At 63.2% G+C, this 230,686-nt stretch carries 197 protein-coding genes, 1 tRNA gene and 1 pseudogene (1 of these 199 running past the window's edge); 93 read left to right on the forward strand and 106 right to left on the reverse strand.

Annotated elements, in window-relative coordinates:
* The 12 genes from NKH97_RS05210 to NKH97_RS05265 all read right to left on the reverse strand — a co-directional run.
* A protein-coding gene (locus tag NKH97_RS05210) for an FAD binding domain-containing protein (RefSeq protein WP_352795630.1) crosses the window boundary here: on the reverse strand, positions 1 to 232 show its 5' end (the start). It extends 659 nt beyond the left edge of the window; only the first 232 of its 891 coding nucleotides appear in the window; the start codon lies at positions 230 to 232; its stop codon lies beyond the left edge, outside the window.
* Positions 233 to 368: 136 nt separating this feature from the next.
* Entirely contained in the window at positions 369 to 2,336 is a 1,968-nt protein-coding gene (locus tag NKH97_RS05215) for a hydantoinase B/oxoprolinase family protein (RefSeq protein ID WP_352628424.1), read from the reverse strand.
* Positions 2,337 to 2,339: 3 nt separating this feature from the next.
* Positions 2,340 to 4,367 (reverse strand): hydantoinase/oxoprolinase family protein, encoded by a 2,028-nt coding sequence (locus tag NKH97_RS05220; protein WP_023808992.1) that lies wholly within the window; start codon positions 4,365 to 4,367, stop codon positions 2,340 to 2,342.
* Between the two features lie 103 nt (positions 4,368 to 4,470).
* Entirely contained in the window at positions 4,471 to 5,451 is a 981-nt protein-coding gene (locus tag NKH97_RS05225) for an AraC-like ligand-binding domain-containing protein (RefSeq protein ID WP_023808993.1), read from the reverse strand.
* 144 nt (positions 5,452 to 5,595) lie between these two features.
* Positions 5,596 to 5,850 carry a hypothetical protein gene (locus NKH97_RS05230; RefSeq protein WP_352795633.1) on the reverse strand — a complete coding sequence of 85 codons (255 nt, stop codon included), beginning with the start codon at positions 5,848 to 5,850 and terminating at the stop codon, positions 5,596 to 5,598.
* 121 nt (positions 5,851 to 5,971) lie between these two features.
* Positions 5,972 to 7,306, reverse strand: coding sequence for a PQQ-dependent sugar dehydrogenase (locus NKH97_RS05235; RefSeq protein ID WP_352795635.1), 1,335 nt, complete (start codon positions 7,304 to 7,306; stop codon positions 5,972 to 5,974).
* Positions 7,307 to 7,343: 37 nt separating this feature from the next.
* On the reverse strand, positions 7,344 to 8,384 hold the full coding sequence (locus tag NKH97_RS05240; protein ID WP_352795637.1) for a c-type cytochrome: 1,041 nt from the start codon (positions 8,382 to 8,384) through the stop codon (positions 7,344 to 7,346).
* Positions 8,385 to 8,425: 41 nt separating this feature from the next.
* A complete protein-coding gene (locus NKH97_RS05245; protein WP_245486037.1) occupies positions 8,426 to 9,046 on the reverse strand; it encodes a cytochrome c oxidase assembly protein in 621 nt (206 codons plus the stop codon).
* A complete protein-coding gene (locus tag NKH97_RS05250) occupies positions 9,043 to 9,417 on the reverse strand; it encodes a hypothetical protein (protein ID WP_127294296.1) in 375 nt (124 codons plus the stop codon). The genes NKH97_RS05245 and NKH97_RS05250 overlap by 4 nt, the downstream gene beginning before the upstream one ends.
* A gap of 7 nt (positions 9,418 to 9,424) precedes the next feature.
* Entirely contained in the window at positions 9,425 to 11,953 is a 2,529-nt protein-coding gene (gene ctaD, locus NKH97_RS05255; protein WP_352774880.1) for a cytochrome c oxidase subunit I, read from the reverse strand.
* Positions 11,950 to 12,927, reverse strand: a complete 978-nt coding sequence (gene coxB, locus NKH97_RS05260; protein WP_245486038.1) for a cytochrome c oxidase subunit II — start codon at positions 12,925 to 12,927, stop codon at positions 11,950 to 11,952. The genes ctaD and coxB overlap by 4 nt, the downstream gene beginning before the upstream one ends.
* A 419-nt stretch (positions 12,928 to 13,346) precedes the next feature.
* Complete coding sequence (locus NKH97_RS05265; RefSeq protein WP_128302557.1) at positions 13,347 to 14,315, reverse strand: LysR family transcriptional regulator; 969 nt, start codon at positions 14,313 to 14,315, stop codon at positions 13,347 to 13,349.
* A 131-nt stretch (positions 14,316 to 14,446) separates the two neighbouring features.
* Between NKH97_RS05265 and NKH97_RS05270 the strand changes: the two genes are divergently transcribed.
* The 8 genes from NKH97_RS05270 (at position 14,447) to NKH97_RS05305 (ending at position 23,552) form a co-directional block, all read left to right on the forward strand.
* Positions 14,447 to 15,880, forward strand: coding sequence for an amidase (locus tag NKH97_RS05270; RefSeq protein ID WP_352795640.1), 1,434 nt, complete (start codon positions 14,447 to 14,449; stop codon positions 15,878 to 15,880).
* A gap of 53 nt (positions 15,881 to 15,933) precedes the next feature.
* The gene (locus tag NKH97_RS05275; RefSeq protein WP_031212361.1) at positions 15,934 to 17,232 is read left to right on the forward strand and encodes an ABC transporter substrate-binding protein; all 1,299 of its coding nucleotides are present in this window, start codon (positions 15,934 to 15,936) and stop codon (positions 17,230 to 17,232) included.
* 70 nt (positions 17,233 to 17,302) lie between these two features.
* Positions 17,303 to 18,127, forward strand: a complete 825-nt coding sequence (locus NKH97_RS05280) for an ABC transporter ATP-binding protein (protein ID WP_031212363.1) — start codon at positions 17,303 to 17,305, stop codon at positions 18,125 to 18,127.
* A complete protein-coding gene (locus NKH97_RS05285; RefSeq protein WP_023809004.1) occupies positions 18,124 to 18,852 on the forward strand; it encodes an ABC transporter ATP-binding protein in 729 nt (242 codons plus the stop codon). Before NKH97_RS05280 ends, NKH97_RS05285 begins: the two co-directional genes overlap by 4 nt.
* 4 nt (positions 18,853 to 18,856) lie before the next feature.
* Positions 18,857 to 19,744 carry a branched-chain amino acid ABC transporter permease gene (locus NKH97_RS05290; protein WP_023809005.1) on the forward strand — a complete coding sequence of 296 codons (888 nt, stop codon included), beginning with the start codon at positions 18,857 to 18,859 and terminating at the stop codon, positions 19,742 to 19,744.
* Between the two features lie 26 nt (positions 19,745 to 19,770).
* Entirely contained in the window at positions 19,771 to 20,847 is a 1,077-nt protein-coding gene (locus NKH97_RS05295) for a branched-chain amino acid ABC transporter permease (protein WP_023809006.1), read from the forward strand.
* Positions 20,848 to 20,857: 10 nt separating this feature from the next.
* Entirely contained in the window at positions 20,858 to 22,441 is a 1,584-nt protein-coding gene (locus tag NKH97_RS05300; RefSeq protein WP_352795643.1) for a GMC family oxidoreductase, read from the forward strand.
* A 10-nt stretch (positions 22,442 to 22,451) separates the two neighbouring features.
* Positions 22,452 to 23,552, forward strand: coding sequence for a histone deacetylase-like amidohydrolase (locus NKH97_RS05305; protein WP_352795644.1), 1,101 nt, complete (start codon positions 22,452 to 22,454; stop codon positions 23,550 to 23,552).
* A gap of 521 nt (positions 23,553 to 24,073) precedes the next feature.
* Here the strand turns inward: NKH97_RS05305 and guaA are convergent.
* The 4 genes from guaA to NKH97_RS05325 all read right to left on the reverse strand — a co-directional run bounded on the left by guaA (position 24,074) and on the right by NKH97_RS05325 (position 28,374).
* Positions 24,074 to 25,636, reverse strand: a complete 1,563-nt coding sequence (gene guaA / locus NKH97_RS05310; RefSeq protein ID WP_352795646.1) for a glutamine-hydrolyzing GMP synthase — start codon at positions 25,634 to 25,636, stop codon at positions 24,074 to 24,076.
* A gap of 55 nt (positions 25,637 to 25,691) precedes the next feature.
* The gene (locus NKH97_RS05315) at positions 25,692 to 26,360 is read right to left on the reverse strand and encodes a 5'-methylthioadenosine/S-adenosylhomocysteine nucleosidase (protein WP_023809009.1); all 669 of its coding nucleotides are present in this window, start codon (positions 26,358 to 26,360) and stop codon (positions 25,692 to 25,694) included.
* Positions 26,361 to 26,501: 141 nt separating this feature from the next.
* A complete protein-coding gene (locus NKH97_RS05320; protein ID WP_013530371.1) occupies positions 26,502 to 26,960 on the reverse strand; it encodes a PaaI family thioesterase in 459 nt (152 codons plus the stop codon).
* 124 nt (positions 26,961 to 27,084) lie between these two features.
* Positions 27,085 to 28,374, reverse strand: a complete 1,290-nt coding sequence (locus tag NKH97_RS05325) for an RsmB/NOP family class I SAM-dependent RNA methyltransferase (protein ID WP_352723426.1) — start codon at positions 28,372 to 28,374, stop codon at positions 27,085 to 27,087.
* A gap of 182 nt (positions 28,375 to 28,556) precedes the next feature.
* On the opposite strand from NKH97_RS05325, the gene NKH97_RS05330 reads away from it, so the two are divergent.
* Complete coding sequence (locus tag NKH97_RS05330) at positions 28,557 to 29,234, forward strand: MIP family channel protein (protein WP_013530368.1); 678 nt, start codon at positions 28,557 to 28,559, stop codon at positions 29,232 to 29,234.
* Between the two features lie 72 nt (positions 29,235 to 29,306).
* Here the strand turns inward: NKH97_RS05330 and NKH97_RS05335 are convergent, their stop codons facing one another.
* Positions 29,307 to 29,828 (reverse strand): DUF8737 domain-containing protein, encoded by a 522-nt coding sequence (locus NKH97_RS05335; RefSeq protein ID WP_352676032.1) that lies wholly within the window; start codon positions 29,826 to 29,828, stop codon positions 29,307 to 29,309.
* Between the two features lie 101 nt (positions 29,829 to 29,929).
* Here NKH97_RS05335 and NKH97_RS05340 point away from each other — a divergent pair, with 101 nt between their 5' ends.
* Entirely contained in the window at positions 29,930 to 30,838 is a 909-nt protein-coding gene (locus NKH97_RS05340; RefSeq protein ID WP_352676030.1) for a LysR substrate-binding domain-containing protein, read from the forward strand.
* A 48-nt stretch (positions 30,839 to 30,886) separates the two neighbouring features.
* On the opposite strand, the gene NKH97_RS05345 is transcribed toward NKH97_RS05340, so the two are convergent.
* The 5 genes from NKH97_RS05345 to hisS form a co-directional block, all read right to left on the reverse strand.
* On the reverse strand, positions 30,887 to 31,990 hold the full coding sequence (locus NKH97_RS05345) for a calcium:cation antiporter (RefSeq protein WP_352795648.1): 1,104 nt from the start codon (positions 31,988 to 31,990) through the stop codon (positions 30,887 to 30,889).
* A gap of 188 nt (positions 31,991 to 32,178) precedes the next feature.
* On the reverse strand, positions 32,179 to 33,951 hold the full coding sequence (locus NKH97_RS05350; protein WP_352774882.1) for an AMP-binding protein: 1,773 nt from the start codon (positions 33,949 to 33,951) through the stop codon (positions 32,179 to 32,181).
* 418 nt (positions 33,952 to 34,369) lie between these two features.
* Entirely contained in the window at positions 34,370 to 35,068 is a 699-nt protein-coding gene (gene hisG, locus NKH97_RS05355; protein ID WP_023809018.1) for an ATP phosphoribosyltransferase, read from the reverse strand.
* The gene (locus NKH97_RS05360) at positions 35,065 to 36,186 is read right to left on the reverse strand and encodes an ATP phosphoribosyltransferase regulatory subunit (protein ID WP_352795651.1); all 1,122 of its coding nucleotides are present in this window, start codon (positions 36,184 to 36,186) and stop codon (positions 35,065 to 35,067) included. Before NKH97_RS05360 ends, hisG begins: the two co-directional genes overlap by 4 nt.
* A gap of 178 nt (positions 36,187 to 36,364) precedes the next feature.
* A complete protein-coding gene (hisS, locus tag NKH97_RS05365; protein WP_352676024.1) occupies positions 36,365 to 37,870 on the reverse strand; it encodes a histidine--tRNA ligase in 1,506 nt (501 codons plus the stop codon).
* 227 nt (positions 37,871 to 38,097) lie between these two features.
* Between hisS and NKH97_RS05370 the strand changes: the two genes are divergently transcribed.
* The gene (locus tag NKH97_RS05370; RefSeq protein WP_023809021.1) at positions 38,098 to 38,352 is read left to right on the forward strand and encodes a hypothetical protein; all 255 of its coding nucleotides are present in this window, start codon (positions 38,098 to 38,100) and stop codon (positions 38,350 to 38,352) included.
* Positions 38,353 to 38,381: 29 nt separating this feature from the next.
* Here the strand turns inward: NKH97_RS05370 and NKH97_RS05375 are convergent, their stop codons facing one another.
* A complete protein-coding gene (locus NKH97_RS05375) occupies positions 38,382 to 39,020 on the reverse strand; it encodes a DNA-3-methyladenine glycosylase I (protein ID WP_023809022.1) in 639 nt (212 codons plus the stop codon).
* A gap of 215 nt (positions 39,021 to 39,235) precedes the next feature.
* Here NKH97_RS05375 and NKH97_RS05380 point away from each other — a divergent pair, with 215 nt between their 5' ends.
* Together NKH97_RS05380 and NKH97_RS05385 are read left to right on the forward strand one after the other, a co-directional pair.
* Positions 39,236 to 39,973, forward strand: a complete 738-nt coding sequence (locus tag NKH97_RS05380; RefSeq protein WP_023809023.1) for a L,D-transpeptidase — start codon at positions 39,236 to 39,238, stop codon at positions 39,971 to 39,973.
* 259 nt (positions 39,974 to 40,232) lie between these two features.
* Complete coding sequence (locus NKH97_RS05385) at positions 40,233 to 41,153, forward strand: bifunctional 5,10-methylenetetrahydrofolate dehydrogenase/5,10-methenyltetrahydrofolate cyclohydrolase (protein ID WP_023809024.1); 921 nt, start codon at positions 40,233 to 40,235, stop codon at positions 41,151 to 41,153.
* 176 nt (positions 41,154 to 41,329) lie between these two features.
* On the opposite strand, the gene glcF is transcribed toward NKH97_RS05385, so the two are convergent.
* The 4 genes from glcF to NKH97_RS05405 all read right to left on the reverse strand — a co-directional run bounded on the left by glcF (position 41,330) and on the right by NKH97_RS05405 (position 47,204).
* Positions 41,330 to 42,655, reverse strand: coding sequence for a glycolate oxidase subunit GlcF (gene glcF / locus NKH97_RS05390; RefSeq protein ID WP_023809025.1), 1,326 nt, complete (start codon positions 42,653 to 42,655; stop codon positions 41,330 to 41,332).
* 10 nt (positions 42,656 to 42,665) lie between these two features.
* Positions 42,666 to 43,871 (reverse strand): FAD-binding protein, encoded by a 1,206-nt coding sequence (locus tag NKH97_RS05395; RefSeq protein WP_352722352.1) that lies wholly within the window; start codon positions 43,869 to 43,871, stop codon positions 42,666 to 42,668.
* Positions 43,872 to 44,106: 235 nt separating this feature from the next.
* A complete protein-coding gene (locus NKH97_RS05400; RefSeq protein ID WP_352722353.1) occupies positions 44,107 to 45,603 on the reverse strand; it encodes an FAD-linked oxidase C-terminal domain-containing protein in 1,497 nt (498 codons plus the stop codon).
* A 278-nt stretch (positions 45,604 to 45,881) separates the two neighbouring features.
* On the reverse strand, positions 45,882 to 47,204 hold the full coding sequence (locus tag NKH97_RS05405; protein WP_352553600.1) for a DUF3422 family protein: 1,323 nt from the start codon (positions 47,202 to 47,204) through the stop codon (positions 45,882 to 45,884).
* 203 nt (positions 47,205 to 47,407) lie between these two features.
* On the opposite strand from NKH97_RS05405, the gene NKH97_RS05410 reads away from it, so the two are divergent.
* The 3 genes from NKH97_RS05410 to NKH97_RS05420 are packed head-to-tail and all read left to right on the forward strand — an operon-like array spanning position 47,408 to position 50,175.
* Positions 47,408 to 48,211: a FadR/GntR family transcriptional regulator gene (locus NKH97_RS05410; protein WP_352774911.1), complete on the forward strand. Its 804-nt coding sequence runs from the start codon at positions 47,408 to 47,410 to the stop codon at positions 48,209 to 48,211.
* Positions 48,212 to 48,229: 18 nt separating this feature from the next.
* Positions 48,230 to 49,366 (forward strand): alpha-hydroxy acid oxidase, encoded by a 1,137-nt coding sequence (locus NKH97_RS05415; RefSeq protein WP_352774887.1) that lies wholly within the window; start codon positions 48,230 to 48,232, stop codon positions 49,364 to 49,366.
* 35 nt (positions 49,367 to 49,401) lie between these two features.
* Positions 49,402 to 50,175, forward strand: coding sequence for a metallophosphoesterase family protein (locus NKH97_RS05420; RefSeq protein WP_352774889.1), 774 nt, complete (start codon positions 49,402 to 49,404; stop codon positions 50,173 to 50,175).
* 39 nt (positions 50,176 to 50,214) lie between these two features.
* Here NKH97_RS05420 and NKH97_RS05425 read toward each other — a convergent pair whose 3' ends face one another.
* Positions 50,215 to 50,346: a hypothetical protein gene (locus tag NKH97_RS05425; RefSeq protein WP_013893872.1), complete on the reverse strand. Its 132-nt coding sequence runs from the start codon at positions 50,344 to 50,346 to the stop codon at positions 50,215 to 50,217.
* A 292-nt stretch (positions 50,347 to 50,638) separates the two neighbouring features.
* On the reverse strand, positions 50,639 to 51,337 hold the full coding sequence (locus NKH97_RS05430; protein WP_127292765.1) for a type 1 glutamine amidotransferase: 699 nt from the start codon (positions 51,335 to 51,337) through the stop codon (positions 50,639 to 50,641).
* Between the two features lie 88 nt (positions 51,338 to 51,425).
* Between NKH97_RS05430 and NKH97_RS05435 the strand changes: the two genes are divergently transcribed.
* The 4 genes from NKH97_RS05435 (at position 51,426) to NKH97_RS05450 (ending at position 55,607) form a co-directional block, all read left to right on the forward strand.
* Positions 51,426 to 52,073, forward strand: coding sequence for a hypothetical protein (locus NKH97_RS05435; RefSeq protein ID WP_352610037.1), 648 nt, complete (start codon positions 51,426 to 51,428; stop codon positions 52,071 to 52,073).
* 31 nt (positions 52,074 to 52,104) lie between these two features.
* On the forward strand, positions 52,105 to 52,839 hold the full coding sequence (locus tag NKH97_RS05440) for a 16S rRNA (uracil(1498)-N(3))-methyltransferase (RefSeq protein WP_352440704.1): 735 nt from the start codon (positions 52,105 to 52,107) through the stop codon (positions 52,837 to 52,839).
* Between the two features lie 244 nt (positions 52,840 to 53,083).
* A complete protein-coding gene (locus tag NKH97_RS05445; RefSeq protein ID WP_352440705.1) occupies positions 53,084 to 54,457 on the forward strand; it encodes a glutamate--cysteine ligase in 1,374 nt (457 codons plus the stop codon).
* A 100-nt stretch (positions 54,458 to 54,557) separates the two neighbouring features.
* The gene (locus tag NKH97_RS05450) at positions 54,558 to 55,607 is read left to right on the forward strand and encodes a DUF937 domain-containing protein (RefSeq protein ID WP_352752463.1); all 1,050 of its coding nucleotides are present in this window, start codon (positions 54,558 to 54,560) and stop codon (positions 55,605 to 55,607) included.
* A gap of 157 nt (positions 55,608 to 55,764) precedes the next feature.
* Here NKH97_RS05450 and NKH97_RS05455 read toward each other — a convergent pair whose 3' ends face one another.
* Positions 55,765 to 56,055: a DUF1127 domain-containing protein gene (locus tag NKH97_RS05455; RefSeq protein ID WP_127254768.1), complete on the reverse strand. Its 291-nt coding sequence runs from the start codon at positions 56,053 to 56,055 to the stop codon at positions 55,765 to 55,767.
* A gap of 178 nt (positions 56,056 to 56,233) precedes the next feature.
* Between NKH97_RS05455 and NKH97_RS05460 the strand changes: the two genes are divergently transcribed.
* The 3 genes from NKH97_RS05460 to NKH97_RS05470 all read left to right on the forward strand — a co-directional run bounded on the left by NKH97_RS05460 (position 56,234) and on the right by NKH97_RS05470 (position 60,028).
* Positions 56,234 to 57,190 (forward strand): LysR substrate-binding domain-containing protein, encoded by a 957-nt coding sequence (locus tag NKH97_RS05460; protein WP_027035580.1) that lies wholly within the window; start codon positions 56,234 to 56,236, stop codon positions 57,188 to 57,190.
* An 83-nt stretch (positions 57,191 to 57,273) separates the two neighbouring features.
* Positions 57,274 to 58,905 carry an exodeoxyribonuclease VII large subunit gene (xseA, locus tag NKH97_RS05465; RefSeq protein ID WP_352440707.1) on the forward strand — a complete coding sequence of 544 codons (1,632 nt, stop codon included), beginning with the start codon at positions 57,274 to 57,276 and terminating at the stop codon, positions 58,903 to 58,905.
* A gap of 4 nt (positions 58,906 to 58,909) precedes the next feature.
* Complete coding sequence (locus tag NKH97_RS05470; protein ID WP_352795656.1) at positions 58,910 to 60,028, forward strand: DmpA family aminopeptidase; 1,119 nt, start codon at positions 58,910 to 58,912, stop codon at positions 60,026 to 60,028.
* Between the two features lie 53 nt (positions 60,029 to 60,081).
* Here the strand turns inward: NKH97_RS05470 and NKH97_RS05475 are convergent, their stop codons facing one another.
* The 11 genes from NKH97_RS05475 to ehuR all read right to left on the reverse strand — a co-directional run bounded on the left by NKH97_RS05475 (position 60,082) and on the right by ehuR (position 71,086).
* A complete protein-coding gene (locus NKH97_RS05475) occupies positions 60,082 to 60,402 on the reverse strand; it encodes a hypothetical protein (protein WP_245273059.1) in 321 nt (106 codons plus the stop codon).
* 404 nt (positions 60,403 to 60,806) lie between these two features.
* Positions 60,807 to 61,805 carry a N(2)-acetyl-L-2,4-diaminobutanoate deacetylase DoeB gene (doeB, locus tag NKH97_RS05480; protein WP_023809041.1) on the reverse strand — a complete coding sequence of 333 codons (999 nt, stop codon included), beginning with the start codon at positions 61,803 to 61,805 and terminating at the stop codon, positions 60,807 to 60,809.
* A 5-nt stretch (positions 61,806 to 61,810) separates the two neighbouring features.
* A complete protein-coding gene (gene doeA, locus NKH97_RS05485; RefSeq protein WP_023809042.1) occupies positions 61,811 to 62,989 on the reverse strand; it encodes an ectoine hydrolase DoeA in 1,179 nt (392 codons plus the stop codon).
* 151 nt (positions 62,990 to 63,140) lie between these two features.
* On the reverse strand, positions 63,141 to 64,133 hold the full coding sequence (gene eutC, locus NKH97_RS05490; RefSeq protein ID WP_352440709.1) for an ectoine utilization protein EutC: 993 nt from the start codon (positions 64,131 to 64,133) through the stop codon (positions 63,141 to 63,143).
* Positions 64,134 to 64,365: 232 nt separating this feature from the next.
* Positions 64,366 to 65,358, reverse strand: coding sequence for a hydroxyectoine utilization dehydratase EutB (eutB, locus tag NKH97_RS05495; protein WP_352440710.1), 993 nt, complete (start codon positions 65,356 to 65,358; stop codon positions 64,366 to 64,368).
* A 186-nt stretch (positions 65,359 to 65,544) separates the two neighbouring features.
* Positions 65,545 to 66,321, reverse strand: a complete 777-nt coding sequence (gene eutA, locus NKH97_RS05500; RefSeq protein ID WP_352440711.1) for an ectoine utilization protein EutA — start codon at positions 66,319 to 66,321, stop codon at positions 65,545 to 65,547.
* Positions 66,322 to 66,324: 3 nt separating this feature from the next.
* On the reverse strand, positions 66,325 to 66,984 hold the full coding sequence (ehuD, locus tag NKH97_RS05505; protein ID WP_352440712.1) for an ectoine/hydroxyectoine ABC transporter permease subunit EhuD: 660 nt from the start codon (positions 66,982 to 66,984) through the stop codon (positions 66,325 to 66,327).
* Positions 66,985 to 67,018: 34 nt separating this feature from the next.
* On the reverse strand, positions 67,019 to 67,678 hold the full coding sequence (ehuC, locus tag NKH97_RS05510) for an ectoine/hydroxyectoine ABC transporter permease subunit EhuC (RefSeq protein ID WP_023809047.1): 660 nt from the start codon (positions 67,676 to 67,678) through the stop codon (positions 67,019 to 67,021).
* 172 nt (positions 67,679 to 67,850) lie between these two features.
* Complete coding sequence (gene ehuB / locus NKH97_RS05515; RefSeq protein WP_023809048.1) at positions 67,851 to 68,702, reverse strand: ectoine/hydroxyectoine ABC transporter substrate-binding protein EhuB; 852 nt, start codon at positions 68,700 to 68,702, stop codon at positions 67,851 to 67,853.
* 87 nt (positions 68,703 to 68,789) lie between these two features.
* Positions 68,790 to 69,575, reverse strand: a complete 786-nt coding sequence (gene ehuA, locus NKH97_RS05520) for an ectoine/hydroxyectoine ABC transporter ATP-binding protein EhuA (RefSeq protein WP_023809049.1) — start codon at positions 69,573 to 69,575, stop codon at positions 68,790 to 68,792.
* A 125-nt stretch (positions 69,576 to 69,700) separates the two neighbouring features.
* Positions 69,701 to 71,086, reverse strand: a complete 1,386-nt coding sequence (gene ehuR / locus NKH97_RS05525) for a MocR-like ectoine utilization transcription factor EhuR (protein WP_023809050.1) — start codon at positions 71,084 to 71,086, stop codon at positions 69,701 to 69,703.
* Positions 71,087 to 71,167: 81 nt separating this feature from the next.
* On the opposite strand from ehuR, the gene NKH97_RS05530 reads away from it, so the two are divergent.
* The 4 genes from NKH97_RS05530 (at position 71,168) to NKH97_RS05545 (ending at position 75,812) form a co-directional block, all read left to right on the forward strand.
* Positions 71,168 to 71,659: an Lrp/AsnC family transcriptional regulator gene (locus NKH97_RS05530; RefSeq protein ID WP_023809051.1), complete on the forward strand. Its 492-nt coding sequence runs from the start codon at positions 71,168 to 71,170 to the stop codon at positions 71,657 to 71,659.
* A gap of 129 nt (positions 71,660 to 71,788) precedes the next feature.
* On the forward strand, positions 71,789 to 73,282 hold the full coding sequence (locus NKH97_RS05535; protein ID WP_352795660.1) for an NAD-dependent succinate-semialdehyde dehydrogenase: 1,494 nt from the start codon (positions 71,789 to 71,791) through the stop codon (positions 73,280 to 73,282).
* Between the two features lie 38 nt (positions 73,283 to 73,320).
* Positions 73,321 to 74,700: an aspartate aminotransferase family protein gene (locus tag NKH97_RS05540; protein ID WP_352795662.1), complete on the forward strand. Its 1,380-nt coding sequence runs from the start codon at positions 73,321 to 73,323 to the stop codon at positions 74,698 to 74,700.
* Between the two features lie 8 nt (positions 74,701 to 74,708).
* Positions 74,709 to 75,812 (forward strand): alcohol dehydrogenase family protein, encoded by a 1,104-nt coding sequence (locus NKH97_RS05545; RefSeq protein ID WP_023809054.1) that lies wholly within the window; start codon positions 74,709 to 74,711, stop codon positions 75,810 to 75,812.
* A gap of 12 nt (positions 75,813 to 75,824) precedes the next feature.
* Here NKH97_RS05545 and ocd read toward each other — a convergent pair whose 3' ends face one another.
* The 7 genes from ocd to NKH97_RS05580 all read right to left on the reverse strand — a co-directional run bounded on the left by ocd (position 75,825) and on the right by NKH97_RS05580 (position 83,363).
* Positions 75,825 to 76,871, reverse strand: coding sequence for an ornithine cyclodeaminase (gene ocd / locus NKH97_RS05550; protein WP_352795664.1), 1,047 nt, complete (start codon positions 76,869 to 76,871; stop codon positions 75,825 to 75,827).
* A gap of 29 nt (positions 76,872 to 76,900) precedes the next feature.
* Positions 76,901 to 77,530, reverse strand: a complete 630-nt coding sequence (locus NKH97_RS05555) for an FMN-binding negative transcriptional regulator (protein WP_352795666.1) — start codon at positions 77,528 to 77,530, stop codon at positions 76,901 to 76,903.
* A gap of 4 nt (positions 77,531 to 77,534) precedes the next feature.
* Complete coding sequence (locus tag NKH97_RS05560) at positions 77,535 to 78,296, reverse strand: branched-chain amino acid ABC transporter permease (RefSeq protein WP_352795668.1); 762 nt, start codon at positions 78,294 to 78,296, stop codon at positions 77,535 to 77,537.
* A gap of 124 nt (positions 78,297 to 78,420) precedes the next feature.
* Positions 78,421 to 79,125 (reverse strand): ABC transporter ATP-binding protein, encoded by a 705-nt coding sequence (locus tag NKH97_RS05565; RefSeq protein ID WP_023809058.1) that lies wholly within the window; start codon positions 79,123 to 79,125, stop codon positions 78,421 to 78,423.
* A gap of 4 nt (positions 79,126 to 79,129) precedes the next feature.
* The gene (locus NKH97_RS05570) at positions 79,130 to 80,296 is read right to left on the reverse strand and encodes an ABC transporter substrate-binding protein (protein ID WP_023809059.1); all 1,167 of its coding nucleotides are present in this window, start codon (positions 80,294 to 80,296) and stop codon (positions 79,130 to 79,132) included.
* A 44-nt stretch (positions 80,297 to 80,340) separates the two neighbouring features.
* Complete coding sequence (locus NKH97_RS05575) at positions 80,341 to 82,182, reverse strand: branched-chain amino acid ABC transporter ATP-binding protein/permease (RefSeq protein ID WP_245486042.1); 1,842 nt, start codon at positions 82,180 to 82,182, stop codon at positions 80,341 to 80,343.
* Between the two features lie 14 nt (positions 82,183 to 82,196).
* Positions 82,197 to 83,363, reverse strand: a complete 1,167-nt coding sequence (locus NKH97_RS05580; RefSeq protein ID WP_023809061.1) for an NAD(P)/FAD-dependent oxidoreductase — start codon at positions 83,361 to 83,363, stop codon at positions 82,197 to 82,199.
* Between the two features lie 145 nt (positions 83,364 to 83,508).
* Between NKH97_RS05580 and NKH97_RS05585 the strand changes: the two genes are divergently transcribed.
* From NKH97_RS05585 to NKH97_RS05605, 5 genes are read left to right on the forward strand one after another with little or no spacing between them, the layout of a single operon-like run.
* Positions 83,509 to 84,447, forward strand: a complete 939-nt coding sequence (locus tag NKH97_RS05585) for a MurR/RpiR family transcriptional regulator (RefSeq protein WP_023809062.1) — start codon at positions 83,509 to 83,511, stop codon at positions 84,445 to 84,447.
* On the forward strand, positions 84,444 to 85,091 hold the full coding sequence (locus NKH97_RS05590; RefSeq protein WP_023809063.1) for a cysteine hydrolase family protein: 648 nt from the start codon (positions 84,444 to 84,446) through the stop codon (positions 85,089 to 85,091). Before NKH97_RS05585 ends, NKH97_RS05590 begins: the two co-directional genes overlap by 4 nt.
* Positions 85,088 to 86,410 (forward strand): type I glutamate--ammonia ligase, encoded by a 1,323-nt coding sequence (locus tag NKH97_RS05595; RefSeq protein ID WP_352440721.1) that lies wholly within the window; start codon positions 85,088 to 85,090, stop codon positions 86,408 to 86,410. The genes NKH97_RS05590 and NKH97_RS05595 overlap by 4 nt, the downstream gene beginning before the upstream one ends.
* Entirely contained in the window at positions 86,410 to 87,177 is a 768-nt protein-coding gene (locus tag NKH97_RS05600; protein WP_352440722.1) for an N-formylglutamate amidohydrolase, read from the forward strand. The genes NKH97_RS05595 and NKH97_RS05600 overlap by 1 nt, the downstream gene beginning before the upstream one ends.
* Positions 87,174 to 88,490 (forward strand): aspartate aminotransferase family protein, encoded by a 1,317-nt coding sequence (locus tag NKH97_RS05605; protein WP_352440723.1) that lies wholly within the window; start codon positions 87,174 to 87,176, stop codon positions 88,488 to 88,490. The genes NKH97_RS05600 and NKH97_RS05605 overlap by 4 nt, the downstream gene beginning before the upstream one ends.
* A gap of 169 nt (positions 88,491 to 88,659) precedes the next feature.
* Here the strand turns inward: NKH97_RS05605 and curA are convergent, their stop codons facing one another.
* From curA to uxuA, 27 genes are all read right to left on the reverse strand, one after another.
* Positions 88,660 to 89,679 carry an NADPH-dependent curcumin/dihydrocurcumin reductase gene (gene curA, locus NKH97_RS05610; protein ID WP_352440724.1) on the reverse strand — a complete coding sequence of 340 codons (1,020 nt, stop codon included), beginning with the start codon at positions 89,677 to 89,679 and terminating at the stop codon, positions 88,660 to 88,662.
* Positions 89,680 to 89,703: 24 nt separating this feature from the next.
* Complete coding sequence (locus tag NKH97_RS05615) at positions 89,704 to 91,026, reverse strand: LLM class flavin-dependent oxidoreductase (RefSeq protein WP_352795673.1); 1,323 nt, start codon at positions 91,024 to 91,026, stop codon at positions 89,704 to 89,706.
* Between the two features lie 166 nt (positions 91,027 to 91,192).
* Positions 91,193 to 92,275 (reverse strand): amino acid ABC transporter permease, encoded by a 1,083-nt coding sequence (locus tag NKH97_RS05620; protein WP_352795675.1) that lies wholly within the window; start codon positions 92,273 to 92,275, stop codon positions 91,193 to 91,195.
* On the reverse strand, positions 92,272 to 93,420 hold the full coding sequence (locus NKH97_RS05625; RefSeq protein WP_352553657.1) for an amino acid ABC transporter permease: 1,149 nt from the start codon (positions 93,418 to 93,420) through the stop codon (positions 92,272 to 92,274). The genes NKH97_RS05620 and NKH97_RS05625 overlap by 4 nt, the downstream gene beginning before the upstream one ends.
* A gap of 58 nt (positions 93,421 to 93,478) precedes the next feature.
* Complete coding sequence (locus tag NKH97_RS05630) at positions 93,479 to 94,501, reverse strand: amino acid ABC transporter substrate-binding protein (protein WP_127293017.1); 1,023 nt, start codon at positions 94,499 to 94,501, stop codon at positions 93,479 to 93,481.
* 445 nt (positions 94,502 to 94,946) lie between these two features.
* Positions 94,947 to 95,966, reverse strand: coding sequence for an isopenicillin N synthase family dioxygenase (locus NKH97_RS05635; RefSeq protein ID WP_128302598.1), 1,020 nt, complete (start codon positions 95,964 to 95,966; stop codon positions 94,947 to 94,949).
* Between the two features lie 2 nt (positions 95,967 to 95,968).
* A complete protein-coding gene (locus NKH97_RS05640; RefSeq protein WP_023809074.1) occupies positions 95,969 to 96,307 on the reverse strand; it encodes a hypothetical protein in 339 nt (112 codons plus the stop codon).
* Positions 96,304 to 97,095 (reverse strand): ABC transporter ATP-binding protein, encoded by a 792-nt coding sequence (locus NKH97_RS05645; RefSeq protein WP_352795679.1) that lies wholly within the window; start codon positions 97,093 to 97,095, stop codon positions 96,304 to 96,306. The genes NKH97_RS05640 and NKH97_RS05645 overlap by 4 nt, the downstream gene beginning before the upstream one ends.
* Positions 97,089 to 98,090, reverse strand: a complete 1,002-nt coding sequence (locus NKH97_RS05650; protein WP_352675932.1) for an ABC transporter permease — start codon at positions 98,088 to 98,090, stop codon at positions 97,089 to 97,091. Before NKH97_RS05650 ends, NKH97_RS05645 begins: the two co-directional genes overlap by 7 nt.
* A gap of 11 nt (positions 98,091 to 98,101) precedes the next feature.
* Positions 98,102 to 99,136 (reverse strand): ABC transporter substrate-binding protein, encoded by a 1,035-nt coding sequence (locus NKH97_RS05655; protein ID WP_023809077.1) that lies wholly within the window; start codon positions 99,134 to 99,136, stop codon positions 98,102 to 98,104.
* 60 nt (positions 99,137 to 99,196) lie between these two features.
* Entirely contained in the window at positions 99,197 to 100,522 is a 1,326-nt protein-coding gene (locus NKH97_RS05660) for an O-acetylhomoserine aminocarboxypropyltransferase/cysteine synthase family protein (RefSeq protein ID WP_023809078.1), read from the reverse strand.
* A 29-nt stretch (positions 100,523 to 100,551) separates the two neighbouring features.
* On the reverse strand, positions 100,552 to 101,604 hold the full coding sequence (locus NKH97_RS05665; RefSeq protein ID WP_352795682.1) for an isopenicillin N synthase family dioxygenase: 1,053 nt from the start codon (positions 101,602 to 101,604) through the stop codon (positions 100,552 to 100,554).
* A 175-nt stretch (positions 101,605 to 101,779) separates the two neighbouring features.
* Entirely contained in the window at positions 101,780 to 103,417 is a 1,638-nt protein-coding gene (locus NKH97_RS05670; protein WP_352795684.1) for a dipeptide ABC transporter ATP-binding protein, read from the reverse strand.
* Entirely contained in the window at positions 103,414 to 104,256 is an 843-nt protein-coding gene (locus tag NKH97_RS05675) for an ABC transporter permease (RefSeq protein ID WP_023809081.1), read from the reverse strand. Before NKH97_RS05675 ends, NKH97_RS05670 begins: the two co-directional genes overlap by 4 nt.
* Positions 104,257 to 104,260: 4 nt before the next feature.
* Positions 104,261 to 105,238, reverse strand: a complete 978-nt coding sequence (locus NKH97_RS05680; RefSeq protein WP_352610003.1) for an ABC transporter permease — start codon at positions 105,236 to 105,238, stop codon at positions 104,261 to 104,263.
* Between the two features lie 18 nt (positions 105,239 to 105,256).
* Complete coding sequence (locus NKH97_RS05685; RefSeq protein ID WP_352795686.1) at positions 105,257 to 106,834, reverse strand: ABC transporter substrate-binding protein; 1,578 nt, start codon at positions 106,832 to 106,834, stop codon at positions 105,257 to 105,259.
* A gap of 237 nt (positions 106,835 to 107,071) precedes the next feature.
* On the reverse strand, positions 107,072 to 108,064 hold the full coding sequence (locus NKH97_RS05690) for an ABC transporter permease (protein WP_023809084.1): 993 nt from the start codon (positions 108,062 to 108,064) through the stop codon (positions 107,072 to 107,074).
* 4 nt (positions 108,065 to 108,068) lie between these two features.
* Positions 108,069 to 109,034 carry an ABC transporter permease gene (locus NKH97_RS05695; protein WP_127292888.1) on the reverse strand — a complete coding sequence of 322 codons (966 nt, stop codon included), beginning with the start codon at positions 109,032 to 109,034 and terminating at the stop codon, positions 108,069 to 108,071.
* A complete protein-coding gene (locus tag NKH97_RS05700) occupies positions 109,027 to 110,673 on the reverse strand; it encodes a dipeptide ABC transporter ATP-binding protein (RefSeq protein WP_352795688.1) in 1,647 nt (548 codons plus the stop codon). The genes NKH97_RS05695 and NKH97_RS05700 overlap by 8 nt, the downstream gene beginning before the upstream one ends.
* 29 nt (positions 110,674 to 110,702) lie before the next feature.
* Positions 110,703 to 112,460, reverse strand: a complete 1,758-nt coding sequence (locus tag NKH97_RS05705) for an ABC transporter substrate-binding protein (protein ID WP_128302607.1) — start codon at positions 112,458 to 112,460, stop codon at positions 110,703 to 110,705.
* A gap of 123 nt (positions 112,461 to 112,583) precedes the next feature.
* Positions 112,584 to 113,801, reverse strand: a complete 1,218-nt coding sequence (locus tag NKH97_RS05710) for a GNAT family N-acetyltransferase (protein ID WP_352795690.1) — start codon at positions 113,799 to 113,801, stop codon at positions 112,584 to 112,586.
* Positions 113,798 to 115,060, reverse strand: coding sequence for an acyl-CoA dehydrogenase family protein (locus NKH97_RS05715; RefSeq protein ID WP_206637988.1), 1,263 nt, complete (start codon positions 115,058 to 115,060; stop codon positions 113,798 to 113,800). The genes NKH97_RS05710 and NKH97_RS05715 overlap by 4 nt, the downstream gene beginning before the upstream one ends.
* A 50-nt stretch (positions 115,061 to 115,110) precedes the next feature.
* On the reverse strand, positions 115,111 to 116,256 hold the full coding sequence (locus tag NKH97_RS05720; protein ID WP_164892822.1) for an LLM class flavin-dependent oxidoreductase: 1,146 nt from the start codon (positions 116,254 to 116,256) through the stop codon (positions 115,111 to 115,113).
* Positions 116,253 to 117,677 carry an LLM class flavin-dependent oxidoreductase gene (locus tag NKH97_RS05725; protein ID WP_128302609.1) on the reverse strand — a complete coding sequence of 475 codons (1,425 nt, stop codon included), beginning with the start codon at positions 117,675 to 117,677 and terminating at the stop codon, positions 116,253 to 116,255. Before NKH97_RS05725 ends, NKH97_RS05720 begins: the two co-directional genes overlap by 4 nt.
* An 8-nt stretch (positions 117,678 to 117,685) precedes the next feature.
* Positions 117,686 to 118,924: an acyl-CoA dehydrogenase family protein gene (locus tag NKH97_RS05730; RefSeq protein ID WP_128302610.1), complete on the reverse strand. Its 1,239-nt coding sequence runs from the start codon at positions 118,922 to 118,924 to the stop codon at positions 117,686 to 117,688.
* Positions 118,921 to 120,330, reverse strand: coding sequence for an LLM class flavin-dependent oxidoreductase (locus NKH97_RS05735; RefSeq protein WP_352793742.1), 1,410 nt, complete (start codon positions 120,328 to 120,330; stop codon positions 118,921 to 118,923). The genes NKH97_RS05730 and NKH97_RS05735 overlap by 4 nt, the downstream gene beginning before the upstream one ends.
* A gap of 312 nt (positions 120,331 to 120,642) precedes the next feature.
* Entirely contained in the window at positions 120,643 to 121,827 is a 1,185-nt protein-coding gene (uxuA, locus tag NKH97_RS05740) for a mannonate dehydratase (RefSeq protein ID WP_352795694.1), read from the reverse strand.
* 98 nt (positions 121,828 to 121,925) lie between these two features.
* On the opposite strand from uxuA, the gene NKH97_RS05745 reads away from it, so the two are divergent.
* The 6 genes from NKH97_RS05745 to NKH97_RS05770 all read left to right on the forward strand — a co-directional run bounded on the left by NKH97_RS05745 (position 121,926) and on the right by NKH97_RS05770 (position 128,285).
* The gene (locus tag NKH97_RS05745) at positions 121,926 to 122,711 is read left to right on the forward strand and encodes an SDR family NAD(P)-dependent oxidoreductase (RefSeq protein WP_128302613.1); all 786 of its coding nucleotides are present in this window, start codon (positions 121,926 to 121,928) and stop codon (positions 122,709 to 122,711) included.
* A 260-nt stretch (positions 122,712 to 122,971) separates the two neighbouring features.
* Positions 122,972 to 124,324, forward strand: a complete 1,353-nt coding sequence (locus NKH97_RS05750; protein WP_352440738.1) for an ABC transporter substrate-binding protein — start codon at positions 122,972 to 122,974, stop codon at positions 124,322 to 124,324.
* Between the two features lie 110 nt (positions 124,325 to 124,434).
* Complete coding sequence (locus tag NKH97_RS05755; RefSeq protein WP_352440739.1) at positions 124,435 to 125,373, forward strand: sugar phosphate isomerase/epimerase family protein; 939 nt, start codon at positions 124,435 to 124,437, stop codon at positions 125,371 to 125,373.
* Positions 125,370 to 126,305, forward strand: coding sequence for a carbohydrate ABC transporter permease (locus NKH97_RS05760; RefSeq protein ID WP_352440740.1), 936 nt, complete (start codon positions 125,370 to 125,372; stop codon positions 126,303 to 126,305). Before NKH97_RS05755 ends, NKH97_RS05760 begins: the two co-directional genes overlap by 4 nt.
* Positions 126,305 to 127,213 (forward strand): carbohydrate ABC transporter permease, encoded by a 909-nt coding sequence (locus NKH97_RS05765; RefSeq protein WP_352440741.1) that lies wholly within the window; start codon positions 126,305 to 126,307, stop codon positions 127,211 to 127,213. The genes NKH97_RS05760 and NKH97_RS05765 overlap by 1 nt, the downstream gene beginning before the upstream one ends.
* A 1-nt stretch (position 127,214) precedes the next feature.
* Positions 127,215 to 128,285 carry a Gfo/Idh/MocA family oxidoreductase gene (locus NKH97_RS05770; RefSeq protein WP_352795697.1) on the forward strand — a complete coding sequence of 357 codons (1,071 nt, stop codon included), beginning with the start codon at positions 127,215 to 127,217 and terminating at the stop codon, positions 128,283 to 128,285.
* On the opposite strand, the gene NKH97_RS05775 is transcribed toward NKH97_RS05770, so the two are convergent.
* Together NKH97_RS05775 and NKH97_RS05780 are read right to left on the reverse strand one after the other, a co-directional pair.
* Positions 128,282 to 129,088 (reverse strand): SDR family NAD(P)-dependent oxidoreductase, encoded by an 807-nt coding sequence (locus tag NKH97_RS05775; protein WP_352440743.1) that lies wholly within the window; start codon positions 129,086 to 129,088, stop codon positions 128,282 to 128,284. The genes NKH97_RS05770 and NKH97_RS05775 overlap by 4 nt on opposite strands.
* The gene (locus tag NKH97_RS05780) at positions 129,085 to 129,939 is read right to left on the reverse strand and encodes an NAD-dependent epimerase/dehydratase family protein (RefSeq protein ID WP_352440744.1); all 855 of its coding nucleotides are present in this window, start codon (positions 129,937 to 129,939) and stop codon (positions 129,085 to 129,087) included. Before NKH97_RS05780 ends, NKH97_RS05775 begins: the two co-directional genes overlap by 4 nt.
* 232 nt (positions 129,940 to 130,171) lie before the next feature.
* On the opposite strand from NKH97_RS05780, the gene NKH97_RS05785 reads away from it, so the two are divergent.
* From NKH97_RS05785 to NKH97_RS05795, 3 genes are read left to right on the forward strand one after another with little or no spacing between them, the layout of a single operon-like run.
* A complete protein-coding gene (locus tag NKH97_RS05785; RefSeq protein ID WP_127319596.1) occupies positions 130,172 to 130,816 on the forward strand; it encodes a cysteine hydrolase family protein in 645 nt (214 codons plus the stop codon).
* Between the two features lie 49 nt (positions 130,817 to 130,865).
* On the forward strand, positions 130,866 to 131,405 hold the full coding sequence (locus NKH97_RS05790; RefSeq protein ID WP_352440745.1) for a MarR family winged helix-turn-helix transcriptional regulator: 540 nt from the start codon (positions 130,866 to 130,868) through the stop codon (positions 131,403 to 131,405).
* Positions 131,406 to 131,449: 44 nt separating this feature from the next.
* A complete protein-coding gene (locus NKH97_RS05795) occupies positions 131,450 to 132,643 on the forward strand; it encodes an amidohydrolase family protein (protein WP_352795700.1) in 1,194 nt (397 codons plus the stop codon).
* Between the two features lie 3 nt (positions 132,644 to 132,646).
* Here NKH97_RS05795 and NKH97_RS05800 read toward each other — a convergent pair whose 3' ends face one another.
* Together NKH97_RS05800 and NKH97_RS05805 are read right to left on the reverse strand one after the other, a co-directional pair.
* The gene (locus NKH97_RS05800) at positions 132,647 to 133,231 is read right to left on the reverse strand and encodes an amino acid synthesis family protein (protein WP_352440747.1); all 585 of its coding nucleotides are present in this window, start codon (positions 133,229 to 133,231) and stop codon (positions 132,647 to 132,649) included.
* Entirely contained in the window at positions 133,228 to 133,812 is a 585-nt protein-coding gene (locus tag NKH97_RS05805; RefSeq protein ID WP_023809103.1) for an amino acid synthesis family protein, read from the reverse strand. Before NKH97_RS05805 ends, NKH97_RS05800 begins: the two co-directional genes overlap by 4 nt.
* Positions 133,813 to 134,066: 254 nt before the next feature.
* Here NKH97_RS05805 and NKH97_RS05810 point away from each other — a divergent pair, with 254 nt between their 5' ends.
* The 6 genes from NKH97_RS05810 to NKH97_RS05835 all read left to right on the forward strand — a co-directional run bounded on the left by NKH97_RS05810 (position 134,067) and on the right by NKH97_RS05835 (position 140,717).
* On the forward strand, positions 134,067 to 135,071 hold the full coding sequence (locus tag NKH97_RS05810; RefSeq protein ID WP_013530296.1) for a BMP family lipoprotein: 1,005 nt from the start codon (positions 134,067 to 134,069) through the stop codon (positions 135,069 to 135,071).
* A 136-nt stretch (positions 135,072 to 135,207) separates the two neighbouring features.
* The gene (locus NKH97_RS05815) at positions 135,208 to 136,737 is read left to right on the forward strand and encodes an ABC transporter ATP-binding protein (RefSeq protein WP_502897068.1); all 1,530 of its coding nucleotides are present in this window, start codon (positions 135,208 to 135,210) and stop codon (positions 136,735 to 136,737) included.
* A complete protein-coding gene (locus NKH97_RS05820) occupies positions 136,734 to 137,774 on the forward strand; it encodes an ABC transporter permease (RefSeq protein ID WP_352795705.1) in 1,041 nt (346 codons plus the stop codon). Before NKH97_RS05815 ends, NKH97_RS05820 begins: the two co-directional genes overlap by 4 nt.
* Positions 137,762 to 138,748 carry an ABC transporter permease gene (locus NKH97_RS05825; RefSeq protein WP_352795707.1) on the forward strand — a complete coding sequence of 329 codons (987 nt, stop codon included), beginning with the start codon at positions 137,762 to 137,764 and terminating at the stop codon, positions 138,746 to 138,748. Before NKH97_RS05820 ends, NKH97_RS05825 begins: the two co-directional genes overlap by 13 nt.
* Before the next feature lie 11 nt (positions 138,749 to 138,759).
* On the forward strand, positions 138,760 to 139,773 hold the full coding sequence (locus NKH97_RS05830; protein WP_352795709.1) for a nucleoside hydrolase: 1,014 nt from the start codon (positions 138,760 to 138,762) through the stop codon (positions 139,771 to 139,773).
* Between the two features lie 8 nt (positions 139,774 to 139,781).
* Positions 139,782 to 140,717 (forward strand): nucleoside hydrolase, encoded by a 936-nt coding sequence (locus tag NKH97_RS05835; protein ID WP_013530291.1) that lies wholly within the window; start codon positions 139,782 to 139,784, stop codon positions 140,715 to 140,717.
* Between the two features lie 182 nt (positions 140,718 to 140,899).
* Here NKH97_RS05835 and NKH97_RS05840 read toward each other — a convergent pair whose 3' ends face one another.
* From NKH97_RS05840 to NKH97_RS05860, 5 genes are read right to left on the reverse strand one after another with little or no spacing between them, the layout of a single operon-like run.
* Positions 140,900 to 141,439, reverse strand: a complete 540-nt coding sequence (locus tag NKH97_RS05840) for a prepilin peptidase (RefSeq protein ID WP_352795711.1) — start codon at positions 141,437 to 141,439, stop codon at positions 140,900 to 140,902.
* Position 141,440: 1 nt separating this feature from the next.
* Positions 141,441 to 141,980, reverse strand: coding sequence for a tetratricopeptide repeat protein (locus NKH97_RS05845; RefSeq protein ID WP_127807801.1), 540 nt, complete (start codon positions 141,978 to 141,980; stop codon positions 141,441 to 141,443).
* A 54-nt stretch (positions 141,981 to 142,034) separates the two neighbouring features.
* The gene (locus tag NKH97_RS05850; protein WP_352795713.1) at positions 142,035 to 142,970 is read right to left on the reverse strand and encodes a type II secretion system F family protein; all 936 of its coding nucleotides are present in this window, start codon (positions 142,968 to 142,970) and stop codon (positions 142,035 to 142,037) included.
* A 31-nt stretch (positions 142,971 to 143,001) separates the two neighbouring features.
* Complete coding sequence (locus tag NKH97_RS05855) at positions 143,002 to 143,973, reverse strand: type II secretion system F family protein (protein ID WP_023809112.1); 972 nt, start codon at positions 143,971 to 143,973, stop codon at positions 143,002 to 143,004.
* Positions 143,973 to 145,361, reverse strand: a complete 1,389-nt coding sequence (locus NKH97_RS05860) for a TadA family conjugal transfer-associated ATPase (RefSeq protein WP_352795715.1) — start codon at positions 145,359 to 145,361, stop codon at positions 143,973 to 143,975. Before NKH97_RS05860 ends, NKH97_RS05855 begins: the two co-directional genes overlap by 1 nt.
* A 530-nt stretch (positions 145,362 to 145,891) precedes the next feature.
* On the opposite strand from NKH97_RS05860, the gene NKH97_RS05865 reads away from it, so the two are divergent.
* From NKH97_RS05865 to NKH97_RS05910, 10 genes are all read left to right on the forward strand, one after another.
* A complete protein-coding gene (locus tag NKH97_RS05865) occupies positions 145,892 to 146,110 on the forward strand; it encodes a Flp family type IVb pilin (protein ID WP_023809114.1) in 219 nt (72 codons plus the stop codon).
* 92 nt (positions 146,111 to 146,202) lie between these two features.
* Positions 146,203 to 147,225 (forward strand): Flp pilus assembly protein CpaB, encoded by a 1,023-nt coding sequence (cpaB, locus tag NKH97_RS05870; RefSeq protein WP_352795717.1) that lies wholly within the window; start codon positions 146,203 to 146,205, stop codon positions 147,223 to 147,225.
* 54 nt (positions 147,226 to 147,279) lie between these two features.
* Complete coding sequence (locus tag NKH97_RS05875) at positions 147,280 to 148,722, forward strand: type II and III secretion system protein family protein (RefSeq protein WP_352795718.1); 1,443 nt, start codon at positions 147,280 to 147,282, stop codon at positions 148,720 to 148,722.
* Between the two features lie 4 nt (positions 148,723 to 148,726).
* A complete protein-coding gene (locus NKH97_RS05880) occupies positions 148,727 to 148,999 on the forward strand; it encodes a hypothetical protein (RefSeq protein WP_245273062.1) in 273 nt (90 codons plus the stop codon).
* Positions 149,000 to 149,070: 71 nt separating this feature from the next.
* The gene (locus NKH97_RS05885; RefSeq protein WP_081734744.1) at positions 149,071 to 150,594 is read left to right on the forward strand and encodes a TadE/TadG family type IV pilus assembly protein; all 1,524 of its coding nucleotides are present in this window, start codon (positions 149,071 to 149,073) and stop codon (positions 150,592 to 150,594) included.
* 7 nt (positions 150,595 to 150,601) lie between these two features.
* Positions 150,602 to 151,090: a TadE/TadG family type IV pilus assembly protein gene (locus NKH97_RS05890; protein WP_023809119.1), complete on the forward strand. Its 489-nt coding sequence runs from the start codon at positions 150,602 to 150,604 to the stop codon at positions 151,088 to 151,090.
* Complete coding sequence (locus tag NKH97_RS05895; RefSeq protein ID WP_023809120.1) at positions 151,084 to 151,707, forward strand: TadE/TadG family type IV pilus assembly protein; 624 nt, start codon at positions 151,084 to 151,086, stop codon at positions 151,705 to 151,707. Before NKH97_RS05890 ends, NKH97_RS05895 begins: the two co-directional genes overlap by 7 nt.
* Complete coding sequence (locus NKH97_RS05900; protein ID WP_352795719.1) at positions 151,704 to 152,867, forward strand: CpaE/TadZ family protein; 1,164 nt, start codon at positions 151,704 to 151,706, stop codon at positions 152,865 to 152,867. The genes NKH97_RS05895 and NKH97_RS05900 overlap by 4 nt, the downstream gene beginning before the upstream one ends.
* Positions 152,851 to 153,441, forward strand: coding sequence for a L,D-transpeptidase (locus tag NKH97_RS05905; RefSeq protein ID WP_352795720.1), 591 nt, complete (start codon positions 152,851 to 152,853; stop codon positions 153,439 to 153,441). Before NKH97_RS05900 ends, NKH97_RS05905 begins: the two co-directional genes overlap by 17 nt.
* The gene (locus NKH97_RS05910; protein WP_352795721.1) at positions 153,438 to 154,031 is read left to right on the forward strand and encodes a hypothetical protein; all 594 of its coding nucleotides are present in this window, start codon (positions 153,438 to 153,440) and stop codon (positions 154,029 to 154,031) included. Before NKH97_RS05905 ends, NKH97_RS05910 begins: the two co-directional genes overlap by 4 nt.
* Positions 154,032 to 154,046: 15 nt before the next feature.
* Here the strand turns inward: NKH97_RS05910 and NKH97_RS05915 are convergent, their stop codons facing one another.
* The 6 genes from NKH97_RS05915 to NKH97_RS05940 form a co-directional block, all read right to left on the reverse strand.
* Positions 154,047 to 154,580, reverse strand: a complete 534-nt coding sequence (locus NKH97_RS05915) for a hypothetical protein (RefSeq protein WP_352795723.1) — start codon at positions 154,578 to 154,580, stop codon at positions 154,047 to 154,049.
* Between the two features lie 59 nt (positions 154,581 to 154,639).
* Positions 154,640 to 155,554: a carbohydrate ABC transporter permease gene (locus tag NKH97_RS05920; protein ID WP_127395315.1), complete on the reverse strand. Its 915-nt coding sequence runs from the start codon at positions 155,552 to 155,554 to the stop codon at positions 154,640 to 154,642.
* 113 nt (positions 155,555 to 155,667) lie between these two features.
* Positions 155,668 to 156,963, reverse strand: a complete 1,296-nt coding sequence (locus NKH97_RS05925) for an extracellular solute-binding protein (RefSeq protein WP_352795725.1) — start codon at positions 156,961 to 156,963, stop codon at positions 155,668 to 155,670.
* A gap of 95 nt (positions 156,964 to 157,058) precedes the next feature.
* Complete coding sequence (locus NKH97_RS05930) at positions 157,059 to 157,883, reverse strand: carbohydrate ABC transporter permease (protein ID WP_081734746.1); 825 nt, start codon at positions 157,881 to 157,883, stop codon at positions 157,059 to 157,061.
* Complete coding sequence (locus NKH97_RS05935) at positions 157,880 to 159,055, reverse strand: ABC transporter ATP-binding protein (protein ID WP_352440768.1); 1,176 nt, start codon at positions 159,053 to 159,055, stop codon at positions 157,880 to 157,882. The genes NKH97_RS05930 and NKH97_RS05935 overlap by 4 nt, the downstream gene beginning before the upstream one ends.
* Before the next feature lie 175 nt (positions 159,056 to 159,230).
* A complete protein-coding gene (locus tag NKH97_RS05940; RefSeq protein ID WP_352610107.1) occupies positions 159,231 to 160,031 on the reverse strand; it encodes an SDR family NAD(P)-dependent oxidoreductase in 801 nt (266 codons plus the stop codon).
* Between the two features lie 164 nt (positions 160,032 to 160,195).
* On the opposite strand from NKH97_RS05940, the gene NKH97_RS05945 reads away from it, so the two are divergent.
* The 6 genes from NKH97_RS05945 (at position 160,196) to NKH97_RS05970 (ending at position 166,618) form a co-directional block, all read left to right on the forward strand.
* Entirely contained in the window at positions 160,196 to 161,056 is an 861-nt protein-coding gene (locus tag NKH97_RS05945; RefSeq protein WP_352795728.1) for a DeoR/GlpR family DNA-binding transcription regulator, read from the forward strand.
* Between the two features lie 39 nt (positions 161,057 to 161,095).
* A complete protein-coding gene (locus tag NKH97_RS05950; RefSeq protein ID WP_352440771.1) occupies positions 161,096 to 161,896 on the forward strand; it encodes a BtpA/SgcQ family protein in 801 nt (266 codons plus the stop codon).
* A gap of 162 nt (positions 161,897 to 162,058) precedes the next feature.
* Positions 162,059 to 163,579, forward strand: coding sequence for an FGGY-family carbohydrate kinase (locus tag NKH97_RS05955; RefSeq protein ID WP_352795730.1), 1,521 nt, complete (start codon positions 162,059 to 162,061; stop codon positions 163,577 to 163,579).
* On the forward strand, positions 163,579 to 164,208 hold the full coding sequence (locus NKH97_RS05960) for an HAD family hydrolase (RefSeq protein ID WP_128302641.1): 630 nt from the start codon (positions 163,579 to 163,581) through the stop codon (positions 164,206 to 164,208). Before NKH97_RS05955 ends, NKH97_RS05960 begins: the two co-directional genes overlap by 1 nt.
* A 155-nt stretch (positions 164,209 to 164,363) precedes the next feature.
* Complete coding sequence (locus tag NKH97_RS05965) at positions 164,364 to 165,350, forward strand: tagatose kinase (protein ID WP_128302642.1); 987 nt, start codon at positions 164,364 to 164,366, stop codon at positions 165,348 to 165,350.
* Positions 165,350 to 166,618 carry a D-tagatose-bisphosphate aldolase, class II, non-catalytic subunit gene (locus NKH97_RS05970; RefSeq protein WP_352795733.1) on the forward strand — a complete coding sequence of 423 codons (1,269 nt, stop codon included), beginning with the start codon at positions 165,350 to 165,352 and terminating at the stop codon, positions 166,616 to 166,618. The genes NKH97_RS05965 and NKH97_RS05970 overlap by 1 nt, the downstream gene beginning before the upstream one ends.
* A 57-nt stretch (positions 166,619 to 166,675) precedes the next feature.
* Here NKH97_RS05970 and NKH97_RS05975 read toward each other — a convergent pair whose 3' ends face one another.
* Positions 166,676 to 168,022 (reverse strand): NAD(P)/FAD-dependent oxidoreductase, encoded by a 1,347-nt coding sequence (locus NKH97_RS05975; protein WP_352752469.1) that lies wholly within the window; start codon positions 168,020 to 168,022, stop codon positions 166,676 to 166,678.
* Positions 168,023 to 168,340: 318 nt separating this feature from the next.
* On the opposite strand from NKH97_RS05975, the pseudogene NKH97_RS05980 reads away from it, so the two are divergent.
* Positions 168,341 to 168,556 (forward strand): annotated as a pseudogene (locus NKH97_RS05980) (L-2-hydroxyglutarate oxidase); the annotation flags it as partial.
* Between the two features lie 731 nt (positions 168,557 to 169,287).
* Here the strand turns inward: NKH97_RS05980 and tssH are convergent.
* Positions 169,288 to 172,068 carry a type VI secretion system ATPase TssH gene (gene tssH, locus NKH97_RS05985; protein WP_352440776.1) on the reverse strand — a complete coding sequence of 927 codons (2,781 nt, stop codon included), beginning with the start codon at positions 172,066 to 172,068 and terminating at the stop codon, positions 169,288 to 169,290.
* Between the two features lie 312 nt (positions 172,069 to 172,380).
* Here tssH and tssA point away from each other — a divergent pair, with 312 nt between their 5' ends.
* From tssA to NKH97_RS06075, 18 genes are read left to right on the forward strand one after another with little or no spacing between them, the layout of a single operon-like run.
* Positions 172,381 to 173,553 (forward strand): type VI secretion system protein TssA, encoded by a 1,173-nt coding sequence (gene tssA / locus NKH97_RS05990; protein ID WP_352795735.1) that lies wholly within the window; start codon positions 172,381 to 172,383, stop codon positions 173,551 to 173,553.
* A 6-nt stretch (positions 173,554 to 173,559) separates the two neighbouring features.
* Positions 173,560 to 174,099 (forward strand): type VI secretion system contractile sheath small subunit, encoded by a 540-nt coding sequence (gene tssB / locus NKH97_RS05995; RefSeq protein ID WP_352440778.1) that lies wholly within the window; start codon positions 173,560 to 173,562, stop codon positions 174,097 to 174,099.
* 3 nt (positions 174,100 to 174,102) lie between these two features.
* Entirely contained in the window at positions 174,103 to 175,608 is a 1,506-nt protein-coding gene (gene tssC / locus NKH97_RS06000; RefSeq protein WP_023809141.1) for a type VI secretion system contractile sheath large subunit, read from the forward strand.
* Positions 175,609 to 175,655: 47 nt separating this feature from the next.
* Positions 175,656 to 176,117 (forward strand): Hcp family type VI secretion system effector, encoded by a 462-nt coding sequence (locus NKH97_RS06005; RefSeq protein WP_027035516.1) that lies wholly within the window; start codon positions 175,656 to 175,658, stop codon positions 176,115 to 176,117.
* Positions 176,104 to 176,859 carry a type VI secretion system baseplate subunit TssE gene (tssE, locus tag NKH97_RS06010; RefSeq protein ID WP_023809143.1) on the forward strand — a complete coding sequence of 252 codons (756 nt, stop codon included), beginning with the start codon at positions 176,104 to 176,106 and terminating at the stop codon, positions 176,857 to 176,859. The genes NKH97_RS06005 and tssE overlap by 14 nt, the downstream gene beginning before the upstream one ends.
* A gap of 1 nt (position 176,860) precedes the next feature.
* Entirely contained in the window at positions 176,861 to 178,735 is a 1,875-nt protein-coding gene (gene tssF / locus NKH97_RS06015) for a type VI secretion system baseplate subunit TssF (protein ID WP_023809144.1), read from the forward strand.
* Positions 178,699 to 179,766, forward strand: coding sequence for a type VI secretion system baseplate subunit TssG (tssG, locus tag NKH97_RS06020; RefSeq protein ID WP_352440779.1), 1,068 nt, complete (start codon positions 178,699 to 178,701; stop codon positions 179,764 to 179,766). The genes tssF and tssG overlap by 37 nt, the downstream gene beginning before the upstream one ends.
* Positions 179,763 to 181,235 (forward strand): type VI secretion system-associated FHA domain protein TagH, encoded by a 1,473-nt coding sequence (gene tagH, locus NKH97_RS06025; protein ID WP_023809146.1) that lies wholly within the window; start codon positions 179,763 to 179,765, stop codon positions 181,233 to 181,235. Before tssG ends, tagH (NKH97_RS06025) begins: the two co-directional genes overlap by 4 nt.
* Before the next feature lie 3 nt (positions 181,236 to 181,238).
* Positions 181,239 to 181,691: a type VI secretion system lipoprotein TssJ gene (gene tssJ, locus NKH97_RS06030; protein ID WP_023809147.1), complete on the forward strand. Its 453-nt coding sequence runs from the start codon at positions 181,239 to 181,241 to the stop codon at positions 181,689 to 181,691.
* Between the two features lie 39 nt (positions 181,692 to 181,730).
* Positions 181,731 to 183,065, forward strand: coding sequence for a type VI secretion system baseplate subunit TssK (gene tssK, locus NKH97_RS06035; RefSeq protein WP_023809148.1), 1,335 nt, complete (start codon positions 181,731 to 181,733; stop codon positions 183,063 to 183,065).
* Positions 183,066 to 183,069: 4 nt separating this feature from the next.
* Positions 183,070 to 184,392, forward strand: a complete 1,323-nt coding sequence (icmH, locus tag NKH97_RS06040) for a type IVB secretion system protein IcmH/DotU (RefSeq protein ID WP_023809149.1) — start codon at positions 183,070 to 183,072, stop codon at positions 184,390 to 184,392.
* A 1-nt stretch (position 184,393) separates the two neighbouring features.
* The gene (gene tssM / locus NKH97_RS06045) at positions 184,394 to 187,930 is read left to right on the forward strand and encodes a type VI secretion system membrane subunit TssM (protein ID WP_352440780.1); all 3,537 of its coding nucleotides are present in this window, start codon (positions 184,394 to 184,396) and stop codon (positions 187,928 to 187,930) included.
* Positions 187,912 to 188,460, forward strand: coding sequence for a type VI secretion system-associated protein TagF (gene tagF / locus NKH97_RS06050; RefSeq protein ID WP_023809151.1), 549 nt, complete (start codon positions 187,912 to 187,914; stop codon positions 188,458 to 188,460). Before tssM (NKH97_RS06045) ends, tagF begins: the two co-directional genes overlap by 19 nt.
* Complete coding sequence (locus NKH97_RS06055; protein WP_023809152.1) at positions 188,453 to 189,325, forward strand: DUF4150 domain-containing protein; 873 nt, start codon at positions 188,453 to 188,455, stop codon at positions 189,323 to 189,325. Before tagF ends, NKH97_RS06055 begins: the two co-directional genes overlap by 8 nt.
* Positions 189,326 to 189,334: 9 nt before the next feature.
* On the forward strand, positions 189,335 to 189,760 hold the full coding sequence (locus NKH97_RS06060; RefSeq protein ID WP_023809153.1) for a hypothetical protein: 426 nt from the start codon (positions 189,335 to 189,337) through the stop codon (positions 189,758 to 189,760).
* A 3-nt stretch (positions 189,761 to 189,763) separates the two neighbouring features.
* Entirely contained in the window at positions 189,764 to 190,243 is a 480-nt protein-coding gene (locus tag NKH97_RS06065) for a hypothetical protein (RefSeq protein WP_023809154.1), read from the forward strand.
* A gap of 3 nt (positions 190,244 to 190,246) precedes the next feature.
* Entirely contained in the window at positions 190,247 to 191,332 is a 1,086-nt protein-coding gene (locus NKH97_RS06070; protein ID WP_050592625.1) for a DUF2169 family type VI secretion system accessory protein, read from the forward strand.
* Complete coding sequence (locus NKH97_RS06075) at positions 191,329 to 192,372, forward strand: hypothetical protein (RefSeq protein ID WP_023809156.1); 1,044 nt, start codon at positions 191,329 to 191,331, stop codon at positions 192,370 to 192,372. Before NKH97_RS06070 ends, NKH97_RS06075 begins: the two co-directional genes overlap by 4 nt.
* Position 192,373: 1 nt before the next feature.
* Here NKH97_RS06075 and NKH97_RS06080 read toward each other — a convergent pair whose 3' ends face one another.
* Genes NKH97_RS06080 through NKH97_RS06090 form a run of 3 tightly spaced genes read right to left on the reverse strand, consistent with a single transcriptional unit; the run spans position 192,374 to position 196,308 of the window.
* Positions 192,374 to 193,537 (reverse strand): hypothetical protein, encoded by a 1,164-nt coding sequence (locus tag NKH97_RS06080; protein WP_023809157.1) that lies wholly within the window; start codon positions 193,535 to 193,537, stop codon positions 192,374 to 192,376.
* Between the two features lie 10 nt (positions 193,538 to 193,547).
* The gene (locus tag NKH97_RS06085; RefSeq protein ID WP_378978123.1) at positions 193,548 to 193,970 is read right to left on the reverse strand and encodes a DUF6484 domain-containing protein; all 423 of its coding nucleotides are present in this window, start codon (positions 193,968 to 193,970) and stop codon (positions 193,548 to 193,550) included.
* A 10-nt stretch (positions 193,971 to 193,980) separates the two neighbouring features.
* Complete coding sequence (locus NKH97_RS06090) at positions 193,981 to 196,308, reverse strand: type VI secretion system Vgr family protein (RefSeq protein ID WP_023809159.1); 2,328 nt, start codon at positions 196,306 to 196,308, stop codon at positions 193,981 to 193,983.
* A gap of 240 nt (positions 196,309 to 196,548) precedes the next feature.
* Here NKH97_RS06090 and tagH (NKH97_RS06095) point away from each other — a divergent pair, with 240 nt between their 5' ends.
* The 8 genes from tagH (NKH97_RS06095) (at position 196,549) to NKH97_RS06130 (ending at position 211,103) form a co-directional block, all read left to right on the forward strand.
* On the forward strand, positions 196,549 to 197,595 hold the full coding sequence (gene tagH / locus NKH97_RS06095; protein WP_352609940.1) for a type VI secretion system-associated FHA domain protein TagH: 1,047 nt from the start codon (positions 196,549 to 196,551) through the stop codon (positions 197,593 to 197,595).
* A 303-nt stretch (positions 197,596 to 197,898) separates the two neighbouring features.
* Entirely contained in the window at positions 197,899 to 199,398 is a 1,500-nt protein-coding gene (tssL, locus tag NKH97_RS06100; RefSeq protein WP_023809161.1) for a type VI secretion system protein TssL, long form, read from the forward strand.
* A gap of 22 nt (positions 199,399 to 199,420) precedes the next feature.
* Positions 199,421 to 202,978, forward strand: a complete 3,558-nt coding sequence (gene tssM, locus NKH97_RS06105) for a type VI secretion system membrane subunit TssM (RefSeq protein WP_023809162.1) — start codon at positions 199,421 to 199,423, stop codon at positions 202,976 to 202,978.
* Between the two features lie 165 nt (positions 202,979 to 203,143).
* Positions 203,144 to 203,923 (forward strand): PP2C family protein-serine/threonine phosphatase, encoded by a 780-nt coding sequence (locus NKH97_RS06110; RefSeq protein WP_023809163.1) that lies wholly within the window; start codon positions 203,144 to 203,146, stop codon positions 203,921 to 203,923.
* Entirely contained in the window at positions 203,923 to 206,391 is a 2,469-nt protein-coding gene (locus NKH97_RS06115) for a serine/threonine-protein kinase (RefSeq protein WP_023809164.1), read from the forward strand. Before NKH97_RS06110 ends, NKH97_RS06115 begins: the two co-directional genes overlap by 1 nt.
* 105 nt (positions 206,392 to 206,496) lie before the next feature.
* Positions 206,497 to 206,907, forward strand: coding sequence for a DUF1036 domain-containing protein (locus NKH97_RS06120; RefSeq protein WP_023809165.1), 411 nt, complete (start codon positions 206,497 to 206,499; stop codon positions 206,905 to 206,907).
* A complete protein-coding gene (locus NKH97_RS06125; protein ID WP_023809166.1) occupies positions 206,904 to 209,273 on the forward strand; it encodes a M23 family metallopeptidase in 2,370 nt (789 codons plus the stop codon). The genes NKH97_RS06120 and NKH97_RS06125 overlap by 4 nt, the downstream gene beginning before the upstream one ends.
* Before the next feature lie 216 nt (positions 209,274 to 209,489).
* Entirely contained in the window at positions 209,490 to 211,103 is a 1,614-nt protein-coding gene (locus NKH97_RS06130) for a caspase family protein (RefSeq protein ID WP_023809167.1), read from the forward strand.
* A gap of 37 nt (positions 211,104 to 211,140) precedes the next feature.
* Here NKH97_RS06130 and NKH97_RS06135 read toward each other — a convergent pair whose 3' ends face one another.
* Positions 211,141 to 211,677 carry an OmpA family protein gene (locus tag NKH97_RS06135; protein ID WP_352440784.1) on the reverse strand — a complete coding sequence of 179 codons (537 nt, stop codon included), beginning with the start codon at positions 211,675 to 211,677 and terminating at the stop codon, positions 211,141 to 211,143.
* Positions 211,678 to 211,838: 161 nt separating this feature from the next.
* Here NKH97_RS06135 and NKH97_RS06140 point away from each other — a divergent pair, with 161 nt between their 5' ends.
* Positions 211,839 to 212,468, forward strand: a complete 630-nt coding sequence (locus NKH97_RS06140; protein WP_245273063.1) for a DUF6931 family protein — start codon at positions 211,839 to 211,841, stop codon at positions 212,466 to 212,468.
* On the opposite strand, the gene NKH97_RS06145 is transcribed toward NKH97_RS06140, so the two are convergent.
* The 6 genes from NKH97_RS06145 to NKH97_RS06170 form a co-directional block, all read right to left on the reverse strand.
* Entirely contained in the window at positions 212,450 to 213,694 is a 1,245-nt protein-coding gene (locus NKH97_RS06145) for a caspase family protein (RefSeq protein WP_352440785.1), read from the reverse strand. The genes NKH97_RS06140 and NKH97_RS06145 overlap by 19 nt on opposite strands.
* Before the next feature lie 7 nt (positions 213,695 to 213,701).
* A complete protein-coding gene (locus NKH97_RS06150; protein ID WP_352795747.1) occupies positions 213,702 to 214,808 on the reverse strand; it encodes an OmpA family protein in 1,107 nt (368 codons plus the stop codon).
* A 186-nt stretch (positions 214,809 to 214,994) separates the two neighbouring features.
* Positions 214,995 to 215,294 carry a hypothetical protein gene (locus NKH97_RS06155; RefSeq protein ID WP_245273064.1) on the reverse strand — a complete coding sequence of 100 codons (300 nt, stop codon included), beginning with the start codon at positions 215,292 to 215,294 and terminating at the stop codon, positions 214,995 to 214,997.
* 17 nt (positions 215,295 to 215,311) lie between these two features.
* A complete protein-coding gene (locus NKH97_RS06160; protein ID WP_352795749.1) occupies positions 215,312 to 217,861 on the reverse strand; it encodes a caspase family protein in 2,550 nt (849 codons plus the stop codon).
* 515 nt (positions 217,862 to 218,376) lie between these two features.
* Positions 218,377 to 218,453: transfer RNA gene (locus tag NKH97_RS06165), tRNA-His, on the reverse strand.
* 358 nt (positions 218,454 to 218,811) lie between these two features.
* Positions 218,812 to 219,270, reverse strand: coding sequence for a phasin (locus tag NKH97_RS06170; RefSeq protein WP_013530255.1), 459 nt, complete (start codon positions 219,268 to 219,270; stop codon positions 218,812 to 218,814).
* A gap of 247 nt (positions 219,271 to 219,517) precedes the next feature.
* On the opposite strand from NKH97_RS06170, the gene NKH97_RS06175 reads away from it, so the two are divergent.
* The gene (locus tag NKH97_RS06175; protein ID WP_352440786.1) at positions 219,518 to 223,288 is read left to right on the forward strand and encodes a PAS domain S-box protein; all 3,771 of its coding nucleotides are present in this window, start codon (positions 219,518 to 219,520) and stop codon (positions 223,286 to 223,288) included.
* 268 nt (positions 223,289 to 223,556) lie between these two features.
* Here NKH97_RS06175 and NKH97_RS06180 read toward each other — a convergent pair whose 3' ends face one another.
* A complete protein-coding gene (locus NKH97_RS06180; RefSeq protein WP_352795751.1) occupies positions 223,557 to 225,515 on the reverse strand; it encodes an acetoacetate--CoA ligase in 1,959 nt (652 codons plus the stop codon).
* A gap of 290 nt (positions 225,516 to 225,805) precedes the next feature.
* On the opposite strand from NKH97_RS06180, the gene NKH97_RS06185 reads away from it, so the two are divergent.
* Positions 225,806 to 227,659, forward strand: coding sequence for an AsmA family protein (locus NKH97_RS06185; RefSeq protein WP_352795753.1), 1,854 nt, complete (start codon positions 225,806 to 225,808; stop codon positions 227,657 to 227,659).
* Between the two features lie 23 nt (positions 227,660 to 227,682).
* On the opposite strand, the gene NKH97_RS06190 is transcribed toward NKH97_RS06185, so the two are convergent.
* From NKH97_RS06190 to NKH97_RS06200, 3 genes are read right to left on the reverse strand one after another with little or no spacing between them, the layout of a single operon-like run.
* Entirely contained in the window at positions 227,683 to 228,501 is an 819-nt protein-coding gene (locus tag NKH97_RS06190) for an ABC transporter permease (RefSeq protein ID WP_013530251.1), read from the reverse strand.
* Between the two features lie 4 nt (positions 228,502 to 228,505).
* A complete protein-coding gene (locus NKH97_RS06195; protein ID WP_023809176.1) occupies positions 228,506 to 229,480 on the reverse strand; it encodes an ABC transporter permease subunit in 975 nt (324 codons plus the stop codon).
* A gap of 8 nt (positions 229,481 to 229,488) precedes the next feature.
* A complete protein-coding gene (locus NKH97_RS06200; RefSeq protein ID WP_352795755.1) occupies positions 229,489 to 230,628 on the reverse strand; it encodes an ABC transporter ATP-binding protein in 1,140 nt (379 codons plus the stop codon).
* Positions 230,629 to 230,686: the final 58 nt, after the last annotated feature.

A 230,686-nucleotide genomic window follows, 5' to 3' on the forward strand; every position in this document is an offset into this window, starting at 1 on the left:
CTGCGTGGGTAACGGCTGCGCCGATCACGACATGGTCCGAGCCGATTTCGACCTTGGACAAGGCCGGTATTCGGTGGAGGGCGACCACCGCCTCGGGAAGCTCGACCCCGCGCCGTGGATCACGCATCATCCAGGTGCCGCCGGCAAGCACAGCCGCACCTCGCCTGCGTGCGGCCAATGCCTCTTCAATCGTGCTGGCCGCGGTGAACGATCGTTCCACGCTTGTCGCCATCTGTCATACCCCTCGGAAGCAGCCAACTTTCGCGGCGCTGCAGCATTGTTGCTCCAGCTTTAGGCTCCTGTGAAATAGTAATTCTTTGAGTATCGTATCGAAAAAACAGATAACTCTGCGGCGTGCTCTTTGGCGCTCAGGCCCAGTGAACGACCGTGCGTTTCTCAAAGCTCTCACGGAACTGGGCGGTGGTTTTGGGGAGCAGTTCGCCAGTCTCCCAGTCGAGGATCACGGCATAGTGCCGAACCGCATCGAGCGTATCGATCTCGCCGGAGCGGTATTTGCGCGCGACCTCCTCAGGATCCATGCGTGCCCAGTCCTTCCGTTTCGCCCGGATGTCGGCACGGCAGGCTTCGGTTGCCGTCCCGTCGATTTCGTACTGGCACAGGTCGCGGTCGATTTCGCGGATCACCACGCCGTAGTCAGTCTTGGCGCGCTCCAGAGACACGTAGTCGTCGATCACGTCCTCCATCACCTTGCGGGGCTCGCGCTGCAGTGGATCGCCGAAACCGCCGCCGCCGGCCGTCGGACGAGCGAACTGGTCGCCTGTGTGGACGGAGTAATCGGAGAATACGGAGCCGAGCCAGATCTCGGTCTCTTCTCCGGCGCGCTTCATGGTCAAGCCGTGGGGCATCGACGGCAGGCCTCCTTCGACACCCCAGACGACAGCGCGCTCGCGGTCGCAAATATAGGACATGACGGCATTTTCAGCCTCAAGCAGCAACGAGGTCTTCTGCACGCCGACGCCGCCCCGCCATTTGCCAGGCCCGGCTGAATCCTGCTTGATCTGGAACTCGACCGTCCGAGTCGGATTCACCCGTTCGTTGCCTTCGTTCGGTTGCGACATCAACCCGGTTCCGAAGCAGGCGGTGGTGACATCGGCACCATCCTTGCCGTTGCGCCCGCCCCAACCGCCCGGCAGCCATTCGTAGAACATGAAGATCGGCTTTTCGGGTTTGCGCGCGTCCCGTCCCCCGGCCAGCAGATATTCGAGGTTGAAGGCGCAGGCGATAGCGCGTTCGGGCATGATCTTCGACCACATCTCGAAGATCGCGTTCATGATCTTTTCGAACGGCATCAGGAACCCGGTCACCGCCACCGGCCATTCCGCACTGACGATGCTGTTCTTTGGCGCAGTCACCTCGATCATCCGGTAAAATCCGCTGTTGAGGGGGAGGTCCGGAAAGAAGGTTTTCATGCCGGCGACCACGGCCGAGAAGGTCGCGCCCGGGGCGGAATTGTACATCGAGGCAATGGTCGAATGACTTCCCGTAAAGTCGTAGTGGATCGTGTCGCCCTTGATCGTCATCTTGATGCGGATCGGGATCATGCCTTCGCCGGCACCGAGATCCCGGTCGATGTAGTCGACCGTCTCCCAAGTGCCGTCGGGCAGCTCCGCGAGACGCTTTCGCACGGCACGTTCGACGTAGTCCTGAACCTCCTCCATCCCGCGCATGACCTGGCCGCGTCCGTACTTCTTGACCAGCCGCAACAGTTCGCGCTCGGCGGCCTGCGTCGCCTGCGCCTGGGAATGGATGTCGCCAATGATCGACGCGGGATCGCGCGTGTTGGCCGCGATCATGTTGGCGACGTCGGAGCAGAAGCGGCCGCGCTGGAAAAGGCGCAACGGCGTGATCCGCAGGCCTTCGCGAAACATGTCGCGGGCGGTGACGTCGAAGGAACCCGGCACCGAGCCGCCGAGATCCGACCAGTGTCCGTTCGACTGGGAGAAGCCGATCAGTTTGTCTTCATCGAAGATCGGTCGGACGAGCCGAACATCGCTGAAATGCGTACCGCCGGCATAGGGATCGTTGATAGCGTAGACGTCACCGGGTGCCATATCGCCTTCGAAGACCCGGATCACCTCCTTGCATGTGTTGTGCAGTGTGCCGACATGGACCGCGATGTCGTAGTTGCCCTGGGCAACGGAGTTGCCATCGGCGTCGTGCAGGGCGTTCGAAAAGTCTCGGTTGTAGATGACGAAGGAATAGCAGGTGCGAAGCATCTGTTCTGCCATCTGGTCGACGGTGGTGATGAAGGAGTTTTTCAGCACCTCGAACGTTACCGGATCGAGGCCAGGGCTCGTTTCAATCAGCTTTGTCATGTCTCAGCCTTTCGTCACGATGAGAATGTTCAGGAAGTCGTCGACGGTGGCGCTCATTCCCGGCGGAACCACGGTGGTGGAATCGAACTGTTCGACGATGGCGGGTCCCGCAAAGGCAGCGCCGGCGCTGAGTTGGTCGCGTTCATAGACAGCCGCATCATGAGATACGCCGTCGAACCAGACGCCGCGGCGGCCGACCGGCTGTGGCTTGTGCGGCAAGACTTCATGCCGCGGCATCTCGGCTTTCGGTACGATGCCGATCGCCTTGACCGCGATGCGGAAGATCGACACCGGCGCCTCTTCGCGGCGGTAGTTGAACTCGCGTTCGTGCTCGTTGTGGAATGCCTCTATCAGCGAGCAGATGCTCTCGATCCGCGCCGGGGCTGACACCGCGAGTGAGCGCCACTGGCCCTGGTACATCATCTCGACCGTACGCTGCAGCGCCATGTCTTCGCGCGCCACGCCCTCATGGGTCAGGCGCTCAACCGCCTGTTCTTCCATCAGAACAAAGGCCGTCTGCATCTCGGCGGGCGAGACCGTCGAAGCATCGGCCATGAAGCTTTCGGAGAAATCATGCTGCACGTCGACGAGAAGGCAACCGAGCGCGGAGGTGACGCCAGGATTGGGCGGCACGATCACGGTTGGAATCGAAAGCTCCTTCGCCACGGCCGCTCCGTGCAAAGCGCCTGCACCGCCGAATGCGACGAGCGCAAAGTCTCGTGGGTCATAGCCCCGGCTGATGGAGAGAAGCCGGACGGCATTGCCCATATTGGCGTTGGCGACGGCGATGATCGCCTCAGCCGCCTGGTGGAGTTCCATGCCGAAGGGTTCCGCCACCGTCTCCTGAACCGCCTGGGCGGCCAGAGCGGGGTCGAGCGTGATCTTGCCGCCCGCAAGGCTGGTGCCGAGACGACCGAGCACGACATTGGCATCAGTGTTGGTGGCGGTGCGGTTGCCATTCTTGTAACAGGCCGGGCCCGGAAAGGCGCCGGCGGACTGCGGTCCGTTGCGCAAGCTGCCGCCCTCGTCCTGCCATGCCAACGAACCGCCGCCCGCGCCGATGGTCAGCACCTCGATGGAGGGGAAGCGGATCGGATATCCGAATTCGATGTACCAGTCTTTTGTGATGCGCGACTCCCCGTTCCATGCGAGCGAGACGTCGGTGCTGGTGCCGCCCATGTCGAAGCCGATCGAGTTCTGGAAGCCACAGAGATTTCCGATGAAGCGGCTTGCGATCGCACCGGCGGCGATGCCCGATCCTGCGAGCCGGGCTGAGAAATCCCTGACGCTTGCGGGTGTCATGACCCCGCCACCGCTGTGCAGCAACAGGAGATCTCGCTTGTATCCGGCCGCGGCAAGCTTTTCTCCGAGACGCGACACGTAGTCGACGACGACCGGGGCGCAGACGGCGTTGGCCATGGTGGTGGAAAAACGCTCGTGCTCGAAGATTTCCGGCATCACCTCCGAGGAGATCGAAACCGGCAGATCCGGCATGGCCTCCTTCAGAATCTCACGCATACGGCGCTCATTGGCGCCGTTGACATAGGAGTTCATGAAGCAGACGGCGATGGACTTGACCTGCCGTTTGACGAGAATTTCCGCGACGCGGTGAGCGGCCTCTTCGTCCAGTGCTTCCAGGATCGTGCCCTCGGCACTGACCCGTTCCCGGACTGTCAGCCGGTCGCGGCGCGGGATATAGGGCTTGGCGACATCCTTGTAGGTGTCCCAGAGGTCTTCCTTGTTGGCGCGGCGGATCTCGACAACATCACGGAAACCCTCGGTGCAGACCATTGCGGTGCGTGGCAGGCGGCGGGTGATCAGCGCATTGGTGGCGACCGTCGTACCATGAGAGAACAGCGTCACCTCCGAAAGATCGATGCGGCCCTGCTCCACGCCATTCATGATCGCCTGCATGGGATCGTCAGGCGTGGAGGCGGTCTTCTCGATGCGGATCGCGCCGCTATCTTCGTCCATGATGCAGATGTCGGTGAAAGTCCCTCCGACATCGACGGCAACTCTTATTCTGCTCATGACAGTTCCTTCGCGGGATATTTGCGGGAAAGGCCCGGCTTTCGCCGCCCTTGCCGGGGCGGCGTCGCAATAGATTATGGAATTGGCCCGGATTTCGCCGGGTCTAGTGCCGCTCTCTTGAGGTCGAAGCGCGGCCTGCCCGGTTCGCTGCTTCGCGACGGGTATCAGTCGGTGCGCAACCGAACCGCGTCCGGTAGTGCTTGCAGAATTGAGACTGGTCGGCAAAGCCCCAGCGGTAAGCAATCTCGGCAACGCTGCTGATGTTGGTCACCGACATCAGTTCCTCGGAGCAAAGTTCAAGCCGGGCGTCGCGGATGAAGCCGTTGATCGACTGATTGCTGTCCTGAAAAAGAACCTGCAGATAACGCAGGGAAATCCCGCAGGCATCGGCCACCGCCTGCGGGCCGAGGCCGGAATTCTTCAGATTGTCGCGAATATACTGCTCGGCACGATGCAAATGGCCGGCCCGGATCGACGAGATGCTGCTGTCCAGCACGCGATCGTCGCTCACGATCGACAGGCACAGCATTTCCAGGATGTGCCTGCCCATCATCTCACGAGCGACTTCAGTGATCTCATCGACATGGCCGATCGTGGTTCGCACCGTGTCAAGGAAGAGCGCGGCGACGCCTTGGGTTGCGTCGAAACTGAGCGCACTGAGCCGTTCGGCAGACCCGATCCGCGCCCGAACGCTCGACGACGGCACCTTCAGGACCCACAGCGCGTTTGGCTTACCGTGCCAGAATTCGTAAGGCGCATCTCCCCTCTCAACGAGGAAGCCCCCCGGACCGCAATTGACGGTCCTCGACCCTTGCGAGAAATTCACCTCCGACATCTCCGGGATGGTGATGAGCAGGCTGGCGTCACGTTCGTTGAGGAAGTGGCGGCGATGGCGGCGATAGCTTACGGCATCGCAGCGCATTTTAGACACGCTGACGAGCCCAAGCGAGAAGGTTTCCAGCGTGCCTGAAAATTCACGACGGTTCCGATACTCGGTGTCGAGCGGAAAATAGGCTTCGGTAACAGCGGCTTGCCAGGCATCACCGCCTGTGGGACCGCCGATCGTATCGACGACGTATTTCATTCCCCGACCTTTCTGGTTGGCCCCGGTTAGCCCGGTGTTTTTCTGAAGATTACAGGAATCCGCCGGCGCGTATTGGTCAAAAACGAATAAACTTATGTGGCCGTTTGGCCCAAGGGCCGGAGCTCGCGACGGTTTCAATTATCATCACGGTCCTGGTGTGCAGTTGATAACCAGCCTTGGGCACGCAAACCGCAAGCCAACTTGGAGCCAATGCATTCTTTTCGCACACTCATTCAGGATAAGTTGGCCAGCGCCGGGATCGCCGCCATGTTCTGTGCCAGGGCCGACGGTCACCGCCGCCTCGGCCAGTTCCTGCGCACCCTTCACCCCGAGGATCTTGAGCGCGATGTGGGCCAGCGGACGCGTCTGGTGGGCGCCGCCAACCAGACCGAGCGCCATCGGCATCTCGATCGTCCCCCGAGAAACCCTGTTTCGCCAAAAATGGTGACGATCCGCTCGGCTCCTCGGTCGTTTTGGCCCATGAGCCCAACCCTTCCACGCGCCGAAGCAACGCGCCGGCCTAGTCGGCCGCCGGGATAACCCGCCAAATCTTGTTGCCCACATCATCCGCGATCAGCAATGCGCCAGTTCGGTCGATGGCGACGCCAACCGGACGGCCGAATGCCTTGTCATCGTTGCTCAGAAATCCGGTGAGCACGTCCTGTGGCGGCCCAGACGGCTTGCCGTCGGCAAACGGCACGAAGATCACCTTGTAGCCGCTTCGCGGCATGCGATTCCATGAACCATGCTGGCCGACAAAGGCGCCATTCTTCATGTGCGGGCCGAACAGGTCGGCGGTGTTGAAGGTGAGCCCAAGCGACCCGGTGTGCGCCCCGAGTGCGTAGTCGGGCACGATCGCCTTGCCGACGAGGTCCGGACGCGGTGGCTGCGCCCTGACATCGATGTGTTGGCCGAAATAGCTGTGGGGCCAGCCGTAGAAGGCGCCATCCCTGACCGATGTCATGTAGTCGGGAACGAGGTCGCTGCCGATCTCGTCCCGCTCGTTGACGACCGCCCAGAGTTCCCCGCTTTCAGGGTTCCAGGAGAGGCCGTTCGGGTTGCGCAGACCCGACGCAAAGAGCCGCGTCTGCCGCGTCGCGAGGTCGATTTCGTGCACGGCGGCGCGGCCTTCTTCCTCCTCCATGCCGTTTTCGCCGACATTGGAGTTGGAGCCCACGGTGGCATAGAGCTTCGTTCCGTCCGGACTGGCAATGACGTCCTTGGTCCAATGGTGATTGCGGCCGGCCGGAAGGTCGGCGATCTTCTCGGACGGAGCAGTGATCTCGGTGGTGCCGTCGCGATAGGGGAAAGCGACGACCGCGTCGGCATTGGCGACATAGAGCTTGCCGTCGAGCAGCGTCATGCCGAAGGGCGAGAAGAGGCTGCTGAGGAGGACTGTCCTGGTCTCAGCCACGCCATCGCCGTTCTCGTCGCGTAACAGCGAGATACGGTTGGCGCTCCGCACCTCGGCGCCAGCCCGGCTCTGGAACAGGTTCATGAACCAGCCACGTATGGAAAAACCTTCGTCAGGTTTTGGCGGCGCGTTGCTTTCGGCGACCAGCACGTCGCCATTGGGCAGCACGTGCAGCCAGCGCGGATGGTCGAGGCCGCCAGCGAATTCGTTGACGGCAAAGCCTTGGGCGGCGACCGGCATCTTGCCTTGGGGCCAAGGGGTCGCCTCGGCAACATGGACCCTGGGTATCCAGGTCGGATTGGGTTCGGCGAGCGTCGGGTTTGGACCGTAGGTCTGCTCGATCGGAACGGTGGCCTGTTCGCGCGAGAAGAAGAACAAGCTCGCCCCCGCGATTACGACGAAGGCGACAATGACGAGTAAAACGCCGAGAATTTTTCGCATCAGATATTCCCGAGATTGGGACAGTGACGTAACGCCATCAGGGCGTTCCGGTTGCGGCGGCACGCGACATTTGCGCGAAATAGGCGGCCAGTGCGGCAATATCTTCGTCCGAGAGGTTTTTAGCAGCGTTGCGCATCAGATGGGCGAAGCGCGTGCCGCCGCGCTTTTCCTCGCGGAAAAGCTCGAGCTGGGTCGCAATGTATTTGGCGGGCTGTCCGGACAGTTCCGGATAGATGGGGTTGCGGTCCGGACGACCGTGGCAACCCAGGCATGCCGGAACGTCGCGCTCCGGGATGCCGCGTCGCGCGATCTCATCGGCACGCGCGATCCGGGCACGGTCCGGTTGCGTTGACGTTGCAGGCGCAGGCAGCGCGGAAAAATGCCGCGCGAGATCGGCGAGGAGTGCAGGGTCGACAGCGGTGACAGAAATTCCCATGACACCGCTCTGGCGGTGGCCGGCAGCGTAGGCTCTCAAACTTTCAAGAAGATAGGTTTCGCGCTGAGAGGCCAAGACGGGCGTTGCGGGGCTCCGGCCGAGCCCATCCGTGCCGTGGCAGCGGGTACAGTCGGCGAGTGCTCGTTCGAGGCCTCGTGTTTGGCCAGTCGGCTGTTCGCTACTGCCATAAGCAAGGTCGCGCCACCGCGCCTCGTCCATCATCGGCAGTTCGCGCAGGAAGGCGACCATCGCCCAGACTTCATCGTCGCGCTGCTGCGTCGGCCAGGCCGGCATGCCGGTGAAGCGCACGCCGTGCTGGACGATGCGGAAGAGTTCGGCGTCCGTCCATTCGCCGACCTTACCGACAAGGTCCGGCGGCTGCGGCAGCATCGCAAGGACGGCGGGCGAGCGCGGTTCACCGGGCGCGCCGTGGCAGATGGCGCAGCCGCGGGCGAAATGGCCGGCAGCCGGCTGAATAGCGTAGCGCGGCAGCTCGTCCGGCACCTTGACCGTGAGTGCGTATGTCCGTACGGCCGAGCGCATGGCGAAGTGCAGGAACCACTCGGTCACCTTCCAGTGGCCGGTCGAGGCGCCAACGTTGAAGAATCCGATCCAGGTCGCGAAAAGCACGGCGGCCGGCAAAATCGCCAAGCCTATCGCCAAGTGTTTCCAGTTGACGTGCATCAGCCGGCCAGCCTCTCGGTTTTGCCGCCTAGGAGCCTGGCAAGCAGGAAGACGCCTCCAGCGAGGTAAGCGGCAGCGCCGATCATCAACATGATGATGCCGCCGAGCGCCTGGTCCTGTCCCGCCCCGAGCACGAGGCCGAAGCACGTCACATCGCCGAGGCCATAGAGCGGTCGCGAGGCGAGCGAGAGCAGCGCGCCAAGCAACGTCATGTGGATGGAGGTCAGGAGCAACGCGAAGGCGCCGGCAGCGTCCCTAGCCGGCGCATCGGAATTGCGCGGCGCCACGCACGTCAGCCACAGGAACAGCCCGGCGCCAAGGAAGGACACCTGCTCGATCATGGTGGCGATGGTCGATGTCTCGGCCCACTGGCGCGCAGCCGGCGCATGCCAGCCCCAGACGACAATCAGTTCGACGAGAGAGGCGATAAGGGGAGCGGCGGTGGCCACGGAGCGTATCGTCCTGGCAATACCGATTGCGATCAGCGGCGCCGCGATCGCGACGACGCCCATGTGGGCAAGCATGTGGGCCGCGAACGAGCCACGCCACGCATCGAGCAGCGGTCCCGCCCAGACCAGCGCGAGGGTGACGAAGCCCAGCAACAGGCTTGCCGTCCTCATGAGGAGCATCCGTCGATGAAGAGCAGCGGCAGCGCCACGTAGAGCACGGCGACGAAGCTCAGGCCGCAAAGCAGTAGCGTGGCAAACCCCTGGAAGAGGTTGCGGTCCGTCGCTGTGGGATCGTCGTGCGGCGGGTCGTTCGTGCCGAAGCCCCACTGCCTCCAGGCGAGCCACCCGGACAAGACGATCATCGCGAGTGCCGCCAGCGTCATAGCCACTATGCCAGCCTGGACGACAGCGAAACCGAGGTCACCGCGCTTTGCACACCAGATTGCGGCCAGTGCGTAACAGGCGAGGAAATGTCCGGCCCAGATCACGGGCGCGGTGAAGAGCGTCCAGAGCGTTTCGACCTCTTTGGGAATGATGCGCATCACCGTCTCACATCGCTTCAGGGAAAAGGCCGATGACGGCGAAGGTGATGACAGCGGTGATCGCCATAAAATGCCAGTAGAGCGCGACGTTGTGCAGTTCCATGTCGTGCTCCCGCGTCAGGCGACCGGCGAAGCTGCGCGCGAGGCAATAGAGCTGCATGACGGATCCGACCGCGGCATGAGCAAGCGCCCAGATGACGAGAATCCAGACGATCGCCGGATAGACATGCGCGGTCGGCTGCATGTCATGCTGCCAAGGTCCGGCAAAACCGGCTGCAGAGGCAGCAAGCGTCAGCAGAAACGCGGCAACAAGCGCAACGCGTGCGCCGTCGATCCACCCGCTTGCGTTCAGTCGGCGCGCACCAAGCATCGCGACCCATGCGGCGACGAAGAGAGACAGCGCGATCATCGGCCACCGCATACCGGGACCCGGCTGCCCCAGAGTGAAGTCGGGATGGATGGTCCAGTAGAAGAAATAGCCGAAGATGAGGCTGGCGAAGGCAGTTCCGTCGCCAACCATCGTAATGAACATCGCCCACCAGCCAACAGAATCCGGGCCGGAGGCATAGAGCGGCAAGCGCAGTCCAAGGCCGACATCCTTGGTCTTCTTTTCCGGGGTTTCGCCGGTGCCGGTCCAGAGCCACCACAAAATGGCAGAGAGCGTGCCGATGCCCGACAATAGGGCAAGGATCCAGAGTTCGAAGGTGAGCGCGACGAAGACGCCGCCGAGCAATGCGGCCGAGATTATTGTGATCGTGGTTGATGTCGCCACGCGCTGGCACTGCAGCGGATGGGCGTCGAGCACCGAGGTGATGAGCGTCTCGCGGCGATTCTCCTTGGCACTGCGAAGATAATAGGCGCCCTCATTGACCTTTTGCATCAGATCCGCCTGGTCCCAAAGCGGATACCGGCTCTCGATGATCGGAATGGATCGAACGCCCCAGTTCTCCTCGGGCTCGTTCAGCCATTCGAGCGTGCCCGCCTTCCACGGATTCTGCTCGCTGCGAGGTTCGCGATGCTTCGGCCGTACAACATCGAAGACAACCACCAGCACCCCTGCCGCGAAAACATAGGCGCCGATCGTGGAGATGAGATTCAGCCAGTCCCAACCGATCCCCTCGGGGTAGGTGAAGACGCGGCGCGGCATCCCGCGCAGGCCGCTGAGATGCATCGGAAAGAAGGCGACGTTGAAGCCGGCAAACATCAGCCAGAAGGCGGTGCGCCCGAGACGGGGCGAGAGCATCCGCGCATTGATCAGCGGATGGTAATAGTAAACGCCGGCGACCAGCGGGAACAGCATTCCACCGATCAGCACGTAATGCAGATGTGCGACGATAAAATAGGTATCGTGCGCCTGCCAGTCGAACGGCACGAGCGCGACCATCACGCCGGTCAGCCCGCCGATGACGAAGATAGCGAGGCCGCCGGCGCCAAACAGCATCGGCACCGAGAAGATGACACGTCCGGCCAGCATGGTGGCGATGAAGACGAAGATCTGCACGCCGGTTGGAATCGCGACCGCTTCCGAGGCGGCCGAGAAGAATGCCAGCGAAATCTGCGGCAGGCCGGTCGCGAACATGTGGTGGACCCAGAGACCGAACGATAGGAAGCCCGTGCCGACAGCGGCAAGCACGATCCAGGAATAGCCGACGATCGGACGTTGCGAAAAGGTTGGCACGATCATCGCCATCAGCGCGATGGCGGGCAAGAAGATGATGTAGACCTCGGGGTGCCCGAAGATCCAGAACAGGTGTTGCCACAGCAGTGGGTCGCCGCCCCGCGTCGGGTCGAAGAACGGCCAGTCGAACATGCGCTGCATCTCAAACAGGATGTCGCCGGCGATCAGCGGCGGAAAAGCGAATAGGATCATGCCCGCGACGATCAGCAGGTACCAGGCGAACAGTGGCATTAGGTTGATGCGCATGCCCGGCGCGCGGCACTTCATGATGCCGACGATCAGTTCGACCGCCGCAGCAATGGAGGCGACTTCGATAAAGGAGAGGCCCAGCAGCCAGATGTCGGCACCAATGCCGGAATATGCCTTGTCAGTGGCAAGAGGCGGATACATGAACCAGCCTGAAGAGGGAGCGGCGTCGAAGAAGATCGAACCGCAAACGAAGACACCGCCGATCAGAAAGCTCCAGAAGCCGAAGGCGCCGAGACGGGGAAATGGCAGTTCACGCGCACCGAGCATTGGCGGCAGCAGAAAGATGGCGACGGCCTCGAAGATGGGCACGGCAAACAGGAACATCATCACGGTGCCGTGCAGCGTGAAGGCCTGGTTATAGAAGTCGGCAGAGAGGAAATTGTTTCCCGGAACCGCGAGTTGCGTGCGCACAAGAAGCGCCAGCACGCCGCCAAACAGCATGAAGGCAAAGGCCGCACCCCCGTACCAGAGGCCAACCTGCGTATTGTTGACCGAAGTCCAGTAACGCCAGCCGATCGGCGTCTTCCAGACGAGGCGCAGCTGTTCTTCCTCGATCTTCTCTGCGGAGGGCAAGGCGTTTCGCTTGATGCGGGCTTTGAGGGTTGTCATTCGAGCCCCTTCAGCCAAGAGGCGATTTCGGCGATGTCCTGTTGGGGCAACATGTTGAAGTCGGGCATCTTCGAACCCGGCTTGATCAAATGCGGATGGGCGATGAAGCTACGAACGGCCTCATCGTCGGTGGGCAAAACGCCGGCACCAATCGTTCCCCGCGAACCCATATGCGAGAGATCCGGGCCGACACCACCCTCAGCTTGTGTGCCCGCAACGCGGTGGCACGCGCCGCAGCCGTTGCGAAGGAATATGTCGCGTCCGGGCAAGGATGCGCCGGGCGAAGGGTTCGCCCGCACAGCCAGCCATTCCCGGAAGGCAGCGGGCTGCATGGCGACGGCCGTGAAGGTCATCAGCGCGTGCGAGGTCCCGCAATATTCCGCGCAAGGGCCGCGGTAGGTGCCAGGTTTGGTCGCCAGCAACGAGAGCCGATTCACGCGACCCGGGATCATGTCCATCTTGCCACCGAGCGCGGGAATCCAGAAGGAATGGATGACATCGGTGCTTTTCAGCAAGAACTCGACGCGCTCGCCAACCGGCAGCCTGATCTCGTTGGCGGAAAGAATAGGAACTCCGCCGTCAGCCAGGTGGTAGGCGACCCGCCACCAGAATTGCTCACCAGTCACTTCGATCCTGAGACCATTGGCTTCGCCGGCTCGTGCGAAAGGTCTCAGTCCAGGCATCAACCAAAGCGCATAGCCTAGCAAGAGAAAGAGGAGTAGCGAAGGAATGGCTGCCCCGCCCCAGAAAATCAGCCGGCTTGCAATACGCTCGTCTATGGGAGTGCGCTCATGACGTGTCGCGTGGACCAGAAGACCGATGACCGTCAGCCAGATAAAACCGCCAGCAATGGCCATGAGCCAGAAAAGGTCAGCGATCTGGCGCGCTTCCTCTCCGGCCGGATCAAGCGCCGACTGGGCTCCCGAGCAGCTGGAACAGGTTCCCAAGCATAACCACAGCGCGAGCCAGCGCACCGCAGCGAGTTTCGTAATCCGGGCGCTTGTGCTTGGAACTGTTGACGAATCTATCCCTCCAATCGATGCCCTTGCTCACAAACGCGCCCGCAACCGAGTGGTTGCGCCAAAACTTCAGTTTAGCGGCAATGGCCAGTGCTCATGCAATCTACGCGCCGGTTTCGTCATTTGTCGCGCTGGTAGGCGATTTCTTGCACTTTGCGGCGTTCGACGGCGTGCCCAAGCCGTCTCGAAAAGTGCCGTCTCCGCTCCAACCTGCGAGCAGGCGACTGAGCATTGGTGCGGGTGAAAACGTGGGCGCGCACCGAAGAGTTGTCGCCGGGCCGCCCGTCGATCTCGAACACCTCGATCAGGAACCCGCACCTCCGGCGCGGTTGCAACGCCAGTCCTGTAAATGTCCGCAACGCCAAGGGGGCGGCTCAGCCATCCTCCCTGGCGACCAGTAGAAAAGGTTCGCGCTCCGGCGTCGTCACCGAAAAGCCCGAAGGGCCCACCGCGCTGAAAAAGCGATGGAACATGTCGATGAAGACACGCACGAAGAGTGGCTTTGCCGAACCGTACATGTCGGCGACGATCAGCGTCGGTGGCGGCAGTTCATCGAGGATTGGTCTTCGAACGATCTCCTCGCCATCGGCGGTGGCGCGACCGATCGGCCGCATGTTGAGGACGGCCATGCCGAAGCCGGATGCGACGGCCGAGCGCACCGTTTCATAAGAGCGCGTGCGAAAGCGCACCTCCGGCCGTTTCGCCAGCACGTCGAACAGGGTCAGGAGATAGGTCGCCGTGTGCGGCAGGTCGAGCAGCACCAGCGGCCGTGCCGCCAGTTCCGCCAGCCAGATGCCGTCGCGCGCGGCAAGGGGATCGTCCGCATTGAGCACGGCATGCGCCGGTACCTTGCAGATGCGGGTGACGCTGTCGATACCGATTGGACCGATGTCGTAGAGAATGGCCAGATCGATCTGGCCGGCGACAAGCCGTTCCTGCAACTGGACCTGGTCGGCCTCGACAAGGTCGATCTCGACATCGCCGACGTTGTCGAGGTAGCTGCGCAGCATCTCCGGCATGAACAGCGCGCCGAACGGCTCGAAGCAGCCGATGCGCAGGACCTTCGGCACGCGCCCGTTGAGGTCTCCGATCGACCGGTTGAACTCCGTTTCCGCCGCCAGCATGATGCGGGCGGCGGCGACGAAGCGTTGGCCGGCCGGCGTGATGGAGACGCCGCGCGCCGGCCGCCTGTCGAAAATGCGCGCCCCCATCCCGGCCTCGGCCAGAGTGATCGCCGCGAGGATGGAGGATTGCGAGATGTAGAGCGATCTGGAGGCCGCCAGCACGCTGCCAAGGCGGGCGACTTCGCAGACATAGCGCAACTGCCGAATGGTCAGATTCATGGCTCTTTGTTACATTAAATAGCGAATATTCCCCACAACAATACATTTTATGGTGATGAAAAAAACCGCCAGATTGCCCGGGCTGACAAGGCTGCCGTAAGAGCGGCCATGAAGTGAGGGGTTCGAACTGCATGCCGAATGGGCTGTCTCCCATTGCCGACGCCGATGTTCTGTGCCGCCTGGCTGCTGCGGAGCTTAGCGCCGCCTACCGCGCTGGATCGCTGTCGCCCGTCGAGGTGACGCTGGCGGCGCTGGATCGCGCCGAAGCGATCAATCCGCTTTTCAACGCTTTCACCATGATCGACCGCAAGGGTGCGATCGAGGCCGCAGGTGCTTCCGAGAAACGCTGGCGGGCAGGCGAGCCGCTGTCGGCGGCCGACGGCATACCGACGACGCTGAAGGACATCGTCTGGGTCGAGGGCTGGAGCGTGCGTTACGGCAGCAGGACGACGACTTCCGCCGCCTATGACAAGGATGCCCCCGCCGTTGCCCTGCTGCGCAGAGCGGGTGCGGTCTTCATCGGGCAGACGACGACGCCCGAATTCGGCTGGAAGGCGATTACCGACAGCGGCCTCTGCGGCATCACGCGCAATCCCTGGAATGCGCAAAAGACTCCCGGCGGTTCCTCCGGCGGAGCGGCGGTGGCCGCCGCCACCGGCGCCGGCGTCTTCCATCTCGGCACCGATGGCGGCGGCTCGATCCGCATTCCGGCCTCGTTCACCGGCATCGCCGGATTGAAGCCGACCTTCGGCCGCGTGCCCGCCTATCCGTCCAGCGCGTTCGGAACCGTCGCCCATATCGGACCGATGGCGCGGACAGCACTCGATCTTTCCGTCATGGCCGGCGCCATGTCCGGCCGCGATATCAGCGACTGGCAGCAAGGCGTGGGAACGCTGGCGCCGCTTGGCCGGATCGAAGAAGTTTTGCGGGGCGCCCGGATCGGCTACTGGTCGAAGCCGCCTTCAGGAGCGCTGGATTCCGGGATCGCCGCCGTCGTCTCCCACGCCTTGACGTGTTTCGACGCCTTCGGCGCGACGGTCGAGCCGATTGATCTTCCCGGTGGCGATCTCCTCGATCTGTTCCAGCATCACTGGTTCACCGGCGCCGCGGCGCGACTGGCGCTGGTTCCGCCGAGCGAACGGGCGGGCATCGATCCGGGCTTCCTGGAGATCGCACAGGCTGGGGCAGCGTTCGACGTCCATACGCTCGTCGCCGCACAGTTGGAGCGCGCCGAATTCGGCGCCGCCATGGACCGGCTGCTAGACGACTATGATTTCATCGTTTCGCCGGGGACATCGATTCCAGCCTTCGACGTTGGCCTTGAAGTGCCTCTGGGCAGCGGCCTCTCGCGATGGATCGAATGGGCGGCGTTCAGCTACCCGATCAATCTCAGCCAGCAACCGGCCTGCGTCATCCCTTGCGGCATGACCGAGGCGGGCCTGCCCGTCGGCTTCCAGATCATCGGCGCGCGCGGCGACGATGCCCGCGTGCTTTCGGCGGCAGTCGACCTGGAAGCCGCTTTCGTGCCCATGACCCACGCGTTTCGCCAGAAAGATCTGGTGTGAAAGATTTCGCATGAAGAAAAGACTCTAACCAACGCCAAAAGGGGAACTTTGCCATGATGAACAGACGTGCAATGCTGCAGGGCGTGGTCGGCGCGGGTGCGGCCGGTGCCGCGCTTCTTGCCGATATGAACACTGCGGCGATCGCCCAGGACACCAAGCCCATTCCGGTCGGCTCGGCCCTGCCGATGTCCGGCATCGCCGCCGCCGACGGCATCGAGTTCAAGAACGGTCTCGAACTTGCCGCCGAGGAGATCAATGCGGCGGGCGGCATTCTCGGCCGGCCTGTCGAGATCCACATCGAAGACACCAAGGAAATGGGCGCCGACCTCGTCAGCCAGTCGATGCAGCGCCTGATCGACCGCTTCGAGGCGCCGGTCATCATCAATGGCTACAATCTCGGCACCAACATGATCGAGATGGACGTCGCCGCCGACAACGACGTCATCATGATGCACTACAACACGCTGATTTCGCACAATGAGAAGTTCAAGACCGACCCTGCCCGCTATTACAGCTCCTTCCAGGGCGATCCGCCGGAGTTCTGGTATGGACCGGGCTGCCTGAACTTCCTCAAGACGCTTGCCGCGGACGGCAAATGGAAGGCGCCCAACAAGAAGATCGCCATCATCCCGTCTGCCAACGAATATTCGATCGTCATCGCCAACGCGATCCGCGACAAGGCCGCCGAATACGGCTTCGAGGTTAGTCTGTTCGAGACCGTTCCGTTCCCGACCAACCAGTGGGGACCGACGCTGGCGAAACTCCGCCAGGACCCGCCGGCGGCGATCCTGGTCACGCACTTCCTGCCGCAGGACCTGGCGCAGTTCATGGTCCAATTCCTCGCCGAGCCGATCAACAGCCTGATCTACATGCAGTACGGACCATCGCTGCCGGCTTTCCGCGAGATCGGCGGCGAGGCGGTCAACGGCGTCGTCTATTCGACGGTGATCGGCTGCCTGCCGGACGACTTCTCCAAGCCGTTCCGCGAGAGCTACCGGGCCAAATTCGGTCCGAACTCGGCCTACATCACGGGATCGCAGACCTATGACGGCCTGTGGATGTGGGCGCTTGCCGCGGCAATCGCCGGTGGTCCAGGCGAACCGATGGACAAGGCGCAGACCACCAAGGTGGCCAATGCGATGAAGCGCCTGGTCTATCGCGGGGTCAACGGCACCTACCGGGCCGATCCGGCCGGCCAATCGGCCTTCTGCTATCCGACGCAGGTGGCCGATCCGTCGCTTGGCATGCCGCACCAGTTCCTGCAGCATCAGGATTACAAAACCGATCCGAAGCTGATCGCGCCGGCGCTCTATGCCACGGACAGCTTCATCCTGCCGCCATGGATCAAGTGACCGGACGCGGAAATGAAACCAACGACACCGGCCGGGCCCTTTGCCCGACCGGCTCCATTGGGTGAGAAATATGACTGAGGCCGCCGGTCCGATGCTGGTTTGTGACAGTGTGGTCAAACGGTTCGGCTCGCTGGCCGCCGTCGACGGCGTGTCGATGGTGGTCAATGCGGGCGAGATCGTTGGCATTGGTGGGCCGAACGGCGCCGGCAAGACGACCTTCTTCGACGTGGTGACAGGGATCACGCCGGCCAGTGGCGGCCGGGTGCATTTCGGCGACACCGACATTTCGGCGCTTCCGGCCGACCGCATCTGCCAACTCGGCATCGCCCGCACTTTCCAGCTCAATGCCGCCTTCGACAGCTTGACCGTTCGCGAAAACATCGAGATCGCCGCCTATTTCGGCCGGCAGCGGCGAAGGCTGGCCGGCTTCCGCCTCGGCGAGGATGTCCGGCAGGCAACGATCGAAGCGCTGGACTTCGTCGGGCTTGCGGCCAAGGCCGACGAGACCGTGGCGCGGCTGCCGGTGCTCGACCGCAAGCTGCTGATGATTGCCGGCGCCATCGCCACCCGGCCGAAAATGCTCTTCCTCGACGAGCCGGTGGGCGGGCTCAACGTCGCCGAGATCGACCAGATCATGGCGATGGTGCTGAAACTGCGCGACCAGGGACTGACGATCGTCCTGATCGAGCACGTCATGCGCTTTCTCCTGGCGCTCTCCAGCCGCGTGATCATCATGCACCATGGCAAGGTGATATTCGAAGGCCGGCCGGACAAGGTCGCCGAGGACCAGACCGTTGTCGAAACCTATCTCGGCCAGGGCACGCAGAAACGGCTGAAGAAATTCTTCGATGAGCAAGCCGCCATGACGAATCCGGCGGTGGGGGGAACGCCATGACGGGCGCAGCCGCAAAACCACCTGTCCTGCAACTCGACGGCATCGTCTGCGGCTATGACGGACTCGACGTGCTCAAGGGCATTTCGCTGACCGTTCACGCCGGTGAATTCATCACCGTCGTCGGCCCGAACGGCCATGGCAAGTCGACATTGCTCAAGACCATTTCCGGCCTGGTGCCGCTGCGCGGCGGTCAGATCAGCATCGACGGCCGGCGCCTGTCCGGCAAGCCGCATGAGACGGCGATGCTGGGCGTCGCCCACGTGCCGCAGGGCGATATGCTGTTCGCGCAGATGAGCGTGCTCGAAAACCTTTTGATGGGCGGCTATCTCGCGCCGGACAAGGCCGAGATCACGCGTCGGCTGGACGAGGTCTACGCGCTTCTGCCGAAGCTTGCCGACCGTCGCAACCAGATCGCCTCGAGCCTGTCGGGCGGCGAACGGCGCATGGTCGGCATAGGCCGCGGCCTGATGATGGGCGGGCGCATCCTTTTGATCGACGAGCCGTCGCTTGGCCTCGCGCCACTGATCATCGATCAGGTCTACGACGTCATTTCGCAACTGAGCAAGGCTGGGCGCACGATCCTGCTGGTGGAGGAGAACCCGGCCCGGGTCGAGGACCTCGCCGACCGCCTGCATCTGCTCGACGACGGCGCCATCGTCTGGTCAGGCAAGCCCGCCGAACTGATGGCGCGCGACGAACTCCTCGCAACCTACCTCGGAGGCTGACGCCATGACCGACGTTCTCATGGCCATTCTCGTCGCCGGCTTCACCTCGGGCGCGCTCTATGCGCTGGCGACGGTCGGGCTGTCGCTGGTCTGGGGTTCGATGGGCATGCTCAACATGGCCCATGCGGCGATGCTGACGCTTGGCGGCTACGTCGCCTTCACGGTGATCACCTCGCTCGGCCTGCCGGTCGCGATCGGTTTCGCCGGTGCCATCGTCGCGGGTGCTTTGGCCGGCGCCATCCTCTATTTCGCGATCGTTCGCAATCTCCTGCAGAATGACAAATCGACATTCGAAGCCAACGTCATGATCGCCACGGTCGGCATCGGCATCGCCCTCGAGAATGCCATCCTCCTGACCTATGGCGGGCAGCCGCTGAAGCAGCCGGTTTCGATCGCCGGTGCCTTACGCCTGGGACCGCTGACGCTGCCCTGGCAGAACCTTCTGATCATCGCGGTGGTGGTCGTGATGATGGTGGTCGTCTCGGCGGCGCTCGGCCGCACGCGGATGGGCCGTGCGATCCGGGCGACGGCGCAGAACCGCGACGCGGCGCAGCTCATGGGCGTCGCCGTCAACCGCGTCTACCTGCAGGTGCTGATGCTGTCGGGCGCGCTCGCCGGCATCTGCGGCGTCATGGTCTCGTCGATGACGCAATTGTCGCCGCCACTCGGCAACGACCCGATGCTGAAGGCCTTCATCATGTGCGTGGTCGCCGGTCTCGGCAATCTGCCGGGCGCCATCGCAGCAGCACTTGGGCTGGCGTTGCTCGAATCCTTCGTTCAGTACGCCTTGGGCGCCAGGTGGGGCTTTCCATCGCTGCTGTTCGTCGTCATTGCCGTGCTGATCTGGCGGCCGTCCGGCCTTTTCGGCCACGCCGAAATCCGGCGCATGTGAGGGGCATCATGACAGAGACACGCCCCATGTCCCGTTCCTCCATGTCTCGCTCGGCCAGGACTGATCTTGCCATCAGCCTGATGCTGATCGCGGCGGCGATCGCGCTGCCGTTCCTGGTCGACAGCCGCTACATCCTTGGCCAGATCGTGCTGGCGCTGTTCTATGCGACGATCGCCTCGCAGTGGAACCTCCTGTTCGGCTTCTCGGGCATCTTCTCGCTGGCGCAAATGGCGATCTTTGCGTTCGGCGGCTATGCGACGGCGATGCTCTGCTTCTATTTCGGCTGGAACGTCTGGGCAGCACTTGTGCCGGGCGCGCTGGGCTCCGTGCTGTTCTCGCTGGTCGTCGGCCTCGCCTGCCTTCGCCTGACCGGCGTCTATGTGGCGCTGCTGACGCTGGCGATCGCCCAGACGATGTATCTGCTGATCGTCACCGACACCGAATGTTTCGTCATGGTCGGCTCCGTCTGCCGCCAGTTCACCGGCGGCGCCGTCGGCTTTGCCCGCTTCGGCGACCTCGGCACCAGGGCCTTGCTCCGGGCGCAGTGGCTGGTCGGCAATTACGCCATCATCGCGGTGCTGTTCGCGCTCACCATGGTCTTCACCTACGCGATCGTCAAAAGCCCTATCGGCCTTGCCTTCCGGGCGCTGAAGGACAATCCGGGCTATGCGGTGGCCCGCGGCGTCAACCGCTTCCAGGCGCAGCTTCTGGTGTTCGGCATCTCCGCCTTCTTCACCGGGCTGGCCGGCGGTTTCTATGCCGCGCATTTCCAGGCGATCGGCCCCGGTGTGCTGTCGATGTCGCAACTTATGTTCATCATCGCCATCGTCGTGGTCGGCGGCGTCGGCACGTTCTGGGGACCGCTGGTCGGGACGGTGGTGCTGGTGCTGGCTGACGAATTGATGCGAGAGAGCGGCGAGTTCCGCACGCTCGGGCTCGGCCTGATCATCGCCCTGTCGGTGGTGTTGATGCCCAAGGGGCTGGTCGGCCGTTTTGGTGATCTCATCGACTGGCTCGGGCGCCGTCGCGCCAGCCCCGACAGCCCCGACAGCAAGCCGGCAGCAAGCAGCATTGTGCAAAGCCCGACCCCGGCCGGAAAGTGAGAGACTGACGATGTTCGATACGATCATAGTGGGCGCCGGCTCGGCCGGCTGCGTGCTGGCAAACCGGCTCAGCGCCGATCCTGCCCGCAAGGTGCTGCTGCTCGAGGCCGGGCGCGAGGCGCCGCTCGCCTCGGACGTGCCGTCGGACTGGCCGACCATGTTCAACACGCAAGTCGACTGGAGCTACTACACCGAGCCGCAGGCCGGCTGCCGCGGCAGGCGGGTGTTCTGGCCGCGCGGCAAGATGATCGGCGGCTCCGGCGCGCTGAACGCCATGATCTATATTCGCGGCCTGCCGTCCGACTATGATGGCTGGGCGGCGATGGGCTGCCCCGGCTGGGCGTGGGCTGACGTGCTGCCGGTGTTCAAGGCCAGTGAAAGCAATGCCGAACTCGGCAACGACCCGCTGCACGGCGCCGACGGGCCGCTCCATATCGGCAATGTCGGACATGTCGATCCCAACGAGCTTGCCTGGATCGAGGCCTGCAAGGCCGCAGGCTACAAGCAGAACCGCGATTTCAACGGCGTCGAGCAGGAAGGCGTCGGCCTGTTCCAGTTCACCATCAAGAATGGCGAACGCTGGGGCACCGGCAAGGCCTATCTGCGCCCGGCGCGGGAACGACCCAACCTGACCGTGAAAACCGGTGTGCTGGCGACGGGCCTGATCGTCGAGAAGGGCCGGGTCAAGGGCATCCGCTATCTCGTCAATGGCGAACCTGAGACCGCTTTCGCCGACAGCGAGGTGGTGCTGTCCTCGGGCTCGATCGGCAGTTGCCAGCTGATGCTGCTTTCGGGCATCGGGCCGGCCGACGAACTCGCCCAGGTCGGCGTTGCTCCCGTGCACGACCTCCCGGGCGTGGGCAAGGATCTGCAGGACCACATCAACATTCCGATCACCTTCTATACCAAGGACAAGATCGGCGTCGGCGCCTGGACCGACGAGACGCTGCAGCGCGACTTCGCGGAATGGCAGATATCGCGCAGCGGTCCGCGTTCCTCACCCTGGGTGGCGGCGGGCGGCTTCGTCAAGAGCCGGCCCGATATCGAGCCGGACCTGCAGCTTTACGGCGCCATCAGCCCGCATCGCGACTATGTTCGGTTCCTTTCGTCCAGACCCGGCATCACGCTGCACACCACGCTGCAGCGGCCAGACAGCCGCGGCGAGATTCGCCTGCGCTCGGCCAATCCAATCGAATATCCGGCGATCGACCCACGTTACTTCATCAGCGACGAGGATGGCTCGGACATCGCCACGCTGGTCGAAGGCATCCGCATCAGCCGGCGCATCGCGGCGCAGTCGCCGCTTGCCGAAATACTCGTCGGCGAAATCACGCCGAGCGCCGAATGCGAGAGCGACGCCGAGATCGCCGACTATATACGCGGCCACTGCACGACGCTTTATCACCCGACCAGCACCTGCCGCATGGGTTCAGATGCGATGGCCGTCGTCGATCCGACGTCGATGAAGGTTCATGGGCTGGACGGGCTTTGCATCGCCGACGCCTCGGTCTTTCCGAAAATGGTGTCGGGCAACACCAACGCGCCGACGATCATGATCGCCGAACGCGCCGCGTCAATGATCCTGGCGGGCTAGGAAACAAAACATGACGACAGGCTGGAATTTCCACGAACTCTATCTCTGGCACGAGACCGGCAATGCCGCGCAGTTCTTTCAGCCGAGCCTGACCATCGAGCCGGGCGAGCATGCGGAGAATGCCGACACGAAACGCCGATTCCGCAATCTGATGGAGGTTTCGGGCCTGACCGAGAAACTGTATAAGATCGCCTCCGTCGCGGTGAGCGAGGATGACCTCGCCCTGTTTCACGACCGCGACTACATCAGCCGTATCAAGCTGCTCAGTGATGGGCGCGGCGGCGATGCGAGCTATCTCACCCCCTTCGGCCATGGCAGCTACGAAATCGCCTGTCTGGCCGCCGGCGGCACGGCAGCGGTGATGGATGCGGTGTTGAGCGGCGATGTCGACAATTGCTATGCGCTGGTACGACCGCCCGGCCATCATGCCGAGCGCGGGCAAGGCATGGGCTTTTGCCTGTTCGGCAACGTTCCGGTCGCTATCCTGAAGAACCGGGCCAAACATGGCTTCGAGCGGGTCGCCAGCGTCGACTGGGATGTTCATCACGGCAACGGCACCCAGTCCGCCTTCTATTCGGACCCGTCGGTACTGACCATCTCGATCCATCAGGACGGGCTTTATCCGAATGACAGCGGTCTTCACAAGGAACGCGGCGAGGGCAAGGGCGAAGGCTACAACATCAATGTACCGCTGCCGGCCGGCTGCGGCCACGGCGCTTACATGTCCGTCTTCGAACGCGTCGTGCTACCGGCGCTCAATCGCTACAAGCCTGATCTCATCGTCGTGCCGTCGGGCTTCGACGCCTCGGCGGCCGATCCGCTGGGGCGCATGATGCTGCATAGCGGCAGCTACCGCGACATGACGCGGATGTTGATGCAGGCGGCGGACGACCTCTGCGGCGGGCGCCTGATGATGTCGCATGAGGGCGGCTATTCGGCCTCCTACGTTCCCTATTGCGGCCTGGCGGTGATGGAGCAGCTGTCCGGCATCAGGACGCATATCGACGACCCGTTCCTGCCTGTCTTCGAAAGCTATGCCGGCCAACCCTTGCAGCCACATCAGGCGGCCGCTGTTTCCAGGGCGGAGGAACTTTTGGGCGGCATCGCCTAGAATTCTGATTGCGGTCAGCCAATGAGGCGATCTCAAGACACACCGGCGCCCAATCTCACAAATGCGGACTTGCGCTGACGGTAGGACGTGCGGCTGATGCATGTCGCCCAAAAGTGGCCCCGGTTTGGGACAACGACATGCATGAAAACAAAGACTTAAAGCGCGTCGCATGAATCCGTTTCAACGCGACGCGCTTTAAAGTACTGTTCGCGCCGAAACGTCACCGGGAAAGCCATTTATTTCAAATGGTTGACCTACAAAAAGCGTCAGGCCGAGAAACGGGTGACGGTCCTTTCTCGGACGTTGATTCACGTACGAAAGTACCGTCAAAAGTACCGCCAGATTGATCTGCTGCCCTTCACACGCAACGAAGCCCTCGTTTGCACGGGGCCAGAAAAATCAGTGACTTAGACAGTCGGAGACTTCAGTTGATGATGCAGCATCGATAGTGAATGAGATAAACCGCAAATCGTTGCTTTTTCTGCGAAAAACTACGCCCGAGCAGTCCAGACTACTAACTCCTACTCCCACTCGATTGTTCCCGGCGGCTTCGACGTCACGTCGTAGACGACGCGGTTGATGCCCCGGACTTCGTTGATGATGCGGGTGGCGGCGGCGCCGAGGAAGGCCATGTCGTAGTGGTAGAAATCCGCCGTCATGCCGTCGACCGAGGTGACGGCACGCAGCGCGCAGACGAACTCGTAGGTGCGGCCATCGCCCATCACGCCGACCGTCTGCACCGGCAACAGCACGGCGAAGGCCTGCCAGATGGCGTCGTAGAGGCCGGCCTTGCGGATCTCGTCGAGATAGATGGCGTCGGCCTCGCGCAGGATCTCCAGCTTTTCGCGGGTGATGCCGCCGGGGCAACGGATGGCAAGACCCGGGCCTGGAAACGGGTGCCGGCCGATGAAGCTTTCGGGCAGGCCAAGCTCCTTGCCCAGCGCCCTGACCTCATCCTTGAACAGTTCGCGCAGCGGCTCGACAAGCTGCATGTTCATGCGCGCGGGCAGGCCGCCGACATTGTGGTGCGACTTGATCGTCACCGACGGGCCGCCGGTGAAGGAGACGCTTTCAATGACGTCGGGATAGAGCGTGCCCTGCGCCAGGAATTCGGCGCCGCCGAGTTTCTTGGCCTCTTCCTCGAACACCTCGATGAACAGCCGGCCGATGGTCTTGCGTTTTTTCTCCGGGTCCGACTCGCCCTCGAGGGCGTCGATGAAACGGTCCGACGCGTTCACCAGAATGAGCGGTAAATTGTAGTGTTCGCGGAACATCGCCACCACGCCCGCGGCCTCGTCCTTGCGCATCAGGCCGTGGTCGACAAGGATGCAGGTCAGCTGGTCGCCGACCGCTTCGTGGATCAACAGCGCCGCAACGGAGGAATCGACGCCGCCCGACAGCGCGCAGATGACCTTGCCCTTGCCGACCTGCTTGCGGATCGTCTCGACCGCGTGCTCGCGGTAGGCGCGCATGGTCCAGTCGCCCTCGATGCCGGCGATGTTGTGGACGAAGTTGCGCAGCAGCCGGGCGCCGTCGGGCGTATGCACCACCTCGGGGTGGAACATGATGCCGTACATCTTGCGCTCGATGCTGCCGAAGATGGCGAAGGGCGAGCCTTCCGACTTGCCGAACACTTCGAAGCCCTTGGGCAAGGAGATGACGCGGTCGCCATGGCTCATCCACACCTGGTGGCGCTGGCCGGGTGCCCACAGGCCCTCGAACAGCGGGCTGTCCTTTTGGATCTCGACGAAGGCGCGGCCGAACTCGCGATGGTCGGAGCTTTCGGCAACGCCGCCCATCTGCACGCACATGGCCATCTGGCCGTAACAGATGCCAAGCACCGGCACGCCGGAATCGAAGACGATCTGCGGCGCGCGCGGGCTGCCTATATCGCCGGTCGAAGCCGGACCGCCGGACAGAATGACGGCCTTCGGATTGATGCGCTTGAATGCCGCTTCGGCCGACTGGAACGGCACGATCTCGGAAAACACGCCGGCCTCGCGGATGCGGCGGGCGATGAGCTGGGTGAACTGGCTGCCGAAATCGACAATCAGGACGGTGTCGGGATGATTGGCTGTTTTCATGGCGAGCGTTTAGAGAAAGAAACGAGTCGGCGCAATGGGTTGCGTAGCCCGACTTTCAGGCTGGTCTGGCATCTTCATGGGATGGTTCCGTCCGAAGGGCGCCGTCGCCGATCGCCCGTTCGAGCCGCATGACGGCGTCCGCCAGCTTCTCGTCGATGACTTCAAGATATTCGGTCCAGTCGCCGACATGCCGCAGATCCGCCGCCCCGTCGGAAATGCCGCGCAGACCGATCAGCGGAATGTCGAACAGTTGGCAGGCGCGCAGGCAGGCGAAGGTCTCCATGTCGACCATGTCGGCGCTAACAGCATCATAGGCCGCGCCGGTGATGATCGCTGCGCCGGTCGACAGGGTCGCCTGCCTGATCTCCGGTATCTTGAAGGGCAATGGCACGGTTACCGGCAGGTCGAGGAAGGGTGTCGCACCCTTTTCGAAGCCGAGCGGCGAAGCGTCGATGTCACGGTAGCTGACCGAAACCGCCTGGTAGATCTCCGTCTGCTCCAGCGTCCGACTGCCGGCTGAGCCGAGCGAAACAACGAGATCCGGCAGTGCTTTTTGCGATTTCAGCCAGGAGAGTTCCGCACCCAGCCTGACGCCGGCCTCGACCGGACCGACACCGGTCATCAATGGCGTGAACAGCTGCTTGAGGTGCGGGCCGTATTCGGCTTGCGCCGCCATGACGAAGAGGACGTCCTTGCCCGACAGGCGCGACACTTTACCGGTCATGATGATTTGCTCCTCTCCGCCGGATCATCTGCTTATCTGCACCGCCGCTCGCCGGGACCCGCTGCCTCCGGCAGCTCCCGGCGTTCGTGGCCTTCCATCGTGCCACCGGCACGATGGATTCGCCTGCGGCGAACCGGCCACTCACCCTTCTATGCCATCACGCCCGACCACGGTCATCATGGTGCCGGTCATGGTGGCGATCAGCTTGGCCTCGCCGTCGGCGGCGAAGGCGTAGGCTTGGCCGTCGGCGACGATGATGGTGCGGCCTGGCTTGGTCACCGAGCCGCGGAACAGGAAGCGCTCGCCCCTGCCCGGCGCCAGAAGGTTGACCTTGAACTCGATGGTCAGCACGCCGGAATTTTCCGGCATCAGCGAAAAGGCGGCATAGCCGCAGGCCGAGTCCAGCGCCGTCGAAATGACGCCGGCATGGAGAAAGCCATGCTGCTGAGTGAGTGCCGCCGAATAGGGCATCTCGATCTCGATGATGCCGGGGGTCACCAGCGTCAGTTCGGCGCCGATCGTGGCCATCGCCTTCTGGCGCGCGAAGGATGTCCTGACGCGATCCTCATAGTCCGGGGCGGGTACGATCTTTGCTGCCATTGCCGCTGCTTCCTTTACGCGGATAGCTTATTGCAGAGGCATGGACGGCAGGCAAATGCTTTTGCTGCACTGCACAATCGACCTGGCATGCCGGCCGGCGCCGCGCATCCGTCAGGAATTGGATTCAGGCCGATCTGCGTAACGCACAGAGATAAAACCCATCGGTGCCGCTGAGCGCCGGCGACAGCGAGATGTCGCCTTTGGCGCCGATGCGTGCGGCTGCCTCATGGCCGGGAAAACGGCTGTCCCAGAGCTTGCGGTGGTCGACGGGAACATAACCGCTGTTACGGTCCCGAAAGGCCGCGATCTGCTCACCGTTTTCCTCATCAAACACCGAGCAGGTGATGTAGACCAGCAGGCCGCCCGGTTTGACATAGGCTTTGGCCGCATCGAGGATCGCCGACTGCTCGCCCTTGCGGGCATCGAGCTGTCTCTGCGTCAGCCGCCATTTGGCGTCGGGACGGCGGCGCCAGGTGCCGCTGCCGGTGCATGGGGCGTCGACCAGCACGATGTCCATGTGGTTGCCGAGCGGCGCGAGTTCTGTGGGTTTGGTGACCACCTGCACATTGCGGTTTTCCGAACGACGGATGCGGTCGAAGATCGGTGCCAGCCGTGCTTTCTCCACATCATGGGCAAAGATCTGGCCACGATTTTCCATCGAAGCCGACAGTGCCAGCGTCTTGCCGCCGGCGCCGGCGCAGAAATCCAGCACCTGCATGCCGGCTTCGGCCCCGGCAAGGGCGGCCGCGATCTGCGAGCCTTCGTCCTGGACCTCGAACCAGCCCTTCTGGAAAGCCGGCTCGGCCTGCACGTTCGGGTGCCGGCCGTCGCCGTCGATCGGCGGGATGCGGATGCCGTGTGGCGCGATTGCCGAGGGTTTCGCGCCAGTTCCCGTCAGTTCGGCCAGCACCTTGTCGCGGTTGGCCTGCAACGTGTTGACCCTGAGGTCGAGCGGCGGGCGCGTCGCCAGCGCCGCGCCCTCGTCGGCCCAGGTCGAGCCAAAGGCTCGCTCGAAAAGCGGCGCGCACCAGTCGGGAACATCCGCCCGCACCGCGTCCGGCGCGTCGGCGAGCCGATGGTCGGCGATGGCCTGAAGCTCGGCGGCGGTCAGCAGCGGCGGTGCGAACTTGTCGCCATCAAGCGCCTCGTTGAGCGATTGTGCCGTCTGGCCCCATTCGAGCAGCAGCGCGCCGAAGCCGATGGCGCGCGGCGTGTCCTGCCCCAGCAGCCAGCCGGCGGAACGCTTGTGGCGCAAGGCGTCATAGACGATGTTGCCGATCGCCGCACGGTCGCCGCCGCCGGCGAAGCGATGCGACAGGCCCCAATCCTTCAGCGCGTCCGCCACCGGCCGGTGGCGCCGGCCGATGTCTTCCAGCACTTCGATGGCCGCAGCCAGCCGTCCGCCCAATCGCATGGTCTTGTTCCGTCACGCAGAAAATTATTCCGGCCCTGCTCTAGAGCGCGCAACCGGCGCGCACAAGCAGGTCGGCCTGCACAACCGCTCTGCTTTCCAACTTTTCTGGTTGCGAATACTCTTCCGGTTGTGATTCGCGGAGCGCAAAAGGCGGACCGGCGGATTGACACGAGGAGAGGGCAATGAAGACTTATCTGGCGGAAGTTCTAGGCACATTTCTATTGGTGTTCATCGGTACGGCTTCTGTGGTGACGGGCGGCTTCGGCGGCGCGCTGCCTCTCGGCCAGGAAGGCATCGGTCTGGCGTTCGGCATCGGCCTCATCGCGGCGGCCTATGCGATCGGCCCGATTTCGGGCGCGCATCTCAACCCGGCGGTGACGCTCGGTGTCTTTCTGGCGGGCCGGCTGCCGGCCAAGGACGTCATCCCCTACTGGATCGCGCAGGTCATCGGCGGCGTCCTTGCTTCGCTGGCGTTGTGGATCATCGTTTCCGGCCAGGTTGGCGGACACACGACCGGCTTCGGCGCCAATGGCTGGGATGTGACGAAATGGGGCGTCAGCTCGGCATTTCTGTGGGAAGTGATCGGCACCTTCACCTTCGTCACCGTGATCCTGGGTGTCACCGCTGAAAAGCACTCGACGGCGTTCGCCGGGCTGGTCATCGGCCTGACGCTGGCGGGGTTGCATTTCGCCATCATCCCGGTGACCGGCACGTCGCTCAATCCGGCCCGCTCGATCGGCCCGGCCCTGTTTTCGGGCACTGCCGCGATCGGCCAGCTCTGGCTGTTCATCGTCGCACCGTTGATCGGCGGCGCCATCGCCGGCGTCGTCGCCAAGGCGCGCATCTTCGAGAAGGACTGAGCTTCGAAAGCCTGGACAGAACAAAGGCGCGGGCCAAGCCCGCGCCTTTTTCTTTGGGGTATACTCTTGCCGTCAAAGCACAGCCGGGGCGGTCGTCGTTAGGATCCGGACCTTCGGAGGGCGTAGCAGAAAATAGAATGCGGCGATGTGCGTGATCATCAGCAGCGGTACATAGATGATCGGGATCGCGTAGGCGGCGCCCAGTTGCTCCGCATGTGCAGGGAGGCCGACCTGGATGGCGTGGTAATAATCGACGACGAGCTCGACCGTCCCGACGATGTTGAAGGCGACGATCAACGGCCAGAAGAGCCGGGGTAGCCTCACCGTGAGCAGCGCCAGCATGGCCAGTACCCCTGTTGCGAAGTCGCCGTAGGCGGCGAACACGGCGAAACCGGCCGGCAGATCGGGGCTTACGACGCCCGGCAGGATGAACACGAGCCCGAAGAAACGCAAGCTGTGCAGGGTGGCGATGGCACGTTGCGCCGCGACCCGGTCCAGCGAGCTCAGCCATGGGAGGCCGTATGCGCCGAAGCAGAGCAGCCACGCGACGTAGCCTAGAACGAGATGGGTCTGGAACACCATTTCCGTGGACATTTGGCCTCCTGTCAGCAGCCGGTTCACGCGGCCCCAGCTTCAGTCGGTTACCTCTAAGCCTGCTTCCATAATTCGACTACCCGGTGTAATCACAACAACCTATGAAGCAGAACTACACAGTCCGGCACGGTGCGCTGGAGGGGGTCGAGACCTTCCTGGCGGTTGCCAGGCGCCGCAACTTTCGCCGTGCCGCCGCCGATCTCGGCGTGACGCCGTCCGCCGTGAGCCAGGCGGTGCGCACGCTGGAAGCCCGCACGGGTGCGGCGCTGTTCGTGCGCACGACGCGAAGCGTCGGTTTGACCGAGGCTGGCCAGCGGTTCCTCGATCTTGCCGGACCTGCCTTCGAGGAGCTCGTCGCGGCAGGCGAGGCCGCGCGCGATGTCGGCCAACGGCCGACCGGGCTGCTACGCCTGTCCGTCCCCCGCGCCGTCGTGCCGTTGATCCTGGAGCCGATGATCGCATCGTTCTGCCGAACCTATCCCGAGGTCGAGCTGGAGATCGCCGCGAGTGACGAGATGGTCGATCTTGCGACCGGCGGGTTCGATGCCGGCATCCGCCTCGGCCAGTTCATCGCGCCCGACATGGTCGCGGTGCGGCTGACGCCGTCGTTCCCGTTCGTGGTCGTCGGCAGTCCGGACTATCTCGAGCGCCATGGCTACCCCGAGCACGTCGACGACTTGTGCCGCCACGCCTGCCTGCGCTTGCGCCGTTCGAACGGCGCCATCGCGCCCTGGTCTTTCGTCGACGGCAACGGGGAGATCGAGGCGATGGTCTCAGGCCCGCTGATCGCGCACGACTATCCGACGCTGCTCGGGGCCGCGATGCAGGGCATTGGGCTGGCGCAGATCCCCCGACCCGTCGCCGAAGGTCCGATAGGCCAGGGAAAACTCGAGCCGGTCCTAGACACCATCGCCGCCACGACGCCGGGCGTCTTCCTCTACCATCCCGGCAAGCGCCAGATCCTGCCGAAGCTGCGCGCCTTCATCGACCACCTCAAATCCACGGCGTGAGGTAACGAAGGATACCGCCCCCTTGGCGCTTCGCTTGCACCAAAGCTCTCATGGTATAAATATCAGAAATACATAAGTAAAAAATACTACAAGATGGACCATTCCGGTCAAGAACGTCGTTCTTTCAGTGCTGAAGCTTACATTGCATATGAAAAGCGCCAAGACCAAAAGGACCGCATCAGCAGCCGACAGCCCCAGGGTTAACCCTCTTCCCGTCAGCAGGCTGGCGGCTGCGACCGCCGGTATTGTCAAACCAATCGTGGCACAAGCGGAACCCATCGCGACATTCAAACCGCGTTGCAGCTCATTGTTGAGTGAAGCGCGAACCGCCGAAATGGCCTCCGGCATCAAAACCAGCCCGGCGATCAATGCCCCCACAATGCTGTCAGCCTGTGTCACCTGATAGGCAACGAGCGTATTTTCAACACTTGCGGCGACCTGCTCGGCGAGCATGACAATGCCAATCAGCCCGATCAAAAGCAGCAATGCGCCGGCAAAGACGCTTTCGTGAGGGGCAGTCCGCAGCGCAACGCCGTGGGCCTGCCCTTCGACAAAGTCTTCTCGGTGGCGGACAGTCTGCGCGAACACAAAACTTGCATAAAGCAGCACCGAAAGCACGCTCACAAAGCCAAGTTGAGCTGCCGAAAATGTGCCCGGCCCCGTAGCTTGTGTGTAGGTCGGCAGAATAAGCGTCATGATGGTCAGCGCGATCAGAACCGCCAAATATGCGCTGGTCCCTTGTCGAACAATTGCCTGCTTGCGATGACGCCAGCCGCCGAGCGCAAGACACGTGCCGACGACGCCGGTAGATGCAATCATCACCGTTGAGAAGACGGACTCACGTGCAAGCGTAGGGTTGTTCTCTCCATGCAGCATCATGGAAACGATGATCGACACCTCGATTGCCGTCACGGCAAAAGTCAGCACCAATGTGCCATAGGGCTCTCCTACACGCCGGGCCACCGCCTCGGCGTGGTCGAGCACCACGAAAATGGTGGTGAACATAATCGCACTCGAAAGCGCTCCGACGAGTATCCTGGCGCTCAGCGAACCTTCGTCCGCCGACAGCCCGCCTGCCCTGACTGCAACAGCCATCACCAAGGCGGCCAAGGGCAACGCATAAGAAACCACCGATCGTTTGAAACCAACCATTCAAGCCCCTATGCGCTTCTGCGAACCTTGCGGAAAACCCCATGTGGAGTGTGGAGCGCCTTGGAAAACATCCGGCAGGCCCGACGGCCGGCGTTCGCCCCCTCACAAACAACGCGCTCCAAATGATGCAGCAGGATCGCGACCTGACCGCACCCAGCGCGCCGGACAAACCGAAGCGCCGCCTTCGCTCACGCCGTCTTCTGCGCCACCAGCCCCAGTTCCTCCACCATGGCCTCGCGCATCAAGAACTTTTGCGGCTTGCCGGTCACCGTCATCGGCAATTCGGTGCGGAAGCGTATGTGGCGGGGGATCTTGTAATGGGCGATCTGGCCGGCGCAGAAGTTCTTGACCTCCTGCTCGGTGGCGATCTGGCCGGGCTTGAGCACGATCCACGCGCACAGCTCCTCGCCATATTTGGCGTCGGGAATGCCGAACACCTGCACCTCCTTGACCTTTGGATGGCGGTAGAGGAATTCCTCGACCTCCCTGGGATAGACGTTCTCGCCACCGCGGATGACCATATCCTTGACCCGGCCGACGATGTTGCAATAACCCTCGGAATCGATGGTGGCGAGGTCGCCGGTGTGCATCCAGCCGTCGCTGTCGATCGCCTCGCGGGTCTTGTCTTCGTCGTCCCAGTAACCCTTCATCACCGAATATCCGCGCGTGCAAAGCTCACCCGGTACGCCGACCGCAACGGTAGCGCCATCGGCATCGACCGCCTTTACCTCGACATGGGGATGGATGCGCCCGACGGTCGAGACGCGCTTTTCCAAGGGGTCGTCGACGCCGCTCTGGAACGAGACCGGGCTGGTCTCGGTCATGCCGTAGGCGATGGTCACCTGTTCCATATGCATCAGCGACACCACCTTCTTCATCACCTCGATCGGGCATGGCGAGCCGGCCATGATGCCGGTGCGCAGGCTGGAGAGATCGAAGGCGGAAAAATCCGGATGATCCAGCAGGGCGACGAACATGGTCGGCACGCCATAAAGCCCGGTGCAGCGTTCCTGCGCCACCGCCTTCAGTGTGGCGCCGGCGTCGAACCCTTCTCCCGGAAAAACCATGGTGGCGCCTTTCGAGACGCAACCCATCGTGCCCATCGACATGCCGAAGCAGTGGTAGAGCGGCACCGGAATGCACAGCCGGTCGTCGACGGTCAGCTTGATCGCCGAAGTGACGAAATTGCCGTTGTTGACGATGTTGCTGTGGGTCAGCGTCGCGCCCTTGGGGGCTCCCGTGGTGCCTGAGGTGAACTGGATGTTGATGGCCTCGCCCGGCTTCAGCTTCTCCGAGATGCGGTCGAGGCTGTCATGCTCGTCACGCCCGGCCATGGCCAGCACGTCGCCGAAATTGAACATGCCGGGCGAATTCTCGTCGCCCATGCGGATGACGATCTTCAGCGCCGGCAGTTTCTGTGCCTTGAGCTTGCCCGGTGTGGCCTTGGCGATCTCGGGTGCCAGCGTCTCGATCATGCCGAGATAGTCTGACGTCTTGAACCTGGCAGCGGTGACCAGCGCCTTGCAGCCGACCTTGTTCAGCGCATAGTCGAGCTCGGTCAACCGATAGGCGGGGTTGATGTTGACCAGGATCAGGCCGATGCGGGCGGTGGCGAACTGCGTCACCAGCCATTCCCAGCGGTTGGGCGACCAGATGCCGACGCGATCGCCCTTTGCCAACCCCAGTGCCAGGAAGCCGGCAGCCAGCGCGTCCACTGTGTCCGACAGTTCGCTCCAGGTGAAGCGCTTGTCCTGATCAACGAAAACGGCGGCGTCGAGCGTGCCGTATTTGCTGACGGTGTCGGAAAACAGCGCGGGGATGGTCTTGTCGAGCAGCGGCACGCTGCGTTCGCCAGAGACATGCGCCCTGTTGTCGACGGGTGCCACGAAGACACCGCCAGCACGCGCGCCGCGTCCGCGCAAATTGCTGGCGTTCTTCAGCTCGTCGAGATTGACCGGCATCGCTCTCTCCTCCCGGGACTAAAGCGTGTCGCGCTGAAACGGAATCATGCGACGCGCTTTAGGTCCTTGTTTTTATGCATGTCGTTCTCCCAAAACCGAGATCACTTTTGGGCGACATGCATTGGCCGAACCTATCAGCCTGAGGGGGTGGTGAAAACCCGCCGATCGTCGTGGCAGGTCAACGATGCTTCGGAGCTTCGCGTTGGTTGACGAAGCCCCAAAACGCAAAAACCCGCCTGGGCGGCGGGTCGCTGGCGCAAATCAGCACCATGGGCAAAAATGTAGCATAGCTGCCCTCACGGGTCAAGAAAAAATTCCTATCAACATGAAAACCTCGGCGCAAACGCTACCGACACCGCTGGGCGGCCGTCAGGGTTCTTAAGCTGGGTCGGGGCCCTAAGGGTAGTGGGCCCCGCCGCTATCCGGCCGCAGCCGCCATCTTCGCGGCAATGTCGCGCAAGAGCGCCTCATCAGCCGCCGCCCGTGTCTTCTTCGACGCTACCAGACAGGCCTGCGAGCGCAGGACGAGGCCATCGCCCAGCACCTTGAGATGATTGGCGCGCAGCGTCGAGCCGGTGGTCGTGATGTCGACGATGACATCGGCCAGACCGGCCGCCGGCGCGCCTTCGGTTGCCCCTAGGCTCTCGACGATGCGATAAACCTGGATGCCGTGCTTCTGCGAGAAGAATTGCTGGGTCAGCCGCCAGTATTTGGTGGCGATGCGCAGCCGCCGGCCATGGCGCTGGCGAAAATCGGCGGCGACGTCGTCGAGATCGGCCATGGTGTCGACATCGAGCCAGATATCCGGCACAGCCACCACGACATCGGCATTGCCGAAGCCGAGACGGGCGACGATTTCGGCGCGCGCCTCCCAGTCGGCGAGGTTTTCACGCACCAGGTCCTCGCCGGTGATGCCGAGATCGACGGCGCCCTGGCCGATCTCGCCTGATATTTCGGAAGCCGACAGGAACACCACTTCGACATCATCCAGACCCTCGACGCGGGCGTGGTACTTGCGCTCGTCGCCTGGCAGGCTGACGGCGAGGCCGGCTTTGGCCAGCACGTCCAGCGCCTGTTCTTTCAGGCGGCCTTTCGACGGGATCGCCAGCGTGATCATGGCGCCGTCTCCCGCAGTGCCTCGATGCGATCGAGCCAGACCGAAAAGCCTACGCCGGGGATAGGCGTCTTCGCGCCAAGCAGGGTCAGCAGCCGGTCATAGCGGCCGCCGCCGACCAGCGGCCAGTCGCCATTGTCGGCCGCGATTTCGAAAACAAGACCGGTGTAGTAATCGAGCGGGCGGCCGAAGGCGGCGTCGTAGCGGATTTTATCGGCCGGCAAGCCATACGTTTCGATCGCCTTGGCGCGGGCAGCGAACTTTTCCAGCGCGACATCGAGCGACAGCCCGGCGCCGGTGGCGAAGGACTCCAGCGCCTGGGTTGCGCCATCAAGCGGAACGTCGATCGCCAGAAAATCCTTCAGCGCGGAAAAGGCCTCGCTCGACAGCCGAACGCTGCGCAATTCGGCTTTCTCGATCAGCCGCCGGGCAATGTCGGACGGCGCGCGCCCGGCGGACGCCGACAGGCCCGCCTCTTCCATGCCGCTGGCGATATGGGCGGAAAGACCGTCCAGATCACCGTCTAGCACAAGGGCCGCGACCGGGCCGGAGAGCTGGCTGTTGCGCGGCGGGTTGGCGAGATCGGCGAGAGCCGCCTCAAGCATCGGCGCCGAGCCGAACGCACGGGCAAGGCGCATGCGCCAGCCGCGCGGTAAGCCAAGGGCAGCCAGAACCGCCTCGAAAATAGTCTGATCGCCGAGCGTGATCGCCAATGCCTGGCCAGGCAGCACCAGCGACAGCAGCGCATGCGCATCGGCCACCGAGCGGGCATCGGCTCCAGCGGTATCGCGGTCGCCAAGATCCTCGATGCCGGCCTGGAAGAACTCGTTGCCGCCTTCGCGGCGCTGGCGAAACACCTCGCCCAGGTAAGAATAGCGTCGCGGCGTGCCGGCCTGCGAGCTTATGTGGTCGAGGCAGACCGGAATGGTGAATTCCGGCCGCAGGCACAATGTCTGCCCGGTTTCGCTTTCGGTCAGGAAGATACGGCGGCGTAGATCCTCGCCGGCCATGTCAAGGAACGGGTCGGCCGGCTGCAATATGGCGACTTCGACGGCATGCGTGTTGCGGGTGGCGAAGAGGTTGGTGATGTCGGTGGAGATGGCGGGGGTGCGGGAGGTCATGGAGCGGATGGGCGCGAGGCACCCCCCTCTGGCCTGCCGGCCATCTCCCCCGCAAGGAGGGAGATCGGCAGCTTGAGGCTCAGCGCCTCTTCTTCAACGCTGGAGATTGGCGAAAGCCCACGTGACATCCAATCTCCCCCCTTGCGGGGGAGATGGCCGGCAGGCCAGAGGGGGGTGTTCAAGCGCCACCTTTCGCGCGATCAGCAGCCTGCGCCCCCAGGATCTTCCTAACCTCGGAGACCAGCTCGCCCTCCGCCACCGTCACCTGCGCCGGGCGGACGGCGCGCCATTCGGCATTGTCTGTGATTTCGGCCGACATGCGGGCGCCTTCGATCAGGTCCTTGATCTGCAGTTCGCCCTTGGCGCGCTCGTCGCCGCCCTGGATGATCGCGACCGGGCAGCCGCGCCGGTCGGCATATTTGAGCTGCGCCTTCATGCCGGCGCCGCCGAGATACATTTCGGACCGGATGCCAGCGGCGCGCAGGCTCGCCACCATCTTCTGGTAGCGGCCGAGACTGTCGGTGTCCTTGTCCATCACCAGCACGACGACAGGTGCGATCACATCCGAGGCGTCGAGCTTGCCGAGGTTCTTCAGCGCCGTCATCAGCCTGGAGACGCCAATGGAAAAGCCGGTCGCCGGCACCGGCTCGCCGCGAAAGCGCGAAACCAGACCATCATAGCGACCGCCGCCACCGACCGAGCCGAAGCGCACGATCTGGCCGTCCTCGTTGGGGATTTCGGCCAGCAGCTCGGCTTCGAAGACAGGGCCGGTGTAGTATTCGAGGCCGCGCACGACCGAGCGGTCCATGGCGATACGGTCCTCGCCATATCCTGCCGCCCTGACCAGCGCTTCAATCGTGGCGAGTTCGCCGACGCCTTCCTGGTAGATGGCATTCGAACTGACCATGGAATCCTGGCCTACCTGTGCATTCCTCGCTGTCGCGAGAAGGACTGCCTCGGCCTGCCCGTTATTCAACCCGGCGCCCTTGGCGAAGTCGCCTTCGCCTTCCTTGCCACCGTCCCAGCGGCCCGGGCCAAGCAAAAGCTTCACGCCTTCCGGCCCGAGCTTGTCCAGTTTGTCGATCGCGCGCAGCACCGTCAGCCTTCGTCCGGCATTCTCCTCGCCGCCAAGCCCGATCGCCTCCAGCACGCCATCCAGAACCTTGCGGTTGTTGACGCGAATGACGTAGTCGCCGCGCTTGATGCCGAGCGCTTCCATGACGTCGGCCATCATCATCGCCATTTCGGCGTCGGCGGCCACGCCCGGCGTACCGATCGTGTCGGCGTCGAACTGCATGAACTGGCGGAAGCGGCCGGGGCCTGGCTTCTCGTTGCGGAACACCCAGCCGGAGCGATAGCTGCGGTAAGGCTTGGGCAGGCGCTCGTAATTCTCGGCGACGAAACGGGCCGTCGGCGCGGTCAGGTCATAGCGCAGCGACAGCCACTGGTCGTCGTCATCCTGGAAGGAGAACACGCCTTCGTTCGGCCGGTCCTGGTCGGGCAGGAATTTTCCGAGCGCGTCGGTGTATTCGATCAGCGGCTGGTCTGCCGGTTCGAAGCCGTAAAGCTCATAGACCGAGCGGATCGTCGCCATCATCTTCTCGACGGCGCGGATATCCTCGGCGCTGCGGTCGGCAAAACCGCGCGGCAGCCGCGCTTTCGTCTTTTCCGATTTGTCGGCCATGAGTGAGCATCCGGTGTTTCGTGGCGTTGCGGGATAGGAAATTTCCTATTCGGCAGCGCGCGTTTCCTAACTGATGCAGCCGGGAGCGGCAAGGGTCGGCACCCAGCACCACGCTCGAACCTCCGTGAAACAAAACCGCATCGAAAATGAAACAATCCCGACACGGGTGCGGCATCGTGCCGACACAATCGTCGCCGATAAGGCGGGGTAAATGAGGGCTCGGGGCCATGGTCAGCACAGCAAGATTTTACGCTATTGATGGCGAAGCCGGCGAATTGCCCGCGCGCTTGCGCCCGGCCGACATCCACGCTCCGAAAATGGTCAGCCAGGCTGCCGGCCCGTTCGAAGTGCCGGCCGACACCGGCAAAGGCCCATCCATGCGCGACGCGTTGATGACCGGCCTGCTGGTGATCTATCCGACCGTGGCCACGGTGGTGGCGATCGTCGCCGGCCTGGTGCTGGCCAGCGCCAACGGCACCTGAAATTACTCGCTTTACCGGAAGTAGAGGGGCTACTTCGGCCTTTTGAACGCCTTCCGCTGCTTCTCGACCTCTTTGCGGCAGATGCAGCCCTCGAGATGGTCGTTGACCAGGCCCATCGCCTGCATGAAGGCGTAGACAGTGGTCGGCCCCACGAAGCTCCAGCCGCGTTTCTTCAACTCCTTCGAAATCCGCACCGAGACCGCCGTGGTCGGGTTGGCGCGCAGATGGGCGAGATCGACGATCTGCGGCCGCTCCTCCTTGCCGGGTTCGAACTTCCAGAACCAGGCGGCCAGCGAGCCGAACTCGTCGGCCATTTCGCGGGCGCGCTTGGCGTTGTTGATGGTCGAGACGATCTTGCCGCGATGGCGGATGATGCCGGCATTGCCGAGCAGGCGCTCGACATCCTTGTCGGTGAAGGCGGCGACCTTGTCGAATTCGAAATTGGCGAAGGCTTCGCGAAAATTCTCCCGCTTGCGCAGAATGGTCAGCCACGACAGGCCAGACTGAAAGCCTTCGAGGCAGATCTTTTCGAACAGCCTGCGGTCGTCGGCCACAGGCCGGCCCCATTCATGATCGTGGTAGTGCAGATAGTCGGGCAGATTGCCGTGCCAGAAGCAGCGCGCGACACCATCGGGACCGGCGAGCAGTCCGGTGTTTTCCTTGTCCATAAGCCAAAATCCGTTCGTTAACGCGCTTTTGCGCGGCATTTACTGCGGCTTTACCAGATTCCTGAACCCGGCGGTAACCACACCAAAAGGTTTACCGACAGTTCCGCATTTTACGCATTCCGATTCATGTTTCGGTTGCTGCTTGCGCGCCAATGATCGCCGAACCGGGAGGACGTTTCCACCCGTTTTGTATCAGACGATCAAGGTGCGTTACGATGAAGACAGTTCTGTTTCCCGTGCTCGGCGCCGTGGCTGTGTTTGCCGCCGGCGTCACACCCTCAACCGCCGGCGACCGCTATGCCGACAGGCCGCCGGTGATGGTGAGCCCCGACCTTTCCGCACCCTGGGTGCTGCAGCTTGGCCAGGCACCCGGCATCGTGCGCCAGAACCGCCAGGTCGTCCAGCAACAGCGGCGCCTGCGCCCGGCGCAGCCCGACCGGGTGCAGACGGCGGCGGTGCAGCCGCCGGCCAAGCGCATGGTCGCGCGTCCTCAGATCAACCCGATCTACCTGCCGCAGGAAGTCGACTATGACGGAGGCCAGAAGCCGGGCACGATCGTCATCGACACCACGCAGAATTTCCTCTTCCTGGTCGAGAAGAACGGCAAGGCAAGGCGCTATGGCGTCGGCACCGGCAAGCCGGGCTTCGAATGGTCGGGTACGCACAAGATCACCAACAAGCGCGAATGGCCGGACTGGCGCCCGCCGGCGCAGATGATCAAGCGTGAAGCCGCCAAGGGCCGCTATTTGCCGACCTATCTTGCCGGCGGCACGGAGAACCCGCTTGGCGCCCGCGCGCTCTACCTCGGCACGACCGAGTACCGCATCCACGGCACCAACCAGCCGTGGACGATCGGCGGTGCGGTGTCATCGGGCTGCATCCGCATGCGCAACGAGGACGTCGTCGACCTCTATGAACGGGTCAATGTCGGAACCACGGTCGAGGTGATATAGTAGGTCTTGCGAATCACTTGGCCGGCAAAGCAGTCCGCTTTTCGAGCCGGTTAGGGACAACGGGGGACGGGCCGTATGGGGATGCGGCCGGTCAGGAAGGGCAGCACGGGAAACCGCGCTGCCCTTTCCGTTTTTGAGCAGAAATCGAGGGCAAAGGTCACCCACGCGTCGCGCAACGGGCATAGCGGTTCGCTTTCATGCTGCCCTTTACCGCATTCTTTTGCTATCTCGGTGGCTAGTTCCACAAAAGAGTTCACCCATGCTCCTGTCCGAAGACAGCCGTTATCTCAAGGGCGGCCCGGTCGCCCAGCGCATCATCGCCGCCGTTCGCGAGGACGCCGCGATCGCCAAAGCCGAGGGTTTTCCGCCCAAGCTGATCTCGATCACCGTCGGCGACACCGATGCGGTGGATGTTTATGTACGCAACCAGCGCGCCAAGGCTGAGCTCGCCGGCATCGATTTCGAGGAACGGCGCTTTCCCGCCACCATCACGGCAGGCGAGTTGGAAGCGGCCATTCACGGCCTGAATGCCGATCCGCGCGTCACCGGCATCATCATTCAGCGGCCGGTCCCAGTGCATATCCCGATCAGGACGCTGCAGGCGGCGGTGCATCCGCTCAAGGATGTCGAAGGCATGCATCCGGCCTCGATCGGCAACATCGTCTACAACCAGCTCGATCTCGCGCCTTGCACGGCGGCGGCCTCGGTCGAACTGCTCAAGGAAACCGGCCCCGACCTCAAGGGGCTGGAAGTCGTCATCGTCGGCCATTCGGAAATCGTCGGCAAGCCGATCGCCTTCCTGTTGATGAGCGAAGGCGCGACGGTGACCGTGTGCCACCACATGACGCGGTCGGTCGCCGCCCATGCGCGACGTGCCGATGCGCTGTTCGTCGCCGTCGGCAAGCCGCGGCTGATCAAGGCCGACATGGTCAAGCCGGGTGCGGCCGTCATCGACATCGGCATCAATTCCGAAATCGGCCCCGACGGCTCAAGCCGCATCGTCGGCGACGTCGACACCGAGAGCGTCCGCGAGGTCGCCTCCTGGATCACCCCGGTGCCGGGCGGCGTCGGCCCGATCACGGTCGCCATCCTGCTGCGCAACACCATGGTCGCGCTCAGCCGCCAGCGCGCGCTCTATGAGGCGACCTACGGCACGGCGGACAGGCTCGCGGCGGAGTAAGCACAGAGCGGCGCCAGCCCCCTCACCCAGCCTCCGCTTCGCTCGGCTGACCTCTCCCCGAGGGAGAGGAGATTGTCACCGCCGGCGCAAACCTCTTCTCCCCTCGGGGAGAAGGTGGCCGCGAAGCGGCCGGATGAGGGAGACTTGCCGTTAACTCTGACAGCGGCAACGCCACGCTACTCAGCCGCAACCAGCCTTTCCTCGGGGACCCCTTCCGGCATCGGTCCGCCATAGGCCCAGTCGAGCAGTTTTATCGTGTGCACCACCGGCAGCTTGGCGGCGGAAGCGATCTGGGTGATGCAGCCGATGTTGCCGGTGGCGACGATCGAAGCCCCCGTCGCCTCGATGTTTGTCACCTTGCGGTCGCGCAGTTTGGCCGAGATTTCGGACTGCAGGATGTTGTAGGTGCCGGCCGAACCGCAGCACAAATGCCCTTCGCGCGGCTCGCGCACGATGAAGCCGGCCTTGGCGAGCAGTTCCTTCGGCTGGCGGGTGATCTTCTGGCCGTGCTGCATCGAACAGGCCGAGTGATAGGCGACGACCGTGCCCGGCTTGCGCGCCGGTTCAGGCAGGTCGAAGGTCGAGAGATATTCGGTAATGTCCTTGGCCAGCGCCGAAACGCGCGCCGCCTTGTCGGCATAGGCCGGGTCGAGCCGCAGCATGAAGCCGTAGTCCTTGATCGTCGTGCCGCAGCCGGAGGCAGTGATGACGATGGCATCGAGCCCGCCTTGTTCGATGGCGCGCGTCCAGGCATCGACATTCTGCCTCGCAGAGGCAAGCGCGGCCTGCTCGCGCCCCATATGATGAACCAGCGCCCCGCAGCAGCCCTCGCCCGGTGGCACCACGACCTCGACACCGAGCCGCGTCAGCAGCGAAATCGTGGTGTCGTTGATGGCGGGATCGAGCACCGATTGCGCGCAGCCGGTGAGGATGGCGACGCGGCCTCTTTTGCTCCCCTGCCCGGCATGGATGCCAGGTGAAGCTATCGACGATGCTGTCGGGATCGAGGCCGGCGCGAGCTTGAGCATCGCACTCAGCGGCTTCAGCGCCGGAACCTTGTCGAACAAGCCCATAAACGGCTTGCCCAGCTTCGCCAGCTTGAGCGCGGCGCGAAAACGCTGGGGATAGGGCAGCACGAAGGCCAGCATGGCGCGGGTCAGGCGGTCGAGCAGCGGCCGCTTGTAGGTCTCCTGGATATGGGCGCGGGCATGGTCGACCAGATGCATGTAGTTGACGCCCGACGGGCAGGTGGTCATGCAGGCAAGGCAGGACAGGCAGCGATCGATATGGGTGACGATCTCCTTGTCGGCCGGACGGCCGTTTTCCAGCATGTCCTTGATCAGGTAGATGCGCCCGCGCGGTGAATCGAGCTCGTTGCCAAGCGTCACATAGGTCGGGCAGGTGGCGGTGCAGAAGCCGCAATGCACGCATTTGCGCAGGATCTTTTCCGATTCCGCGACATGCGGATCGGCAAGCTGGGCAAGCGAAAAATTGGTCTGCATCGCTGATGTCCTAGGCCATTCGGCCGGGATTGAGGATATTCTTCGGGTCGAATTCCTGTTTCAGGCGCACCGCTAGTGCGGCAAGCGCCGGCGGCTGCGGCTCGAACACCGGCAGAGCGGCGCGATGCGAAGGTGCGGCACGCACCAGCGTCGCATGGCCGCCGCCATGTTTCCTCAACAGCCCGCGCAGCAGGGCGGCTTCCGGGTCGCCTTGTTCCATGCGCAGCCACACCAGCCCGCCCTGCCAGTCATAGAAGGCGCTGACGGCGGCCTGCATGCGCAGTGTCAGGACCATCTGGTGGCACTGTCCCGGCGTCATCGAGACACGCCAGACCGGTTTCTCGCCGTTGTCGGCGAAGGGCCTGCAATCGCGCACATCGCGCCAGATCAGCCGTGAGGTTTCACCGGCAATCTCCTGCAGCGGCCCGGCCTTGCCGAGCAGCGTTTTCAGCGCGGCAATACGGTAGGCAACCGACGGGCCGAAACCCTCGACACGCAGCAGCGTGGCGGCCTCGCTGCCGAGACTGCCGCCGGCGACGCGCGCGGCGATCCGCTCCGGCAGATGGGCGGCACTCGACACTTCAGCACTCGAGCCAAGCGCCAGGGCCATGGCGGCGGCAGCGGCATCGTCGAGCAAGCCACGGATGGCGAGCGTGACTTCGGTCTCGGCTGCCGGCAGCACCTTGAAGGTGACGTCGGTGAAGGCGGCCAGCGTGCCCCAGCTGTTGGCCATCAGCTTGGACATGTCATAGCCGGTGACGTTCTTGACCACGCGACCGCCCGACTTGAAGGCCTCGCCGCGCCCGGACACCACATTGATGCCCAGGATATGATCGCGCGCCGCGCCCGCCTTCAGCCGGCGCGGACCGGAGAGGTTCGCGGCGAGCACGCCGCCGATTGTGCCTTTGCCAGCTTCGCCGCCGAGCAGTGGGCCGTAGTCCATCGGCTCGAAGGCAAGCTGCTGGCCGTTTTCCGCCAGCAGCTTTTCGATCTCGGCCAGCGGTGTGCCGGCTTTTGCCGACAGCACCAGTTCAGCCGGTTCATAGAGCGTGACGCCAGAGAGTTTCGACAAGTCGAGCGTGTGTTCGGTTTGCAGCGGCCGGCCGATGCCACGCTTGGAGCCGTGGCCGAGGATTTCCAGCGGCGAGCCTTCCGCCGCTGCCCAGGCGACGGTGGAGGGGACTTCGGATGAGGTGGTCGGGGTGAAGGTGGTCATGGGCGACCCCTGTTCCTCGCCCAGCGAAGCGGGGAAGGCCACATCGGCCGCGTTTCTTCACACCCCCCTCTGTCCTGCCGGACATCTCCCCCGCAAGGGGGGAGATTGGCAGCTCGCACGACCGCGCCTTTCAAACCTTGGTGATTGGCGAAAGCCAAAACGACATCCAATCTCCCCCCTAGCGGGGGAGATGTCCGGCAGGACAGAGGGGGGTGTTCAAGCGCCGACATATCCCTCAAAACCTCGGAATGTCTGGGAACGGCAGTTTGCCGCCGGAAATGTGCATCCGCCCAAGCTCGGCGCATCGCCGCAGCTGCGGGAACACTTTTCCCGGGTTGAGCAGATGGTTGGGATCGAAGGCACATTTGACCCGCATCTGCTGGTCGAGATCGATCTGGGTGAACATTTCCGGCATCAAGTCGCGTTTTTCCACGCCCACACCGTGTTCGCCGGTCAAGACGCCGCCGACCTTGACGCAGAGCCGCAATATGTCGGCGCCGAAGCTTTCGGCCTTGTCGAGTTCGCCCGGTACGTTGGCATCGTAGAGGATCAGCGGATGCAGATTGCCGTCGCCGGCATGAAAGACATTGGCGACGCCGAGACCGTATTTTTCCGACAGCTCGCGCATGCCGGCGAGCACGCGCGGCAGCTCCTTGCGCGGGATGGTGCCGTCCATGCAGTAGTAGTCGGGCGAGATGCGGCCAACGGCCGGAAACGCCGCCTTGCGGCCGGCCCAGAAGCTCAGCCGTTCCTGTTCCGACTGCGAAATGCGGCAGGTGGTCGAGCCGTTCTTGTAGGCGATCGCCTCGACCAGCCCGATCAGATGATCGACCTCGACGCCGGGGCCGTCGAGCTCGACGATCAGCAGCGCCTCGACATCGAGGGGATAGCCGGCATGAACGAAATCTTCCGCCGCATGGATCGCCGGCCGGTCCATCATCTCCATGCCGCCCGGGATGATGCCGGCGCCGATGATGTCGGCGACGCACTGGCCGCCCTGCTCGCTGGTCGGGAAGCCGATCAGCAGTGCACGTGCCGTCTCCGGCTTCTTCAGGATGCGCACGGTAACCTCGGTGACGACGCCGAGCAGCCCTTCGGAGCCGGTCATGACGCCGAGCAGGTCGTAGCCTTCCGCATCGAGATGACTGCCGCCCAGCCGCACCACTTCGCCATTCATCAGCACCATCTCGATGCCGAGCACATTGTTGGCGGTTAGGCCGTATTTCAGGCAGTGCACACCGCCGGAATTCTCCGCGACATTGCCGCCGATTGAGCAGGCGATCTGGGAGGATGGATCAGGGGCGTAGTAAAAGCCCTCCTGCTCGACGGCGGCGGTGATGCCGAGATTGGTGACGCCCGGCTGGGCAACGACGACGCGATTGGGGAAATCGATCCCGAGGATGCGGTTGAAGCGGCTCATGACCAAAAGCACCGCGTCCTCGAGCGGCAGTGCGCCGCCCGACAGCGAGGTGCCGGAGCCGCGCGGCACGATGCGGATGTTGCGGTCGTTGCAGTATTTCAGCACGCGCGAAACCTGCGCCACGGTTTGCGGCAGCACGACAACCAGCGGCAGCTGCCGATAGGCGGTCAGGCCGTCGCTCTCGAAGGCGCGCATGGAATTGGCGGCGTCGACGACGCCCTCACCCGGCACGATGATGCGCATGTCGGCGACGATCTCGTCGCGCCGGCGCATCGTGGCGTCGTCTGGTTTCGGCATGGCCAAGCCGGACATCAGCAGCCTCATTTCGCTTGACTGGTCAAAATCTTTTACCAGTGAAGCGCGTTGGGTGCAAATCCTGTGGCGGCGGGGAATCCGCTTCAAGGCTGAGGCAAGCTTCCTCAGCGGCAATCTGCCGCTCCCTCACCCTCCCCTTGTGGGGAGGGTCGCGAACGAAGCGAGCGGGGTGGGGGTCCGCGCGGCGCTCTACGAGGGACCACCACCCCGTCTCACGATCTTCGCTTCGCTGCGATCATGAGCCGACCCTCCCCACAAGGGGAGGGTGAGCAGATCTATTCGCCGGGCGGCTTGCCGGGCTCGGAATGCATCTTGCGCACGCGGCGTACGCCCCACCAGACCAGCAGGATGGCGACAGGCACCGAAGCCGCGGTAACGATCTCCGGCGCGAAGGCATGGCCGAAGATCGAGGCGCCCTTGGCGACATAGCCGACAAGGCCGACCACATAATAGGAAACGGCGGCGACCGAGAGCCCCTCGACGGTCTGCTGCAGGCGCAGTTGCAGGCGGGCGCGGTTGTTCATCGAGGCAAGCAGGTCGCGGTTCTGCTTCTCGACCTCGACATCGACCCAGGTGCGCAGCAGCGTCGTGGCGCGGGTCAGTTTTCGCGACAGATTTTCCTGCCGCTCCTCGACCGAGCGGCAGGTGCGCATTGCGGGTGCCACACGGCGCTGCAGGAACCCGCGCCATGTGTCATAACCGGGCACAGCCTCTTCCTCGAGCGCCTCCAGCCGTTCGCCGACGATGCCGTCATAGGCGCGGCTGGCGCCGAAACGATAAAGGCTCGATGCCGCGTCCGCCTCCAGCTCCGCCGCAAGTTCGGTCAGATCGGCCAGCAAGGTCTGGCTGTCGCGTGTCCCGGCGACCTTCATCTCCAGCGTGGTCTGCGCCAGCCGGTCTTCGATGCGGCGGGCGCGGCCGGACAAGGTCAACGCCAGCGGCAGGCCGAGCATGGCCAGCGTCCGATAGGTTTCGATATCGATAAGCCGCTGCGACAACGCGCCGGTGCGCGCCGGGGTCAAGCCGCGATCGAGCAGCAGCATGCGGGTCAGGCCATCGCCATCCTGGCGAAAATCGGTGACGATGGCGGCGTTTCCGCGCTCGACCAGCGAGTAGCACAGGCTGGTCGGATCGAAACCGGCTATCAGCTGCTCGCTCGCTTGCGTCCATTTGCGGATTTCGAGCCTGATGCCGGAGATGCAGGTTCCCGGCGGCGAGAACCCGTTGCCGAACGGGGAGTCCTCCGGCGTCCTGCCGCTTTCGGAAAGCGGCCCTTCCCACAAATAGGTCGAGAATTCGGTGTGCCGCTCCCAGCGCAGCGAGCCCTTGCCCCATTTCATGGCATGGTGGCGGGCCTGGCGGTCGGGCGCGGCGATGCCGAGGCGCCGCGACAGTTCGGAAAGCACCGCGTGGTCGACGCCGGAGCCACCCTCCGTCATGAAGGCGAGTTGCATCAGGACGCGTGGCTTTTCGATCAGCGGATGCGGCCGGGCATGAACCTCGCCGAGTGCGCCGGGCCGCCCCTCATGCGCGGGAAAGCCCATGACGCTGCCCTTGGCGCGCGGCTGGAATTCGAGATCGGACGGGTCGTCTGACACGGCTTGTTCCCTGGGTTCCTTGAACCCTCTTGCACGTGCGTCCCTCTAGTGCCAATGGCCTTATGACGCAAACAGCAAAGTTAGCCGAAGATGATGGCATCAGGGCGAAAAATCGGCACGCTTTTGTCAATTGGATAAATAATTTGACCAGTTGGCGAGGCTGGCTCTATTCTGCGACACCGGTTCACCTTCCAGGCATTCTGTTGAGCGACATTTTTTCCAGGATCGAGCATTCGCGCACCGCCGACGAGGTGGTGCAGCAGATCGAGAGCCTCATCCTCGAAGGCGTGCTGCGCACCGGCGACCGGCTGCCGGGCGAGCGCGAGCTTGCACGCCAGTTCGACGTATCCCGGCCGATCCTGCGTGATGCGCTGAAGTCACTGGAAGGACGCGGCCTTTTGACGACAAGGCCCGGCGGCGGCACGCATGTCGCCGATGTCATCGGCCAGCTCTTCACCAAACCGGTGACGGACCTGATCTCGATGCACCGCAAGGCAGTGACCGATTATCTGGAATACCGCCGCGAGATCGAAGGGGTCGCGGCTGAATACGCGGCACGGCGCGCCACTGCGGACGACATGGCGCTGCTCGACAAGATCATGGCACGCATGGACGATGCGCACCGGACCGGCGACTTCGACGACGAAGCCGAGATCGATGTCGAGTTCCACCACGCGATCTGCGAATGCGCGCACAACATCATCCTTTTGCACACGCTGCGCTCCTGTTACCGGCTGTTGTCGGAGGGCGTGTTCCAGAACCGGCTGCTGGTGTTCAGCGTGCCCGGCGCGCGCGACGCCCTGCTCGCGCAGCACCGCGCGATCCATGCGGCGGTGAAGGCCGGCGACCCGGATGCTGCCCGGCAAGCGGCGATGGACCACATCACCTATGTCGAACGGTCGATGGCTGAGGCCGAGCGCAGCGGCGACTGGCAGCGCGTCTCGCGACTGAGGTTGAAACAGCGCGTCGACGCCACCGATACAGAACCAGCACCCAAACGCTCCTAGCTATCGAGACGGGAACCCATGAGCCAGATCCTGACCATCGCCGACCTCAAGGACCTCGCCCGCCGGCGCGTGCCGAAGATGTTCTTCGACTATGCCGATTCCGGTTCGTGGACCGAAGGCACGTATCGGGCCAACGAAGAGGATTTCCAGAAGATCAAATTCCGCCAGCGCGTGCTCGTCGACATGGACAACCGTTCGCTGGCGTCGACGATGATCGGCGAAAAAGTGTCGATGCCGGTGGCATTGGCGCCAACCGGCATGACCGGCATGCAGCACGCCAATGGCGAGATGCTGGCGGCTCAGGCGGCGGAGGAATTCGGCGTGCCGTTTACCTTGTCGACGATGAGCATCTGCTCGATCGAGGATGTCGCCTCAGTAACCATGAAGCCGTTCTGGTTTCAGCTCTATGTGCTGCGTGACAAGGATTTCGTGCTCAACCTGATCGACAGGGCAAAGGCGGCGAAATGCTCGGCGCTCGTGCTGACGCTCGACCTGCAGATTCTCGGTCAGCGCCACAAGGACATCCGCAACGGGCTTTCGGCGCCACCCAAGCTGACGCTGACGAACATCGTCGACATGGCCATCCGCCCGCACTGGTGCGCCGCCATGGCCGGCACGAAGCGGCGAACCTTCCGCAACATTGTCGGCCACGCCAAGGGCGTCGGCAACATGGCCTCGCTGGCATCGTGGACGACGGAGCAGTTCGACCCGCATCTGTCGTGGAAGGACGTCGCCTGGATCAAGGAGCGCTGGGGCGGCAAGCTGATTCTCAAGGGCATTCTCGACAAGGAGGACGCGCTGATGGCGGCCAAGACCGGCGCCGACGCGATCATCGTTTCCAACCATGGCGGGCGCCAGCTCGATGGTGCGTCGTCGTCGATCGGCGTGCTGGAAGAGATTGCCGACGCGGTCGGCGACACGATCGAAGTGCATATGGATGGCGGCATCCGCTCCGGCCAGGATGTGCTGAAGGCGCTTTGCCTCGGTGCCAAGGGAACCTATATCGGCCGGCCATTTCTTTACGGCCTGGGTGCACTTGGCAAGGAAGGGGTTACCAAGGCGTTGGAAATCATCCGCAAGGAGATGGACATCACGCTGGCGCTGTGCGGAAAGCGTCTTGTCACCGACATGGGCAAGGACCAGCTCCGGCGCTAAGCCCGTGACCGCGTGACCACGGAGACACCGAAAAATTGGCAGAACCCGGCATCCATTTTCTCGACGCGCATGGGCCGGAAGGTGTGCGTCTTTACGCGATCGGCGACGTCCACGGCCGGCTCGACCTGCTGGCCGCCATGCATCTGCGCATCAGGGCCGAGATCGAGCAGGAGGCGCCTGCCGACTGGCGCATCATCCATCTTGGCGACTATGTCGACCGCGGGCCGGACTCGAAGGGCGTCATCGATTTCCTGATCGAAGCGCAAGAGCGCGACCCTCGTCACCTGATGCTGGCCGGCAACCACGACATCGGTTTTCTCGATTTTCTCAAGACCCCTGACCCGGAAGGGCTTTTCATCCGGTTCGGCGGCATCCAGACGGCACAGTCTTACGGCGTGGCGATCAGTGAAGGCACCAGCGTATGGTTCGGCAAGGCCGAATCGGCCGTGCGCAAAGGACATCAGGCCCTGGTCGAGGCCGTGCCGCAAAGCCACATCGACTTCCTGCGATCACTGCCGTTCTCCGCGATTTTCGGGGACTTCTTCTTCTGTCATGCCGGCATCAGGCCGGGTAATCCTCTGGAGAAGCAAAACCCACAGGACCTGATCTGGATCCGCGACGTCTTCCACAACCACACCGACCTTTATCCGAAGATCGTGGTGCACGGCCACACCCCGGTGCCGGAGGCGGAAGTGATGGCCAACCGCGTCAATATCGACACGCTTGCCTGGCAGTCAGGCATGCTGAGCGCGCTCGTCGTCGACGGCGCGGACAAACGCATCCTGACAATGACGATCAAGGAAGCTTGAGCGTCGCGCGTCGGAAGACGCGAAAGACGCTTCCCGCCTTTAGCGCAGCGAGGCGGTGACGCCGTAACCGTCTACGGCGTTGTGGTTGTTGGCTGCGTCGGCGGCATAGATGCCGAGACCGCACAGCACGATGGCGGACAACATGGCAAAGGACAGAAGCGCTGCTTTCACGGAGGTCATCTCTTGTTGAGCTTTCTGCATCTGTGCACCAGGCGGTTACCAATGCGTTGAAACGGAGAATTCGCTTCAAAGTTTCGACGATTTTGCGCTTCTAGGCATGTTCTGTATCAACGGTGTGTCGCGCGGGTCACACAAAGGTTCATAGCCGTTGCACAGAAGATGCAGAGCGCGCGCCTTCTAGGATGGCGGGCGGACACAAGCCAAGAATGAAACGGTTTTCCCCAGGCGGTTTCACCGCCGCGTGCCAATTATGTCACGCTGGAGGGTGCAGAGAGACCAACGCTCAGATGGTCGCTACCCAGGCGCGGGCAATGGCCAGACCCGCGGCATCCGCATCGGGTCCGTTGCGGGCCATTTCGCCATCGAGCTTGCCGGCCCAGTCGGGATGGCGGGCGGCGATGGTCGGGGCAAAGGATGTGCTCCAGTCCTTGACCATCGGCCGGTCGGCCTCGAAATGGAACTGGAAGCCATAGACGGCGCGGCCGACGCGAAACGCCTGGTTCTCGGCGACATCGTTGCCGGCGAGCCGCACGGCGGCCTCGGGCAGCACGAAGGTGTCGTCATGCCACTGGAAGATCGGGAATTTCTCCGGCAGCGCGCCCAGCACCGGATCGGCCTTGGCGTCCGCCGTCAGCGATACGCCGCGCCAACCGAACTCATTGGCGCCGCCGATGCGGTTTTCGCCGCCGAAGGCACGGGCGACGAGCTGGCTGCCGAGGCAGATGCCGAGCACGGCGCGATCCTTGTCGGCAAAGTCGCGGGTCAGTTCGAGCAGTGCCGGGAAATAGGGGTACTCATCGTCGGCCAGCGCATTCTGGCCCCCGCCGAGCACCACCATGGCATCATGCCCGGCGGCGTCATCCGGCAGGGGATCGCCCCTGTAAGGGAGACGCAGGTCGAGATCGGCACCCGCTTCCGCAAGTGCTGCGCCGACCTGGCCAAGGCCGGTATTGTCGTAGTTCTGGACCACCAGCACCCGCATCACAAAACCCTACTGACATGAAAAAGATGCGACGAGCGATATCATGCCGCTCGCATTGCAGCCAAGATGCGTGTCCGGAGAGAAAACTATGCCACTGCAGAACCGGGTCGATCCGTTCGGTACCATCCACGCCGTGCCTGATCGCGGCCTGTTCACCGGCAATCGCGGCATCATCCACGATCCCGAGACGAAGACGCTCAAGAAGAAGCGCTGGGCGCTTCCGGCCTGGATCATCTGCGTCCGCCAATTCCGCAATGTGCGGCGCGAACCGATGGGCCGCAACCGGAAGGGCGGCAAAGTGGGCTGGACCGAGCTGTTCTTCCTCGACGAGGTGACTGCATTGGCTGGCGGGCATCGCCCCTGCTTCTTTTGCCAGCGCGAACGGGCCAGGGATTTCGTCAGCCGCTTCGGCGACGCCTTCGGCATTGCCGAACCGCGTGCGCCGATGGTCGACAGGCGGCTGCACAAGGAGCGGCTGGCCTCGGGCGGCAGGCCGCCAGTGGTTGCGGTTGAAGACCTTGCCGGCCTGCCGGACGGCGCCATGGTCGCGGATGGCGCCACGGTTTATGCTTTGCGTCGGGGCAAAACGCTGCGCTGGTCGTTTGCCGGATATGGGCATCCCGGCGATTTCGGCTTGCTCAACGGCAAGACACTCTCGCTGCTGACGCCGGCCACAACGCTCGCCGTGCTGGGGCATGGCTTTCGGCCGGTGTGGCATCCGACCGCCGAGGCTTGACGCCGGCAGCCGGCTCGCTCATTCCTCGGCGATGCGCGCCAATTACAAGATGCAACGTCTGTTCGTGCCCGACGATCTCGCGCCGGATGTAGAGTTCGACGCCGGCCAACAGCAGAGCCACTATCTCCGGCATGTGCTGCGGCTTGGCGAAGGCGCCGAAATCCTGGTGTTCAATGGCCGCGACGGCGAGTGGTCGGCGGCCATCGCGGCGAAGACGAAAAGGGCGGTGCGGCTGAAGGTGTCGGCGCTGCAGCGGCCGCAGCCGCCGCTGCCCGATCTCGTCTACTGCTTTGCGCCACTGAAGCAGGGCCGGCTCGACTATCTCGTGCAGAAGGCGGTCGAGATGGGCGCCGGCATCCTGCAGCCGGTCATCACCCAGCACACGCAAGTGGCCAAGCCGTCGATCGATCGCCTGCGCGCCAATGTCGTCGAAGCCGCCGAACAATGCGGCATCTTGGCGGTACCTCAGGTGCACGAAGCCGAAAAATTCGACCGCCTGCTGATCGGCTGGGACACAGGGCGACGGCTGATCTTCTGCGATGAGGATGCTTCGACCAACAATCCGCTGGCCGCGCTGCAGGCGGTCAAGGAAAAGAAGCTTGGGCTGCTGGTCGGGCCGGAGGGTGGCTTTTCCGACGACGAGCGCAAGATGCTGCGCGCCCTGCCCTTCGTCACCGCCATTCCGCTCGGCCCGCGTATCCTGCGCGCCGATACGGCGGCGGTGGCCGCGCTCGCGGTGATGCAGGCGACAGTCGGAGACTGGTAAGACCTCGCCTCTTGCAAGGAATGGGCAGCGCTGCCACGTTCAATTCCTGTTGACCTGTGGCTCAGGATTTTTCGCTTGATCGTCTGCTGACATTTCGTCCATTTAGCGCCGGCGATCGTCCGATCGTCCTACAGCGCCCGCCGCCTTTCGGACGTGCAAAGGACACTGTAGCATTCCATTGGGGCACATGATCCCCAGCGAAAGTCGAAAGCCGATTTTCGGGGTCATGTGCAGAGGGTTCATAATGGCGCGCGATACGACCGATTTCCGCCCGATCGAAGGTGTCGACGAACTCGTCGAGCATCTGGCCGAAGGCAACAAGCCGCGCGACAAATGGCGCATCGGCACCGAGCACGAGAAATTCCCCTTCTATGTCGACGGCAATGCACCGGTCCCCTATGGCGGCGAGCGCGGCATCCGCGCCATTCTCGAAGGCATGCAGTCAAAGCTCGGCTGGGATCCGATCGTCGATGACGGCCGCATCATTGGCCTGGTCGAACCGACCGGTCAGGGTGCGATTTCGCTGGAACCCGGCGGCCAGTTCGAGCTTTCCGGCGCACCGCTGGAGACGATCCACCAGACCTGCCGGGAGGGCAACGCCCATCTGGCGCAGGTGCGCGAGATCGCCGAGCCGATGGGCATCCGCTTCCTCGGCCTCGGCGGCAGTCCGAAATGGTCGCTGGCCGAGACGCCGAAAATGCCGAAATCGCGCTACGAGATCATGACGCGCTACATGCCCAAGGTTGGTACCAAGGGCCTCGACATGATGTACCGCACCTGCACGATCCAGGTGAATCTCGACTTCGAGAGCGAGGCCGACATGCGCCGCAAGATGCAAGTGTCGTTGAAGCTGCAGCCGCTGTCGACGGCATTGTTCGCCAATTCGCCTTTCACCGAAAGCCACCCGAACGGCTTGCAGAGCTGGCGCGGCGACATCTGGCGCGACACCGACAACCAGCGCTCGGGCCTGCTCGAATTCTGCTTCTCGCCCGATTTCGGCTTTGCCGACTATGTCGAATGGGCGCTCGACGTGCCGATGTATTTCGTCATCCGGGACGACCGCTATCACGACATGACCCACATCACCTTCCGCCAGTTCATGGCCGGGGCCGCGCGCAATGCAGTGCCGGACGGGCTGCCGACAATGGGCGACTGGGCGAACCATCTGTCAACGCTGTTCCCGGACGTGCGGCTGAAGCGCTTCCTCGAGATGCGCGGCGCCGATGGCGGGCCATGGCGGCGCATCTGCGCGCTGCCGGCCTTCTGGGTCGGATTGCTTTATGATGAGGCCGCACTCGATGCCGCCGAGGCGCTGACCTCGAGCTGGACGTATGAAGAAACGCTGGCGATGCGCAACGCCGTGCCGGAACAAGGCATTTCCGCACCGTTCCGCAACACCACGCTGCGCGAGATCGCGCGTGACGTGATGGTCATTTCCCGCATGGGCCTGAAGAACCGTGGCAAGAAGAACCGCGACGGCTACGACGAGACCTCCTTCCTCAACACGTTGGACGAAGTCGTGGCGCGCGGCACCACCAGCGCCGAGGAGATGCTATCGGCCTACCACACGCGCTGGGGCGGCTCGATCGAGCCGGTTTTCATGGAATACGCCTATTAACCCTCGGATTTGGCAAAGCTGACCGGCCGGCAAAAGTCGCTTCAATCGGAAGTGGAAACAAACTAGGCTTCTTCGGCGAGGATTTCCGGAGGAGAGACCAATGCCTTCCTTGTTCGACATGCTGACGCAGGCCCAGAACGGCAACGGCATGCAGGCCCTTGCCCAGCAATACGGGCTCTCGATGCAGCAGACGCAAGCGGCGGTCGCCGCGTTGCTGCCGGCCTTTTCGCAAGGGCTGCAGCGCAACACCGCCGACCCTTACGGGCTCGGCGCCTTCATGACGGCGATGGCCAGCGGCCAGCACGCCAAGTATTTCGAGGACGCAACCCGGGCCTTCTCGCCGCAAGGCGTGGATGAGGGCAACGGCATTCTCGGGCACCTGTTCGGCTCGAAAGACCTGTCTCGCGCCGTGGCCAGCCAGGCGGCGCAAGCCAGCGGCGTCAATCAGCAGATCCTGCAGCAGATGCTGCCGGCGATCGCCTCGATGGTCATGGGCGGGCTGTTCAAGCAGACGACAAATCAGATGCAGGCCGCCGGCGGTTTTGGCGGCGGCGGCAACAATCCGCTCGGCGAGATCATCGAGCAGATGATGCGCCAAGGCGGCGCCATGCAGGCCCCGGCGCCGCAGCCGCGCCAGGCGCCGCAGCCCCAGAATCCAATCGACAATCCGCTCGGCAAGGTGTTGCAGGACATGTTCGGCGGCGGTGCGCCTCAGCCACAGCCGCAAAGCCAGCCGCAGCCGCAGCCTAATCCCTACGGCGACAATCCGCTCGGCAAGGTGCTGCAGGACATGTTCGGCGGTGGCGCGCCTCAGCCGCAGCCGCAAGGGCGGACGCAGCCGCAGCCTCAGCAGACACAGAGCCCCTACGGAGACAATCCGCTGGGGAAAATCTTCGAGGAGATGCTGCGGCAAGGTGGCGGTGGCTTAGGCGGCATCCCTGGCGGACAGCCGGCGCCGCAACAGCCTCAAGCGCCCCCACAGCAGCGTCAGGCACCGCAGCCACAGGCCAATCCGAGCGGCAGGCCAACGAATCCGTTCGACGACCTGTTCGGCAAGATGTTCGAGACCGGCGCCCAGCAGCGTGACGACTACCAGAAGGGCGTGGAGACGATCTTCGACCAGTTCAAGCGGGATATGGATCGGCGGTAGGCGGTCTTCGCTGAGGTAGAAAGAGAAAAGCCCGGTCCTGGGAGGACCGGGCAGAGTGCAGGCGGGCCGGGGGGATCCGGCAGGGAGTGGGAGCCTGCATACTCGTCAGTCGCGTCGAACCCCGAAAAGGTTCACGACCTAAACAACAAGCAACAGATCAGGCCACCTTGCGGGCGATGTCCTCGATCGTTTCGACGCGATCGCTGGCGATTTCGCGCAGCATCGCCGTCGGGTCGCGGCCAAACGGCACGTCGATGGCGACGTGCAGGTCGGCGCGCGTCAGGCCGATATCGGCGAGTTCGGCGTCCGACATCTCGCCAAGGCGATAAAAGGCGCGGCGGTTTTTCCAGGCGCGATAGATGTTGGAGACGGTGTTGGCCACGCGAGTCGCAACGGCCGGACGCGAGGTGATGCGCGAGGTCTCGGTGGCGAAATCGAACGTGGTCATTGTCGGTCTCCTTCAGACTCGAACGGGCAAAGCCTTGCAATCGGCGCTGGCGACAGCGGCCGTTCCGGCTTCGATTCACATGCCTTCATGTGGACAATACCAATTTGCCATCGAGTGATTGATTAATCCAACGAATGTTTCTAATCTTTACCATCAACACTAGTGATGGATCATGTCGATGAAATCGCCGCTCGATCTCGATCAATTGCAGACCTTCATCTCGATCGCCGATACCGGCAGCTTCACCAGGGCGGCCGAAGAGGTGCACCGGACCCAGTCGGCGGTTTCGATGCAGATGCGCCGTCTGGAGGAGCGGCTCGGCAAGCCGCTGTTCGAAAAGGACGGGCGCACCAACAGGCTGACCGAGGAAGGCGACAAGCTGCTCTCCTATGCGCGGCGGCTGCTCTATCTCAACCGTGAGACGCTGGCTGCCTTCGATGACCGGCGGCTCGAAGGCACGATCCGCATCGGCACGCCCGACGACTATGCCGATCGTTTCCTGCCCGAGATCATGGCGCGGTTCACGCGCTCCAATCCGCGCGTCGAACTGACCGTCATCTGCGAGCCGACGCCGGGGCTGGTCGAGCATATCAAGCGCGGCAATCTCGACCTCGCGCTGGTGACTCACAACGACGTACGCGGCCAGTCGGAGGTGGTGCGGCGCGAACCGCTGCTGTGGGTCACCTCGGCCAACCATGCGACGCATGAGCAGGAAACGCTGCCGATGGCCTTTGGCCGGCCGAACTGCATCTGGCGGCGCGCCGCCGTCGATGTGCTCGACCAGCAGAACCGCGACTATCGCATCCTGTTCACCAGTTTCTCGGCCACCGTCATCACCGCCGCGGTGCTTTCCGGGCTGGCGATCTCGGTGCTGCCGGAATGCGCGCTGCGGCCCGGCATGCGGGTGCTGAGCGAAGCCGACGGCTTCGGCGCCCTGCCCGATTGCCGCATCGGTATCATGCGCGGCCAGACGTCGCGGCCGGAGATCGTCGATGCGCTCGCCCGCCATATTTCGGAAAGCCTGGACAATATCTCCGTCCCGGTCGGCGAAGACCCCGGGACATTCGATTTCGCAGCACTCGCCTTCACCAAGCTGCGGCGAACCAAGCCGAACCAGATTCTGCCCGGCTGGTAGGCAGGGTCAGGTATGCGGGTTATGAACGGCTGGCCCGACGCAACCGCCTTGACGCGGGCGCCCAACCGTTCCCCAATCGGCCGATGAGCGAAGCAGCATCCGAATCACGCACCAACGCCGCCGAATATACGGTGAGCGAGATTTCCGGCGCGCTGAAGCGCACGGTCGAGGACGTTTTCGGCAATGTGCGGGTGCGTGGCGAAATATCAGGCTATCGCGGGCCGCATTCCTCAGGTCATGCCTATTTCGCGCTGAAGGACGACCGCGCCCGGCTCGACGCCGTGGTGTGGAAAGGCACGATGAGCCGGCTGAAATTCCGTCCCGAAGAGGGCATGGAGGTGATCGCCACCGGTAAGCTCACCACCTATCCCGGCAAGTCCAACTACCAGATCGTCATCGACAATCTGGAGCCTGCCGGCGCCGGCGCGCTGATGGCGCTGCTGGAGGAGCGCAAGCGGCGGCTACAGGCCGAGGGGCTGTTCGATGCCGGCCGCAAGCGGTTGCTGCCATTCATGCCGCGCATCATCGGCGTCGTCACCTCGCCGACAGGATCCGTCATCCGAGACATCATCCACCGCATCAAGGACCGCTTTCCGCTGCACATCCTGGTCTGGCCGGTGCGTGTTCAGGGCGAGATGTCAGGCGCGGAAGTGACTGCTGCGGTCAACGGCTTCAACGCGCTGGCATGGGATGGCGCCATCCAGCGTCCCGATCTGTTGATCGTGGCGCGTGGCGGCGGCAGCCTCGAAGACCTCTGGGGCTTCAACGACGAGGCGCTCGCCCGCGCGGTTGCCGCTTCCGGCATTCCGGTGATCTCGGCTGTCGGCCACGAGACCGACTGGACGCTGATCGACCTCGTTGCCGATGTGCGGGCGCCGACGCCGACGGGTGCGGCCGAAATCGCTGTGCCGGTGAAGGCGGACCTTGAAGCAACGCTTGCCAGCCTCGGTGCGCGGCTGAAAGCGGCGGTCCTGCGCAATTTCGAGCGCAAACGGCAGGCTGCTCGTGCGGCGGCCCGCGCACTGCCTTCGCCCGACCAATTGCTGGCGCTGCCGCGCCGACGCCTCGATGAGGCGACATCCAGGCTCGGCCGGGGCCTGTTGGTCTCCACCGAACGTAAGCGTGCAAGGTTTTTTGCCGTAAAGCTGACACCGGCAATGCTGTCGCAGCGCATTGCCGAGGCGCGGCGCACCAACGAACGCAATCTTTTGCGAGCACAAGGGGCATTGCGAACGTTGGCAAGAGCCCGGCGTGCGGAGCTTAACCGAGCGGCGGATCAATTGCCAAAATGTGCCAGGGCATCGCTGCAGCGGCACAAGCAGCAATTGACCATGCTGCAAGGCCGCATCACGATCGAGCCGACGGCACGGCGGCAACGCGTGCAGAGGGATTTGCTGACAGCTTTGACAAGACGCGGCACGCAAGCAGTGGTGCTCAGGCTGGAGCGCCTGCGCGGCCGCGTCGTCCAGGCCGACAGGCTGATGGCAACACTGTCGCACAAGGCCGTCCTGGCGCGCGGCTTTGCGCTGGTGAGGGATGCGGATGGCGCGGTGATCAAGCAGGCTGCCGATGTGGCGTCGGGAATGGCGCTTTCGCTCGAGTTCGCCGACGGCACCGCCGATGCGGTGGCGATCAGCGGCACGGCAAAACCGAAAGCCGTGGCCAAGCCGGCGGCCAAGGCCAAAGAGCCTGGCAATCAGGGATCCCTGTTCTGACACCATGACCGACAATCCGCATCATCTGACAACGCCCTCAGGCAAACCGCGCGCGCGGAATTTCGGCATCGGCTTCGACGGGCGGCCCGGACCGTTCAATGCGATCACCGACGTGCCCGGCGTGGCTGTCGGCTATGCGACGCTGATCTCGGGCGATGGCGCGCTTGTCGTCGGCGGGGGACCAGTGCGCACCGGCGTGACCGCGATCCTGCCCAGGCCGCTCGCCGACCTCGCCACGCCGGTCTTCGCCGGCATCTTCAGCCAGAACGGAAACGGCGAACTGACCGGCTCGCACATCGTCGAGGAAACCGGGGCTTTCAACTTCCCGATCACCATCACCAACACGCATTCCTGCGGTGTTTCACGCGACGGCACGCTGCGCTGGATGCAAAGCGTGCTGCCGGCAGCGCTCGACAGCGGCTGGGGGCTGCCGGTGGCGGCGGAGACCTATGACGGCTTCCTCAACGACATCAACGGTCACCATTTGACGTCAGCGCATGTTGCGCAGGCCCTCGACGGCGCCGCCGGCGGACCGATCGAGGAAGGCAGCGTCGGCGGCGGTACCGGCATGATCACTTTCGGCTTCAAGGCCGGCTCCGGCACCGCATCGCGCATCGTCGAATGGCACGGCCGTGCCTACACCGTCGGCGCCTTCGTGCAGTCTAATTTTGGAAAACGGCGCAATATCACCATTCGCGGCCTGCGCGTCGGGTCGGAACTCGTCGAGCCGGCGGTCCGCGAAGGCACACCGCGTGCTGAAAAGGGCTCGATCATTGCCGTCGTCGCCACCGACGCACCGTTCCTGCCGCATCAGATGAAGCGGCTGGCCCGCCGGGTGCCGCTCGGCGTCGCCATGACCGGCGGCTTCGGCTATCACAGCTCAGGCGACATTTTTATCGCCTTCTCAACCGCCAATGCGAGCGCAGCGCTGGCGCCCTCCGGCCGCATCGCCAGCGCCAATTTTATTCCGGACACCGATATCGATCCGTTTTTCGATGCGGTGATCCAGACCGTGGAGGAAGCAATCCTCAACGCGGTGGTTGCCAACGACGATATGACCGGACGCGACGGAAATTTCGTGCCGGCGCTGCCGAAGGCGTGGCTGAAGGAGAAGTTTGGCTGAAGACAAAAACGCGGGCCAGAAGCCCGCGCTGGAACAACGTCGCCGCTATGCGATCATTCCGCGGCTTTTCCGGGGGGCTGCTGGCTTTCCTCGGCCTCGGCGGCTTCCTCAAGCCGGGATGCGATAAGTTCCTGGATATCGCCGACTTCTTCCTGGATGTCCTCCAGCGGGATGCCGACCTCGGCCGCCTCGGCGGCGCACTCCTTGGCCAGGGTTTCGGCCTGCTTGTCGATCCTTGCCTGGGAGGACTGGCAATGGACCTTTTCGCCGATCCATCCCCGCAAGAATTCGATGGCGTGTTCACTCATACTGCTGTTCCCTGGCGGCAAAGCCGGTTGGTAATCATAAACGTCGACATCCCGCAAAGGATGCATGTCCCCATTCCAGCCGAGTCGCGGTCGGCCGGCAAGCCAATGCCGTCCAAGGTCCACAGAGCCATAGGAAATCGAGGGGTCAAGAGCATTTTCTGATTCTGGAGGAGTCGGTACCGTTGGCTAGGTCACGCCCAGCGCTGCGCCACTGTTTCTATTTGCTTTTTTCCGGTTTCCGAGCCGATTTCCGTCACAATAGATGGCGCAACATACTACACATTCACAGTTGCTTCGAGGTGTGGCCCTCGAGCGCGCGGGTCGAAGCCGCCGCTATATAGTGACATCCTCCTGCAATGTCGACTCCGCTCGCCATGCTGCTTCTTTCCGCCGCGCCGAAGGCTCCGCAACGGACCAAGAGCAAGTGACGATGGACGCGAACGGGGTGGAGCAAGCCTCGGCGGAATCGCTCAGACGGGCACAGCCACCACCGCCGCGCAGTCGCCGGCCTTGACCAGCCCGGGGAAATGCCGCGCCGCCAGCATGCCCGACATTTTTGCCTGGATCTCCTGCGGGGCGATGCCGGTGCGGCCGGTGGAATGGATGCGCGCCAGCACCGCGCCCTTTTCGACGGGTTCACCGAGATCGACCATGGTTTCGATCATGCCGTCATCTTCGGCGAAGGAGAAACAATCGCCCGATGGCATATCCAACCACTGGGTTGAGGTCTTCTCCACCGCACCGGCGACAATGCCGGCGTGGCGCAGCACGTTGAGAATGCCGTGCCGCGCGATCCGCACGGTTTGCGCGCGCGACGTGCCGCCGCCGCCAAGCTCGGTGCTGACGAAGACCTTGCCCATCTCCTCGGCTGCCGTGTCATACATGCCGATGGCGTCGATTTCGATCATGCGCATCGAGAACGGGGCGGCGAAGGCTGCGACCGCGTCGAAGGCTTTCTGTTCCAGCGCCTTGTCGGGCAAGGTGTGCGCGGCGCAGAACGGCACGAAGTCCAGCGTCTTGCCGCCGGAATGGAAGTCGAACACGATGTCGGCGCGGGGGAGCAGCTCACGCTGGAAATAGTCGGCGATCTTTTCGGTCACCGTTCCGTCCGGCCGGCCGGGAAAGCTGCGGTTCATGTTGCCCTTGTCGATCGGCGAGGTGCGCTTGCCGGCACGGAAGGCCGGATAGTTCATTGCCGGCACGATGATCACCGTGCCGCTGACATCTTTCGGGTCGAGCGTGCGGGCGAGATCGTAAAGGGCCAGCGGTCCCTCATACTCATCGCCATGGTTGCCCCCGGTCAGCAGCGCTGCCGGCCCGTTGCCGTTGCGGATGACGCAGATCGGGATCATCACCGAGCCCCACGCGGAATCGTCGCGGCTGTAGGGCAAGCGCAGGAAACCGTGCTGGATGCCGTCGCGGTCGAAATCGACGGTCGGCGCGATCGGCGACGGGCGGGTGCTGGACATCGGGCTCAATCCTTCACCGCCAGCTTACGCGGCACATTGGCCAGGCACTCTACACCGGTTTCGGTGATCAGGATGGACTCGGTGATTTCCAGTCCCATCGTTTCCAGCCACAGGCCGGTCATGAAATGGAAGGTCATGCCGGGCTTGAGTTCGGTGCGGTCGCCGGGACGCAGGCTCATCGTGCGCTCGCCCCAGTCCGGCGGATAGGACAGTCCGATCGAATAGCCGGTGCGGTTGTCCTTGATGATGCCGTATCGCTTGAGGACACCGAAGAAGGCGTTGGCAATGTCCTCGCAGGCGTTGCCGGGTTTCGCCGCGGCCAGCCCCGCTTCCATGCCTTCCAGCGTCGCCTTCTCGGCATCGAGGAATTCCTGCGTCGGCTTGCCGAGGAAGACGGTGCGCGACAGCGGGCAGTGATAGCGATTGTAGCAGCCGGCAATCTCGAAGAAGGTGCCCTCGCCCCGCTTCATCGGTCTGTCATCCCAGGTCAGATGCGGCGCCGAGGCATCGGCACCCGACGGCAGCAGCGGCACGATCGCCGGATAATCACCGCCGATACCGTCGACGCCGCGCGTGCCGGCATCATAGATTTCGGCAACGAGATCGCATTTGCGCATGCCGACCTCGATCTTGTCGAAGATGCGCTGGTGCATCGCTTCGACGATGCGGGCCGCCTTGCGCATATAGTCGATCTCGGTCGGGCTCTTCACCGCACGCTGCCAGTTGACCAGCGCGGTGGCATCGACAAAGCGGGCATTGGGCAAATGCTTCTGCAGCGACGCGAAGGCGGCCGCCGAGAACCAGTAATTGTCCATTTCGACGCCGACTGTCAGCTTGCCCCAGCCGCGATCCGCAAGCACGCTCGCCAAAAAATCCATCGGGTGGCGCTCGGTCGACTGCACATAGTGGTCGGCATAGCCGACGATGTTGTCGTGCGCGAGATAGGCGGTGCGCTTGGCGCCGTTGGCGTCCTGGCCGCGGCCGTACCAGACCGGCTCGCCCGAAGGCGGCACGATAACCGCCTGGTGCACATAGAACGACCAGCCATCATAGCCGGTCAACCAGGCCATATTGGAAGGATCGCTGATAACAAGAAGATCGACGCCCTTCACCTCCATGGCTTTGCGCGTTTTGGCGAGACGATCCGCAAATTCGCCGCGCGAGAACTTCAGGTTCGGTTGCATTGTTCTTGGTCCTCGTTTGTTGGGCCTTGCGGCCGGTATCAGCTTTGAATCCAACTCGTCGTTCTTGTTTGAGAGTGATCTCTGGACAAAACGGAAACTGTTTGTCCGAGAAAACCTGTTCCCACTTTTCCGGATCACGCTTTGGCCAGCATCAGCTTTCGAAAATCGTTCCGGAGTTGGCCACCCTCGCGCGATCTCGAGCGAGCGTGGCGATCGCCGTGTCCTGGACGCCAGTGCCGGTGAGGTCGGCGATGGTGATGTCGCTGGCCGAGCGCCGGCCATGTTTTTCGCCGGCGATGATCTGGCCGAGTTCGGTCACCTCTTCCTCGGCGGCCATCACGCCCGCCGCGATGGCATGGTGCAGCTCACCCAACCGCCTTGTCTGGCGGGCACTGTCGGCGACATAGAGATCGGCCATGCGCAGGATTGCCGGCGCGATCTCGTTCTTATGCTCGGCGTCGGAACCCATCGCGGTGATGTGCTGGCCGGCGGAAACGAATCCCGCCTTGATCAGCGGCTCGGTCGAAGGCGTGGTGGTGACGATGATGTCGGCGCCGGCGACCGCGTTTGCCGCGTCGGATTCAGCGCGCACGACGATGCCGATCTTTTCGCGCAGGGCTCCGGCGGTCGCCTCGGCCTTTGCCGCATCGCGCGCCCAGATGCGCGCCTCGGCAATCGGCCGCACCAGCATGAGGGATTCCAATTGCAATCCGGCCTGGACGCCGGCGCCGAAGATCGCGGCAACGGACGAGTCCTGCCGCGACAGATGTTTGGCGGCGACGGCGCCGGCGGCAGCCGTGCGGACGTCGGTGAGATAGCCATTGTCGAGCAACAGCGCCTCGACTAGGCCGGTCTTGGCCGAAAGCAGCACCATCATGCCGTTGACGCTGGGCAGGCCGAGCTTCGGATTGTCGAAGAAGCCGGGGCTGATCTTGATGGCGAAGCCGTCAATGCCCGGCACATAGGCTGTCTTCACGTCGACCTCGCCGTGGTACTCGGGAATGTCGAGCCGCAGGATCGGCGGCATCGCCACCGGCAGGGTAGCGAGCGCGCGGAAAGCGTTTTCAATGCAGGCGACGGCATCGAGATCGAGTGTCACGATCGCCCGCAACTCTTTCTCGGTAAGGATGGTCATCCGGCTCATGCGGCGCGCTCCGGAGTGGCAAGCTCTGCAAAGGACAGCGTTCTGTCACACCCCCCTCTGTCCTGCCGGACATCTCCCCCGCAAGGGGGGAGATTGGACTTCATCTTTGCCTTCGCCAATCTCAGACGCCGCAAGAAAAGCGGCAGCATCGAAGCTGCCGATCTCCCCCCTTGCGGGGGAGATGTCCGGCAGGACAGAGGGGGGTGTGAAGAAACTCGGCGTGAAAGACGTTTCATCCGGCGCGACCCGCATTTATCGAAGTGTCACCGCAGACGATTTTCCGATGCAGCTCCATATCAATGTTTCGGCCAGAAAGAAGCACAACCACCGGCCCGTTCGCCGTAATCTTGCCGGCGAGCAGTGCGGCGATGCCGACCGCGCCGGCGCCCTCGACGATCTCGCGCTCCTGCGCATAGGCGTGGCGGATGCCGGCGGCGATCTCGTCTTCGCTGAGCAGGACGACATCGTCGAGCAGGTCGCGGCACATGGCGAAGGTCAGCCGGTTGTCGAGGCCGATGCCACCACCGAGCGAATCCGCCAGCGTCGGCAATTCTTCCACCAGCACCGGCTGGCCCGCATCGAGGCTGGCCTTCATCGCCGCGCCACGCGCCATCGAGACACCGACGACTTTTGTCCGGGGGCTGACGCCTTTGATGGCTGTAGCAACCCCTGATGCGAGCCCACCGCCGGAGATCTGGGCCAGAACGAGGGCGGCATCCGGGACCTGCTCGATCATCTCAAGCCCGAGCGTGCCTTGCCCGGCGATAATGTCGGGATGGTCGAAGGGCGGCAGCATAACCAGCCCCTCTTGCGCCACCAGCCGATCGACCTCCTGCTGGGCATCGTCCTGGCTGTCGCCGACGATGCGGACTTCCGCGCCAAGCCGGCGGATCTCGTCGAGCTTGTTGCCGGGCACCAGGCGCGACATGCAGATTACGGCGCGCATGCCCTCAAGCTTCGTCGCATGCGCCAGCGCGCGGCCGTGATTGCCGGTCGAGGCCGCGACCACGCCCCGCGCCTTCTGTTCGGCGTTCAACGAGGCGACGGCGTTCGAGGCGCCACGCAGCTTGAAGCTGCCGGTGGTCTGGCGATGCTCGAGCTTGAGGTGAACGGGGACGCCGAACTGTTCCGAGAGGCTGTGGGACAAGACGGTTGGCGTGCGCTCGACTTTACCAGCGATACGCTCACGGGCGGTACGGATGTCGGTGAGAATGACGGCGGGCATCACGAAACGCCCCCCTCTGGCCTGCCGGCCATCTCCCCCTCAAGGGGGGAGATTAGCGGCTGCAACACCTTCGCCAATTGTCGATGTTGCAGGAAGAGCGGTGACGCATGAACTGCCAATCTCCCCCCTTGAGGGGGAGATAGCCGGCAGGCCAGAGGGGGGTGCTCGCTCACACTGGACATAATCTTACTGAACCAAGGGCAACGTCATCAGCCGCCCGAACTCAGGATGCGGCGCCTCATCCCCGCACAATCTCAGGCAGTTCCAGGCGGTCGCCTGGTTGCTGGTCACCACGGGACGTCCAATAGAATTTTCCATGCCGGTGACCGCGAGGGCGCTACGCAGCGCCGTGCACGACACGAACAGCGCATCGGCGCTGGCGTCGGTCGCTTCACGCGCCAGGTCGACAAGCGTTGCCGGTGCGATGCGTGCCATCTCGCGGTCGTCCTCGAAGCCGAGGCAGGTGAAGCTGACGATCTCGAAGCCGCGCGCGGCGAAATAGGCGGCCATCGGCCTGGATGTCTCGACCGTGTAGGGAGTGAGAATGCTGATCTTGTTTGCGCCCAGAGCACGCAGCCCGCGCACGCCCGCCATCGGCGGTGTGACCACCGGCACGCCGGGCTTTGCGACCTGGATCGCCGCCTCGATCTCGGCATCGCCGATCACCACCGAGGCCGAAGTGCAGGAATAGCAGATGGCATCGAGCTTCTCGTCCGGCAGGATCAGGGCCGCGCCCGCCGTCAGCGCCGGCTGCATCTTGCGCAGGTTTTCAGGCGTCGTCGGGTTGGCATAGGGAATGCGCGCGACATAGACGCCGACCCGCTCGCCCGCCACCATGCGGCGGAAATCCGGTTCGCTGGTATGGTCGGTGGCCAGGATAATCAGGCCGACGCGCCGCTCCAGCGGGCGCGCATCCAGCGCCGACCGTTTCGGGTAGACCTTGATCTCGGGCAAGGGTTTCATCGGCTACCTCTCGATCTTGCCGTAGCGGCGTTCCAGCCAGCGCAGCAGCACGACCGAAAACAGACTGATGACCAGGAAGAAAGCACCGACCAGGGTGATCGGCTCGATATAGCGATAGTAGGTGTTGGCGACGCTTTTGGCCTGGTTCATCAGTTCCAGCACGGTGATTGCCGACAGCAGCGGCGTTTCCTTGAACATGGCGATGAAGTAATTGGCGAGCGCCGGTATCATCGGCGGGATAGCCTGCGGAATGATGATGTTGGTCCAGGTCTGCGTGGCGCTCAGATTGCACGCCTTGGCCGCTTCCCACTGGCCGCGCGGCACATTGTCGATGCCGGCGCGATAAACTTCCGCCGTGTAGGTGCCGTAGTGCAGCCCGAGCCCGATGACACCGGCGACCAGCGGCGGCAGCAGGATGCCGATGTCGGGCAGCACGTAGAAAATGAAATAGAGCTGCACCAGCAATGGCGTGCCGCGGATGAACTCTGCGAGGAAGCCGACCGTGCGCGACAGCGCTTTGTTGGGCGAGCGGCGCGCAAGCGCAATGCCAAGCCCGACGATCGCCGCCAGCACCGAGCCGAGCAGCGTCGCCAGGATGGTGATCTTCACCCCCTGGATCAGCGTCGGCATGATTTCCCAGACGAAGTTCCAATCCCACTCCATCAGCAAGCCCAATTTGTCAGAAGGGAATTGGCCATCAGGCACGCACCCCATCGAGGCCGCGCGCCATGCGTCGTTCCAGCGAGCGCACGCCCCACGAGATGAGCAGGGCGAGGACGAAATAGATGATCAGGATGGTGGTGAACGGCACCAGGGTGTTGCCGGTCTGGGCGCGCACCACCTGCGCCTGGAAGGTCAGGTCGGTGAGCGAGATCAGCGACACCACGGCGGTCGCCTTGAGCAATTCGATGGCATTGTTGCCAAAAGTCGGCAGCATCACCAGCAGCGCCTGCGGCAGGATGATGTGGCGCATGCCTTGCCAGCGGCCGAGATTGAGCGCTGTGCAGGCCTCATACTGTTCGCGGCCGATCGACTGGATGGCGCCACGCACCACTTCGGCGGCATAGGCGCCGACATTGAGGCCGAGCGCCAGCACGCCGGCCTGCAACGGGGTCAGCGAAATGCCGATGAAGGGCAGCACGAAATAGGCCCAGAACAACTGCACGAAGATCGAGGTGCCGCGGAAGAATTCGATGTAGGCGGTAGCCAGCGCGCGCAGCACGAAGAAACGCGACAGCCGCCCCATTCCGGCAAGAAAGGCCATGAACAGCGCAAGCACCGACCCCATCAGCGTCAGCTCGATGGTGACAAGCGCTCCCTGCAATATCAGGCCGAAATAGCCGGACCACTGGGTCATCTAATGTACTGTTCCACCTGGACGTTTGGTCGAAGCCCCCTCACCCGGCCTCCGCTACGCTCGGCCGACCTCTCCCCGGCGGGGAGAGGAGACCACCAGCGTCGGCGCCAGCCTCTTCTCCCCAGCCGGGAGAAGGTGGCCCGAAGGGCCGGATGAAGGGGTCTTCCTTACTTCACTTCGCCGCGCAGAGCTTGTCGCGGCTGGTCGACATCGCGGCCGCCGCCGAGAAGCCGTAGGGCTCGATGATCTTGGCGAACTCGCCTGATTTCTTCATCTTGGCCAGTTCTACGTCGAAGGCGTCGCGCAGTGCCTCGTCGCCCTTCTTGAAGGCGGCGCCGTCGCAATAGACCGGTGCGCCCTGCACCGGAGCGATGACTTCGAGGTTCGGATCGTTGGCCTTCTTGACCAGATCATTGATCGACAGGACGGGCAGCGAATAAGCGTCGATGCGGCCATCCTGAAGCATCTTCACGCCGCTCTGGCCATCCGGCACGACGATGACGCGATCGCGTGGCACGCCGGCATTGAGGGCGAGCTTCTCCTCAGTGCCGCCGCCCGGCGCACCGATGGTCGCAGTCGTATCCTTGGCGACATCCTCATAGCTCTTGAAGCCCTTCGGATTGCCCTTCTTCACCAACATCGCCTCGGCATCGCAAAGCACCGGCTCGGAATAGACGACGGCGGCGCAGCGTTCCGGCTTCATGAACAGGCCGGCGGTGACGACATCGAAGCGACCGGCCTGCAGGCCAGGGATCATGGCGCCATATTCGGAGATCGAAGCGGCGACGTCGGCGACGCCGAGCCGCTTGAATATCTCGCGGGCCACATCAGGCGCGGCACCCGAAACCTTGCCGTCGGCGGCGACCGCCGTATAGGGCGGCTCGTTGGCGATGGCGAGGCGGGCGAAACCTTGCGCCTTGAGCTGTTCGAGCTTGCTGTCATCGGCCGAACCCACGTTCGAGGCGGCCAGCACCGCCGCCAACGCAAGGCTGGCGACGCCAGCCAGAATGCCAAGTTTTTTCATTGTTCCCAACTCCTTGTTTCTTGTCTTGCTTTGTTACGAGGCGGCTCTCGCCACCTCGGGACGACTTCGTCGCCTTGGGCATTGCGGTCAGACGCGATGTCCGGCCGCGATGATCTTCTTCAGGAAGCCTTGCGTGCGCTCCTGCTTGGGATTGCGGAAAATCTCGTCGGGCTTGCCCTCCTCGACGATCCTGCCACGATCGAAGAACAGCACCCGGTCGGCGAAATCATGGGCAAAGCCCATCTCGTGGGTGACCAGCAGCATGGTCATGTCGGTCTCGGCGGCAAGCTTGCGCATGACGTTCATCACCTCCTCGACCAGCTCCGGATCGAGCGCCGACGTCACCTCGTCGAACAGCATGATCTTTGGCGACAGCGCCAGCGCCCGGGCGATCGCCACGCGCTGCTTCTGCCCGCCGGAAAGCTGTGCCGGCATGCTTTTCGCCTTGTCGGCCATGCCGACCATCTCGAGCAGTTCCATCGCCCGCTTTTCGGCGGCCGCACGCGGCGTGCCCTTGGTCAGCATCGGCGCCAGCGTGACATTGTCCATGACGCATTTGTGCGGAAACAGGTTGAACAGCTGGAAGACCATGCCGATCTTCTGGCGCATCCTTGTCAGGTGTCGCTCATCGGCGGGCAGCAACTGGCCGTTGCGTTCCATGTGATAGAGCTGCTCACCGTCGATCTGGATATGACCGCCATCGATGCGCTCCAGCGTCATCAGGATGCGCAGGATTGTCGTCTTGCCCGAGCCCGACGGGCCGATCAGTGCCAGCTTTTCGCCAGGCATGACCTGCATCGACAGGCCGTCCAGCACTTTGAAAGTGCCGAAGCTTTTTGAAATGGCGTCGATCTTGATGATGGGCGTGGGCACTGCAGTTCCCCGTCCTGGAGAGGTCTATGCTCTTAACGATGCGGAACGCGCCAAATCATGTCAATTGAGAAAATAATATCATGACAATTATTTCTGATTCCGCACAATTTCCGAGCAACCCCAGCCTAGATAGCGAGCAGCAGGTGTTCCGGATCGCCAAGCAGCAGCTTGGTGACAACGCCGAGGCCGGCGCGCAGTTCCCCCTCGGTGGTCGAACCCAGCGAGATACGCACCGCCGGATGCCACGGCGCAGCCGAAATACGGAAGGACGTGCCGGGTGCAATCGCCACACCCTGCAGGCGGGCCTGGGCGACAAAGCTTTCCTCGGCGCGGTCGGCCGGCAGTTGCAGCCAGACATGCAGCCCGTCTCGCCGGGCGCGATAGCCGACCCCCGCCAGCACTTGCGCTGCAATATCCTGCCGGCGCCGCAAAGCCGCGCGCTGCCAGTGGACAAGCTCCATCGCCGTCCCGTCGGTCACCCATTTTGTGGCGATCTCGGCCACCAGCGGCGTCGCCATCCAGTTCGAAACCAGATGCCGGTTGGCGACGGCGGCGACATAGCGGTCGGGTGCGACGAGATAGCCGATGCGCAGCCCGGGCACGGTGATCTTGGTGAAGGAGGTGACGTAGAGCGTGCGCTCCGGCGCGAACGCGGCAACCGGCGGCGGCCGGTCTTCGACCAGCGGACCGAGCACATCGTTCTCGATGATAGCGATGTCGTGCTTGCGCGCAACCGCCGCGATCTGCTCGCGCCGCGCCGCATCCATCAACGTCGCCGTCGGGTTGATCACCGAGGGCTGCACGAAGACCGCGCGGATGTCGGAAAGCCGGCAGGCTTCGTCCAGCGCTTCCGGGATCAGGCCGTTGTCGTCGATCGGCAGGCCTTCCAGGTTGAAGCCGAGATAGCGTGCCAACGGCACCAGCGTATGGTGGCCGATCGCCTCGGTGGCGACCGTCGAGCCCGGCGGGGCGACACTCATCAGCGCTACCGTCATGCCGGCGGTGGCGCCGTTGGTCAGGCTGATGTTCTGCGCGGAGGTGTCGAGACCGCACAGTTTCAGCCATTCGACCGCCACCGCGCGGTGGCGCGGAAACACCATGTTGGGCCGAAACGACAGTGCCGAACTCGACGGCAGGTTCTCGGCCAGCCAGCCCAGCGCCTGCTTCAGCCGCTCCAGATGCATCGGCTCGCAGACCGGCTTCAGGATCGACAGATCGATGACTTCGCCGAGCCGCTCCGGCAGATAGGGCGGTTCCGGCTCGCGGCGCTGCGTCTGGACGAAGCTGCCGCGGCCGATCTCGCCCGAAATCAGCCCGCGGCGGATCAATTCCTCATAGGCGCGGCTCACCGTCTGCACAGAAAGCTTGAGGTCGTCGGCCAGACGTCGATGGGTCGGCAGCCGCGCGCCATTGGCGAGGCGCCCGTCATGGATGGCGCGCGCGAACTGGTCGGCCAGCGATTGATAGGCCGGGCGCCGGATGAGCGCGGGATCGGGTTGCCACAATGTCATGACTTATTAGAGATCGAAATCAGTGCAATTGACAATCGAAATAATGCGCCGTCATGGTACTCGGACGAAAAGTGAGCTCTGATGACATCCGCGAAACTCGACCCGATCGACCTGAAAATCCTCGACGCCATCCAGCGCGACGGACGCATCACCAAGTTGGCGCTGGCCGAGCAGGTCGGCCTGTCGCCGACGCCGTGCTGGATGCGGCTGCGCAAGCTGGAGAAGGCCGGCATCGTCTCGGGCTATCACGCCAGGATCGCCATGCGCGTCGTCGCACCCGTTGCCACCGTCCTGATGGAGGTGACGCTGGCAAACCACCGCCAGGCCGATTTCGACCGCTTCGAGCGCGTCATCCGCGATGTTCCCGAGATCGTCGCCTGCTGGTCTGTCGGCGGCGGCGTCGACTATGTGGTGAAGGTGATGGCGCGCGACATCGACGCCTATCAGCGGCTGGTCGATGGCTTGCTCGAACGGGAAATCGGCATCGACCGCTACTTCACCTACATCGTCACCAAGACGGTGAAGGACGAGATCGCGCTGCCCATAGCCGACCTGCTGCCGGCGTCGGCTTAAGGCGGAGAGATCATCTGTCGGGGCGGGACAAAAGAGAGAGTCTCTCTCCTTCGAGGCATCCAAACAGCCTCTCTATCTGCATCGGGCGGATAGTCTTCCCGCATCAGTCCGAACCGGGAGGTCTCGACCATGTCCGCGCATTTCGCCCGCTCGCATCGCCATGAAGCGCTCGACCGCCTGACCGACCGCCGGCTGCTGCGTGAACTCGCCTATGTCGATGGCCACTGGACGGCAAGCGAAGCCGCTGAAAGCTTCGAGGTCACCGATCCGGCCACCGGCACGACTGTCGCTTTCGTCGCCGCGCTAGATGCACGGCAGACGACAAAGGCGATCGATGCCGCCGCACGCTCCTTTCCGGCATGGCGGTCGCTGTTGCCGCAGGAGCGCTCCAAAATCCTGCGCAAATGGTTCGAGTTGATCATCGGCGCCAAGGATGATCTGGCTCTGCTGATGACGCTGGAACAGGGCAAGCCGCTGCAGGAATCGCTGGGCGAGATCGACTACGCCGCCTCTTTCATCGAGTGGTATGCCGAGGAAGCAAAACGCCTGAACGCCGAGAGCGTCACCAGCCATCTGCCGAACGCCGAAATGATCGTGCGGCGCGAGCCGCTCGGTGTCGTCGGCATCGTCACGCCGTGGAACTTTCCGTCGGCGATGCTGACCCGCAAGGCTGCGGCAGCCCTTGCCGCCGGCTGCACCATCGTTGCGCATCCGTCCTCGGAAACACCGCTGTCGGCGCTGGCGCTGGCCGAACTCGGTGAGCGCGCCGGCCTGCCCGCAGGCGCCTTCAACATCGTCACCGGCAAGGCTTCGACCATCGTCGGGCGGATGTGCGAAGACCCGCGCGTTCGCGCCATGAGCTTTACCGGCTCGACCGAGATCGGCCGGCTGATCGCCGCGCAGAGTGCTGCGACCATGAAGCGGCTGGTGATGGAGCTTGGCGGCCATGCCCCGCTGATCGTCTTTGCCGATGCCGATCTGGACAAAGCGGTTGATATCGCCATCGACGCCAAATTCGCCACGTCGGGCCAGGACTGCCTCGCCGCCAACCGCATTTACGTCCAGCGTCCGATCTACGATCGGTTCTGCGCCGCCTTCGCCAAGCGCATCGAGACGCTGCGGACCGGCAATGGCCTTGCAGATGACATTGACATCGGGCCGCTGATGCATAAGCGCGCCATCAAGAAGGTGGAAGAGCAGGTCGCAGACGCGCTGACCCATGGCGCGCGCTGCCTCACCGGCGGCAAGCGACATCAGGCTGGCCCCCTGTTCTACCAGCCGACACTGCTGGCCGATGTTTCCGACGAGGCGCTGATCATGCGCGAGGAGACGTTTGGCCCGGTTGCCGCCGTGACGCCGTTCGACAGCGAGGATGAAGTGATTGCCCGCGCCAACGCCACCGAGTATGGCCTCGTCGCCTATGTCGTAACGGAGAATGGTGGCCGGCAGCAGCGCATGGGCCGCGCGCTCGACTACGGCATGGTCGCCATCAACCGCGTCAAGATCACCGGCGCGCCGATCCCGTTCGGCGGCGTCAAGCAATCGGGCATCGGGCGCGAAGGCTCGCGCCACGGACTCGAGGCTTTCACCGATCTCAAATATCTCTGCCTCGATGTAGCTTAAGCTGCACCGGAATCACCCTTTTGTCAGGAGTTAAAAGAATGCTCGACCAGTCCAACGAACTCGCCGCCTGGGATCGCGACCACTTCTTCCATCCCTCGACGCATATGGGCACGCATGCGCGGGGCGAAAGCCCGACGCGCATCATGGCCGGCGGCGAAGGCGTCACCGTCTGGGACAACAATGGCAGGAAGAGCCTCGATGCCTTCGCCGGCCTCTATTGCGTCAATGTCGGCTACGGCCGCCAGAAGATCGCCGACGCCATCGCCGCCCAGGCGAAGAACCTCGCCTACTACCACGCCTATGTCGGCCACGGCACCGAAGCCTCGATCACGCTCGCCAAGATGATCATCGACCGCGCGCCGCAAGGCATGTCGAGGGTCTATTTCGGCCTCTCAGGCTCGGATGCCAACGAAACCAACATCAAACTGATCTGGTACTACAACAACGTGCTCGGCCGGCCGGAGAAGAAGAAGATCATCTCGCGCTGGCGCGGCTATCACGGCTCGGGCGTGATGACGGGATCGCTGACCGGGCTCGACCTGTTCCACAACGCCTTCGACCTGCCGCGCGCGCCGATCCTGCACACCGAGGCGCCTTATTATTTCCGCCGCGCCGACCGCTCGATGAGCGAGGAGCAATTTTCGCAGCATTGCGCCGACAAGCTCGAGGAGATGATCCTGGCTGAGGGCCCGGAAACGGTCGCTGCCTTCATCGGCGAGCCGATCCTGGGCACCGGCGGCATCGTGCCGCCGCCGGCCTTCTATTGGGAAAAGATCCAGGCGGTGCTTAAGAAGTACGATGTGCTGCTGGTCGCCGACGAAGTGGTGACGGGCTTCGGCCGGCTGGGCACCATGTTCGGCTCCGACCACTACGGCATCAAGCCGGACCTGATCACCATCGCCAAGGGCCTGACCTCGGCCTATGCGCCGCTGTCGGGCGTCATCGTCGCGGACAAGATGTGGCAGGTGCTGGTTGAAGGCTCCGACAAACTCGGTTCGCTCGGCCATGGCTGGACCTATTCCGCGCATCCGATCTGCGTTGCCGCCGGCGTCGCCAATCTCGAACTGATCGACGAGATGGATCTTGTGACCAATGCCCGCGAGAAAGGCGCCTATTTCCGCGCGGATCTCGCCAAGGCGGTCGGCGGCCAGAGGTATGTCGGCGACGTCCGCGGCGACGGCATGCTGGCGGCGGTGGAGTTCGTCTCCGACAAGGACGACCGGGTGTTCTTCGACGCTTCGCTCAAGATCGGGCCGCAGGTGGCGACGGCGCTTGCCGCAAGCGGCGTCATCGGCCGCGCCATGCCGCAGGGCGACATTCTGGGCTTTGCGCCGCCGCTCTGCCTGACCCGCGAGGAAGCCGACATCGTCGTGTCGAAGACAGCCGATGCGGTGAAAAACGTGTTTGCCGATCTCTGAGAGTGACTATGAATGCCATGACCAGGACCCTCCCCGCCACCATGGCCGCCGTGCTGCTGACCGGGCACGGCGGACCGGAAAAACTCGTCTACCGCAGCGACGTGAAAGTGCCCTCGCCCGCTCCCGGTGAAGTGCTGGTCAAGGTCAGCGCTTGCGGGATGAACAACACCGATGTCTGGGTGCGCCAGGGCGCCTATGGCACGGAGGAGGACGCTGCCGCCGTGTCGACATGGCGCCGCCAGGGCAACACGCTTGTTTTCCCGCGCATCCAGGGCACGGACACCGTCGGTATCGTCGCCGCTGTCGGCGAAGGAGTGTCGCCGGACCGTATCGGCGAACGGGTGATGGTCGATTTCTCGATCTACAATCGCGACGACGATTCGCTCGCCGACATCGACTATATGGGCCACGGCCGCGACGGTGGTTACGCCGAATACCAGGCGGTGCCGGCCGAGAACGCTCATGTCATCGACACCGACATGAGCGATATCGAACTCGCCACCTTCTGCTGCGCCTACCTGACCGGTGAACAGATGCTGGAGCGCGCCGCGCTCAAGGCCGGCGAGCGCGTGCTGGTCACCGGCGCCTCGGGCGGCGTCGGCTCCGGCATCGTGCAATTGGCACGGGCGCGCGGCGCCATCCCCTATGCCGTCGTCGGCAAGGGCAAGGAGCAGGCGGTGCGCGACATCGGCGCAGAGGCTGTCATCACCCGTGGCGTTGCCGACCTGCCGCATGCCGTGAACGAGGCGACCGGAGGCCAGCCGATCGACGTTGTCGCCGACCTCGTTGGCGGTGCCATCTTCAATGACCTCCTGCGTATTCTCAGGCCCGAGGGCCGCTACACCACGGCTGGCGCAATCGCCGGCCCGGTCGTGCAGCTCGATCTCAGGACCATGTACCTGAAGCAATTGCAGCTGCATGGCTCAAGCCAGGGCACGCGCGCGGATTTCCGCCGCATCGTCGGGCACATCGAGGCGAAAAAGATCCGGCCGCTGGTCGGCGGCGTCTACAAGCTCTCCGATTTCCACCATGCGCAAGCGGATTTCATCGCCAAGGATTTCGTCGGCAAGCTGGTGGTGGTGCCGGATGCCATGTGGGGTTCGGCTATCTGAACGACCGATGTCTCAACCCTGCTGGGCCGCCCGCAGCAGCATGCCGAACAGGTCGCGCGGCTCGTCGGGGTCGGCCAGCATGTCGAGTTCCTGATAGAGGCCGGTCGAGCGCAGTTGATCCCTGACGTAACGCAGTGCCGAAAAATCCTCGATGGCGAAACCGACCGAATCAAACAGCGTGATCTGGGTCGCATCGCGCCGGCCTTGTACGGCGCCCGACATCACCTGCCACAGCTCGGTCACCTTGTGATCTGGTGCAAGCTGCTGGATCTCGCCCTCGATGCGCGTCTGCGGCGGATATTCGACGAAGATGTCGGAGCGCAGCAGGATATCGCGGTGCAGTTCGGTCTTGCCGGGACAGTCGCCACCGACGGCGTTGATGTGCACGCCGGAGCCGACCATGTTGTCGGTGAGGATGGTGGCGCACTGCTTGTCGGCGGTGACGGTGGTGATGATGTCGGCCCCTTCTACCGCCTCTTGCGCGGTGCCGCAGGCGACCATGTCGAAGCCGAGGCCGGCCAGATTGCGGATGCATTTTTCGGTGGCCTTGCGATCGATGTCGTAAAGCCTCAGCCTGTCGACGCCGAGCAGCGCCTTGAAGGCTACCGCCTGGAATTCGGCCTGAGCGCCGTTGCCGATCAGCGCCATGCAGTCGGAGCCAGTCGGCGCCAGGTACTTGGCGGCCAGGGCCGACATCGCCGCCGTGCGCAGCGCGGTCAGGATGGTCATTTCCGACAGCAATACGGGGTAGCCATTGTGGACATCGGCGAGCATTCCGAAGGCGGTCACCGTCTGGCGGCCCTCGCGCATGTTCTTGGGGTGCCCGTTGACATATTTGAAGCCATAGACCTCGCCGTCGCTGGTCGGCATCAGCTCGATGACGCCTTCGGCGCTGTGCGAGGCGACGCGCGGCGTCTTGTCGAACAGTTCCCAGCGGCGGAAATCGTCCTCGATGTAGCCTGAGAGTTCGACGAGGAAGCGCTCGACGCCGATCTTCAGCACCAGCTTCATCATGTGGTCGACGCTGACGAAGGGGACGATGTTGAGATTGGGAATCATTTTTTCTTGTCCTTGCCGCATGCAGCCGGTCAGTCCTGGCGATGCGCGTTGTGCGTCTTCATCATCGTTGCCAGCGCAGGGTCATTTTGCTCCAGCGCCCTGATGGCTCCGCCTGTGTCGTAGAGGCGCTCATCCTGACCCATCTTGAACTTGGCCTCGAGCCGATCGATCGGCAGGTCAAACCCTATGACACCAGGTATGCGCCGCTCCATGCCGCCAGGGCCGAGCTCGCGCATGCGCCAGCGATCCTCGCGATCTTTCTCCAGCACGTCGACAAGCTGCAAGAGATGCCGGGCGGTGGCATGATCGTCGAGCGGAACCGGATGCCCATGACAATGCACGACGGCAAAGTTCCAGGTCGGCGCGCTGTCGCGCACCGGATTGCGCGGATACCAGGACGGCGAGATGTAACCATGCGGACCGTGGAAGATGGCGGCCGTCTCCCTGCCTTCGCTGATCAAGGTGCTGTGCGGATTGGCCCTGGCGAGATGCGAGACCAGCGTTCCGTTTTCACCACGCGCGCGATCGAGCACGAAGGGAAGATGCGAGACGGCAAGGCCCTGCGGTCCCGCTGTCACCACCGTGGCAAAGGCCGCGGCCTCGATCAGGCCGAACACCTCGTCGCGCGACAGCGGCGCAAATTCAGGCTTTGTATACATCAGGTCAGCTTCGCTGGGCGCGAACCGCCGGGATCAGGCCTTGCGGGCGAACCAGCAGCACGGCGATGACGCCCGACAGCACGATGGCGTCGCGATAAGGGGCGATCGCTCCCGGCAATGTCGCCTGCAACAGCACCTCGATGATGCCTAGCAGGAAACCGCCGGCTACAGCACCGGGCAGGCTGCCGAGCCCGCCGACGACGGCGGCGATGAAGGCCTTCAGCACCGGCGTGAAGCCCATCAGCGGATCGACCGAGGCACGCTGCGCCACCCACAGCATGGCCGCCAGCCCGGCCAGCAGGCCGGAGAGCAGAAAGGCGGTGGCGATGATGCGGCTGGCCGGAATGCCCATCAGGCGCACGACGTCGAAATCTTCCGCCGCGGCGCGCATCGCCGTGCCGGTCACCGAGCGGCGAAGGAAGACTTCCAGCGCAATCAGCGCCAGTGCGGAGACGACGATGGAGATGCTGGGACCGACGCCGATGGTGAAATCGCCGAAGGAGAAGGCGCCGGTCATCCAACCGGGCATGGCGACAGCTTGCGGCCGCGCCGAAATGCCGTTCTGGAATACGACCTTCAACAGGCTGGAGACGGCAAAGCTGGTCAACAGCAGGCTGGTGACGCTGGCGCCGCGCATCGGCCTGAAGGCGATACGCTCCATGGCGACAGCGGCGAGCGCGCCGCAGGAGACGGCGACAAGCACGGCTACCGGGAAGGGAAAGCCGAGCACCAGCGAGGCCAGAAGCGCGTAGCCCGACAGCGTCATCAGCTCGCCATGGGCGAAGTTGATGAGGCCGACGATGGAAAAACGATCGCCAGCCCGAGCGCCAGCAGCGCATAGACGCCGCCGAGGCTCACCGCATTGATGATCTGCTGCGCGATCATGCTTCTCAAGCTCCCAAATAGGCCTGGCGGACGAGGTCCGAGGAGGCGAGTTCTTTTGCCGTGCCGGCCAGCACCACTTCGCCATTGGCGAGCACGACGGCGCGGTCGGCGATTTCGAGCGCCAGCGCCACATTCTGTTCGACCAGAAGGATGGTCAGGCCCTTGCGGCGCAGTTCGGCGATCAGGTCGAAGACGGTGTCGATCAGTTGCGGGGCAAGGCCGAGCGAGGGCTCGTCGAGCAGGATCATGCGCGGCTTGCCCATCAGCGCGCGGGCGATGGCCAGCATCTGCTGTTCGCCGCCCGACAGATTGCCGCCCTTGACGCGATGGTAGCGGCGCAGGATCGGGAACAACTCCAGCATCTCCTCCTCGCGCAGCCTTGCCTCGGCCGCCGGCTGATGCACCGCGCCGCCGAGACGCAGATTGTCGGCCACCGTCAGGCTGGCGAAGATACGGCGGCCTTCGGGAACCAGCGCGACGCCCTTGCGGGCTATCGCCTCCGGCGCCAGGCCGGTGATGTCGACACCGTCGAAGACCACCTTGCCGGATGCCGCCGGCACCAGCCCGGCGACGGCGCCGAGCGTCGAGCTCTTGCCGGCGCCGTTGGCGCCGACCAGCGCGATGATCTCGCCGCTGCCGACGGTGAGGTCGACGCGGCGCACCGCCTCGACCTCGCCGTACCGGATTTTCAGGGCTTCGACGCTCAGCATGACATCACGGCGCGGGAACGTCGGCAGCGTCGGGGATCAGTGTCTGGACATGCTTGCCCTCGCCGCCCTCGTAGCGCATCAGCGCCACTGGCCGCAACGGCATGCGATCGGTGCCGGCATAGGTGATCTTGCCGGTGATGCCTTCGAAATCCTTGAGGCCGGCGATGGCGTCGCGGATCGCCTTCGGGTCGTCGGAGCCGGCCGTCTTGACCGCCTGGTCGAGGATCAGGCCGATCTCGTAGCCATTGACCTCATAGGTCGATTCCGGTGCGTGGCCGGCATATTTGGTGAAGGCGGCGTTGAAGGCCTCTAGCTTGCTGCCCGGCTCGGCATAGCCGGCCGCGGTGTAGACGACGCCGTCGACCAGCTTGCCGAGCGCCTTGATGGTCGGCGTGCCGATGGCATCGGCGCCATAGACCGGGATGGTGACGCCGGCGCCGCGCAATTGCTGGATGAAGGCCGGGAAATCCGGCTCGTAGGCCGCCGTCATGATCAGGTCGGGCTTGTCGGCCAGGCCCTTGATGTTGGTGATCTCGGCGGAAAAGTCGGGCTGGCCCATGCTGAAGGTGCCGCGGCCGACAATGGCGCCGCCCTTCTTCTCGAACACTTTGCCGAAATATTCCGGCAGATTGGCGGTGTAGGTGGAGTCCGGCGAGGTCAGCAGGAACACCTTCTTCTTGCCTTCGGAGACGGCAAAGTCGGCGACCGCCGTCGCCTGCACATTGTCGGCCGGATAGGTGCCGAACATGACGTCGCCGACCGCGCCGGTCAGCACCGGGGCGGAGCCGCACAGCGTCAGGGTCGGAATGCCGAGCGGCTGGGTGAGCTGGCCGGCGGAAATCGAGGGATCGGCATCGCACGGCGTGATCATGATCTTGGCGCCGGCGTCGATCAGCTCCTGGGCGACGGTGGCGGTCTGCGCGGTATCGGAGCGCGTGTCCTTGATCAAAAGCTTGACGGTGTATTTGCCGCCGAGCCCGCCCTTGGCGTTGAGTTCGTCGAGCGACATGCGCAGGCCGGCAAGTGCCGGCTGGTCGTAAGGGGCAAGGCCGCCGGTCTGCGCGGTCGCGGCACCGATGATGATCTCCTCGGCGCTGGCCGTCGAAATGGCGGCGATGCCGAACACGGCAGCGCACAGGGCGGCGCGATGGAGGCGATAGAGGCTTGGCATGTCGGTTCTCCTTCTGGATTTTTATGATTGGTTGTCGTTGCAGGTCATGCGGTCTGGTTTTCAGCTGTTGCGGTCTTGGCACGCGCCGTGCGGCTGCCGAGATAGGCGGCGATCACGGCGGGGTTCTTCTGGACGTCGCCGGGCGTGCCGTCAGCGATGACGCGGCCATGATCGATGACGACGATGCGCTCGCACAAATTCATCACCAGCCGCATGTCGTGTTCGATCAGCACGACGCCGATGCGGCGCTCCGCGCGAACCGTCGATAGAATCGAGACCAGTTCGGCGGTCTCGACGGCGTTCATGCCGGCGGCCGGCTCGTCGAGCAGCAGGAAGCGTGGCCTCAACACCAGGGCGCGTGCCACTTCGAGCCGGCGGCGCTGGCCATAGGCAAGCCTGGCGGCCGGCTGATCGGCAAATCTCTCCAGCCCCATGCGCGCAAGCTCGCTCATCGCCGCCGCCTCGGCATGGCCGAGATCAGGTTCCACCTGGCGTGCTGCGACAACGACATTTTCGAGCACCGTCATGTGCGGAAAAACGCGGATGTTCTGGAAGGTGCGGGCAACGCCGGAGCGGGCGAAGCGAAAGGCCGAAGCCTGCCGCACCGCGCCGCCGACAGACACCGTGCCGGTGCTTGGCTGGACATCACCGGCCAGCATGTTGAGCAGCGTGGTCTTGCCGGCGCCATTGGGACCGATAATGCCGGTGATGCTGTCTGTCCCGAAGCTCAAACTGACGTCATCGACGGCAACGACGCCGGCATAGCGGCGCGACAGATGGTCGGCGGTGAGCCGGTCACTCTCGACATGCTGCGGAGGTGCCGCCGAAGCCGTCACGGCCTGGCGTCCCGGCCGGCGCAAAAGGTTGAGCTCACGCTCGCCGAACAGACCGGTCGGGCGTCGCCAGATGACCAGGATCATGGCGATGGCCAGCACGCCCTGGGTCAAGCCGAACAGGACAGGCAGATGCAGGCCGAGCACCTCGCCGCCGCCCTCGAAGCGGCGCACCACTTCGACCAAAACGATGGTGACGATGACGCCGGCGAAAGCGCCGAGCGACGAGGTCATGCCGCCGACGATCAGCATGGCGAGCATGGTGAAGCCGAGGTCGAAATAGAAATCGCGCGGCGAAAACGCGCCAAGGAATTGCGCCATCATGGCGCCGGCGGCCATGGCGGCGACGACGCCCGCCACCCAGGCGGCCAGACGCGCCGTGCGCTGGTCGACGCCGACGGCGGCCGCACCACGCTCGTCATTGGCGGCGGCGCGGGTGGCAAGGCCGAAGGAGGTTTCGCGAAACAACCTCGCCGCCACCAGCGCCACCGAAGCGACAGCGGCAGCCGTCCACAGCCCGACCTCGCGCGGCACGCCGTAAAATGGCTGGCTGCCGCGGGTGATTTCGCGTCCGGCGACCAGCAGCGTGTAGACGATGATCAGCATGGCAAGCGTTGCGATCGAAGCGCTCGATCCGGAAAGCCTGAGCAGCGGCGTGCCGGTCAACAGGCCGACGATGACCGCGAGAGCAAGGACGACGGCCAGCGCCGCGACAAAGGAGAGTTGATGGCCTGCGAGGAATTGCGGCAGGTCGCGCAGCGCCGTTCGCTGCAATGCGGTCGGCATGGTGAGGATGCCCGTAGCGTAGGCGCCGAGGCCGACAAAGGCGGCCTGGCCGAACGAGACGATGCCGCTGTTGCCGGAGAATATCTGCAGGCCAAGCACCGCCGTCAGCATGATCGCTGCATAGGTGACCACACGTTGCATGGCGGCGCTGCCGAAGACAAAGGCGGCAAGCGCCACCAGCAGCAGCACCGCGACCATGCACAGGGCATCGGCGGTGGCGTTGCGAAACGCGGCCGGCATGAGGCCGCGTGAGTTGCTCTCGCTCATCGTCGGCGACGCCATCACGCGGCCCTGAAGCGATCGGGCGAAAACGGCGCCAGGATCGGCTGTGCTCCCTCGGTGACCAGCCTGGCCACGGCCTCGCCGACGGCTGGACCGGTCTTAAAGCCGTGGCCGGAGGATCCGGCAGAAACGACCAGCCCTTCGACCCCAGGCATGGCGCCGATGACAGGCAGATCGTCGGGGCTCATGTCGTAGAGCCCGGCATAGCCGGGGCGGATGCCAAGTTCGGCCATGGCCGGCAAGCGGGTGGCGAAGGTCTCCAGGATCTCGACCGATTCAGCTTCCTCGACACCTTCCATGTAGTTGTCGGGATTTTCGACAAGGCGCGGACGGCCTGCATGCTCATGGCGCAGGCCGGTGCCGCCGCCGGCCCAGGTGCCGGCCAGGATGACGCCGTCATTGTCGGGCCGTGCATAGTTGCAGGAAATGTCGTCGCACCAGGCGAACGGCATGACCTGCCTTGCCTTGCCGGCAGCGTCCAGCACGGCCATCGGATGGCGCTCGACATGCAGCGGCAGATCGAGGCCCACTGTCGCCAGCAGCCGGCGCGTCCATGGCCCGGCGGCCAGGACGACGGTACCGGCTTCCAGCACCGTTCCATCGGTCAAGGTGACGCCGGTGATGCGGTCGCCCTGCCGCTGGAGGCTCTCGACCAACGTGTTCTGCATGATCCCAGCACCGTTGGCGCGGGCGGCACGGGCGATGGCGTTGGTGGCGCCGAAGGCATCGGCGTAGCCATATTCCGGCTCCCACAGCGCCATTGCGACATTGTCCAGGACAAAGCCGGGTGCCGCGTCGGCAAAGGCCTGCGGCGACAATGTCTCGATGCGCGCGCCCTCGCCGCGGATGCGTTCGGCTGCCGCCGTCCAACTCACCTTGTTGTCGTTGCCGCAGACCCACATCATGCCGATTTCGGTGACAAAGGATCCTTCGCCCGCGATTTCCGGCAGCGACACCAGGATCTCTCGGCCACGGATGGACAGCTGCGACAGTTCCGGCATCAGGTAGAAGGCGTGCAGCAGCGCCGACGATTTGCCCGACGGGCCGCCGGCGGGGTGGGTCTGCTCGACCAACGTGACCTTCACACCGGCCTTGGCCAGATGATAGGCGGCGCTCGATCCGACAATACCGGCACCGACGACGATGACGTCGCTTCCGTTTCGCATGGCTGTTCCCCACAGTCTCTTGGCTGCTTTCCGACAAGGTAGGGCCAGCGATCACACAATGTCAACATCTCTTCATTGTTGACCAAGATTTAAATCTCTGTAATAAACTCGACAAAACAAGAGAACATGGATTTCGGGGAGGCCCATGGCGATACGCGATGTTCTGATGCGCGGGGATCTTGCGCTGACGCCGTCGGAAGAGAAGATCGTCCGGCTGCTGTTGACGGACTATCCGACCTCCGGCCTCGGCACCGCTTCGTCGCTTGCGCGGCGCGCTGGCGTCAGCGATCCGACCGTGGTGAGGCTGGTCGTAAAACTCGGCTATGAAGGGTTTCCGGATTTCCAGGCGAAGCTTCTGGCCGAAGTCGAGGCAAGACTGCACTCGCCGCTGCTGATGATGGAGGCCAAGCGGCAGAGCGGTTCCAACGACAGCGCCGTGCTGGCCTATCTCGATAGCGTCACCACGGCCTTGCAGAAAGCCACCGCCGCGACACCCATCCAGACATACGAACGGGCGGCCCGCCTGCTGATGGAGGTCAAGGGCGAGGTCGTGCTGGTTGGCGGCCGGTTCAGCCGCCACATCGCCGGCATGCTGGCCGGCTATCTCGTGCAGTTTCGCTCCGGGGTTCGCGATCTTGGTGTGCTCTCCCCGCAGACCTTCGACACGCTCGCCGACCTCGACCGCCGCGACGTGCTCGTCGTGTTCGACTATCGCCGCTATCAGCTTGATGTGATGGCCTATGCGAGCCAAGCGGCGGCGCTCAATGTGCGCATCGTCCTGTTCACCGACCAATGGCTGTCGCCGATATCAGATCTCGCCGAAGTCACCATCGTCAGCCCGCTCGAAGTCGCCTCGCCCTACGACACGCTGGCGCCGGCGATCGCCCAGATGGAGGCGCTGGTCGCCCATATCGTTTCGACGCTGGGCGACGAGGCCCGCGCCCGCATCGAGCGGCTCGAAAGGGTGCGACATGCCAATGCCGTGACGCTCGACAGCGACCCGCAAGAGAACGGCGCGCGCAAGATACCCGGACCCCGCAAGACGCCGGGACCCAAATCAGCAAAGCAGGACGACAAAGCATGACCCAGGCCCTACCCAAACGAGACGAAGCCTTCCGTGCCGGCGAAACGGCACTGCTGCTCGTCGACATGCAGCGCATCTGGCTGGAGCCGGGCGCCGATCCGTCGCATCCGGAGCGTGGCCCCGATCACTATTTCTACCGGCAGACATCCTCGCGGACGATCCCCAACCAGGAGCGCCTGCTGGCCGCGGCGCGGGCCAATGGCGTCGAGGTGCTGCACACCATCATCCAGAGCCTGACCGAAGACGGCCGCGACCGCTCGCTCGACCACAAGCTGACGCCGATCCATATTGCACCCAGCCTCCCCGAGGGACTGCCGGTGGCATCGCTGGCGCCGGTTGGCGACGAGATCATGCTGCCGAAAACGTCGTCGGGCATCTTCAATTCGACCAATGTCGACTATCTCCTCAAGAACCTCGGCATCCGCTATCTCGTCGTGGTCGGCGTGCTGACCGATCAATGCGTCGACATGGCGGTGCGCGACGGCGCCGACCGCGGCTATCTCGTCACCTGCGTATCGGATGCTTGCGCCACCATCACCCAGGAACGCCACGACATCGCGCTCAAGGCCTTCGGCGGCTACTGCTGGGTGGCCGACACCGACACGGTCGTCGACCGCTTCAACGCTTTGGGAAAACCGGCATGACATCGACCGTCGAGCCTCTGGTTGCCGTCGTCACCACGGATCTCTCCGCCGTCACGCGGGGCCGTTTCGTTGCCGAAAGCAAGTTGCAGAAGACCGCCACGACCGGGGTCGGCTGGCTGCAGGCCAATCTGTCGCTGACGCCGTTCAACTCGATCGTCGATCCCAACCCCTGGGGCTCGTCGGGCGACCTGCGGCTGATCCCCGATCTCAAGGCGCGCTTTCGCACGACACGCACCGGATCGGCGACGCCGTTCGACATGGTCGCCGGCGACATCGTCGAGCTCGACGGCAGCCCATGGCTCGGCTGCACCCGCACGATGCTCAAAGAGGCGTCGGCCGATTTGAAAGCCGCGACCGGCCTGTCGGTCATCGCCGCCTTCGAGCATGAATTCAACGTCGCCGACGGCGGCTTCGCGCCGGCGCATTCGATGTCTTTCGCCGCGCTCAGGCGAACCGACCCCTTCGCGCCCAACCTGATGGCGGCGCTGGAGGAGGCCGGCGTCGCACCCGAAGTGGTCATCGCCGAATTCGGCGACGAGCAGTTCGAGGTGACGCACGAGCCGGCGGACGCGCTGACGGCAGCCGACCGCGCCGTCGCCATCCGCGAAATCACGCGCGAACTGGCGCGCAATGCCGGCTGGCGTGCGAGCTTCGCGCCCAAAACCGCGCCAACTGCCGTCGGCAACGGCGTCCACATCCATTTCAGCTTCGTCGACGAGGCCGGCAAGCCGGTGACATACGATCCGGCACTGGCGGGCGGCCTTTCCGCCAAAGCCGGCGCCTTCTGTGCCGGCGTGCTGCGCCATCTGCCTGGAATGACCGCGATGACGGCGTCGAGCGTGTCGTCCTTCTACCGGCTGAAGCCGCACAGCTGGAGTTCGTCCTATACCTGGCTCGCCGACCGCGACCGCGAGGCGTCGCTGCGCATCTGCCCGACAGTGACGATGGGGGGGCGCGATCCGGCGCGGCAGTACAATATCGAGTACCGGGCGGCGGACGCCACCGGCAATCCCTATCTGTCGCTGGCGGCGATTATCCGCGCCGGGCTGGAAGGGCTGAAGGCGGGCCTGCCGTCGCCACCTTTGGTCACCGGCGACCCGACGCTGATGAGCGAGGCGGAGCGCGCAAGTCTCGGTCTAGTGCGCCTGCCCGAAACCCTGCCCGCGGCACTGGACGCGTTGCTGGCCGACGGCACCGTGACGGGATGGTTCGCGCCTGTCTTCATCGACACTTTCGTCGGCCTCAAACGACATGAAGCCGAGCGTCTTGCCGGTCTCGATCCGGCCTCCATCTGCGATCTCTACCGGACGCTCTATTGATGACCGCACGGACCGAAAAAGATTGGCCGGAGGCCGTCGAGGTCCTCAACGAGCACGGCCGTTCCGATATCGTGCTGTTGTGCGAGCATGCCTCCAACCACATGCCGGCCGAGTATCGACAGCTCGGCCTCGATGCCAATCATCTGCAGCGCCACATCGCCTGGGATATCGGCGCCGCCGAGGTGACCCGCCTGCTGTCCGCGAAGCTCGATTCACCAGCTTTCCTCAGCGGCTACTCCCGGCTGCTGATCGACCTCAACCGGCCGCTCAATACCCAGGGCAGCATTCCGGTGCTGTCGGAAGATACCGGCATTCCCGGCAATGTCGGCATCGACGCGACGGAGCGGACCCGGCGTGCCGAGATCATCTTTTCGCCGTTTCATGACCGGGTGACCGCGCATCTCGACTGCCGGGCACAGGCAGGCCGGCGGACGCGGATCGTGACGATCCATTCCTTCACGCCGGTCTTCCTCGGTGTCAGCAGACCCTGGCATGCCGGCGTGCTGCACGACCAAGCAAGAGATCTCGCCGAAGCGATCCTTTCGGGCCTGCGCACCGACGCCGGGCTCAATGTCGCGGCCAACGTGCCCTATGTGATCAGCCGTGACGCCGACTACGCCGTGCCCATCCATGGCGATGATCGCGGCATCGCCGCCGTCCTCATCGAGATCCGGCAGGACCTTTTGTCGACACGGCGCGGCATCGAGGAATGGGCGGACCGGCTGGCGGCGGCACTGCCGGCACAGAAGGCGGAGAAAGTGTCGTGAGCAATCTCAGCTTGCGCGAACGTGACGCCGCGACCATCGCCCAGATCGGCAAGCTGCGTTTCTCGCCGCTCAGCGTCATCGGCGGCCGGGGCAACCGGCTGATCGAGGAAGACGGCCGCTCCTTGCTCGACCTTTCGGGATCGGCCGGTCCGGCGGTGCTCGGCTACGGCCATCCGGCCATCGTCGAAGCGGTCGAGACGTCGATCCGCGACATGGCCGGCGCCAGCCTGCTGCTCTACCCGAACGAGCCCGCCGTATCGCTGGCGGAGCGGCTGCTGGCGATTACGCCCGGAGAAGGCGAACGGCGCGTCTGGTTCGGCCATTCCGGGTCGGATGCCAACGACTGCGCGGTGCGCGTGCTGCAGGCGGCCACCGGCCGTTCGCGCTTCATCTCGTTCATCGGCTCCTATCACGGAAATCTCTCCGGCTCGATGGGCATCAGCGGCCATACCGCCATGACCCACACGCTACCCCGGCCGGGCGTGCTTCTGCTGCCTTATCCCGATCCGTTCCGACCGAATTTCAGCAGCGACGACGTGCTTGCGCTGCTCGACTACCAGTTCGAGACCACCTGCCCGCCGCATCAGGTCGCGGCGGTGTTCATCGAGCCGTTGATGTCGGATGGCGGGCTGATCGTGCCGCCGCCTGGCTTTCTCAAGGCATTGCAGGAGCGTTGCCGCAGGCACGGCATCAAGATTGTCGTCGACGAGGTCAAGGTCGGGCTCGCTCGCAGCGGCATGATGCACTGCTTCCAGCATGAAGGACTGACGCCGGACCTCGTCGTCTTCGGCAAAGGCATCGGCGGTGGCTTGCCGTTGTCGGCCGTGATCGGCCCTAAGGAGATCATGGACCATGCGCCGGCCTTCGCGCTGCAGACAACCGCCGGCAATCCGGTGGCGACATCGGCCGGCAACGCGGTGCTGAAGACGATCGAGACGGACGGCCTGGTCGAGCGCTCGGCGCGGATCGGCATGCTGTTTTCCGACGCGCTGCGAGCCCTTGCCGCCAGGCATGAGATCATCGGTGATGTGCGCGGGCGCGGCCTTGCCATCGGCGTCGAACTGGTCAAGGGCCGCACGACACGTGAGCCGGTTGCGGCGGCGACCACGGCCAAGATCATCTATCGCGGCTATGAGCTGGGTGCAGCCTTCACCTATGTCGGGTTGAAGGCCAATGTGCTGGAGTTCATGCCACCGCTGACGCTGACGGAAGACGAAGTGGCGGAGGGCGTGGCGATCGTCGACCAGGCGATCGCCGACGTCAACGCCGGCGAGGTCTCGGACGCGGACGTCGCCTCCTTCATGATGTGGTGAACAGAAAGGCGCGGCCACGGCTGCGGCAGAAATTGCCTAGAGCAGTTCACCGTTTCACGGAAACGGCGACCCGCTCTAACTCCTTGTTTTTACGCAATCCGGACGGAAAAGCGTTTCACACTTTTCCTGAAATTGCTCGAGGCAGCCCCGACTGATTGTTGCGCAGCAACTATTCCGCGATACGCACGATCAGCTTGCCGAAATTCCTGCCTTCGAGAAGGCCAAGAAAGGCCTGTGGCGCATTTTCGATGCCATCCACGATATCTTCCCTGTATCGAACCCGGCCGGATGCTATCCAGTCGGCCATCTCGCGGTAGAAGGCCGGGCGCTGGTCGACAAATTCGCGCTGGATGAAACCCCTGATCGTCAGGCTGCGGTGCAGCACTTGCTGCATCAATGTCGGCAACCGGTCGGTGCCGGCATCCGCGATGACGTTGTACTGCGCGATCAGCCCGCAGACCGGCACACGCGCAAACTCGTTCAACAGCGGAAACACCGCGTCCCAGACAGGACCGCCGACATTCTCGAAATAGATGTCGATGCCGCCGGGGCAAGCTGCCTTCAACTGCTCTGCAAAATCGTCGGCCCGGTGATCGACGACCGCGTCAAAGCCCAGCTCGTCTCGCACGAAGGCGCACTTTTCGGCACCGCCGGCAATGCCGACGGCACGCGCTCCCTTGATGCGCGCGATCTGGCCGACGGCCGACCCGACCGCACCGCTGGCGGCCGCCACGACGACCGTTTCGCCAAGCTTCGGCTGTCCGATGGTGAGCAGACCGGCATAGGCGGTGAAGCCCGGCATTCCGAGCACACCCAGTGCGGTCGTGATGGGCGCCGCCGCGGGATCGAGCTTGCGCAGCCCAACACCGTCGGACAATGCAAAACTCTGCCATCCGGAGTGGGACAGGACGATGTCGCCTTCAGCAAATTCCGGATGGCGAGAGATCATCACACGCGCGACGGTGCCGCCCTCCATCACACCGTCGACATCGACCGGCCTGGCATAGGATTTGGTGGCGTTCATACGACCGCGCATATAGGGATCGAGCGACAGATAAAGGATCTGCAACAGCAGTTCGCCCTCTCCCGGCTGGTCAAGGTCAACCGTCTCGATGCGGAAATGATCCGGCTTCGGCCGGCCTTGCGGTCGCGCCGCGAGCACGATGCGGGTGTTGGACTGGATTGACATGGAGACCTCTCCGCGAAGGATGTTCTACTCGAAAAACCGGTTGGGCGGCCGCTTCAGGCCGAGATTCTCGCGCAGTGTCGACCCCTCATATTGCCGCCTGAAGATGCCTCTCCCTTGCAATTCCGGCACCACTTTCTCGGCAAAATCATCGAGCCCTGCCGGCAGGTAGGGAAACATGATGTTGAACCCGTCGGAGCCCTCGGCAACCAGCCATTCCTCCATCTCGTCGGCGATTGTTTCAGGCGTGCCGACAAAAGCAAGCCCGGAATAGCCGCCCAGCCTTTGCGCAAGCTGCCTAACGGTCAGGTTCTCCTCGCGCGCCAGTTCGATGACGCGCTCGCGGCCACTCTTCGAGGCATTGGTCTCGGGGATTTCGGGCAAGGGCGCGTCGGGATCAAAACCGGACGCATCATGTCCGATCGCGATCGACAGCGAGGCGATGCCGCTCTCGTAATAGACGAGGCTGTCGAGCTTAGCCCGTTTGGCCTGCGCGTCCTCGACGCTGTCGCCGACCACGACAAAGGCACCGGGCAGGATTTTGATGTCGTCGCGCGAGCGGCCAAGTTTCTCCGCACGGCCTTTGACGTTGGCGAAGAAACGCTGCCCCGAGGCGAGATCGGCATGGGCGGCGAAAATGACTTCCGCCGTTTCGGCAGCCAGCTGTCGCCCCGCCTCCGAGGCGCCGGCCTGGACGATGACCGGCCAGCCTTGGATAGGCCGCGAGATGTTGAGCGGACCGCGCACCGAAAGATGCTCGCCCTTATGGTCAAGCACATGCAGCTTTGCGGGGTCGAAATAGAGCCCGCTTTCGGCGTCGCGGATGAATGCATCGTCGGCGAAGCTGTCCCACAGGCCGGTGACGACATCGTAGAATTCCCGTGCCCGCCGATAACGCTCATCATGCTCGACATGCTCGTCGAGGCCGAAGTTCAGCGCCGCGTCAGGGTTGGACGTGGTGACGATGTTCCAGCCGGCGCGTCCGCCGCTGATATGGTCCAGCGAGGCGAAGCGGCGGGCAACATGATAGGGCGCGTCGAACGTCGTCGATGCGGTAGCGACCAGCCCGATATGGTCGGTGACGGCGGCGAGCGCCGACAGCAGCGTGAATGGCTCGAACGACGTGACAGTGTGGCTGCGCCGCAGCGCCTCGATCGGCATGTTGAGAACGGCCAGATGGTCGGCCAGGAAGAACGCGTCGAATTTCGCCGCCTCCAGCGTCTGGGCGAAGCGTTTCAGATGCGCGAAATTGAAATTGGCATCGGGATAGGCGCCCGGGTAACGCCAGGCGCCGGTGTGCAGACTGACGGGGCGCATGAAGGCGCCGAGGCGCAATTGTTTTCGTGTCATGTGGCGGATATCTCGGACGTTGGAGATTGAACAAATCTCGACGAGGATCGACCTCCATCAAGGCACGGGGAAGGTATTGCGTTCCCCCGCCACGCGCTTCCGCAGCATTCGCTTCCCCGCCGCCAGCGCAAAATGGCACAGCGCTCCGCCGGCGAGCTTTATGGGCTCAGTGTCGCTGCGACCGGCGCAGATATGTCTCCAGCCAGAGGCTGTAGCGTGAGCCGCCGAAGCACAGCACGAAATAGATCAGCGCAGCGAACAGATAAGCCTCGTCGTAGTAGCCGAGCCACTGCGGATCGGCCGCCGAGGATCGGGCCGCATTGAGCAGGTCGAAAATGCCGATGACGGCAAGCAGCGATGTCGCCAGCAGGAAGCCGATCGCCAGATTGACCATGCCGGGAATGACCAGACGCAGCGCCTGCGGCAGGACAACGAGCTGCATCGTGCGCCAATAGCCGAGGCCAAGCGCGGTCGCGGCCTCGTGCTGGCCCGCCGGTATTGCCTGGAGGCCGGCACGAACGACCTCGGCGACATAGGCCGACCAGAACAGCGTGATCATGATCATCGCCCGGACATTCTTGTCGATCAGCTGGCCATTCGGAATGGCCATTGGCAGGATGAGCATCGCCACATAGAGGATGGCCACCATCGGCGTGCCACGCATCAGTTCGATAAAGGCGATCGCAAGCGTGCGCAGGCCGCCCATGCCGGAACGCCGCGCCAGGGCGAGCAGGATCGCCAGCGGCGTCGCCAGTCCGAAGCAGACCGACCATACGAACAGCGTCACGGCCAGCCCGCCCCACTGGTTCGATGGGACGGCGGGAGGCACCAGCGTGCAGGACATCAAGATCCAGCTGGCGACGACGACGACAGGCCAGGCGACGAGCAATCCCTTGCGCCAAAATCGCGGCTGAGCGGTGATGACGAGGAGCCCCAGCAGCAGCACCATGACGACGAGCGGGCGCCATTGCAGCGCCGGCGGATAGAAGGCGAACAGGATGAAGCGGAATTTCGCCCCCACGAACGCCCAGCATGCGCCGTTGGCGAGTGCACAGTCGGCTGAGGTTCCGGTCCATGTCGCGTCGAATACGCCCCAGCGCAGCAGTGGCGGTACGATCCAGCCCAGCAACGCCACCGTAACCAGGGTGATGACTGAATTGAGCGGGGTGCCGAAAAGCCCGATCTTCAACGTCCGCAGCGTTGCCGACGATCGCCACGGTCGTAGGTAAACAGCGTCGGAGATGCTCATGTCCTCGCAATTCCTCTGAGAGCGACACGCCGGTTGTAGTGGTTCATGGCGGCCGATACGGACAGGTTGATCGCCAGATAGATGCCTATCAGCAGTGTCAGCGCTTCCAGCGACTGCCCGGTCGTGTTGGCGGTGGTGTTGATGATGCTGACGAGATCAGGGTAGCCGATGGCAACCGCAAGGCTGGAATCCTTGGTCAGGTCCAGGTAGCTGGAAGTTGTCAGCGGCGTGATGACGCGCAAGGCCTGCGGCAGCACGACGAGCCGCATGATCTGGCCGCTGTGCAGGCCAAGCGCCCGGGACGCTTCCCATTGGCCACGGTCGACCGACTGGATGCCGGCTCGCACGATCTCGGCGATTGCCGCCGAAAACTTGACCACCAGGCCCGTCAACAGTGCCGTGAATTCCGGCGTCAGATTGTAGCCGCCGCGAATGTTGAAGCCAGCCAGCGCCGGTATCTCCCAACTCGCACCGGCTCCGGTTAGAGGAAAGGTCAGCACAACGCCAGCCAGCAGCCCCGCGGTTGCGATGCCCAGCCGCCTGGCAGGCAAGCTGCCCTCGCGCCGCGCCCTCCAAAGGAAAGCCATATAGGCCAAGGCGAGGCCGACAAGCAGCCAGAGCGTCGGCGCCGACACACCATGAAAGGCGAGCCCGGGAACGAACACGCCCCGGTTGGTGAGGAAGAAACTGCCGAAGACCGAGAGCGCCTGGCGTGGCGAGGGAAACGATTTTGCCAGCGAAATCCAGAAGAACAGCTGAAGCAGAAGCGGCGTGTTGCGGACGATCTCGACATACCAGCGCACGAGCGCGGCCAGCAACAGATTGCCTGAGAGGCCGGCAACACCGAGAGCAACGCCGAGGATCGTGGCGAGCAGACATCCAAGCGCTGCCACCGTCAGCGTGTTCAGAAGACCGGCCAGGATCGCGCGCGCATAGGGGTCGCCCGCCCTGAAGGCGATCGGCGCCTCGCCGATCTCGAAATTCGCCGGCCTGCCGAGGAAGTCGAACCCCGGCGTGATGCCGATGCGCGCCATGGTCGCGGCGGTGTTGTGGCCGAGCAGCCAGAACAGGGCGATGACAGCCGCGATCACCGCGATCTGGGTCAGCGGCCAGTCGCCCCACCACCTGGACAACTTGCGTAACATGCCGGGTCCGTCTGGACCCGGCACGGTTTCGTCCGTCAATGACATTGGCTGAAGGGTCTCAGCGGAACGGCGGTGAGTACAGCAGACCACCGTTGGTCCACAGGCTGTTGTAGCCGCGCTCCCAACCGAGCGGTTTCAGGTTCCGGTCATAGATTTCGCCGTAATTGCCGACGGTCTTGACGATATTATAGGCCCATTTCGGATCGAGGCCGATCGCCTGGGCGAGCGACGGGTCTACGCCGAGAAAGCGCTGGATGGCCGGATCCGGCGATTTCAGGAACTCGTCGACATTCTTGCTGGTGATGCCCCATTCCTCGGCCTGGATGGTTGCGTTGACCGTCCAGTTGACGATTTCGAGCCAGCGGTCGTCGCCACCGGCGATTGCCGGTGCGAGCGGCTCCTTCGACAGCCGCTCGGGCAGGATAATGTAGTCATCGGGCTTCTTCAGCTGGGTGCGCTTGCCAACGAGATCGGACGAGTCCTGCGTGATGGCGTCGACGCGCCCTGTCTCCAGTGCGTTGATGAATTCGCCGGTATCCTCGATCGTCACCGGTGTGAACTTCTTGCCGGTCTTGCGGAAGAAATCGGCGATGTTCAACTCGCCGGTCGTACCGCTCTGAACGCCGATCGTGGCACCGTCCAGGTCGGCAGCCTTGGTGACGCCGAGGTCCTTGCGCACAAGGATGCCCTGGCCGTCGTAGAAAACCGTCGGACCGAAATGGAAGCCGAGCTGGAAGGCACGCGTGATCGTTACCGTCACGCCCGACAGCAGAATGTCGAACTCACCGGCCTGGAGCGCCGGCAGGCGCTGCTGCGGCGAAGAGTTGGTGAACTCCACCTTGTCCGGGTCGCCAAAGACAGTGATCGCCAGGGCGCGTCCATAGTCGGCGAAGAAGCCTTGCCAGCGACCGTTGCTGTCCGGCGAGAAGAAACCGGGTGTCGTGCCGACACCGACCTTGATGGAGCCACGCTCCTTGATCTTGTCGAGCGTCGGGCCAGCATAGGTCGCGGTCGAAAACAATCCCGCCGCCACCACCAGCGTCGTCGCCAGTGCCGTCCTCCAACCGGCGCCAAGCCGCATTGCAATCGTCATGTCAGTCAACTCCTGAGGTTCATTGTTGTCAGCCGATCGCGGAACGTCCCCCGCTCTGTTCGACTGCCCCGAAGTTAACTCTATAATTTTTGTAGACTAAGGAACGGCAATCCAATTTTCTGCCTGTCCGGAAAGCAGATTGCTTCGAAAATGCCCATTGGCGGCGAATGCGAACCTGCACCGTTCCCGAATGTGTTCCCTCGCGAAAGACACGTTCCAGCGCGGCTGAAGAAGAATATCCCGGGACAAAAAAATGGCCGGGCTCGAATACGGCCCGGCCAAAAGAAGGTTAAACCTTCAGAGGGGAACACCGTTCAGCGGAATGGGAGGAAACCGCCGAACGATTTTACCTGTTTGAGCCTATTTTGGTTACTTGGCGACGAATGGAATTCCAAAAATATACAAATGAGCAAAAATTCGTGCTCAGCAGCCGTTACGAGCCCGCGGTTCCGGTCTGGAGGAGATCAGCGTAGTGGCGGCGTGCCACGTCGGGATGTGAACGCAGCCGGCTTTTGAGCACGTTGGTTCCGACATCGCGGAACAACGGGTTGTCGGGATCGCTTGCCGGTCCGCGCGCCTGCGCCGCCAGTTCCTCGGAAAGGCCGAGAAGCGGGATGGTCGCATCGAGCCGCGCGCTGAAGAAGAAGGGGACAGAAATCCGCTCGACGCCGGCAGGCGGCGTCACGACGCGGTGCACGGTGGCCCGCAGATATCCATTCGATGCCAGTTCGAGCAGTTCGCCGATGTTGACGACCAGCGTTCCCGCCAGCGGATCCACATTCACCCAGCTTCCGTCATATTCGACCTGCAGCCCCTTGTTGTCGTCCTGCAGCAGCAGTGTCAGGAAACCGCCATCCTTGTGCGCGCCGACGCCCTGGTCGCCTTCGGTCGCGTCACGGCCGGGATAACGCACGATCTTCATGCGATGATTGGGCGAGTCCCGGTAGATCGCGTCGAAGGCGTCCTCGGGCTGATCGAGCGATAGTGCGAAAGCTTTCAACAGCCGAATCGCCACCGCGGTCGCCTTGGCCTGCCATGCAAGCAGTGCCGGCTTGAGTTCCGGCAGTGCAGACGGCCACTGGTTCGGTCCCTGCAACCTTGTCCATGGTGCAATTCCAGGTCCCTGCGCTATGGGCTGGCGCTCGACGCCTAAATCGAGTTGCTCACGCCAATCGGCCGCGCCCCTGGTCAGTTCGCCGCCGGCGCGGGTGTAGCCGCGGAACTGCTGGGATTTGACCATTTCGATCGCCAGCTTGTCGGCCTCCGGCAGCGCGAAGAACCGGCGCGAGGCATCCAGCACGTCGTCGATCTCCGAGGCGGAAATTCCGTGGCCGCTGAGATAGAAGAAGCCAACGTCTCGCGCCGCCGTGCGCAGGTCCAGGAGAAAGGTACGATATTCGGAGGCACCTTGTTCGAGACGGCTCAGATCGAGCACCGGCACAATTCTGGGCATGGTCAGGTTCCTTCTTTTTTCTGCTTTGGATTTTGCATGAAGCTCCCCCACAGAAGCGCGAAGCTGGAAATGATCGCTCCGGCCCACAACAGTTCGGGCGAATAGCGCCGGATGCCGAGGAAATGCCAAGTCTTGCACAACGACATGGCAAGCGAGCAGCGGTCAGACGTCTGCAGCAGACATGGCAGGGTGCGCTCGATTGGAAATCCGGTGTTCGACATGACCTGTGCGTAGACGATCGCCCACCAGACGAGAGCAATGAGCGTCAGGACAATTCCCGCCGCTTCCAGCCAGCGCGGCGAAAACAGTTTTCTGACCGATGCCGACGTATTTTCGGTCATGCCGAGAACCCGAGAATCTCGAGGATGTGCTGGCGTTGGGCTACGATGCGCGGATCGTCACGCCGCCGGGGGTAGGGCAGATCGACCGCGACCTCGGCCTTGATGCGTGCCGGGCGCTCGGTCAGCACGATGACGCGCCCGGACAACAGCAGCGCCTCTTCGACATCGTGGGTGACCAGAATGACCGTGTATCCGGCCTGCCGCCAGAGCGCCAAAAGCTCCTCCTGCATGGTCAGCCGGGTGAGTGAGTCCAGCCGGCCCAGCGGCTCATCGAGCAACAGCAGGCGCGGGTCGTTGATCAGGGCACGCGCCAGCGCGGCGCGTTGCGCCATGCCGCCGGACAGCTGGTGCGGAAAGGCGGAGGCGAAAGCCTCGAGCTTGACCAGGCGAAGCGCACCATCGATCCGCTTCTGACTGCCAGGCAGGACGCCGCGCGCTTCCGGCCCGATGGCGACATTGTCGCGAACGGTCCGCCACGGAAACAGCGTCGGGTCCTGAAACACCAGGACGCGCGACGGATCCGGTCTGGCGACGATTGTCCCGTTTGCCAGCACCTCACCGCTGCTTGGCCGTTCCAGCCCTGCCGCCAGCCGCAGCAGGGTCGACTTGCCGCAGCCGGACGGACCGAGCAGCGCCACGAACTCGCCTGGCGCCACGGCCAGGTCGATCTGGCGCAGCACCGGCAAGGGTTGCCCATCCAGATCGTACTGATGCGAGACGCCGTGAAAGTCGACGGAAAGACCGGCAGAGTTATCGACCGCGACGCGAGTGGTGCCGAAGGCTACCATTGTACGACACCCTTCTGCCAACCGAGCAGCCGGTCGCGCGCGACGAACAGCAGCTTGACCAGACCCGAGCAGAGCAATGCCATGACGATCAGCATCGCGTAGACGTTGGCGTAGGCCGAATAGGCCGTCTGGAACTGCAGATACCAGCCCAGACCGTATTTCGCGCCGAGCATTTCGGCGACCACCAGCACGGCAAAGGAATAATACAGCCCCATGAACAGGCCGACGAAGACATGCGGCAGAGCGGCCGGTATCGCCACGCGAAGAACCAGATAGCGGCTGCTGGCGCCAAGCGTACGCGCCACGTCGTAGAAGGAGCGGTTGACCGAGTTGACGCCCGACGCGGTCAGGATCGCGACCGGTATGCCGGATGCAAGCGCGACCAGGAACAGGCTCGCCTGGAACGTCGTCGGGAACAGGAAGAAGGTTGCCGGGATCCAGGCGCTCGCCGGCACGGGGCCGATCAGCTTCAGCACCGGCATGCCCCAATAGGCGAAGTTTTTGGACCAGCCTAGCGCCACGCCGCCGATGAAGCCGACAATGATGCCGCTGAAGAAGCCGATGGTCCACAGCCGCGCGGTGTAGGCGATGCAGATGAGGATGCGTAGCCAGTCGACGATATAGACATGCAGGAGGCCGTGCGGCGGCGTGAAGAATGGTTTTGGCATCCAGCCGAGCTTGGCGGTGATCAACTCCCAGACCGCGAACCAAAGGCCCAGCACAATCAGCCATGGACCGTAGTGCATCAGCCCGCGGCCAAATCCGCCAAGCTTTTCGACGCTGAATGCAAGACCGGCCAGGATCATCGCTCCGGCGACCAGCAGGGCGACGAAGACATCGCGGCTACCCCACGGAACGACATCGGGGAAGGCAATCGTGACAATGGCAGCGAGCAGCCAAGCCGAGGCGGCATAGAGCCCGTGCTTCCACACCGGCCCGGCAGAAGCGGAAGAAACACTCTTTTCGCCTGCGTCCTCGTCGATCGCTGCGCTCATCACCGCAACCGTCAGGCCAGAATGTCGACCGTCACCCGCTGCGCGAGTTCCGCCGGGTCGGTGGTGGGATCGAGCACCTTGATCAGCGACAGATCAGCGGCCGCATGCTTCACCTGATCCTGCAGATCCTTGCCGACCGGATGGTTGTGCAACACCCATGACGCAATCTCGTCGCGGATATCTTCAAAGGGGAAGCCCGGGTTGAGATTGTCGACGAACCACTTTGCCACCTCATCTGGATGCGCCGCGGCATATTCGTGGATCTCGATGTCGGCCTCGGCCAACCGCCGGATGGCATCCTTGTTGGCATCCAGGAAAGCCGAATTGACGCCAAGCACACAGCAGACTGCACCTTCGAACGAGCCGGTTTGCGTGTTGGCGACTTCCACAAGGTCGAACTTCTTCTTGTGGGAATAGGCCCACGGATCGAGATGCGCCAGCGCATCGGCCTGACCCTTGCCAACCGTTTCGCCGACCAGATCGAACGGCACGTTGAGCCAGTTCACATCATTTTCGGGATCGAGGCCTGCCTTGGCCAGCGCAACCTGGAAGGAGTGCTTTGGCGGGCTGGCGACGTCATAGGAGACGATGGTCTTGCCCTTCAGACCTTCGAGCGTGGTGACGCCGGAGGCCTCGGACGCCAGCAGCCTTGTACAGCCGCCATGTGAGCCGACGAACAGCTTGACGTCCAGCCCCTGCTCCAGCGGCTTGACCCAGTCATAGAGCAAGCCGGCGCCGGCATCCGTCTTGTTGGTCGCGATCGACTGGATCAGCGTCTGGCCGCTGGCACCTTGATAGTAGAGTTCGATGTCGAGATCATGCCTGGCATAGATGCCCTTCGAAAGGGCGAAGGCGATCGGCGAATGGCAGGCCGCGAACTCGGTCCATGACAACCGCACCTTGGTCGCATTGCCGGCTATGGCGTAGCTGGTCGGCCTGGCGAGCAGGGCCACAGCCGCGGCGCCAACACCGAGTGTGCCGGCGGCGCGCAACACGCCGCGCCGCGAGATCTTCGATGTTGCCCCGATTTTCCTGCTGGAAGTCATTGTACCCTCCTGTGACCGGATCGATGTGGAGCCGACGATTTGTTCGCCAGCAGAAATGCCTCAGGCGGCCTTCAATTCGCGATCGCCGACGGCCTGATCGAGCGCCTGTTCAAGATCGCGAATGATGTCGTCAGGATGCTCGATGCCGACGGAAAGCCTGACATAACCGGGCGTCACGCCGGTCGCGAGCTGCTCTTCCGGCGAAAGCTGCGAGTGGGTCGTGGTCGATGGATGGATAGCCAGCGAGCGCGCATCGCCGATGTTGGCGACGTGATAGAGCAGCTTCAACCCGTTGATGAAGGAACGTCCAGCCTCGCGGCCATCCTTGAGTTCGAACCCGACCAGCGCGCCGTAGCTGCCCTGACGGAAATAGGCGTCGGCCCGGCGCTTGCTCTCGCCGCTTTGGTAGCGTGGGAAGATGACGTTGCTTACCTTTGGATGACCGCGCAGAAACTCCGCCACCTTGATGGCGTTCTCATTGTGTTGACGGAGGCGCAAGGGCAGCGTCTCCAGGCCCTGCAGCAGCTGGAAGGCATTGAACGGGCTGATCGCGGCACCGACGTCGCGCAGAAGCACGGTGCGGATGCGCAGTACATACGCCACCGGTCCAAGCGCTTTGGCCGCCTCGACCCAAACCTTGCCGTGATAGCTTGGATCGGGCTGGTTCAGCGTCGGGAAGCGTTCGGCATGGTCTTCCCATGGGAAGTTGCCGCCATCGATGACGATGCCGCCGATCGAGGTTCCGTGGCCGCCAATGTATTTCGTCGCCGAATAAACCACGACAGCCGCGCCATGGTCGAACGGCCTGATGCTCAGCGGTGCCGCGGTGTTGTCGACGATCAACGGCACGCCGAGCGACCGGCCGATGTCAGCGACTTCCTTGATCGGGAAGACTTGCAGCTTCGGATTGGGCAGCGATTCCGCATAGTAGGCGCGTGTCCGCGCATCGGTGGCACGGCGGAAATTCTCAGGGTCGGACGGATCGACGAACCGTACTTCCACCCCCAGGTGCTTCAGGGTCGCGGCAAAAAGGGCCCAGGTGCCGCCATAGAGATCGGTGGCGGAGACGATGTTGTCGCCGGCGCCGGCAAGGTTCAGCACCGAATAGGCTGAAGCCGCCTGGCCGGAGGACACAAGAAGGGCAGCAGCACCCCCTTCCAGCGCCGCGATGCGGGTCTCCAGCGCATCCTGCGTCGGGTTCGAGACGCGCGTGTAGATATGGCCGATCTCATCGAGGGCGAACAGCCGGTCGGCATGGCCGGTGTCCTGGAACTGGTAAGACGTGGTCTGGTAAATAGGTACGGCAACGGCGCCGGTGGCGGGATCGGCGCGCCAGGAGCCGCCGTGAAGGGCAAGGGTCTCGGGAGAAAGATTTTCCAGGGTCATTTATCGTTCCTTCCTGATGGTTGTGGCGGTCAAGCGACCGGGACAGCTTCGGCGCGTGCCTGGACGGCCAGCAGATCGGCGTGATGGCGCCGCGCGACGTCGGGATGCGAACGCAACCGGCTCTTCAGCGCGTTTTGCCCGGAATTGCGGTAGAGCGGATTCTGCGGATCGCGGGTGACCCCGTTCGCCTGCGCCTTCAGGTGCGGCGCCAAATCCAGGAGCGGAATCTCGGCATCGAACGGAGCGCCGAGGAAGAAGGCGACCGACAGCCGGTCGGTGCCGGCTGGCGGCGTTACGACCCGGTGCACGGTGGCCTTCAGGTAGCCATCGGTCGCCATTTCCAGCAGTTCGCCGATGTTGACGACAAAGGTGCCGGCGCGCGGCTCGGCGTCAATCCAATCGCCATCGGCGCTTTCGACCTGCAGCCCCTTCTGCCTTTCCTGCAGCAGGAGCGTCAGGAAGCCGCTGTCCTTGTGCGCACCGACGCCTTGCTCGCTTTCGGTCGCGTCACGGCCGGGATAGCGGATGATCTTGATGAGGTGGTTCGGCGTGCCGGCATAGATGGCTTCGAAAGCACCCTCATCCTGCTCCAGGACAATGGCAAAGGCTTTCAGCAGGCGCGTCGAAAGATCGGTGAGGCGATCCTGCCACTCCAGCAGAAGCGGCTTCAGCTCGGGCAAGGCGGTCGGCCATTGGTTTGGTCCCTGCAGGCGCGTCCAGGCCGGCAACGAGGCATTGCGCGGCAGCGCCGGTGCCTCCGAGCCGATGTCGACCTGCTCGCGCCAGTCCCTCTGGCCTTTCGTCAGTTCCTGTCCAATCCGGTTGTAGCCGCGGAAATGCGGCGAGTTGACCATCTCTATCTGGAGCTTGTCCTTGTCCGGCAAGGCAAAGAAACGTCGTGACGTGCCAAGCACATCGTCAATCAGCGATTGTGCGATGCCATTTCCGGTCAGGTAAAAAAAGCCAACATCGCGTGCAGCGCGCCGCAGTCCCTCGATGAATTCTTTGCGAGATGCCGGATCGGCTTCATAGCGGGAAAAATCCAGCACCGGAATCGTTTGTTTACCAGCAGAACTGCTCATTTCGACCTCTTGTTTGGTGATCGAAGCGTCGCACCGCAGGCGATGGAAACAAAGAAAACGCCATCCCTTTCGGTGGCAGGTGGGGAAATTCCAGTATCGCTCGGGCAAGACGGACAGCGCGTTTTTGTTAATTCTACAAGATTGGTAGATTTGCCCTGCGACCGGTATCACGCCTCTATTCCGCGGCGGCCCGGTCGATCTGGCTGCGGCTCCGCTCCCAGGACAGGCCTGGGACCGCCGCCAGCAGCGCACGCGCATAGTCGGATCCGGGACGTGTCAAAACCTGTTCGGCGGGACCGTCCTCGACGATCTTGCCGCTCTGCATGACGACGATGCGGTCGGCGATCGCCGAGGCGACACGAAGATCGTGCGTGATGAACAGCATCGACAGGCCAAGATCGCGTTTGATTTCCGCCAGAAGGTCGAGAATCTGCGCCTGTATCGAGACATCCAGGGCCGAGACCGGTTCGTCGGCGACGAGCAGGTCGGGCTCAAGCATGAGTGCTCGCGCCAAGCCAATACGCTGCCTTTGGCCGCCTGAAAAGGCATGCGGGAAACGATCGGCCGCACCGGGGTCAAGTCCGACGCGGACAAGGAGGCGGGACATGCTCTCCTCCGCCCTCTCGCGTGAAAGGCCGTTGACTATGGCGGCTTCGGTAAGGATGCGGCGGACGCGATGGCGCGGATTGAGGGAGGCGAACGGATCCTGAAACACCATCTGGATACGCGGACGTAAAGTGCGCTCCCGTGTCGTGCCGGCGAGATCGCCACCGTCGAAGCTCAGGCTGCCTTCATCCCAGTCGGCCAGTCCGACGACGCATTGGCCGAGCGTCGTCTTGCCCGAACCGGATTCACCGACGAGGGCGACCGTCTCGCCGCGCCCAATCGTCAAATTGGCACCGTCCAGCGCCCTGGTGGCGGAGGCCTGCCGCCGCCAAGGGGCGCGGCGATCACGATAGGTCTTGCTCAGCCTTTGGACAACGAGAAACGGATCCCCTGCGTCCCGTCTTTGAATTGCACTGGTATGAAGAACCGGAACGGCTTCGATCAGGCGGCGTGTGTAGGGCTGCGATGGCGCTTCGAGGACGTCGTCTGCTCTGCCGCTCTCAATCACCCGGCCCTCCTTCATCACCATGACGCGATCGGCGATATCGGCGACCACGCCGATATCATGGGTGATGAACAGAACGGCGAGGCCGAGCCTTTCGCGGATTTCAAGGATCAGCCGCAGGATTTCCGCTTGCGTCGTGACGTCGAGCGCGGTGGTGGGTTCATCGGCGATCAGCAGGTCCGGATCGTTGGCGATCGCCATGGCGATCATCACCCGTTGCCGCTGTCCGCCCGAGAGCTGGTGCGGGTAGCGGTGAATGATCGTCTCGGGATCCGGAAGCCTGGTTGCCCGCGCCAGTTCCAGCACGCGAGCGGTGCGCGCCTTGCGGTCGCCGCCATCATGCGCGGCGAGCGCTTCCTCGATCTGGCGGCCGATGGTCAGCACCGGATTGAGCGCGCTCATCGGTTCCTGGAAGATGAAGCCAATGCGCTTGCCGCGCAGCAGGCGGAACGAAGCCTCGCTGATCCCGGCAATGTCGCGGCCATCGAAACGGATCGCACCGGCGGCGATCCGGAGCTGCTTGGCAGGCAACAGGCCGGCAATGGCCGCGGCCAATACCGATTTGCCGGACCCGGATTCGCCGACCAGGCAGAGCACTTCGCCACGATCGATACGCAACGACACGTCTTCGACGGCCAATGCTCGATCGGCGTGCTCCGGCAAGGCGATGGAGAGACCCGCGATCTCGACCAGAGCCGTCATGCGCGCCCACCGCGATTGCTGTTGCGAGGGTTGAGCCAATGGTTCAGGCCGTCGCCGACGAGGTTCAGGGAAAGAACGGTGAGGAAGATCGCCAGGCCCGGAATGGTCGACAGCCACCAGTTGACGCGAAAGGCGGTCCTGCCGGTGCCGAGCAGATAGCCCCAGGAGACGAACTCGCGATTGCCCAGACCAAGGAAGCTGATGCCCGATTCGATCAGGATGACGGTCGCCGTCATCAACGAAGCGGCAACGATCACGGGCGACAGCACGTTGGGAAGGATGTGCCCCCAGATGATCCGGGCAGTCGACAGCCCGCCAACCCGTGCCGCCCGCACGAAGTCCTGGTTGACGAGGCTCAGCACCTCGGCCCGGACCAGCCGGGCGATCTGCGGCCAGCTGACGATTGCGATGGCCAGGATGATCGAAGCCAGCGAAGGCGCGACGATCGCAACGATGACGACCGTCAGCAGGAAGCTCGGGATGGTCTGGAAGAACTCGGTGAACCGCATGGCGACGTCGTCGACCCAGCCGCCGAAATAGCCGGCGACAGCACCTATCGCCGTGCCGAAGGCGACGGCGAGCAGCGTCACCGCCAGAGCGATCAGCAGCGTGACCTGCGCCCCGTGGGCGATGCCGGCCGCAAGATCACGGCCGAGCATGTCGGTGCCGAACAGATGACCCGGGCTGAAGGGCGGCAGGTTCGGGCGCGCAACCATGCGCCAGGGATCGCCCGGAAAGAGGATACCGGCGAAGATCGCCATCAGGAGGATCGCGATCAGGATCAGCGCGCCGGCGACGGCGCCCGGATGCCTGAGGAACGGGGTTCGCGGCAAGGCCATCGCCTCAAGCTCCCATTTCGATGCGCGGATCGGCGGCAACGTAGAGAAAATCCGCGGCCAGGTTGATGACGACGACGATTGTCGAGGTGATGAAGAAGATCGCCAGCAAGAGGTTGTAGTCCCGCTGCATGAGGGCATCGAAGGCGAGACGCCCGACGCCCGGCCAGGCGAACACCGTCTCGATCAGGATCGACCCGCCGATCAGTTGTCCGGCCTGCAAGGAGGCGAAGGTGATGATCGGCAGCAGCGCGTTCCTCAGCACATGCTGGCGCCAGATCAATCCCGGTTTCAGGCCCTTGGCCCTGGCGGTACGGACAAAATCGCGATCGAGCACGTCGAGCACCGAGGCGCGCGTCACGCGCATGTAGATGGCCATGTAGAACAGGCCGAGCGTCAGAGCCGGAAGAATGAGATGAACGGCGACATCCCCGATAAGCGAGAGATCCGACCCGCCCTCGCCTACCGTCTGCATGCCGTAGGACGGCAGCCAGTTCAGCCAGACCGAAAACAGCAGGATCGCCATCAGGCCGGTCCAGAACAGCGGCATGGCAAAGAACATCACCGAAATGCCGGTCAGCACGGTGTCGAGCAGACTGCCGGCGTGCCGGGCGGCGATAGACCCGAGCGCAATGCCGGTCCCCAACGCAAAGCCAAAGGCGGTCAATGTCAGAAGCAGTGTGGCCGGCAGCCTTTCCGCGATGATATCGATAACAGGACGCTGGTCGCGGTAGGATTGGCCGAAGTCGAGACGCGCCAGCGACTTGGTGTAGATCCACAATTGCTCGGGCACGGAGCGATCAAGCCCGAGATCGTGGCGCAGTTCCGCGACAAAGGCCGGGTCGGCCGCGCCCTGATCCCCGGCCAGGACGGATGCCGCATCTCCCGGCGCGAGGCGCAGCAGCACGAAGTTGAGCACGATAACCCCAAACAGGATGAGAACCGCGCGGGCGGCCCGTCCCGTCAGGAAGCCAAGACGATCCATCCTACCCAGCCCCGCCAGCTATTTCGCCAGCCAGACATCGGCGAAGTTTTCATCTGTGCCGAGACCGGTCGCGATCAGATTGTGAACCTTGGTTCGGTAGAGCGTCGGAAAGACGATGTCGTGCGTCCAGATGAGCGGCACGTCGGCGGAGATGATCTTCTGGGCTTGCGAATAGAGCGCCTTGCGCTTGTCGAAGTCGTTCTCATGGGCGGCGTCGGCCAGCAGTCTGTCGACCTCGGGGTTGGAATAGCCATGGACATTGCCGCCGGTCGTGCCCGCATTGTCGCCTTCGAGCGTGGTGTAGGCATAGCTGATGCCGATTGCCGGGTCGGGGGTGGTGTAGACAAAGTTTTCGGCAAGATCATAGTCGAAGGTGGTCAGCCGCTTGAACCAGCCCGGCACGTCGGTCGCCACGATGTTGACCTTGATGCCGACAGACGTCAGCGCCTCCCGGATATATTCCGCCTCGCGCTGCCACAGCTCGCCATACGGCAGCGGAACGAACTGCAGTTCGAAGCGCACGCCGTTGGCGTCGGGCTTCAGGCCGGCCTCGTCGAGGATGGCGTTCGCCTTGGCCAGGTCGAATTCATATTTCGTTTCGACCGATGTGTCCTTGAACCGCGACAGACGCGACAGCGGGCCGTTGGTCTCGTGGCCGAATCCACCAAAGATCGTGTCGATGATGAACTGGCGGTCGATCGCATGCGCGATCGCCCGGCGCACCCGCGCATCGTCGAGCGGCTTGTGGCGGTTGTTGAGGTGGATGTAGCCGACCGGTTGAAGAAATTCCCAGCCTGCCTCGGTCAGTTGCACGCCATCGAGCCCGGCCAACCGCGTAATGTCGAAGTTCTCGATGTCGCCTGCGCGCAGCACATCCACCTGACCGGTTTCGAAAGCGATGGCGCGGCTGTTGGCGTCAGGGATGACGTGGAAGAAGATGTCGTTCAGATGCGGCTTGCCGGCATCCCAATAGTCAGGGTTGCGGACAAGGTGGATGAAGGACCCCTTCTTCCACTCGGCGAATTTGAACGGCCCGGTGCCGATGAACTTGCTGTTTGCCTCGGCGGTGCGAAAGTCGCTCACCCCTTCATAGAGATGGGCCGGCAGCACGGCGGTGTTGTGGACGTAGATGAAGGCTGGGTACGGCGCCTTGAGCGTGAACACCACGGTGTGGTCGTCCGGCGTGGCGAGGTCCTTCACCTCCGCCAGGTTGAGTCGCGAGCGGGCCTGAAGTGCCGGCAGAAACTTCTTGAAGCTGAACACCACGTCCTTGGCCGTGAACGGCTGGCCGTCATGCCATTTTACATCGCGGCGCAGGTTGAAGGTGTAGACGAGGCCGTCATCCGAAATCGACCAGCTTTGCGCCAGGCGCGGCAGCGGCTTCAGATCGGCCGAATAGGTCAACAGGCTCTCGTAGATCTTGTTGCCGACATAGGTCGTCGGCCCGAGACGATTGACGCCGATATTGACCGTCGGCGGCTCAGGCTGGACGATCAGGTTGAGCGTCCCGCCCGCCTCCTGTGCCGCAAGTCCGGTCAGCGTCAGAAGCGTGGCTGCCAGAGACAGCATGATGGTTCGCAACAGGCGGGAGATCATCGTGAATTCACCTTGTCGAGTAATTGATCGCGGAGCCTGAGATGTCGCTCCGCAGGAGAGTGTGGCTCCACCGAATGACGCGGCCGATCTGCTTGCGAATTGCGGTGCTATTTGTGTAGTAAGATTATAGACAAAGGTGATTATGATAAGGGAACATGCTTCATCGATGTCAGCCAGAGCGAATATTTTTCCCAATATCCGTGCTGAAATGAGAGCGAATTGCCTGATGGCGGGCGGTCACGACAGGCTCGCCGGGTCGCGCCATCTGGTTGTGATGTCGACGGCGAAGGTGCAGAACACGAACGATGCCGCGGCGAAGATCGTCGTCCCGATGACGACCGGAAAATCGCCTTCAAGCGCCGAGTTGATCGCCAGCCGGCCGACGCCGTCCAATCCGAAGATCGTCTCCGTGACGATCGCCCCACCCATGATGACGGCAAGCTCCAGGCCACCCAGCGTGATCACCGGATTGAGCGCGGCCTTCAACGCATGATCGTAATAGACCCGCCATTCCGGAACACCCTTGGCGCGCGCCGTCCTTATGTAGTCCTCGCCCAGAACCTCAAGCATGCTTGCGCGGATCAGCTGCTGGAAAATGCCGATCTCGGCAAGTGCCAGCGTCAGCCACGGCAGGGCCAGATGCCGGGCCCATTCGAACGGATCTTTCGTCAGCGGCACATAACCGCTGCTTGGAAACCAGAAGACCCCATGGTTGGAGAGCTGGAAGAACAGGAAATAGGAGATCAGGATGCCGGAGAGGAACGTCGGCACCGACAGGCTCGCATAGGCGAAGCCCGATATCAGCCTGTCCAGCCAGGAGCCCTGCCGGCGCGCGGCAATCACGCCAAGCAGGATCGACAGCGTCATCCAAATGACGACGGCACCAAGGGCGAGCGAAAGCGTCACCGGCACCTTGGACAGGATGAGGTCTGTCACCGGTGTCTGCTTGCGGAAGGAGTAGCCCAGCGCCGGCGGCCAGTGAGCGATCCCCATCGGCGCGCCCTGGATGTCGGGGCCGCGGTAGAGATAGTACCACAACTGCAGATACCATGGCTCGTTGAGCCGCAGCGCGTGTGCTATGGCATCGATCGCCTGCTGGCTGGCGTTGCGCGGCGCCAGCATCGCGGCCGGATTGCGATAGGCTATGCGGGTGATGAAGAACGCGATCACCAGCACGATCAGCAGCGTCGAGAGTGCCCGGAAGATCAGCCCGCCTGTGTGCCGGATCATGGCGTCACCCGCTGCGGCGATGGGGGTCGAGGACGTTGCGCAGGCCAGCGCTCAGCGTGTTGAAGCCGGCCACGGTCAGAAACAGCGCGATGCCGGGTCCGAGCAGGAACCATGGCTGCAACTGGTAGAGGGATGAGCGCTGCGCCTCGGCGATCATATTGCCCCAGCTCGGCTGCGGCGCCTGCACGCCGACGCCGAGGAAGGAGAGCGTCGCTTCGGCGATGATGTTGGTCGGCAGTTGTACCGCCCAGTAGACCAGGATGACCGGCGCGATGTTGGGCAGGATCTCGCGCATGATGATCCTGGTCTTCGAGGCGCCGATCGTCTGCGCGGCTTCCACCAGCGGGCTGCGGCGCAGGACAAACACCAGGCCACGCGTCAGCCGGGCAAAGTAGGTCCAGGAAAACAGGGTTATGATCAGCACCACCACCAGGGAGGGCGCAACAAACGGCTTGCCATCGACGCCCCGGTTCAGCGACAGGAGGCTGAGCGCGGTGACGATGAACGGAAACGACAAAGCGACGTCCACCGCCTGCGAAATGACGCGGTCGACGCGACCGGCAAGAAATCCGCTGACGAGGCCAATGGCGGTGCCGATGATCATGGCAAGCGTGGTCGCCGGGATGGCGATGGCCAGCGATACGCGCGCGCCGTAGAGCGTTCTGACCAGCACGTCGCGGCCGTTGCCGTCGGCGCCAAGTGGAAATTCGAACGTGGGGCCAGTCGGCAGTCCCATCTCGGTCAACGCCGTATCGCGGAACTGCTCCGTCACCCCGTGCCCCAGCAGCCATGCGACCACTGGCGCCAGCAGCGCACCGGCGGTGACGAAGCCTATGATCAGCGCGCCGATGCGAAAGGACCGTTCGCGCAGCAGCGCTCGCAGAAGCAGCGACCTGTAGGAATTCACCACCTCGCCATGCCCCAGCAGGACGTGGTCCTGGACGGACGCCAGGGCACGGATCTCAGGCATGCGCGGCGATCCGCTCGGGAACCGGGTTGCGCCGCAGGACCTTGCCGGGGATCGCGTCTATCAGCCTGACCGTGTAGGGATGCCGGGGAGCGCCGAAGACACGGCCTGTCTCGCCGGCTTCCACGATGACGCCCTTCTCCAGCACGATGACGCGGTCGCACAGTTCCGACACGACGCCGAGATCATGCGAGATGAAGAGCAGCGACAGGCCTCGCTGCCGGCGAATGGTCTGCAGCAGCCTGATGATCTTCGCCTGCGTCGTGATGTCGAGTGCCGATACCGGCTCGTCGGCGACGATCAGCGAGGGTTCGAGCGCGATGGCGCGCGCAATGGCGACACGCTGCCGCTGGCCACCTGAAAGCTGGGCCGGGTAACGATCCAGCACGTCGTCGGGAAGTTCCACGTCGCGCACCAGATCCTGCACGCGCCGGCGTATCGCCGCGGCGTCCAGTCTGGTGCCGATGATGAACGGTTCCGCCAGAATGGACCGGATGCGCCGCCGCGGGTTGAGGCTCGCATAGGGGTCCTGAAAGATGACCTGTATGTCCGACCTGAGTTTCCGGTCGATGGCGATGCCGCCGACACCCGGACGCGAATAGATACGCTCCCGCAGGGAGATGCTGCCCTCGTCCGGCCGGTCGAGCCCGGCGATCAGCCGGCCGATTGTCGACTTGCCGGAACCGGATTCGCCGACGAGGCCGACGATCTCGTTTTCGCGGACGGTGAACGAGATATCCGTGAGCACCGGCCTGATCAGACCGCCTGCGGCGGAGCGGCCTGCGAACGAACGCGCGATTGCCGAGACGGAGAGCAAATCGGGCATCGACGGCAGCGCCGGGAGTAGCGATGATCGCGCCGCGCGGGCCACCAGGCCGCCAAGCCGCGCCGCACCGAGCAGCTCCCTGGTGTAGGCTTGGCGCGGTGCCCTGTAGATCAGCTCGGCCGGCGCCTGCTCCACGACGTGCCCCGCGCGCATCACCAGGACATCGTCGGCGATGTCCGAAACGACGGCCAGATCGTGGCTGACGAAGATCATTGCCGTGCCGTGGTCCTGCTGAATTCGCTTCAGCAGGTCGAGGATCGAGGCCTGCACGGTCACGTCCAGCGCCGTCGTCGGCTCGTCGGCGATGATGAGGCCGGGATTGAGCGCGATCGCCGCGGCAATCATCACACGCTGGCGCATGCCGCCGGAGAACTGCCTGGGATAGTCGTTCACTCGGGCCGCAGGATCGGGAATGCCTACATCGGCCAGCAGATCGAGAACGCGCCCACGCAGCTCCCGGCGTCCCACCTTGCGGTGCGCGGTGATCGCTTCCGCGATCTGCTGGCCGATGGTCTTCAGCGGATGAAGGTTGCTGAGCGGGTCCTGGAAGATGAAGCCGATGTCGGCGCCCCGCCGCCGGCGCAGATCGCCGGCGGCGAGGCCCAGTATCTCATCGCCCTTGTGCAGGACGCTGCCGCGTACGCTCGCCGCCGGCGGCAGAAGGCCGGTGGCGCCGAGCAGCGACACACTCTTGCCCGAGCCCGATTCGCCGACGATGGCGAGTGTCTTGCCTGGCTCGACTCCAAACGAGACGCCATGCACCACTTCCACCGCGCCGAATGCGACGCGCAGATCGGCGACAGAGAAGATGGGCACGCGCGCCTCCTTTTGCCAATCCGGCCTTGCTACTGCTTGAGGGCTATGTTGGTGATGTCGGCATTCACGGCCAGCGACGACCACACCCAGTTGGCGAGGCGATCGGAAGTGACCACGACCTTGCGCTTCTCGAACAACGGGATCCATGGCAGATCGGCGGAGACGAGTTTGTCGGCCTTCGTCCAGATCGGTCCCGGATCGTCGGAGGGATAGGCCTGCGCCGCGAGCTTGTTGAGTTCCGGATTGCTGTAGCAGATGGCGTGGACGTTGCCGGTGCCGCAAGGTGCCGCGTCCGAATTCAGCCAGCCGCCGAGGAGCATGCGCGTGCTCGGTCCCTGCCAGTCCGGGGAGAATGTGCCGCCGAGGGACACGTCCCAGCGGCTCTTCGGATCCTGGATGAAGGCGTACCACTGCGTCGGCGGGATCGGGATCAGGTTGAGCGTGATACCCGCTGCTTCCAGATCCTCCTTCAGCGTCACGGCAATCGCTTCGAACTGCGCGTTGCCCCTGTAGATCGCGTCGAACGCAATGCCATTCGGATATCCCGCTTCGGCGAGCAGTTCCTTTGCCTTGGCCGGATCACCCCTGTAGCTTTCGGTCGGATACGGGTCGAACTTCTCGTAGCCGAGAATGGTCGAGGTGATGATCTGGGTGAGCGGCACCGCGCCGATCGAGCCAGCCTGGGTCTGCGCCAGATGTTCGCGGTTCACCGCATAGGTCAGCGCCTGCCGGACCTTCAGCTTGCGCAGCGCCTCGGCCCCGTCGCTCTTGACCTCCGGCCGCTGGTTGAAGGTGATGAAGTTCGCCGATCCACTGTTCGTCACATGGATGTCGGGGCTCTTCTGCGACAGGAAGCGCTGGATCGTCGGAATGGGCGGGATGTCGAGATAGAGCGACAGATCAGCCTCACCGGCGATGATCTTCTGGACGACGCTGTCCTCGCTGTTGGCGGTGAAATCGATATCGATCTCATCGGCATAGGCCCTGCGCGCCTGGTCGGACTCCGCCTTGAAATTCTTTGCCTTCTTCAGAACCAGCTTCTGACCCTGCTCATAGGTGTCGACATAGTAAGGGCCGCTGGACGGCAGGTTCTTGCGCGACTCCAGCGAGTCCGGGAAATATTTGGACGCGATCTCGGGCGCCACCGGGGACACGAAATTCATCGAAAGGATGTTGAGGAAGTCGTAGTTCTTGGTGTCCGACTTGATGACCAGCGTGTGCTCGTCGGGAGCCGAGACGCCGGCAATCTCGTGCGTGTCGGTGAAAGCCTTGGTCGCAGCGAGATCGCCTGTCGGCACTTTCGCGAATTCCTTGCAATAGTCGACGAAGCCGGAGATCACGAGGTTGAAATAGTTGATGGCGGCGACCTGCTTGTTGGGATCGCAGAAGCGCTTGACGCCATAGACGAAATCACTGGCGACGATCTTGCGCTCGATGCTGCCGGAGAAGAACACGTCGTCCTTCAAATGGAAGGTGTAGACCTTGCCGTCGTCGCTGATGTCCCAGGACTTGGCGAGATCCGGCACGAGCGTGGTGTCCTCCTTGAGGCCGGCTGGCGAGCCGGGATAGGTCACCAACTGGCGCGTTGTTGCGCGCAGGATTTCCCAGGAATCGATGCTGTAGCCGGTGAGCGGATCGAACGCATCGAGATCGGACTGGATCGAAGCAATCCGCAGGACCCCGCCATGTTTCAGATCTTCCGCTTGCGCGGATGAACCAAGAACATAAATCGACAGAATGCCACCTGCAATTCCCAATAGTAACTTACGCGCAACATGTGTTGTCATTACTTCTCTCCGATTATAAATAATTCTTCAAAATACCATTGCATTTAGCGAGAATAATTTTGAGATAAAATTACCCATTTTTCAAACACACTTTCAAAATACATTTTATATTAGCTCCGCCTGTCAAAACATTGTTCCGGAATGAGGCAAGGCCGGCGCCGTGAACAGCGTGTCGAGCGTTTCGACCGCAGCCCGGTCGAAGTCGCCGAGGCGCCCCGTCTGCGCGAGCTGCCACCACTTCACGCCGCCGAGATAGGCCGCCGAAACCGCGGCCACGTCCGTCACCACGGCGGCGGACAGATTGGTGCGCTCGGCTCCTTCTGGCGAGAGGCGCAGCCTGGTCGCGTTCTCGGGCAGGATGGCATCGGAGACTTCCAGCACGACGCTGCCCTGCCCGGCATAGGACCGGGCTGTTAGAGCCTTTTCAGCGTCCAGGAGCCGCAGCCATGTTTCGTCGCGCGCCGCCGAAACGCGAACGCTTCGAAAATCCTCGAACAGCCACGGCAGCAGATCGTCCGCGGGACGGCTCCAGAAGACGATGCGATGCGGCAGGTCGACCGCCAGCAGATGTGCGACGAGCGCGACATAGGCGGCCGGACTGTAGGCCACGATATCATCGACCACGATGGTGCGTTCCGAGCTGGTGAACCAGCTGTCGAGGCCGACAGGGTGATAGCGCACGAACCCGGTTTCCGAACCCTTGTCGCCGTGAACGGCGAGGTAGTTAGGCGTGCCGCTGTGCGTCTGGCGCAACGCCTGAAAATCCCACCAATAGGCCGAGCGTGTGATGACGCCCGCGCGCGAAACAGGCTGACCCGCGTAGATGCGCGCCTGTATCGCCCAGGCATCGTCGCTGTCGATCAGCCGAATCTTGTCGGAGTACGTCAGCCCTGCCCGCAGGCGCGCGCGCTGGGTGTCGACTTCCAGGCTGACAGAAGTATTGGCGATCGCATAGCCAAAGTTGCCGTAGATGCGCGCGTCGGAGGCCCGCAAGGTGGCCGCCGCCTCGCCCTGTTCGCGCGCGGCGCGCAGCTGCGCCTTGAACAGCGCCGTGGCGGCGCCACGCCGCGTATGGGTGGGCAGCACGCCGACATGGGTGACCGCGGCCTGCGGCAACCAGGCGCCGCCGGGAACCGCGATCCGTCCCGAATAGGAGTCGGTTGTGCCAACGAGCGTCTCGCCGTCGAAGGCGCCCCAGGTGCGATCCGGCTCGAACAGTCTGTCGATCAGCGCGTCGTCGATCGGGCCGAGCGGCGGCAGGCCGACCATGGCCGTGCGGAAGGTGCGTGCGGCCTGCGCGAGTTCGGCCTTCCCGGTCAGCAGGCGCACATCCGATATCATGATGCCTTCCGCGTGGGCACGGCTTCAGGCTTGTGCGCTTCCGGCTGCGGCGGCTGCGCATAGGTTCGCGGTCTCGGCAGCGTTTCGGCCAGCAGATATGTGCCGACCTCGCGCGCCCGGTAGGAGACCGGATCGTGGACGGTATGGGTGCGCGCGTTGCGCCAATAGATGTCGAGGCCATATTTGTTGGCCGTCGAGCGCGCGCCCGTCGCTTCGAAGATGCGCGCCGTCACGTCGAGCACGACGTCGTTGGCGACGATCTTGCCCTGGTCGATGATCGTTGCGAGTTCGCCCCATTGCTGCGCCGTCACCGACGCTCCGGCATGCAGTGCCGCCTCGTAAAGCGCCGCGGCCTTGTCGGCGATTGCTATGCCCGCCGCAATGCCGGCGGATAGCCGGCCGAACAGCACCAGATGGTAGGGATCGTCGATCGCCCGTTCCAGCCCGGACTCCGGCCAGGGCCGGCCGAAGCGGCGGACATGATCGGCGGCGGCGGCAAGAGCGCCCTCGGCGATGCCGAGATAGAAATTGATGAAGATGAGCTGGCTGAACAGGACGCGCAGGCCGTCGCGCAATTCGACATCGCCCTCATAATCGTCGAGGGCGCTGAGCAGCTCATCCTCGAAGACTTCGACACGGTCGAAAGTGACACTGCCGCTCGCCGTCAGTCTCTGGCCGAGATTGTCCCAGTCGCCGCCGAAGCTGATGCCCTTGCGCGTCGGCGGGATCTGATAGTGAGCGCGTTTGCCGTTGTCCCAGAGGCTGACGGTGATGACTTGGGCCACCGAGGCGCCGGTTGCGAAGGTGCGCCTGCCGTTCAGGAAGCGGCGGTCGCCGACATGCTCGATCTCGTTCCACTGGTCGCGCGGGTTGCTGACGCCGCCCTGGAACCAGCCTTGTGCGCCGACGCCACGCGCCGTCTTTTCCCACTGCTGACGCGTGCCGAGAATGTAAGTCCAGACACCGTTGGAATAATGATACGCGATCAGTTGTCCGATCGAGCCGTCGGCGGCCGCGATGATGCGGCTGATCTTGAGCGCCTGGACGAGGTTTGCGCCGGCGCCGCCGAATTCGCGTGGCGCAGCCAAGCCGAGCAGGCCGCTTTCGCGCAGCAGCGCCAGTTCTTCCACCGGGTCCTTGTTTGCCCGGTCGCGTTCGAGCGCCGTTGCCGCGAGTTGCCGCGCCACGTCGCGGGCCTTCTCGGCCCAGGTCTCGAATTCGGCGTCGCTGAGGCCCGGATAGATCTGAATGTCCGACATTGTCTTCTCGTCATGCTCCATTGTCGCGACCACCAAAGGCCGCACATGTTTCAGGCTGCGAGCAGCCCTTTCGATTTCAAGACCGCCAGCGCGCCTTCGGCGAAATGATAGGCTTCCTCGACATGCGGCTGGCCCGACAGGATGAAGTGGTCGAAACCGACGGCGTGGTACTCCTCGATGAGCGACGCCACCTGCTCGTGGCTGCCGACGATCGCGGTGCCGGCGCCGCCGCGAACCAGGCCGTAGCCGGCCCACAGATGCGGCGATATTTCGAGATCGCGCACGCTGCGCGCGGTGAGCGCCGCGGTGCCGCTGTCGCTATGCAACGCGTTCATCCGGCGCTGGCCGGCCGATTCCGTGCGCGCCAGGATTGCCTGCGCCTGCGCGATCCGCTCCGGCGTCAGTCTCTCCAGCAGCCTCTCGGCCTCCTCCCAGGCCTGCGCCTCGGTATCGCGACTGATGACATGCAGGCGTATGCCGAAGCTTAGTTTGCGGCCCTGCGCGGCGGCGAGTTCCCGCACATGGCCTATCCGGGCAGCCTCGGTTGCCGGGCTCTCGCCCCAGACCAGATAGGTGTCGACATGGCGCGCGGCGACCGCTTGCGCAGCACCACTTGCGCCACCGAAGAAGATATCGGGAAGCGGCCATTTGCCGAAATCGATCTGGGCGCCTTCGATGTCATAGTGCTTTCCCCTGAAATCGAAGCGCCGGCCCGAACCGGCTGGCAGGACCACGCCGCGCAGGATCTCGAGGAACTCTCCCGTGCGTTCATAGCGCTGGTCGTGGCCGAGATGATCGCCGAAGCGTTTCTGCTCCAGCGGATCGCCTCCGGTGACGACGTTGAGCAGCAGCCGCCCACCCGATATGCGCTGAAGGGTCGCCGCCTGGTGGGCGACCAGCGTCGGCGAGATCAGGCCGGGACGGAAGGCGACGAGGAACTTCAACCGCGTCGTGACCTGCGCCAGTGCTGCCGTGACTATCCAGGCATCCTCGCACCAGGTTCCGGTCGGCGTCAGCACGGCTTCGAAGCCCAACGTCTCCGCGGTCTTGGCGACCAGCGAGAGATAATCGAGGCTCGCTTCCCGAAACCGCGATCGTGACGGGCCGTTGCCGAGATGGGAATCATCGCCAGAGCCGACGATTTCCCGGCTGTCGCCGTTGGTCGGCAGATACCAGTGGAGATGGATGCCGCTCACTCGGCCGCCTCGACGATGGTACCCCAGTTCGAGCGGTCGCGTGCGGCTGTTCCCGGATGGTCGTCGCGCAGCAGCCGCTGGCCCGCTCCCTGGAAGCGCTCGCGGATCGTGGTGCCGGGCGCGCCACGTTCCCGGATGCGACCCCGCCGCCGCAGCTCCGGGACGACGAATTCGATGAAGTCCTCGAACGTGCCCGGACTGACGACATAGGCCAGGTTGAAGCCGTCGACGCCGGATTCATCGGCGATGCGTTCGAGCTCGTCGGCGATCCTCTGCGGTGAGCCGACCAGCTTGGGATGGATGCCGCCGAGCCCGATATACTCGGCGATCCCGGCCACGGTCCAGCGCCGGTCGGCATCGATCCGCGTCAGATTGGCAAGGGCTGAACGGCCGGCATTTGTCTCGATATATTCGAGCGGGTGGTCGAGTGGGTATTGCGACCAGTCGACGCCGGTCCATGCCGAAAACAGCGCCAGGGCCGCTTCGACACTGGTGTAGGATAGATAGTCCTTGTGCTTGGCCTCGGCCTCTTCGTCCGTGGCTCCGGTGATGACGGTGACCGCGGTGATAAACTTTATCGCATCCGGCGCCCGTCCGAGTTCGACGGCGCGGGCACGGATCGCCTCGACCGAGCGGCGGATGGAGGCCGTGCTGGTGCCGCCGAGGAACACCACCTCGCCGTTGCGAGCAGCGAATTCGCGCCCGCGCGGCGAGGTTCCCGCCTGGAACAGAAGCGGCGTGCGCTGCGGACTGGGCTGCGCGAGATGCGCGCCGGGCACGGAGAAATATTTGCCGAGATGGCCGATCGGATGGACTTTGGAAGAGTCGGTGTAGAGCCCCTTCTCACGATCGTGCACGACCGCCCCGTCCTCCCAGGATCCCTCCCAGAGCTTGTAGGTGACATCCAGGAATTCCTGCGCCAGATCATAACGCTCGTCATGGTCGATCTGGCGTTCCAGGCCGAGATTCTTCGCCGCCGATTCCAGAACCGAGGTGACGACGTTCCAGGCGATGCGGCCCTTGGTCAGATGATCCAACGTGGTGAACTTGCGGGCCAGGAGATAGGGCTGCTCGTAAGTGGTCGACACGGTGATGCCGAAGCCGAGATGCTTGGTGGCGGCGGCCATTGCCGAGACCAGCAGCAGCGGGTCGTTGACCGGCGACTGGGCTGCGGTGCGCAGCGACGCATCCGGTGTCCCCCGGAAGACATCGAGGTGGCCAAGCGCGTCGGCGAGGAACAGCGCGTCGAAGCCGCCGTCGTCGAGCAGCTTTGCCAGCGAGGTCCAGTATTCGAGGCTGGTGTAGGTGTTGGCGCGGTCGCTCGGATGACGCCAGAGGCCCGCCGACACGTGACCGACCACGGTCATACCGAAGCCGTTGAGGATGAGAGGCTTGACCGCCTTATGGGTGGAACTTGCCATGCTTCGGCTCACGAATAGTAGGTTGGCGGCGGCACACGGCCGTTAAGCGCGAAGTCACCGACTTCCAGCACCTTGTAGTGGACGGGATCATGCAGGCTGTGGGTGCGGACGTTGCGCCAGTAGCGGTCGAAGCCGAACGAGCGCGCCGTCGAGCGGGCGCCGGTGAGCTCGAATATCCGCGACGTCACTTCTAGGGCGACCTCGGTCGAATGCACCTTCGACTGGTAGGCGATTGCCGCGGCGCGGCCGCGCTCTTCCGCCGTGAGATCCTTACCGCGCTCGAAGGCGCGCTGCACGGCCTCGCCGGCGGCGTCCGCGAGCGCCTGCGCGGACGCCAGCGCGATCGAAAGCCGGCCGAAGCGCTCGACAACCAGCGTGTCCTCGGCGGCTTTCTTTGCCGGCGAGGACAGCCATGGCCTGCCGCGTTGGGTGATGTAATCCCTGGCGTCTTCCAGGGCAGCAAGGGCGGTGCCGAGATAAAGTTCGCCGAAGGCTGCATGAACGATCGGCACATGCAGCGTGGCATGCGGCGGATGAACCGTATCATCAGGCCAATGCCCGACCAGATCGTCGGCGGATGCGGCGACATTTTCGAGCGCCGCACTGCCGCTCACCGTCAGCCTCTGGCCGATATTGTCCCAGTCATTGCCGAAGCTGAGGCCTGACGTGGGGTTGGCGACGATGAACTGGCCGATATGACCGCTGGCATCGGTGCCGGCGATCCGCGTGCTCCCGGCAAAGCGCACCCAGACCTGCAGCGTGTCGGCCACCTGCGCACCACTGGTGAAAGGCTTGGCGCCGTTGAGCACGAAACCGCCGTCCACCTGCCTCGCCTCGACAAGCGGCTCATAGGCGGCCTGCGCGATGCCGGCATGAAACCAGCCCTTGGAGAGAAAGCCTTGAAGCCGTCTTTCGATCAGGGACTTGTTGTCGCCGTCCAATCCGATTGCCGTGCCGAAGAGATGGTAGATGACGATCTGGGCTATCGATGTATCGCCCCTGGCCAGGATGCGGACGATCCTGAGCACTTCGGCCGGCGTCGCGCCACCGCCGCCAAATCGCTTGGGAATATAGATCGTCAGCAGGCCGGCCAGACGCAAAAGGTCTATCTCGGCATGCGGGGCGGCCCCGGCCAGATCGCGCGCTGCAGCTGTTCGCTTGAGTTCGCGCACGACCTCCTCGGCCTTCTCGGCCCAGCCTTGGAAATCGCTGCGCTGTTCATGCTGAACGGTGGCGTGGATGGTCATGATACCAAAGCCTCCGGCTGACGGCCCTGCGAGAAAGCGTGTTGCGCCGCCGGATGATCGGCGGGCGGGCGGCTGTCACGCCCGAAGAGCCTGGAGCGCAGCGAGGGACCGAGATCCTCGCGAATGCGCCCGCGCCGCCGCAACTCGGGAACGACATGGGCGGAGAAATCGATGAAGCTGCCGGGGCTGACCACATGCGTCAAATTGATGCCGTCGGTATCGGTGGCTTCCAGCCATTGCTCGAGCTCGTCCGCAACGGTCTTCGGACCGCCGACAAACGACTTGCCGCGCCCAAAACCGCCCTCCGGGGAAAACGCCTGGCGCAAGGTCCACTGGCGGCCCGACGACGGGTCGTCGAACATGCGCAGCAGGGAGCGGTTGGAATCGGTTTCGGTGTAGCGGATAGGCTGGTCGAGATCGTGCCTGGAAAAATCGATGCCGGTCGTTGCCGAATAATGCACCAGCGCGCCTTCGACATCGTAGTGCGACCTGTAGTCAGCGAGCTTGGCGGCCGCGGCGGCGTCGGTTTCATCCGTGATCACCGAGACCGCGGATATGAACTTGATGCTGCCTGGAGCCCTGCCTTCATCGCGGGCAAGCCGCTTCACCTCAGCGACATTGCGGCGGATGCCATCGACATCGGCACCGGCGACAAAGACCACCTCCGCGTGACGAGCGGCAAAGCGCTGGCCGCGCGGCGAACCGCCCGCCTGGAACAGCACCGGCACCCTCTGCGGACCGGGCTCCGAGAGATGCGGACCCGGAACGTTGAAGTAGCGACCGGAATGACCGATCGGATGGACCTTTTCCGGATCGGTATAGAGACCGTCCGGGTTGGCGGCGCTGCCGCGATCACGCACCAGGGCACCGTCTTCCCAGGAACCCTGCCAGAGCTTGTAGGCGACATCCATGAACTCGTCGGCGATCTCGTAGCGCTCGTCATGCGCCACCTGCCTGTCGAGACCGAGATTGCGCGCCGCGCTGTCGAGCTGCGAGGTGACGACGTTCCAGGCGATCCGCCCCTTGGTGAGATGATCGAGCGTGGTGAATTTGCGCGCCAGCAGATATGGCTTTTCGTAGGTCGTCGAAACGGTGACGCCGAAACCCAGCCGGCTTGTCGCGCCGGCAAGCGCTGAGACCAGCAACAGCGGATCGTTGACGGGGGACTGCACGCCCTTTGCCAGCGAGGCGTCGTATCCACCGCCATAGACGTCGAGAAGGCCCAGCGCGTCGGCGATGAACAAGCAATCGAAGCCGCCCTCCTCCAGTGCTTTGGCAAGTTCGATCCAGTAGTCCAGCTCGGCATGTCGATAGGCCTGGTCGGCCGGATGACGCCAAAGGCCGTAGGCGACATGGGAGACGGCATTCATGGTGAAGCCATTGAGAATAATAGGAGATTTTGCCATATGACAACCCAGACAAACGCGCTCAGCACGGGATCGATCTTTGTCTATGGATTTAGTGTAATTCAAAGCATCGCGCGTGGAGATTTTTCCTAAAGATCGCGGTGTTTGTGACAATCCATTACTGGATGGTGTCGAAGCGGCCAGTATCGAGCCGCATCACCAAGGTTGTCGTCAAGCCATGCGGACAATCCATGCCCAGCTTCGCCGAACTGCGGCCCAGGGCGTTTCTCATCAATGTGGCATACAAGCACCGCGGGAGTGCAAAACCGGCGCGATAGTTTCAGATCCTGCCAGCCGAATTGAGGGAACCACTCAAGCCAGCTCGAACCGCTCGATGGCGCGCATGATGCCACGCAGCTCGGCGAGGCCTTTCAGCCGGCCGATCAGCGAATAGCCGGGATTGATCCTGGTCTTGCCGATATCGTCGGCGAGCAGATGGCCATGGTCGGGCCGCATCGGAATACGCCAGTCGGCACGGCCCTCCCGGCGGCGGCGCGCCTCTTCCTGCATCAGAGCCAGGATCACATGCGCCATGTCCGTGCCGCCCTCGAGATGCTCGGCCTCGTGGAACGAGCCGTCATCCTCGATGGTGATGTTGCGCAGATGGGCGAAATGGATGCGGTCGGCGAATTCCTTGACCATGGCGACGATGTCGTTGTCGGCGCGCGTGCCATAAGAGCCGGTGCAGAACGTCAGGCCGTTGGCGGGGCTGTCGACGGCGTTGAGGATGAAACGCGCATCCTCGGCGGTCGAAACGATGCGTGGCAGGCCATAGAGCGAGAAGGGCGGGTCGTCGGGATGGATACACATGCGCACCCCCTCCTCTTCGGCCACAGGAATGATCTCGCGCAGGAACCAGGCAAGGTTGTCGCGCAGCTCCCCTGGCCCGATCGCGTCGTATTCCGCCAGGGCCTCGCGAAAACTGTCCCTGTTATAACTGCGCTCGGTTGCCGGCAGGCCGGCGATCAGATTGCGCTCGATCCTGTCGATCGCCTCGCCGCTCAATTCCTTCAGCCGCGCTTCCGCCTCGGCGATGCGGGCGGGGGTATAGCCGGCCTCGGCATTGACGCGCTTCAGCACAAACAAATCGTAGGCCGCGAAATCGATCGCGTCGAAACGCAGCGCATAACCTGTCGTTGGCAGCCGATAGGCGAGATCCGTGCGCGTCCAGTCGACCACCGGCATGAAATTGTAGCAGACCGTCGCAATGCCGGCCTTGGCGAGCGCGCGGGTTGAGTCGCGATAGTAGCCGGCGTAGCGCTCGCGTTCCGGCGTGCCGATCTTGAAGGAGTTGTGGACCGGAATGCTCTCGACCACCGACCATGTCAGGCCGGCGGCCTCGATGACACGCTTGCGCTCCAGAATGCTCTCGAGCGGCCAGGCGCGACCGTCGTAGATATCGTGCAAGGCGCTCACCACGCCGGTCGCACCGGCCTGCCTGACATGATCGAGCGTTACCGGATCGTTCGGTCCATACCAGCGCCAGCACTGTTCCATTGCCGCTTCCTTCTGCGAGAGAACGGCAACCTATTGTTGGACCACAATGGGTGTCAAACTAGGAACGGTTTCGGACAGCGAATGAAGGAGTTTTCCCAATGAAGGATTTCGACGGCAAGGTGGCTTTGGTGACGGGCACGACCGGGATTGGCCTCGCAACCGCCAGACGCCTCGCTGCAGGGGGTGCTGCGATCGTCGCCTGCGGCATCGACCGCGCGGCCAACGCTGCGCTGAAATGGGAACTGGAAAGCTCCGCAGCCGGGGCGCTGGTCATAGGCGCCGACGTCTCCGTGCCCGATCAGGTTCGCGACGCGGTCGCGACTGGCGTCGAGCGGTTCGGCGGCCTCGATATCATCGTCAATTCGGCGGCGGTGCATCCGTACGGAACCGCGACCAGCACCGATTTCGAGACCTGGAACAGGGCGATGTCGGTCAATGTCGGGTCGATCTATCTGACAGCGCATTTCGGCATCCCGGAAATGGTCCGCAGGGGCGGCGGCGCCATCATCAACGTCGCTTCGGTGCAGGGCTTTGCCTGCCAGCAAAACGTCGCCGCCTATGCCACCACCAAGGGCGCCATCCACACGCTGACGCGTGCCCTGGCCCTCGACCATGCGCGCTCCGGCATCCGCGTCAATTCCGTCAGCCCGGGCTCGATCCGCACCCCGATCCTGGAGAAGGCCGCCCGCGGCGAGAACGGCACGGATGCCGATGTCGAGGCCGCCTACAAGCGCTTCGGCGAAGCGCACCCCATCGGGCGCATCGGCGAGCCGGAGGAAGTGGCTGAACTCATCGCTTTCCTGTGTTCGTCGAAGGCCGGCTTCTGCACTGGCGCGGACTACAAGATCGATGGCGGCCTGACCGCCGGCATCGGCGTGAAGTAGATCGCGAAGATTGGGGCTTGTCCGTTACCGGGACCAGCCGGCATCCGACAATTGGTTTGCCGATCTTCTTGCAGATCACTGCCCAGGCAAATCGAACACCGCACGGGCCACGCCGAACACGAAAGGGGGGCGGTGCGATCGATGAAATAATAGGCATTCTTGCCGATTGACAAAAACATCAACAGGCGACCAAGATCATATGACCATCAACGATATTGGTCCCGAGGTTGCCCCTCGGCATTGGCGTAAAGGAGAGCCAGATGCCCCTTCAGCAGAGAGTGACCCATCGTCCGAAACAACGTTCCGCCGCTCCCATCCTTGCCACCGCACTGCTAGGCCTCGGCCTGATCACAGTGCCCGGCATCGGCCACGCCGAAGGGATCACGCTCAAGATCTTCGGCGGCTCGGCGCTCGACGAACTCGCGCCGCGCCAACCGCCGGACGAGCAGAAGAAAATCCAGCAGCAGGTTATCGACGGCTTCCTCAAGGCCAACCCCGACGTCGCCGCGGTCGAGTGGGATGCCCAGGGGCCGCAAACCGATTCCATCCAGCGCGTGATGACCGCAAAACTTGCAAACCAGGAAATGGATCTGATCGCCTGCCCGGCCTTCTACACCAATGGCGCCTATGTCAGGCGAAAACTGGTGATGCCGATTACCGACAAGATCAAGCCGTTCCAGGACAGGATCGACGCCGCCGCACTTGGCGCCTTCACGGTCAACGGCCAAGTCTACGGCGTGCCGATCTCGACGCTGTCGACATCGACGATCTTCTACAATGTCGATCTCTTTCAGAAGCTCGCCATTCCTGTCCCGCCAACCTATGACGACCTGAAGGCAGCCGTGCCGAAGTTCAAGACCGCGGGCGTGATCCCTCTGCTGCATCAGGGCTCTAACACCGTGATGTGGCCGATGTGGTACTTCGAGACCTTTTCGCAGGCCTCGGGCGACCCGGTCGGCAAGACGCAGAAGAACCTCGAGGGCACGGCGAAATTCACCGACGCGCCCGATGTCGAGGGGTTCAAGCTGATCAAGCAATGGGTCGATGATGGCATCCTTTCCAAGGATTCGCTTTCCGTCGACCAGGACGGCATGCGTGCGGCCTTCGCCGCCGGCAAGAGCGCCATGTATTATGGCGGCACCTGGGAAATCCCGTCGCTGCAGTCGAGCGTCAAGGACTTCAAATGGGGCGTCTTCGCCTTTCCGAAAATGGACGGAACGCCGGGCGCGCCTGGCCATGGCGGCGGTGCCGACAACGGCATGTGCGTCGCCTCCTCGATCCCGCCCGAGAAGCTCGATGCCGCGGTCAAGTTCATCGAATATTTGACAAGGCCCGAGGTCGCGACGCTCTACCTCGCGCCGGAACAGCCGATCGCGGCCTCGATCAAGGGCGTGCCGCAGGTCGACGATGCCTATGCCGTCGAACTGCGCAAGCAAGCCTTCCCGAACACGATCAAGTTCCTCGACTGGATCTGGCCCTCGGAGGTCGCGAGCGCCACGTCTTCGGCAATCGCCGGCATCGTCGGTGGCACGACCACGCCCGAAGATGCCGCCGCATCGATCCAGGCCATTTTCGACGACCTCAAGGCCCAGGGCAGTTGGCCGCCCAAATGAGGCCCTGAAGTAGCGCCTGCAAGCGAGCGCACATCCGGTCGGGCTGATGCGCCAGGCAAGAAAAACAGAGGCTGCCTGCTTCGGGCAGCCTCGCCCATCGGAGAGAACACATGACGACACATCGCGCCGAACGGCAGCGCTTCTCGATCGGTTATCATCTGAACAGCTGGGACCTGACCGGCCTTCCGCTACGGCCAGCCATCAAGTTCCTGGCAGACCAGGGCTTCGGCTGGTTCGAGATCCTCGCCTTCACCAGCCTGTCGGACCAATACGCCCGCAAATACATGCAGCTCGGCAACCAGGCGCCGATGGGGGTGACCACCGACACCGACATCTTGCGGCGCTATGCGCTGCTGTCGGAAGGCCAGAGCGAGTATGGCATCAAGCTCTCCTCCTTCTACGTCAATGCGATCTTCACCAACCCCGTCGCCTGGCCCTATGAACGGGATGTGCTCGTCGCGCTGACCAGGATGTTGAAGGGGTTCGGCTCACCGGTGCTGGTTCTCGGCGGCGGTCCATCGGAAGCCGCTGCCGGGGCGCACACGGCCGACGACTACCGCGCCTTTTGCCGGGCGCTCGAGGATATCGGCAGGCGGACAAAGGACCTTGGCATCGAGACGGTCTATCACCCGCACCTCGACACCTTCATCGAGCGCCGCGACCAGCTCGATCGCATGATGGATGAACTGGATACCGATCTGGCCGGCCTGTGCATCGATCCGGCGCATCTTGCGCATACCAATTCCGATCCGGTCGACGCGGTAAAGACCTACATTTCGGCCGTGCGCTACATGCATTTCAAGGACACCAGGGTCGATCCGGCGCTGAAGGGCTATGACCGCTATGGCGCCTTTTGCGAGCTCGGCGCCGGGGTCGTCGATCTCGCCGGCATCGTCGACGTCCTGCTGGATGCAAACTACGATGGGCTCGCCATCATCGAGCTGGATGCGTCCAGGAAAACGGCAGAGCAAAGCACGCTCGAGAGCATCGCCTATGTCAGGGACACGCTCGGGCTGGTGCTGACCCCGCAAGGCGCGAAGGCCGCGTGAGCACGCGACCGCAAAAGGCGGCTCCTGTTTCGAGCCGATCCGGCACCTGGCGTTTCGATGCCGGGGACGGGGCTACGGCCTTCGTCATGATCCTGCCCGCCGCGATCCTCTTCGGTCTTTTCTACCTCTGGCCGTTCGTCAACGGCTTCTGGCTCAGCCTGCACAATTGGGACGGGTTTTCCGACCCGACCTGGGCAGGCTTTTCCAACTACATGCGCCTGGCGCATGATCGCATCTTCCTCGGTGCGCTGCGCAATAATCTGATTTTCGTCGTTGCCGTCGTCGTCCTGAAGAACGTGCTCGGCCTCGGGCTGGCGCTGCTTCTGAACCGGGCGCTGCTCGGCCGCGCCTTCTTTCGCGCCGCCGCCTTCATCCCGGTGACGATGTCCTTCGTCGCCGTCGGCCTGCTCTGGTCCTGGATCTACAATCCCGTCTTCGGCCTGCTCAACAGCGGGCTCGATCTCATTGGCCTCGCCGGGCTGAAACGATCATGGCTCGGCGACGCCGACATCGCGCTCTACTCGATCATCGTCGTCGATGTCTGGAAATGGCTCGGCTTCCATGCCGTCATCTATCTGGCCGGGCTGCAGACGATCCCCTCGGAGCTTTATGAATCGGCGAAGATGGACGGCGCCGGCCCCTTGCAGCGCTTCCGGCACGTCACCGTTCCGATGATGATGCCGATCATCTTCATCAACACCATCCTCGGCCTTTCCGGCGCCTTCGTGCGCAACTTCGACATCGTCTATGTCCTGACCAAGGGTGGTCCGAACCACGCCACCGAAGTGGTGCTCACCTACATGATGAGCAAGGCCTTCCAGGACGGCGCCATGAGCTACGCCGCGGCGATCGGCTATGTGCTGTTCATGATCGTCGGGCTGGCCAGCGTCGGCCTGCTGGCCCTGATGCGGCGGCAAAGGCTCGACGTCTGATGAGAGCAGCCGCCAACCCTCCGCTTCCCCTGGATGATGGCGCCGCCGGCTCTCGCCGTCGCGGGCTCATGCAGCGCCTCGGCATGCGCGGCATCCTCGAACTTGGCGGCATCTATGCCGCGCTCATTCTCGTGCTCTTCGAGACCCTTTATCCGCTGCTTTGGGTGCTGTTCGGTTCGCTCAAGACCAAACAGGAAATGCTCAGCAATGTCTGGGGTCCGCCATCGAGCCTGGTGCTGCAGAACTATGCCGATGCCTGGCGGATCGCCGGCATGGGATCGCGCATCGTCAACAGCATCTTCGTCACCGGCTCGGCATTGATCATCCTGGTGGCCGTCGCGACGCCGTGCGCCTATGCGGTGGCGCGTCTTCGTTTCCCCGGACGCGGTCTTGTGGTCGCAGTCGCAGTTGCGGCCATGCTGGTGCCGCCGCAGGTGATGGCCATTCCGCTGTTCCTGGTGGCGCGCGATCTCGGCCTGATAAACAGCCGGCTCGGCATTGCCTTCATCTATGCCGCGACGTCGCTGCCGCTTTCGGTCTTCATCCTGCGCAGCTTCTTCATCACATTGCCGGCCGACCTCGAAGATGCCGCTCGCATCGATGGCGCCAGCCGGCTCGAGATCCTGATCCACATCATGCTGCCCCTGGTGCGGCCGGGCGTGGCGCTGATCCTCATCTTCGGCTTCATCGAGATCTGGAACGATTTCTTCCTGGCCTTCCTGCTGTTGCGCGACCCTTTAGTGCAGACCATTCCGCTTGGACTGGTCAGCTTCTTCCAGCAATACGACTCGCTCTGGACGCTCTATTTCGCCGCGTTGACGATCACGACACTGCCGGTGATCGTCGTCTTTGTCGCCATGCAACGGCAGTTCATCGCCGGCCTGACAGCCGGCGCCGTGAAGGGTTGACATGCAGGATCGCGTCATTGGCGTTGGCGTCATCGGCTGCGGCGAGATCGCCCAGTTGATGCACTTGCCTTATCTCATGGAATTGCCGGCGTTTCGCATCGCCGCCTTGTGCGACATCTCTCCCGGCACGGTCGACAAGGTGGCGGAACATTATGGCGTCACTGCCAGATATACCGACCATCGCGCGCTGCTTGCCGACCCGAATGTCGATGCGGTCGTGATCTGCACCTACGATCATGGCGAGATGGTCGCCGATGCAATCCGAGCCGGCAAGCACCTGGTCGTCGAGAAGCCGCTTGCCTTCACGCCGCAGGAGGCGCGCCCGCTGGTCGAGCAGGCCGAGCGGAGCGGCCTCGTCGCCCTTGTCGGCTACATGAAATTCTATGATCCCGGCTATGAGATCGGGCTGGAGCGCATCGCCGCCATCGGCCGGCCGAAGTCGATCCATGTCCACGATTTCGCGGGCCGCTTCGACCGTTATGGCCAACTCTACACGCAGACCAGGGTCACCGACGTGCCGGCCGATGTGTTAGCGGCGGGACGCGAAACGGTCGCTCGGCGCATCGAGGCGGCGCTCGGTGTGGACCATGCCGGCTATCGCGATCTCTATCTTGTACTGCTCAGCCTCGCCAGCCACGACCTTGCCGTCATGCGCGGCGCTTTCGGCACGCCGGACCGCGTCGTGCATGCACAGCAGACCGGTCCCAACCAGCTGCTGGCCGTGCTCGATTATGGCGGCGTCCCTTGCCTCTTCGACATGGCACTTGCCCAGTATGAATGGTGGGACGAGTGGATCCACGTGCATGGTGAGCGCGACGAGGTCCGGATCGAATTCCAGAACCCCTATTTCCGCAATGCCTCGGCGACCGTCCGGCTGCGCGAAACCACAGGCGAAGCTGCATCCGAACGCGCTCTGCCTGGCGTTCCGGATACGTCGTTCCGCCGCGAATGGCTGCATTTCGCCGATTGCGTCCATGGCGGCGCGAAGCCGCGCACGCCGCTTTCGGGCGGGCTCGCCGATCTCGATCTTGCCGTTCGGATCATCCAGGCAATGCCGCCGAAAAGACTTTAGCGAAATTTCGGAAACGCGCCGCCAGCCGGCGCGTTGGCCCAGCTCTGCAAGGTCTGGCCGCCGTCGATCAGCCAATCCACGCCTGTGACGTGCCTCGCCTCGTCGGAGGCCAGGAAAGCCACGGCGGCCGCGACATCGTCCGGCTGGCCGATGCGGCGCAACGGAATGCGGTCGGCGAAATGCTGGACGCTGCTCTTGAATTCGCCGTCGCCGGAAACCGGTACGCCAAGCGTCGTCTCGATCACGCCGGGGCAGATGGCGTTGACGCGTATGCCGTAAGGCGCGGCATCGAGCGCTGCGACCCGCGTCAGGCCGACCACCCCGTGTTTGGAAGCGACATAGCCGGCACCACCCAAAAGGACGTCCCAACCGGCCATGGACGAGCCCATGTTGACGATCGAGCCACCGGTCCCGGCCTCGATCATCGCCCGAAGCGACGCCTGCAGCACGAGGAAGATGCCGCGCAGATTGATGCGGATGGTCGTATCCCAGTCCTCGACCGGCAGGTCGTGAACGGGAGCGACGACGCCGGAAATGCCGGCATTGTTGAACACCACGTCGAGGCCGCCGAACGTCTCGACGATCGTTGCGACGGCGCGCCGCACATCCGCTTCATCGGTGACGTCAGCCTCGATCGCCAGGGCGTCGTCGCCGAGGGAGCTGGCCAATTGCCGCGCCGCCGCGTCATTGCGGTCGACAATGGCGACCCGCGCGCCTTCGTCAAGGAAACGCCGCACCGCTGCGCTGCCGATCGCGCCGGCGCCGCCGGTGACGAGGACCTTTTTCTGGTCGAACCGTTTCATCCCAGGGTCTCCGGCTTTGGATAGGAACGCCATGAATACTGTGGTTCGAAGCCGATCGTTTCGCGCGCATGGATCGTGTCCAGAACGGCGCCGAAGCCGGCGATCGGCCGCGACAGAGCGACATCAGGATAGACCCGGCGCACGAGCGCTTCGGTCTCCTCTTCCATGAATGTGTCGGCGGCGCTCAGGAGGACGCGCAGATGGCCGTCGCCTTGCCATTCAAGCGCCCGCAGGAAGCCCTGCCCGGCGTCGCGCGCATCCAGATAGGCCCACAGGTCGCGGGCACTGTCGGCAGTGGCGCGGCGCGGCCCTACGCCGTCGAAAAAAGAACCCAGCGTCTGGATCCACGGCATGCGGATACTGACCGCCGAGAAGGCCCCCCGGCGCACCGCCGCGTCGACGATTTCCTCGCCCAGCCATTTCGACAGGCCGTACGGGTCCTGCGCGCCGACCGGATGGTTCAAGTCGACCGGCAGATAGGGCGGCCGCACAGGTTTCTCGAAAAAGGGATAGCCGAAAACGCTGAAGGACGAGGCATAGACGAAGCGCCTGGCGCCGGCCATGGCAGCTGCCTCGACCACATTGTAGGCGGTCGCGATGTTGGTCTTGAACACCTCGCCGCCGGCCCGGCCGGTCGGCCGCGGAATGGCCGCGACATGCACAACGGCATCGCAATCGCGCACCAGCTGCAGTGTCGATCCCAGATCGGTCAAATCGGCGGTTGCGTGGCGCCATGCGACCTCACCCGGCACCACGGCATCGACACCAAGCACATCGTGGCCGGCCGCAACCAGAGCCTCGGCCACATGGCGGCCAAGCAGGCCGCTGGCTCCGGTGACGATGGTTTTCATATCTCGGCCTCGGCTCCGCAATTAAGCGGCTTGAATATTGTTGATGGTCACACAAATCGAGCACATGCCTGACAAGCGTTGTCAAGGCCATTTCGCGATGGACAAATAGCGCATACGCTTGTCGGAGCGCGGTGCGCAAGGCCGACCAGCACGCTTTGCGTCGAACGGGATTGACTTGGCATCCGCTAGGGTTTTTTGTATGAGCATCAACGATCGGTCAAAGGAGCTCGCCATGTCCGTGGACAGTTTTTCCTCACATCGGCACGATGACGCGGTGCGCCTCGATCCACGCCGTGCGGCCGTTGTCGTCATCGATATGGTCAATGAGTTCTGCAAGCCCGGCGGGGCCATGGTCCTGCCTGGGTACGAGACGCTGGTAGCGCCGCAACTGGCCGTGATCGAAGCCGCGCGCGCCGCCGGCGTGCCGGTGATCTGGGTCCATGACAGCCACCGGCCGGGCATGCGCCGCGAGCGCGAATGGCTGAAGCGCACACCGCATTGCCTGGATGGAAGCTGGGGGCCGGAGATCATCGAGGATCTCGGCGCCCGCGACGATGAGATCCATGTGATCAAGCGGCGCTACTCGGCCTTCTTTCAAACCGACCTCGACCTGACGCTGAAAGACATGCAGACCGATCAGTTGATCATCTTCGGCGTGGTCACCAACATCTGTGTGCGCTCGACCGTCCATGATGCCTTTTTCGAGGGCTATGAGGTGGTGGTGCCAAGCGATTGCTGCGCGGCGACGGGACCACGCGAGCAGGAAAGCTCGCTCTACGACATAGCGACCCATTTCGGCGTGGTCAGCGATTCGGCTGATGTCGTCGCAGCCCTCCGCGACGGGACGTCGCTTCAACCAGCGGAGGTCGCGGCTTGAGCTTTTTCCGAACCGGCGACATCCAAGACAGCGGCGATAGGAGTCCGGTGTGACGACTGAATCCGAAAAAGACGCGACGCCGAAAACGCCGAGCGGCGATGCACCCCCGAGCCGCGAGCAGGTGCTGCAGCAATACGCCGGGACCGGCTATGAACTGGACCGCCACCCGGCGCACGTCATCCGCCGGGCGCATCAGCGCGCGACACTGCGCTTCCAGCAGGTCATGGCCGGCGAAGACCTTTCGCCAACGCAATTCGCGGCGCTCGCCACGATCCTCAAGCATGGCGAAGTCTCGCAGAACCATCTCGGCCGGCTGACGGCGATGGACCCATCGACCATAAGCATCGTCATGCGCAAACTGCTCAAACACGGGCTGATCACGCGCAGCGCCTCCGAAACCGACCAACGCCTGACGATGATCGCGCTGACCGGCAAAGGGACCGACTATACGCTGGAGCGGCTCGAACGCAGCGTCGAGGTCGGGCGGCGGTTCCTGTCGCCGCTCTCACCGGCCGAGCAGGCGACGCTGCTTCGCCTGCTCCAGCGCATCAACGACGACGACCCAACGAATGGCGACAGCGGCAAATAAGCCGCGTCCAGTCCTTTTTTCCATAACAGCAAAAGTGAGAACCGATGTCGTCCGACCTCCAGTCGTCTGCCAACACGCTCGTCGTCCGCAATATCGGTCTCATGCTGAGTGGCGATCTCGCACAACCGATCATCGACGCCGACACCATCGTCGTGAGCGATGGACGCATCACCAGCATTGGCAAGGCAGGCGACATTGATGGCGGCAGCGCGGCGACGATCATCGATGCGATGGGCTGTGCGGTCTCGCCGGGTCTTATCGATAACCACGCCCATCCGGTGGCCGGCGACTGGACGCCTCGGCAGAACCAGATCGGCTGGATGGATTCGACTGTGCATGGCGGCGTCACCACCATGATCTCGGCGGGTGAAGTCCACACGCCGGGCCGACCGCGCGACCTTGTCGGGCTGAAGGCGCTGGCGATCGCTGCCCAACGCACCTTCTCCAACTTCCGTCCGAACGGCATGAAGATCCTGGCCGGGGCACCGATCCTGGAACCCGGCCTTACCGAGGAAGACTTCCGCAGTCTCGCCGAGGCCGGCGTGACGCTTGTCGGCGAGGTCGGACTTGGCGGCGTCAAGGACGGGCCGACCGGCCGGCAGATGATCGCCTGGGCGCGCAAATACGGCATGACCTCGATGACCCACACGGGCGGTCCATCCCTGCCCGGCTCCGGCCGCATCGGCGCGGATGTCGTGCTGGAGGTCGACGCCGACATCGTCGCGCACGTCAATGGCGGGCCAACCGCCCTGCCCGACGCGGAAATACGGCAGATCTGCGAGAAGGGCTCGAGGGCGCTTGAAATCGTCCATAACGGCAATTTGCGCACCGGACTGTTCGTGCTCGACCTGGCAAGGCAGCGCGGCGAACTTTCGCGCGTCATCCTCGGCACCGACAGCCCGGCCGGATCCGGCGTGCAGCCGCTCGGCATCCTGCGAACCCTGACCATGCTGGCTTCGCTGGGTGGTATCGCGCCGGAAGTGGCGTTCTGTCTTGCCAGCGGCAACACGGCGCGTGTGCGCGGACTGGATGATCGCGGTTTGATCGAGGTCGGTCGCGCCGCCGACCTGATCTTCATGGATAAGGCGATAGGCGGCGCCGGCGACGGGCTGCTCGACAGCGTGGCGCTGGGCAATCTTCCAGGCATTGGAATGGTCGTCATCGACGGCGTGGTGCGGACCGGCCGGAGCCGCAACACCCCGCCGGCGATGCGGGTGCCGGAAGTCCTGGCGGCCTGACGGTCAGCCGACGCCGTCAATCCCGACAATCTTGTCCTTGGTCAGCCCGCCGACGCGCGGGTGCGGCCTGCCGGAATCGGTCACGGCGATAGCGACGACGATCTCGTCGGCACGCGGTGCGTCGGGCACGCGAACCTCCATGCCGTCGAAATGGCTGCGCACCCGCGCCGCATCCTTGTGACCGAGCGGAATATCGAGTGGCACGCCAAGGCCGCCGCGCTTCTTCGATGAAGGAATGAGCGCGGCGCCCTTGCCGAGCACGTCGCGGAACGGGGCACCGAGCTTTGGATGAAGGATGGCGGCGGCATGTTCGAGCTCGCCATCGGCGCCGACGGCGGCGGCCTTGCCGAAGCTCTCGACCCGGTCGCCGGCGATGCCCAGAGCAGCGACGGCGCGCTTGGGCAAGATATCGCCCAAGGCTTCGCCTATGGCGCTCAGTGCCGACAGGTCCTCGATGTAGGTACCCGCATAGGGGTTGCGGATCACCGCGATGGCTGCGGCACGCCGCGTCGGCGGATCGACGGGTCGCCCGCCTTCGATCCGGGTTTCCTCGACGATGGTGATGATACGGCGGATTTCCGGGTTCATCGCAAGCCGTCCTCGCCCTTGATGTCGGCGGCGGCAAGGCCGCCGACCCGTGCATGAACGCGTGCGCCGGTGGTCATCGCCAGGATGACCGCCATTTCGTCGCCGCGCGGCGCATCGGCAATGCCGATCTCGATCGCATCGAAATGGCTGCGCACATAGGAGGCGTTTATGTGCGTGATCGGGATGTCGATGCGCGTTCCGGGGCCGCCGACCTTCTTGGTCGAAGGCACGATCGCCTTGGCATTGCCGAGCAGTTCGCGCATCGCATAGCCGCCCGGATTGTGCCAGAGCGCGCCATGTTCAAGCTCGCCGGCGGCACCGACTATGGCACCCTTGCCATAGCCTTCGATAGCCTGGCCGCCTTCACCAATGGCGTCGATCAGGCGCCGAGCCATATCGAGACCGAGCGGCTTCAGGTCTTCCATGAAGCCGGTGATCTCTTCGACATAACGTCCGGCAAAAGGGTTGGCGATGACCGCGACGACCGCGCCCCGCTTGAGCGGGCGTGCCGCGTGGGGTCCGCCCTCATGGAATATCTCTTCGACCTGAACCAGAAATTTCCTGACCACCACAGCCGGCATCGTTCGCTTCCTTCATCCCGTCGTTCATAAAAACTCATTAGAGTATCAACAATTATGCCCATGGACATTTGTCAAGCGCAGACGTCGAGCAAGTGGGCGAAGGGCCAAGAAAACTGCATCGGATGACGATTGACAGCCTGTTAAGCCGCTCCTAAACTCATATGACCATCAACGAACTCGCCGTTGTCCCGGCGGACACGTGGGGATGGTCAAAGCGTGGCTTCAAAAGCTGAAAAAAGCTGAAGGGGAATGACATGAAAAGGGCGCTCAAGAGTTTATTTCTGGCCGGCACGATGCTTGCCATTTCGTTCGGACCGGCCGCGGCACAGGCCAAGGTTTCCGTGGCCGCCATCTCGGGATATTTTGCCCAGGGCTTCGGCGTTTCGATCGTCAACGGCCTCAACAAGGCCAAGACCGATTTCGGCATCGACCTCAAGCTGGTCGACACCGGCAATCGCGCGCTCGACTACCAGCAGCAGTTCGAGAATCTTGCCAAGGGCAAACAGTACGACCTCATCTTCGTGATGGGCTGGGAGCTGGTGGACTCGCTGCAAAAGGTCAGCGCCGAATATCCTGACCAGCGCTTCGTGTTCATCGATGGCGTCCTCGACAACCCCAAGATGATCTACGCCAATTTCGCCGAGGAGCAGGGATCCTTCGTCGCCGGCGCGCTTGCCGGCATGATCGAAGCCAAGGGCACCGCCTTCGACAAGATCGGCGACGGCAAGGCGATCGGCTTTGTCGGCGGCCGAGATATCCCGGTGATCCGCAACTTCCTGGGCGGCTACGAGCAAGGCGCTAAATATGCCGCGCCCGACGTCAAGGTAAACTCCGTCTTCGCCGGAACCTTCGACGACCCGGCCAAGGGAAGCGAACTTGCCCAGGCGCTTTACGGCCAGGGCTCCGACATTGTCTACAACGTCGCCGGCCCGACGGGTGAAGGCGTGATGCAGGCAAGTGCCGCGGTCGACAAATATTCGATCGGCGTCGACATCGACATGTGCGGCTCGGCTCCCGGAAATGTGCTCGCCAGCATGCTGAAGCGCGGCGACATCGCCGTCTACACGCTGATCAAGGACGAGGTCGAGGGCCGCAAGATCACCGCCGGCACCCGCACTTTCGACCTCGCCTCGGGCGGTGTCGAGGTCAAGGTCTGCGATGACATCGCCGCCAAGATCCCGGCAGAGATGACCGCCAAGCTCGATGAGATCAAAAAGGGCATCGTTGACGGCAAGATCGTGATCGCCAAGGCAAAATAAGCCAACAACAGCGCCTCCCTCCCAAGAAAGCGCTACACTGATCCGCCGCGGCGTGCCGCGGCGGATCAGTGTCCAATCTGCGAGAGCCACGTTGTCGAACACGCCGGGGTCGCCGACCCTCCACAGCAATGCCGCGATGGCCGTCGAGTTGACTGGCATCACCAAGCGTTTTGGCGCATTCGTCGCCAATGACGGCATCGACCTTGCGGTCCGCCGCGGCGAGATCCACGCCATCATCGGCGAGAATGGTGCCGGCAAGACGACGCTGATGAACATCCTGTTCGGCCTCTTGCAGCCGGACGAAGGCTCGATCCGGCTGAACGGTGAAGAGATCGTGATCGCCGACCCGTCCGTGGCGATAAAGGCCGGCCTCGGCATGGTTCACCAGCATTTCAAGCTGGTTCCCTCGCTCTCGGTTGCCGACAACGTCTTTCTCGGTATGGAAATCCGTCGCCATGGGCTGATCGACCACGCTGCACAGGTTGAGCGCACGCGCGAACTGTCGAAGCGCTTCGGCTTGCAGGTCGATCCGACCGAGCGCGTCGGGCTGCTCTCGGTCGGCATAGAGCAACGCATCGAAATCCTGAAGGTCCTGGTGCGCGGCGCGCGCACCATCATCCTCGACGAACCGACCGCCGTGCTGACGCCGCAGGAGAGCCGTGAGCTGTTCCAGACGCTGCGCAGCTTCGTGGCCGAGGGCATGACGGTGATCTTCATTTCGCACCACCTGGAAGAAGTGATGGAAGTGTCCGACACGGTGACGGTGCTGCGCAACGGCAGGAAGGTGGCGACCCGGCCGACGGCCGAACTCAGCAAGGACGAGTTGGTGCATATGATGGTCGGCCGCGAGGTCAGCTTCGACCGCCGGGCGCGTGCGTCGCTGCACGGCGACGTGGTGCTCGAAGTGAAGGATCTGTGGGCGCGCGACGATCGCCTGCTGCCGGCCCTTCGCGATGCCAGTTTCACGGTCCGCTCCGGCGAGGTGGTGGGGATCGCGGGTGTGGCCGGCAATGGTCAGACAGAGCTGGCGGAAGTGCTTTCGGGCCTGCGACCGGCAAGCCATGGCGGGGCGTGGCTGAAGGGCCGGAATCTCACCGCTCTATCCCCCGCCGCGATCCGCCAGGCAGGCCTCGCCCATGTTCCAGGCGACCGCATGGTGCGCGGGGTCGATCGCAACGCTTCGATAGCGGCCAACACCCTGATGGGCCGCCAGCATCGCGCACCATGGAGCCGCGGCGGCATGCTCAACTGGAATGCCATAAATCAAAACGCCGAAACGCTGATCAAGAGCTTCGATATTCGCGCGCGCGGAGCCGGTGATGCGGTCAAGCGGCTTTCGGGCGGAAACATCCAGAAGGTCGTTCTGGCGCGCGAATTCACCAATGGCGCCGATTTCCTGCTGATCGACCAGCCGACGCGTGGCGTCGACATCGGCGCCCAGGAGGCCATTCATGACGAGATCATGCGCCAGCGCGCCGCCGGCCGCGCGATCCTGCTGATTTCCGTGCAGCTGGACGAACTGGCCGCCCTTGCCGACCGCATCCTGGTGATGTTCAACGGGCGGATCATGGGCGAGGTCGCCGGCGACGAGGCCGACGAGGAGCGCATTGGCATGATGATGGCAGGCGTGGCCGCGCCTGAACCCGCCGCGGAGACCGCATCATGAAAGACCATTTGAGTGCCGTTTCCGGCCAGGTGATCGCCATCGGTGTGGCGCTGCTGATGGGCGCGATCATCATCCTCATGGTCGGCGAAAGCCCGGTGCGTGTGTTCATGACGCTGTTGCGCGGCGCCTTCGGCGATCAGGAGAAGATCGCCGGGACCCTGCTGCAGACGACGCCGATCCTGATCTGCGGTGTCGCTGCGTGCATCGGCCTGCGCGGCGGCATGTTCAACGTCGGCATCGAGGGCCAGCTGTTCCTCGGCGGTTTCGCCGCCGCCTGGGTCGGCTTTGCCATGCCCCTGCCCGCGGGCATTCACACGCTGGCAGCACTGGCGCTGGCGGTCGTGGCAGGCGCGGCCTGGGTCGCCATCCCCGCCTACTTCCGCGCCCGCTACAACACCAACGAGGTCGTCTCGACGATCCTGTCGAACTACGTGGCGGTGCTGCTCACGTCCTACTTCACCATCTTCCTGTTCAAGCGGCCGGGCGGCTGGTCGGAGACCCCGCCGATCCTGCCCACATCTTATCTGCCGGAGATCTTCACCTTCTCGCGGTTGAACTGGGGCCTGGTCATTGGCCTGGTGCTGGCGGTCGGCGCAGCCCTTGTCTTCCGCTACACCAAATGGGGTTACGGCGTCACGATGGTCGGTTCGGCGCCGAAATTCGCCGAATATGGCGGCGTCAACGTGAAACGGCAGGGTTTCCTGGTCCTGCTGCTTTCGGGGGCCGTCGGCGGGCTGGCCGGCGGCGTCGAGACGCTCGGCGTCCATCACCGCTTCATGGAAGGATTTGCCCCCGGTTTCGGCTTCGACGGGCTGATCGCCGCCCTGCTTGCCAATGGCTCGCCTGTCGCCACCATCTTCACCGCACTGTTCTTCGGCGCCCTGCGCAACGGATCGCTGCTGCTCGAGGTCGATACCAGCGCGTCGCGCGAGATCATCACCGTGATCCAGGCGCTGATCATCCTCAGCGTGTCGGCCCAGGTGCTGGTGAGAAAGCGCGGCGACAGCCAGGCAGGGGAGCGGCGATGGAAATTCTAGACAAGCTCATCAACGTCGCGCTGATCGCGGCGACGCTTCGCACCACCGCGCCCATCCTTCTGGTCGCGCTTGGCGGCTCGTTCACTACCAAGGCTGGCATCTTCAACATCGGCCTCGAGGGGCAGATGCTGGTCGGCGCCTTCTTCGCCGTCCTTGGTTCGATCTGGACCGGTTCCGCGCTGGCGGGCGTCGCCTGCGGCGTTGCGGCGGCGCTCGTCTTCGCCCTGGTTTTTGCTGTCCTGGTGGTGAGCTTCAAGGCCAATGAAGTGGTCGTCGGGCTGGCGCTCAACATCCTGGCCGGCGGCATGACGATCTCGCTGATGAAAGCGATCTTCGGCACGCGCGGCTCGATCGTCGGTCACGGCATCGTCGGCCTGCCGAAAGTCCAGCTGCCCGGTGCCCGCGACCTTCTCGGCTCATGGGCGCCGCTGATCTCCGGCTTCACGCCGCTCGTCTATGTCGCCTTCATCGCCGTGCCGCTGCTGGTTCTGTGCTACAATCGAACGCGGCTCGGCCTCTATATCCGCGTCGTCGGCGAAAAGCCGGAAGCCGCCGAGGCGCTTGGCATCTCGATCACCCGCGTCCGCTACATCGCGTCCCTGCTGTGCGGATTGCTGGCGGGCCTCGCCGGCGCTCATCTGTCACTCGGCTACATCACCATGTTCACGGAAAACATGTCTTCGGGCCGTGGTTTCATGGCGGTGGCGATCCTGATCTTTTCCAACGGCGATCCGCTGAAGGTGCTGGCCGGCTGCCTGCTGTTCGGCTTCGCCGATGCTTTTTCGTTGCGCCTGCAGACGTTCGGCTATCCCTCCTACCTGGTTCTCACCGTCCCCTATGTCGTCGCGCTGATCGCATTGTTCGCGCTGTCCTACCGGGCGCGCCCGAGGATTATCGCGGAGACGCTGGAATCGATGCGTAAGCTGCTGTCGGTAGACAAGAACACTGAACCCGGCGGCAAAAATCCCCAGTGAAGGAAGCCTTTATGGAACGCATAATCCTCGACGTGGATTCGGCCGGCGACGATATTCTCGCCGTGCTGTTTGCAGCGGTCAATCCGAGGCTCCGGCTCGAGGGCGTGACCACCGTGACCGGTGCGGCCGGCCCGATCGAGCAGGTCACCAACGTCGTCCTCAACACGCTGACGCTCGCCGGGCGTGACGACATCCCGGTTCACGCCGGCGCGTGGCGGCCGATCGTCGGCAACGCCAAGGCCGACATGGAGGCGCCGGTGCATTTCGAAAAACGGCTCGTTGCCCGTTTCGGCGATCGCCTGAAGAAGTTCAACCCGCCGGCGCCGACGCCGGTGCGGCAGGCTACATCGGGACATGCGGTCGATTTCATCATCGGCACGGTCATGGCCAATCCGGGCGAGATCACGCTGGTGACGACCGGCCCGCTGACCAACGCGGCGATGGCGCTGTTGCAGGAGCCGCGATTGACCGGTGCACTCAAGCGGCTGATCGTGCTCGGCGGCAATTTCCAGACGCCGGGCAACATCACACCCCTGTCGGAATACAACATCTGGGCCGATCCGGAGGCTTCGCGCATCGTGCTGAACGCCGATGTCGAGAAGATCCTCGTGCCGCTCGACATCTGCGAGGACAACCGCGTCGCCGATTCGATGCTGACGCGCGACGACATCGCCGACATGCAGGCCGTCGCCAGGGACAATCCCGTCCTTGAGATGATCGCCGACAGCTTCCCGATCTACATCGACATCTGGCGCGAGTTCTTCGACCTCGTCGGGTTCCCGATGGACGACGTGATCACCGTGGCGCTGGCTTACGATCCCGGCCTGGCGACGATGACCGAGCCGCTGTTCGCCGACGTCGTGCTCGACGGCCGGCTGGCGCGCGGCCAGACCGTCGCTTATCGCGGCCGGCAATTGCTGCCCGGCGGCGGGCCCAAGACCACCCGCATCTGCACCGGCCTGGACGGCCGGCGTTTCCTCGACGGCTTCAAGAAAACCATAGCGCGCTACGAGCGGGCGGCGTGAAAGACGACATGATGACCAAGCCAACTCCTATCCTGTTCGACTGCGATCCCGGCCACGACGACGCCATTGCGCTGGTCATGGCGCATCGGTCGCCGGCCATCGAACTCATCGGCGTCACCACGACCTGCGGCAATGCGGAGGTCGAGAAGACGACCGCCAATGCCTTGCGCATCCTGGAGTATATCGGCGCCGGCGACGTGCCTGTCGCGCAGGGCTGTCACCGTCCGCTGGCGCGCCCGCTGGTGCTCGGCACCGCAGATGGACCAAGCGGGCTCGAGGGCTCGCCCTACCTGCCGCAGGCGACGATCAAGCCGGTTGACCAGCACGCCGTCGATTTCCTGGCCGACAGGCTGCGCGCCGCGCCCGAACCGATCCTGGTCGTCGCCACCGGCCCGCTCAGCAATATCGGCCTGATGATCCTCAAGCACCGCGACGTGCTGCCCAAGATCAAGGAATTGATCTGGATGGGAGGCGTGTTCTACCGCAAGAGCGAGATCATCACGCCGACCGAGTTCAATGCGTTCTGCGACCCCGAAGCGCTTAAGATCGTCCTGGACAGCGGCGTGCCGATCCTGATGGTCGGCCTCGACGTCACCATGCAGGTGCTGATCGAGGCGCCGCAATATGCCGAACTCGCCACCATCGACACGCCGCTCGGCCGGCTCGTCAACGACTGGCTGCTGTTCTACGAGAAGCTGCACCGCAACTCGATGGGCGTCGGCGGCGCCATGCACGATCCCTTGGCGCTGGCGCTGGCCATCGACCCGACATTGGTGCGCACGCGCCCTGCCCATATCGGCGTCGATCTGTCCGGCACCTACGCCTTCGGCGCGACCATCGCCGACTACTGGGGCGAGCGCGGCGAGAAGGACAATGCCCGCATCGCCCATGAGGTCGACGCGGACCGCTTCTTCAAGCTGATGTTCGATCTGCTGCGGGACTGAACGGAGCGCGAGCAGCGCAAGGCAGCGTTTCACGATAGGAATTTTTTCTTGACTTCCTGCCCTCAGCTATGGTACATTTTTGTCTATGGTGCAGATTTGCGCCAATGACCCGCCGAGCAAGGGGGTTTTTCGTCTGGTCCGTCAAATCTCCCTGACAAATTCAGCCGCGTGAGATGTCAGGGTCAGTTGAGCTGGTTGAGGATTCCAGAGCTGCTCGCGACCATCAAACTCCTGTAGATCAGGAACCCTAGCGTACAGATCGCGGCCAGTGAGATCGGCACGCCGAACGGCACCACGCCCTTGCGGTCCAGATGCTGCACGACAAGCCGAAAAGCACCCGCGGGCAGCATGAACGGGTTTTTCACGATCGCCGCGGTCGCCAGGGCGAAAACCAGAAGCAGCACCGAAAACACCGCGAGAGCGCCGCCGCTGATCAGGAATGGCACGACTGCCAGCAGCTTGACATCTCCGGCGCCGATCTTGCGCAAGGCCCAGAAGGGGAAGAGTGCGACGAACAACAGAAGCCCGGCGAGAGCGCTCAGTCCCATGTCCCACCACGAGCCGGACTGGAGCGACAGCAGCAGCAAGCCCCCGGCCCCCAGGCAGAGCAGCAGCAGCACGTCGCGATTGGAAATCTTCTGCGTGGTGAAGTCGAGCCAGGCAATCCTGCCCAGCAGAGGGATGGCGAGCACCTTCAGCAGCACCGCCTCGACCAGCAGCATGCTAGCGCTCGACGTTCTGCACGCTTGACGACAAAAGCTTCAGATTGTTGGCGACGGTCGGGTCGTTGGGCGCCAGTTCGTAAGCCTTGAGGAAGTTCGAGCGCGCATCCTGCAGCTTGCCGCGCAGCAGGTAGGAATAGCCGACATTGTTGTAATATTCGGGCGTCGCGCCGACCAGCTTGAAGGCCCTGGCATAGGCCTTGTCGGACAGGTCGAAGCGGTGAATCCGGTCGGTGCAGGCGGCCAGCCCCATCCAGGCGTTACCATCATTGGGCGCCAGTTGCGTCGCCTTGAAGAACAACGCGCCGGCATTGCCGTAATTTTCGGCGCGGAACTGGTTCTTGGCTTCGGCAACAGCCTGGTCCGAGGCATAATATTCGACATCGCTGACCGTCTTCAGCCCGTCGAAAGCATCGCCAAAGGACGTTACGTCGCCTTTCGACGGCTCGTTGGTGCGGACGACACCATCGGTGGCGTCCGTCTGGCAGCCGGCAAGCAAAACCGTCAACAGGCAGAACGCCGCCGCGATAGCCCTCTTCATACAGATTCCCCCAAGGGTCTCGGACCTCATATTAGAATCAGATCATACACGCAATCAGAAGATAATGCCCCTCATGCGGATGATCACCGGTAGCATGATGACCATCATAACCACAGGGAAGATACAAAGCCCCAACGGAATCATCATTTTCACAGGCAAAGAATTGGCGCGTTCCTCTGCACTCAGGATTCTTTGCCCACGCATCTCGGCGCTATAAACACGCAATGCGTCGGTGAGACTGGTACCGAGTTCTTCCGACTGCCTAAAGAGGACAGCCAGTGCCCGCGCCTCGTCAAGTCCGATGCGATCCGAGAGTTCGCGTAGCGCTTCCCGCAACGGCTTGCCAGCACGCAGTTGCAAATTCATGATCGACAGCTGTATCCCCAGCCATTTGTGGGTGGCGGCCATTTCATGGCTGACGCGTTCGACTGCCCCCTCCAGGCTCATGCCGGCATCGGCGCAGGTGATCATCATATCCATGAAGTCGGGGAAGGCTCGACGATAGATCTGTTTCTGGCTGTTCTCGAAACGGTCGAGCAGAATGGCGGGAAGCACGATGCAGGCCAGGCCGAACAGGGCAGAACCGGCAAGGGTGATGAAACCTGGCAGGTGCGGCGGCAGAACCCGCGACAGGAGCGCATACATTGCCAGAAAGCCGACGCAGACGGCGATCAGGCGACTTAGCGTATAAATTAGCGGTGCGCTTGATTGATAAAAGCCGGCGCGAAACAGCTTCGCCTCCAGGGCGTTTGGCTCTTCTCGCTCCTTCTCGATCGACTTGAAGTAGGCATCGACCGGCCGTTGCGCCGCAAGTTTGGCAAGCTGGTCTTGTCCGAGCATCGATCGGCGGTCTGTAATTCCTTCGCCCATCAGGCTCTGCGCGACGAGTTTTCGTGTCTGCAGAGCCGGGAGGAAGACAAGCGCACCGAACAGGAAGAGGGACACCGCCGCCACAAAGACGGCAATAGACACCAAGAAGCCCAGGTCCATGTTCGAAAACAATTTCTTTCGTCGCTCCCAGTCAAAAATCGAAAGTAACCATCCGGTACATGATGAAGTCGCCAAGCAGCGCCCACAGCCCAAAAATCAGGAATACCGGGAAGATGAGCGGGTTACCCCAGACGGTGCCGTAGTAGGCCGGGGCAACAATTTGAAGTATGAAGAACATCACGACAGGAAACAAGGAGATGATCCATGCGGAGACGCGACCCTCGGCCGAAAGCGCCCTGATTTTCATTCGCAATTTCTGCCGTTCACGCAGTACGGAGGAAAGATTAGTCAGAATTTCGGTCAAATTGCCGCCCGTCTTGGCCTGGATCGACAGCGATACCGACAGCAGCTGAAGGCCCTCGAAGCCGACACGCTGCGAAAGCTTTCGCACGGCCTGCTCGATGCTGAGGCCAAAGGTGATTTCATCGGAGACGATGCCAAACTCCGTGCCCAACGGATCCGGCATTTCGCGCCCGACCAGACCGATCGCTACCGAAGCGGGGTGCCCGGCGCGCAGCGAACGGACGATCATGTCGAGCGCATCCGGCAGCTGTTTGGCAAACTTCCGGATTCGCTTGTTGCGTGCACGCCGGAGGACGAGAAGCGGCAAGACAAGCCCTACGACCAGAAAGACAATGAGCGATGCCAAAGCGGAAAAATTGAAGAGGATCGCCAGCAGCAAAGCCATAGCCATCCCCGCAAGCAGGAAAGTCGCGGCGAACGTCAGGGGATTTCCGGTGATACCGGATTGGGTATAGAGCCTGTTCAACCAGACCATTCCAAAAAGAAAGTCGCCGGAGTCCGTGAGGCCGCGTTCTCGCAGCAACCCTTGCAACGTTTGTTCGGCCGGAACCTCGCCGGCGAGCCGCTTCAGCCGGCGATTAACTGCTAGAGACCGGGAGCGGCGTCCGGCAAATGAAAGATAAAGGGCTTCTCCGGCGAGAATGACCGAAGCCGCCGCCAGCATATAGATAAAGTAAAGTAGAGCTTGACCCGTCGGCATCAGAGGGCAGCCTGCGGGTTGAAGGCGTCCTTGGCAAAATGATGGCCAAGAGTCGCGGCCTCCGGAGCGAAGCGCGGACGGACACCGGTTGCGCGAAAGTCTCCGATGACCTTGCCCTCGGCTGTGACTTCACGGCGGACGAAATGATAGATTTCCTGAAGCTGGACGACATTGCCCTCCATGCCAGTCAGTTCCGATATGGAGGTGACACGCCGGCCGCCGTCCGAAAGACGCTGTGTCTGGACGATGATGTCGATGGCGGAGGCGATCTGCGCCCGGATCGAGTCGTGCGTCATCGGCATGCCGGCCATGCCGACCATCTGCTCGAGCCGCGAGATAGCATCGCGCGGCGTGTTGGCATGAATGGTGGTCATCGAGCCTTCATGGCCGGTGTTCATCGCCTGCAGCATGTCGAAAGCTTCCTCGCCACGCACCTCGCCAACGATGATGCGATCCGGCCGCATGCGCAACGCGTTCTTGAGCAATTCGCGCTGGCGCACCTCGCCCTTGCCCTCGACATTAGGCGGACGCGTCTCCAGCCGCCCGACATGCGGCTGCTGCAATTGCAGTTCGGCCGCATCCTCGATGGTGATTAGCCGCTCCTTCGAGGGTATGTAGCTCGACAATGCATTGAGCAACGTCGTCTTGCCGCTGCCCGTGCCGCCCGAAACCAGGATCGATTTGCGCGACTGGACGGCGATCCGCAGCAGATCGACCATCGGCGGCCGGATGGAGTTGAAAGCCATCAAGCGTTCGAGCGAATAGGGGTTCTTGGAGAACTTGCGGATCGACACCAGTGGGCCGTCCACAGATACCGGTCGCACCGCGATGTTGACGCGGGAGCCGTCTTCCAGCCGCGCATCGACCATCGGCGACGATTCATCGACGCGGCGGCCGATGGCGGAGACGATCTTGTTGATGACGCGCAGCAGATGCGCCTCGTCACGAAACCGAATTGGCGTCTCTTCGACTAGGCCACGCCGCTCGATAAAGACGCGCTTATGCGTGTTGATCAGGATGTCGGTAATGGAATCGTCCTTGAGCAGTGGTTCGATCGGCCCGAGACCCAGCATTTCGTCGGCGGTGTCGCTGGTCAATTGATCGAGTTCGCGGGCATTCAGCGGCACGTTGCGGCCGCGAACGAACTCGCGGACGATCGGACGGATCTCATTCAGGATCTCATCCTTGGACGCGCTTTCGAGAGCGGTCAGGTTGAACCGATCGATAAGGTGGCGATGAATCTCGACCTTGAGCGTCAGGAAATCGTCGCCATACGATTCGATTTCGGCCGCCGGCGAAAGGGCTAGAGCAACAGGCGGCACTGCCAGCGGCTCGACCTTTGTCACTGCCTGCTGCTCGCCTGGCCCTTTGATGAACCGCCCCAGCATAATTGCTTATACTCCCCTTAGTCCCTCATTAGCGGAAACTAACTGTTAACCACGGGAGGCACAAGCGCCCAAGTGATCGGCGTTCCCCGAATACTTTCTACATAGTTAAGATCAAAAGCCTGTAATAACGTGCTTATTTGATATGGCTGCCAGTTCGTGCTCAGCGCGTCGGCACCGCTTTTCAGGCTCTCCCGATTTTTGGGGGCAAACCGCCCGGAAGACGCTGCTAAGCCCCTAGATATAAAGGAATATGCAGTATTACTAATGCTTTCTCAATCTCGCCACATCCGAGGCCAAATTGTGAACGAATGGTTAAGGCGCTTGAAAAATGAGGAGAATCAAGCTGTTGGGTAAAATCAGAACTGTGATCTTCTTGCCGAATCATGTACATGAAAGTTAAGGAACCCTTAATCTCGTTTGACTCCGCGTTTTCTCGGGACCTAGGATCGAGATGACGGGGGATGCTTGGGTATGGTTTTCATCCTTTGCTCTGTCTCGTCGGGTTCCAACCTCCAAAGGGAGAAATTGACATGAACAAGCTCATGACGATGACCCGGCAGTTCCGCGACGATGAAAACGGCGCTGCCATGGTCGAATATTCCATCCTTATCGGCATTATCGCCGTTGCATCGATCCTGACTGTCCTCGCCATTGGCGGATGGGTGAACGGTCGTTTCTCGGCACTCTGCACCGCCCTCGACGGGCATCCGACCGGCACCTGCAATGCCGGGGCCGGCACCGGTTCCTGATGAGCTAGCGATTTTCAGGCCCGGATCAAATCCGGGCCTGAAACCATTCAAGTCACTCGGCCGTTCTTCTGCCTTTTTCGGGGTTTGGGCTTATGCGCGCCAACACACTTATCATGATCGTGCTCGCCGGCGTGTTCGGCGTCCTGGCGGTGGTTCTGGTCAATATCTGGCTGGCTGGCCAGCGTAGCGCCATGGCGCAAACGGGCCTCGTTCAAGGCAGCACAGTCGTCGTAGCGGCAATGCCGCTGAAGTTCGGCGACGCGCTCACCGCAGATAAATTGCGCGAAGTCGCGTGGCCGGCAGGTGCGGTCCCAGCCGGAGCGTTCAAGTCAACTAAGGACCTGTTAGCTGGTGACGCCAAGCAGGCATTGCAAGCGATCGGCGTCAATGAGCCGATTCTTGCTACCAAGATTACTGGCCCCGGCCAACGCGCCACACTATCGGCAGTGCTTGGCGAAGGCATGAAGGCCGTTTCGATCCGCGTCAACGACGTGCTCGGCGTCGCCGGCTTCGTTTTCCCGGGCGATCGAGTCGATATTCTACTCACCCGCACAGCACGCGGCGATGATGGCACGGATAAGAGTTTCGTCGACGTGCTGCTGCAGAGCATGAAGGTGCTCGCCATCGACCAGGTGGCCGACGAAAGCAAGGACAGCCCGACGGTGGTGAAGTCCGTGACGCTCGAGGCCAGCACCAGGGACGCGCAAAAGCTGACGCTGGCGGCAGGCGCCGGCCAATTGTCGTTGGCGCTTCGCCAGGCCGCAGCCAGCCAGGGAGAAACGACCGAACGGGTGACGCTTTCGGACCTGACCGGCGAAACGCCGGCCGATGTCGCCGCCAGGCAGGCGGAGCTCGACAGGAAGGCGGCAGCGGAAGCCGAAGCTGCAGCCGAGCGCAAGCGCGCCGAGGACAAGATTGCCGGGTTGACCCAGGCAGTGGAGCGGGTGGGAAGCCGTCTCGACGAACTGGGCAAGGTAAAGCCTGCTCCGGCCGTGGCGCCCGAAGTCGTTAAGGAAGTGGTCAAATATGTCACACCCGAGCCACCGGCGCGTGCTACTGTGGGCGTTTTTCGGGGCGTGAAGCTTGAAACATACGACGTGCCGCGACAACAATAACAGAGTGCGGCGAAACGGAACGGGCTGCCGCCGGCAGCGAGTGGGGAGACGGGGATGCAGGGGTCTTGGTTGAGGGTGGCGGCCGCGTTGTCCTGTCTGGCAGCGCTGTTTCTGTCGAGCCTGGGGGCTGGTGCGGCCGACCGTTTCATCGACGTGTCTACCCCCAGCGTCCATCGTATCTTCCTGCCGATGTCGCAATCGGTAACGATCCAGGTGAGTGCCAATCTGGGCGATATCGTCGTCGGCGACGAGAAGATCGCCGATGCCCAGCCGATGACCGACCGAACGCTTTATGTCATAGGCAAGGGCGCCGGCACCACCACGGTCAATCTGTTTTCCACGGACAAGCGTTCGCTGGGCGCCCTCCAGATCGAGGTCGGCGTCGACGTCAGCGACATGGCGCAGGCGATCCGCCAGGTGGCGCCAAAGTCGCGCATCGAAATCGGCTCGGTCAACGGCAGGGTCAGGCTTGGCGGCCATGTCAAGGATGGCGCCACGCTGGCGTCCATCATGGAGGTGGCGCAGCAATATGGTCCCGACGCCATCATAAATTCCGTCATCGTCGACGACAGCCAGCAGGTGAATCTCGAGGTCCGCGTGCTCGAGGCCAAGCGCAATACCGGGCGCGACGTCGGCGTCTCGATCAGGAGCACAAACGGTAGCGGCACGTCGCGCACCGGAACCGGCATTGCCGCCGTCGACGAAGACGATGTGGTGCTTGGACCGGGCGGTCTGCTTAGCGGTCTACTGTCGAACAGTAGTCCCTTCGCGGCGCTGATCACCCGCGTTATTGACAGCAACATCAAGGTCGACCTGATCATTGAAGCGCTTGAGGCCAAGGGGGCTGTGCGCACGCTGGCGAACCCCAATCTCACCACCCTTTCCGGTGAGCCGGCCAGCTTCAACGCCGGCGGCGAAGTGCCTATCCGTGTCATCGGCACCGATGGCGAGGTAACCATCACGTACAAGCAATTCGGCGTCAATCTGCTGTTCACGCCGGTCGTACTCGACGACGGCAAGATCCATATGAAGCTGGCGCCGGAAGTGAGTGACCTCACCGGTTTCACCACTGCCGGCGACCCGATCTTCACCAACCGCAAGCTGGAAACTGTCGTTGAGCTGCGCGACGGCCAGAGCTTCGCCGTCGGCGGACTTCTGTCCAGCAAGACCACCAAGCTCCAGAACCAGGTGCCCTGGCTTGGCCAGGTGCCTGTCATCGGGACGCTGTTTCGCAATTCGAGCAACCAGAAGGAAGAAACCGAGCTCGTGGTCATCGTCACGCCGCATATCGTGCGGCCGGTGAAACCCGGCGAGCAGCTGGCGACACCGTTCGACAAGACCCGGCCCGCCAACGATCCGGAATTCTTCGTGCTCGGCCAGCTCGAGGTGAACAAGGACATGATCCGAAAATACGAAACGGGCGACGGCGTCACCGGCCCCTATGGCCACATGCTCGACTTCAAATCGAAGGACAAGATGCTCTATGTCAAGAAATAGCGCCTTGATCCTCATTGTGTGCGTCGGTGCGCTGTCGGGCTGCGCCGCGGACTATCTGAATCACTACGATTCGGTGACCTTGGCCGCCGGCGACACGCAGAAATTCAATTCGATGCTGCAGACGGTCGACCCGCTCAACCCGGCGTCCCGGAACACCCATATCGAAGGCGACGGCACGCGCGCCGCCGCTGTTGCCCACAATTACAAATTTCCACCGCCACCCCCGCCGCCGCCGGCGATCACGGTCAATGTCGGCGGGTCGGGTGTGACACCGTGAACTGAACGGAAGGATGCGGAGGGCGCCGGGCATGCGAGGAGCCCTGGCGCGAGGTGAAAGAGAGTAGGGTCATGTTGGGGACCATTCGAGCCTTCTGGAACGATCAACGCGGCGTCGCGATGATCCTCGTGGCTATCATGCTGCCCGTGCTTATCGGCTTCGCTCTGTTGGCTATCGATATGAGCCGGGCCAACGGACTGCATAACGATCTGCAGAAGGGTGTCGATGCGCTCGCGCTTGCGACCGCTGCGGAACTGGATGGCAGAGCGGATTCAATCGACCGAGCGAACCGGGCGATGACGACCCTACTCACCAACAAAACCAAGTTTTCTACCTCTGACGATCCCACTTCTCACGATCACACGCTCGCCGTGGCTGATGTGACCGTCACATATCTGACGGGAATACCCGCCGACGACAGCACCACTTTGAGCGCCGCCGGTGTCGATTCTACCGGCCATGACTGGTCAAGCACCGATCCCAAAGCTGTGACATTCTCCCTGGTGACGGTGAACGCTTCCGGCTTGGCGGATGGCGCAGGTGCCTTCGCGACGATATTCCCGGCAAGCTTTCTAGGCGGCAGCGACACCATGGATTTAAGGCCACAGGCTGTGGCCGGATTTGTCCAGTCGATCTGCGAAACGGTGCCGATCTTCATGTGCAATCCGTTCGAGACGACCGACCCGTCGACCAGCAAGACCATCCAGCAAGCTTTTGCAGCCGGGCTCACCTACAGCCGCGAACTCCGCGTCCTCAAGGTCGACAGCAACCCCGGCCCCGGCAATTTCGGACTGATCGACAACAATCTCGCGTCACTGCGGGACGCGCTCGCTGTCGGAACCGCGGGCACCTGCTATCAACGCGATAAGCTCACCACTAAGACCGGCGTCACCCTGGGCCAGGTCAACGCTGGTCTCAATGTACGCTTCGACATCTACAGCACTTCGCTGAAGAGCCATGACACCGATTGGCAATATCGGCCGGCGAGCAATGTGCGCAAGGGCGTCGATAAGACCGCGAACTGCAACAAATACAAGACCAACACAGACGGAACAGCGATGGCGCTGCCGCCGGGCGACAGCTTCGATTCCGCCACCGGGATGACGAATTCGACCTGGGATCGCACCAATTACTGGCTGATCAACCATGGTGCCGCATATCCCTCCGTCCCTAGCACCACCAACCCGACCGGCGCCTCTGTGCCGGCTTCCAGATATGACGTCTACAAATACGAGATTGCGAACGGACTCGTCGGGGACAAGTCCCCCGCGCCGACAAAGGAAAGCGGCGTTCCAGCCTGTTTCAAAGGCACAACGCCGACCTCGGATCCCGATCGCCGTCTGCTCAACATGGCGATCGTCGACTGCATCGCCAACCAAGCCAAGATCAATGGCCATGTCCAACTCAAGCCTGATGGCTATGCCAGTGTCTTTATAAACAGCCCCATCCAGAAGCAGGACAACAGCAAGGACGATGAGGACACCACGGCCGGTGAGAAACCTATCAGCCTGGAGATCGCCGATGTCGATGGAGGGTTTGCCAACAACACCCTTTTAGACAAAGCATTCCGCAACGAAGCCCAGTTGTATCGGTAGAGTCGACATGACCAGGTTCGGCAAAATCATCAGGCGGTTCCGAGGCGACGAAAATGGCGCTGCTTTGGTGGAAGCCGCGATCACCATACCACTCGTGTTGCTGTTGTCGGCCGGTGTGTTTGAGTTCTCCAACATCCTGAACACGCGCCTGCTTCTCGAAGCCGGTGTTGAGGATGCGGCTCGCTACATGGCACGATGCAGTAGCGATTGGGCGACTTGCAAGGGCCGGGCCGAAAACCTTGCAGCCAATGGGGCGGTCGCCAACGGCAGCGCCAGAGTGACCGGATGGCTGCCGACGGCAGTTGAGATCACCACGGCGGCCTCGCTGGACGCGGTTGATGTGGCCACGGGCACGCAGCTTTATCTTAGCAGCAAGAGCACTGTCGATGTCGTGGACGTCACTACCTCCTATTCTTATTCAGGCGTCTGGTCGTCTCTTGGCTTTGGTGCTGTCACGCTGAGCGTGTCCCATCAGGAACGAGTTATTGGATGGTGACGGAGCGCATCAAGTTTTGGGCCAACCAGTCCGGAGCGACTATGGTCGAAATGGCCATAGTGATGCCGCTACTGTTGACGCTTCTGCTTGGCTTCGTCGATTTCGGCTACGCCTTTTACCAATGGAATGCAGGGAACAAAGCGGTGCAAGCCGGCGCAAGGCTGGCGCAGATTTCCACCCCCGTCGCCAGCGGGCTGCTACTCGAAACAATTACGCAGAGCGATGCAACCAAAGTCGGAACAGCGGTTCCCGCAAACACTTACAATTATGTCTGTACGGCCAATTCCGCTGGAAGCGTTACTTGCACTTGTGGCACAGGCGCCACGTGCCAGAACCTTAATGTGAGCCAGGCCGCCTTTGATTTCATTTTCAGCGGCAACAGCAACCGGGCAGGAATGCAGACATTCCTGCCGATGCTGGCGAAGTCCGAGGTGCGGATACAATATCAAGCGTCCGGCCTCGGCTACTGGACGCGCCCCAGTGGACCGGTGCCGACCATCACCGTCAGCATCACCAATCATCCCTTCCAGTTCTTCTTCCTCGGATTCGCAAACATCACCATGCCCTCCATGCTGAGCACGGTCACGGGCGAAGACATGAAAAGTACCTGGCCATGAATGCCATCAACACCAAGGTTACACCGACCAAGCGCAAGCAGGTGGCGCTGTTCTCGTCGGATCCGAATTTCAAGCGCGATGTTGCAACGCGGCTCGATGCGCTGGCGATCTATGACGTCAGGGTTTCCGAGACGAGCGACTTTCTCAAGGGGCCGCCCGCCGACACGCGCCCGGGCATCGTCATTCTCGATCTCGGCAATGGCGAGTTGCTCGGCAGGCCCGGCATCGTCGAGGCGCGCGCGCTTTGGGCTGATGTGCCGTTGATCGCGGTTTCCGACGAGCTGACGTCGGAACGGACGCGCGTGCTGGTGCGCATGAACGCCTCGGACTGGCTGCACAAGCCGCTCGACGGCAAGGAGCTGCTCAACGCGGTGACCTTCCACGACACCGGCAACCAGGGAACGAAAAGCCGGATCATCACCTTCATCGGCGCCAGCGGTGGCGCGGGTGCGACGACGCTGGCGCTGTCGGCGGCCGAATTCCTGGCCTCGAAATCGACTGAGCGCGCGGCTTCCACCTGTCTGGTCGATCTCGATTTCCAGAGCGCCAATTGCGGCGCCTATCTCAATTTGTTCAACCAGTTCGATCTTGCCGGCATCATCGGCCAGCCGGAACGGCTCGATGTCGAACTGATGGACGTGATCAAGCTGTCGCGCCCGTCCGGGCTCACGCTCTACGCATTCGAGCGGCCGCAACTGCCGTTCGAGCCGCATGGCAGCGATTTCGTCTTCCGGCTGCTCGACCTCGTCGCCTACCGCTTCGACGACATCGTCATCGACCTGCCCAACCTCGAAACGCCTTGGCACAATTCCGTGCTGTCGACGAGCGACGAGATCTTCATCGTCTTCGAGCTCAACGTCGCGTCGCTGCGGCAAGGCAAGCGGCTCTACAAGAAGATCCGCGAGCTGCGCGGCAATGCGGTCTCGATCACGCTGGTCGCCAACAAGCACAAACGCAAATGGTTCGGGAACCATTTTTCGCGCAGCGAGCTCGAGAAGATCTTCAAGGCGCCGCACATCAAGTCGGTCGCGCTGGACAACGCGCTTCTGACCGACGCGCTGAACAGGGCCATCCCGCCATCGGAAGTGGATGGACGGGCGCGCTTCAACAAGGATCTGAAGCGGATGTTCAAAGAGCGGCTCGATGACGCTGCCCGATAGATATCGGATCGTCCCAAAGCTCGCCGGCGCCTGCGTGCTCGGCGTGGCGCTGGCGCTGTCCGTCCACGACTTCGCCGAGGCGCGATCGGGACTTGTCGAGCGGCCGCCGCTGCCGGCGATGGGCCCCAGCCTGCGCAAGGCCGTCGCCTTCGCAACCGCCGAGCAGCCGGGAACGATCATCATCCGCAAGGACGAGAAGGCGCTTTACCTGGTGACCCGCCAGGGCCAGGCGCTGCGCTACCAGATCAGCGTCGGGCGCGACGGGTTCGGCTGGACGGGCGTCGTCAAGGTCGGGGCGAAGACCGAATGGCCGGAGTGGCGCCCGCCGCAGGAAATGCGGGCCCGCCAGCCGGAGCTGCCGAAAATGGTGCCCGCCGGCCCCTACAACCCGCTCGGCGCAAGGGCGCTCTACCTGTCGCGGGACGGGCGCGACACGCTCTACCGCATTCACGGCACCAACGCCCCGTCGGGTGTCGGCTTCGACGGGACATCGGGCTGTTTTCGTCTCACCAACACGGATGTGATCGATCTTTTCAAACGCGTCGCTGTCGGCGCAAAGGTGGTGGTCCAATGACGATGATCAGCGAACCGGACATGCCGGCGATCGATATCGGAAACCAGGAACAGCGCGACCCGGTTGCCACCGGGAAACCCAGCAAGGCAAAGACGATCGGCGTCATCGTCGCCGGTGGCGCGCTTCTGATCACCGCGGTCAACATGGCGGCCGCGGTCTATCTCTATCGGGGCATGAGCGACCTGCGTTTCGTCGAAGCGCGGCTGGAGCAGCTCGGCGCGTTCGAGCAGCGGATCGCGGCCCGGCTCGACACGGTCAACAACGGTTTTCAGAGCCGGTTCGAGAAACTGGACAGCCAGCTGCAAGGCAGCTTCAACGAGATCGATGGCAACATTGCCCGGTTGGGGCGCAATGTGCCGGTCGCCGGTGGCGAGACCATGCCGGGTGCGCAAGAACCGTCCGAGATCGCCACCAGCACGCTGGCACAAGCGCCCGAAGCCCTCGACGGCGAGAGCGCGAGCGAACCCGGCGTCATCGAAGCGCCCGCACCCAGGAAGAGAATCGCATCGGCCTCGCCCCCTGCTCCAAGCTCCAACTACCAGCGCATCCAGCAGCCCGACGGCAAGGTCTATTACCGCCGGATCAACTAGACGCCATATATTGCTCTAGAGATCGCGCTGCAGCGCCAGGATGCGGATGGTCCGGACGGACCGCTCCCGCGCCTCAGTGAGGAAGGCGATGTGGCAGTAGGCACAGGCCACGATGCCCAAAAGCAGAACCAGGCTGTTCTTCAAGGTGAAATCGACGGCCAGCGAATACGGAAGACCCTTGGGCGAGGTGAATTCGGCAATCGTGCTCGCCGTTTCCGAATGGCTGCCGACGGCGATCATCAGGCCAGCGAAAATCAAGGCGACGTGGTTGGCGAGGAACGAGAATGCCGACTTTTTGGTGTGGCACGCCACCCAGCAGACGATCGCTGCCGCGGCGAGAATGACGGCGTCGAGAGCCATGGAGCCGCCCAGCCAGACATCGACCTGCTGCCAAAGCACCGTCGACAGAGGGCGCAGTTCAAGCCATAGCCGCCATGCGGTGGGGCTGGCTGGGTATGTGCCCAGCAACAAGGTCGCAATGCGCTCCCCTGCCAGGAGCGCCAGAATGAGAAACGGAAAGGCGAAAAGCAGAAGCGGCTTGCGTTTCATGTTCCCTCGACAATCTGCAAGCCAGGATAGGCCGTATAGATTGCTCAAGGCTTAACAGCCTACTTCCGGCCCTCTCCCGATTGCGAGCGTTCGAGGACGGCGAAGAAGATCACGGTGAGCAGAAGGACGATCAGCAGCAGCACGAACGCGGCTGCCGCGCCTTCGTTGAGCGAAAGGCCGAGAAAGGCACGGCGATAGGCAAAGAAGCTCAGCACCTCGGTCGCATTGCCTGGCCCGCCCTTGGTCAGGACATAGGGCAGATCGTAGGTCCGGAACTCGTTGATCAGCTGGATGATGATGGTGATCGCCGCGACCGGCCGAAGCATCGGCAGCGTGATGTAGAAGAATTGCTGCCAGCCGCGCGCGCCGTCCACTTCAGCCGCCTCATAGGGATCGCGCGGCAAAGCAGCGAGCCCCGCGGCGAGGATCAGCACGACGAAGGACATTTGCTGCCAGATGTCGATCGCCGCCATCGTCCAGAGCGCCATGCCTGGCGTGCCCAGCCAGTCGAGGCGCGGCAGGCCGAACGTTTCCATCAGATGATTGGCGATGCCGAGATTGGGCTGGAGCAGCATGCGCCAGATCAAGGCGACGCTGATCGGCGACATCGCCATGGGAATGGTCAGAACCGCGAAATAGACCGGCTTCATCCGGACCGTCCGGTTGAGCATCAGGGCGATGCCGAGCCCGATCACGAATTCGCCGACAACCGTCACCGCCGAATAGCGCACGGTGAGCCAGAGCGCGTTCCAGAACAGCTCATCGCCGATCATCGAGGCGAAATTCTTGAACCCGACAAGCGGCAGAAGCTGCGGCTTGATCAAGGTCATCGAGGAGATCGAGAGGATGCAGGCATAGGCCAGCGGAAAGCCCATCACGATCGCCAGCAGCAGCAGGCCGGGCAAGGCAAAGGCCCAGCCGGTCCGCCACTCGCGGCCACGGGCAGCCCATCCTTTTTTGATCGCATTGTGCATCGTAGCCGAGCCTTGGTCGGGGTGGCGTTGCTGATCTCGTCAAGATCCGGGGTCTGGACAAGATCCGGCGCGGCTGACACCGCCGCGCCGGATCTCCTTGCCGAGCCGGACCGCTATTTATCGAGGAGCCCCTGCAAGCCGTCGGAAGCCGCCTTCAGCGCCGCGTCCGATGTCGCCTGGCCGCCAGCCGCCAGCGAGAGCTGGGTACCGAGCAGATCCTCGTATTGCGCCGAATAGGTGAAGATCGGGAACGACTTGCCGGTCGCCACCACATCCTCGGCGGTCTTGTAGAAGGGATATTTCGCCAGCACCGCCGCATCGGCATAGACATCGCTGCGCACGGGCGCGTGGCCCTCGAGCGCGCGCTTCACCGAAACATCCTTGCTCTGCACCCACTGGATGAAGGTCCAGGCGGCTTCCTGCTCTTCCGGCGACGTGTTCTTGGGAATGCCCCAGCCCCAACCGCCGCTTTCGCCGTGGCCACCCGGCATCACCGACAGGCCGACCTTGCCGGCGACCGTCGGACACTTCACGGCATCGTCCATCTGCGGCAGCATCCACCAATAGGTGACCATGCTGAAGGCCGAACCGCTGCACATCAGGCGCATGGTGTCATCGAGCGTCGCCGACACGGCACCCTGCTGGGCGCCGTGCTGGATGTTGTCGACATAGAGATCGAGCGCCTTCTTGGCCTCTGCCGTGTCGAGGCTCGCCTTGCCGTCGGCATTGAGATAGCTGCCGCCGGCGGAGAACAGGTAATTGGAGAATTCCATGCTGTTGGGATCGCCGCGCTGGCCCTGCATCGCGGCTCCGGCGACGCCGGCATTGGCCTTCATGAATTTGGAAATCGTCACATAGTCTTCGGGCGTCGTCGGCAAAGCGAGCTCCTTGCCGGTTGCCGTCTTGTAGGCGGCCTTGAGCTTCTCGTCGCCGATCAGGTCCGTGCGGTAGAGGAGGCCCATCGAGTAGTTGTACATGGGCACCAGAAACAGCTGGTCCTTGGTCCGGCCGAGCAGGTCAAGCGTCGAGGGAATGAAGGGGCTCAGATCGTATTTGGATTTCTCGACGAAGGGTTTCAGATCGGCGAGCCAGCCGGCGGCCGGAAATTCGCCGGCCCACAGGAAGTCGACCTCGAGCACATTGTAGTAGCTCTGCGGCGCGGTCAGCTGGGACACCAGCTTGTCGTGCATGTCGGGATAGCCGATCTTCTCGAACTCGACCTTGATGCCGGTCTGCTTCTCGAATTCGGGCAACAGCGCTTCGATGATCTTGGTTTCCGGCACGTCCTCCATCAAGGCGTGCAAGGTGATGGGCTCAGCCGCCCTGGCCGGAAGCGATGCGCTGACAACAGCTGCCCCGCTCACGGCCGTCATCAGCATTTTGATCAAGGTCTGCTTGTTCCAAGTCATAACTCTCTACTCCTCTTTCCCTCTGGACGCGGCGGTGATCCCGCCACGATTTCCTAACCGGCTAGCGAGCCATGTCGGCTCTCGGAGCGGCCGGCCTATTTCACGCTGCCGAACGTCAAGCCCTGGACGATGAAACGCTGGATGAAGCGGGAAGCCACGACCAGCGGCAGGATGGCAAGCACGACGCCGGCAGAAACCTTGGCGATCTGGACGCCGTTCGAGGTCTGCAACGCGGCGAGCGCAACCGGTATGGTCGCCGTCTTCGGCCCGCTCAAAACCAGGGCAAACAAAAACTCATTCCACGCCAGGATGAAACCGAGCACGCCGGCGGCCGCGATACCGGGCATCGACACCGGCAGCACAATGCGCCAGAAGGCGCCCCAGGCGGTCGCGCCGTCGGTCATCGCCGCCCACTCCAGATCGACTGGAATGCCTTCGAAGAAGCCCATCAGGATCCAGGTCAGGAAAGGCAGGTTGAGCGCGGCATAAACGATGATCAGCCCGGTCAGCGAATTGCTGAGCTCCAGGCTTCGGAACAGCGTGAAGGTCGGCAGCACCAGCGCCACGGGCGGCAGCATTTGCGTCGCCAGAACGGCAAAGCGCGCCCAACGACCGCCCGTACGGAAGCGGGCGAAGGCATAGCCGGTGGTGGCGGCGAAAGGCAAAGCGAGCAGAACCGAGCCGAGCGCGACGATCAGGCTGTTGAGGTAGGACTGACCGAAGCGACCTGACAGCAGCGCCGAATAATTGTCCGTCGTAAAGGCCGGCATCAGCTCGTTGCTGTAGGATAGCTGCTCGGGCACGAAGCTCGTCCGCAGCACCCAGAGCGGCGGCAGCAGCACGATGGCGCAAACGACAATCAGCCCGAAATGCAGGCCGAAGCGGCGGCGAAAGGCAGGCCGTTCGTTTCTGTCCATCATCGAGTGGCCCCCATGAGGCTCGGCCGCGCGATGACCAGTTCGGTCTCGGGATCAAACAGGTGCATTGGCAGCGGGTCGATGTAGAGCTCGACGATCGAGCCGACGGGCGCCGTGAAATAACGGCTCAGGCGGGCGGCGATCTCCAACGGCTTGTCGTCTCCGGCGGGGTGGGCATGATCCTTGCCGGTGGCCTGACCCGCGATCTGGCCGATCAGGACGTTCTCGGCGCCGAGAGCCTCGACGGCCACGACCCGTACGGCAATCTTCTGCCAGTCCGGCTTGTCGGCGCGTTCGTGGAAATCTTCGGCTCGAACGCCCAGAATGACGCGGCGCCCGACACGCTCGCCATAGGCGTTGCGGTGGCGGGCGGGGACGGTAAGCACGGCACCACTGTCGGTCACGACGGAGAGCCCTTCGCCAGGTGCGGGCTGAAGCGTGGCCGGAATGAGGTTCATCGGCGGCGTCGCCAGGAAGCGCGCGACGAAGGTGTTGACCGGGTCGGCATAGACTTCAAGCGGCCGGCCGGCCTGGACCAGGCGACCATCGCGCATGATGCATATGCGATCGCCCATGGTCATGGCCTCGACCTGGTCATGCGTGACATGGACGATGGTGCGGCCAAGGCGCCGGTGCAGCTTGACGAGTTCGAGCCGCATCTCTGCACGCAGCTGCGCATCGAGGTTGGACAGCGGCTCGTCAAGCAGGAAGGCCGCCGGTTCGCGAACGATCGCCCGACCGAGCGCGACACGCTGCCGCTGGCCGCCCGAAAGCGCTGCCGGCTTGCGGCCGAGAAGATTCTGCAGCCCGAGCAGGTTAGCGGCGTCCGCAATCTTGGCATCGATGACCGCTGCGTCGGTGCCGCGCATCTTCAGCCCGAAGGCCATATTCTGCCGCACCGACATATGCGGATAGAGCGCGTAGCTCTGGAAAACCACCGCGACGTTGCGGTCGCGCGGCGCGACATTGGCGACGCTCTTGCCACCGATGCGGAGATCGCCGGAAGAGATACTCTCCAGGCCGGCAATCATCCGCAGCGTCGTCGACTTGCCGCATCCCGACGGGCCGAGAAAGATCACGAATTCACCGTCAGGAATGGTGAGATCGACCTCATGCACCCCGTAATTGCCATTGCCGTAGAGCTTGGAAACGCGATCGAGCTCGATAGACGCCATAGACTTTCCTCATGAACCCGTCTGACCCGGCTGAACGCCGAAGGCCGGAGTCGAGCGAACGGTCATCTTAGAGAACAAAATATAACATTGAAAGCCTGCCTTCTGATCATATGTGTTCACTTTTTTTGGATGGCGCGTGCCAGCATCAGGATCCGGTTACAGCCGCCAAAAGCCGTCAGGTCATGTAGACGCCGCCGGTCACGTTGACCCCCTGGCCAGTCATGAAGCGGGCTTGATCCGAACAGAGGAAGACGACGACGTCGGCGACATCCTCCGGCAGCTCGAGCCGGCCGAGCGGCGTCTGCGCGATATAGTCGGCGACCACCCGTTCGGGCGTGACTTGCCGCAGATGCGCCTCCCACTCGACTTCTCGCGATTGCATGCCGGTCTTGACGAACCCCGGGCAGACGGCATTGACGCGTATCCCTTTGGGCGCGAGCTCGCGGGCAAAGGCCTGCGTCCAGCCGAGCACGGCGAACTTGGACGCCGAATAATGCGCCAGGAGCGGCGCACCGACCTTCGCCGCAAGCGAGGCGGTGTTGACGATACAGCCCGTGCCCTGCTTGACAAAATGCCGTCCAGCGATCTGATTTGCCAGGAATACACCACGTGCATTGACGGAGAAGTTGAAGTCCCACTCCTCGTCGGTCAGGTCCAGCGCATGCTGCATGGTGGACACGCCGGCATTGGCGATCAGGATGTCGCAGCCGCCTAGCGCTTCCAGCACAGTGGCAAAGGCCGTCTCGACGGAATCGCGGCGGCGAACATCGACCGTGACGGCGGCGGCATCGCCGCCAATTTCCTCAGCCGCCTTGCGTGCCGCGTCGGGATCCAGATCACCGATCGCCACGGCGACGCCCTGCCGCGTCAGGGCGGTCGCGATCGCGCGACCGATCCCCGCGCCGCCGCCCGTCACGAAGGCACGCTTGCCCGCGAGTTCGGCAAGCACTGGAGGAATGACGGAGACAGCCGGCATGGTCGTATTCTCTCTGCTTGGTGACGGAATGCGTTCTGTTGATATGGAGATGCATACCATAAATTCGAACACTGCAAACATATTTTTGTTTGAAAATGTTTGATCATGCGATAGAGTCAAAACTGCAGACCGCTTCGTCAGCGGCTTACCCACCGGATACATCGATGGCAGACGACACCGCCGCTCCTGAGACATCCACGCATGGCGCACCGCGCGATGCCGATCGTCAGCGCCTTCTCGCGCACGATCGACAAGCCCGCATCCTCGCTTTCCTGCGCCGGACCGGGTCGCTCACCGTCGCCGCGGCAGCGGCCGAACTCGCCGTTTCCGACATGACGATCCGCCGCGATCTCGTCGAACTGGAACGCGAGGGCAGGCTGGTGCGAATCCATGGCGGCGCGATCGAGGCCGATAACCCGCCGCTGGTCGCCATGGACAGTGAGGAGCCGAGTTTCGATTCGCGCTTGCGCCAGCGCCGTGACCCGAAGGCCGCGATTGCCGCCGCCGCGGCCGCCTTGGTTTCGGGATACCGCACGATCGCATTGGATGTCGGCACCACCACCTATCTGATGGCCGAGCACCTCAAGGACCTTCCGCACGCCAAGGTGTTCACCAACAGCCTCAGGATCGCGGCGGCGCTGAACGGCGGTATGCCCGAAGTCTATGTTGCCGGCGGCCGCGTACGAGCCGACGAGATGTCGACCGGCGGACCCGCGGCTATCGCCCAGTTCGAGGCGCTGTGGTTCGACGTCGCCGTGATCGGCGTCTCCGGCATCACGGCGGACGGCCTTTTCGACTATTCCTTCGATGATACCGATATGAAGCGCGCCTATCTGAGACGCTCAGGCACCAAGATCGTGCTCTGCGATTCCGCCAAATTCCTGCGCATGTCGCTGGTGCGGATAGCGCCACTATCGGACATCGATATCCTCATCACCGATGCCGAGCCGCCGGCCAACATCGCCGCGGCGCTCGCCGCGGCCAAGGTCGACCTGCGCATCGCGCCGCCACTGACGCGCGACTGAGGCGCAACATTCTCACTTTATCCCCAAGGAGACGACTCGATGGTATTTGAATTTTTCGGCGACAAGAAGAAGGCTGTCATCTCGATGGCCCACATCGGTGCCCTGCCGGGAACGCCCCTCTATGATGCCGATGGCGGCCTCGACAAGCTGATCGATGGCGTACTCTCCGACATCCGCAAGCTGCAGAGCGGCGGCGTCGATGCCATCATGTTCGGCAACGAGAACGACCGCCCCTATGTCTTCAAGGCGCCGCCGGAAGGCATTGCCGCCATGACTGCGATCGTCCAGGCGGTGAAGCCCGAACTGAAAGTGCCGTTTGGCGTCAATTATCTCTGGGATCCGACCGCCAGCGTCGCGATCGGGGCTGCCACCGGAGCCCGTTTCGTGCGCGAGATCTTCACCGGCCTGTTCGCTTCCGACATGGGCTTGTGGGAGCCCGATTGCGCCGCCGCCTCGCGCCTGCGGCACAATCTTGGCCGCGACGACATGAAGCTTCTCTTCAACATCAATGCAGAGTTCGCACACTCGCTCGACCAGCGTCCTATTGAATTGCGCGCCAAGAGCGCGGTGTTCTCGTCGATGGCCGACGCCATCCTCGTTTCCGGTCCGATCACTGGCCAGCCGGCCGACCAGTCCCACCTGCGCAGCGTCTGCGAGACGATCAAGGACGTGCCGGTCTTCGCCAACACCGGCGTGAACATCGACAATGTCCGCGATGTCCTTTCGCTGGCGAGCGGCGTCGTGATCGGCACCCATTTCAAGATCGATGGCAATACCTGGAACGCCGTTGACGGCGATCGGGTCAAGCGCTTCATGGATGTTGTCGCCAGTTTGCGCTGAGGGCGGCTTCCACAGCGATGCCGGCCATCGCGCCGGCTCGCGGTGATCATATCGATCGTTGCAGGCCGGCGTCCGGAATGATCGACTGGTATCGAGCAGCGGGACACAACGAGGCAGACGGGTTCGCCCGCCGGCCGTTCCCAGCATTTCAATGGATTCGACATGGCGTTCGTTCTAGGGCTCGATATCGGCACCACCTCGACGATCGGCATTCTGATCCGGCTTCCCGATCAGGTGCTGGGCCTCGCCTCGCGCCCCGTCACGCTACATTCAGAGCACGCGGGCTGGGCTGAGGAAGACCCCGCGCAATGGTGGACCAATGTCCGGGACATCGTGCAGGAGCTGCTCAGGACCAGCGGCATCAAAGCCGAGGAGATCGTGGCATTGGGCACAACCGGCATGCTGCCAGCGGTCGTTCTTCTGGATGACCAGGGCGAGGTGCTGCGGCCGAGCATCCAGCAGAGCGACGGCCGCTGTGGCGCCGAAGTTGCCGAACTGCGGACCGAATGCGATGAGACGGCATTCATCGCCAAGGCCGGCAACGGCATCAACCAACAGCTCGTCACCGCAAAGCTGCGCTGGATAGAGCGTCACGAGCCGGAGGTGTTCAGCCGCATCGCCACCGTTTTCGGCTCCTATGACTATATCAACTGGCGCCTCACCGGCGAACGCGCGGTCGAGCAGAACTGGGCGCTGGAGGCCGGCTTCGTCGATGTTTCGACACACCGGATCGACGGCGATCTGGTGGCGCTCGCGCACATACCGCGCTCGGCCGTGCCACGGAAGATCGCCTCGCATGAAATCCTCGGTTCCGTCTCGGCGAAGGCCGCGGATGAGACCGGCCTGGTAGCGGGAACACCGGTTGTCGGCGGTGCGGCCGACATGATCGCCTCCGCGCTCGGCGCCGGCGTCGCCAAGGCAGGCGATGTCCTCCTGAAATTCGGTGGCTCGGTCGATATCCTGATCGCTACCGACCAGATCAAGCCCGATCCGCGCATGTATCTCGATTACCATCTGGTGCCGGGCCTGTTCATGCCCAATGGCTGCATGTCGACCGGCGGCTCGGGCCTCAACTGGTTCGTACGCAATTTCGCCGGCGGCGAGATGGTCGCGGCACAGGCCGAGGGTAGTTCGGTACACCAGCGGCTCGATGCGCTGGCGGCAGAGCGTCCCGCCGGTGCCGATGGCCTCATCATCCTGCCCTATTTCCTCGGCGAGAAGACGCCGATCCATGATCCAGCGGCCCGTGGCGTGATCGATGGGCTGACGCTGTCGCACGATATCGGCCATGTCTGGCGCGCTTTGCTCGAGGCCTATGCCTTTGCCATCGCGCATCATGTCGAGGTGCTCAACGACATGGGCCACCGGACCGAGCGCTATCTCGCCTCCGACGGCGGCTCAAGCAGCAAGGTCTGGATGCAGATTGTCGCGGATGTCCTGCAAAAGCCGGTCCAACGCCTGACCGGGCACCCCGGCTCTTGCATCGGCGCTGCCTGGACGGCGGCGATCGGCGTCGGCCTAACCGACGACTGGTCGGGCGTTTCCGGTTTCGTCAGCTTCGCCGACCGGCTCGATCCCGACCCGCGCAAGGCTGACATCTACCGCGACGGCTATCGCCGCTATCGCGATCTTTATGCGCGCCTGTCGGCTCCTGGCGCGACCAGAGCGGGATCGTCATCGTGATGTATCGCGCCGTCGCCTGGGACATCGACGGAACGCTGATCGACAGCGAGCCGTTGCATCATCAATCCCTCCTCGCCGGCTGCCGCAACTGGAACGTCGATCTTGACGACCTGCCCGACCAAGCCTTTCGCGGCATCCATATGGGCGACGTCTGGACAATGCTGCGTCCGCGTCTCCCAGTCGGGCTCGACCAGGCGGAGTGGCTCGCCGCTATCAATGCCCACTACGTCGCGAACCGGGCGAACGCCGTCCCAATCCCCGAGGCGGTCGAGACGATTCGGACCCTGGCTGACCGCGGCGTCCCGCAGGTCTGCGTCTCGAATTCCGGCCGGCAAGTCGTCAATGCCAATCTCGATGCGCTCGGCGTGCTCGATCATATGAGTCTCACAATCAGCCTCGACGACGTGTCGGCCGGCAAGCCCGACCCCACGCCCTATTGCGAGGCCTGCCGGCAGCTCGCCGTAGCTCCAGGGTCGGTGGTGGCCGTGGAAGACAGCCGCACCGGCACTAAGGCAGCACGAGCCGCCGGTCTGTTCGTGGTTGGCTATCTCCCCAGTGGCGGCCTGCTCGGCGACGTCGATCTCAGCACCAACCGTCTGTCGTCGATCCTGGATCTGTTTCCAGGCTGAGGGTTTGCGCGTCGTTACCTTCCAGGTGTGCGCTTGACCATGCATCAGGATCGTAGCGTGATGGCAACTGATCGATTCACATCGACCGGTAGGAATCCCCCTTGCGCCTCGGCGTCGTGAAACCGCAAACGACACCACACCAGGATGGACGCTTGATGAACGACCTCCCCCAAACACTTGCAGCGGACTCGCTCGGGCCAACCGTGACGATTGGAGAAATCCTGGTAGAGATCGTCGCGAGGCAGACAGGCACCGGCTTCCGGGAACCTATCGACCTCATTGGCCCCTTTCCGAGCGGCGCGCCCGCCATCTTCATCGATCAATGCGCACGTATGGGCGGAGCGGCCGCAATGGTGGGCGTGGTCGGCGACGACGATTTCGGCGTCGTCAACGTGGAGCGCCTGAAGCGGGACGGCGTAGACACTTCCGCCATCGCTGTTTCCCCGGATTATCCGACGGGCAGCGCCTTTGTTCGCTACCGCACGGACGGAAGCCGCGATTTCGTCTACAACATCGCCAAATCCGCCGCCGCTCGATTGGAATGGACCCCGCAGGTCGAGGCGCTGATCGCGCGTTGCGGGCATATCCATGTCATGGGAACGGTGTTCGCAAGTCCCGCAGCCTGGGCGATCACCGAACGCGCGATCCCGCTGATCAAGGCACGCGGCGGCACGATGTCGCTCGATCCGAACCTGCGCAAGGAATTGCTGGCGCACGGCCAGACCGAGGAGAAATTCGCCGGTCTGGTGGACGAAGCGGACCTGCTGCTGCCGTCGGGCAATGAATTGTTCCTGGCCGCCGGCACGGACGGGGAGGAACGCGCGATCGAGGCGCTGTTCAGACGAGGGGTCAAGGAGATCGCTGTGAAGCGCGGCGAACATGGCGCGTCAGCCCGTCAAAGCACCGGAGCCCGCGCCGATTGCCCCGGCCTCATCGTCGAGGAAACGGACCCCACCGGCGCCGGCGACTGTTTCGGGGGAGCCTATGTCGCATGCCGGCGGCTGGGCATGGCGCTGCAGACGGCGCTCGAATTCGCCAACGCGGCAGGGGCGCGCAACGTCACACGCCACGGTCCCATGGAGGGAGCCGGCACGCCGGCCGAGCTGGAAGATTTCATGGCAAGAACGGCGAGAAGAAATTGATGCGTGTGGCGATCGAAGATTTGCCGGCCCTGCACAGAGACGGGAAGAAAATCGGGGTAACCTCGGTGTGCTCGGCGCACCCGCTGGTGCTTAAAGCCGCACTGCGCCACGGCCGGGAAACCGGCACCACCGTGCTGATCGAGGCGACGTGCAATCAGGTCAATCATCTGGGCGGTTATACGGGCATGACGCCGGCCTATTTCGCGGCGATGGTGGAAGCGCTCGCGGCAGCCGAGCGGTGCCCGGAAGAGCTGATCGTGCTTGGCGGGGATCATCTCGGTCCTAATCCCTGGAAAGACCGGCCCGCCGAGGAGGCGATGGCGCAGGCCGGGACGATGGTCGATGCCTATGTCCGCGCCGGCTTCCGCAAGATCCACCTCGATGCTTCGATGGGCTGCGCGGGTGAACCGGCGACGCTAGACGACCACACGGTGGCCGGGCGCGCGGCCAGGCTGGCGGGCGTCGCGGAGCAGGCGGCAGCGCAGAGCGGCGGGGCAAGCCCGGTCTACATCATCGGGACGGAGGTGCCGCCGCCCGGTGGCGCCGATCACGCTTTGGATGCGATCACCCCGACCAGTCCGGAGGCGGCTAGCCAGACACATGCCATTCACGCCCAGGCATTCCAAACCGCCGGGCTTGAAAGCGCATTTTCCCGCGTCATCGGGCTTGTGGTGCAGCCGGGCGTGGAGTTCGGCAACCAGAATGTGATTTTCTACGATCGGGCAAAGGCCCGCGACCTGGCGGCAACCCTCGACAGATTGCCGTCGCTCATTTTCGAAGCCCATTCGACGGACTATCAGGGTGAGAGGCCGTTGCGTGAACTCGTCGAGGACGGCTTCGCCGTCCTCAAGGTCGGACCCGAGCTGACCTTCAAGCTGCGCGAGGCGCTGTACTCGCTCGACCTGATCGCTTCCGACCTGGTGCCTGACTATGGCGAGCGGCCGCTTTACCACGCAATGGAAGAGCTGATGCAAGGCACCCCCAAGAATTGGGCAAGCCACTATCATGGAAGCGATGCCGACAAGCGGACGCTGCGCCACTACTCCTATTCCGATCGCATCCGATATTATTGGGCGATCCCGCAAGCCCGTACCGCCTGCAACCGTCTCTTCGATACGTTGAACGGCCGCAAGGTGCCGGTGATGCTGTTTCTCCAGCACCTGCCTTCTGCAGTCACATGGGCTGACCGCGCCTGCGACGTCGAGGAGATCGCGATCGGTCACGTCCGGCGGAGCATCGAGGCCTACGCCCGGGCATGCGGCACCTGAGATCCTCGTCCGGTCCTTCAAGGCCAGAGCGGATGGGCTGGCGGGCGGCAGGAACGCTTACAGCGATGGCCCCAATCGGATCGGACTGCCGTCGCTGAAACGGGATTGACGGAACCTATAGAGGTTGTGCCCAGTCTCGTTGCCTTGGACGAGGTCGGACAACACACGGCCGATGCCGGGTCCGATGCCGAAGCCGTGGCCGCTCATCCCGGTCGCTATAACGAGACCCGGGATCGCAGCGGCGCGATCGACGATGGGCACGACATCAGGCATCGCATCGATCATGCCCGCCCAGCTCGCCTTGAGCGGTACAGTCGTGAACTGAGGGAAAAGCTCCCTGAACCCGCGGTCGATGGCGCGGAGCGCCGACGTCTCGGGAGCGGGATTGAGGACCCGCATCCGTTCGAAAGGGCTTTCTTCATCCGCGTTCCATCTGCGCGGCGTCGACCAGCCATCCGGGTATCCTCGCGGCGCGGCCGGCAGGTAGCGCGTGCCGAAGGGATTGGCCATCAGGGCGCTGAAATATTTGCCCGCATGGCGAAATGCGTCCGGCCCTATGTAGAGTTGGCTGCTGCCTCCCGATGCGAGCGTATACCCGCCATCCTGCCTGCGCCGGAAAGCGATGCGTTCATCCGCGGCGGCACCGGCGTGGATCTCCGGCATCGGTGCTGTCGCGGCGACGGTCGCCCTGACGCTGAGCTGCGGAATCGAGATGCCGTGGGCGCGCAGAAAGAGCGACGTCCACGCGCCGCTGGCGACGACGACGCTCGAGGTCGCGATGCGCCCTTTCTCGGTCCAGACGCCACTGATGCGTCCCGCGGAGATGTCGAGCATACGTGCCGCGCAATTCTCGATGATCGTCACACCTTCGCGGGCCGCCAGGCGAGCAAGCGCGGGCACCGCGACCCAAGGTTCCGCCCGCATGTCCGATGGGGTGATCATTGCGCCTTTGAACGGTCGCGACATGGCCGGGATCAGGCTTGCCAACTCACCTTGGTCGAGGAGACGCGTGTCGACGCCATGAGCCTGGGCAATCTCGAGAAACTTCGCGAAACCGGCCATCTCCTTGTCTGTCCGCGCAAGATAGGTAACGCCCGTCTGCTTCAGTCCTATGTCCTCGCCACATTCCTGCGCCAGTTGCCGCCAGAGGCGCTGCGCTTCGATGACGATCGGCAGTTCGTCGGCATCGCGGCCCTGCTGCCGGATCCAGCCCCAATTGCGCGAGGATTGCTCGGCGGCGATGCGGCCCTTTTCCAGCAGCGTCACCGAGACGTTCCGTCGCGCCAGGAACAGTGCCGTGCTCACGCCAATGACCCCGCCGCCGATGATCACGACGTCCGAAGTCTTCGGCAGGGGCTGCTGGAACTGGATCGGGGTGGCTTCGGTGAAGGGGAAGATTGTCAAAGAGCACCGTCCTTCTTGGTATGCTGCGGCGACATCCGGTCCACGCTGGCAGCGAGATCTGGGCAGCGATATCTGGCCGCCGTGAAATGTCGATACCACGCGAGGAGATTGATCGTCAGCTACTGCTTGCCGACAAGGACGGCGACAGATCGCGGGTCTGGAAGCCCCTCTGGACAATGAGTTTTGAAACTGCCGGCCAAAGGCTGGCGACTGTGCAAGCGTGCCCCACTATTGCGTTATCGGCGGCGGCATCGTCGGCCTGGCGACGGCCATGCGGCTGGTTGAGACATATCCCGGCTGCAGCCTGATGCTGTTGGCCGGAAATACTGTCCGAGCCTCGGCCTCGCCGACCTGCTCCCGCACGAAGCAGGCATCCGCGCGCAAGCCGTGCGCAAAGACAGTGCCCTCATCCATGATTTCCTGTTCGCACAAACGGACCGCATGCTGCACGTCTGTAACGCCCCTTCACCCGCCGCCTCCTCGGCGATCCCGATTGCAGAGATGATTCGAGATCGCCTCATGCAGGGCTGCTGAAAACGAGGCGGTATGCATGGAGCCGCAACGCCCGCTGAACGCTGGAGTATCCGTCTTGGCCAAGAAAGGGATTGGGGCACCGGCCGCGGGCAACGCAGCTTTTGCGTCAGAACCAGATCCGCTCACCACCGGGCCAGCAATTCCGCTCCCGGCGAGAAGGTACTTGGCCTGCCGGCCATAGCCGCTCGGCCTCAGGCCTGCGGTTTCCGCAAGCGTTAGCCTCCTGTGGACGCCGGCATTTTTGGCTGCGCAAAGATCTCAAGCGAAACGACGGCCGACGTCGCAGGTTCGACCGTCATAGGCATAGCTCGACGAGCTCCCTATGGTACACGTCCACAGAATGCACTGACACTCAAGCCAGCTTGGCTAAGCCAGAAATCTTTAAGTCTTTGAAATGACCTGACTATTTATGGTACCCTTGGCTGGGACCTATCCCCGGATCAAGCTATTGTTTTTATTATGTTTTTTCTGCTCCAACGTCCGATTTGTATCACAATAGGTATCACAATCTGTAGCACCTTCTCCGCGACCCTTGGATGCCTTCGCCCACAGCGGCCGCAGCGTGTTTGACTAAAGCCACTCGCAGATCCGGTGTCGTGGCAGGTAAAAGAATACCGTCATTCTTCTAACCGATTGCGTCATACGAATTCACCGCCACCGGCCGCTCCCAGGCTAGTCGGCTCAGCTTGCCTATGCACGAAGAAGCCGAAGCAAACCGTCATCAACTTTCCTTACTCGAAGGAATAGGTGAAGCCCTCCTTGGAGGCGCCGACGGTTACCCTTGTCATCCTTTCGCCCTCGAGCGAGCGGTTCAGCACGCCGCGGCTCAATTCCGGCAGCAGCGTGTTTGTCAGGATGGCATCGATCATCCGCCCGCCGGATTCGATCTCGGTGCAGCGGGCCTTGACTAGGTCCATGACGCCATCGCCGATCACCAATTCTGCGTCGTTGGTCGCACGCAGCCGGCGAGCGATCTTGGCAAACTGGTGACGGGTGATCGCTTCGATCATCGAACCCGAAAGCGGATAGTAAGGAATGGTCACCACCCGGCCAAGAAAGGCCGCAGGGAAGACCTTCAGCAACGGGCTGCGCAGCGCGGTGTCCAGATCGTCGAGCCCTGCCCGCAGCGTGCCATTCCTGGTCCGATCCATGATGACTTCGGAGCCGACATTCGAGGTGAGCAGGATCAGCGTGTTCTTGAAATCGATGCGCCGGCCCTCGCTGTCGTCCATCATCCCCTTGTCGAAGACCTGGAAGAAGATTTCGTGCACGTCAGGATGCGCCTTCTCGACCTCGTCGAGCAGGATCACCGAATAGGGTTTGCGGCGGACCGCCTCGGTCAGGATGCCGCCCTTGCCGTAGCCGACATATCCGGGCGGCGCCCCCTTCAAGGTAGAGACCGTGTGCGCCTCCTGGAACTCGGACATGTTGATCGAGATCAGGTTCTGCTCGCCGCCGTAGAGCGTCTCGGCCAAGGCCAATGCGGTTTCGGTCTTGCCAACGCCCGAGGGGCCGCAGAGCAGGAACACGCCCACCGGCTTCTCCGGCGCGCCGAGCCCGGCGCGGCTGGTCTGCACACGCTTGGCAATCATCTCCATGGCGTGATCCTGGCCGACCACGCGTTCGGACAGAGTGCTGGCCAGCCGCAGCGCTTTTTCGGTCTGGCTCGACAGCATCCGCCCCGTCGGGATGCCGGTCCAGTCCTGAACGACCGCCGCCACGGCGTTGCGGTCGACCGACGGCAGGATCAGCGGCGTCTCGCCTTGCGCCTCGGCCAGTTCGACCATCAGTTCGCGCAACCGGGTGAGATCGGCGGCCGGATCGGGTGGAGGGGCATTGGCAGCCGCCGGTGCCTCCACATTGATTTTGGCCGTTTTGGTCTTGGGCGTTTCGACCTTGGGCAGCGGAGTCTCAACCGAGTCCGTGCCTGCTGTTTCCCTATTGGTCTCCGGCGTCTCCACCGCATCGAGCGGCACACCTTCGCCACGCAGCCTGGCGCGCAGTTCGAGTATTTCGGCAACGAGTGCCTTTTCCCCGTCCCAACGCTCCTGTGCGGCGGCGAGCATGACTTCGGTTTCGGCTAACCCGGTGTCGACCCGTGCCTGCCGGTCGCTCACCTCGATGCCGATCGCGGCCTCGCGACCGATGATGCCGCGCTCGACCTCCAGCGCCTGGCGTCGGCGCATGATGTCCTCGACCTCCGCCGGCGTGGCGTGCTGCGATATGGCGACACGGGCGCAAGCGGTGTCGAGAAGGCTCACCGCCTTGTCAGGCAGTTGCCGCGCCGGGATATAGCGATGCGAGAGACCAACCGCCGCCTCGATCGCCTCATCCAATATCTGCACCTTGTGGTGCTGTTCAAGAACGCCGGCGATACCGCGCAACATGAGAACGGCCACCGCCTCGGACGGCTCGTCGATCTTGACTACCTGGAAACGGCGGGTCAGCGCCGGATCCTTCTCGATATGCTGCTTGTACTCGGCCCAGGTCGTTGCCGCGATCGTGCGCAGTTCGCCGCGCGCCAGCGCCGGCTTCAGCAGATTGGCCGCGTCGCCTGTTCCAGCCGCGCCGCCAGCGCCAATCAAGGTGTGAGCCTCATCGATGAACAGGATGACCGGCGTTTCGGAAGACTGCACCTCATCGATGACTGCCTTCAGCCGCTTTTCGAACTCCCCCTTTACGCTTGCACCCGCCTGCATCAATCCGACATCGAGCATGCGCACACTGACCCCTTGCAGTGTCGGCGGCACGTCGTCCGCAGCGATACGCAAGGCAAAGCCCTCGACGACCGCGGTCTTGCCGACCCCGGCCTCACCGGTCAAGATCGGGTTGTTTTGCCGGCGTCGCATCAGGATATCGACGATCTGCCTGATCTCTGGATCGCGGCCGACAACCGGATCTATCTTACCGTCGCGGGCGCGCTGGGTCAGGTCGGTGGCGTATTTCGCCAGCGCCGAATCCCCACCCGGAGGCCGCCGCGGCGCCTCTGCGGTGGAGACCGTGGTCGAGGCGCCGGCTTCGAGCGAGCCCTCCATGACAACGGCGAACCGTGCGATGACCGCGGCGGCGTCGATCTTGTCAAACTCGCCGCTGATCTTCGACAGCAGGCCTTCCAGGACCGGCGTCTTCAGGCAGGCAAGGAGAATGTGGGCGCTGCGGACTTCCTCGACGCTGAACTCCAGCGTGGCTAGGTTCCAGGCTTCCTGGATGGCATGGAAGATATGGTCGGAAAATTCCTCGATCGACGTTGCGCCGTAAGGCAGCTTGTCGACGGCGCGGGTCATATCGGCCGTGAGCCGGCTCGCATCAAGGCCCGCATCGGCGATTATCATTTGCATATCCGAACGGTCGGAAAGTACCAGTTGCTCGATGAAGTGGACGAGCTCGACGTAAGGATTGCCGCGCAGTTTGGCGGTGTCGGCCGCAGCCTTGAAGGCGCGCACACCGACAGGATTGAGCTTGCCGACCAGTTCCTTGCGTTTGAAGGTCTGCGATGACCGGCGCTGTTCCATCGAACGTGCTCCTGCAATCTGCCAGTCGATAACCTGCCACATAAGCCGTCACTTGACAAAGCGTGATGAACAGCGCCCCTTCCACTTGTGGAGAGTGCCGCGCCATCAGATGCAAACAACCACGCAATTGTCCGCCTCGGTGTAATGCATTTCACATACAGGGTCAGCAATCTGGTCAAGGGTTCCAGCACCCAAGACGCGGCTTGGTCAGCTTTCGTTAATTTTTTGAGCAGTGCTTGAATTGTGGTAAAGTGCAACCGTGTGATACCGTAGGGTCACGTACGGTTTGAGGGCCGATCGCTGGGGGTTGGTGTGATTGATGTCGCACTCTGGCTTGCTCCGCTCGACGGTGAAAATCCGTCAGGGGAGGATTTGCGCAACGACCCGGCTTTTCATGAGCTGGAGCGCCTGACGGAACCCGAGATCAAGGTCGTCCACGACGGCCAGAACAAACCCGCCTCGCAAAGCACCATTCCGGTCGACTGGCCCGCGGTGCTCGCCAAGGCGGAGGAATTGCGTGCGCATGGCCGGGACCTGCGCCTGCTCGTCGTCGTCACGCGCGCGCTGGCCAATGAAGAAGGACTGGCCGGGCTCGCGCAGGGGCTGGCCCTTATTGCGCAGACCTTCGATCAGCATTGGGAAACAATGCATCCGGCACTGCGGCCCAACGCTTTGCCACGCGATGCCGCCTTGCGCCGTATCAACGCGCTGCTCGACCTCCAGAATGGTCAGGAGGGGTTGTTGGCGAACCTGCGGCTAATGACGTTCTTTGCGCCACGTGCGATCGGCCCGATCCAGGGCAAGGATCTGGAAAGGTGTGCGCTCGACGACCGTGTCATGCTCCAGGAAGCCGCCTCGGGATTGAACGCGGCAGAAAAGGCCGCACTGGTCAGTGCGCACGGACAATTGTTGAACCGGGTGCGTGCTGGATGTGCGGCACAGATGGATCAAGCCAACGCAGAAATGGTCTTGCTCGTCGCCGACGCCCGGGCAGCGATCGCAGCCCTTGATGCGGTCGAGACCGCTCTCAACGCCCGTCTCGAGGGCGGCGGCGCTCCTGTTCCGGAATTGAAGCGGTTTCTGCAGCGTCTGCTGACGACCCTCGAACGGAATTCGGCAGCCGGCGCCTTGGCGAATGGCGCGGCCAAGCCGCCCACGCCGGCAGAACCGGCAACGCCTGCTCGAAACGGTCATGGAGCCGATACTATGGCAAGTGCGGCAAGCTACGCGGACTCGAGCACGGGGCTTCCCAACCGGATTTCCTCGCGCGACGACGTGGTGAAATGCCTCGACCTCGTCGTCGCCTTTTATGACCGCACTGAACCGTCGAGCCCGATTCCGCACCTAGCGCGGCGCGTGCGCCGGATGGTGCATATGGATTTCGTTGAACTGATGGAAGATCTCGCGCCGTCGGGGCTGAAGGAATTCCGGCTCCTTGCCGGCGTTCCCGATGTCAAGAAGACGGCTCAGAAGGATGAAAGGTAACAGCACATGCCAGCCGAAAGCAAAGCGAAGGTTATCGAACGAAATCGCGCACCGCGGGTGCAGATCGCCTACGACGTGGAAACCTACGGTAGCCCGACGACGATCGAATTGCCGTTTGTCATGGGCGTGATGGCCGACCTTTCCGGTGCTTCGCAGACCAAGGAAGCGTCAAAGTCGGTGCTGGACCGTTCCTTTGTCGAGACCGACGCAAACCGCTTCCCCAAATTCATGGAGGCGCTCGGACCACGAGTGAAAGCCCGCGTGAAGAATACGCTGCCTCAGGTTGAGGGCGCCGAGCGGGACGAGGAACTGGCGCTCGACCTTACATTTTCCAGAATGGGCGATTTCGCCCCGGACAAGATTGCCGAGCAAGTTCCGCAACTGGCCGAGATCCTCAAGATGCGGCGCCAGCTCGAGGAGCTGCTTGGCTTCATGGATGGCCGCGTCGACGCCGAAAAACGCATCGCGCAACTTCTGAACAACGAACCACTTCTTGGCAAGATCGCCAGCCAGGCGCTGGCCGACGACGACAAGGTTGGGGAGTAAATCATGGCCGAACAGCAAAAGACCGCCGCCGTCGCCGCCGAGGCGGAAGCCATAGATCTTGGAGAATTCAGCGGGCTTCTCGAGAAGGATTTCAAGGTCAAGAAGGACGACAGCGAGAAACTGCAGCAACTCGTGCGCAATCTCGCACTCGCGGCGCAGTCCCGTTCCGAGACCACCACCATCTCCTCCAATGCGATCAAGTCGATCAAGTCGCTGATCGCGGGCATCGACAAGATGCTGACGACACAGGTCAACGAGATCCTGCACGCGCCCGAAGTGCGTGAGATGGAAGGCACATGGCGCGGCCTCTGGTATCTCATCAACAACACCGAGACGGATCAGAAGCTGAAGATCCGGGTGATGAACATCTCCAAGGAGCAACTGGCCGACACGCTCGAAGACTATGAAGGCCAGATGTGGGATCAGAGCCCGATCTTCAAGAAAGTCTATACGGACGAGTATTCGATGCTTGGCGGCGAGCCGATCGGCTGTGTGATTGGCGCCTACGAATTCTCGAACCACCCGCGCGACGTCGGTTTGTTGCGTAACATCTCCGGCATCTGTGCTTCAGCACACACGCCGTTTATCGCAGCCGCCTCGCCGCGCCTGTTCCGCATGGACAGCTGGCAGGAATTGCCGAACCCGCAAGATCTCCAGCAGATCGTCTCCAACCCGGCCTATGCCTCGTGGCAGTCGTTGCGCGAGAGCGAGGACGCTCGCTATATCGGCCTGACCATGCCGCGTGTTCTGGCGCGGCTGCCATACGGCACGGATACCGTTCCGGTGAAGGGCTTCACCTTCGAGGAAGAGGTGCAGGGCGATCACAACAAATATGTCTGGATGAACGCCGCCTTCCCTATGGGCGTGAACATAAACCGCAGCCACAAGCTCTATGGCTGGGGCACGCAGATCCGCGGCGTCGAGAATGGCGGCACGGTGCTTAACCTGCCGGTGCACAGCTTCCCGACCGATGACGGATCGATCGCGATGAAATGTCCGACCGAAGTCGCCATCGACGACCGGCGCGAAGCGGAACTGGCCAAGCTAGGCCTGATGCCGATCCTGCATCGAAAGAACACCGATCTCGCGGCCTTCATCGGCGCACACTCACTGCAGGACGACGAGACGCGGGCGGGGCGGCTGGTCGACCCCGACGCGCAGTCCAATGAGCGGCTGAGTGCCAACCTGCCCTATCTCTTCCCGGTCTCGCGCTTTGCGCATTACCTCAAGGCCATTGCGCGCGACAAGGTCGGCTCGTTCAAAGAGCGCTCCGACATGCAGATCTGGCTGACCGAATGGATCAACCGATATGTGCTGGCCAACCCGGCCTTCGCCGACGACAAGGCGCGCGCCAAGCGCCCGCTTGCCGCGGCCGAGGTTCAGGTGGACAGCGTTGAGGGGCGGCCGGGCTATTACAACGCCCGCTTCTATTTGCGTCCGCATTACCAGCTCGAGGGCATCAATGCCTCGCTCCGACTGGTCTCGGAACTACCGTCCGTGAAGACTTGAATTGCAGCAACACCATCTTGGTTTTTTGAAAGCGGTGGAGAAAGACAATGCCCACAGGTACGAAGATTGATGGCTTTCTAAAAGTTCCGGATATCAAAGGCCCAAGCGTTCGTGACGGCCACGAGGACGAAATCGAAATCCATGGGGTCGATTACAAGATAGTCGCGCCATACGATCCGAATTCGCTCTCGCGCCGCGGCCGTGTCTCCTTGGGAATGATCAAGTTCACCAAGCACTACGACAAGTCCTCGCCCTATCTGAAGAAAGCACTGTTCGAGAACAAGGCGCTGGACGAAGTGGTGTTCTCGGCTCGCCGGACCATCGATGGCGAGACGAATGATTACCTGGTCGTCACCCTCACCGACGCCTCGATCATGGAATACGACCTGTCGCAGGCGGAGGATGAGGAAGACCTGATCGAGGAAGAGGTCAGCTTCGCCTACAAGAAGATCAAGTTCGTCTATGACGGCAATGACGAAATCGAAATGGATGTCTATGTCGGCAAGTGAGGGCCGGCGGCCCGACGCGGACAAGCTGCAGGTCACCGCTGGTTCGCGAGCAAAACGCGAAGCGGTCCAGCCCTCTCTCTGGGACCGCCTCGTAAACGACCTGCCGGGCATGACCTCCGAGATAGACGGGCTGCGCCAGGCCTTGCAGGACGAACTCGGCGCCGACCGGCTGGAGGGTCTGGTTGCGGGCAGCGCGCGGCTCATCGATGCCGATGCGGAGCTGACGGCCGATCAGAAGCGGCGCCTGCACCGCCTGGCCTTTCAGATCCAGCATCGCGTGGAGATGGAAAGCCGCGGCGTGGTCGTGTCGGCCCGCGTGCTCCGGGAGGCCGTGCGGCGCGATATCGAGGCCCTGTTCAACACCGAGCGTTTCGAGGCTGTTCCGCTTCTTTCCGATCTCGAAAGCGAGCAGGCAGCGGACAACCCGCCGTCGCTCGCCGATTTCCCGGAGGTGCGCCGAAGCGTGATCAACTACGGCGTGCCCTCCTTTTCGGGCCGTTCCTCCCGCGATTTTGATCGCGAGGCGCTCGCCCGCGAGATCCGCTCGGTGCTTGCTACCTTCGAGCCACGCCTCAAGGAAAGTACGACGAAGGTCACGGTGACGCTTGGCGACAAGAGCGTGGGTTTGAAGATCGAGATTGACGCGGTGCTGATCATGACGCCGACGCCGGAACGCATGCGTCTGCGCACCACGATCAATCTCGACAACGGCTTGGCGCGGACCGAATTTAGGGAGGCCTGAGATGGATCGGGTCTTCGTGGAATATTACGAGGAGGAACTGACCCATATCCGTGCGCTGGCGGCGGAATTTGCCGACCTGCATCCGGCGGTGGCGCGCAATCTCTCCCTCGACACGGTGCCGTGTCCGGATCCGTATGTCGAGCGGTTGCTTGACGGCGTCGCTTTTCTCGCGGCGCGCACCCGGCTGAAAGTCGATGCCGAGCGCTCGCGGTTTTCACGCAGCGTGCTGGATGTCCTCTATCCCGATCTGGTCACGCCGGCGCCGGCAACGGCTATGGTGGTGCTGAAACCCGGCCAGCAGGTCCAGACGATGGTTGCCGGCCATGTCGTCAAGCGCAACACCCGGCTGGTTTCCGGCCTGCAGCCCGGCCTTTCGACGCGCTGCACCTTCACCACCGCCCAGGACGTCACGCTGTGGCCGATAGCGGTGACTTCGGTAAGCTATTTTCAAGATCGCAGCGCGCTGGCGGCGGCCGGCATAGGGCCGATCGGCGGTGTGGCCGGCGAGGCGGCGCTCCGCATCGTGCTGGCCCGAACCGGAAAAGGCAGGCTCGACGAATTGTCGCTCGACAAGCTTGATCTCTATTTTTCCGGGCGCACCAAGGCACCCTTGATTCTCGACGCGATTTTTGGCGCTTGTTCGGCCGTTGGCGCACGCGCGGAAGGCAAGACCAACCCCGTATCGCCCTTGCCGGAACCCGAAATGATCGGCATCAGCGACGACGAAGCCCTGATGCCTCGGACCCGTCCGACATTCGAGGGGTACCGTCTGCTGCGCGAATATTTCATGATGCCCGAGCGCTTTCACTATGCGCGGGTTTCCGGACTGCAGCCCGTCGTGCGCCGATGCGCCGCCGGGCTCGAGATCATCTTCATGTTCAGGCGTCCAGTGCCCGAGCTTGCCGACTTGACCCCGGCCGATTTCGAACTTTTCGCAACGCCGATCATCAATCTCTTCGAGCGTGAGTGCAACGTCATCGAGCTTGATCCGCGCAGGACGCGCCAGGTGCTGCATGCCGACCGAACGCGGGCGCGTGACTTCGAAATCTATCGGGTCATCCGCGTGGAGGACGCCGACACCGGGGGCAGCGATGCCGAAATTCCGGAGCTCTTCAGCCTGGGTCAGAATCGTGGCAGTGGCTGGGTCTACTCGACCGAGCGGCGTCCTCGTCGCGCGACGGAAGACGAGCGGCGCGACGGGCTGACCCGCACCTCCTACGCAGGGGACGATGTTTTCCTGGCAATTTCACGCCCGGTGGAAAGCCAGGCGAACCGGTCGCTGAAGCGTGTCGACATCGTGGCGCTTTGCACCAACCGCGATCTGCCGATCCTCGATGACAATCCCACTTTGACGCTGGAGGCCGGCGACCCGGTCGAAACGGTGCGGCTTCTCGGCGCGTTGCGTCCGCCTCGCCCGGCCATCCCCGCGGCGCTGCCTTCGGGCGCGGCGGGCGAATCGCGCGCCGACAATCTCGCCTGGCGGCTGGTGGCGCAACTGGCGCTCAATTTTCTCAGCCTTGCCAAGGAAGGCCGCGGCGTCGATCCGCTGCATGCGCTGCTTGATCTTTACGCCGACCGGGGAGATCCGAGCCTTGCCCGCAACGTGCATTCGATCGTTCGCATCGACTCGCGGTCGGTCATCGAACGGCTGCAGATCGACGGCCCGATGTGCTTTGGACGTGGCACGGAAGTAACATTGCATGTCGACCAGTTGGTCCTGGCAGGGCAAAGCACATTGCTGCTTTCGGCCCTGCTGGCACGGCTGTTTGCCCGGCATGCCGGGATAAACGGCTTCGTGCGAACCCGTACGCGGCTGCTGCAGAAGCAGGAGGATGTGCCATGGCCGATGACGCCCGGCAATCGCTACCTGATCTAGACACAGTCGACCCGAACCATGCCGAGGCGCTGTCCGGGACGTTCGACTTCTTCGAACTGTTGCGCCGACTCGAACGGAGGGGCGGGCTGTTCGGCTATTCCGGCTCGCCAGAGCGCGAGCCTGCAAGGCTCGGACAGCATGTGCGTCTTAGCTTTTCGGCCAGGGACGTGGTTGAATTCCACGACGCGAAGGACAAGGCTCCGGCCAGGGTCACCGTCGCAAATCTCGGCCTGATGGGACCCGAAGGTCCGCTGCCGCTGCATCTGACACGCTGGGTGCTCGATCGTCTGTCGCAGCGCTGGTTCACCGGCGCCGATGCCCAGCAAACCAGCGACACGACATTCGTGGACTTCGTCAACATTCTTCAGCACCGCATGATCGCCCTGTATTATCGGGCATGGGCGGATGCGCATCCGGCCGTACAGGTCGAACGCGCGGTCGGCGGGCGCGTTCGCGCCATGCTCGAAGCCATGGCGGGAATAGGACTTCCGGGCACCCAGAACACCGATCTCGATACGGTGAAGCTTCGCCAGGCGGCTTCGCTCGCCAGCCAGGTCGACGGCCCGGAACGGCTGACGCTGTTCCTGGCGGAAGCGTTCAAGGTGCCGGTTCAGATTAAGGAGTTCATCGCCGCCTGGATAATCATCCCAACCGGGCTCCAGACCCGTCTTGCAAAAGCCTATGCAGGGCTTGGCCGAGGAGCGACAATCGGCCCGCGCGTTTTCAACCGCCAAAGCCGAATCGAGCTCCGTGTCGGCCCGCTGGGGTACGAGGACTTCAAGGCGTTCCTGCCCGGTGGCCAGCGGTTCAAACTGTTCAAGCAAGCCGTTCGCGACATGGTCGGGGAATCGCTCGACGTCGATCTGCGCATCGTGCTTGCGCGGGAAGCCGTGCCGCCGCCGCGTATCGGCGCGGTCCAGCTCGGCCGGACCGCCTGGCTTGCGCGGCCCGCCGAAAGGGGCGATGCTGACGATCTGCGGCTGCGCACAATCGTCGGATGGCAGCCGGAAATGGCGGGGGTCGCGACATGAGCCTGCTGCTGACGCTGGAGCAAGGGCCACGCACCCAGGCCGTACGGCACACCCGGCTGGACGAAGGCGACCTGGTGATCGGCCGCAGCGCGGACGCAGGCTGGCAGATCGACGATCCCGACATGTTCGTTTCGCGAGCTCATTGCAGGATCTCGGGCGGGCGAGATGGATATTTCGTCACCGATACGTCAAGCAGCGGATTGTTCATAAACGATTCTGACAGCCCGCTCGGCGCCGGCAAGTCGACGCGTCTTCAAAGCGGTATGCGGCTAAGACTGGGCGACTACGTCGTCTATGTCGATCTGCAGACGCCAACCGCCCAAGCACCCACAGCCGGCCAGCCGGCTCCGGAACGCCTGCCGCCGGCATCCCGGGCGCCGGTGAGCATCGGCCACGACGACTTCTTTTCCGCCACGGTCGAAGAAGAGCCGCGACGGCCACGTCCGGCGGATTTGCCGGACCCGTTCGAACGGCCGGTTCCAGGCGCGTTCGAGCGTGCCACCTCCGGCCAGCGCAGTTCGCCTGGTTTCGATGACCCGTTCAGCCTCGATCCGGTTTCAACGCCTGTGTCGAAAAATGCCGCCTCTTACCGCGAACCGGGCGGCGCGGCGAACCAGGCGGACCCCTTCGGCCTCGACCCCGTGCCGTCTCCCAGCCGGGGAGCCGAGCCCGCTCATGGAAAGCCGTCCGATTTCAAGGATGATTTTGGTTTCGGATCGGCCGCGGCGCCCGGTTCGGCAAACGGCACCGGCTCGGCCGGGCAGCGCGAGCGCATCGCCCAACGACCACAATCCGCCAATCCCTGGGATTTGCCCGCGCAAGCGGCTGACGTCCCGCCTCCGGCGCGGGCAGGTGCTGCTGCCAAACCCGCCCGCCTGCCGGCAGCGCCGCAACTGGGGGACATGGCGCTCCGCTCCGCATTCCTGCATGGCATGGGTGTCGAGGAAGCCGATTTCCCCGAGCGCGACAGCATTGCGGAAATGGAGAAGTTTGGCCGCGAATATCGGTTGATGATGGAAGGCCTGATGCAGCTTCTGCGCAAACGGGCCGAGGAAAAGGGAAACGCTCGCGTCGCCCAGACCATGGTTGGGGCTTCCGAAGTCAATCCGCTCAAGTTTCTGCCGACGGTCGACGACGCCATCGTCACGCTTCTCGCCGAGCGCAGCCCTGGATTTCTCGCCGGCGAAGCGGCAATCGCCGACGCGGTTCGCGACCTCGCCCAACATCACGTGCGCGCCTGGCGCGGCGTACAGGGCGCCTTGCGGCGGATGATTGACCGTTTTGACCCGACAGCGATCGAGGAAGAGCTGAAATCGAATTCCGCGATCGGCACGCTGCTTTCGGGCGGACGCAGCGCCAAGCTGTGGGAGCTTTACCAGAAACGCCACCGTGAAATCGCCGAGAGCGCGGAAAAAAGCTTTCTGGGCGAAATCGGCGCTGATTTTCGGGATGCATATGAGGAGGAGTGAGACATGATCGATCGACGCGAATTCATTGTCGCCTTGGGCGCAACCGGGCTGCTTACGGCTTGCCAGAGCGGGCCGCCGAAACCATCGGTGATCACCGTCAAACTGACCGGCGGGGCCGGTATGAACCCGGGACCGGGCGGCGGCGACCGGCCGGTGACGGTCCTCGTCATGCGGCTGCGCAGCACCGGCAAATTCAATTCCGCCGACTACTTTGCCTTGCAGGGGGATGCCGGTTCGGCACTCGCAGGCGACCTCATCGGATCCGACCAGATAGCCGTCGGGCCGGGAAAGACCGCGTCCAAGACCATCACGGTCGAGCCGGACGCGACGGCGCTGGGCTTCGTTGCACTGATCCGCGAGCCCGGCGGCCGGAACTGGCGGACGACCAAGTCAGTGTCGGCGGGATCACAATTTACGGTCAACGTCTCGCTTGGCAGCGGCGGCATTTCCGCCTAACGGCCAGGGCAAGGGGAGCTCGATGCAGAGAGTAGCGGCATGAGCGATGCAAACAGGGTGCTGTGGTCCGAAGGTCTGTTTCTCCGGACCCAGCATTTCCAGCAGCAGGATCGCTTTTTCGAGGCGACGGTGCGCGGCGCGTTGCAGGCCGGGCAGTTGCATACGTTCGGCTTCCAGCAGCTGACGCTGGATCAGGCATTGCTGGAGGCCGGCCAGATCTCGATCCTGTCCGCACGGGGCATCTTTCCGGACGGAACACCTTTCTCCATTCCAGACATGATGGACGCGCCGCGACCATTGCCGGTCACCCCGGACACGAGCGCCGGGCCGGTGCTGGTGGCCTTGCCTCTGGAGCCTCCGGGAGGTGTCGGCTTCGATCCGGCACACGCAGCCGCCTCGGGAGCACGCTATCACGGGCGGGTCGTTTCGGTGCGTGACGCCGTCCAGGGCGGTTCAGATCCTGAAGAAATCGAGATCGCCCGTCCGCAGGCGCTGCTGCTTGCACCCGGCAAGTCGGTCGGTGGCTACACAGCCTTGCCGATAGCCGACCTCAAGGGGGTTCGAGCCGATGGTGGCGTCTCTCTGGACGAGACCTTCCTGCCGCCGACACTGATTACCGGCGCGGTGGCCTGGTATCGGCAATTGCTTCTGGAAGTTGTCACAGGCCTCGAGCAGATCGCCGAGGCGCATGGCAAGATGGTCATGGGCGGGCCTGGGCGCAGCGTCGAAGATCTGCTGATGCTCAATCTCGCCAATGCGGCGCGTCCGCGGCTCGCCCACATGCTGGCGCAGGATGTCTTCCATCCGGCCGAGCTTTACCTGGAACTTGCCGGGCTCGCTGGTTCGATGGCGACCTACGGATCGAGCGCGCGGCGCCTGGGCGAATTACCCGCTTACGATCACATGGCGCCAGGCCCCGCCTATTCGGCGCTGGCGGATGCGCTGCGCTCGCTCATCCTCAGCCTGCGTTACATCGAGCCTAAATCGCGTGCGCTGCCTGTCATGCGGCATTCGACCAATGTCTGGAAAATCCGCATCGACAACCCGAAGCTGCTGGTGGCCAGCCGGATCGTCATCCGGGTCGGTTCGGAGCTGTCGGAGGACGCGCTGCGCAAGATATTCGTCAATCAGGCGACTGTCGGCTCGGCCGACCAGTTCGAGGGCCTGTGGAAATCGCGATTGCCCGGCATTCCGCTGAAACCGCTTCATTCCCAGCCGCGCGAGATCCCCTACGATGGCGATCGGCTGTGCCTCGAGCTGGACCAGAAAAGCGAGCATTGGGCCTCGCTGCTCGATGCTCCCGGCTTTGTCATCGGCGTTTCGGGCGTGTTGCCAAGCGAGCCGCAGGTGGACTGCTATTCGGTGAACAGGTGAGATCATGAGCCGCGATGATCCGTTCGGACTGTCGGATGATCGCGAACGCACCCGCATACGACTGACCGGCGCGCCGATGCCGCGACCGATGGCGCCGCTGTTGCCGGGGGCGGTGGTAAAGCGGTCTCGGACCCACCCGAACGCGCTTGTCAACGCATTCGCACCCTTGCTCGAGTTCGCTCCCGAGCTCGAGAGTGCGCTGCCGCCGGAGAATCCGGAAACGTTGCGCACCCGATTGCTCGAAGAACTGGTTCGGGCACGCGACATGGCAATGTCGACGGGATCCTCGATGGAGAGGGCCGACCAGGCAGCCTGGATCGTGGCGGCGTTGCTCGATGATCTGGCTCTGAACACGCCCTGGGGTGGGGCCAGCGCCTGGCCTCGGCAGCCGCTTGTGGTCATGCTGCGTGGCGATGTCGATGCCGGCACGCAGTTCTTCACGCGTCTCGACGAACTGGAACGCCATCCCAACCGCGATCGCGAATTGCTGGAACTGCAGTATGATTGCATGGCGCTCGGTTTCCGCGGCAAATATCGCGTGCCTGGGCGATCAGGCGACCGTTCGCTCAATGCCGTTCGCGTGGCGGCGGCACGCTTCCTGCGCGATGCCGACGCTGAAGGCGCGCCACTGTCGCCAAACTGGAAGGGCGTGATCGCATCCGACGAGCCGCAGCGCTTCATCGTTCCGATCTGGGTCATGGCGCTCGGTGCGGCGGTTGTTTCCACAGCGATCCATATCGGGCTCTCGATGGGACTGAGCAGCCAGGCGGTCGAGCTTTCCGCACTTGTGCGCACCTTGCCGCCGCCTGCACGCGGCGACATCAGCCGTACGTCGCCCAAGGTCGAGGCCCCGCCGCCGGAGAAAGTGGATTTTGCGCTGTTGCCGGAATTTCAGGCCGGTGCACCGGCCGACCTCAGATCCGCCCTCAGCGGCACCGAGAGCGTCTCGCTGGCCAAGCTGATCATCCAGGCCTCCAACCCCGAACTGTTCCAGTCGTCGCGGCCACAACTGACCGAAGGCTTCGAGCCTCTGATCGGTTCGATCGCCAAGGTGATCCTCGCCAATCAGGAGCTGATCGGAAACATCACGGTGATCGGTCATACGGACGGCGTTCCTCTGCAAAAGACCAATCCGCTGTCGACCAACCAGCGGCTGTCCGAGGCTCGCGCCCAGACGATTGCCGACATGCTGGTCCAGAACGGAGTGCCACGGGACCGCGTCCATTCCGAGGGCCGCGCGGCCACCGATCCAGTGGCCAGCGACAGCACGCGCCAGGGGCGAGCCTTGAACCGCCGCGCCGAGGTGCTTGTCGAAAAGAGGCTGTGAGATGTTCATCCTGCGCTTCCTCTGGGCGGTTCTGACATCGCGCTGGCTGTGGACGCTGATCGGCATCACGCTGCTTTCCCTGGTCATCTGGGTGTTCGGTCCGATCGTCAGGGTCGGTGCCTACGAACCGTTCGCCTCTGAAAATGTGCGCATCGTCATCATCGCGCTGCTGGTCATCTTCTGGCTGATCTGGCTGATCGTCGCCCAGCGCCGGGCGATCCGCGCCAACCGCCTGTTCGTCGCCGACATTGCCGCGCCCGCGGTGGAAAAGCCGCTGAGCCCCGGCGAAGAGAACGTCGCTGCCGTGGGTGCCAAGTTCGCCGAGGTGATGGCCGAACTGAAGCGCCGCAAGCTGGGCGGCCGCAAGTTTCTGCGCGACATGCCGTGGTATGTGATCGTCGGGCCGCCGGCCACCGGCAAGACCACGGCTCTGCGGCAGTCCGGACTGAATTTTCCGATCGACCTCACCGACGACCTGCAAGGGGTCGGCGGCACCCGCAACTGCGACTGGTTCTTTTCCGAAAACGCGGTTCTGATCGATACCGCCGGCCGCTATGTGCAGCAGGAGAGCCAGCCCGATGTGGACGCGGCGGAATGGCTGGGCTTCCTCGACCTTTTGAAGAAGCATCGCGGCCGCCGCGCGCTCAACGGCGTCATCGTGGCGCTTTCGATCGACGTGCTTTCGGAGGGCGACGAAGCCATCAAGGCGCACGGCCGCAAGATCCGCCGCCGGTTGGCCGAGCTCAACGACCGGCTCGAAATCCGCCTTCCGGTCTATCTGATGCTGACCAAGGCCGATCTGATCAAGGGTTTCGAAGCCTTCTTCGGCGGTCTGTCCACCGCCTCGCGCGAGCAGGTGTGGGGAACGACCTTCGCGCTGGATGCGCGCGTGGATGCCAAGACCATCGAACGCGAAATTTCGACGCTGGCGACGGAGCTGGAGCGGCGGCTGGTGCCGCGCCTGGAGGATGAGGAAAAACTCGCCGCCCGTGCAGAGATCTTCCGGTTTCCTGCCCAACTCGCAAGCCTGTCCGAACCGATCCAGGTGCTGGTCGAGGCGATGTTCGGCGAAAGCCGGTATGAAGAGGCTGCATGGCTGCGCGGCCTCTACCTGACGTCGGCGACTCAGGAAGGGGCGCCTATCGACCGACTGACCGCGGCGCTGTCGTCGTCTTTCGGTCTTCCGCCACGGCGGGTCCTGCCCGCACCAAGGGTCGAGAAACGCAGCTTCTTCCTGAAGAACCTGCTCACCGAAGTCATCTTCAAGGAAGCAGGCCTGGGTACGTTCGACCCGCTGGCGCAACGCCGCCGCGCCTGGATCTGGCGGGGCGCGGCGGCTGCCTGTGCCACAGCGGGCTTGCTGGCCAGTGCGGTGTTTGCCTGGTCCTACTACGACAACCGCAATGCGATCTCGGCCCAGGCAAGCCAGTTCGAAGCGCTGCAGACGCCGTTGACCTCGGCTGCCGCAAACCCGGCATCGGTGCAGCAGCCTGCCATCGACGGCGCGCTCGAGGCAATGGACGCGGTCTCAAATGCCCGGACAGCACCGCCGGCCGCTGTCCAGGATCTGCTAGGGCCATCGGCCTCGGCGGAACTGGTGCGGGCTCAGACCGACACCTACGATCACGCCTTGCGCAACGTGCTTGAGCCGCACATGGTGGCCCTTCTCGAGGCCACCATGTGGCGGCAGATCCGCGATCCGGATTTCATGCTCGGCGCTCTCAAGACCTATCGTATGATGACGGGTCTGTCGCAGATGGATCCCGACTACACCCAGAACTGGTGGGTCAACAGCCTTCCCGAATTCGCGGCCGCAGCACCATTTCCAACCGCCGATGCCGAAGAGCATCAGCTTGCGGCCATCCGCCGGATGACGGTCGACGAAAGCTATATCGAGCCCGACCAGGCGCTGGTTGCCGAAGCGCTGAAAACGGTATGCACGATTTCATTGCCGGCGCGTGCCTACAAGCAATTGCTGGCCGATCCGGTAGTGGCCGGGCTCAAAGAATGGATTCCGGCGAATTTCGCCGGTCCCAACGGCGCCAAGGTTTTTGCGCGTCGCTCCGGCAAGACGCTTCGCGTCGGCATTTCGGGAGCATTCACCTATGCAGGCTTCCATGACGCCGTTCTCGACCGGATCGAGGATGTGGCAGCACAAGCGGCGCTGGATCGGGCGGTCTTCGCCGGGGGCTGCTCCGAGAACTCCGAAACGTCCGTGTCGGCGCTGTCCGAGGACATCCTGAAGCTCTACTACGACGACTATATCGCACAGTGGGACAGCTTCCTGCGCGATATGAGGCTTGCGCCGTTGAGCGACCTCAATGTCGCCAGTGAGAATCTGAAGGATCTTTCCAGCGCCGATTCAGCGCTGAAACGCCTGCTCACGGCGGTCGTTCAGGAGACCGAGCTTACCCGGTCCGATGAAGCGCCGGCCGACGACAAGGCGGCGGCCAAGGGCGGCTCGAAACTGCTCGGCAAACTCGGCAAGCTCGGCAAGATCGTCAAAACGGGGGCAAAGCTGCTTCCACGCGCGGGCTCAGCTGACGAGGTGGATCTTACCGGCAACCTGGTGGCCGAACACTTCAAGCCGCTCAAAGGTGCTATTGCCGAGGTCGACGGCCAGCCGCCAGCACTCGACGCCGCGGTGGTGGCTTTGACGGCGCTGTCCAACGTTTTGCAGACGGTCACGGCCAATCCCGATCCCCAGGATGCCATCAAGAAGCAAGGCGGCCTCGCCGAACTGACGGGGGCGGTCGCAAGGCAAGCGCAAATCCTGCCCGACCCGGTCGACGACTGGCTCGGCGGTGTCGCCGGCGACACCAGCGGGTTGACGCAAAAGGCGGTCACCTCGGAGCTCAACGCCATCTGGCGCGCCGACATCCTGCCCTTCTGCCAGGCGGCGCTCAACGACCGCTATCCGTTCAGTCCCGAAAGCGCGGTGGACGTCAATGTCCGCGACTTCGCCCGCCTGTTCGGACCGGCGGGCCTGATCGACGCGTTCACCAACGACCATTTGATCAGCTATGTCGACACCGCCAGCCAGCCGTGGAAATGGCGTGCCGATTTCGGCCTCGACCCTTCGGCGCTGGCGGCTTTCGAGCAGGCCAGGCGGATACGCGACGATCTCTTTCCCGGCGGTACAGGACCGGTGATGAGCTTCACGCTGGAACCCAAGGACCTGTCTCCGAACGTCACGCGCGTAACGCTCAATCTCGATGGCCAGACCCTCGTCTACTTCAACAACGCGACGCGGCCGCAACCGATGACCTGGCCCGGCAAGGACGGCACCGGGGTCATCTCGCTCGCCTTCCAGCCCATCGATGGTTCGCCCGAAATCATGCTCAACGAGACCGGCAGCTGGGCGTGGCTGAGGATGCTGCGCAGCGGCCGATTCACTGGAACCTCGCTGTCCGATGTCTACAGCCTGCGGCTGGGCACGAAAGGCATGTACGCCGATTTCGAGCTCAAGGCCGCCAGCGTCGAAAACCCTTACAACCTGCAAATGTTCAAGAAATTCTCATGTCCGCCGCAGATATGAGCACCGGCTTCTTCGGCAAGATTCCGGCGACCGGAGATTTTGTCGCCGCGAACTTGCCGCGAGCGTTCATCGACCGCTGGGACCGGTGGATGTCGATGGAACTGCGCGAGAGGCCAGACGAGGGGGAATTGGATTCGCGTGTCTGGCGCTTCATCGTCAAGGGCGGCATTTTCGGCGACCAGCCCTGTGCCGGCGTCTGGCGCATGAGCGAGGATCGCGTCGGCCGCCGTTATCCGTTCGCCATCGTCCGGCTTGGGGCCCCGCCGGAGCCGGGCGACCCGTGGTACGATGCAGTGGCCTCGCTTCTTCAGAACTGCGTCGACAACTACTGGGCGCAGACCCGGCTGGCCGAAAGCCTTCAGATTTTGCCACCTCCGGGCGCCGCCGCCGCGACCGACAAGATCGCATTCTGGAGCGACGACTGGGAGGTCAGGGAGTTCGGCTTCGCCGACATCCACGACCTTGCTCAAAATGCCCTGCCCGCGATGCGCGGCATCGCCGGAGACGGCGGGGTCCTGAGCCATGGGTAACACGGTCTACGCCGAAAAGATGGGCTTCTTCCACCAGGCAAGCGGCGGCAAGGGCGTCGCGCCGGGCGACGTCTGCCTCAGCCCGCCGCCGCCGCCAGCGGGACCGGTGCCGGTTCCATATGTCAACATGCTTTCGGCCAGCGATCTCATCAAAGGCAGCAAGAGCGTCAAGGTGCAGGGAACACCGACGGCGCTGGAGAACTCTTCCGAAGTGGCGCTGAGTACGGGCAACGAAGCGGCCACGCCTGGACTTGGCGCCGGCGTGGTCACCCATCGCATCAAGGGTAAGGGCTCGTTCAAGCTCTGGTCGTTCACGGTCAAGGTCGAGGGCAAGGGAGTCTGCCGCCACGGCGATCCGATGGAGCAGAATACCGCGAGCCCGCTGCCGAACACGGTCGACGTGTCCGCCATGGTCGACTTCTCGGTGGTGCTGGGCAAGGACGCGATGAAGGAAGACTGCCCGCGCGACTACAAGTACTCGGAGGACTATACCCCCACGACCGAGACCCAGCGCGCTTCCGTGCAGGGGCAGACCTGCTGGCAGTGCAAGAAGGACCGCGCCAACATCCTTCGTCGGGCTTCAGGCCCAGCCAAGGACAAGGCGCTGAAGGACATTGACAAGAAAATCAAAAGGCAGACTGACGGCAAGGTCACGATGATCGCCGATCACCAGCCGCCGCAGAAGACCGCGTGGGAGATGGGAGCGTGCCACGATCCGGGCAGCTTCGCCCAGCGGATGCGCGACCTTCCGTGCCAGCCGCATTGTCATGCTCACAGCATGGAGCAGTCCCAGGATATGCGCGCACTGGATCGCCGCGAGCTTTACGATGCGATGAACAAGCACATTGGCGGCCTGGGCATATAGAGATATGAAATGATCTCGATAACGTATCAAGACATCTATGATCGTTGGACAGACGAGTTGAAGATCGTCGTGCCACCATTGCTGGAATGGTGGCATGACCTTCGTGCGCAGGAAGTCAACAGGGAGCTTGTCGACGCCCGCTGGCCGGCGGGACCAGCGAGTCACCCTCGGGTCATTGCCCTGTTTCGGAAGTACTACTTCGAAACGACGCGACTGAACGACTTGCTTTCGGGCGGCGGGCCGGAGCCCGGGAGGAGCGAGATGTGGGGCTCCGAGGCCAAGCAGTTGTCCGAAGGGAGCGAGGGGGACGGGCCGGTCCCACCCGTGACGTTGCTCCTCTCCTGGCTGGGCGACACCGAGCCCGAGCTGGCGGACTTCATGAGGCCGTTCGACTTCATTCCCATCGGGGAAGATCCGGAATTCGAGGAGTCCTGAGCGATGGCACTGCTCGTCAACCACAACATCCAGAACGGGACCTACCGGCTGCTGCGCGCGCCCGGTGACGTCCGAGGCCGCGCGGAAGGGACGGCGCCGGGGACCGGCTCGGCTGGACATCGCAGCCTGTTCGCCGCCTATCTGCTCGATTTCGTGGACGTGTTCGCTGTCGCGTCCGAGACATGGAACGCGAGTGTCGAGGAGCGCATGGAGACCGGCCTGCCGATGGGCGAGGCAATCCTCCGAACGATCGAGGCCAAGGGGCTTGCCGGCCCCGCCGGCCACCCGAGGGTGGTCTGGCTCGTGCGCAAGTACTGGCTCGCGTGCGACAAGGAAAACCGGCGTTCCGCGTCGAGTGCGGTGCCTCCCGAAGTGTTACTTCTCGAGTGGCTGATCCAGGGCGGCCATGACGACTATGCGACGCTGCTGACCGCGATGCCCTACTGGCCGATCGGCCTCGACGAACACGGCAATTGGTGCTGAGCGATGGCGTTCGCGGTCGGGATCGAGAATCGCACGCCGTTCGCCACCGCAACACATGTGCAACTCGACGCCGACGGCCAGGAAGTCCTGGTCGTCATGTTCTCGGCAAGCTTCGATGCGCTCGACGGCGCACCGGCACTGGACGTCTGCGAAGACCAGATGCCGGTCGCGCTCTGGGATATCCCGTTCGGCGATCCAGCCAATTCCTCCAATCGCTACGAAGCCGATATTGCGCCGCATAAGCCGGCCGCCGAAATCCTTGTCAACGGTTCGGCGCACGCGCCGAACCGCCGTCCGGTGGCGGAGATGCAGGTCGGTTTCCGCGTCGGTGGCTTGCAAAAGGTGCTCAACGTTGTCGGAGACCGCATCTACGATGCCGGCGGCTACAGTGCGCCGGCCCTGTTCCGAACCATGCCGATCGTTTACGAGCGCGCCTATGGTGGGACGCTGCCAGATGGCCGGCTTGACCGACGCAACCCGGTCGGCGTCGGCTATCACCATGCCTCGTCCGCCGATCCGGCAGTGCGAACACAAGCCCCGAATGTCACCTACCCCGCCGAACCTTATCTCAGTCCCTCCGATCGGCCCAGACCGGCCAGCTTCGGCCCGCTCGGGCGGGGTTGGATGCCGAGACTGCCGCTCGCGGGCACCTACGACCAAGCCTGGATCGACACGCAGTGGCCACTGCCTCCCGGGGATTTCGATCCGCGCTACAATCTGTGCGCCCCGGCGGACCAGCACCTGCCGGCAATCCATGGCGGTGAGACTGTCACGATCATCGGCATGACACCGAACGGCCGCTGGGACTTCCGCCTGCCGCGCATCGTTGCGCCTGTGCGGCTGATCTATGACGACCGGGTCGAGGAACGTCCGTTTGCCGCGGACACGGTGATTGTCGAGCCGGATCTGTGGCGCGTCACACTGAAAGCGCGCTTTTCACACGTGACAAAACGGAACACGCCGGCGCTGCGGGAAATCGTCTTCGGCCATGTCACGCCCGCCTTTCTCGTGGCCCGGCGCAAGCGCAAGAGCTATCTCAGCCCGCGTGGCGGCGACGGCACAGTCGACCGCGCCGTGTGGCAGCCATGAAGCGGCCGCTCTACGTCGCCGGCGGCGGCGCCGTCACGCCCGCCGGGCTGAACGCGCGGCAAACGATCGCAGCCATTCGGGCGAGCCTTTCGGCCTTCGAGGAAATCACGCTCGCCGAACCGTTCGGAGTGCCACAGGTAGTCGCGCGCATACCCACTCACCGGCATCTGCGCCGCAACGAAGGCGAATGGCTGGTCAACATGGCCGCCCGCGCTATCAACGAAGCGCTCGGCGCGGGCGAGCCGGGGGTCGCGGCGGCCACCGCGCTGCTCATCACGACGCCGGAGAGCTTTCGCAACCATCCGGCTTTCGTTGATATTCCGGCGCGCGATTTCCTGGCCGCGGTTGTCGACGCAACAGGCCTGAGATTCCACCACGCCTCGTGCGTCATCGACGGCGGCGCGGCGGCAAGTGTGGGACTGATAGAACGGGCGCTTGCACTGATGGAGGATCAAGGCGCCGCACAAGTGCTGCTCGGTGGCGTCGACAGCCTCGTCAACCACACCGACCTCGGCCGGCTCAGCCGGACCGGACGTTTACAGGGCGCGGACAACGCCCAAGGACTGGTTCCTGGCGAGGCGGCCGTCTTCGTGCGGCTGCTGCGGGAACCTGGCCGCGAGCCTGTCGTGGCCGCTATCCATGGCATCGGCATGGCCCAGGAGACGGACAGCATCCTTTCCGAGCGCTACAGCCAGGGCCGCGCCATGCTCGGCGCGCTGCGCGACGCCGTTTCGGGATCGGGACCATCGGAACCCGACATCGACTTCGTCGTCTCGAACGGCAATGGCGAGCGCTATCATGGCTGGGAGATGCTGATTGCCCGACCGCGCTTCTATCGCACGCACCGCACCCTGATGGCGACGGCCTATCCGGCGATGACGGTCGGCGACACCGGCGCGGCCAGCGGCGCGCTGGCGCTGATGCTGGCCGCCGACAGTCTTGTCCAGAATTATGCGCCGGGATCGATTGCCATGTGCGAAGTCGCATCCGAGAACGGATTGCGCGCCGCCGCCGTCGTGGCGCGGGCGAACCGCCGATAGATTACATCCAGGCCGGGAACCGGCGCGTCCTGCGCCAATCGGTCAGCGGCGTATCGGTTGCCGCGATGGCCGCGCGCAACGCGTCGAGCCGCAACCGGCGCATCGAATGGAAAGGCGTGCGGCCGCGCCCGCCCCGTCCCTCGTCCCACCAAGCAGCAACGCGATCGGCGACAGGCAACGGGCTGTGGTTCAGAGATTCAAACGCCTTCCCCAAATCGGCCGGGTCTATCGTGAACAGGTCGGTGTCGTTGAAATCCACCTCGAACAGATCGCGCATCGCCAGCCCGGCGGCAAAGACAAGTTCCGGTTCGCGCATCTTCTCGATCAGCCAGGGCATCACCGACGGATCGCCAAACAGGCCGATCGACGCCGTTGCCGCCACGCGTAGCAGGGGCTGGCCGAGGCGCGTCTGCAACCAACCTTTCGCGGCCTTGGGCGGCGTTGTCAGCAGGCGTATCTCGATCGCCGCCTCCGCTTGGTCCGTCTCCGTCAGCACGATCTTGTCGATCACTGGGTGCGCGGACCGCGCCTCACCAAGCAGGCAAGCGGCGAAGGCGGCCGCAAGACGTTCTCTCGCCGTCTCGCCATCAAGGCCAGCCAGGACTGCCGGAAGCAGGTCGCGCCGCCCGAGCCCACCGGCGAGCCGAACGGCGCGCCGGCGGACGTTCGCGTCGGAATGGCTGGCCAGATCATGCAGGCGCGGTCCCGGATCGACGCGGTGATGCCAGAGCGCAGACAGCCCAAGGCAGCGTAGTCGCGCATCGCTTGTGTCCAGCCATTGCGCCACGAAGGGACGCAGGTTATCGCGCGGCGTGCGCGCGATCGCAGCGGACAAGCTTGAAAAGCCGGCTTCACCCACGCTTACGCCGGCGTCGATTGCGGAGGTTACCAGTTTGGCATCGCTCCAACGCATTGCCAGAGTGCCGAGCACGAAAAGTTCGCCTGGTTCGGCGTAGTCAGCAAAGCGCGCTTGAGCAGCTTCCCAACCGGCCTTGCCGGCTGCCATGAGCCCTTCAAGATTGGCTTCGAGACGCTGGTCTATGCGACCGATATCGGTTTCGTCGAGGATTGGACCGTCGATCTCCCGACGACGGCGCAGCCACAGGAAAGCCGCGTCCTCGGCATGCTGATCCACGATGGCGGCGATGGTCGCGACGCGGTGCATAGGCAACGCCTCAATTGAGATGCACGGCCCCACCGCGAATACGGTTGGTCCCGCTGGCCTGGCTCGTCAACTGGCTGCCGCGAATGGTCACGCGGCCATTCTTTTCCAGAATGATCGACGCCAGGCCGCAGCGCAGTTCTATGCGCTCGTCTCCGGTGATGACGACACGGTCGCCTTCGCGAGCGACTTTCAGCTCCCTGTTCTTGTGCGCCGGATCGACGATGCGTCCAACGACCAACGGCCGCGTTGGATCACCCTCCTCGAACAGAAGGGCCAGTTCTGAACCGATCGCCGAAATGTCCAGTTCAGTCAGGCTGCGCGCCGCAATCGCCGTCTCGCGCGGATTGCCAACGAAGACAACAAGCGGTGCCCCGCCCTCGAAACCGATCAGCAGGCCGATCACGACGCCGTCGATACGATCCAGCACTTCCATGATGACGCCCTCAGTTGTTGTTGATGGTGCTTCCCTTGACGATCACGTCGCCGTCGGCCTTGACGGTAATCTTGCCGCTGCCCTTGAGCGTTATGTCCTTGCCGTCGGCAACAATGGTGCCGTCCTTTTTCATCGTGATCGACGCCGAGCCGCATTTGAGTGTGATCGAGTCACCCGCCTCGATCACCAGGTTCTTGCCGACCTTGATCGAGCTGTCGTCCGCAATCTGGATTCCGCTGCCCTTGCCGACCTTGAGCGCGTGCCCGCCTCCGACATCGGTTGCGTCGTCAGCGCCGATTTTTGCCGACCTGCCTTTGCCGATTTGCGACGACTGCGCGCCGCCGATGGCGAAACTCTGGTCCGCGCCGATTTTCACGCTCTGCGCGGCCGCGATTGTCCAATTGTCCGCCGCTCCGATGGTGTGAGTCTGTCCGGCCCCCACTGTCATCGAGCGCGATGCGCCGATCTGATTCGTCTGGACGGCGCCAACGCTTCGGGTTTCCGCTGCGCCCACTGAATCCACTCGCGCCGCGCCCACGGTGATCGTCTGGATCAACCCGACGGTCTGCGTGTGATTGGACCCGATCGTCTCCGTCGAGTTCGCGCCGATGCCGATCGTCTCGTTCGAGCCAACCGTAAGCGAGCGGTTGACGCCCACCGTCTCGGTATCGTTCTTGCCGATGTCGGTTGTCTGGTCGACGCCGACCTTGACTGTCTTGTTGTTGCCGACGTCCTCGTCGAGGTTGTGGCCGACGGAATGCTTGGCGTCGTGGTCGATGCGGTCCGACTGATCGTGCTGCACCAGCTTGGTACGGTCATGCTTGATCAGAAGGTTGTGGTCCTTCTGCGCCTGGAAATTGACCAGTTCGGAGCCGGCCTTGTCCTCGAACATCAGCTCGTTGTAGCCGCCGCCGCCGAGCGAGGAGTCCGACTTCCAGCCGGATTGCGTGGCACTCGCCGGCAGCCCGTAGGGCGGCATCTGCGAGGCATTGTAGACCCGGCCGGTGATGATCGGCAGGTCAGGGTCGCCTTCGATAAAGTCGACGATCACCTCCTGGCCGATGCGCGGTATCTGGATGAAGCCCCAGCCGCTGCCGGCCCAGGTCTGTGAGACCCGCACGAAACAGGAGCTGTTCTCGTCCTTCTTGCCCAGGCGATCCCAGTGGAACTGCACCTTCACCCTGGCGTATTTGTCGGTGAATATTTCCTGGCCTGACGGACCGACCACGGTCGCCGTCTGCGGCCCACGCATGATCGGTCGGGGCGTGATCCGTGGCGGACGATAGGGCAAGGCGGTCGGCGCCACGCCCAGGATCACCTTGAAGTTCTCGCTGTCGACGTCGGCATGGCTTCTGTATCCCGGATCGAACAGCCTGTATTCGGCGCTGACCACCAGATACTCCTGGTTCTGGTCCTCGCGCGGAAAGCCATCGAGCTTGAACGTACAGCCCGAAAACAGGCCGCGCACGGTGCCGACCGCGGCGATACGCTGGTGGACGGCCTGGATCTCCTCGCGTCGGATCGCGGCCAGGTTGTCGCCCCGGCCGACTTCGAGATGCGCGCCGGGCTGGCGGTAGTTTTCGCCGGCGGCCAGCTTGTGACTGAACGGCTGGGCCGACTTGGCCATAAGGTCGGCGCCCGGCTTCTTGAAATCATAGTCGGTGTGGGCATAGGCGCCCGGACGCACCGAACTGCCCGGTATCCATTCGGTGATGTATTCGACATCGCGCCGGGAGCCCTGCCCTTCAAAATGATAAGGTACTTTCTCGTAGCCCGGCGCCGGCTTCAGCTTGCTCATCGCATCGGTCAGGACAAGCGTGTGTTTGCCCTCGTCATGCTCGAAAAAATACAGGATGCCTTCATGCTCGAGCAGCCGCTGGACGAAATCCAGATCGGTCTCGTCATATTGTACGCAGTATTCGCGCGGAGGGTAGGAACCCTGCAGACGCAGATCGAACTCCGCCGTGCTGTATTTCTTGAAGACGTCCTTGACGATGTCGACGACGCTCTTGTTCTGGAAAATACGGCAATCGGTGGTGTTGCCGAGGAACCAGAGCCACGGCCTGACGACCGCTTCGTAGTAGGCCAGCCGGTCTTCTATGCGGGTCAGGCGAAACTCGGACACAAGACCGCTGAACCAACGTTTCGGATCGGATTCGCCTTCCACCGAAACGACACCCCCCAGCATCTTCAGCGGATCGATATCGGGGCTGGGGCTGACGAACCCTACCGTATAGGCCAAACAACGGCTGATCTCATCGCGACCGACAAGATGCGTGAAGGTCAACAGCTCGGCGCCAACCGGTGTTTGCACAACCGTGGCACGTTCGTTCGGCATGGGTCGTGCCCCTCCTGGACGCGGCCGCCGGCAGTGGGTTTGAAGTTCCCGCATCCAGGAACTTTTTGGCCCGCCGCACCAGGCTATGTTGAGCCTACCACATGTTGTCCGGCCGACCAAAGAGATGCACAGCGGAAAAACCTTACCCTGCCGATGCATTGGCTCGAAACGCCGCTGTCCTGCTGGATGTGCAAACTGCTAGAATGTGGAGTATCGATCAGCGTTCGACGGCGATCCTCGATGTATATCAGTCTGCAAATCAACAATGTCGACGCCTTGCCTGCGGGCATCTCGACCAGTTACGCGGCGCGTGATCGCGGCTTCGAAATCGGACGCGAGGCTTGTGATTGGACCTTGCCGGACCCCGACAAGTTCATCTCCGGCCGGCATTGCGAGGTTCGCTACGAGGCAGGCGCTTTCTGGCTGCACGATGTCTCGCGCAACGGAACCTACATCAACGGATCGAGCCAGCGCATGACCGGCCCGCATCGGCTGAGCCATGGCGACCGGGTGCTGATCGGCCGCCATGTCATCTTCGTATCGATCGACGACGAGCCCGCCACGACAGGCCATATCAGTTCGACACAACGAGAAATGCCGGCCGCGACAGGCCGGCCGCTCGAATTCGCCGCCGAGCCGTTCTTCACTCCTTCGGAGCAACATTCCGGGCAGCGGGTTCCGGCTCCGGCGTTCTCGTCGCAACCGCCTCTCCCCTCGACCAGAGACGAAGTGCTGCGGGAAATCGCGATCGCGGCCGGCATCTCGCCGGAATTGCTTCAATCGCGCGATCCGCATGAAGTTGCCGCCGAAATCGGCACGGTCCTGCGGACTGTGGTCGAGGAACTGACCATGCTTTTGAAAGCGCGCACGGCCGCGAAAATACTGGCCAAGAGCACACAACGGACGATGATCAGCGCCGCCGACAACAACCCCCTGAAGTTCGGCCCGGGAACCGACGACATCCTCGAAATCATGTTCGCCCGCCGCAGGGCCGGCTATCTGGATGCCAGGCGCAGCATCAAAGATGCATTCCGCGATCTCAAGACGCACGAATTCGCCACCTATGCCGCCATGCAAGCTGCGCTGTCGCGGCTGCTCGACGATCTGTCGCCCGAGGCGATCGGAAAGAAACTCCCCCCGACATCGTTCTCGTCTAAGAAAAGCCAGGCCTGGGACGCTTTTGTCGCGACCTGGCGAACCATGGAGGAAGCCCACGAGAACGGCATGCTGGACATATTCCTGGCCTATTTCAGCGAGGCCTATGCCAAGGCCGACAAGCAGAAATAGACAGGCCCAAAGGGGGATGCGAGGCTGAAGTCGACGAAGAAAACCTCTTTGGTGCGCGGCATCCGGTTCCAATCGAGAGTTTGTGAGATTACGATCGCATACGACAATTCGCTAAGCGGCTAAGGCTGATCGACCTGGGGGTCTGCGGCAAATGTCATCTTTCGGCGGGATAGTAAGATATAGCCTACCTTCCTCCGGACACTGTCAGGGTCGGCAGGGGTTGCGTTTCCTTCACCTGACGAGAAACCGTTTTGCGCCTGTCTCACCCAGTCGCGGGCACACCGCCTGCACGGACGATCGTCCATGAGTTCGAAGGACGATCCTTTCGGCCCGGCTGGCAAGACCGTCATTCGCGCCCCTCCACGGCGTGAGCGAAAACCGGCGCCGGTCCCTCAAGTGCCCGTCGCGGATGACGGGCAAACCTCGCAGATCAAGGATTCGACCGTATTCGATCCCGGCATCGGCCGGCATACACCGCCGGGCTGGGCATCCGGGACAGTGATTTATCAAGGAGCCCCTTCCGCTTCGGCAGGAAGCGGCGCTTCCGAGGCAGCTCTACGGCAGGAGACCCTGCTCAATGTCACGGACAGTGTCAGATATTCCGCGGCAAACCCGATCCTTGCCGCGGCCGCACCATTGCTGATGCTGTTCGGCCAGTTCAGGCTTATCCCCGTCGAGAGACAAGCCGAGCCGTTGGCCGAACATGTCACTGAGGCGATCGATAGGTTCGACAGGACAGTCGAGAAATCAGGTGTTGCCGAAGAGGATGCGCGGATTGCGAAATTCATCCTCTGCGAAACCGCCGACGATCTCGTCGGCAACCTGCCTTGGCCACAGAAAGATACTTGGGCGCAGCACAGCATGCTGTCGCAGTTCTTTCACGTCGAGCCCAGCGGCACAGGCTTCTTCGAAGCGCTGAACAAGGTCCTGGCCAGTCCCGAGGCACACTACGATCTGCTCGAACTGATGCATGTCTGCCTGTCGCTGGGGTTCGAGGGCCAGTACCGGGGCCTGACGCGCGAAGACAGCAATCTCGAACGCGTTCGGCGCGACGTCTACGAAACGCTTCGCTATTTCAGGGCACGCGCGGACGCGGACATCTCGCCCCACTGGCAGGGCTTGGCGTCGACCATGACGCAGCCGTCGACACGCCTGCCGCTCTGGGTCGTCGCGGCAGCCGTGTCGGCGCTGCTGACTGCTGCGTTCTTCGCACTGCGGGTCTTCATCACCAACGAAGGCGACGCTGCCGCCGGTGAATTGCTGGCGCTCAACCCATCGACGCCGATTACCATCGAACGGGCCAGCGTGGCGCCGTTGGCGGAGCCGGCGAAAATCGTCCCACCCGTCGCCACAACCACGCAGATCGATCGCATCCGTTCGGCACTGGCCAAGGAAGTCGAAGGCGGCGGGCTGACCATCGGCACGAAGGGCGACTTCATCGTTGTGGAAATCAACAATCTCCTGCTGTTCCAGTCCGGCAGGGCCGAGGCGAAGCCGGAGTTCCAGCCCATTGCCGCAGATATCGCCGCGGCTCTGGAACCCGAGCGCGGACCGATCAGGATTGTCGGCCATACGGACAATGTGAAGCCGCGGAAATCGAGCCCATTCAAGTCCAACTTCGATCTCTCCGTCGCCAGAGCGAAGGCCGTCGAAGCAATGATGGCACCGAAGTTCAGTGATCCTTCGCGACTAACGGTGGACGGCAAGGGCGAGGACGAACCGATCGCCGACAATGCGACGCCGGAAGGCCGCACCAAGAACCGCCGTGTCGATGTGATGATCGCCAAGGAGGAAACATTGTGAGCACGGCCAGTCGGGAGCGGCCATGACGCGTTGGCTGCTGCGGATATTCAGCATGATTGCGCTGGCCGGCTTTGCGGCGGCAGTGTGGTTTGCCGGACCCTTGATCCGCTTCGCCGATACCCGTCCTCTCGGGCCTGCCTGGCTGCGCGCGACTATCATCGGGGTGATCGTGGCAGCGCTCACGCTTTTCTACGGCCTGCGTTTCTGGCAAGCGAGAAAAGCGCAAAAAGCACTCGAAACCGTGGTCACACACAATGACGACCGCGATGACGACTCGCGGGTGCTCGAGGCCCGCGTGAATGAGGCCGTGGCGGCGCTCAAGCGGTCGAGCGGCAAACGCAATTTCCTTTATGAGATCCCCTGGTACATCGTCATCGGCCCGCCCGGTGCCGGCAAGACAACGGCGCTGGTCAATTCGGGTCTGAATTTTCCGCTGGCCGGTTCGGGTGATGCCCAGCCAGTTGCGGGCGTTGGCGGAACACGCTCCTGCGACTGGTGGTTTACCGACCAGGCCGTCCTGATCGACACAGCCGGACGCTACACGACGCAGGATTCCAATGCCGAGACCGACAAGAAGAGCTGGCTTGCCTTCTTGTCACTGCTCAAGAGAGCCCGCGCACGGCAACCGATAAACGGCGTCATCCTGGCCATCAGCCTCGCCGACCTCGTCAGCCTCGACGATCAGCAGCTTGACGCTCACGTCGTCGAGATACGCAGTCGTCTGCGGGAAATCCACGAGACGCTGAAAATCCAGTTTCCCGTGTACCTGCTGTTCACCAAGGCCGACCTGGTTTCAGGGTTCATGGATTACTTCGGCGGCTTCGACGAGCCGCGCCGGCGCAAGGTCTGGGGCGCGACATTCCAGACCACGGATCGCAACAAGAATATGGCCGCCGAGGCTCCGGCCGAATTCGATGCACTGGCAAGACGCTTGGTGGAGGAGATGCCTGACCGCCTCCAGGAAGAGGCCGATCCGGTCGCGCGTATATCCATCTTTGGCTTTCCGGCGCAGTTTGGCGCGCTGAAGGAGCGAATTACCAATTTCATCGCCAGCCTGTTCGATCCGACCCGCAGCCAGGTGAATGTCAGCTTGCGTGGACTCTACTTCTCTTCAGGCACGCAAGAGGGAACGCCAATCGATCAGGTGTTGGGCGCGATCGGTCGCAATTTCGGCAGCAGCCCCCGCGCCCATCTTTCCGGAACCGGCAAAAGCTTCTTTTTGCACGATCTGCTGACGGGCGTCATTTTTGCCGAATCCGGATGGGTTTCGTATGACAAATCAGCTGTAAGACGTGCAACGATCGCCAGGTTCGCCGGCCTTGGCGCCATCGCGTTGATCGCTGCGGCGGCCCTCGGCACCCTAGCCCTGAGCTTCACAGCCAACAGGTCGCTGATCGCCTCCACCACGCAGGCCATAAGCCAGTATCGCCAGACGGCGGACGCGTTGCTCAAAAGCACCGAGGTCACCGATGTCGACCTCGAAAACGTCATTGGCCCGCTCGACCAGTTGCGCAATCTGCCGGCTGGGTTCGAAACCGGCGACGTGCCGACACCGATCGAGGAGACGTTCGGCCTCAGCCAGCGGGAGAGACTTCTTTCGGCATCCAAGACGGCTTACCGGGAAGCGCTGGAACGAATGTTCCGATCGCGCCTGCTGATCCAGGCCGAGCGGACGATCCAGGCCAGGATGGCCGATCCCGCCGCGCTCTACGAGCCGTTGAAAATCTACCTGATGCTTGGCGGCAAGGCGCCGAAGGTCGACGACGCGTTGATCATTTCCTGGATGAAGCACGATTGGGAGCAGAACCGGTATCCAGGTGAAAACAACCGCGAAGGACGCGAGCATCTCGAAAAGCACCTGGGTGCCATGCTTGCCTTGGACGACGCCTACGATCCGGTTTTCGAACTCAACCAGCCGCTCGTCCAAGCCGCTCAACGGTCGCTCGGGCGCATGAGCCTTGCCGACCGTGCCTCGGCTTTGGTCAAATCCGCAGTATACGCGGCAGCTCTGGATGATTTTTCTGTTTCCCTGAAAAGCGGCCCGGAAGCCCCGTTACTGTTCGAGCGGGTCGATGGCGGCGATCTGTCAGGCCTTCGTGTTCCCGGCCTCTATACTTATGCCGGCTTCAACAGCTTCTATCTCGTGCAACTCTCGCGCATTGCCCAGACGCTCGTCGACGACCAGTGGGTCCTCGGTGGCGGCGGCGAGCAAGGCGGCATCGATCAGGAGTTGCCCAAGCTCGGTCCCGAACTTCTCGACCGCTATGGCAAGGAGTTCGCAACGGCGTGGAACAGCGTTCTCGACGGGTTGAAATTCAAGGCGATGCTGAAGGACAAGCCGCGCTATATCGCGCTTTCCGCCGTCGCCTCGCCAACCTCGCCGATCGAACTGCTGTTTACGGCGATCGCCGACGAAACCGCTCTGACGCGGGACGCTGCTTCCGGCAAGGACTCAGCCACCGGGGTTGAAGGCGGCGCGGGCCAGTTACAGGACGCAGCAAGCGTGGCCAAGGGTCTGGCTCGCATCGGCATACAAATCGCCACCGGAAAATCGCAAACCCGTGCCGGCACGGGATCCTTAAGCGCGCAAAACCAGAATCCCGGGGCCAACATCGAAGCGCAATTCAGGCCGTTCCAGGCCCTGGTGAGCGGTGCTGCCGGACACCGCCCGATCGATGCCTTGACCCAGAATTTCCGCGATATCTACCAGAGCCTGCAACTGGCGACCGACGTCCCCTCCCAGACGGAACGCGTCAACGCAAACCTGCAGCTCCAGATAGCCACCCTTCGCGCCAATGTCTCGCGACTGCCCAAGCAACTCGGCCGGATGGTCAATGCGACGGCAGACGAGTTTGAAGGCAACGTCACCGAGACCTCGGTGGCAAATTTGAACCAGATGCTCGACCAGACGGTCACACAGCCCTGCGAGGCGGCGGTCAACGGCCGTTATCCTTTCGCCCGCAATGGCACCGAGGACATCGCGATGGCGGATTTCGCCAAACTGTTCGCTCCGGGCGGGCTGATGGACCGGTTCTTCGCACAGAACCTCGCATCGCTGATCGATATGACCGGTCAGGACTGGAGCTGGAAACAGGATGCTCGCTTCGGCCGCGACCTGTCGAAGTCGACGCTGAAGAACTTCCAGCTGGCGGCCGAAATCCGTAGCGCCTTTTTTCCCCAGGGCGGTTCGGTGCCCTCGGTGAGCGTGACCTTCACGCCCTTCTCACTGCATGGCGATGCCGATGCGGCGGTGCTCGATGTCGACGGCCAGACCGTCCAGAGCAACCAAGCGGGCAACATGCCGAGCATAGTGACCTGGCCGAGCGGCGCGGCTTCCGGATCCGCCAGTCTGAGCCTGACGCCGGAGATGCCAGGCCGCGAATCCGCCATCAAGTTCGAAGGGCCGTGGGCCCTGAAGCGACTTCTGGACAAGGCTGCCGTCACCGGCCACGACAGCAACATGCAAGCACGCTTCGTGATTGGCGGACGCGACGTTACTTATACGCTCCAGACAGGTTCAGGCTCCAACCACTTCTTCCTCCCGGCCCTTTCCGGATTCAGCTGTCCCAAGGCGTTTTGAGATGGGTTTGATCTGCTGATCATGGCGCCGATCCGCTGACCAGAGTTCAAACCCCGGTTTTCCTTAGTTTTCGGTACTTTAATGTTCGAGCCTGTGGCAAAGTGGCGCCAGCGAGCGTCCAAAGGTGCGCCGCAGAAGGACGCTTGAAAAGCGCTTGGTGGCAATTTGAATACTGTCGCCCTTTCCATCGAAAGCTTCGGCGTGAGCCACAAAGGCTGTGTCCGTGAGCTCAATGAAGACAGCTATCTAGTCGAGCCACAAACTGGCCTCTGGGTGGTAGCCGACGGAATGGGTGGACATGACGCCGGAGAGGTCGCTTCCGCCAGTATCGTCGATCATCTGTCAACAATCGGCATCGCGAGCTCGGCACCCGATCTTCGGGCCCGCTTCGAGGACAGGCTGAGCCGGGCCAATGCCGAAATCCGCAGCATATCGGAATCGCGCGGCATCACCATCGGCTCCACGGTCGCCGCCCTGTTGGCGATGGACGGACGATTTGCCTGCCTGTGGGCGGGCGACAGCCGGGTTTATCTGATCCGCAACGCCGCGATCTCGCAGATTTCGAAAGACCACACCGAAGTGCAGGAACTCTTGGATCGAGGCATGATCAGCGCGGTCGAGGCGCTCACCTGGCCACGCCGCAATGTCATCACACATGCGATCGGGGTCAGTGACGACTTCGTCATCGATTTCCAGCAGGGCGAACTGATGCCGGGAGACATTTTCGTGCTGGCCACCGATGGGCTGACGGCACATGTCACCGACCCCGAGATCGAGGCCGCCGTCGTGTCGGCTACACCTCAGGCGGCCGGAGAAAACCTGCTGGAAACGGTTCTGGCGCGAGGCGGAACGGACAATGTCACCATTGTGCTGGTTAAGATTGGGAACGGGCGCAATGGACAATCGCTCCACCCTGATCTGTCCAGAGCGGAGGGCCGAGGCTGATGAGCGCCGATGACAAGACGCGAATATCGCCGCAAGTGGCCAACACCGCTGTCGGTACGCAGCTCAGCGGCATCTACGAACTTGACGAACGGATCGCATTCGGCGGCATGGGCGAGGTCTATCGCGGCCACAACATCCAGACCGGCGACCATGTCGCGATCAAGATCGTGCTGCCCGAATTTGCCCGTGACCAGACGATCTTGTCCTTGTTCCGCAAGGAGGCCTCGATCCTCAACCACCTGTCGCATGATGCGGTCGTGCGATACCACGTCTTCACCATCGATCCCGGGATCGGCCGTCCCTACCTTGCCATGGAATTCGTCGACGGCGAGTCGCTGTACGACATCATGCGACGTGGTCCGATGCCGACGGATGAGGTGCGCAAGCTCTGCCATCGCCTCGCATCCGGCCTGAGCGCCGTGCATCAAGCGGGAGCAATCCATCGCGACCTCTCGCCGGACAATATCATCCTGCCGGGGGGCCGGGTCGACCGCGCAAAGATCATCGATTTCGGTATAGCGCGATCGGCGACCGTGGGCGGGGAGACACTGATCGGCGGGAAGTTCGCGGGAAAGTACAACTACGTTTCGCCCGAACAGCTCGGGCTGTACAGCGGCGACGTCAGTGAACAGTCCGACATTTACAGCCTTGGGCTGGTGCTGGCTGCCGCTCTGCGCGGGAAACCGATCGACATGAGCGGATCGCAGTTCGAGATCATCGAAAAGCGCCGGGCCGTGCCTGACCTCTCTGATATCGACGACGATTTTCGTGACATTGTCGAAGCCATGCTGCAACCGGATCCGCGAGACCGGCCGGTCAGCATGGCTGATATCGCCAGGATGACGCGTGGCGAAGACGAAGGAACAACGCCGCCGACGTCCATCACACCCCGCAACCGGCCAGCCGGGCAAACCCTTACTCCTGATCCCAAGGGCGGCCAGGCATCCAATGTCGCGGGACGCAACGCGCCGACGGCAACGGGCCCGGGCGAGCAGCGCTTCGTCCCGCATGTCCGGCCCGCGCATTTGTCCGAACCGCTGCCTTCGCCGGTCGCCGGCCCTCCGCGCGCGGTCACTGCGGATATGCCCAAGAAATCCACAAAGACCCCAACTATCGCGATCGCTGCCCTGGCGACACTAGCTGTCGCCTCAGGCGCGGGCCTGTATCTGAGCGGCTTCATGACGCCGGCAACGCCGATTGCCGGCAAGACATCGCTTTCCGCGCCCGAACCGTCAAAGCCTACACCGGAAACTTCGGCGCCGACCCTCACGGACAAAGTCGCGAACGCCCCTGAGCCGGCAAAGCCAGTTCCGCCCGTGCAGCCGGAGGCCAGCGTACCGCCGGCTGAAAACCAGCCAGATGCCTCGGCGGCTCAAAAGCCGCAGCCGGCCAAGCCCGCCGAACTCCCTTCGCAGACCGAGGAATCTGAGAAACCGCCGGCAATGGAAGCGCAACCGCAAACAGAGGCGGGCGTGCCGCCGGCTGGAAGCCAGGCAGATGCCAAGGCAGTGCAAACGCCGGAGCCGGCCAAGCCCACTGTCCCCGCGCAAACCGCGGGCCCCCCGGAGTCATCGGCAACGGACGCGCAGCAGCCATCCGAAAAGACACCGCCGGCCCAGCCAGAGTTTGTGGAGAGCCCAAAGCCCAAACCGGAGCCGCAGATCAGCCAGCCGGCAGAACCCAAGGTTGCCGGGCCGGCGCCCAAACCCACTGCAAGCCAGACGGATGCCGCGAACGCCGAGAGCCAAAAGACTGTGCCACCGGCGGCCAAGCAGCCGGACCAACCTGTCGTCGCGTTGAACGTACCCAAACCGGCCATTCCTCCGGCCGTGGACGACATCGCGCAACGAGTCTCCTGGGTTCGCGACTTCGGCGGCGGCGACTGTTTCTATGCGACCATGAATTCGCCAACCGACACCGCAGCCGCGATCGAAGGATTTGGAACAGCGGTCCAGCCATTCGAACGCATGCTGGGCGATTTCCAGGCGAAATTCCATGTGGAGCCCGACATCAGCGTCCGCCTCATTGAGCCGAGCCAGTGCGAAGTCACCAATTTTCTGCGCTTTCTGGGACAGACCGCGGCCGACAAGCCGCAGCTTGTTCTCGACCGGACGTCGGTGCCGAACGGTACGCCGATCAGCGGCACGCTGGTGACGCGTGGCGGGCTCATTTCCAGCGTGTTGCTGATCGATCACAAGGGCATGGTGTTTAATCTCGACGATCGCATCGTCGCACAGTCGGACAAAGCCACCTTCAGCATCCCGATTGGCCTCGGCGCCGCCGACAAGGCCGCTGGAAAGGCCGTGCCGCAGATCATAATGGTGATCACGGGACCCCAGGATATTGAGGCGGCCGCATTCTCGGCGCCGACGCCAGCCTCGGCGCTGCTACCCAAAATTCTCGAGGAAATCGAGACCAACGGATCTCAGTTCTCAGCCACTGCCAAGTATTTCCGGCTCGGCGGATAGCATGGGCGCCCGATGGAACGCTGCTCGTGTTTGCCCCACTCGTCTGCCGACCTGCCCATAAAGCAGTGTGAACCGGTTCGCGCCCTGCTCGCCTTGGCGGGCCACATGAAGCTTGCGGTCATCGCGGGCGCCGCGCTGCTGGCTGTGCTGTCATCCGGCGAAGCGCGAGCCGAATTCACGGTCTGCAATCAGACACTCGACGTCGTCAATCTCGCAGTCGGCCAGAAGGTCGACAATGCCGATCAGACAGACGGCTGGTGGACCATCGGCGCCAATCAGTGCGTGAATGTCATTCGCGAGGAACTGACCAACCGCTACATCTACATCTACGCAACGGACGTCTTCGGCCACGCGATCCTGACGGGATCGACCGAAATGTGCATCGAGCGAAGGCGTTTCTCGACCCGCGGCATCGACGAATGCTGGCAACGCGGCCATATCGCGGCGCAATTTCTCGAAGTCGATACGCTCGAACAGGCGCGGTGGACGTTCTTCCTGACCGGAAACAGCCCGTGACGCACACTATCGACACGAGCTTCAGGCAGAAGAAGCAGGCGCGCCTTGCGCTTCGCAGACGCAGGCTCTGGCGCCGGCTGCTTGCCGGTCTTGCCGCGATCATCATGCTGTCGATCGCCGTGGGCTTCTACCTCACCGCCGATTATTGGTCGTTCGGCGACGAAGACGAAGAGCTTCACGCGGTCGAAGGGGTGGACGACGTGCCGGCCGATGCATCGGTCTATGTGCCTGCCATTATCGACCTTGCCGGGGACCCGATGTGGATCACCCTTGCCCCCGACGCCGACGCCACGTCGAGGGGCCGTTCGATCGCGAAGCCGGCGGATCTCGATCAGGCCGGGATTTCTCCGCAGATCGAAATCCTGTCGGATGTGATGCTCAGCGCCAGCGAAAAATTCATGACGACGATACCGTCGACGCAGGAAGACTTCGCATTCTTCCAGGCGCAACGGCAGACCGCCCCGCCGCCGTCCAACGATCTGCAGGACGATCTTCAGCCGCCGGCGGGGGATCTGCAGAACGATCTTCAGCCCTCGCCTGCCCCCAACGAGGCTCCGGCTGCTTCGGGGCAGCAGATGGGCACCGACGATCCCGAAGCCGGCTGGGGTGAAACAATCGATGCAGGCGAAGCAGCCCTGCCCGCATTCCAGAAGACACAGATCGAAAACAACACGAGTGTCGCAACCGTCACGAATGAGTATCAGCGGTTCGAGGCGACCGAAGACACGTTCGTGAAAATCCTCAACGACCGCAGCCTGGACAGCGTTGCGCTCGATGCGCATTTCTCCGTCGAGGACGCCAGGCGGGCGGGCGAAGCGCTGAAGGCGCTTTTCAACCGGGAAGGCCTGGAACCGGGTTATGTCGTCGCCATGCGTGGTTTCAGGCCGACGCGCGAGACGACAACAATGTCGCTCATGCAGGTGTCGATCTACGCCAAGAGCGTCTTTGTCGGCACGCTGACGCGCAACGCCGCGGGTGCATTCGTATCGGGTGTCGATCCCTGGGTCCGCGAAGATCTGTTCAACTATTCGGGTGCACCGGAAGAAGGCACGCACAAGCGGCAATATCGCCTGCTCGACGCAATCTATTCGACGGCGGCGCGCAACAAAGTTCCGACCGGCGTGATCGGCGAAGCGATCATGTACCTATCGAGAGGACGGGACCTGGACGCCTTCGCCAGCGAGGACCAGCGCCTTGTCCTGATCTATTCACAAACGCCGCGCGGCAAGGGCGAGACCGACGGACGCGTGCTGTATGTCGGCGTGCAGGGTGCTGAAAAGAGCTTCGAATGCTTCGTCTTCCAGCAGAGCGACGGTCAGTTTGCATGCGTTACCGGCGACGATCAGATCCGCTCGCTGACGGTCATCAACGGCATGGTCACGCCGGTCAACGGGGTCATGACGTCCACCTTCGGTCCACGCAAGCACCCAATTCTGGGCGTGGTTCGCATCCACAAGGGCGTCGATTGGGCGGCTCCGGTGGGTACGCCGATCGCGGCCGCTTTCGACGGCGAGGTCACCTTCCAGGGCGACGGCGGCGGTTATGGCAACCTGGTGAAGATTGCGCATGCCAACGGACGCGAGACGCGCTACGCGCATATGCAGAAATTCGCGATAGCAAGCGGTGTCGGCACAAAGGTGAAGGCCGGCGACATCATTGGCTATATCGGCACCACCGGCCTGTCGACCGGGCCGCATCTGCATTTCGAACTCTATCAGAATGGCGGGGCGATCGACCCGCTGGGCACGGTGACCGCCGCGGTCGCAACGAGCGATCCTGCTGTCGAAACACTGACCGACCGTATCGTTCATGTCGAAAGTGGTGGCAGCGCCCGCGCCAAGAACCCGCTTTCTTCAGCAACCGGTGCCGGCCAATTCATATCGAAGACCTGGATCAGGATGATGAACACCTACCGTCCCGAACTGGCGCGCACACTTTCAAATGCGGATCTCCTTGCTCTGCGCTACGACTACACGATCTCGCGCGAGATGGTGCGCAATCTTGCGCGCGAGGGTGAAGCCTATCTTCGGGCGCGAGGCCACCAGATCACAGCCGGCCGGCTCTATCTCTGCCATTTCCTGGGCATGGAAGGCGCCCATCAGGTATTGTCGGCGTCGAGTTCGGCGCAATTGAGCGCCGTGCTCGGGTCGGCCGTCATTCAGGCCAACCCGTTCCTCACCGGCAAGACCGCCGGCTATGTCGTGGACTGGGCCGAAAGGAAAATGGGCCGAAAGCTCAGCCCCGCGGGGACCGGCGCAGGCCAACCGGTATCGACCACGACGGAAGTGCGCCAGACGTCGCCAGAGTTCGAAGAATACAAGCAAGCCATCACGGCCGTCATAAGCTCGCTTCAGAATACCCTTTGAACCTGCCCTCGCGGTTCATGAGTTCACCGTCAGACCATTGGTGTTCCGGCTGCAAAGTGTTACTATGGACAACTTTTTTCGGGTCCTTTGTGAACCAAGACCGTGGTCAGGATCACATACGCCCAAGAGCCATTTTGGCATAAGCGACATTGTCGCTGACGAAATTGAGCATGCGCAGACATCAACAGTGCGCCCTGCTGGGCGGAGGGCTGGTCCATGAAAGCGTTCATCGTATTTCTGAGCGGATTTCTCCTTTTTATCCTTGCCGCGTTCAGCGCTGAGGCAGCCGCGCCCGACGCCAAGCGCGTCGCACTGGTCATCGGCAACAGCAAGTATGTTCATGCTGTCGCTTTGCCCAACCCCGCCAACGACGCGCACCTCATCGCCTCCACGCTGCGCAATGCCGGCTTCGAGGTGATCGAGGGGATGGATCAGGACAATGCCGGCATGCACAGCCTCATCAGCCGGTTCACAGAGCAGTCTTACGATGCCGACCTCGCCGTCATCTTTTATGCCGGGCACGGCATGCAGGTCGACGGCAAGAATTTCCTGATACCGGTCGACGCCGAGTTGACGTCGCCGGCCTATCTCAAGACCCGCACCATTCAGGTCGAAGACTTCCTGGCGGCGCTGCCGCCTGATCCGGCGGTCGGCGTCATCATACTCGATGCCTGCCGCGACAATCCACTCGCCAGGACGTTGGCCGCCTCGCTGCCGAAGTCGCGTTCGTTGGGGTCCGGTCTGGCACCGATCGAAGCAAGATCGGACGGCGTAGGCACGGGCGGCATCCTGATCGCCTATGCAACGGATCCGGGCGCCATCGCTTTCGACGGCAACGGCGTCAACAGCCCTTACTCCACGGCGCTCGCCAGGCACCTGACCGAACCCGGCATTGAGATCCAGAGCGCGCTGACGCGCGTGCGCGGCGAAGTGACCGAGACGACGCAAGGTCGCCAGAGGCCTTGGCACAACGCGTCGCTGGGGCGCGAGGTCTTCATTGGAAAACCCGTTGTCGTGGCGGCGCCTGAAGCACAGCCTGCCAATGCCGGGGCGGCAACCGCCCCCACGCTGGTGGTTGGTGACCCGCCTTCCTGGGAAGTCGAGCAGCGGCTCTGGGATGAAGCCTCCAAGCGCAACTCGGTGCCGTTCTACGAGGCCTATCTCGAGCAGTTCCCAAACGGCCGCTTCGCCACGGTGGCGCGGCTGAACATCGACGAATTGAACGACCCGGAAGCCCAGAACCGGCAGGTCGCGGCACTCGATACGGACCAGGCGAACGCCAGTTCCGGCTCCGCAGTGCGCACCTCGGTCGGCGTCCCCGACGAGGTGAAGCAAACACCGGGCACCGAGTTGACGGAAAATGCCATTGGCCTCGACCGCCAGGGTCGCATCGACTTGCAATTGCGCATCGAAGCGTTGGGCAACGAGCTTGGCCGCGTCGACGGAAACATAGGCCCACAGACCCGCCAGGCGATCGGTATCTGGCAGGTGGAGAACGGCCTGCCGCAGACCAGCTATCTGACACGCGAGCAACTTGCATTCCTCGTAATCCAGACTGATCCGATGATGGAAACCGTGCGCGCCAGATATGCTGCCGATCAGGCCCGTGCGACGCAGCCGAAAAAACAGGTGGTAAAGAAGGTCCGCACGCAGAGACCGGTGGCACAGAAACCCCGCAAACAACAGCAGGTCGTTCAGAAGCGGCGCAACCGGGACACAGTGGTGCGGCAGGATGATGATCTTCCGCCGCCCCGGGATAACAACGACTTCCTCACCAAGGCGCTGATCTTCGGCACCGGTGTGGCTGTGGGCGGCGTGCTCAAGAACTGACCGCCGGCGTTCCTGGAACAGTGGCACGCGGTAGGTGCTATTGCGTCTTTATCCGCATTTCCACGCGGCGGTTAGCCGGATCGTACGGGTTGGGGCTGCGCGGATTCTTTTCGCCCATGCCGATCGGGTTGATGCGGGCGGCCTCGACACCATTGGCCGTCAGGAAGGCTGCCACCGATTGCGCTCGCCGTTGCGACAGGCCCTCGTTGTAGTGGACCGTGCCGGTGGCATCGGTGTAGCCTTCGACAACGAAGTTGAATGTGCTCAGCCGCCTGTCCTTCAGGGCCTTGGCGAACTCGTCGAGTTCACTGCGCGCTGTCGCGTCGAGTTCGGCCGAATCCAACCCGAAATTGATCAGCATATCGAGGCTGGATTTTTCGGCCGGCGCGTCTTTTGCCTTGGTCTTGCTGTTGCACTCTTCCTCGGTTCCTACACAAATTCCTCGCGACTTGCCGAGGTCGGCGGCGCCGGCAAAAAACTTCACGATGTCTTCTGATTTCTGAACAGGGTCGGCGGAAGCGTGAGTCGAGAAAAACACGACTGCCAACACCAAGGCTGAACTGCCCCACTGCATAGCGGTTACTCCTGTTTGAGCATCCGATTTCGATGGTGGTGATCATACCAAATTCCGGGGCAATTGTCTGTCGATAAACGCCAGGGGATGCGGCGGTGCCGGCAGTTGTTGCAGCGTCACCGGTTGAGACTTGACCCGCGCCGCGCCTGGGGCTTGAGTGGTTGGAGCTTCTCGATGAAGGCGTGGCGGTCATGGCCAATGAGCTCCGATTCAAAACGGCACAGGATCTCTTCATGGCTTGTCCCGCTATTGCCCGGGACATGAGAGCCCTTCCAACCGAACAGCAATCGATCGAGTTTTGCCGCGACCTGCTCGCCGGGCGCGTTCCCGAAGAGGCGATCACGTTCTGTGCCTACCTGCTTCCCGACCGGGCTGCGGTCTGGTGGGCGCATGAATGCCTGAGCCATCTGAGCGAGTTGCTCGATGGAACTGATCACGAGTTGCTCGCCTATGTTCGCGACTGGGTCGGTGAACCGGACAGCCATCGCCCCGCGGTGAGCCAGGCAGAGGCAACGCCGCCAACAACGCCGGGAGCCTGGATTGCCCGGGCGGCGGGATGGCGTGACAATGGTTCCTTTATTGTCGGATCTGTTGTCGGCGCAGAAGCACCATCGGCCTTGCAGCCGTTTCCTGCCGCCCATGCAATCAATGCGGGTGTTCTGGCCGGGCTGGCGCGTGTCGCACTGGTGGACCGCTTTGCCGTTCTTTCCGCGTTTGTCGAAATGGGCATCCAGATGGCCGAGATCGAGGCCCTGCGCCAATCGGCGGATGCTTACTTGCAGCCACCTTGAGCCCATTTGGCAAGCGCCACCTTGAAGCGCGTTCCAAGTGGATGTTGCAGGCGCAAAACAGAAGCATCGTTGGTGGCGAAATTTTTCGCCTGTTCGCATAGCCGTGCCTCGTCCCATTCATGGCAGCCGTCGCAATGTTTGTCCTCCCATACCGACTTGTCCAATCCCTCCACCGGGCTGAACAGGGGTTTGCCCTTGATCAGCTGGGCGATGCTCTTGCCATCGATTGCCGGATCACCGAAATCGATCGGATGGTCGAAAAAGATCGGATCGTCCGAAGCCAGCCTGGGGATCTTCTGACGCAGCACATCGAGCGCAAGCTGGTCGTCACTTTGGCCTGATGCGCCTGCAGCGCCGGTGTTGCTTGCGTCGGAGCCGCCTTCGGTTGGAGGTGCGCTCGCCTCGCCCACGATCAACGGCGCATTGAGATCGACCTTGTGCAGAACGACATCCGTTTTCAGCGAAACGTTGATCCAGGGACGCTGCTTGCCGGAGGTTGCCTTGAAGACGTCGCTGGTGACCCTGTTCATGGCGTCGGTGATGGAGACGTTGGATTCGCCGATACGCTTGAGGAGCGCCGAGGTGAAAGGCGAATGTTCGCCCGACCCGTCATAGGCAAGTTGATTGGGACTGGCGGCGAAAGCGACGAGCGTGCCGGTGCCACCATTCTCTACCGGGATCTCGGCAAGGCCGCTGCTGGCGCCGTTGACGCCCGCGGTCTTGGCCAGCACCTCGGCGAGGGGATTGTCGCGGCAAGCGTCGAGAAACACCAGACTGATGCTGGTCTCTCGCGACATCTGGCGCAAAACGAAATCAACCGACACGGCTTCGAAGTCGACGGAGGTTTCATCTTCCAGCGCAGCGTCGACTGGAAGCAGATAGTTCTTGCCCGAAACCTGCAGGCCGTGGCCGGCATAGAAAAACAGCGCGATGTCGGCACCGCGCACCTGTTTCGCGAACTGCACGATCGTCGCCTGTGTCTGCAGCTTGGTCAGGTCGAAGCCGGAAACGACCTCAAAATCGAGTTTCTTCAAGCGTTCGGCCATGGCCTGGGCGTCGCGCACCGGATTGGCGAGCGGCGCCGCGTGCTGGTACTGGGAATTGCCCAGAACCAGCGCGATGCGGCGCTCGGCACTGGCGGCTGTTACAGTCAAAAGCAAGGCAAGCGCGGCAAGCCCGGCGGCACGAAAGAGGCCACCGCAACAGGCGATCAGATCGGACCTCACCGGAACCTCAGTTCACGGGCTTGGTGGCGGAAAACTCGATCCGCCGATTGAGCGCCTTGTTCTTCGGCGTATCGTTGGCGGCAACCGGCCGCTCCTCGCCATAGCCGGCGGCGCTGACCTGATTGCGCGGAATACCCTCGGCAATCAAGGCGTCGGCAACCGCGTGGGCGCGCCGCTCCGACAACTGCTTGTTTGCGTCCGGCGATCCATCGGAATCGGTATAGCCGGAGATCTCGACCTTCAGGCTTGGGCATTTGCCAACGACACCTTCGACCTCCGTCAGCAATGGGCGGCTTTTCGCATCGAGCCGCGCGCTGGCCGGCCGGAAGTAGATGGCGCCGGTGCGTGAGAGCACGGCAAACCTGTTCAAGCATTCCTCATCGCTGAAGTTCGCCTTGGCGGCGTCGGTGGCAACGGGACCTACATCGGTCGAACTCGCCGCGGCGGTCTCGGTTGCAGCGGGCTTGCTGCCGTCGGCGGTGAAGACGAAATCGAACGACACCGACGCGGTGGGCACGATGTTGGTGACGTTGGCCGCCTGCTGGAGTTTGTCCACGTTCGGCAGCAAGCCGAAATCCTCCACGTGAACCGCGACGGGAGCTTCCGAAGCAACGGAGACCATGTCGTCACTGATCATGGTGACGACGATGCTGGCCTCGAGGTCCTTGTCGACGCCGTGCAGATTGAGACGGAAAGGCAGCGTCGACTTCACCCTGCGTTTTGTCGCGAGATCGGCGAATGCGGCGGGATCCACATTGGCCGTCAGCTCGGCCGTCGGGTATTTGAATGTCTCGAAAAACAGGAAGCGCATGCGGACATTGCGCAGGTCGACGCCGGTATCGACCGAATTGAGGTCGAAGGTGACCTTGGCATCACCCGCCGAGCTGAGCGTGCCGGTGATGTTCCTGATCTTGTTTGTCTCGACGATCGTGTTTTTCTTCACCGACTGGTAGGTGATCACCGAAGCCGTGGGATCAAGCGTCCAGTTCGGCGCTGCGTTGGCGGCTTGCGATGCGAGTAGCAGCAAGCCGGAAAGCGCGACGATCAGGCCAAGACCTCGTGTGGCGGGGCCTTTCAGCCTCGTCTTCCACCAGAATGCGACGACTTCGAACATGGAACGCCCCCTGACCAGGACCACCGTATCGACACGACACCTGGCGAGAGCATAGAGCACTTGCGGCTGGTTGGCGAGCAGTTGCAGCCGGTCTTCCGGTCAAGGTCCGGGGGCAGAGTTGGCGTGTCAAATGGTGGCAGGCGGCCTCGGCGAGCGGTGCCGCGAAACCCTGACCTGCTGTTAGCATTATCCCCAGCCGCCGCCTCCGCCACCAGTGCCACCGGTGCCGCCATTGCCGCCGCCCAAAGGTGGAACGACGACAGGTGCGGTTTCCTCAGTCGGTTCGACGAGTTTCTTGGCGATAGCCTTCTTCTGCCTGGTGATCTTTGGCGTGGTCGTCGTGCGAATGAGCTTCGGCCTGTGCTTTGTCGTCGTCACCGTCGGTTCGGCCTTGGGCGCGGGCGCAACGGACATGCAGCCCGCTACTGCCACCAGAGCGCCGGATAGAACTGTGGCGATCAATGCCTGCTTCACTGCCCTGCCCACGATTGCCTCCTCACTGATCAAAACAAGTCCCGACGCGGATTGGCTTGCTCCCAGACCGCTCTGGCCGCATTGACCAGTTGGTCGTCAAGCGAGCCCTTCGCCGGGATCTTCGACTTGAGTTCGCCACGCAATTGCTTGAGCGCGGCCGTTTTCGTCTTCACTTCGAATTTCGTCAGCGTCGTCTGGGCACCCGGCAATTCCTTGCGAAGATCAAGCGCGACCGCAAAGGCCAGATAGCGCACCGCTATCGTCTGGTCGGCATTGGCGCCCTTCTGCATTTCGAGCGCTGCGCGATCATATGCGCCGGACTGATCGCCGCGTGCCGTGGCCAACTCGAACAGTCTTTGCGCTTCGTCGAGGTTTTGCTCGACACCAACGCCATCCCGGTACATGCGCGCAAGGCTGGCCGGAGCGTAGGGCTGGCCTAGATCCATAGCCTTCTGGAATAGCCCCTGCGCCTGCTTGGGGTCCTTTTCGACACCCACGCCGGCCAGGTAGTTACGGCCGAGAAGGTTCATAGAATACATGTCCTGTCGCTGGACGCCGGCCTCCAGGAAGGCAACTGCACGGGCCGGGTCGGCGGTCACGCCGTTGCGGCCTTCCGTGAAGATCGCGGCGAGATCGTTCATGGCATAGGTGTGCCCCATCGCGGCCGCCTTGAGCAGCAGGTCCAGACCTTTGGCGGTATCAGGCTTGACGCCATAGCCATTGAACAAGGCGCGGCCCCACGACGTCATGCCGTAGGGATCGCCCTTGTCGGATGCCGCGGCGTAAAGCGCGTTGGCCTGCGTGCGGTCGATGACCAGACCGGTTCCCGTCGCATACATGTAGCCGAGTTCGAACACAGCACGCACATGTCCCTTCTTGGCGGCCTCCTCGATGGCTGTCTTCGCTTCCTCGACCTTGCCAGTTGCGAGCAGCGCGCGCCCCAGTTCGTAGCGGAAGCGTGGGACATCGGGATAAGCCTTCACAGCGGCTTCGCAAACCTCCACGGCGCCGGCGCCGATTTCGTTCGGCAGCAGGCCGGGAACGACGCCTTGCAGGTCCAGAGGCTCGCCGGCGGCGGAGTCGCACGGATCGACGGTTGGCGACAGTTTCATCGTGGCGGGCTTGGACGAACTGCTGTCCGCACGGATTTCGAAGCCGACCTCGACCGGCGCGGCTACGCCGATCTGAGGTTCGTAGCGCAGGCGGTCGACTTCAGCGGCCATCAGGCTGGACTGAGGTGACAGGGTTCTGTCGGGGAGCGAAAGGGTTCCTGTCGCGGGATATGCCGAAACTTTGAGACTGACCGCGGGATCGTCGGTCGGGAAATCCAGGTTAAGCGCAACCGGGCCCACGCCAACGGGAACATCAATGTCACGGTTTTCGATCGCCTCGGCGGCACCTGTGATATGAATGCCGCGCTCCACCACCTGTTGCTTTTGCTCGGCCGCGAGCGAGGCCATGACCTGTTCGCCATGGGCGCCTTCGCCGCTTTTGACCCGGAACACCAGGATGCCCTGGCTTTGACCGCCCCAATTGTCATGCGTGGCGTAGGCCAGCATATCCACCTCGTCCTGCGCGTCGACCCCCTTGGGCACATCCATCTGCAAACGCGGCAGGTCCTTGCCCTGGATCGGTTCGCCAACCTCGACAGGTTCGCCGTCCAGCATGAGGCGGCCGAGAGCAGGTGGTCTCTCGATGCTCACGGTGATCGTTCCGCCGTCGACATCGACCGGTTCCGGCAGGCCGAGATCGACTGGGCCCACTCCCGACAACACGATTTTCTCCAGCACCGGCGGCAGCGAGGGGCGGTTGCTGCGGCGCATCAGCACCACTTCGTCGATCAGCGACGAGTTCTCCCAGGGAACCTGCAGGCCTTTTGTTGCCTCCACCACATCCCGGCGCACCGCCGCCATGACCGTGCGGATCTCCTGGTTCGGGGCCAGCGCGCGACGGGAAAACGCCGCCGAAAACGGACTGAGGTCGCCGCTGCCGTCATAGGCCGCCGCCCCAGGCTCGGTGGCAAAGGCAATGAGCGTGTTCAGCGAGCTTCTGACCTGCGCGAGCCCGGCGTTGCCGGAGGTGATAAGCTGGTCTCTCAGCCAGTAATTCTTGCGCGGGAACGGATTGTTGCGGCAGGCATCGAGGACGATCACCTGGATCTTCGATTTCGAACGCATCTGTTCCAGGACATCGTTGAGCTTGATGGCCTGGACCTCGATGTCCGCCGCCTGCTTCAACGAGGCATCGACGGGAATCAGGAAGTTTTCGCCGCCGATCTGGAAACCGTGACCGGAATAGTAGACGACGGCGAGGTCGGCGCCATCCATCGCGGCAAGATAATTGCGGAACTGCTCTTCGAACTGCAGCTTGGTGAGATTGCTTGCAACGAAAACTTCGAACCCTGCCAGTCGAAACGTCTTGGAGACGTCCTCGGCATCCTTGACCGGGTTCTTCAGCGCCGGGAATTGCCGGTAGTCGGAATTGCCGATCACCAGGGCGACCCGTCGATCGGCCGACGCATCGAAGGTCGTAAGGGCCGCTACGAAGAAGACCGCGATGAATCCGCAAAGTCGGAGCATGGCCTGTTTCCACCGTCGCTACCTGATGACCACAAGCCCCCAAGGTTGCGGTATCAAGGCTGTTAAAGAGCTCACAATCAGCCGAGACAGGAACAGAAAACAAAAAACCGTCGCGACAGCAGGCACTTTCCCATCCGATCAGGATCTAAATTACCTCAGAGCCGAGCCATCCGCAATGAGTGTCAAACGGCGCCGGCATGGCTGTCTGGATCCGACGCACCCGCCAAGTCCCAATCCAACGACGGGTGCGCCTGATGCCATCCATCGGCTCCCACGGTGGACGGGAAGCGGTCCACCGAAGCCTTTCCGGTTCGATTTTCTTCGCCAAGAATCCTGCGGTTTCCGACAATGATCATCGCGTGTCGCAAAAAAGCTTTTTGGTATCAATCACTTCGCGTCGCTTCCGAGCGCACCCAGTTCCTATTTGTGATACACATTGTGAGACCTACTGTGATACAAATTATGTCCCAAAGGTAAACTTTTACAATAAATTCAATTACTTACTGGAAAACCGATGGTACCGTTGGCTGGGATCGAACCAGCGACCTCCGGATCCACAATCCGGCGCTCTAACCATCTGAGCTACAACGGCACGTTGCCCGAGCGGATCGAAACAGAAACTCATCCGCCCGCTCTGTCGTTCGGCGATGCGTCCTTACGGGCTTATGGATTCTAATTCAAGGCTTTTGGAAAGCAAAGGTCACTTCCCCACATCGACGCGGCATTTGCCTGGCAAGAAGACCAGGCGCCGGACAAAGAAAAAGGCCGGCGGGAGGAGGTGCCGGCCTTTTCCTGTTACGAGCCAGCGGGAGGAGGTGCTGGCTGGTCACCCCGGGGAGCAGAGGGAGGAGGTTCCACTCACCGGGTATTCCTTGATGGCTGCCATCATACACCCGATCGTTTTCAAGAAAATGCGACCTTTTGTTGCATCTTCCGATCATGCGCAAATGTTAGGCAACCTTGATTTCCTTCATCGCCTTCTCGAAGGCGGTCTTGATCGGCTTGGAGACGTCCTCGGCCGCCTTGGAGGCAACGGCCTGGAAGTCCTTGGCCTGCTCGACGGTCGATTCGACGCGCTTGCGCAGGAAGGCGGTCTGCAGCTCGACGACTTCCGACAGCGACTTGGCGCCGATCAGGGCCTCGAGGTGGGAAAAACCGGCCTCGGCATTGGCACGCAAAGCGGAGATGGTCTTGAGCGACAGGTCGTTGGAAACGGTCTTGGCGGTCTCGTAGGTCGACTCCAGAGCCTTCTGGGTCTCCTCGGCGCCGGTCTTCAGCTTGGCGTAGGCCTCTTTCGACTGCTCAACGCCCTTTTCGGCGAAAGCGCGGATCTGGTCGGTGGCCTTGGAAGCGTCGAAGCTCGGGAATTCAACGTTTTCGATCGTCTCGGCGGTCTTGGTCCTGGACATTTTCCATCCTTTTCAGCGGCAGCGGCTTTGACAGAAAGCCGTCTCGTTCATGTATGATGGCAATATAAAGGCAAATTTTGTGCATTGCAATATCTTTGTTGCAGTGCACCATAAATTTCTTTGGGCCGTTAACCAAGAGCCCAGATTCCGGCCTTTGCACGTTCTGGCTTGTGGACCTTCGCGCCTCCGGCTTTTATTAACAAAGCGTTAACTGCAAAATCGCCGCTCCGTGAGGTCCGCCAAGCGCATGCCGTCCGAATACTCCTTCCTCGATGTCGCCGTGCTCGACGCGGTCCGCCAGCGCTTTGCGGCAGGCGACGCGATCGCGATCCTGTCGGCGGATCTGGAGCAGGTGATCTGGGCCAACGGGCCAGGAGCCGCGATGTTCGGGTATCCCGACATCGAGGCGATCATCGGCGCCTCGGCGCAGTTGCCCGTGATCGCCAGGCGCCAGATCATGGCGACCAGCGGATTTCCCGAGATTGGCAGTGACCGCGCCATCATGGTGCGGCTGGCGACCGGAATGACCAGCCGCGCCGTCGGCTTCCTGGCCAGTGCGGTGACCATGCCGGACGCCGAAAAGGCGATCATGCTGGCAGTCCCGGCGGCTCAGACCGGGTCACGCAATGCCAGCGAAATCGCCGCGCGCGCCATTAGCGGCTTCACCGAGGATGGTCATTTCATCGCCTTTGTCGATGCCAGGGGCAGCGTCGAGGCGGCCTCGGAAGGATTTTCGGCACTGGGCATCCTGCCGGAGACGCTGGCGGCACTGGTTGCCGACGTCGCAGCCGAGAGCGACCGCATCGTCAAGCGCCTTGTCCCCGGCGGCACGGCCTCCTATCCAGCGGGGCTGGCAAGATTGACCGAGGAGCGGCATCTGCTGGTGGTGATCGACGAGGACCAGCTCGACGACACCGCCCCTGCGGGCGAACATCCTACGCAAACCATTGCCGAGGCAGCACCGGCTGGCGACGCGGCCTCCCGGCCGGAACAGGGCGCAGAGACCGACGAACCAGGCGCCTCGCTGCCGACCGAGGACGTCGCCGGATCGCGGCCGCATGCGATCGCCGACGCGACCGTACAGACGCCGACAGCGGCCAACAGCGATCAGCCGGCATTGGAGCGCACGCCGGCGCAGCACGACCATTGGTACTTCAACGCTGGCGAGGACGGAGGGCAACAGGCGCCGCGACCTGCCGCGCCCGGACCTGAAGCTCCGGCCGAACCGGGGGCCCTTGAAATCCAGTCCACTTCCGCGGCCACGCCGACGACCGTCTCGGCGATGGACCGCGCAGCGGCGCCGGTGCGCTTCGTCTGGCGCACCGATGCCGAAGGCAAGTTCAGCGCGCTGTCGCCGGAATTCGCCGACATCGTCGGCAAGCCGGCGGCCGACGTAATAGGCCGACGCTTCAGGGATGTCGCCGCTACATTCGGCCTCGACCCCTCCGGCGAGATATCGGGGCTTCTCGAACGGCGCGATACCTGGTCCGGGCGCTCCGTGCTGTGGCCGGTCGTCGGCACCGATCTGATGATACCGGTCGACCTGGCGGCGCTGCCTGTCTATGGGCGCAGCCGCGCCTTCGAGGGTTTCCGCGGCTTCGGCGTCGCCCGCGCCAGCGACGCGGTCGTCGATCCGGAGGCCATCGGCATGGCGCTGGTGCCCAATAGCCAGGCACCGGCAACGCCGGAACCGCAAGCCATCCAACCCGCGCCCGAACAGCCGAACGCCGAGGAGCCTAAGGCCGAGGACACGCAGGCATCGGATCCGTTCAAGGGCGAGGTGCCTGCGCTGACCATCGTGCCGAAACAGGAGCGGCGCTTTGCCGACAAGGTGATCCGGCTCGCCGAACATCGCCAGCCAGCCAACGACAAGGGCCTGTCGACCCTGGAACGCAGCGCGTTCCGCGAAATCGGCGAGCGGCTGAAGAAGGATAGTGCTCCGGTCGAGCCGCCTGAGGCTGAGACTGCGGAGGCGTCGACAGCGGAGGCCGAGGCTCCGGTCAAGCCGTCCGACGACCCGATGCACAGCGGCGTCATCCCTGCGTCAGGGCCAGAGAACGAACCGGTCGAGCCACCCGATGTCGATGCCGAAGACGAGCGGGATCTGGTACGGCTTGACGGTCACGCGGACGAAGCGGCTCGTGAAGCCCCCCCTGGGATGAATGTGACGGGCTCGTTGCTCGACTATGCCGGCCAAGATGACGAACGTGGCCCCGCGGCGGCGGAACCAGAGAACACCGCTGCCGTTTCGCCCGGCGAAGAGCCTGAAGCCACTGACGCGACACATGATGGCCTCGATGACGACAGCATGACGTCAGCGGATTTTCGCGATGCCGAAGACAGTGAGGATTGGGCGCAGCCCGACGAGGAAGCCGCGCCGCCCGACGAGCAGGCGGTTGCCGAGGAAGTCGTCAATGCAGGCGACGCTGCGGAAATACGCGTCGAGCGCCCTCGCCTGCAGGTTCCGCCGCTCAAGACCGAAGGATTCGTGCCATCGGCGTTTTCCACCGGAGATGAACACAAGGCTCCGGACACGTCGCTGCTCGGCAAGCTGCCCGTGCCGCTGCTCATCCATTCCGGGGACCAGTTGCACTATGCGAATGAGGAATTCCTCAGCCTGACGGGTTACGAGGCGCTTGACGATCTGGCGGATGCCGGCGGCCTCGGCGCGCTGTTTGCCGACCCCTATGCCGAGGACGGCGTTTCCGACGGCACCGATCACGCGCTGCGGCTGAAAACGCGTGACGGACAAGAATTTCCGATCGAGGCCATTTTGCGCTCTGTCCCCTGGCGCGACGGCAAGGCGCTGATGCTGGTCGTGCGACGCTCCGGCGAGGATGATGCGCCGCCGAGCCTGCATGTGGTTGGCGACGAGCAGACGCAGCCGGACATTTCCGAGCTCAAGGTGCGCATCGCCGAGATGCGCACCATTATCGACACCGCCACCGACGGCGTCGTGCTGATCGGCCGTGACGGCACCATCCGATCGATCAGCCGGCCGGCTGAAGCGCTGTTCGGCTTCGACAGCGACGATGTGACCGGCAAGCCGTTCGCCTCGCTGTTTGCGATTGAAAGCCAGCGCGCGGCACGCGACTATCTCAATGGGCTGTCCGAGCCCGGCGTGGCGAGTGTCATGAACGACGGCCGCGAGGTGATCGGGCGCGAATCGCAAGGACGCTTCATTCCGCTGTTCATGACCATCGGCCGGCTGCCCAACGACAGCGGCTTCTGCGCCGTCGTTCGCGACATCACGCAGTGGAAGCGGGCCGAAGAGGACTTGACGCAGGCACGTGCGGTGGCCGAGCGCGCGTCCTCGCAGAAGACCGATTTTCTGGCCCGCATCAGCCACGAGATCCGCACCCCGCTCAATGCCATCATCGGTTTTTCGGAATTGATGGTCGACGAGAAATTCGGACCTGTCGCCAACGACCGCTACCGCGACTATCTGCGCGATATCAACCGCTCGGGCAATCATGTGCTCGACCTGGTCAACGACCTGCTCGACATCTCCAAGATCGAGGCTGGCCAGCAGGAGATGGCCTATGAGGCGGTGTCGCTCAACGACACGCTGGCCGAAACGGTGGCGATGATGCAGCCGCAGGCCAACCGTGAACGGGTCATCATCCGCTCCAGCTTCGCTTCGCGGCTGCCGGAAGTGGTGGCCGACCTGCGCAGCGTGCGCCAGATCGCGCTCAACATCCTGTCGAATGCCATCCGCTACACCCAGGCCGGCGGCCAGGTGATCGTCTCGACCGCCTATGAGACGTCGGGCGACGTAGTCATGCGGGTGCGCGACACCGGCATCGGCATGAGCCATGCCGAGATCGAGCAGGCGCTGAAGCCGTTCAAGCAGATCAACGCCCTGAAGCGCGGACGCGGCGACGGGACCGGGCTTGGACTGCCGTTGACCAAAGCGATGGTGGAAGCCAACCGTGCCCGGTTCACCATCAATTCGACACCGGGCGAAGGCACCCTGGTCGAGGTGGCTTTTCCGTCGACCCGTGTGCTCGCGGAATAGGTCAGCCCTCTCCGCGGTTCGGTCCCGATAAAAAGAAAAGGCGCCCAAAGGACGCCTTAAGAGATGGGATTGCTGTCACAACGGGGGCTTGAGCGAATTCGGATCCTCGGGGCTGAGGAACGGGATTTCTCCCTCAAGTTACCTGCGACTATCTACGCCGGACCTTAACAACTCCTTACCGGGGCGCCGGAAAATTTACGAATGTGTACCACTCATGAAATCTAGGTAAATTCTAGCGAGATATTTCGTTAACCATGCCGGCTGCCAATTACTCGGCCAGCTGAGGCAGGTTCTTGAACAGCTCGAGCGCCTCTGGATTGGCGAGTGCCTCCTTGTTCTTGATGGCGCGGCCATGCACGACATCGCGCACCGCGAGTTCGGTGATCTTACCCGACTTGGTGCGGGGAATATCCGACACGGCAACGATCCTGGCCGGGACATGGCGGGGACTGGCGCCACTGCGGATCTTGGCGCGGATGCGTTTTTCCAGATTCTCGTCGAGCTGCACGCCGGCGGACAGGCGCACGAACAGTACGACGCGCACGTCGTTGTCGAAGTCCTGTCCGATGCACAGTGCTTCCAGGATCTCAGGCATCTGCTCGACCTGATTGTAGATCTCCGCCGTGCCGATCCTCACCCCGCCCGGGTTGAGCGTGGCGTCGGAGCGGCCATGGATGATGAGGCCGCCATGCTCGGTCCATTCGGCGAAATCGCCATGACACCAGACATTGTCGAAGCGTTCAAAATAGGCCGCCCGGTACTTCTTGCCATCGGGGTCGTTCCAGAAGCCGATCGGCATCGCCGGAAAGGCTTTTGCGCAGACCAGCTCACCCTTTTCCTGCCGGACCGGCCTGCCGTCGTCGTCCCAGACATCGACTGCCAGGCCGAGGCCGGGTCCCTGGATCTCGCCGGTCCAGACCGGCTGCGTCGGCACGCCGAGCACGAAGCAGGAGACGATGTCGGTGCCGCCGGAGACCGAGGCCAGATGCACGTCCTTCTTGATGCCGTCATAGACGAAGCGGAAATCTTCCGGCGACAGCGGCGAGCCGGTGGAGGAGATTGCCCGCACAGTGGCCAGATCATGCGTGCGGATCGGCTTGAGACCAGCCTTGCGCACGGAATCGATGAACTTGGCCGAGGTGCCGAAAAAGGTCATCTTCTCGGCATCGGCGAAATCGAACAGCACATTGCCGTCGGGATAGAAGGGCGAACCGTCATAGAGCAGCAGCGTGGCACCCGAAGCGAGCCCCGACACCAGCCAGTTCCACATCATCCAGCCGCAGGTGGTGAAGTAGAAGAAGCGGTCGCCATCGGTGAGACCGGCATGCAGCCGGTGTTCCTTGACATGCTGGATCAGCGTGCCGCCGGCCGAATGGACGATGCATTTGGGAATGCCGGTCGTTCCCGACGAAAACAGGATGTAGAGCGGATGCGAAAACGGCAGCGGCTCGAAAGTGACAGGCTTGCCGGCGAAGGGCGACAGCGCCTCTTCCAGCGCTACCGCCTTGTCGATGGTCCCGGCGACATCGCTCGATGTGCCGAGATAGTTGACGACCAGGATCTTGCGGACAGTGCCGAGCTTGGCCGCGACCGCGGCGATCTTGTCGGCGACTTCGATCGCCTTGCCATTGTACCAATAACCATCCGGCGCGATGAAGACGACGGGCTCGATCTGGCCGAACCTGTCGAACACGCCCTGCTCGCCGAAATCGGGAGAGCAGGACGACCAGACGGCACCGATCGAGGCGGCGGCCAGCATGGCGGCGACGGTCTCCGGCATGTTGGGCATCATGGCGGCAATGCGGTCGCCCTTCTTCACCTTGAGCGACAGGAAAAGCTGCTGCAGCCGCGAGGTCAGCGCGTGCAACTCGTTCCAGGACAGCCGGCGCTCGACCTTGTCTTCGCCGCGAAACACGATTGCGTCGCCTGAGTCGGTCTTCTTCAGCAGATTCTCGGCGAAATTCAGTGTCGCATCGGGAAAGAAAGAAGCGCCGGGCATCTTGTCGCCGTCGACGAGCAGGTTATCGCCCTTGTCGCCGACGATGCCGCAGAAATCCCAGACCAGGCTCCAGAACCCTTCACGGTCATCGACCGACCAGGCATGAAGCTGCGAATACGAGGAAAAAGCTACGCCGGCTTTCACTCCGGCGGCCCTGGTGAAGGCGGTCAAGGGTGCTGCGTCAATCTGGTCTTGCGTCGGGGTCCAGAGCGGTTGTCCGGCAGCCATGATCGTTCCTCCACGGTCGCCATCGCTTATGCATATCGCAGCGCAGCAGAGCAAGATTTTGTTCGGCTGATGCGACCAGATGTGCGCAAATGCCATCGCCGGGCCATAAAGACTTGAAATGCCTCAGCCCTAAGTCGTAGTGACAACTTGAAGTCGTGGTGGCGGCCGGAAGTGTGGTCACGACTGCAGTCGTAGTGACGACTGGGGGTCGTGGTGACGACTGGAAGTCGTGGTGACGACTGGGTTACACCCGTCGGGCGATTTGTCGGAATGGAAGCATACGGGGCCATATGCCATCATCTATGATCCGGCGCGGAATATGGGCGATCGGCGCTGCCGTGATCGTCATCGCGCTGGTCGTTGCCGCCCTGCCGCTGATCGCCTCCACCCGTATCGTGCGCGACCGCATCGCCTGGGAAATGAGCGCGTGGAGCGGCTTCCGGGTCGCCATCGACGGTTCGCCGCGCATTGAGGTCTGGCCGACATTCCGGGCAATCCTGACCGATGTGACGCTTTCACAATGGACCGACACCGAGGCGCCGCCTGTGGTCGAGGCAGAACGGGTCGAGGTCGACCTTTCCGCCATGGCGGCGCTGCGCGGCGACGTGGTGTTTTCGACGGCGCGGCTGGTGCGGCCGACGATCCGGGTCCAGCGCACACCTGCCGGCCTTTTCCTGCCCGCTGTCCCCACCGGCGGGCGCATCACGCGTTCCATCGACACGGCGCGCGGCGTGGTCAATGCCGACCCCGCCAAGCCGGACCTCGACAAGCTGCCTACCGACACCTTCGGCACGGTCGAGTTTCGCGACGGCCGTATGGTCGCCTCCATCGGCGGCAAGGACGTCGAGATCCTGAGCAGTTTGAACGGTCAGGCGAATTGGGCGGCGATGAACAGCAATGCGACGCTGTCGGCAACAGGGATCTGGCGGGGCGAAAGCGTCGCGCTGGACGTCGCCTCGGCCAGACCGCTTGTGCTGTTTGCCGGCGGCACGGCGCCGCTGACGCTGTCCTTCAAGGCGGCACCCGCCACCTTCTCGTTCGACGGCACGGCCAGCATGTCTGAAAATACCTATTTCGACGGTCAGGCGAAGTTCTCGGCACCCTCGCTGCGGCGTGTCCTGGAATGGTCGCAGGCCGGCATCGCTCCGGGTGCGGCGATCGGCTCGGTCAGCATTTCGAGCAAGATCACCGCGACCGGCGGGCGCGTCAAGTTCGACAACACGGCGATTGCGCTCGACAACAATCCGGGGATGGGTGCACTGGACCTCTCGCTTGGTGAAGCACAACCGGTAATCTCCGGCACGCTCGCCTTCGACACGCTCGACCTCAGATCGTTTCTGTCAGCCTTCACCCCGCTGGTGCCGACCGGAGGGGCGGGGCCCGGCGAAATCGACACAAGTTTCGCCGACAAGATCAATCTCGATCTCAGGCTGTCGGCGGCGCACGCCACGGCGGGGCCGATCCAGCTCGCCGACGTCGCCGCCACCGCCCAGGTCAAGGATGGTCTGTCCGTCTTCGACATCTCCGATGCCTCGGCCTTCGGCGGCAACATCCAGACCAGCCTTCGCTTCGATCGCAAGCCGGAAGGCTCGCAGGTCGAAATCCGCCTTCTGGCGTCCGACATCGACGGCGGTGCTTTCGGTACGGCGGCAGGGATGACGCGGCTGGTGCCGGTCGGCACGGGCACCGTCTCGGTGATCCTCAAGGGGCCGGGCAGAACCTGGGATTCCATCTTCGACAATGCCGACGGCTCGGTCTCGGCGACCTTCGGGCCGGGTGCGTTGAGCAATCTCAACCTGCCGGCCTTCCTCAAACATACCGAACAGGGCGGCTTCTTCGCGCTCGACGATGTCTCTGACGGAACATTGCCGATCGACGGCGCCGAGATCAAGGCCACCATTTCGAAGGGCGTGGCGCGGATCGACAAGGCCGAGGCCAATTCAGCGAAGTACAAGATCTGGCTGTCCGGCATCGCGTCCTACGCCGGGCGCGGACTGGCCTTGTCCGGCGGCGTCATTCAGCCTGAGCAGGCGGCAACGCAGGCCAACGGCCAGCAAGGTCCCAACCAGTCGTCGTTCTTCGTCGGCGGGACATGGAGCACGCCGTTCATTTCCCCGATCAGCCGCGGCGTTTCGGGGGAATAGGCCGCCACCGCGCCTCCTATCTTTCACCCGCGCTGCGCGGCCTGCTCGTCGAGCTGGCGCTGCACCTCACGCCGTTTGTTGGCAAGCGAGGCGATGATGACGCCAATCGCCACGACGGCGATCAGAATGGTACAGGCGGCGTTGATTTCTGGCGTCACGCCGAGGCGAACCTGGCTGTAAATCTTCATCGGCAGCGTCGTCGCGCCCGGCCCGGAGGTGAAGCTGGCGATGACCAGATCGTCGAGCGAAAGGGTGAAAGCCAGCATCCAGCCGGAGACGATCGCCGGCATGATAACCGGCAATGTGATCTGGAAGAAGGTCTTCACCGGCGTTGCGCCAAGATCCATCGCGGCTTCTTCCAGCGAGCGGTCGAAGGTCATGAGGCGCGACTGCACGACCACGGCGACGAAGCACATGGTCAGCGTGATGTGGGCGAGCGTCACGGTGAGGAAGCCGCGGTCGAGCCCGACGGCGACAAAGAGCAGCAGCAGCGACAGGCCGGTGATGACTTCCGGCATGACCAGCGGCGCAAAGACCATGCCGGAGAATAGCACCCTGCCCTTGAAGCGCGTGTAGCGGGTCAAGGTGAGTGCCGCCAGGGTGCCCAGCACCGTCGCAACCGTGGCCGAGATCAGGCCAACACGCGCCGTCACCCAGGTCGCGTCCATGAGGCCTTGGTTGTGGAACAGCGAGACGTACCATTTGGTCGAGAAACCGCCCCAGACCGTGACCAGTTTCGATTCGTTGAACGAGAAGACGATGAGCAGCACGATCGGCAGATAGAGAAAGGCAAATCCAAGCACGATCGAGGTGATGTTGAAGCGGCTCCAGGTGGCGTTCATGAGGTCACCTGTCCATTTCCTGAGCGCGCGCCTGGGCCCGCTGGAAGAGCATGATCGGCACGATCAGCAGCAACAGCAGGATGACGGCGACGGCCGACGATACCGGCCAGTCGCGATTGGCGAAGAACTCGTTCCACAACGTCTTGCCGATCATCAGCGTCTGCGATCCGCCGAGCAGATCGGGAATGACGAACTCGCCGACGGCCGGAATGAACACCAGCAGACAGCCCGCGATGACGCCGGGCAGCGATAGCGGGAAGGTGATCTTCCAGAACGCGCTGGTCGGCGGACAGCCGAGATCCTTGGCTGCCTCGATCAGCGAATAGTCCATCTTCTCAAGCGCGGAATAGAGCGGCAGCACCATGAACGGCAGGTAGGAATAGACGATGCCGATGAAGATCGCCGTATAGGTGTTGAGGATGATCAGCGGCTGGTGGATGACGCCGGTGGCGAGCAGCAGCTGATTGAGCAGCCCTTCGGGCTTGAGAATGCCGATCCAGGCGTAGACGCGGATCAGGAACGAGGTCCAGAACGGCAGGATCACCAGCATCAGCAAGGTTGGGCGGATCGTCGCCGGCGCGCGCGCCATGCCGTAGGCGATGGGATAGCCGACGAGCAGTGTCAGGACCGTCGAGACCGCGGCGATGATGACGCTGGTCACATAGGCGTTGAAGTAGAGCGCGTCCTGCGTCAGCCAGGCGTAGTTGTCGAGGCTGAGTTGTTTCAGCTGGGCGAGGAACCCGGAAACTCCGCCGCTGAAATCGAGCGCCGGCGTATAGGGCGGAATGGCGATCGCCGTCTGCGACAGCGAGATCTTGAAGACGATGACGAACGGAATGAGGAAGAAGAACAGCAGCCAGACATAAGGGATGATGATGACCAGTCGGCCAACGAAGGCAGCACCCAGCCTGGCGAGGATGGATTTGCCGGCATTGGTCGTCGGAGAGGCTGATGCGGTGGTGACGGCGGCGCTCGACATGGTCGCCCCTACCGCGTCAGCACGACGCCGGCGTCGGGCCGGAAGGAAACCCAGGCGCGGTCGTTCCAGCTCAACGGATCCTCGGTGATGCGGGCCGCGTTCATGGTGCTGGCGCGCACCACCTGGCCGTCGTCCAGCCTGACATGATAGACGGTCATGTCGCCGAGATAGGCGATGTCGTAGACCTCGCCCTCGATGGCGTTGACCGCCTCGGCCGGTTTCTTCGACGACACCTTGATCTTTTCGGGCCTGATGGCGAAGGTGACGGCCGTCCCGGCGCCGGCGGTGCCGGCATTGTCGGTGCGGATGCTGATGCCGTTGCCGGCATCGATGCTGGCGCTGCCGGCCTCGCCACGCGCGATCTTGCCCTCGAACATGTTCACATTGCCGACGAAGCCGGCGACGAAGCGGGACCCCGGCGCCTCGTAGACTTCGGCCGGCGTTGCCACCTGCATCACCTCGCCCTTGTCGATGATGGCGATGCGATCGGCCATGGTCATCGCCTCTTCCTGGTCGTGGGTGACGACGACGAAGGTGAGGCCGAGGTTCTGCTGCAGGTCCATCAGTTCGAACTGCGTCTCCTCGCGCAGCTTCTTGTCGAGAGCGCCAAGCGGCTCGTCGAGCAGCAGCACTTTCGGCCGTTTGGCGACCGAACGGGCGAGCGCGACGCGCTGGCGCTGGCCGCCGGACAGCTGATGCGGCTTGCGCTTGGCGAACTGCTCGAGCTTGACCAACTTCAGCATCTCGGCAACGCGCGACGCGATCTCGGGCTTCGGCATGCCGTCCTGCTTGAGGCCGAAGGCGATGTTGTTCTCGACCGTCATGTGCGGGAACAGCGCGTAGGACTGGAACATCATGTTGACCGGCCGCCGGTAGGGCGGGATGCCGCGCAGATCCTGGCCATCGAGCAGGATGCGGCCGGCTGTCGGCTCCTCGAAGCCGGCGAGCATCCTGAGCAGCGTCGATTTTCCACAACCAGAGGCGCCGAGCAGGGCGAAGAACTCGCGCTCGAAGATGGTCAACGACAGATTGTTGACGGCGGTGAAGTCACCGAACTTCTTGGTGACGTTGTCGAACTGGATGTACGGCTTGGCATTCGGGTCGTTCCACGGTGCAAAATCCCTGCGGATGCTGCCAAGCGATTTCATGTCCCACTCCGTCCTGATTCTTGCTTCTTACCCCAGGTAGAAACGGTCCCGGCAGGTG

This window comes from Mesorhizobium sp. M0870, assembly GCF_040319775.1.
GTDB lineage: Bacteria > Pseudomonadota > Alphaproteobacteria > Rhizobiales > Rhizobiaceae > Mesorhizobium.

Bases quoted from the DNA above. Each gene is read 5' to 3' on its own strand.
- NKH97_RS05215 (WP_352628424.1), bottom strand. From the start codon at position 2,336: ATGACAAAGCTGATTGAAACGAGCCCTGGCCTCGATCCGGTAACGTTC.
- NKH97_RS05220 (WP_023808992.1), bottom strand. From the start codon at position 4,367: ATGAGCAGAATAAGAGTTGCCGTCGATGTCGGAGGGACTTTCACCGAC.
- NKH97_RS05225 (WP_023808993.1), bottom strand. From the start codon at position 5,451: ATGAAATACGTCGTCGATACGATCGGCGGTCCCACAGGCGGTGATGCC.
- NKH97_RS05230 (WP_352795633.1), bottom strand. From the start codon at position 5,850: ATGGCGCTCGGTCTGGTTGGCGGCGCCCACCAGACGCGTCCGCTGGCC.
- NKH97_RS05235 (WP_352795635.1), bottom strand. From the start codon at position 7,306: ATGCGAAAAATTCTCGGCGTTTTACTCGTCATTGTCGCCTTCGTCGTA.
- NKH97_RS05245 (WP_245486037.1), bottom strand. From the start codon at position 9,046: ATGAGGACGGCAAGCCTGTTGCTGGGCTTCGTCACCCTCGCGCTGGTC.
- NKH97_RS05250 (WP_127294296.1), bottom strand. From the start codon at position 9,417: ATGCGCATCATTCCCAAAGAGGTCGAAACGCTCTGGACGCTCTTCACC.
- ctaD (WP_352774880.1), bottom strand. From the start codon at position 11,953: ATGACAACCCTCAAAGCCCGCATCAAGCGAAACGCCTTGCCCTCCGCA.
- NKH97_RS05265 (WP_128302557.1), bottom strand. From the start codon at position 14,315: ATGAATCTGACCATTCGGCAGTTGCGCTATGTCTGCGAAGTCGCCCGC.
- NKH97_RS05270 (WP_352795640.1), top strand. From the start codon at position 14,447: ATGCCGAATGGGCTGTCTCCCATTGCCGACGCCGATGTTCTGTGCCGC.
- NKH97_RS05275 (WP_031212361.1), top strand. From the start codon at position 15,934: ATGATGAACAGACGTGCAATGCTGCAGGGCGTGGTCGGCGCGGGTGCG.
- NKH97_RS05280 (WP_031212363.1), top strand. From the start codon at position 17,303: ATGACTGAGGCCGCCGGTCCGATGCTGGTTTGTGACAGTGTGGTCAAA.
- NKH97_RS05285 (WP_023809004.1), top strand. From the start codon at position 18,124: ATGACGGGCGCAGCCGCAAAACCACCTGTCCTGCAACTCGACGGCATC.
- NKH97_RS05290 (WP_023809005.1), top strand. From the start codon at position 18,857: ATGACCGACGTTCTCATGGCCATTCTCGTCGCCGGCTTCACCTCGGGC.
- NKH97_RS05295 (WP_023809006.1), top strand. From the start codon at position 19,771: ATGTCCCGTTCCTCCATGTCTCGCTCGGCCAGGACTGATCTTGCCATC.
- NKH97_RS05300 (WP_352795643.1), top strand. From the start codon at position 20,858: ATGTTCGATACGATCATAGTGGGCGCCGGCTCGGCCGGCTGCGTGCTG.
- NKH97_RS05305 (WP_352795644.1), top strand. From the start codon at position 22,452: ATGACGACAGGCTGGAATTTCCACGAACTCTATCTCTGGCACGAGACC.
- guaA (WP_352795646.1), bottom strand. From the start codon at position 25,636: ATGAAAACAGCCAATCATCCCGACACCGTCCTGATTGTCGATTTCGGC.
- NKH97_RS05315 (WP_023809009.1), bottom strand. From the start codon at position 26,360: ATGACCGGTAAAGTGTCGCGCCTGTCGGGCAAGGACGTCCTCTTCGTC.
- NKH97_RS05320 (WP_013530371.1), bottom strand. From the start codon at position 26,960: ATGGCAGCAAAGATCGTACCCGCCCCGGACTATGAGGATCGCGTCAGG.
- NKH97_RS05325 (WP_352723426.1), bottom strand. From the start codon at position 28,374: ATGCGATTGGGCGGACGGCTGGCTGCGGCCATCGAAGTGCTGGAAGAC.
- NKH97_RS05330 (WP_013530368.1), top strand. From the start codon at position 28,557: ATGAAGACTTATCTGGCGGAAGTTCTAGGCACATTTCTATTGGTGTTC.
- NKH97_RS05335 (WP_352676032.1), bottom strand. From the start codon at position 29,828: ATGTCCACGGAAATGGTGTTCCAGACCCATCTCGTTCTAGGCTACGTC.
- NKH97_RS05340 (WP_352676030.1), top strand. From the start codon at position 29,930: ATGAAGCAGAACTACACAGTCCGGCACGGTGCGCTGGAGGGGGTCGAG.
- NKH97_RS05345 (WP_352795648.1), bottom strand. From the start codon at position 31,990: ATGGTTGGTTTCAAACGATCGGTGGTTTCTTATGCGTTGCCCTTGGCC.
- NKH97_RS05350 (WP_352774882.1), bottom strand. From the start codon at position 33,951: ATGCCGGTCAATCTCGACGAGCTGAAGAACGCCAGCAATTTGCGCGGA.
- hisG (WP_023809018.1), bottom strand. From the start codon at position 35,068: ATGATCACGCTGGCGATCCCGTCGAAAGGCCGCCTGAAAGAACAGGCG.
- NKH97_RS05360 (WP_352795651.1), bottom strand. From the start codon at position 36,186: ATGACCTCCCGCACCCCCGCCATCTCCACCGACATCACCAACCTCTTC.
- hisS (WP_352676024.1), bottom strand. From the start codon at position 37,870: ATGGCCGACAAATCGGAAAAGACGAAAGCGCGGCTGCCGCGCGGTTTT.
- NKH97_RS05370 (WP_023809021.1), top strand. From the start codon at position 38,098: ATGGTCAGCACAGCAAGATTTTACGCTATTGATGGCGAAGCCGGCGAA.
- NKH97_RS05375 (WP_023809022.1), bottom strand. From the start codon at position 39,020: ATGGACAAGGAAAACACCGGACTGCTCGCCGGTCCCGATGGTGTCGCG.
- NKH97_RS05380 (WP_023809023.1), top strand. From the start codon at position 39,236: ATGAAGACAGTTCTGTTTCCCGTGCTCGGCGCCGTGGCTGTGTTTGCC.
- NKH97_RS05385 (WP_023809024.1), top strand. From the start codon at position 40,233: ATGCTCCTGTCCGAAGACAGCCGTTATCTCAAGGGCGGCCCGGTCGCC.
- glcF (WP_023809025.1), bottom strand. From the start codon at position 42,655: ATGCAGACCAATTTTTCGCTTGCCCAGCTTGCCGATCCGCATGTCGCG.
- NKH97_RS05395 (WP_352722352.1), bottom strand. From the start codon at position 43,871: ATGACCACCTTCACCCCGACCACCTCATCCGAAGTCCCCTCCACCGTC.
- NKH97_RS05400 (WP_352722353.1), bottom strand. From the start codon at position 45,603: ATGTCCGGCTTGGCCATGCCGAAACCAGACGACGCCACGATGCGCCGG.
- NKH97_RS05415 (WP_352774887.1), top strand. From the start codon at position 48,230: ATGAGCCAGATCCTGACCATCGCCGACCTCAAGGACCTCGCCCGCCGG.
- NKH97_RS05430 (WP_127292765.1), bottom strand. From the start codon at position 51,337: ATGCGGGTGCTGGTGGTCCAGAACTACGACAATACCGGCCTTGGCCAG.
- NKH97_RS05435 (WP_352610037.1), top strand. From the start codon at position 51,426: ATGCCACTGCAGAACCGGGTCGATCCGTTCGGTACCATCCACGCCGTG.
- NKH97_RS05440 (WP_352440704.1), top strand. From the start codon at position 52,105: ATGCGCGCCAATTACAAGATGCAACGTCTGTTCGTGCCCGACGATCTC.
- NKH97_RS05445 (WP_352440705.1), top strand. From the start codon at position 53,084: ATGGCGCGCGATACGACCGATTTCCGCCCGATCGAAGGTGTCGACGAA.
- NKH97_RS05450 (WP_352752463.1), top strand. From the start codon at position 54,558: ATGCCTTCCTTGTTCGACATGCTGACGCAGGCCCAGAACGGCAACGGC.
- NKH97_RS05455 (WP_127254768.1), bottom strand. From the start codon at position 56,055: ATGACCACGTTCGATTTCGCCACCGAGACCTCGCGCATCACCTCGCGT.
- NKH97_RS05460 (WP_027035580.1), top strand. From the start codon at position 56,234: ATGAAATCGCCGCTCGATCTCGATCAATTGCAGACCTTCATCTCGATC.
- xseA (WP_352440707.1), top strand. From the start codon at position 57,274: ATGAGCGAAGCAGCATCCGAATCACGCACCAACGCCGCCGAATATACG.
- NKH97_RS05470 (WP_352795656.1), top strand. From the start codon at position 58,910: ATGACCGACAATCCGCATCATCTGACAACGCCCTCAGGCAAACCGCGC.
- NKH97_RS05475 (WP_245273059.1), bottom strand. From the start codon at position 60,402: ATGCATCCTTTGCGGGATGTCGACGTTTATGATTACCAACCGGCTTTG.
- doeB (WP_023809041.1), bottom strand. From the start codon at position 61,805: ATGTCCAGCACCCGCCCGTCGCCGATCGCGCCGACCGTCGATTTCGAC.
- doeA (WP_023809042.1), bottom strand. From the start codon at position 62,989: ATGCAACCGAACCTGAAGTTCTCGCGCGGCGAATTTGCGGATCGTCTC.
- eutC (WP_352440709.1), bottom strand. From the start codon at position 64,133: ATGAGCCGGATGACCATCCTTACCGAGAAAGAGTTGCGGGCGATCGTG.
- eutB (WP_352440710.1), bottom strand. From the start codon at position 65,358: ATGCCCGCCGTCATTCTCACCGACATCCGTACCGCCCGTGAGCGTATC.
- eutA (WP_352440711.1), bottom strand. From the start codon at position 66,321: ATGAAACCCTTGCCCGAGATCAAGGTCTACCCGAAACGGTCGGCGCTG.
- ehuD (WP_352440712.1), bottom strand. From the start codon at position 66,984: ATGGAGTGGGATTGGAACTTCGTCTGGGAAATCATGCCGACGCTGATC.
- ehuC (WP_023809047.1), bottom strand. From the start codon at position 67,678: ATGACCCAGTGGTCCGGCTATTTCGGCCTGATATTGCAGGGAGCGCTT.
- ehuB (WP_023809048.1), bottom strand. From the start codon at position 68,702: ATGAAAAAACTTGGCATTCTGGCTGGCGTCGCCAGCCTTGCGTTGGCG.
- ehuR (WP_023809050.1), bottom strand. From the start codon at position 71,086: ATGACATTGTGGCAACCCGATCCCGCGCTCATCCGGCGCCCGGCCTAT.
- NKH97_RS05530 (WP_023809051.1), top strand. From the start codon at position 71,168: ATGACATCCGCGAAACTCGACCCGATCGACCTGAAAATCCTCGACGCC.
- NKH97_RS05535 (WP_352795660.1), top strand. From the start codon at position 71,789: ATGTCCGCGCATTTCGCCCGCTCGCATCGCCATGAAGCGCTCGACCGC.
- NKH97_RS05540 (WP_352795662.1), top strand. From the start codon at position 73,321: ATGCTCGACCAGTCCAACGAACTCGCCGCCTGGGATCGCGACCACTTC.
- NKH97_RS05545 (WP_023809054.1), top strand. From the start codon at position 74,709: ATGAATGCCATGACCAGGACCCTCCCCGCCACCATGGCCGCCGTGCTG.
- ocd (WP_352795664.1), bottom strand. From the start codon at position 76,871: ATGATTCCCAATCTCAACATCGTCCCCTTCGTCAGCGTCGACCACATG.
- NKH97_RS05555 (WP_352795666.1), bottom strand. From the start codon at position 77,530: ATGTATACAAAGCCTGAATTTGCGCCGCTGTCGCGCGACGAGGTGTTC.
- NKH97_RS05560 (WP_352795668.1), bottom strand. From the start codon at position 78,296: ATGACGCTGTCGGGCTACGCGCTTCTGGCCTCGCTGGTGCTCGGCTTT.
- NKH97_RS05565 (WP_023809058.1), bottom strand. From the start codon at position 79,125: ATGCTGAGCGTCGAAGCCCTGAAAATCCGGTACGGCGAGGTCGAGGCG.
- NKH97_RS05570 (WP_023809059.1), bottom strand. From the start codon at position 80,296: ATGCCAAGCCTCTATCGCCTCCATCGCGCCGCCCTGTGCGCTGCCGTG.
- NKH97_RS05575 (WP_245486042.1), bottom strand. From the start codon at position 82,182: ATGAGCGAGAGCAACTCACGCGGCCTCATGCCGGCCGCGTTTCGCAAC.
- NKH97_RS05580 (WP_023809061.1), bottom strand. From the start codon at position 83,363: ATGCGAAACGGAAGCGACGTCATCGTCGTCGGTGCCGGTATTGTCGGA.
- NKH97_RS05585 (WP_023809062.1), top strand. From the start codon at position 83,509: ATGGCGATACGCGATGTTCTGATGCGCGGGGATCTTGCGCTGACGCCG.
- NKH97_RS05590 (WP_023809063.1), top strand. From the start codon at position 84,444: ATGACCCAGGCCCTACCCAAACGAGACGAAGCCTTCCGTGCCGGCGAA.
- NKH97_RS05595 (WP_352440721.1), top strand. From the start codon at position 85,088: ATGACATCGACCGTCGAGCCTCTGGTTGCCGTCGTCACCACGGATCTC.
- NKH97_RS05600 (WP_352440722.1), top strand. From the start codon at position 86,410: ATGACCGCACGGACCGAAAAAGATTGGCCGGAGGCCGTCGAGGTCCTC.
- curA (WP_352440724.1), bottom strand. From the start codon at position 89,679: ATGTCAATCCAGTCCAACACCCGCATCGTGCTCGCGGCGCGACCGCAA.
- NKH97_RS05615 (WP_352795673.1), bottom strand. From the start codon at position 91,026: ATGACACGAAAACAATTGCGCCTCGGCGCCTTCATGCGCCCCGTCAGT.
- NKH97_RS05620 (WP_352795675.1), bottom strand. From the start codon at position 92,275: ATGAGCATCTCCGACGCTGTTTACCTACGACCGTGGCGATCGTCGGCA.
- NKH97_RS05625 (WP_352553657.1), bottom strand. From the start codon at position 93,420: ATGTTACGCAAGTTGTCCAGGTGGTGGGGCGACTGGCCGCTGACCCAG.
- NKH97_RS05630 (WP_127293017.1), bottom strand. From the start codon at position 94,501: ATGCGGCTTGGCGCCGGTTGGAGGACGGCACTGGCGACGACGCTGGTG.
- NKH97_RS05635 (WP_128302598.1), bottom strand. From the start codon at position 95,966: ATGCCCAGAATTGTGCCGGTGCTCGATCTGAGCCGTCTCGAACAAGGT.
- NKH97_RS05640 (WP_023809074.1), bottom strand. From the start codon at position 96,307: ATGACCGAAAATACGTCGGCATCGGTCAGAAAACTGTTTTCGCCGCGC.
- NKH97_RS05645 (WP_352795679.1), bottom strand. From the start codon at position 97,095: ATGGTAGCCTTCGGCACCACTCGCGTCGCGGTCGATAACTCTGCCGGT.
- NKH97_RS05650 (WP_352675932.1), bottom strand. From the start codon at position 98,090: ATGAGCGCAGCGATCGACGAGGACGCAGGCGAAAAGAGTGTTTCTTCC.
- NKH97_RS05655 (WP_023809077.1), bottom strand. From the start codon at position 99,136: ATGACTTCCAGCAGGAAAATCGGGGCAACATCGAAGATCTCGCGGCGC.
- NKH97_RS05660 (WP_023809078.1), bottom strand. From the start codon at position 100,522: ATGACCCTGGAAAATCTTTCTCCCGAGACCCTTGCCCTTCACGGCGGC.
- NKH97_RS05665 (WP_352795682.1), bottom strand. From the start codon at position 101,604: ATGAGCAGTTCTGCTGGTAAACAAACGATTCCGGTGCTGGATTTTTCC.
- NKH97_RS05670 (WP_352795684.1), bottom strand. From the start codon at position 103,417: ATGACGGCTCTGGTCGAGATCGCGGGTCTCTCCATCGCCTTGCCGGAG.
- NKH97_RS05675 (WP_023809081.1), bottom strand. From the start codon at position 104,256: ATGGCCTTGCCGCGAACCCCGTTCCTCAGGCATCCGGGCGCCGTCGCC.
- NKH97_RS05680 (WP_352610003.1), bottom strand. From the start codon at position 105,238: ATGGATCGTCTTGGCTTCCTGACGGGACGGGCCGCCCGCGCGGTTCTC.
- NKH97_RS05685 (WP_352795686.1), bottom strand. From the start codon at position 106,834: ATGATCTCCCGCCTGTTGCGAACCATCATGCTGTCTCTGGCAGCCACG.
- NKH97_RS05690 (WP_023809084.1), bottom strand. From the start codon at position 108,064: ATGATCCGGCACACAGGCGGGCTGATCTTCCGGGCACTCTCGACGCTG.
- NKH97_RS05695 (WP_127292888.1), bottom strand. From the start codon at position 109,034: ATGCCTGAGATCCGTGCCCTGGCGTCCGTCCAGGACCACGTCCTGCTG.
- NKH97_RS05705 (WP_128302607.1), bottom strand. From the start codon at position 112,460: ATGACAACACATGTTGCGCGTAAGTTACTATTGGGAATTGCAGGTGGC.
- NKH97_RS05710 (WP_352795690.1), bottom strand. From the start codon at position 113,801: ATGATATCGGATGTGCGCCTGCTGACCGGGAAGGCCGAACTCGCGCAG.
- NKH97_RS05715 (WP_206637988.1), bottom strand. From the start codon at position 115,060: ATGTCGGACATTCAGATCTATCCGGGCCTCAGCGACGCCGAATTCGAG.
- NKH97_RS05725 (WP_128302609.1), bottom strand. From the start codon at position 117,677: ATGGCAAGTTCCACCCATAAGGCGGTCAAGCCTCTCATCCTCAACGGC.
- NKH97_RS05730 (WP_128302610.1), bottom strand. From the start codon at position 118,924: ATGACCATCCACGCCACCGTTCAGCATGAACAGCGCAGCGATTTCCAA.
- NKH97_RS05735 (WP_352793742.1), bottom strand. From the start codon at position 120,330: ATGGCAAAATCTCCTATTATTCTCAATGGCTTCACCATGAATGCCGTC.
- uxuA (WP_352795694.1), bottom strand. From the start codon at position 121,827: ATGGAACAGTGCTGGCGCTGGTATGGACCGAACGATCCGGTAACGCTC.
- NKH97_RS05745 (WP_128302613.1), top strand. From the start codon at position 121,926: ATGAAGGATTTCGACGGCAAGGTGGCTTTGGTGACGGGCACGACCGGG.
- NKH97_RS05750 (WP_352440738.1), top strand. From the start codon at position 122,972: ATGCCCCTTCAGCAGAGAGTGACCCATCGTCCGAAACAACGTTCCGCC.
- NKH97_RS05755 (WP_352440739.1), top strand. From the start codon at position 124,435: ATGACGACACATCGCGCCGAACGGCAGCGCTTCTCGATCGGTTATCAT.
- NKH97_RS05765 (WP_352440741.1), top strand. From the start codon at position 126,305: ATGAGAGCAGCCGCCAACCCTCCGCTTCCCCTGGATGATGGCGCCGCC.
- NKH97_RS05770 (WP_352795697.1), top strand. From the start codon at position 127,215: ATGCAGGATCGCGTCATTGGCGTTGGCGTCATCGGCTGCGGCGAGATC.
- NKH97_RS05775 (WP_352440743.1), bottom strand. From the start codon at position 129,088: ATGAAACGGTTCGACCAGAAAAAGGTCCTCGTCACCGGCGGCGCCGGC.
- NKH97_RS05780 (WP_352440744.1), bottom strand. From the start codon at position 129,939: ATGAAAACCATCGTCACCGGAGCCAGCGGCCTGCTTGGCCGCCATGTG.
- NKH97_RS05785 (WP_127319596.1), top strand. From the start codon at position 130,172: ATGTCCGTGGACAGTTTTTCCTCACATCGGCACGATGACGCGGTGCGC.
- NKH97_RS05795 (WP_352795700.1), top strand. From the start codon at position 131,450: ATGTCGTCCGACCTCCAGTCGTCTGCCAACACGCTCGTCGTCCGCAAT.
- NKH97_RS05800 (WP_352440747.1), bottom strand. From the start codon at position 133,231: ATGAACCCGGAAATCCGCCGTATCATCACCATCGTCGAGGAAACCCGG.
- NKH97_RS05805 (WP_023809103.1), bottom strand. From the start codon at position 133,812: ATGCCGGCTGTGGTGGTCAGGAAATTTCTGGTTCAGGTCGAAGAGATA.
- NKH97_RS05810 (WP_013530296.1), top strand. From the start codon at position 134,067: ATGAAAAGGGCGCTCAAGAGTTTATTTCTGGCCGGCACGATGCTTGCC.
- NKH97_RS05815 (WP_502897068.1), top strand. From the start codon at position 135,208: ATGGCCGTCGAGTTGACTGGCATCACCAAGCGTTTTGGCGCATTCGTC.
- NKH97_RS05820 (WP_352795705.1), top strand. From the start codon at position 136,734: ATGAAAGACCATTTGAGTGCCGTTTCCGGCCAGGTGATCGCCATCGGT.
- NKH97_RS05825 (WP_352795707.1), top strand. From the start codon at position 137,762: ATGGAAATTCTAGACAAGCTCATCAACGTCGCGCTGATCGCGGCGACG.
- NKH97_RS05830 (WP_352795709.1), top strand. From the start codon at position 138,760: ATGGAACGCATAATCCTCGACGTGGATTCGGCCGGCGACGATATTCTC.
- NKH97_RS05835 (WP_013530291.1), top strand. From the start codon at position 139,782: ATGATGACCAAGCCAACTCCTATCCTGTTCGACTGCGATCCCGGCCAC.
- NKH97_RS05840 (WP_352795711.1), bottom strand. From the start codon at position 141,439: ATGCTGCTGGTCGAGGCGGTGCTGCTGAAGGTGCTCGCCATCCCTCTG.
- NKH97_RS05845 (WP_127807801.1), bottom strand. From the start codon at position 141,980: ATGAAGAGGGCTATCGCGGCGGCGTTCTGCCTGTTGACGGTTTTGCTT.
- NKH97_RS05850 (WP_352795713.1), bottom strand. From the start codon at position 142,970: ATGGACCTGGGCTTCTTGGTGTCTATTGCCGTCTTTGTGGCGGCGGTG.
- NKH97_RS05855 (WP_023809112.1), bottom strand. From the start codon at position 143,973: ATGCCGACGGGTCAAGCTCTACTTTACTTTATCTATATGCTGGCGGCG.
- NKH97_RS05860 (WP_352795715.1), bottom strand. From the start codon at position 145,361: ATGCTGGGGCGGTTCATCAAAGGGCCAGGCGAGCAGCAGGCAGTGACA.
- NKH97_RS05865 (WP_023809114.1), top strand. From the start codon at position 145,892: ATGAACAAGCTCATGACGATGACCCGGCAGTTCCGCGACGATGAAAAC.
- cpaB (WP_352795717.1), top strand. From the start codon at position 146,203: ATGCGCGCCAACACACTTATCATGATCGTGCTCGCCGGCGTGTTCGGC.
- NKH97_RS05875 (WP_352795718.1), top strand. From the start codon at position 147,280: ATGCAGGGGTCTTGGTTGAGGGTGGCGGCCGCGTTGTCCTGTCTGGCA.
- NKH97_RS05885 (WP_081734744.1), top strand. From the start codon at position 149,071: ATGTTGGGGACCATTCGAGCCTTCTGGAACGATCAACGCGGCGTCGCG.
- NKH97_RS05890 (WP_023809119.1), top strand. From the start codon at position 150,602: ATGACCAGGTTCGGCAAAATCATCAGGCGGTTCCGAGGCGACGAAAAT.
- NKH97_RS05895 (WP_023809120.1), top strand. From the start codon at position 151,084: ATGGTGACGGAGCGCATCAAGTTTTGGGCCAACCAGTCCGGAGCGACT.
- NKH97_RS05900 (WP_352795719.1), top strand. From the start codon at position 151,704: ATGAATGCCATCAACACCAAGGTTACACCGACCAAGCGCAAGCAGGTG.
- NKH97_RS05905 (WP_352795720.1), top strand. From the start codon at position 152,851: ATGACGCTGCCCGATAGATATCGGATCGTCCCAAAGCTCGCCGGCGCC.
- NKH97_RS05910 (WP_352795721.1), top strand. From the start codon at position 153,438: ATGACGATGATCAGCGAACCGGACATGCCGGCGATCGATATCGGAAAC.
- NKH97_RS05915 (WP_352795723.1), bottom strand. From the start codon at position 154,580: ATGAAACGCAAGCCGCTTCTGCTTTTCGCCTTTCCGTTTCTCATTCTG.
- NKH97_RS05920 (WP_127395315.1), bottom strand. From the start codon at position 155,554: ATGCACAATGCGATCAAAAAAGGATGGGCTGCCCGTGGCCGCGAGTGG.
- NKH97_RS05925 (WP_352795725.1), bottom strand. From the start codon at position 156,963: ATGACTTGGAACAAGCAGACCTTGATCAAAATGCTGATGACGGCCGTG.
- NKH97_RS05930 (WP_081734746.1), bottom strand. From the start codon at position 157,883: ATGATGGACAGAAACGAACGGCCTGCCTTTCGCCGCCGCTTCGGCCTG.
- NKH97_RS05935 (WP_352440768.1), bottom strand. From the start codon at position 159,055: ATGGCGTCTATCGAGCTCGATCGCGTTTCCAAGCTCTACGGCAATGGC.
- NKH97_RS05940 (WP_352610107.1), bottom strand. From the start codon at position 160,031: ATGCCGGCTGTCTCCGTCATTCCTCCAGTGCTTGCCGAACTCGCGGGC.
- NKH97_RS05945 (WP_352795728.1), top strand. From the start codon at position 160,196: ATGGCAGACGACACCGCCGCTCCTGAGACATCCACGCATGGCGCACCG.
- NKH97_RS05950 (WP_352440771.1), top strand. From the start codon at position 161,096: ATGGTATTTGAATTTTTCGGCGACAAGAAGAAGGCTGTCATCTCGATG.
- NKH97_RS05955 (WP_352795730.1), top strand. From the start codon at position 162,059: ATGGCGTTCGTTCTAGGGCTCGATATCGGCACCACCTCGACGATCGGC.
- NKH97_RS05960 (WP_128302641.1), top strand. From the start codon at position 163,579: ATGTATCGCGCCGTCGCCTGGGACATCGACGGAACGCTGATCGACAGC.
- NKH97_RS05965 (WP_128302642.1), top strand. From the start codon at position 164,364: ATGAACGACCTCCCCCAAACACTTGCAGCGGACTCGCTCGGGCCAACC.
- NKH97_RS05970 (WP_352795733.1), top strand. From the start codon at position 165,350: ATGCGTGTGGCGATCGAAGATTTGCCGGCCCTGCACAGAGACGGGAAG.
- tssH (WP_352440776.1), bottom strand. From the start codon at position 172,068: ATGGAACAGCGCCGGTCATCGCAGACCTTCAAACGCAAGGAACTGGTC.
- tssB (WP_352440778.1), top strand. From the start codon at position 173,560: ATGCCAGCCGAAAGCAAAGCGAAGGTTATCGAACGAAATCGCGCACCG.
- tssC (WP_023809141.1), top strand. From the start codon at position 174,103: ATGGCCGAACAGCAAAAGACCGCCGCCGTCGCCGCCGAGGCGGAAGCC.
- NKH97_RS06005 (WP_027035516.1), top strand. From the start codon at position 175,656: ATGCCCACAGGTACGAAGATTGATGGCTTTCTAAAAGTTCCGGATATC.
- tssE (WP_023809143.1), top strand. From the start codon at position 176,104: ATGTCGGCAAGTGAGGGCCGGCGGCCCGACGCGGACAAGCTGCAGGTC.
- tssF (WP_023809144.1), top strand. From the start codon at position 176,861: ATGGATCGGGTCTTCGTGGAATATTACGAGGAGGAACTGACCCATATC.
- tssG (WP_352440779.1), top strand. From the start codon at position 178,699: ATGGCCGATGACGCCCGGCAATCGCTACCTGATCTAGACACAGTCGAC.
- tagH (WP_023809146.1), top strand. From the start codon at position 179,763: ATGAGCCTGCTGCTGACGCTGGAGCAAGGGCCACGCACCCAGGCCGTA.
- tssJ (WP_023809147.1), top strand. From the start codon at position 181,239: ATGATCGATCGACGCGAATTCATTGTCGCCTTGGGCGCAACCGGGCTG.
- tssK (WP_023809148.1), top strand. From the start codon at position 181,731: ATGAGCGATGCAAACAGGGTGCTGTGGTCCGAAGGTCTGTTTCTCCGG.
- icmH (WP_023809149.1), top strand. From the start codon at position 183,070: ATGAGCCGCGATGATCCGTTCGGACTGTCGGATGATCGCGAACGCACC.
- tssM (WP_352440780.1), top strand. From the start codon at position 184,394: ATGTTCATCCTGCGCTTCCTCTGGGCGGTTCTGACATCGCGCTGGCTG.
- tagF (WP_023809151.1), top strand. From the start codon at position 187,912: ATGTCCGCCGCAGATATGAGCACCGGCTTCTTCGGCAAGATTCCGGCG.
- NKH97_RS06055 (WP_023809152.1), top strand. From the start codon at position 188,453: ATGGGTAACACGGTCTACGCCGAAAAGATGGGCTTCTTCCACCAGGCA.
- NKH97_RS06060 (WP_023809153.1), top strand. From the start codon at position 189,335: ATGATCTCGATAACGTATCAAGACATCTATGATCGTTGGACAGACGAG.
- NKH97_RS06065 (WP_023809154.1), top strand. From the start codon at position 189,764: ATGGCACTGCTCGTCAACCACAACATCCAGAACGGGACCTACCGGCTG.
- NKH97_RS06070 (WP_050592625.1), top strand. From the start codon at position 190,247: ATGGCGTTCGCGGTCGGGATCGAGAATCGCACGCCGTTCGCCACCGCA.
- NKH97_RS06075 (WP_023809156.1), top strand. From the start codon at position 191,329: ATGAAGCGGCCGCTCTACGTCGCCGGCGGCGGCGCCGTCACGCCCGCC.
- NKH97_RS06080 (WP_023809157.1), bottom strand. From the start codon at position 193,537: ATGCACCGCGTCGCGACCATCGCCGCCATCGTGGATCAGCATGCCGAG.
- NKH97_RS06085 (WP_378978123.1), bottom strand. From the start codon at position 193,970: ATGGAAGTGCTGGATCGTATCGACGGCGTCGTGATCGGCCTGCTGATC.
- NKH97_RS06090 (WP_023809159.1), bottom strand. From the start codon at position 196,308: ATGCCGAACGAACGTGCCACGGTTGTGCAAACACCGGTTGGCGCCGAG.
- tagH (WP_352609940.1), top strand. From the start codon at position 196,549: ATGTATATCAGTCTGCAAATCAACAATGTCGACGCCTTGCCTGCGGGC.
- tssL (WP_023809161.1), top strand. From the start codon at position 197,899: ATGAGTTCGAAGGACGATCCTTTCGGCCCGGCTGGCAAGACCGTCATT.
- tssM (WP_023809162.1), top strand. From the start codon at position 199,421: ATGACGCGTTGGCTGCTGCGGATATTCAGCATGATTGCGCTGGCCGGC.
- NKH97_RS06115 (WP_023809164.1), top strand. From the start codon at position 203,923: ATGAGCGCCGATGACAAGACGCGAATATCGCCGCAAGTGGCCAACACC.
- NKH97_RS06120 (WP_023809165.1), top strand. From the start codon at position 206,497: ATGAAGCTTGCGGTCATCGCGGGCGCCGCGCTGCTGGCTGTGCTGTCA.
- NKH97_RS06130 (WP_023809167.1), top strand. From the start codon at position 209,490: ATGAAAGCGTTCATCGTATTTCTGAGCGGATTTCTCCTTTTTATCCTT.
- NKH97_RS06135 (WP_352440784.1), bottom strand. From the start codon at position 211,677: ATGCAGTGGGGCAGTTCAGCCTTGGTGTTGGCAGTCGTGTTTTTCTCG.
- NKH97_RS06150 (WP_352795747.1), bottom strand. From the start codon at position 214,808: ATGTTCGAAGTCGTCGCATTCTGGTGGAAGACGAGGCTGAAAGGCCCC.
- NKH97_RS06160 (WP_352795749.1), bottom strand. From the start codon at position 217,861: ATGCTCCGACTTTGCGGATTCATCGCGGTCTTCTTCGTAGCGGCCCTT.
- NKH97_RS06170 (WP_013530255.1), bottom strand. From the start codon at position 219,270: ATGTCCAGGACCAAGACCGCCGAGACGATCGAAAACGTTGAATTCCCG.
- NKH97_RS06175 (WP_352440786.1), top strand. From the start codon at position 219,518: ATGCCGTCCGAATACTCCTTCCTCGATGTCGCCGTGCTCGACGCGGTC.
- NKH97_RS06180 (WP_352795751.1), bottom strand. From the start codon at position 225,515: ATGGCTGCCGGACAACCGCTCTGGACCCCGACGCAAGACCAGATTGAC.
- NKH97_RS06185 (WP_352795753.1), top strand. From the start codon at position 225,806: ATGCCATCATCTATGATCCGGCGCGGAATATGGGCGATCGGCGCTGCC.
- NKH97_RS06190 (WP_013530251.1), bottom strand. From the start codon at position 228,501: ATGAACGCCACCTGGAGCCGCTTCAACATCACCTCGATCGTGCTTGGA.
- NKH97_RS06195 (WP_023809176.1), bottom strand. From the start codon at position 229,480: ATGTCGAGCGCCGCCGTCACCACCGCATCAGCCTCTCCGACGACCAAT.
- NKH97_RS06200 (WP_352795755.1), bottom strand. From the start codon at position 230,628: ATGAAATCGCTTGGCAGCATCCGCAGGGATTTTGCACCGTGGAACGAC.